At 41.9% G+C, this 209,513-nt stretch carries 236 protein-coding genes, 8 pseudogenes, 1 riboswitch and 1 other annotated feature (1 of these 246 only partly in view); of the genes and pseudogenes, 36 read left to right on the top strand and 208 right to left on the bottom strand.

Annotation, left to right across the window (positions count from 1 at the left end; all coding sequences use genetic code 11):
- Positions 1-424 precede the first annotated feature (424 nt).
- The 8 genes from CSV63_RS03780 to CSV63_RS03745 form a co-directional block, all read right to left on the bottom strand.
- Positions 425-958, bottom strand: a complete 534-nt coding sequence (locus tag CSV63_RS03780) for a CcdC family protein (protein ID WP_099694615.1) — start codon at positions 956-958, stop codon at positions 425-427.
- Positions 951-1,280 carry a thioredoxin family protein gene (locus tag CSV63_RS03775; RefSeq protein WP_099694614.1) on the bottom strand — a complete coding sequence of 110 codons (330 nt, stop codon included), beginning with the start codon at positions 1,278-1,280 and terminating at the stop codon, positions 951-953. The genes CSV63_RS03780 and CSV63_RS03775 overlap by 8 nt, the downstream gene beginning before the upstream one ends.
- 31 nt (positions 1,281-1,311) lie before the next feature.
- Complete coding sequence (locus CSV63_RS03770; RefSeq protein WP_099694613.1) at positions 1,312-2,022, bottom strand: cytochrome c biogenesis CcdA family protein; 711 nt, start codon at positions 2,020-2,022, stop codon at positions 1,312-1,314.
- A 130-nt stretch (positions 2,023-2,152) separates the two neighbouring features.
- Positions 2,153-3,925 carry an ABC transporter ATP-binding protein gene (locus tag CSV63_RS03765; RefSeq protein ID WP_099694612.1) on the bottom strand — a complete coding sequence of 591 codons (1,773 nt, stop codon included), beginning with the start codon at positions 3,923-3,925 and terminating at the stop codon, positions 2,153-2,155.
- Positions 3,918-5,678: an ABC transporter ATP-binding protein gene (locus CSV63_RS03760; RefSeq protein ID WP_099694611.1), complete on the bottom strand. Its 1,761-nt coding sequence runs from the start codon at positions 5,676-5,678 to the stop codon at positions 3,918-3,920. The genes CSV63_RS03765 and CSV63_RS03760 overlap by 8 nt, the downstream gene beginning before the upstream one ends.
- 173 nt (positions 5,679-5,851) lie before the next feature.
- Positions 5,852-7,102 carry a Y-family DNA polymerase gene (locus CSV63_RS03755; RefSeq protein WP_099694610.1) on the bottom strand — a complete coding sequence of 417 codons (1,251 nt, stop codon included), beginning with the start codon at positions 7,100-7,102 and terminating at the stop codon, positions 5,852-5,854.
- Positions 7,103-7,303: 201 nt separating this feature from the next.
- Entirely contained in the window at positions 7,304-7,717 is a 414-nt protein-coding gene (locus CSV63_RS03750) for a pyridoxamine 5'-phosphate oxidase family protein (RefSeq protein WP_099694609.1), read from the bottom strand.
- An 80-nt stretch (positions 7,718-7,797) separates the two neighbouring features.
- Entirely contained in the window at positions 7,798-8,550 is a 753-nt protein-coding gene (locus CSV63_RS03745) for a DUF2087 domain-containing protein (RefSeq protein WP_099694608.1), read from the bottom strand.
- Between the two features lie 216 nt (positions 8,551-8,766).
- Between CSV63_RS03745 and CSV63_RS03740 the strand changes: the two genes are divergently transcribed.
- Complete coding sequence (locus tag CSV63_RS03740) at positions 8,767-9,549, top strand: NRDE family protein (RefSeq protein ID WP_233191935.1); 783 nt, start codon at positions 8,767-8,769, stop codon at positions 9,547-9,549.
- Between the two features lie 53 nt (positions 9,550-9,602).
- Here the strand turns inward: CSV63_RS03740 and CSV63_RS03735 are convergent, their stop codons facing one another.
- The 5 genes from CSV63_RS03735 to CSV63_RS03715 form a co-directional block, all read right to left on the bottom strand.
- A complete protein-coding gene (locus CSV63_RS03735; RefSeq protein WP_099694606.1) occupies positions 9,603-10,058 on the bottom strand; it encodes a helix-turn-helix transcriptional regulator in 456 nt (151 codons plus the stop codon).
- Positions 10,059-10,271: 213 nt separating this feature from the next.
- Complete coding sequence (locus tag CSV63_RS03730; RefSeq protein ID WP_099694605.1) at positions 10,272-11,726, bottom strand: carbon starvation CstA family protein; 1,455 nt, start codon at positions 11,724-11,726, stop codon at positions 10,272-10,274.
- Between the two features lie 138 nt (positions 11,727-11,864).
- Positions 11,865-12,596, bottom strand: a complete 732-nt coding sequence (locus tag CSV63_RS03725; RefSeq protein ID WP_099694604.1) for a LytR/AlgR family response regulator transcription factor — start codon at positions 12,594-12,596, stop codon at positions 11,865-11,867.
- A complete protein-coding gene (locus CSV63_RS03720; RefSeq protein ID WP_099694603.1) occupies positions 12,562-14,325 on the bottom strand; it encodes a sensor histidine kinase in 1,764 nt (587 codons plus the stop codon). Before CSV63_RS03720 ends, CSV63_RS03725 begins: the two co-directional genes overlap by 35 nt.
- Before the next feature lie 31 nt (positions 14,326-14,356).
- Entirely contained in the window at positions 14,357-15,190 is an 834-nt protein-coding gene (locus CSV63_RS03715; protein WP_099694602.1) for a squalene/phytoene synthase family protein, read from the bottom strand.
- Positions 15,191-15,581: 391 nt separating this feature from the next.
- On the opposite strand from CSV63_RS03715, the pseudogene CSV63_RS03710 reads away from it, so the two are divergent.
- Positions 15,582-16,720, top strand: a pseudogene (locus CSV63_RS03710) (IS3 family transposase).
- A gap of 801 nt (positions 16,721-17,521) precedes the next feature.
- Here CSV63_RS03710 and CSV63_RS03705 read toward each other — a convergent pair.
- From CSV63_RS03705 to CSV63_RS16715, 11 genes and pseudogenes are all read right to left on the bottom strand, one after another.
- Positions 17,522-18,172: an HNH endonuclease gene (locus CSV63_RS03705; protein WP_158233907.1), complete on the bottom strand. Its 651-nt coding sequence runs from the start codon at positions 18,170-18,172 to the stop codon at positions 17,522-17,524.
- Entirely contained in the window at positions 18,156-19,493 is a 1,338-nt protein-coding gene (locus CSV63_RS03700; protein WP_099694600.1) for an AAA family ATPase, read from the bottom strand. Before CSV63_RS03700 ends, CSV63_RS03705 begins: the two co-directional genes overlap by 17 nt.
- 88 nt (positions 19,494-19,581) lie before the next feature.
- A complete protein-coding gene (locus CSV63_RS03695) occupies positions 19,582-21,051 on the bottom strand; it encodes an HNH endonuclease (RefSeq protein ID WP_099694599.1) in 1,470 nt (489 codons plus the stop codon).
- An 836-nt stretch (positions 21,052-21,887) separates the two neighbouring features.
- Positions 21,888-22,121 (bottom strand): hypothetical protein, encoded by a 234-nt coding sequence (locus tag CSV63_RS03690; RefSeq protein WP_099694598.1) that lies wholly within the window; start codon positions 22,119-22,121, stop codon positions 21,888-21,890.
- Positions 22,122-22,134: 13 nt separating this feature from the next.
- Positions 22,135-22,743 (bottom strand): hypothetical protein, encoded by a 609-nt coding sequence (locus tag CSV63_RS03685; protein WP_099694597.1) that lies wholly within the window; start codon positions 22,741-22,743, stop codon positions 22,135-22,137.
- Positions 22,744-23,039: 296 nt separating this feature from the next.
- On the bottom strand, positions 23,040-24,029 hold the full coding sequence (locus CSV63_RS03680) for an Rpn family recombination-promoting nuclease/putative transposase (protein ID WP_099694596.1): 990 nt from the start codon (positions 24,027-24,029) through the stop codon (positions 23,040-23,042).
- Positions 24,030-24,328: 299 nt separating this feature from the next.
- Entirely contained in the window at positions 24,329-25,732 is a 1,404-nt protein-coding gene (locus tag CSV63_RS03675; RefSeq protein WP_099694595.1) for a PepSY-associated TM helix domain-containing protein, read from the bottom strand.
- A gap of 339 nt (positions 25,733-26,071) precedes the next feature.
- A complete protein-coding gene (locus tag CSV63_RS03670) occupies positions 26,072-26,416 on the bottom strand; it encodes a hypothetical protein (protein ID WP_099694594.1) in 345 nt (114 codons plus the stop codon).
- A gap of 659 nt (positions 26,417-27,075) precedes the next feature.
- On the bottom strand, positions 27,076-28,692 hold the full coding sequence (locus CSV63_RS03665) for a BCCT family transporter (protein WP_099694593.1): 1,617 nt from the start codon (positions 28,690-28,692) through the stop codon (positions 27,076-27,078).
- 217 nt (positions 28,693-28,909) lie between these two features.
- Positions 28,910-29,101: a ferredoxin gene (locus tag CSV63_RS03660; protein ID WP_233191934.1), complete on the bottom strand. Its 192-nt coding sequence runs from the start codon at positions 29,099-29,101 to the stop codon at positions 28,910-28,912.
- A gap of 204 nt (positions 29,102-29,305) precedes the next feature.
- Positions 29,306-29,598, bottom strand: a pseudogene (locus CSV63_RS16715) (NAD(P)/FAD-dependent oxidoreductase); the annotation flags it as partial.
- Between the two features lie 812 nt (positions 29,599-30,410).
- Between CSV63_RS16715 and CSV63_RS03650 the strand changes: the two are divergent.
- A complete protein-coding gene (locus CSV63_RS03650) occupies positions 30,411-31,550 on the top strand; it encodes a zinc-dependent alcohol dehydrogenase (RefSeq protein WP_099694651.1) in 1,140 nt (379 codons plus the stop codon).
- A 211-nt stretch (positions 31,551-31,761) separates the two neighbouring features.
- On the opposite strand, the gene CSV63_RS03645 is transcribed toward CSV63_RS03650, so the two are convergent.
- The 3 genes and pseudogenes from CSV63_RS03645 to CSV63_RS03635 form a co-directional block, all read right to left on the bottom strand.
- Positions 31,762-32,019 (bottom strand): helix-turn-helix domain-containing protein, encoded by a 258-nt coding sequence (locus CSV63_RS03645; protein ID WP_099694591.1) that lies wholly within the window; start codon positions 32,017-32,019, stop codon positions 31,762-31,764.
- 704 nt (positions 32,020-32,723) lie between these two features.
- Positions 32,724-33,305, bottom strand: coding sequence for a uracil-DNA glycosylase (locus CSV63_RS03640; protein WP_099694590.1), 582 nt, complete (start codon positions 33,303-33,305; stop codon positions 32,724-32,726).
- Positions 33,306-33,519: 214 nt separating this feature from the next.
- Positions 33,520-34,461 (bottom strand): annotated as a pseudogene (locus CSV63_RS03635) (Rpn family recombination-promoting nuclease/putative transposase).
- Positions 34,462-35,055: 594 nt separating this feature from the next.
- On the opposite strand from CSV63_RS03635, the gene adhP reads away from it, so the two are divergent.
- The 3 genes from adhP to CSV63_RS03615 all read left to right on the top strand — a co-directional run bounded on the left by adhP (position 35,056) and on the right by CSV63_RS03615 (position 37,853).
- Positions 35,056-36,069: an alcohol dehydrogenase AdhP gene (gene adhP / locus CSV63_RS03625; protein ID WP_099694650.1), complete on the top strand. Its 1,014-nt coding sequence runs from the start codon at positions 35,056-35,058 to the stop codon at positions 36,067-36,069.
- A 316-nt stretch (positions 36,070-36,385) separates the two neighbouring features.
- Complete coding sequence (locus CSV63_RS03620) at positions 36,386-37,069, top strand: MOSC domain-containing protein (RefSeq protein WP_099694587.1); 684 nt, start codon at positions 36,386-36,388, stop codon at positions 37,067-37,069.
- Positions 37,070-37,130: 61 nt separating this feature from the next.
- Positions 37,131-37,853 carry an AI-2E family transporter gene (locus tag CSV63_RS03615; RefSeq protein ID WP_099694586.1) on the top strand — a complete coding sequence of 241 codons (723 nt, stop codon included), beginning with the start codon at positions 37,131-37,133 and terminating at the stop codon, positions 37,851-37,853.
- On the opposite strand, the gene CSV63_RS03610 is transcribed toward CSV63_RS03615, so the two are convergent.
- From CSV63_RS03610 to CSV63_RS03585, 6 genes are all read right to left on the bottom strand, one after another.
- Entirely contained in the window at positions 37,850-38,056 is a 207-nt protein-coding gene (locus tag CSV63_RS03610) for an ATPase (RefSeq protein WP_099694585.1), read from the bottom strand. The two genes, CSV63_RS03615 and CSV63_RS03610, sit on opposite strands and share 4 nt — an antisense overlap.
- A 364-nt stretch (positions 38,057-38,420) precedes the next feature.
- Positions 38,421-40,070: a catalase gene (locus tag CSV63_RS03605; protein ID WP_369823780.1), complete on the bottom strand. Its 1,650-nt coding sequence runs from the start codon at positions 40,068-40,070 to the stop codon at positions 38,421-38,423.
- 223 nt (positions 40,071-40,293) lie between these two features.
- Positions 40,294-41,019 (bottom strand): amino acid ABC transporter ATP-binding protein, encoded by a 726-nt coding sequence (locus tag CSV63_RS03600; RefSeq protein ID WP_099694648.1) that lies wholly within the window; start codon positions 41,017-41,019, stop codon positions 40,294-40,296.
- Positions 41,020-41,033: 14 nt separating this feature from the next.
- Positions 41,034-41,699: an amino acid ABC transporter permease gene (locus tag CSV63_RS03595; RefSeq protein ID WP_099694647.1), complete on the bottom strand. Its 666-nt coding sequence runs from the start codon at positions 41,697-41,699 to the stop codon at positions 41,034-41,036.
- Between the two features lie 38 nt (positions 41,700-41,737).
- Entirely contained in the window at positions 41,738-42,565 is an 828-nt protein-coding gene (locus CSV63_RS03590; protein ID WP_099694584.1) for a transporter substrate-binding domain-containing protein, read from the bottom strand.
- Between the two features lie 418 nt (positions 42,566-42,983).
- Complete coding sequence (locus tag CSV63_RS03585; RefSeq protein WP_233191933.1) at positions 42,984-43,349, bottom strand: YkvA family protein; 366 nt, start codon at positions 43,347-43,349, stop codon at positions 42,984-42,986.
- A 380-nt stretch (positions 43,350-43,729) separates the two neighbouring features.
- Between CSV63_RS03585 and CSV63_RS03580 the strand changes: the two genes are divergently transcribed.
- The gene (locus tag CSV63_RS03580; protein ID WP_099694583.1) at positions 43,730-44,569 is read left to right on the top strand and encodes a pyridoxamine kinase; all 840 of its coding nucleotides are present in this window, start codon (positions 43,730-43,732) and stop codon (positions 44,567-44,569) included.
- A gap of 84 nt (positions 44,570-44,653) precedes the next feature.
- Here CSV63_RS03580 and CSV63_RS03575 read toward each other — a convergent pair whose 3' ends face one another.
- The 9 genes from CSV63_RS03575 to CSV63_RS16880 all read right to left on the bottom strand — a co-directional run bounded on the left by CSV63_RS03575 (position 44,654) and on the right by CSV63_RS16880 (position 52,060).
- Positions 44,654-45,910 carry a YeeE/YedE family protein gene (locus CSV63_RS03575; RefSeq protein ID WP_099694582.1) on the bottom strand — a complete coding sequence of 419 codons (1,257 nt, stop codon included), beginning with the start codon at positions 45,908-45,910 and terminating at the stop codon, positions 44,654-44,656.
- Between the two features lie 155 nt (positions 45,911-46,065).
- On the bottom strand, positions 46,066-47,529 hold the full coding sequence (locus tag CSV63_RS03570) for an MDR family MFS transporter (RefSeq protein ID WP_099694581.1): 1,464 nt from the start codon (positions 47,527-47,529) through the stop codon (positions 46,066-46,068).
- Between the two features lie 130 nt (positions 47,530-47,659).
- Positions 47,660-48,484 (bottom strand): conserved phage C-terminal domain-containing protein, encoded by an 825-nt coding sequence (locus CSV63_RS03565; RefSeq protein ID WP_158233906.1) that lies wholly within the window; start codon positions 48,482-48,484, stop codon positions 47,660-47,662.
- A 165-nt stretch (positions 48,485-48,649) separates the two neighbouring features.
- Positions 48,650-49,003 (bottom strand): hypothetical protein, encoded by a 354-nt coding sequence (locus tag CSV63_RS03560; protein ID WP_099694579.1) that lies wholly within the window; start codon positions 49,001-49,003, stop codon positions 48,650-48,652.
- Between the two features lie 197 nt (positions 49,004-49,200).
- The gene (locus tag CSV63_RS03555; protein ID WP_099694578.1) at positions 49,201-49,725 is read right to left on the bottom strand and encodes a YceI family protein; all 525 of its coding nucleotides are present in this window, start codon (positions 49,723-49,725) and stop codon (positions 49,201-49,203) included.
- A gap of 150 nt (positions 49,726-49,875) precedes the next feature.
- Positions 49,876-50,472: an NADPH-dependent FMN reductase gene (locus tag CSV63_RS03550; RefSeq protein ID WP_099694577.1), complete on the bottom strand. Its 597-nt coding sequence runs from the start codon at positions 50,470-50,472 to the stop codon at positions 49,876-49,878.
- A gap of 370 nt (positions 50,473-50,842) precedes the next feature.
- Positions 50,843-51,580, bottom strand: coding sequence for a pirin family protein (locus CSV63_RS03545; protein WP_099694576.1), 738 nt, complete (start codon positions 51,578-51,580; stop codon positions 50,843-50,845).
- A gap of 37 nt (positions 51,581-51,617) precedes the next feature.
- Positions 51,618-51,923 (bottom strand): monooxygenase, encoded by a 306-nt coding sequence (locus tag CSV63_RS03540; protein WP_099694575.1) that lies wholly within the window; start codon positions 51,921-51,923, stop codon positions 51,618-51,620.
- 2 nt (positions 51,924-51,925) lie between these two features.
- Complete coding sequence (locus CSV63_RS16880; protein WP_255408902.1) at positions 51,926-52,060, bottom strand: hypothetical protein; 135 nt, start codon at positions 52,058-52,060, stop codon at positions 51,926-51,928.
- Between the two features lie 429 nt (positions 52,061-52,489).
- Positions 52,490-52,741: a binding site (T-box leader), on the top strand.
- Between the two features lie 239 nt (positions 52,742-52,980).
- Here CSV63_RS16880 and brnQ point away from each other — a divergent pair.
- On the top strand, positions 52,981-54,282 hold the full coding sequence (brnQ, locus tag CSV63_RS03535) for a branched-chain amino acid transport system II carrier protein (protein ID WP_099694574.1): 1,302 nt from the start codon (positions 52,981-52,983) through the stop codon (positions 54,280-54,282).
- 56 nt (positions 54,283-54,338) lie between these two features.
- Here the strand turns inward: brnQ and CSV63_RS03530 are convergent, their stop codons facing one another.
- The 4 genes from CSV63_RS03530 to CSV63_RS03515 all read right to left on the bottom strand — a co-directional run bounded on the left by CSV63_RS03530 (position 54,339) and on the right by CSV63_RS03515 (position 58,021).
- Complete coding sequence (locus tag CSV63_RS03530) at positions 54,339-56,147, bottom strand: M3 family oligoendopeptidase (RefSeq protein WP_099694573.1); 1,809 nt, start codon at positions 56,145-56,147, stop codon at positions 54,339-54,341.
- A gap of 132 nt (positions 56,148-56,279) precedes the next feature.
- Entirely contained in the window at positions 56,280-56,753 is a 474-nt protein-coding gene (locus tag CSV63_RS03525) for a peptide-methionine (S)-S-oxide reductase (RefSeq protein WP_099694572.1), read from the bottom strand.
- 213 nt (positions 56,754-56,966) lie between these two features.
- Complete coding sequence (locus CSV63_RS03520) at positions 56,967-57,167, bottom strand: cold-shock protein (protein ID WP_085130578.1); 201 nt, start codon at positions 57,165-57,167, stop codon at positions 56,967-56,969.
- Between the two features lie 311 nt (positions 57,168-57,478).
- A complete protein-coding gene (locus CSV63_RS03515; protein ID WP_099694571.1) occupies positions 57,479-58,021 on the bottom strand; it encodes a GNAT family N-acetyltransferase in 543 nt (180 codons plus the stop codon).
- A gap of 244 nt (positions 58,022-58,265) precedes the next feature.
- On the opposite strand from CSV63_RS03515, the pseudogene CSV63_RS03510 reads away from it, so the two are divergent.
- Positions 58,266-58,963, top strand: a pseudogene (locus CSV63_RS03510) (pseudouridine synthase).
- Positions 58,964-59,101: 138 nt separating this feature from the next.
- Here CSV63_RS03510 and CSV63_RS03505 read toward each other — a convergent pair.
- From CSV63_RS03505 to CSV63_RS03485, 5 genes are all read right to left on the bottom strand, one after another.
- Positions 59,102-60,781 (bottom strand): hypothetical protein, encoded by a 1,680-nt coding sequence (locus tag CSV63_RS03505; protein WP_099694570.1) that lies wholly within the window; start codon positions 60,779-60,781, stop codon positions 59,102-59,104.
- A 268-nt stretch (positions 60,782-61,049) separates the two neighbouring features.
- Entirely contained in the window at positions 61,050-61,778 is a 729-nt protein-coding gene (locus tag CSV63_RS03500) for a Fic family protein (protein WP_099694569.1), read from the bottom strand.
- A 428-nt stretch (positions 61,779-62,206) separates the two neighbouring features.
- The gene (locus CSV63_RS03495; protein ID WP_158233905.1) at positions 62,207-63,472 is read right to left on the bottom strand and encodes a YbfB/YjiJ family MFS transporter; all 1,266 of its coding nucleotides are present in this window, start codon (positions 63,470-63,472) and stop codon (positions 62,207-62,209) included.
- Positions 63,473-64,031: 559 nt separating this feature from the next.
- Positions 64,032-64,787 carry an SDR family NAD(P)-dependent oxidoreductase gene (locus tag CSV63_RS03490; protein WP_099694567.1) on the bottom strand — a complete coding sequence of 252 codons (756 nt, stop codon included), beginning with the start codon at positions 64,785-64,787 and terminating at the stop codon, positions 64,032-64,034.
- The gene (locus CSV63_RS03485; RefSeq protein WP_099694566.1) at positions 64,774-65,715 is read right to left on the bottom strand and encodes an MBL fold metallo-hydrolase; all 942 of its coding nucleotides are present in this window, start codon (positions 65,713-65,715) and stop codon (positions 64,774-64,776) included. The genes CSV63_RS03490 and CSV63_RS03485 overlap by 14 nt, the downstream gene beginning before the upstream one ends.
- 191 nt (positions 65,716-65,906) lie before the next feature.
- Here CSV63_RS03485 and CSV63_RS03480 point away from each other — a divergent pair, with 191 nt between their 5' ends.
- From CSV63_RS03480 to proC, 3 genes are all read left to right on the top strand, one after another.
- Positions 65,907-67,046, top strand: coding sequence for an SPFH domain-containing protein (locus CSV63_RS03480; protein ID WP_099694565.1), 1,140 nt, complete (start codon positions 65,907-65,909; stop codon positions 67,044-67,046).
- Between the two features lie 10 nt (positions 67,047-67,056).
- Complete coding sequence (locus CSV63_RS03475; RefSeq protein ID WP_099694564.1) at positions 67,057-68,163, top strand: TFIIB-type zinc ribbon-containing protein; 1,107 nt, start codon at positions 67,057-67,059, stop codon at positions 68,161-68,163.
- Between the two features lie 307 nt (positions 68,164-68,470).
- On the top strand, positions 68,471-69,280 hold the full coding sequence (gene proC / locus CSV63_RS03470) for a pyrroline-5-carboxylate reductase (protein WP_099694563.1): 810 nt from the start codon (positions 68,471-68,473) through the stop codon (positions 69,278-69,280).
- A gap of 425 nt (positions 69,281-69,705) precedes the next feature.
- On the opposite strand, the gene rnz is transcribed toward proC, so the two are convergent.
- The 6 genes from rnz to mce all read right to left on the bottom strand — a co-directional run bounded on the left by rnz (position 69,706) and on the right by mce (position 75,571).
- Positions 69,706-70,653 carry a ribonuclease Z gene (rnz, locus tag CSV63_RS03460; RefSeq protein WP_099694561.1) on the bottom strand — a complete coding sequence of 316 codons (948 nt, stop codon included), beginning with the start codon at positions 70,651-70,653 and terminating at the stop codon, positions 69,706-69,708.
- 16 nt (positions 70,654-70,669) lie between these two features.
- A complete protein-coding gene (locus CSV63_RS03455) occupies positions 70,670-71,860 on the bottom strand; it encodes a DNA polymerase IV (protein WP_099694560.1) in 1,191 nt (396 codons plus the stop codon).
- A gap of 108 nt (positions 71,861-71,968) precedes the next feature.
- On the bottom strand, positions 71,969-72,433 hold the full coding sequence (locus CSV63_RS03450) for a chemotaxis protein CheW (RefSeq protein ID WP_199203587.1): 465 nt from the start codon (positions 72,431-72,433) through the stop codon (positions 71,969-71,971).
- A gap of 36 nt (positions 72,434-72,469) precedes the next feature.
- The gene (locus CSV63_RS03445; RefSeq protein ID WP_099694559.1) at positions 72,470-73,594 is read right to left on the bottom strand and encodes a M20/M25/M40 family metallo-hydrolase; all 1,125 of its coding nucleotides are present in this window, start codon (positions 73,592-73,594) and stop codon (positions 72,470-72,472) included.
- 18 nt (positions 73,595-73,612) lie between these two features.
- Positions 73,613-75,160, bottom strand: coding sequence for an acyl-CoA carboxylase subunit beta (locus CSV63_RS03440; protein WP_099694558.1), 1,548 nt, complete (start codon positions 75,158-75,160; stop codon positions 73,613-73,615).
- Positions 75,161-75,571: a methylmalonyl-CoA epimerase gene (gene mce / locus CSV63_RS03435; RefSeq protein ID WP_099694557.1), complete on the bottom strand. Its 411-nt coding sequence runs from the start codon at positions 75,569-75,571 to the stop codon at positions 75,161-75,163.
- 123 nt (positions 75,572-75,694) lie between these two features.
- On the opposite strand from mce, the gene prli42 reads away from it, so the two are divergent.
- Positions 75,695-75,790 (top strand): stressosome-associated protein Prli42, encoded by a 96-nt coding sequence (prli42, locus tag CSV63_RS16430; RefSeq protein ID WP_155979530.1) that lies wholly within the window; start codon positions 75,695-75,697, stop codon positions 75,788-75,790.
- Positions 75,791-75,961: 171 nt separating this feature from the next.
- On the opposite strand, the gene CSV63_RS03430 is transcribed toward prli42, so the two are convergent.
- From CSV63_RS03430 to CSV63_RS03390, 9 genes are all read right to left on the bottom strand, one after another.
- Positions 75,962-76,402, bottom strand: coding sequence for a BrxA/BrxB family bacilliredoxin (locus CSV63_RS03430; RefSeq protein ID WP_099694556.1), 441 nt, complete (start codon positions 76,400-76,402; stop codon positions 75,962-75,964).
- Positions 76,403-76,519: 117 nt separating this feature from the next.
- Positions 76,520-77,569 (bottom strand): methylmalonyl Co-A mutase-associated GTPase MeaB, encoded by a 1,050-nt coding sequence (gene meaB, locus CSV63_RS03425; RefSeq protein WP_099694645.1) that lies wholly within the window; start codon positions 77,567-77,569, stop codon positions 76,520-76,522.
- A 32-nt stretch (positions 77,570-77,601) separates the two neighbouring features.
- Complete coding sequence (gene scpA / locus CSV63_RS03420; protein WP_099694555.1) at positions 77,602-79,758, bottom strand: methylmalonyl-CoA mutase; 2,157 nt, start codon at positions 79,756-79,758, stop codon at positions 77,602-77,604.
- Positions 79,751-81,424, bottom strand: coding sequence for a methylmalonyl-CoA mutase family protein (locus CSV63_RS03415; RefSeq protein ID WP_158233904.1), 1,674 nt, complete (start codon positions 81,422-81,424; stop codon positions 79,751-79,753). Before CSV63_RS03415 ends, scpA begins: the two co-directional genes overlap by 8 nt.
- A 487-nt stretch (positions 81,425-81,911) precedes the next feature.
- Complete coding sequence (locus CSV63_RS03410) at positions 81,912-83,228, bottom strand: dihydrolipoamide acetyltransferase family protein (protein ID WP_099694553.1); 1,317 nt, start codon at positions 83,226-83,228, stop codon at positions 81,912-81,914.
- A gap of 18 nt (positions 83,229-83,246) precedes the next feature.
- Positions 83,247-84,230 carry an alpha-ketoacid dehydrogenase subunit beta gene (locus CSV63_RS03405; RefSeq protein ID WP_099672203.1) on the bottom strand — a complete coding sequence of 328 codons (984 nt, stop codon included), beginning with the start codon at positions 84,228-84,230 and terminating at the stop codon, positions 83,247-83,249.
- Positions 84,230-85,234 carry a thiamine pyrophosphate-dependent dehydrogenase E1 component subunit alpha gene (locus CSV63_RS03400; protein ID WP_099694552.1) on the bottom strand — a complete coding sequence of 335 codons (1,005 nt, stop codon included), beginning with the start codon at positions 85,232-85,234 and terminating at the stop codon, positions 84,230-84,232. Before CSV63_RS03400 ends, CSV63_RS03405 begins: the two co-directional genes overlap by 1 nt.
- Before the next feature lie 13 nt (positions 85,235-85,247).
- Positions 85,248-86,675, bottom strand: coding sequence for a dihydrolipoyl dehydrogenase (gene lpdA / locus CSV63_RS03395; RefSeq protein ID WP_099694551.1), 1,428 nt, complete (start codon positions 86,673-86,675; stop codon positions 85,248-85,250).
- Between the two features lie 101 nt (positions 86,676-86,776).
- Complete coding sequence (locus tag CSV63_RS03390; RefSeq protein ID WP_099694550.1) at positions 86,777-87,871, bottom strand: Leu/Phe/Val dehydrogenase; 1,095 nt, start codon at positions 87,869-87,871, stop codon at positions 86,777-86,779.
- A gap of 212 nt (positions 87,872-88,083) precedes the next feature.
- Between CSV63_RS03390 and CSV63_RS03385 the strand changes: the two genes are divergently transcribed.
- Positions 88,084-88,326, top strand: a complete 243-nt coding sequence (locus CSV63_RS03385; RefSeq protein WP_099694549.1) for a DUF2627 domain-containing protein — start codon at positions 88,084-88,086, stop codon at positions 88,324-88,326.
- 15 nt (positions 88,327-88,341) lie between these two features.
- On the opposite strand, the gene CSV63_RS03380 is transcribed toward CSV63_RS03385, so the two are convergent.
- From CSV63_RS03380 to CSV63_RS03260, 26 genes are all read right to left on the bottom strand, one after another.
- Positions 88,342-89,061 carry a glycerophosphodiester phosphodiesterase gene (locus CSV63_RS03380; RefSeq protein ID WP_099694548.1) on the bottom strand — a complete coding sequence of 240 codons (720 nt, stop codon included), beginning with the start codon at positions 89,059-89,061 and terminating at the stop codon, positions 88,342-88,344.
- On the bottom strand, positions 89,054-90,601 hold the full coding sequence (locus CSV63_RS03375) for a flagellar assembly protein A (protein WP_233191941.1): 1,548 nt from the start codon (positions 90,599-90,601) through the stop codon (positions 89,054-89,056). Before CSV63_RS03375 ends, CSV63_RS03380 begins: the two co-directional genes overlap by 8 nt.
- Positions 90,602-91,123: 522 nt before the next feature.
- The gene (gene spo0A, locus CSV63_RS03370) at positions 91,124-91,921 is read right to left on the bottom strand and encodes a sporulation transcription factor Spo0A (protein ID WP_099694546.1); all 798 of its coding nucleotides are present in this window, start codon (positions 91,919-91,921) and stop codon (positions 91,124-91,126) included.
- 227 nt (positions 91,922-92,148) lie between these two features.
- The gene (locus CSV63_RS03365; protein WP_099694545.1) at positions 92,149-93,102 is read right to left on the bottom strand and encodes a SpoIVB peptidase S55 domain-containing protein; all 954 of its coding nucleotides are present in this window, start codon (positions 93,100-93,102) and stop codon (positions 92,149-92,151) included.
- 110 nt (positions 93,103-93,212) lie between these two features.
- Complete coding sequence (recN, locus tag CSV63_RS03360) at positions 93,213-94,913, bottom strand: DNA repair protein RecN (RefSeq protein ID WP_099694544.1); 1,701 nt, start codon at positions 94,911-94,913, stop codon at positions 93,213-93,215.
- Between the two features lie 16 nt (positions 94,914-94,929).
- Positions 94,930-95,379, bottom strand: coding sequence for a transcriptional regulator AhrC/ArgR (gene ahrC / locus CSV63_RS03355; protein WP_099694543.1), 450 nt, complete (start codon positions 95,377-95,379; stop codon positions 94,930-94,932).
- 77 nt (positions 95,380-95,456) lie between these two features.
- Positions 95,457-96,278 carry a TlyA family RNA methyltransferase gene (locus CSV63_RS03350; protein WP_099694542.1) on the bottom strand — a complete coding sequence of 274 codons (822 nt, stop codon included), beginning with the start codon at positions 96,276-96,278 and terminating at the stop codon, positions 95,457-95,459.
- A complete protein-coding gene (gene dxs / locus CSV63_RS03345) occupies positions 96,275-98,173 on the bottom strand; it encodes a 1-deoxy-D-xylulose-5-phosphate synthase (protein WP_099694644.1) in 1,899 nt (632 codons plus the stop codon). The genes CSV63_RS03350 and dxs overlap by 4 nt, the downstream gene beginning before the upstream one ends.
- Positions 98,174-98,315: 142 nt before the next feature.
- Positions 98,316-99,200 carry a polyprenyl synthetase family protein gene (locus CSV63_RS03340; protein WP_099694541.1) on the bottom strand — a complete coding sequence of 295 codons (885 nt, stop codon included), beginning with the start codon at positions 99,198-99,200 and terminating at the stop codon, positions 98,316-98,318.
- On the bottom strand, positions 99,193-99,435 hold the full coding sequence (xseB, locus tag CSV63_RS03335) for an exodeoxyribonuclease VII small subunit (protein WP_099694540.1): 243 nt from the start codon (positions 99,433-99,435) through the stop codon (positions 99,193-99,195). Before xseB ends, CSV63_RS03340 begins: the two co-directional genes overlap by 8 nt.
- 2 nt (positions 99,436-99,437) lie before the next feature.
- Positions 99,438-100,787, bottom strand: a complete 1,350-nt coding sequence (xseA, locus tag CSV63_RS03330) for an exodeoxyribonuclease VII large subunit (protein ID WP_099694539.1) — start codon at positions 100,785-100,787, stop codon at positions 99,438-99,440.
- Positions 100,788-100,850: 63 nt separating this feature from the next.
- A complete protein-coding gene (folD, locus tag CSV63_RS03325; protein WP_099630068.1) occupies positions 100,851-101,720 on the bottom strand; it encodes a bifunctional methylenetetrahydrofolate dehydrogenase/methenyltetrahydrofolate cyclohydrolase FolD in 870 nt (289 codons plus the stop codon).
- A 78-nt stretch (positions 101,721-101,798) separates the two neighbouring features.
- Complete coding sequence (gene nusB, locus CSV63_RS03320) at positions 101,799-102,173, bottom strand: transcription antitermination factor NusB (protein WP_099694538.1); 375 nt, start codon at positions 102,171-102,173, stop codon at positions 101,799-101,801.
- 521 nt (positions 102,174-102,694) lie between these two features.
- Entirely contained in the window at positions 102,695-103,081 is a 387-nt protein-coding gene (locus tag CSV63_RS03315; RefSeq protein ID WP_099637498.1) for an Asp23/Gls24 family envelope stress response protein, read from the bottom strand.
- A 16-nt stretch (positions 103,082-103,097) separates the two neighbouring features.
- On the bottom strand, positions 103,098-104,444 hold the full coding sequence (gene accC / locus CSV63_RS03310) for an acetyl-CoA carboxylase biotin carboxylase subunit (RefSeq protein WP_099694537.1): 1,347 nt from the start codon (positions 104,442-104,444) through the stop codon (positions 103,098-103,100).
- Positions 104,445-104,457: 13 nt separating this feature from the next.
- Positions 104,458-104,967 (bottom strand): acetyl-CoA carboxylase biotin carboxyl carrier protein, encoded by a 510-nt coding sequence (gene accB, locus CSV63_RS03305; RefSeq protein ID WP_099694536.1) that lies wholly within the window; start codon positions 104,965-104,967, stop codon positions 104,458-104,460.
- Positions 104,968-105,246: 279 nt separating this feature from the next.
- The gene (locus tag CSV63_RS03300) at positions 105,247-105,798 is read right to left on the bottom strand and encodes a SpoIIIAH-like family protein (RefSeq protein WP_099674856.1); all 552 of its coding nucleotides are present in this window, start codon (positions 105,796-105,798) and stop codon (positions 105,247-105,249) included.
- Positions 105,785-106,207, bottom strand: coding sequence for a hypothetical protein (locus tag CSV63_RS03295; protein ID WP_099672189.1), 423 nt, complete (start codon positions 106,205-106,207; stop codon positions 105,785-105,787). Before CSV63_RS03295 ends, CSV63_RS03300 begins: the two co-directional genes overlap by 14 nt.
- 63 nt (positions 106,208-106,270) lie before the next feature.
- On the bottom strand, positions 106,271-106,438 hold the full coding sequence (locus tag CSV63_RS16425; RefSeq protein ID WP_158233903.1) for a hypothetical protein: 168 nt from the start codon (positions 106,436-106,438) through the stop codon (positions 106,271-106,273).
- A 9-nt stretch (positions 106,439-106,447) separates the two neighbouring features.
- Positions 106,448-107,347, bottom strand: coding sequence for a stage III sporulation protein AE (locus CSV63_RS03290; RefSeq protein ID WP_158232006.1), 900 nt, complete (start codon positions 107,345-107,347; stop codon positions 106,448-106,450).
- Positions 107,348-107,382: 35 nt separating this feature from the next.
- Positions 107,383-107,724: a stage III sporulation AC/AD family protein gene (locus tag CSV63_RS03285; RefSeq protein WP_158231588.1), complete on the bottom strand. Its 342-nt coding sequence runs from the start codon at positions 107,722-107,724 to the stop codon at positions 107,383-107,385.
- Positions 107,725-107,760: 36 nt separating this feature from the next.
- A complete protein-coding gene (locus tag CSV63_RS03280) occupies positions 107,761-107,970 on the bottom strand; it encodes a hypothetical protein (RefSeq protein WP_029054553.1) in 210 nt (69 codons plus the stop codon).
- A 354-nt stretch (positions 107,971-108,324) separates the two neighbouring features.
- On the bottom strand, positions 108,325-108,882 hold the full coding sequence (gene efp / locus CSV63_RS03275) for an elongation factor P (RefSeq protein WP_099694535.1): 558 nt from the start codon (positions 108,880-108,882) through the stop codon (positions 108,325-108,327).
- A 24-nt stretch (positions 108,883-108,906) separates the two neighbouring features.
- Positions 108,907-109,965 carry a M24 family metallopeptidase gene (locus CSV63_RS03270; protein ID WP_099694534.1) on the bottom strand — a complete coding sequence of 353 codons (1,059 nt, stop codon included), beginning with the start codon at positions 109,963-109,965 and terminating at the stop codon, positions 108,907-108,909.
- Positions 109,962-110,408, bottom strand: coding sequence for a type II 3-dehydroquinate dehydratase (gene aroQ, locus CSV63_RS03265; RefSeq protein ID WP_099694533.1), 447 nt, complete (start codon positions 110,406-110,408; stop codon positions 109,962-109,964). The genes CSV63_RS03270 and aroQ overlap by 4 nt, the downstream gene beginning before the upstream one ends.
- 70 nt (positions 110,409-110,478) lie before the next feature.
- Positions 110,479-110,904: a hypothetical protein gene (locus CSV63_RS03260; RefSeq protein WP_099694532.1), complete on the bottom strand. Its 426-nt coding sequence runs from the start codon at positions 110,902-110,904 to the stop codon at positions 110,479-110,481.
- Positions 110,905-111,026: 122 nt separating this feature from the next.
- On the opposite strand from CSV63_RS03260, the gene CSV63_RS03255 reads away from it, so the two are divergent.
- Entirely contained in the window at positions 111,027-112,016 is a 990-nt protein-coding gene (locus tag CSV63_RS03255) for a DUF1385 domain-containing protein (protein WP_099694531.1), read from the top strand.
- A 119-nt stretch (positions 112,017-112,135) separates the two neighbouring features.
- Here the strand turns inward: CSV63_RS03255 and CSV63_RS03250 are convergent, their stop codons facing one another.
- The 7 genes and pseudogenes from CSV63_RS03250 to CSV63_RS03220 form a co-directional block, all read right to left on the bottom strand.
- Positions 112,136-113,560 carry a carbon starvation CstA family protein gene (locus CSV63_RS03250; RefSeq protein ID WP_099694530.1) on the bottom strand — a complete coding sequence of 475 codons (1,425 nt, stop codon included), beginning with the start codon at positions 113,558-113,560 and terminating at the stop codon, positions 112,136-112,138.
- 235 nt (positions 113,561-113,795) lie between these two features.
- Positions 113,796-114,398 (bottom strand): annotated as a pseudogene (locus tag CSV63_RS03245) (vitamin B12-dependent ribonucleotide reductase); the annotation flags it as partial.
- A gap of 381 nt (positions 114,399-114,779) precedes the next feature.
- Positions 114,780-115,295 (bottom strand): annotated as a pseudogene (locus CSV63_RS03240) (vitamin B12-dependent ribonucleotide reductase); the annotation flags it as partial.
- Positions 115,296-115,353: 58 nt separating this feature from the next.
- Positions 115,354-116,289 carry a restriction endonuclease gene (locus tag CSV63_RS03235; RefSeq protein ID WP_099694529.1) on the bottom strand — a complete coding sequence of 312 codons (936 nt, stop codon included), beginning with the start codon at positions 116,287-116,289 and terminating at the stop codon, positions 115,354-115,356.
- A gap of 191 nt (positions 116,290-116,480) precedes the next feature.
- Positions 116,481-117,119: pseudogene (locus CSV63_RS03230) on the bottom strand (vitamin B12-dependent ribonucleotide reductase); the annotation flags it as partial.
- A gap of 328 nt (positions 117,120-117,447) precedes the next feature.
- Positions 117,448-118,245, bottom strand: a pseudogene (locus CSV63_RS03225) (ribonucleotide reductase N-terminal alpha domain-containing protein); the annotation flags it as partial.
- A gap of 163 nt (positions 118,246-118,408) precedes the next feature.
- Positions 118,409-119,242: a lipoate--protein ligase family protein gene (locus tag CSV63_RS03220; RefSeq protein WP_099694527.1), complete on the bottom strand. Its 834-nt coding sequence runs from the start codon at positions 119,240-119,242 to the stop codon at positions 118,409-118,411.
- A 130-nt stretch (positions 119,243-119,372) separates the two neighbouring features.
- Here CSV63_RS03220 and CSV63_RS03215 point away from each other — a divergent pair, with 130 nt between their 5' ends.
- From CSV63_RS03215 to CSV63_RS03205, 3 genes are all read left to right on the top strand, one after another.
- Positions 119,373-119,768 (top strand): rhodanese-like domain-containing protein, encoded by a 396-nt coding sequence (locus tag CSV63_RS03215; protein ID WP_099694526.1) that lies wholly within the window; start codon positions 119,373-119,375, stop codon positions 119,766-119,768.
- A 58-nt stretch (positions 119,769-119,826) separates the two neighbouring features.
- A complete protein-coding gene (locus CSV63_RS03210) occupies positions 119,827-121,092 on the top strand; it encodes an ATP-binding protein (protein WP_099694525.1) in 1,266 nt (421 codons plus the stop codon).
- A 438-nt stretch (positions 121,093-121,530) separates the two neighbouring features.
- Positions 121,531-121,695 carry an aspartyl-phosphate phosphatase Spo0E family protein gene (locus tag CSV63_RS03205; RefSeq protein ID WP_099694524.1) on the top strand — a complete coding sequence of 55 codons (165 nt, stop codon included), beginning with the start codon at positions 121,531-121,533 and terminating at the stop codon, positions 121,693-121,695.
- 181 nt (positions 121,696-121,876) lie between these two features.
- On the opposite strand, the gene CSV63_RS03200 is transcribed toward CSV63_RS03205, so the two are convergent.
- Positions 121,877-122,308 carry a DUF1801 domain-containing protein gene (locus CSV63_RS03200; protein WP_099694523.1) on the bottom strand — a complete coding sequence of 144 codons (432 nt, stop codon included), beginning with the start codon at positions 122,306-122,308 and terminating at the stop codon, positions 121,877-121,879.
- A 303-nt stretch (positions 122,309-122,611) separates the two neighbouring features.
- On the opposite strand from CSV63_RS03200, the gene queC reads away from it, so the two are divergent.
- The 4 genes from queC to CSV63_RS03180 all read left to right on the top strand — a co-directional run bounded on the left by queC (position 122,612) and on the right by CSV63_RS03180 (position 126,686).
- Positions 122,612-123,277 carry a 7-cyano-7-deazaguanine synthase QueC gene (gene queC, locus CSV63_RS03195; RefSeq protein WP_099694522.1) on the top strand — a complete coding sequence of 222 codons (666 nt, stop codon included), beginning with the start codon at positions 122,612-122,614 and terminating at the stop codon, positions 123,275-123,277.
- Complete coding sequence (locus CSV63_RS03190) at positions 123,277-123,837, top strand: VUT family protein (RefSeq protein WP_099694643.1); 561 nt, start codon at positions 123,277-123,279, stop codon at positions 123,835-123,837. Before queC ends, CSV63_RS03190 begins: the two co-directional genes overlap by 1 nt.
- 14 nt (positions 123,838-123,851) lie before the next feature.
- A complete protein-coding gene (queF, locus tag CSV63_RS03185) occupies positions 123,852-124,340 on the top strand; it encodes a preQ(1) synthase (RefSeq protein ID WP_099694521.1) in 489 nt (162 codons plus the stop codon).
- 279 nt (positions 124,341-124,619) lie between these two features.
- On the top strand, positions 124,620-126,686 hold the full coding sequence (locus CSV63_RS03180) for a catalase (RefSeq protein WP_099694520.1): 2,067 nt from the start codon (positions 124,620-124,622) through the stop codon (positions 126,684-126,686).
- 402 nt (positions 126,687-127,088) lie between these two features.
- Here the strand turns inward: CSV63_RS03180 and CSV63_RS03175 are convergent, their stop codons facing one another.
- From CSV63_RS03175 to CSV63_RS02785, 87 genes are all read right to left on the bottom strand, one after another.
- A complete protein-coding gene (locus tag CSV63_RS03175) occupies positions 127,089-127,925 on the bottom strand; it encodes a malate synthase (RefSeq protein WP_099694519.1) in 837 nt (278 codons plus the stop codon).
- Positions 127,926-128,461: 536 nt separating this feature from the next.
- Complete coding sequence (gcvPB, locus tag CSV63_RS03170; protein WP_099694518.1) at positions 128,462-129,949, bottom strand: aminomethyl-transferring glycine dehydrogenase subunit GcvPB; 1,488 nt, start codon at positions 129,947-129,949, stop codon at positions 128,462-128,464.
- Positions 129,942-131,288, bottom strand: coding sequence for an aminomethyl-transferring glycine dehydrogenase subunit GcvPA (gcvPA, locus tag CSV63_RS03165; RefSeq protein ID WP_099694517.1), 1,347 nt, complete (start codon positions 131,286-131,288; stop codon positions 129,942-129,944). Before gcvPA ends, gcvPB begins: the two co-directional genes overlap by 8 nt.
- A 20-nt stretch (positions 131,289-131,308) precedes the next feature.
- Positions 131,309-132,409, bottom strand: a complete 1,101-nt coding sequence (gene gcvT / locus CSV63_RS03160) for a glycine cleavage system aminomethyltransferase GcvT (RefSeq protein WP_099694516.1) — start codon at positions 132,407-132,409, stop codon at positions 131,309-131,311.
- Between the two features lie 163 nt (positions 132,410-132,572).
- A riboswitch (glycine riboswitch) is annotated at positions 132,573-132,665 on the bottom strand.
- Between the two features lie 134 nt (positions 132,666-132,799).
- Positions 132,800-133,306: a shikimate kinase gene (locus tag CSV63_RS03155; RefSeq protein WP_099694515.1), complete on the bottom strand. Its 507-nt coding sequence runs from the start codon at positions 133,304-133,306 to the stop codon at positions 132,800-132,802.
- 162 nt (positions 133,307-133,468) lie between these two features.
- Positions 133,469-133,903 (bottom strand): competence type IV pilus minor pilin ComGF, encoded by a 435-nt coding sequence (comGF, locus tag CSV63_RS03145; RefSeq protein WP_158233902.1) that lies wholly within the window; start codon positions 133,901-133,903, stop codon positions 133,469-133,471.
- Entirely contained in the window at positions 133,900-134,199 is a 300-nt protein-coding gene (locus CSV63_RS16335) for a hypothetical protein (protein WP_143565380.1), read from the bottom strand. The genes comGF and CSV63_RS16335 overlap by 4 nt, the downstream gene beginning before the upstream one ends.
- Entirely contained in the window at positions 134,192-134,650 is a 459-nt protein-coding gene (locus CSV63_RS03140; protein WP_099694513.1) for a pilus assembly FimT family protein, read from the bottom strand. Before CSV63_RS03140 ends, CSV63_RS16335 begins: the two co-directional genes overlap by 8 nt.
- The gene (comGC, locus tag CSV63_RS03135; RefSeq protein WP_099694512.1) at positions 134,637-134,912 is read right to left on the bottom strand and encodes a competence type IV pilus major pilin ComGC; all 276 of its coding nucleotides are present in this window, start codon (positions 134,910-134,912) and stop codon (positions 134,637-134,639) included. The genes CSV63_RS03140 and comGC overlap by 14 nt, the downstream gene beginning before the upstream one ends.
- Positions 134,913-135,201: 289 nt before the next feature.
- Positions 135,202-135,444 carry a DUF3006 domain-containing protein gene (locus tag CSV63_RS03130; RefSeq protein ID WP_099694511.1) on the bottom strand — a complete coding sequence of 81 codons (243 nt, stop codon included), beginning with the start codon at positions 135,442-135,444 and terminating at the stop codon, positions 135,202-135,204.
- Positions 135,441-136,526, bottom strand: a complete 1,086-nt coding sequence (locus CSV63_RS03125) for an MBL fold metallo-hydrolase (protein ID WP_099694510.1) — start codon at positions 136,524-136,526, stop codon at positions 135,441-135,443. Before CSV63_RS03125 ends, CSV63_RS03130 begins: the two co-directional genes overlap by 4 nt.
- A gap of 172 nt (positions 136,527-136,698) precedes the next feature.
- Positions 136,699-137,001, bottom strand: a complete 303-nt coding sequence (locus CSV63_RS03120) for a hypothetical protein (RefSeq protein WP_099694509.1) — start codon at positions 136,999-137,001, stop codon at positions 136,699-136,701.
- 77 nt (positions 137,002-137,078) lie between these two features.
- Positions 137,079-137,417 (bottom strand): YolD-like family protein, encoded by a 339-nt coding sequence (locus CSV63_RS03115; protein WP_099694508.1) that lies wholly within the window; start codon positions 137,415-137,417, stop codon positions 137,079-137,081.
- Positions 137,414-137,635, bottom strand: a complete 222-nt coding sequence (locus CSV63_RS03110) for a transcriptional regulator (RefSeq protein WP_233191932.1) — start codon at positions 137,633-137,635, stop codon at positions 137,414-137,416. Before CSV63_RS03110 ends, CSV63_RS03115 begins: the two co-directional genes overlap by 4 nt.
- Before the next feature lie 81 nt (positions 137,636-137,716).
- Positions 137,717-138,820, bottom strand: a complete 1,104-nt coding sequence (locus tag CSV63_RS03105; protein ID WP_099694506.1) for a HigA family addiction module antitoxin — start codon at positions 138,818-138,820, stop codon at positions 137,717-137,719.
- Entirely contained in the window at positions 138,813-139,145 is a 333-nt protein-coding gene (locus CSV63_RS03100) for a type II toxin-antitoxin system RelE/ParE family toxin (protein WP_233191940.1), read from the bottom strand. The genes CSV63_RS03105 and CSV63_RS03100 overlap by 8 nt, the downstream gene beginning before the upstream one ends.
- A 254-nt stretch (positions 139,146-139,399) precedes the next feature.
- Positions 139,400-140,200 (bottom strand): N-acetylmuramoyl-L-alanine amidase family protein, encoded by an 801-nt coding sequence (locus CSV63_RS03095; protein ID WP_158233900.1) that lies wholly within the window; start codon positions 140,198-140,200, stop codon positions 139,400-139,402.
- Positions 140,193-140,315 (bottom strand): hypothetical protein, encoded by a 123-nt coding sequence (locus tag CSV63_RS16875; protein ID WP_255408900.1) that lies wholly within the window; start codon positions 140,313-140,315, stop codon positions 140,193-140,195. The genes CSV63_RS03095 and CSV63_RS16875 overlap by 8 nt, the downstream gene beginning before the upstream one ends.
- Position 140,316: 1 nt before the next feature.
- Complete coding sequence (locus CSV63_RS03090; protein ID WP_099694503.1) at positions 140,317-140,586, bottom strand: holin; 270 nt, start codon at positions 140,584-140,586, stop codon at positions 140,317-140,319.
- A gap of 3 nt (positions 140,587-140,589) precedes the next feature.
- Positions 140,590-140,943, bottom strand: coding sequence for a hypothetical protein (locus tag CSV63_RS03085; RefSeq protein WP_099694502.1), 354 nt, complete (start codon positions 140,941-140,943; stop codon positions 140,590-140,592).
- A gap of 76 nt (positions 140,944-141,019) precedes the next feature.
- The gene (locus CSV63_RS03080; protein ID WP_099694501.1) at positions 141,020-141,205 is read right to left on the bottom strand and encodes a hypothetical protein; all 186 of its coding nucleotides are present in this window, start codon (positions 141,203-141,205) and stop codon (positions 141,020-141,022) included.
- Positions 141,206-141,296: 91 nt separating this feature from the next.
- Complete coding sequence (locus CSV63_RS03075; protein ID WP_099694500.1) at positions 141,297-141,857, bottom strand: hypothetical protein; 561 nt, start codon at positions 141,855-141,857, stop codon at positions 141,297-141,299.
- Positions 141,858-141,909: 52 nt separating this feature from the next.
- The gene (locus CSV63_RS03070; protein WP_099694499.1) at positions 141,910-142,107 is read right to left on the bottom strand and encodes a hypothetical protein; all 198 of its coding nucleotides are present in this window, start codon (positions 142,105-142,107) and stop codon (positions 141,910-141,912) included.
- Entirely contained in the window at positions 142,100-142,225 is a 126-nt protein-coding gene (locus CSV63_RS16605; protein ID WP_199203586.1) for a CD1375 family protein, read from the bottom strand. Before CSV63_RS16605 ends, CSV63_RS03070 begins: the two co-directional genes overlap by 8 nt.
- Complete coding sequence (locus tag CSV63_RS03065) at positions 142,222-142,467, bottom strand: hypothetical protein (protein WP_099694498.1); 246 nt, start codon at positions 142,465-142,467, stop codon at positions 142,222-142,224. The genes CSV63_RS16605 and CSV63_RS03065 overlap by 4 nt, the downstream gene beginning before the upstream one ends.
- A complete protein-coding gene (locus CSV63_RS03060) occupies positions 142,464-144,236 on the bottom strand; it encodes a glycine-rich protein (protein ID WP_099694497.1) in 1,773 nt (590 codons plus the stop codon). The genes CSV63_RS03065 and CSV63_RS03060 overlap by 4 nt, the downstream gene beginning before the upstream one ends.
- Positions 144,237-144,842, bottom strand: a complete 606-nt coding sequence (locus CSV63_RS03055; protein WP_099694496.1) for a hypothetical protein — start codon at positions 144,840-144,842, stop codon at positions 144,237-144,239.
- 13 nt (positions 144,843-144,855) lie between these two features.
- Complete coding sequence (locus CSV63_RS03050) at positions 144,856-145,692, bottom strand: hypothetical protein (protein ID WP_099694495.1); 837 nt, start codon at positions 145,690-145,692, stop codon at positions 144,856-144,858.
- Positions 145,692-146,723, bottom strand: coding sequence for a hypothetical protein (locus CSV63_RS16990; RefSeq protein WP_143565379.1), 1,032 nt, complete (start codon positions 146,721-146,723; stop codon positions 145,692-145,694). Before CSV63_RS16990 ends, CSV63_RS03050 begins: the two co-directional genes overlap by 1 nt.
- A gap of 406 nt (positions 146,724-147,129) precedes the next feature.
- Positions 147,130-147,456 carry a hypothetical protein gene (locus tag CSV63_RS03040; protein ID WP_099694493.1) on the bottom strand — a complete coding sequence of 109 codons (327 nt, stop codon included), beginning with the start codon at positions 147,454-147,456 and terminating at the stop codon, positions 147,130-147,132.
- Positions 147,456-148,238 (bottom strand): putative phage tail protein, encoded by a 783-nt coding sequence (locus CSV63_RS03035; RefSeq protein WP_099694492.1) that lies wholly within the window; start codon positions 148,236-148,238, stop codon positions 147,456-147,458. The genes CSV63_RS03040 and CSV63_RS03035 overlap by 1 nt, the downstream gene beginning before the upstream one ends.
- Positions 148,235-149,290 (bottom strand): baseplate J/gp47 family protein, encoded by a 1,056-nt coding sequence (locus CSV63_RS03030; RefSeq protein ID WP_099694491.1) that lies wholly within the window; start codon positions 149,288-149,290, stop codon positions 148,235-148,237. The genes CSV63_RS03035 and CSV63_RS03030 overlap by 4 nt, the downstream gene beginning before the upstream one ends.
- The gene (locus CSV63_RS03025) at positions 149,290-149,715 is read right to left on the bottom strand and encodes a DUF2634 domain-containing protein (RefSeq protein ID WP_099694490.1); all 426 of its coding nucleotides are present in this window, start codon (positions 149,713-149,715) and stop codon (positions 149,290-149,292) included. The genes CSV63_RS03030 and CSV63_RS03025 overlap by 1 nt, the downstream gene beginning before the upstream one ends.
- Positions 149,712-150,131 carry a DUF2577 family protein gene (locus CSV63_RS03020; protein ID WP_099694489.1) on the bottom strand — a complete coding sequence of 140 codons (420 nt, stop codon included), beginning with the start codon at positions 150,129-150,131 and terminating at the stop codon, positions 149,712-149,714. The genes CSV63_RS03025 and CSV63_RS03020 overlap by 4 nt, the downstream gene beginning before the upstream one ends.
- On the bottom strand, positions 150,131-151,990 hold the full coding sequence (locus CSV63_RS16965) for a C40 family peptidase (protein ID WP_099694488.1): 1,860 nt from the start codon (positions 151,988-151,990) through the stop codon (positions 150,131-150,133). Before CSV63_RS16965 ends, CSV63_RS03020 begins: the two co-directional genes overlap by 1 nt.
- On the bottom strand, positions 151,987-152,664 hold the full coding sequence (locus CSV63_RS03010; RefSeq protein ID WP_099694487.1) for a LysM peptidoglycan-binding domain-containing protein: 678 nt from the start codon (positions 152,662-152,664) through the stop codon (positions 151,987-151,989). The genes CSV63_RS16965 and CSV63_RS03010 overlap by 4 nt, the downstream gene beginning before the upstream one ends.
- Positions 152,664-155,480, bottom strand: a complete 2,817-nt coding sequence (locus CSV63_RS03005) for a tape measure protein (RefSeq protein ID WP_099694486.1) — start codon at positions 155,478-155,480, stop codon at positions 152,664-152,666. Before CSV63_RS03005 ends, CSV63_RS03010 begins: the two co-directional genes overlap by 1 nt.
- A gap of 3 nt (positions 155,481-155,483) precedes the next feature.
- On the bottom strand, positions 155,484-155,651 hold the full coding sequence (locus CSV63_RS16420) for a hypothetical protein (protein WP_158233899.1): 168 nt from the start codon (positions 155,649-155,651) through the stop codon (positions 155,484-155,486).
- A gap of 17 nt (positions 155,652-155,668) precedes the next feature.
- Positions 155,669-156,142, bottom strand: coding sequence for a phage tail assembly chaperone (locus tag CSV63_RS03000; RefSeq protein ID WP_158233898.1), 474 nt, complete (start codon positions 156,140-156,142; stop codon positions 155,669-155,671).
- A 52-nt stretch (positions 156,143-156,194) separates the two neighbouring features.
- Positions 156,195-156,623 (bottom strand): phage tail tube protein, encoded by a 429-nt coding sequence (locus CSV63_RS02995; protein ID WP_099694484.1) that lies wholly within the window; start codon positions 156,621-156,623, stop codon positions 156,195-156,197.
- A gap of 13 nt (positions 156,624-156,636) precedes the next feature.
- Complete coding sequence (locus CSV63_RS02990; RefSeq protein WP_099694483.1) at positions 156,637-157,716, bottom strand: phage tail sheath subtilisin-like domain-containing protein; 1,080 nt, start codon at positions 157,714-157,716, stop codon at positions 156,637-156,639.
- Positions 157,717-157,718: 2 nt separating this feature from the next.
- Positions 157,719-158,282, bottom strand: coding sequence for a hypothetical protein (locus CSV63_RS02985; RefSeq protein WP_143565378.1), 564 nt, complete (start codon positions 158,280-158,282; stop codon positions 157,719-157,721).
- Positions 158,270-158,698, bottom strand: a complete 429-nt coding sequence (locus CSV63_RS02980; protein ID WP_099694481.1) for a hypothetical protein — start codon at positions 158,696-158,698, stop codon at positions 158,270-158,272. The genes CSV63_RS02985 and CSV63_RS02980 overlap by 13 nt, the downstream gene beginning before the upstream one ends.
- A 9-nt stretch (positions 158,699-158,707) precedes the next feature.
- Positions 158,708-159,019: a hypothetical protein gene (locus CSV63_RS02975; RefSeq protein WP_099694480.1), complete on the bottom strand. Its 312-nt coding sequence runs from the start codon at positions 159,017-159,019 to the stop codon at positions 158,708-158,710.
- The gene (locus tag CSV63_RS02970) at positions 159,019-159,360 is read right to left on the bottom strand and encodes a hypothetical protein (protein WP_099694479.1); all 342 of its coding nucleotides are present in this window, start codon (positions 159,358-159,360) and stop codon (positions 159,019-159,021) included. Before CSV63_RS02970 ends, CSV63_RS02975 begins: the two co-directional genes overlap by 1 nt.
- Positions 159,361-159,365: 5 nt before the next feature.
- Positions 159,366-159,545 carry a hypothetical protein gene (locus CSV63_RS02965; protein ID WP_099694478.1) on the bottom strand — a complete coding sequence of 60 codons (180 nt, stop codon included), beginning with the start codon at positions 159,543-159,545 and terminating at the stop codon, positions 159,366-159,368.
- An 18-nt stretch (positions 159,546-159,563) separates the two neighbouring features.
- Positions 159,564-160,580: a major capsid protein gene (locus CSV63_RS02960; RefSeq protein ID WP_099694477.1), complete on the bottom strand. Its 1,017-nt coding sequence runs from the start codon at positions 160,578-160,580 to the stop codon at positions 159,564-159,566.
- A 25-nt stretch (positions 160,581-160,605) separates the two neighbouring features.
- Positions 160,606-160,998, bottom strand: coding sequence for a hypothetical protein (locus CSV63_RS02955; RefSeq protein ID WP_099694476.1), 393 nt, complete (start codon positions 160,996-160,998; stop codon positions 160,606-160,608).
- 13 nt (positions 160,999-161,011) lie between these two features.
- On the bottom strand, positions 161,012-161,596 hold the full coding sequence (locus CSV63_RS02950; protein WP_099694475.1) for a phage scaffolding protein: 585 nt from the start codon (positions 161,594-161,596) through the stop codon (positions 161,012-161,014).
- A 129-nt stretch (positions 161,597-161,725) separates the two neighbouring features.
- A complete protein-coding gene (locus tag CSV63_RS02945; protein ID WP_099694474.1) occupies positions 161,726-162,100 on the bottom strand; it encodes a hypothetical protein in 375 nt (124 codons plus the stop codon).
- Complete coding sequence (locus CSV63_RS16870; protein ID WP_255408898.1) at positions 162,097-162,219, bottom strand: hypothetical protein; 123 nt, start codon at positions 162,217-162,219, stop codon at positions 162,097-162,099. The genes CSV63_RS02945 and CSV63_RS16870 overlap by 4 nt, the downstream gene beginning before the upstream one ends.
- Positions 162,216-163,211 (bottom strand): phage minor capsid protein, encoded by a 996-nt coding sequence (locus CSV63_RS02940; protein ID WP_099694473.1) that lies wholly within the window; start codon positions 163,209-163,211, stop codon positions 162,216-162,218. The genes CSV63_RS16870 and CSV63_RS02940 overlap by 4 nt, the downstream gene beginning before the upstream one ends.
- A 3-nt stretch (positions 163,212-163,214) precedes the next feature.
- Complete coding sequence (locus tag CSV63_RS02935; RefSeq protein ID WP_099694472.1) at positions 163,215-163,430, bottom strand: hypothetical protein; 216 nt, start codon at positions 163,428-163,430, stop codon at positions 163,215-163,217.
- Between the two features lie 5 nt (positions 163,431-163,435).
- Entirely contained in the window at positions 163,436-163,645 is a 210-nt protein-coding gene (locus CSV63_RS02930; RefSeq protein WP_099694471.1) for a hypothetical protein, read from the bottom strand.
- Positions 163,626-163,796, bottom strand: a complete 171-nt coding sequence (locus CSV63_RS16415; protein ID WP_158233897.1) for a hypothetical protein — start codon at positions 163,794-163,796, stop codon at positions 163,626-163,628. Before CSV63_RS16415 ends, CSV63_RS02930 begins: the two co-directional genes overlap by 20 nt.
- Positions 163,789-164,103 (bottom strand): hypothetical protein, encoded by a 315-nt coding sequence (locus CSV63_RS02925; protein WP_099694470.1) that lies wholly within the window; start codon positions 164,101-164,103, stop codon positions 163,789-163,791. The genes CSV63_RS16415 and CSV63_RS02925 overlap by 8 nt, the downstream gene beginning before the upstream one ends.
- On the bottom strand, positions 164,100-165,719 hold the full coding sequence (locus CSV63_RS02920) for a hypothetical protein (RefSeq protein WP_099694469.1): 1,620 nt from the start codon (positions 165,717-165,719) through the stop codon (positions 164,100-164,102). Before CSV63_RS02920 ends, CSV63_RS02925 begins: the two co-directional genes overlap by 4 nt.
- Before the next feature lie 52 nt (positions 165,720-165,771).
- Positions 165,772-167,166 carry a phage terminase large subunit gene (gene terL / locus CSV63_RS02915; protein ID WP_099694468.1) on the bottom strand — a complete coding sequence of 465 codons (1,395 nt, stop codon included), beginning with the start codon at positions 167,164-167,166 and terminating at the stop codon, positions 165,772-165,774.
- The gene (locus CSV63_RS02910; RefSeq protein ID WP_099694467.1) at positions 167,163-167,681 is read right to left on the bottom strand and encodes a helix-turn-helix domain-containing protein; all 519 of its coding nucleotides are present in this window, start codon (positions 167,679-167,681) and stop codon (positions 167,163-167,165) included. Before CSV63_RS02910 ends, terL begins: the two co-directional genes overlap by 4 nt.
- Positions 167,682-167,755: 74 nt before the next feature.
- Positions 167,756-168,328, bottom strand: a complete 573-nt coding sequence (locus CSV63_RS02905; RefSeq protein ID WP_099694466.1) for a hypothetical protein — start codon at positions 168,326-168,328, stop codon at positions 167,756-167,758.
- 165 nt (positions 168,329-168,493) lie between these two features.
- The gene (locus CSV63_RS02900) at positions 168,494-168,994 is read right to left on the bottom strand and encodes a sigma factor-like helix-turn-helix DNA-binding protein (RefSeq protein ID WP_099694465.1); all 501 of its coding nucleotides are present in this window, start codon (positions 168,992-168,994) and stop codon (positions 168,494-168,496) included.
- A 306-nt stretch (positions 168,995-169,300) separates the two neighbouring features.
- On the bottom strand, positions 169,301-169,471 hold the full coding sequence (locus CSV63_RS16410; protein WP_158233896.1) for a hypothetical protein: 171 nt from the start codon (positions 169,469-169,471) through the stop codon (positions 169,301-169,303).
- Positions 169,472-169,531: 60 nt separating this feature from the next.
- Entirely contained in the window at positions 169,532-169,720 is a 189-nt protein-coding gene (locus CSV63_RS02895; protein WP_099694464.1) for a hypothetical protein, read from the bottom strand.
- Between the two features lie 16 nt (positions 169,721-169,736).
- Complete coding sequence (locus tag CSV63_RS02890; RefSeq protein WP_099694463.1) at positions 169,737-169,970, bottom strand: hypothetical protein; 234 nt, start codon at positions 169,968-169,970, stop codon at positions 169,737-169,739.
- Positions 169,937-170,314 carry a hypothetical protein gene (locus CSV63_RS02885; protein WP_099694462.1) on the bottom strand — a complete coding sequence of 126 codons (378 nt, stop codon included), beginning with the start codon at positions 170,312-170,314 and terminating at the stop codon, positions 169,937-169,939. Before CSV63_RS02885 ends, CSV63_RS02890 begins: the two co-directional genes overlap by 34 nt.
- Positions 170,304-170,492 carry a DUF6877 family protein gene (locus CSV63_RS02880; RefSeq protein ID WP_099694461.1) on the bottom strand — a complete coding sequence of 63 codons (189 nt, stop codon included), beginning with the start codon at positions 170,490-170,492 and terminating at the stop codon, positions 170,304-170,306. The genes CSV63_RS02885 and CSV63_RS02880 overlap by 11 nt, the downstream gene beginning before the upstream one ends.
- Before the next feature lie 350 nt (positions 170,493-170,842).
- The gene (locus CSV63_RS02870; RefSeq protein ID WP_099694459.1) at positions 170,843-171,124 is read right to left on the bottom strand and encodes a hypothetical protein; all 282 of its coding nucleotides are present in this window, start codon (positions 171,122-171,124) and stop codon (positions 170,843-170,845) included.
- Between the two features lie 109 nt (positions 171,125-171,233).
- Positions 171,234-171,431: a hypothetical protein gene (locus CSV63_RS02865; RefSeq protein ID WP_099694458.1), complete on the bottom strand. Its 198-nt coding sequence runs from the start codon at positions 171,429-171,431 to the stop codon at positions 171,234-171,236.
- Positions 171,428-171,943, bottom strand: coding sequence for a Holliday junction resolvase RecU (locus tag CSV63_RS02860; protein ID WP_099694457.1), 516 nt, complete (start codon positions 171,941-171,943; stop codon positions 171,428-171,430). The genes CSV63_RS02865 and CSV63_RS02860 overlap by 4 nt, the downstream gene beginning before the upstream one ends.
- On the bottom strand, positions 171,940-172,107 hold the full coding sequence (locus CSV63_RS16595; RefSeq protein ID WP_199203585.1) for a DUF6011 domain-containing protein: 168 nt from the start codon (positions 172,105-172,107) through the stop codon (positions 171,940-171,942). The genes CSV63_RS02860 and CSV63_RS16595 overlap by 4 nt, the downstream gene beginning before the upstream one ends.
- A 180-nt stretch (positions 172,108-172,287) precedes the next feature.
- Positions 172,288-172,602 (bottom strand): MazG-like family protein, encoded by a 315-nt coding sequence (locus CSV63_RS02855; protein WP_233191931.1) that lies wholly within the window; start codon positions 172,600-172,602, stop codon positions 172,288-172,290.
- A 238-nt stretch (positions 172,603-172,840) separates the two neighbouring features.
- Positions 172,841-173,308 (bottom strand): single-stranded DNA-binding protein, encoded by a 468-nt coding sequence (locus CSV63_RS02850; protein ID WP_099694455.1) that lies wholly within the window; start codon positions 173,306-173,308, stop codon positions 172,841-172,843.
- Positions 173,305-173,733 carry a YopX family protein gene (locus CSV63_RS02845; protein ID WP_099694454.1) on the bottom strand — a complete coding sequence of 143 codons (429 nt, stop codon included), beginning with the start codon at positions 173,731-173,733 and terminating at the stop codon, positions 173,305-173,307. Before CSV63_RS02845 ends, CSV63_RS02850 begins: the two co-directional genes overlap by 4 nt.
- On the bottom strand, positions 173,730-173,876 hold the full coding sequence (locus tag CSV63_RS02840) for a pilus assembly protein PilO (RefSeq protein WP_099694453.1): 147 nt from the start codon (positions 173,874-173,876) through the stop codon (positions 173,730-173,732). The genes CSV63_RS02845 and CSV63_RS02840 overlap by 4 nt, the downstream gene beginning before the upstream one ends.
- On the bottom strand, positions 173,866-174,036 hold the full coding sequence (locus tag CSV63_RS16405) for a hypothetical protein (RefSeq protein ID WP_158233895.1): 171 nt from the start codon (positions 174,034-174,036) through the stop codon (positions 173,866-173,868). The genes CSV63_RS02840 and CSV63_RS16405 overlap by 11 nt, the downstream gene beginning before the upstream one ends.
- Positions 174,033-174,605: a hypothetical protein gene (locus tag CSV63_RS02835; protein ID WP_099694452.1), complete on the bottom strand. Its 573-nt coding sequence runs from the start codon at positions 174,603-174,605 to the stop codon at positions 174,033-174,035. The genes CSV63_RS16405 and CSV63_RS02835 overlap by 4 nt, the downstream gene beginning before the upstream one ends.
- Positions 174,606-174,616: 11 nt before the next feature.
- Complete coding sequence (locus CSV63_RS02830) at positions 174,617-175,477, bottom strand: DnaA ATPase domain-containing protein (RefSeq protein WP_099694451.1); 861 nt, start codon at positions 175,475-175,477, stop codon at positions 174,617-174,619.
- Positions 175,401-176,255: a phage replisome organizer N-terminal domain-containing protein gene (locus CSV63_RS02825; RefSeq protein WP_099694450.1), complete on the bottom strand. Its 855-nt coding sequence runs from the start codon at positions 176,253-176,255 to the stop codon at positions 175,401-175,403. The genes CSV63_RS02830 and CSV63_RS02825 overlap by 77 nt, the downstream gene beginning before the upstream one ends.
- A 16-nt stretch (positions 176,256-176,271) precedes the next feature.
- Positions 176,272-176,973: an MBL fold metallo-hydrolase gene (locus CSV63_RS02820; protein WP_099694449.1), complete on the bottom strand. Its 702-nt coding sequence runs from the start codon at positions 176,971-176,973 to the stop codon at positions 176,272-176,274.
- Positions 176,973-177,899, bottom strand: coding sequence for a RecT family recombinase (locus CSV63_RS02815; protein WP_099694448.1), 927 nt, complete (start codon positions 177,897-177,899; stop codon positions 176,973-176,975). Before CSV63_RS02815 ends, CSV63_RS02820 begins: the two co-directional genes overlap by 1 nt.
- A gap of 25 nt (positions 177,900-177,924) precedes the next feature.
- Complete coding sequence (locus CSV63_RS02810) at positions 177,925-178,512, bottom strand: hypothetical protein (protein ID WP_143565377.1); 588 nt, start codon at positions 178,510-178,512, stop codon at positions 177,925-177,927.
- A gap of 44 nt (positions 178,513-178,556) precedes the next feature.
- Positions 178,557-180,533: an AAA family ATPase gene (locus tag CSV63_RS02805; RefSeq protein ID WP_099694446.1), complete on the bottom strand. Its 1,977-nt coding sequence runs from the start codon at positions 180,531-180,533 to the stop codon at positions 178,557-178,559.
- A 95-nt stretch (positions 180,534-180,628) separates the two neighbouring features.
- Entirely contained in the window at positions 180,629-180,781 is a 153-nt protein-coding gene (locus CSV63_RS16590) for a hypothetical protein (RefSeq protein ID WP_199203584.1), read from the bottom strand.
- Positions 180,782-180,961: a hypothetical protein gene (locus tag CSV63_RS02800; RefSeq protein ID WP_099694445.1), complete on the bottom strand. Its 180-nt coding sequence runs from the start codon at positions 180,959-180,961 to the stop codon at positions 180,782-180,784. It abuts the gene before it with no gap.
- Positions 180,962-181,267: 306 nt separating this feature from the next.
- Positions 181,268-181,546, bottom strand: a complete 279-nt coding sequence (locus CSV63_RS02795) for a hypothetical protein (RefSeq protein WP_099694444.1) — start codon at positions 181,544-181,546, stop codon at positions 181,268-181,270.
- Positions 181,547-181,555: 9 nt separating this feature from the next.
- Positions 181,556-181,834 (bottom strand): helix-turn-helix domain-containing protein, encoded by a 279-nt coding sequence (locus tag CSV63_RS02790; protein ID WP_158233894.1) that lies wholly within the window; start codon positions 181,832-181,834, stop codon positions 181,556-181,558.
- A 187-nt stretch (positions 181,835-182,021) separates the two neighbouring features.
- Positions 182,022-182,699, bottom strand: coding sequence for an ORF6N domain-containing protein (locus tag CSV63_RS02785; RefSeq protein WP_099694442.1), 678 nt, complete (start codon positions 182,697-182,699; stop codon positions 182,022-182,024).
- Positions 182,700-182,768: 69 nt separating this feature from the next.
- Here CSV63_RS02785 and CSV63_RS16330 point away from each other — a divergent pair, with 69 nt between their 5' ends.
- Positions 182,769-183,242, top strand: a complete 474-nt coding sequence (locus CSV63_RS16330) for a hypothetical protein (protein WP_143565376.1) — start codon at positions 182,769-182,771, stop codon at positions 183,240-183,242.
- Here CSV63_RS16330 and CSV63_RS02780 read toward each other — a convergent pair.
- The 3 genes from CSV63_RS02780 to CSV63_RS02770 all read right to left on the bottom strand — a co-directional run bounded on the left by CSV63_RS02780 (position 183,163) and on the right by CSV63_RS02770 (position 184,301).
- On the bottom strand, positions 183,163-183,462 hold the full coding sequence (locus CSV63_RS02780; RefSeq protein WP_099694441.1) for a hypothetical protein: 300 nt from the start codon (positions 183,460-183,462) through the stop codon (positions 183,163-183,165). The genes CSV63_RS16330 and CSV63_RS02780 overlap by 80 nt on opposite strands.
- A gap of 164 nt (positions 183,463-183,626) precedes the next feature.
- A complete protein-coding gene (locus tag CSV63_RS02775; protein ID WP_099694440.1) occupies positions 183,627-183,917 on the bottom strand; it encodes a helix-turn-helix domain-containing protein in 291 nt (96 codons plus the stop codon).
- Positions 183,918-184,064: 147 nt separating this feature from the next.
- Positions 184,065-184,301, bottom strand: coding sequence for a helix-turn-helix transcriptional regulator (locus CSV63_RS02770; RefSeq protein WP_099694439.1), 237 nt, complete (start codon positions 184,299-184,301; stop codon positions 184,065-184,067).
- Between the two features lie 153 nt (positions 184,302-184,454).
- Between CSV63_RS02770 and CSV63_RS02765 the strand changes: the two genes are divergently transcribed.
- The 4 genes from CSV63_RS02765 (at position 184,455) to CSV63_RS02750 (ending at position 187,640) form a co-directional block, all read left to right on the top strand.
- Positions 184,455-184,805, top strand: a complete 351-nt coding sequence (locus CSV63_RS02765) for a helix-turn-helix domain-containing protein (RefSeq protein WP_099694438.1) — start codon at positions 184,455-184,457, stop codon at positions 184,803-184,805.
- A gap of 103 nt (positions 184,806-184,908) precedes the next feature.
- Entirely contained in the window at positions 184,909-185,883 is a 975-nt protein-coding gene (locus CSV63_RS02760) for a hypothetical protein (protein WP_099694437.1), read from the top strand.
- 71 nt (positions 185,884-185,954) lie between these two features.
- Positions 185,955-186,458: an ImmA/IrrE family metallo-endopeptidase gene (locus CSV63_RS02755; RefSeq protein WP_099694436.1), complete on the top strand. Its 504-nt coding sequence runs from the start codon at positions 185,955-185,957 to the stop codon at positions 186,456-186,458.
- A 27-nt stretch (positions 186,459-186,485) separates the two neighbouring features.
- Entirely contained in the window at positions 186,486-187,640 is a 1,155-nt protein-coding gene (locus CSV63_RS02750; RefSeq protein ID WP_099694435.1) for a tyrosine-type recombinase/integrase, read from the top strand.
- Between the two features lie 49 nt (positions 187,641-187,689).
- Here the strand turns inward: CSV63_RS02750 and CSV63_RS16985 are convergent, their stop codons facing one another.
- The 3 genes from CSV63_RS16985 to comGA are packed head-to-tail and all read right to left on the bottom strand — an operon-like array spanning position 187,690 to position 189,849.
- Positions 187,690-187,794, bottom strand: a complete 105-nt coding sequence (locus CSV63_RS16985; protein WP_099694434.1) for a prepilin-type N-terminal cleavage/methylation domain-containing protein — start codon at positions 187,792-187,794, stop codon at positions 187,690-187,692.
- Positions 187,795-187,805: 11 nt separating this feature from the next.
- Positions 187,806-188,858, bottom strand: a complete 1,053-nt coding sequence (gene comGB, locus CSV63_RS02740; protein ID WP_158233892.1) for a competence type IV pilus assembly protein ComGB — start codon at positions 188,856-188,858, stop codon at positions 187,806-187,808.
- Positions 188,845-189,849, bottom strand: a complete 1,005-nt coding sequence (gene comGA, locus CSV63_RS02735; protein WP_099694432.1) for a competence type IV pilus ATPase ComGA — start codon at positions 189,847-189,849, stop codon at positions 188,845-188,847. The genes comGB and comGA overlap by 14 nt, the downstream gene beginning before the upstream one ends.
- Positions 189,850-190,193: 344 nt before the next feature.
- On the opposite strand from comGA, the gene CSV63_RS02730 reads away from it, so the two are divergent.
- Entirely contained in the window at positions 190,194-190,436 is a 243-nt protein-coding gene (locus tag CSV63_RS02730) for a DUF2626 domain-containing protein (RefSeq protein ID WP_099694431.1), read from the top strand.
- Between the two features lie 61 nt (positions 190,437-190,497).
- Here CSV63_RS02730 and CSV63_RS02725 read toward each other — a convergent pair whose 3' ends face one another.
- Complete coding sequence (locus tag CSV63_RS02725; RefSeq protein WP_099694430.1) at positions 190,498-191,133, bottom strand: MBL fold metallo-hydrolase; 636 nt, start codon at positions 191,131-191,133, stop codon at positions 190,498-190,500.
- A 158-nt stretch (positions 191,134-191,291) separates the two neighbouring features.
- On the opposite strand from CSV63_RS02725, the gene CSV63_RS02720 reads away from it, so the two are divergent.
- Positions 191,292-191,474 (top strand): DUF2759 family protein, encoded by a 183-nt coding sequence (locus tag CSV63_RS02720; RefSeq protein WP_029054522.1) that lies wholly within the window; start codon positions 191,292-191,294, stop codon positions 191,472-191,474.
- Between the two features lie 135 nt (positions 191,475-191,609).
- Here CSV63_RS02720 and CSV63_RS02715 read toward each other — a convergent pair whose 3' ends face one another.
- The 5 genes from CSV63_RS02715 to rpmG form a co-directional block, all read right to left on the bottom strand.
- A complete protein-coding gene (locus CSV63_RS02715; RefSeq protein WP_099694429.1) occupies positions 191,610-192,629 on the bottom strand; it encodes a YqgU-like beta propeller domain-containing protein in 1,020 nt (339 codons plus the stop codon).
- A gap of 68 nt (positions 192,630-192,697) precedes the next feature.
- Positions 192,698-194,599, bottom strand: coding sequence for an LTA synthase family protein (locus CSV63_RS02710; RefSeq protein ID WP_099694428.1), 1,902 nt, complete (start codon positions 194,597-194,599; stop codon positions 192,698-192,700).
- 125 nt (positions 194,600-194,724) lie between these two features.
- On the bottom strand, positions 194,725-194,910 hold the full coding sequence (locus tag CSV63_RS02705; protein ID WP_099694427.1) for a YqgQ family protein: 186 nt from the start codon (positions 194,908-194,910) through the stop codon (positions 194,725-194,727).
- On the bottom strand, positions 194,903-195,487 hold the full coding sequence (locus CSV63_RS02700; RefSeq protein ID WP_099694426.1) for a 5-formyltetrahydrofolate cyclo-ligase: 585 nt from the start codon (positions 195,485-195,487) through the stop codon (positions 194,903-194,905). Before CSV63_RS02700 ends, CSV63_RS02705 begins: the two co-directional genes overlap by 8 nt.
- Before the next feature lie 55 nt (positions 195,488-195,542).
- Entirely contained in the window at positions 195,543-195,692 is a 150-nt protein-coding gene (rpmG, locus tag CSV63_RS02695; RefSeq protein ID WP_029054517.1) for a 50S ribosomal protein L33, read from the bottom strand.
- Between the two features lie 173 nt (positions 195,693-195,865).
- Here rpmG and CSV63_RS02690 point away from each other — a divergent pair, with 173 nt between their 5' ends.
- Both CSV63_RS02690 and CSV63_RS02685 read left to right on the top strand, forming a co-directional pair.
- Complete coding sequence (locus CSV63_RS02690; protein ID WP_099694425.1) at positions 195,866-196,225, top strand: hypothetical protein; 360 nt, start codon at positions 195,866-195,868, stop codon at positions 196,223-196,225.
- The gene (locus CSV63_RS02685; RefSeq protein ID WP_099694424.1) at positions 196,222-196,671 is read left to right on the top strand and encodes a hypothetical protein; all 450 of its coding nucleotides are present in this window, start codon (positions 196,222-196,224) and stop codon (positions 196,669-196,671) included. Before CSV63_RS02690 ends, CSV63_RS02685 begins: the two co-directional genes overlap by 4 nt.
- A gap of 53 nt (positions 196,672-196,724) precedes the next feature.
- Here the strand turns inward: CSV63_RS02685 and CSV63_RS02680 are convergent, their stop codons facing one another.
- The 4 genes from CSV63_RS02680 to CSV63_RS02665 form a co-directional block, all read right to left on the bottom strand.
- A complete protein-coding gene (locus CSV63_RS02680; RefSeq protein WP_233191930.1) occupies positions 196,725-198,875 on the bottom strand; it encodes a peptidoglycan D,D-transpeptidase FtsI family protein in 2,151 nt (716 codons plus the stop codon).
- Between the two features lie 99 nt (positions 198,876-198,974).
- Positions 198,975-199,583 (bottom strand): superoxide dismutase, encoded by a 609-nt coding sequence (locus CSV63_RS02675; protein WP_099637280.1) that lies wholly within the window; start codon positions 199,581-199,583, stop codon positions 198,975-198,977.
- An 87-nt stretch (positions 199,584-199,670) separates the two neighbouring features.
- Positions 199,671-200,153, bottom strand: a complete 483-nt coding sequence (locus CSV63_RS02670) for a DUF456 domain-containing protein (RefSeq protein WP_099694423.1) — start codon at positions 200,151-200,153, stop codon at positions 199,671-199,673.
- Between the two features lie 21 nt (positions 200,154-200,174).
- The gene (locus CSV63_RS02665) at positions 200,175-201,806 is read right to left on the bottom strand and encodes a Na/Pi cotransporter family protein (RefSeq protein ID WP_099694422.1); all 1,632 of its coding nucleotides are present in this window, start codon (positions 201,804-201,806) and stop codon (positions 200,175-200,177) included.
- Positions 201,807-202,049: 243 nt separating this feature from the next.
- Between CSV63_RS02665 and CSV63_RS02660 the strand changes: the two genes are divergently transcribed.
- Genes CSV63_RS02660 through CSV63_RS02645 form a run of 4 tightly spaced genes read left to right on the top strand, consistent with a single transcriptional unit; the run spans position 202,050 to position 204,714 of the window.
- Positions 202,050-202,553 carry a DUF1189 family protein gene (locus CSV63_RS02660; RefSeq protein ID WP_099694421.1) on the top strand — a complete coding sequence of 168 codons (504 nt, stop codon included), beginning with the start codon at positions 202,050-202,052 and terminating at the stop codon, positions 202,551-202,553.
- Between the two features lie 46 nt (positions 202,554-202,599).
- Positions 202,600-202,944 (top strand): hypothetical protein, encoded by a 345-nt coding sequence (locus CSV63_RS02655; protein WP_099694420.1) that lies wholly within the window; start codon positions 202,600-202,602, stop codon positions 202,942-202,944.
- 55 nt (positions 202,945-202,999) lie between these two features.
- Positions 203,000-204,127 (top strand): flavodoxin-dependent (E)-4-hydroxy-3-methylbut-2-enyl-diphosphate synthase, encoded by a 1,128-nt coding sequence (ispG, locus tag CSV63_RS02650; RefSeq protein WP_099694419.1) that lies wholly within the window; start codon positions 203,000-203,002, stop codon positions 204,125-204,127.
- The gene (locus tag CSV63_RS02645) at positions 204,124-204,714 is read left to right on the top strand and encodes a 5' nucleotidase, NT5C type (protein ID WP_099694418.1); all 591 of its coding nucleotides are present in this window, start codon (positions 204,124-204,126) and stop codon (positions 204,712-204,714) included. Before ispG ends, CSV63_RS02645 begins: the two co-directional genes overlap by 4 nt.
- Positions 204,715-204,920: 206 nt before the next feature.
- Here CSV63_RS02645 and CSV63_RS02640 read toward each other — a convergent pair whose 3' ends face one another.
- The 3 genes from CSV63_RS02640 to CSV63_RS02630 are packed head-to-tail and all read right to left on the bottom strand — an operon-like array spanning position 204,921 to position 206,960.
- Positions 204,921-205,337, bottom strand: a complete 417-nt coding sequence (locus CSV63_RS02640; RefSeq protein WP_099637287.1) for a Fur family transcriptional regulator — start codon at positions 205,335-205,337, stop codon at positions 204,921-204,923.
- 25 nt (positions 205,338-205,362) lie between these two features.
- Positions 205,363-206,193 (bottom strand): metal ABC transporter permease, encoded by an 831-nt coding sequence (locus CSV63_RS02635; RefSeq protein WP_099694417.1) that lies wholly within the window; start codon positions 206,191-206,193, stop codon positions 205,363-205,365.
- Positions 206,190-206,960: a metal ABC transporter ATP-binding protein gene (locus CSV63_RS02630; protein ID WP_099694416.1), complete on the bottom strand. Its 771-nt coding sequence runs from the start codon at positions 206,958-206,960 to the stop codon at positions 206,190-206,192. The genes CSV63_RS02635 and CSV63_RS02630 overlap by 4 nt, the downstream gene beginning before the upstream one ends.
- A 99-nt stretch (positions 206,961-207,059) precedes the next feature.
- On the opposite strand from CSV63_RS02630, the gene CSV63_RS02625 reads away from it, so the two are divergent.
- Positions 207,060-207,302 carry a hypothetical protein gene (locus CSV63_RS02625; protein ID WP_099637290.1) on the top strand — a complete coding sequence of 81 codons (243 nt, stop codon included), beginning with the start codon at positions 207,060-207,062 and terminating at the stop codon, positions 207,300-207,302.
- 34 nt (positions 207,303-207,336) lie between these two features.
- On the opposite strand, the gene CSV63_RS02620 is transcribed toward CSV63_RS02625, so the two are convergent.
- Entirely contained in the window at positions 207,337-208,239 is a 903-nt protein-coding gene (locus tag CSV63_RS02620; protein WP_099694415.1) for a deoxyribonuclease IV, read from the bottom strand.
- Positions 208,236-209,513, bottom strand: the 3' portion of a protein-coding gene (locus tag CSV63_RS02615; protein WP_099694414.1) for a DEAD/DEAH box helicase. 18 nt of this gene lie beyond the right edge of the window; the window shows 1,278 of its 1,296 coding nt (coding positions 19-1,296); the start codon falls outside the window, past its right edge — the gene reads right to left on this strand; the stop codon is at positions 208,236-208,238. Before CSV63_RS02615 ends, CSV63_RS02620 begins: the two co-directional genes overlap by 4 nt.

Raw genomic sequence — 209,513 nt, 5'->3', positions numbered from 1 at the left:
AAACATATGCTCCTAACGCTTCGCTTTTACTCGCAAAAGCCGTTCTTCGTTACGGCTAGTGCAAACATATGCTCCTAACGCTTCGCTTTTACTCGCAAAAGCCGTTCTTCGTTACGGCTTTCGCTCACTGAAGTTAGTGTGTGAATTATTGTTGTGTCTTCATTTATATAAATTCAAGTAATGAAGTTCAAAATGGATTTCAACACGTACTTTAATGCGCAATAAAAAGTAACTTCCACTTACATTGCAGGGATTGGAGCGGCAGGCGGCGACTCTTGGAGGATCAGGTCGACAGGTGAGACCACTAAAGGAACGCAGTGACTAGGGGGCTCACCGCGACCCCTCCAGAACGCGTCCGCCTAGAGCGCAAATCCCCTCCCGTAACCCCTTTCCTTTTATTTCCATGCATAAAAAAAAGAAGCCGTCACAAGGACGACTCCTTCCCTACCTTACTCTTCTCAAGCATCTTATACTTCACTAACATCCCGACCCGCCACGGCAAGATCATCGAAAACGCGAGGATGAAAAACATGCCGCCCAGCTCACCGACATCGATCGTGTTACTGAGCGCAATCTTACCGACCATGCGAATCACCAGTAACCCAAGGAGGATCAGTAGAAATGCCTTCGACTTCTTCAAATAAATCCCGTCATCTTTGATCTCAAACTTCGTGGTATAAATCAAAAACGCGGAAAATATCAAGCCGACCAAACTGGCTTCTACCACTTGCGTCCATGGCACTTGAAACTCGTCGAACAAGAACATCAACATCCCAGACGACATAAACAATGGCGGTAAGATAATCTTCTTCGCCTGAATCGGTCTATTCGACGCCTTCGCCCGCATCGTGTAGACAAATGTCGTCATTACGACGAAAACTACCGTCGAAGCGATGATCAAGTAAATGGATGGAATCGTTGTGAAGACGTAATCTATCAGTTCCTGTATCTTATGCATCTATGTTCCCCCACTGCACGAGCTCATCGAGGCGTTTTTTCAGATCATTCATTGGAACGATTCGTGCGAAACGCGTCAACTCTTTCTGTTCATTAAATAATAAGACGACTGGTGCAGTAAAGAGTGACAACTGTCCAGCTATTTCTGGAACTTCCGCTGCGTTCACACGGTAGAAGTCGAATGGATAATCGCTTTCGAGTGCCGCCACCTGCGGATACAATCCTTCGCAGACGGAGCAATGATTCGTTTTCACGAACAACAAGAACTGCGGTGTCTCATTCAATAGATGCTGCCACTCGTCAAAAGAAGTAATTTCTTTCATCCTACACCTCTTTTCTGCTTACCCACTTACATTAAAAGCCTTGAAAGTCGCCAAAGATTGGGCTAAGCCAACTTGTGAAATAGACCATTCCGTTAAAGAACAGTATGATACCGAATGCAATCATCAAGTAGCCGCCGACTTTCGTAATCGTCATACTGTGCTTGCGAATCCAACCAATTCGAGTGATGAAGAAGGACAAGAAGAAGAAGGGAATCGCGAAACCCAGTACATAAAGCATCATATACAACATGCTAGATGCCGGATTCGTCGCAGCCAGATAAATGATGGCACCGATGATCGGTCCCATACATGGCTGCCAACCAGCGGAAAAAGCTAGGCCGATCAGCGCTGTACCGAAGTAACCCGCGGGACGATTTTTAAATTGTAGCTTCTTCTCTTTCATTAAAAATTCTGGTTTAAATAATCCAACCGTCATCAGTCCGAAAATAATGATGAAAATCGCACCTAGCTGACGAATCAAATCTTGATATTGCAAGAAAATCGATCCAATAAAGGACGTACTGAATCCTAGAATAATAAATACGATCGAGAATCCGAGTAAGAAGAACAGCGTATGCAACATGCCAGCACGGTTCATTCCTTTTTTCTTATCTCCGAGTTCATCCAGTGACATGCCGGTAATATACGATATAAAGGCCGGGTATAGTGGTAATACGCATGGAGAAATAAAACTCAGGAAACCTGCTCCAAACGCAAAGAAAATATTAACATCCGTCCCCAACAAAATTCCTCCTTTAACAGTAGGACAAGTAGAATGCCGGCAAGCGCCAACATTCCCACTCTATCGTACCAAACAAGAGGCTAGATTACGCTGCATTTGATTGTGAAATCTTTTTGACAATCACGCAAACTTACTCTTGCGTCCCGTTTTGCAATTCATACATCGTGTAGTACAAGCCCTTTTGCGCAAGCAACTCTGCGTGTGTCCCACGTTCGACGATTTCGCCGTGGTGGAGTACGAGAATTAACTCGGCATCAGCGATCGTACTTAGACGGTGAGCAATCGCAATCGTTGTACGGCCTTCGCGCATCTTCTCTAAGCTCTTCTGGATCGCCACTTCCGTTTCCGTGTCAATATTTGCTGTTGCTTCGTCGAGCACGAGCACTTTCGGATTCATCGCAATGGTCCGTGCGAAAGCGATCAACTGACGCTGTCCACTGGATAACGTCGAACCGCGTTCTGTCACTTTCTGTTCGTAGCCGTTTGGCAACTCTTCTATAAATTGATCGGCTTGAACGAACTCTGCAGCTTCCCGCACATCTTCATCCGTTAACTCTTCATTATGGAGACGGATGTTGCTTGCGATATCACCGTAAAACATGAACGGATCTTGCAAGACGAGTCCTACTTTTTTCCGCAATTCTTCTATTGGATACTCTTTCAGCGATACCCCATCAATGAAAATGTCGCCGCGCTCGTATTCATAAAAACGCATGAATAGATTAATAATCGAACTCTTTCCACTTCCTGTATGACCGACCAATGCGACCGTTTCACCTGCATTCGCGGTAAAGGAAATATTTTTGAGTACATCTTGTTTGCCGTCATAACTGAATGTCACATTACGGAATTCGATCGTACCTTCTGTAATGTGCTGAGTAGAAACTGCTGTTTGCTTTGGTTCCATTTCCGGATGATCGATTAGCTCGAATACTCGCGACGCCGATACGATCGCTTGCTGGAACATCGACAAACGTTGCATCACTTGGTTGATCGGTTGGAATAGACGTCTTAGCAACGTAGTGAACGCATAAATAATCCCGACATCCACGACCGACGTAAACGATGCTGTTCCAAAATAGCTAAGTACTGCCACGATGGATCCGGCATACAGCAAGTCGATAAATGGTCCAAGCATCAAGCTATCAAAACGGATATTTCGCAGTCCGACGCGGTAATGTCCTTCATTGACTTCGATGAACTCGTCAGACAAGCGTTTCTCTTGGCGGAACGCTTGAATCATATCCATACCAGATAATGACTCGGAGATTTTCGCGTTCAGCTGACTGAGCCGTTCTCGGATATCTTGATAGAAGTCTGCACTGTAATAGCGATAGACCGATACGAGAATCAGGAATAGCGGCAATAGGATCAATGTATAAAGCGCAAGTTTCCCGTCAAGCGTGAAGAGCGCAATATAGACGCCGACAATCCCGAAGATCGCCTGCATGAACGTAACCGCCACACTGACGAACATTTCTTTGATGGATTCCGTATCATTCGTTACACGTGAAACGATTCCGCCAGCAGGTGTCTGATCGAAATACCGTAGACCAAGCTTCTGGACTTTCGAGAATGCATCAATCCGAATTTGCTGGATGATCGCAAGTGCAAATTCCTGGAACTTCAATGTTTGGAAATACGACCCGACGATGTTGACGAGTTGTAATCCGATGTAAATCAATGCAATCGTCCATACTTCTTTCGCTGGGAAGTTGAGGGGTACGACATAGTCATCGAGGAATCGCTGGATCACTAATGGCCCAAGAATCGTCGATGTCACCGTCAACAGCAATAATACAATCGCAATCAGTGCACTTTTTTTCATTGGCAAGACGTATTTCGCTAGCCGCATGAACGTTTTGAACTGATCTCTGGCGGACATCTTCTGTTTGTTAGTCATCTGCGCCGCCTCCTTGCTCTACGATCGACTCTAGCTGTTGCAAATCGTACATTTCTTTATACATTCCGTTTTGCGCAATTAAGCTATCGTGATCGCCAATTTCAACGACTTCGCCTTCATCGAGAACGATAATTTGATGTGCGTGCTGAATGGCACTTAAGCGGTGCGACGTAATAATAGTCGTCTTACCCATTCTTTCTTCTTTCAATGAACGAAGAATCGCTTCTTCTGTCCGGGCGTCTACTGCGGACAATGAATCATCCAGCAACAATAGCTCCGGATCCATAAGCAACGCACGTGCAATGGACACACGCTGACGCTGTCCACCGGATAACGATACGCCACGTTCTCCAACCAGCGTTTCATACCCTTTTTCAAACGTCAGAATATCTTCGTGAATATGCGCGGATTTCGCAGCCGCCACAATTTTCGCGGGATCAATTTTCGGGTTCGTAAAGGCAATATTTTCACCGAGTGTCGTCGAGAACAAGAAATGGTCTTGCGGCACATAACCGATTGCCTGGCGCAAACATTCCTTCTTATAGCGCGTAATCGGAATACCGCCATACGTAATCGTTCCCGTATACCCTTCGAATTCCCGCATTAATAATTTAAGAATTGCTGTTTTCCCTGCGCCCGTCTTGCCGATCACGCCAAGTGTTTCACCTTGCTTGATCGTAAAGTGTAAATTACGCAGTGATGCTCGTTTATCGTCTGGGAACTTGAACGTATCGATAGCAAAGACGATATCTCCGTGCGGTAATTGACTCACCGCATTCGGACGATCTTGAATTCCAGGCTCAACCGAAAGTACATCCTGGATTCGGCTGTAGGACGCATTTCCCCGTTCGACAATGTTGAATAGGAAGCCAATTGCTAGCATCGGCCATGTTAACAGTCCTAAATAGGAAGTGAATGCCACTAAATCTCCAATTGACAATTCCCCTGATAAAATAAAGCGTGTACCGAAATAAAAGGATAGAATATAGGAGATCGCAAAAACTCCCGCAATCGTCGGATCAAACAACGCATCTACTTTCGCCACACGCATATTCTCCTGGACGACTTGTTCCGAACGTTTCGTGAATGACTCGACATCTTCTTTTTGCTGACCAAACGTCTTCAGCACTTTAATTCCTGAAATACTCTCTTGTGCTTTGTCGTTTAAATCGGAGAAGGCTTCCTGCGCCACACGGAATCGATTACGTAATAATCGTCCGTAATAACTCGTCAGGAGAATCATCACCGGAATCGGCACAAGGGCGATCAACGTTAATTTCCAACTAATCGAAAACGCCATCATCAAGATGACGAAACCACCTGTCGAAATCGAATCGAAGAGTGTCAGAATTCCTGATCCCGCTGTTTGTTGCACTGCATTGATGTCATTCGTTGCATGTGCCATTAAATCTCCGACACGTCGTCGCTGATAAAATGAAGGCGACATGCGCGTGAAGTGCGTAAACAGACGCTCTCTCATGACGCGTGCGAGGTATACCGATGAGCCGAAAATCATTACGCGCCAAATATAGCGCAAGACATACATCAAGACGCCCGTCACCGCCAGAATAATCATCCAGCGCGTCAGCATCTCCGCGGTCAATTCATCTTTCGCCACCGCATCGACAATATAGCCGATAATTTTCGGCGGTGCCAGTTGCAGTAACGCGACAATCATCAAGGCCGCGATCCCTATGCTGTACTGTTTTTTTCTCTCAGAAAAAAACCAGCGTAAATCCAGTAATACTTTCACTGGCTTTCCTCCTTTGTTCTGCACCACTTTTCTTGCAGTATTTTTTATAGTGCTGGCTATTTGATTTTAGCAAAACTTCTAGGTTATCGAAAGTTACGGAACTGGGATGTTTCAGTATTTGAAATACATCCTCTCTATACTAGCGGGATCGTCCGACTGGATTCGACTTGTTTTCATTTATAATGTCCACCGATTAATTGATTCCTTCTATACGCCGTACCACCTGGCGTAACGGAAACTGCGCGAAGAATAGCAGCCGATCCATACTTCATGCGAATTTCATCCATCACGTGACCGATTTTTTGTTGCTTCCAATTCATGGGTTCAAATAAACTGAGCTGGAAGCTACTATCTTCTTCGAGATTCGACAAGTTGACAGAAATATGGCGTAACGGACGTCCGTCATGAAACGTTTCAAACAACTCTAAACAGACACGATAAATCGCCATCGTTTCATTCGTCGCTTCGGGCAACGTTTTTTGACGATTGAACCCGCCACCGAGTACGTGCTTTGAATAACCGAACGACAATGTGATCGTGCGCCCTTTCTTTTTTGCAAGTCGTGCGCGCATTGCGGTATCTTCACACATTTCAAGCATGACGGCCAATACTTCGTCAGTCTTCGTATAATCGCGCAACAACGTCTGGCCTTTGCCATAACTCACTTGCCCTTCAATCAACACGGAGCCAAGGTCGGAATAATCGATGCCATGCGCATGATAATAGAGTTGATTGCCCATCACACCGAACTTTTTCTCCAAACTCTCAAGCGGTGTGTGCGCGAGATCACCAACTGAATAAATGCCCATGTCTTCAAGCGTCCGCTCCACTCGCTTACCAATTCCCCACATTTTACGAAGCGGGGCAACAGGCCATAATTTCTCTGGCACATCTTCATACGTCCAGTGCGCAATCCCTGTTTTTTTCGCTTCGAGATCTAGCGCGAGCTTCGACAACAACATATTCGGCCCGACTCCGCATGCTGAACGCAACTCGAATTGCCGGTACAACTCATCCTGAATGCGGAAAATCAACGTCTCAAGAGGACCCCATAGTTTTTCGGTGCCCGTAAAGTCGACAAAACTTTCATCGATACTGTAGACATGGATCGCTTCTTTTGGTACATAGCGGTTCAATAATTTCGTCAATTCCATCGACACATCGATATAAAATTGCATTTTCGGTTCAATTAAACGAATGCTTGGATCATCCGGCACCTCATACAGACGCATGCCTGTCGTAACTCCAAAGCGTTTTTTCAGTGGCGGCGAGGCAGCCAGTACGACACCGCCTTTTCTCTCAATATTGCCGACAATCGCAATCGGCACTTCCATTACGTTGAGTCCTTCCATGGCTGCAGCACAGCTCGCGTAGAAGCTGCGCATATCAAGACACGCAATTTTTCTATTCGGTAATGGTTTCATATGGCATTCACCTCTCAAAAGAACAAGTGTTCCTATGAGTAGTATACCCGCATTTATCGTGCTCAAGCAATGGAAATTCGCGGGTACCATGGATAGTTGTGGTGAATGTATTGACTAGACGAAAATATCCCGAAAATCAGAGTGTGACCTCTCACTTTCGGGATATACTTTCCAACTATACCTTTATAATATAGTAATTATTTACAGGGAAATATCTTCAGGTGGTTGACCTGATTTATTCATCAAACGTATCGCTTCAGGTTCAATTTTCAAAATAACCAAATTCGGATCTTCAGGACCATCAAACCACGACTTCATATGATCATTCCAAATTTTCTCTTTCAAGCTTTCATCATCAGAAATCGTTACACGGCCGGAATACTCAACGTATGCGTCACCGAATCCTTCCCCGTCATACCCAAGAAGAATATGCGTGTACGGATTGTCTTCAAGTTCATCTACCTTTTCCGTTTTTTTATTAGTAGGTGTATACAAAGTCAACCCATCACTCATGAATGTCATATACCGGCTATACGGTTTGTTGTTGTCCACCGTTGCCATTGTTCCTATCATACTTTCATCCAAAATTTTCTGTACTGTGTCTTTTGCAGTCATGTACTTCCGCTCCTTTCGCGATTACTCCTAGTCTTCCCACCGCCACTATTTCTAAACCTAAAACGATTCGAGCAAGCCACTCACTTCAGCCAATATTGACTGCCGTTGCGGGTCTGACCGAAATAACCGTATTCAATTAAATAATTTCGAAGTGTAATGAAATCTTCATGAACTTCCGAAAGCAGATCATTCATCTCATGCTTACTGTACGATATATCTCCGTCAAAGCGCTTACTAATTTCCTGGACAATAATTCGCCGCTGTTTTTCCGTCGCCGGCATCTCTTTTAACTGGCCGTCGGTTCCGTCAGGGAAAAATGTTTGCAGTATTGCTTGCTGTTCTTCTTCCGCCACTGAATACTCATCGTGGAATAATTGAGATGCTTTATGCGGCGGGATAAACGCCTGCGCGTACGACTCACGTTCTTTCAATAACTCCATCATCGCAAGAAACACTTTCGCCTGACGTTCTTTTTCTTTTAATGCAAAGCGATGATGCCGGACGGTCGTTGCACTGCCAATCTCCAGTTCTTCCTGTACATCCTTATCACTTTTCCCTTGATAGAATAAACGCAATAGATCACCTTGATGATCCGTAATCCCTGACCATTTCTTATCGAGTTCAAGCAAATACGCAAACACCGACTGATGCGAATGTTCAATATGCACATGCATAAATCGCTCCGCTTCATACAGCGCATTTTCGTACGGATAAATCACACCTTTTTCAATTTGTTTACCGCATAGTAAACAATTATACGATGTAGAATTTTCTATATACCCTTGCTTTAATTCCGTTAATGAAGCATCCCAGAATGTTTTTGTAAACTCCATATATCCCACACTCCTGTTACCTATTTAAGTACGACAAACAAAATGACCTTTTGTTTGTCGGCTATCTTCTATGATACCTTACGCATTCTCTGACTTCAATAGCGTGGCAAACAATGTCCTACTTTGTTTGTCCGTTCATTTCCGATACGTTTCATACAGTCGCCAAACAAAATCACACATGATACACTCATTTCATACTTATACAAACGGGGTGACATGATGTGTTTACTGGCATTTCAATTGCAAAGCCATCCGAAGTATCAACTTGTCATGATGGCGAACCGAGATGAAGCATACGAACGTCCGACAGCACCGGCAAACTTTTGGAGCGATCATCCAACTATTTTAGCAGGGCGCGATCTCGAACAAATGGGCACGTGGCTCGGCATCAATAGACAAGGGAAAGTCGCTGCACTAACCAATTATCGTGACTTCACGCTACCGCAAACTGGCAAGCTCTCACGCGGTCATATTGTATCTTCCTATCTACAATCCAATCTGTCTGCACAAGATTTCATAGAGCAACTGCATACAAATCGAGAAGATTATGCAGGCTGTAATGTACTGGCTGGATCCGCGAAGGAAATGTTGTATTACTCGAACGTCGAGCAATCCATCCAACAGCTACCGAACGGCACACATGGACTTAGTAATGCCTTGCTGAATACGCCGTGGCCGAAAGTGGATAAAACAAAAGCGTTGCTGGCAGATTACTTGCAACAAACAGAGACGATAGATCCGGATAGATTATTTGGCATGATGCAACGAGCGGAACCATTTCCGGTTGAACGACTGCCTGATACCGGCGTAGGTGAAGATCTCGAGCGCTTACTGTCTTCGATATTTATCGCATCAAAAGATTACGGCACACGTTGTACAACCGTACTGACCATAGACAGAGAAGATCGTGTAGAATTCGAAGAGCGCACATACAAAAATGGTGTCTTTACCGCTACTCAAAAATTCTCTTTCCGCATCGAAAAACCGGCTCACTCCTAAAAAGAGTACAGCCGGTTTCATTCTGTTTTTCATGCATTATTTTCATATAACTATTACAACATGTCCATATATTTTTTGAATTCAGCCAAAGCTTTTTCGCGGTCTCCTGTACTGAATAAACGTCTTTGATCAGCACCGATAATACGATAATGTCCACCTGCGGTATGCTGCTGCAATTGATATTGCTGCCATTGCCCGATTTCCGTCCACCAATTAATTGACGCACTCGCTGCCGTTTCTCGCGAATGAATCTCTTCATGTACTGCTATTTCAGCTAACTCAATCGGGTCTTCTCCCATGACTGAGCGCAACAAAGCACTCTCGCGAAATAGCGCACAAACTACTACCGCTGTTGCCCAACCAATTTCTTGGCGGCCTTTCTCTAGCTGGACTAAAGTCTTCTTTGAAATGCCTATAATCTCCGCCATTTGATCTTGCGTATACTCCATTTCTGTTCGGATTAACTTCAAGCGGGGTGACACTAAGTCAATGACTGTCTGCTTATTCAACGTTTTATTCCACCTTTACAAGTAAAGTGTATATTTACACTTTAATTTACTTAAGTTATTAAATATGTACATTGATATATTTCGTGCATTTTATCTTCATTCGTGTAAAACAGCTTTTATCTCTATAAGTAGTGTATCACAACTAGTCTCACTAGATAAATCTTCATAGAAAAAACCTGCAGAACCGAAGTTCAACAGGTTGTGTATAGCATATTAAATCGTTCTGGTAGAATCCCAGTTTGTAATATCTTCTTCTAGTGGAATTTGTGCAGCTCGAGCTTTTACCGCAGCGTTGAAGAACAAAGCTACTAGGAAGATTGAGATGACCGTGGCTCCGATTATGGACACATTCATCGGTAAGCCGAATCCAATGGCTGCATTTAGTATATACGTCGTCGTAGCCATCAGCATGAATGTTCCGGGTATGAGTGCGACCCAGTAGTTCTTACCGGCAATGAAGAGATACATGGCGCCTACAAATAACGCAATGACCGCCGTGGACTGATTCGCCCAGGAGAAGTAACGCCATAGGATGTTGAAATCTACTTGAGTCAGTGCAATCGAAATAGCGAACATCGGAATCGCGATCCATAGACGGCTCATGATTTTTGCCTGCGGATACTTGATATAGTCCGCAACAATCATGCGCGCACTACGGAATGCGGTGTCGCCTGATGTGATCGGTAAGATGATGACACCGATCACCGCAAGTGTTCCACCAATAGCACCTAGCATCGTGACAGATACTTCACTAACAATAACTGCCGGTCCACCAGCCGCAAGCAATTCACTCAACGTCACACCGTTAAACAACGCCATACCAGCCGCTGCCCAAATCATCGCGATAATTGCTTCTGCGATCATCATGCCGTAGAAAATTTTGCGACCTTGGCTTTCATTCTTCGTTGTCCGAGAAATAATTGGTGACTGTGTCGCATGGAAACCAGATAACGCTCCACATGAAATCGTTAAGAATAATAACGGGAAGATCGGAATATTATCAGGATGTAAGTTCGCAAATGTCAATTCAGGAATCGGAACACCTTTGATCACCATCATGCCGCCGATCCCAACTGCACTGATGACAAGTAGCGCACCGAAGATAGGATAGAAACGACCGATAATCTTATCAATCGGTAATAGTGTTGCTAAAATATAATAAAGGAAAATAAGAGCAACGATGATTCCCATTGCCATCCAACCATTCATGAGGTTGTACAGCAGTCCTGCTGGTGCGGAGACGAATACCGTACCGACCAAGACGAGTAATAATAAAGCAAACGCATTGACGATATGTTTCATCGCTTTGCCGAGGAATTTTCCTGCCAATTCAGGCAAGTGTGCACCGCGGTTTCGGATCGAAATCATACCTGTCAGATAATCATGTACAGCGCCTGCGAAAATTGCACCGACGACAATCCAAACAAATGCGACTGGGCCATATAACGCACCCATAATCGGTCCGAAAATCGGGCCAACGCCTGCGATATTTAATAATTGAATCAATGAGTTCTTGTTTGTGCTCATCGGCACGTAATCGACTCCGTCTGCGCTCGTATACGCTGGCGTAGGACGTTCTTCTTTAACGCCAAACATTTTGACGATATACTTACCATACGTAAAGTAACCAACTATTAATAATACGATGGAAAATAAAAATGTAATCATTGCTTTTTTCCCTCCCTCATAGTGATAACGCTTACATCAACTATAATAGAAAGATGTCCGAACTATGACAAAATCTCGTAACATGTCAAAATCGCAAGGTAAGATGCACTCCGAGAGATTAACATGTTACGAGATTTTTTATCCTTCGAGGCGCTGCCGTAATTCTTTGACATAATTTCGGCTAACTGACAATTTCTCTGAACGTTGATCCACTTCTAACTGATACGCTCCATTGAACCAAGGCGTCAAACTACTGACGTGTACGAGGTTCACGAGAATACTTTTATGAATACGGAAGAACGACGAATACGTCAATTTGTTCTCGAGTTCTTTCAATGTCATGCGCGTTTCATACTCACGCGTAGTCGTCACGATCTTCGTCCAGTTTTCTTCTCGGTGGACATAGAGAATTTCGCCAATCGGGATATAGTGGATTTCGCCTTCTGTTTCGACGGGCAATCGATCGATTCGTTTCGGTGATGTGTCGAGTTGCGTCCGATGCAACAACTCTTTTACACGCGCAATCGTCTGCTGCAGCTGCTCTTCATCATACGGCTTCAGCAAATAATCCATCGCATGGACACGAAACGCTTCCGCTGCGAATTGCGGATAAGCCGTCGCGAAGACGATCAGCGGTACTTTTTTCAATGCGCTTAGCGTCTTCGCGACTTCCATTCCATCCACTTTCGGCATTTCGATATCAAGGAATACGACATCAGGCTGTAGCTGCATCGCCTTGATAATCGCGGACTCCCCTGAATCCGCTTCTCCGACAACCTTCACTCGTTCAAATCGTCCAAGCAAATACATCATTTCTTCGCGCGCGTACCTTTCATCATCTACGACTAATACGCGAATCGTTTCCGTCATATCCGTTCACCTCCGATTTCGGAATCTGGAATGAAATCTTCGTTCCTTCATTCGGTGTACTTTCTATTGTGAGTCCTGAATTTTTATCGAACGTCATCTGTAGGCGCCGGTTAACGTTATAGAGACCGAGCCCGGTACCTTTTTCAGATTGGATTTGTTCTTGCCCAAGTATAGCAAGCCGCTCTGGAACAATTCCCTCACCGTTATCTTGCACCATAATATGAATGGCATCGCTTGCTTCATGTATCGAAATGTGGATCATCGCATTTGCGTCCAAATCCTTAATCCCGTGTGTCATCGCATTTTCAACGATCGGTTGCAACGTCAATGGCGGAATCTTTACCTGCATGACGTTCGGATCCACATCGATACAAATCTTCAATTTATCAATGAAACGTGCTTCTTCTATCATTAAATACGCTTTGACGTGCGCAAGTTCTTGCTGTAGCGTCACCATCTTCACCGTCGTACCTTCAAGATTTTGACGCAAGAAGAATGACAGCGATGACAGCAGTTTACGCGCTTCATCCGGATTCGTTCGGATCAAGGAAAGGATAATATTCATCGAATTGAACAAGAAGTGCGGACTAATTTGCGCCTGCAGCGCCTGGATTTCTGCTTCTTTCGCTAGTTGGTAGGCATGATCCGCTTCGGCAATTTCAAGTTGATTGCTGAGTAATTCAGCGAGTCCAGCAATTAATTCAATCGTAACATCGGTAATCGCAGTACGGGAAGGATAAAACAACTTCAATGTTCCAATCGTTTCCCCGCGCGTTTTAAGTGGCGCAATGACGATGGCTCCTGATGCAGAAACACTCGGATGATCATGGGTGACAGAATCCGTGACAGTGAGCCGACCTTCCTGGATCACTTGACGCGTTATATCAGTCTGGATCGGGCCTTGCATCATCGTACCCTCGGATCCGACATACGCGAGAATATCTGTTTTATCCGTCATCGCGACAGCACCTGGCTTCAACTCATCTAAGAGAATACCGCACACTGCCTGAGCTGTTTCCTTTCGCATACCTGTCCGTAAATAGCCGAGCGTCTGATCCGCGATACGCAATGTTTTCTGCGCTTGCAACGCGGTCACTTTTTCCTGATCACTGATGACGTTATACGCAATGAGCATGAATAACGCGGCACCCATACCGTTTGCCAAAATCATCGGCACGCCAATCGTTTGAACCAATGCGAACGCTTTCTCAAACGGCTCTGCCAATACAACGATAAGCACCATTTGCAACGCTTCCGCAGCTGCACCAATCGTGAATGCCACAAGTGGACGAATAGGCTTGCCCTTTTTATAGAAGTAACCTGCCAGAACACCTGAAATTATAGTGGATATGCCGCACGAAAAAGCCGTGAATCCACCTAAAAACATCCGGTGTATCCCAGCGATAAGTCCGGCGCCAATCCCAAGTCGATATCCACCAAGCAATCCTGCGACGACTACCCCGATCACACGGGAATTCGCAATCGCCTCATCGGTAGTGAGTTGCCATGACATATTTTCAAAATGAAACGTCTGCATATCCAGCGCCACACCGAAATACGTTCCGAAAATCCCAAACAATCCAAAAAAGAGTATCGCCGTCAGCTCTTGCCGACGGTCCAATACATCTTGATGGATCATATGTTGAAAAAACCGAAAACGAGTCAGAAGGAAAGCGACCGCCACAATCATTCCGACCCGTTCGAACATAATGATCAGTAAATCGAGCATCGCCATCCTCCATCCATTCGATTAACAAAAATTACTTTTGAATCGCCTTGTTCACGACCGCTACGACTTCCATACGTGACATCTTCTCGCGTCCTTCTTTAAGTGCATCGAGCGTACTATGCGCGAGTGCCAACGGAATATTACAGAAGTTCAAAATGGTCTTCGTATGGATGTCTTCAATATACGCATCAGCGAGTGCCAAATTCTCTTCAGCATACGCAAACATTTCCGGCAACTTCCAGTCATTCGGGAAGAAGTTCACATCACGCACCGCGTCTTCCTTGTAGTTACGAAGAATATTAACAGACTGCAAGCCACGGCCAAAGCCAATGGCTAAGTCACGATCCGTCTCCGTGCCATCATACCAGCGCCAAATATCCGCAAGCATAACGCCAACGAGTCCCGCAACATAGTACGTATAATCATCAAGATCTTCACGCGTCTCAATCACCCAGTCCTTGCCTGCCCACTTCGCCATGCCACGGCCCATGATCGCAGTCGATTCGAGTACTTTAGAACGTGCCGTTTCTGGACAGAACTCTACCCAGTCAGCTAAACGCAACGTCACTTCAGGCAACTGATCGCGGTACGGTGCGAATAACTCGTCCAGTGCAGACGCCATCGATTCGCCAGTCGCAATCGTGCGGTCTAGTATATCGCTTACTTTGTTCAGTAAATCCATGACGATTTGTACGTCCAGTTGTTCATGGTCTTCAATTTCATCGATTGCGCGCATACACAAGTACGCAGACGCGACGGCTTCTCGAACGTTTGGTTCGAGTAGTTTGATTGGTATGTAGAATGTACGACTTGTCTCTTTTAGGACTTTCATTGCTTCTTTTTGTAGTTTTGCTTCAGTTTTCATGTAAGGTTCCCTCCATCAATCTTCGCACAGGTAGTTACTATATAGAATGTATTTATTATAGCATTGATTGGGTTTGGGGTGCGAGTGGGGAGAGTAAGAAGGTAAAAAAGCTGGATTAGATGTGGTCAGTGCAGCTATTAATACAAATGTAAGCATGTAAAGTTAGTGATTTTTACTATGATTCGATTATCACGAAAACTGCTATATCAAAACAGCCTTACTGTTTTACAAAGTATTTATAACGAAACTAAAAACATCCCTTTCTTTACCAACATAACAACTAAAAATAAAACAATAAAACAAATTGATATGGCTATCTGGAGCTAGTATAGATGTATGGACACTAGTTAGTTAAGTCTCTATCCTAATAAATAGAGAGGACGTGTCCGGAATGAAACAAAAACGTTATAACCAGGAATTCAAACAAACAATCGTCGAACTCTACAGGTCTGGCACATCTGTGAGTGATCTCAGCCGTGAATATGGTGTATCTGAAGTAACAATCTATAAATGGATCAAAGCACTTTCCCCGATTGAAAATGGAGGTGGTTTGACACCCGCTGAAATTGCAGAAATTCAGAAAGAAAACCTTCGCCTTCAACAGGAGGTAGAAATCCTAAAAAAGGCTATGACCATATTCGCGAAAAAATGACCGACCAAGAGATTATCGACCATATCAAACAGGAAAAGGAGAACCATCCAGTTCAAGTTTTGTGTGAAGTACTTGAAGTGCCCAGAAATACGTATTATCAATCCTTCCATAAAGTGAAATCAACGCACGCAATGGAGAACGAGGCGATTTTAGAACGCATAAAAATCATTCATGCGGAGAGTAAAGGCCGCTATGGTGCGCCTAAAATCCATGAATTTCTCAAAAAGGAAGGCTTCAAGGTCAGCTTGAAACGTGTCTAACGCATCATGAAAACAGAAGGAATCCGATCTATCATCACGAAGAAATACCGTCCCGCTTCATCAGCTAGCCAAATAGAAGAACGGGATAATTTACTGGAACAGGATTTTGAGACTTCGACAATCAACGAAAAATGGGTTGCGGATATTACGTATATCCACACGCTTAAAAACGGTTGGTGCTATTTAGCTTCCGTCCTTGATTTACATACCAAGAAAATTGTAGGTTATTCCTTTTCCAAGTCCATGACAACCGAGCTTGTCTTACAAGTATTGACGAACGCAATTGATGTCCAGCAACCTGGAGAGGGGCTGATCCTTCATACCGATTTAGGCAGCCAATATACAAGCGAAGACTTTGAAAAAGCAATAAAAGCAGCGGGAATCGAACACTCTTTCAGTCGAAAAGGCTGTCCTTATGACAACGCCTGCATTGAGTCCTTTCATGCGACTATAAAGAAGGAAGAAGTCTATCAAACAACCTATATAGATTTTGAAGCAGCACGATTCGCCCTCTTTCAATACATTGAATCATGGTACAACCGGAAACGGATCCATGGGGCAATTAACTATTTAACGCCGCAACAATTAGAAGATCTGTGCAGACAGGAAGCTGCTTAATCGAAGGAAGACATTGGGACTTCGATTCACCCTACCTACACATTTTTCGGGAACGACAACCATGGACTGTACTTCCTGTATCCAGCGAAAGCTGTCAAGTGCGGGCTTCCACTTGACTGGTTTCGCTGGATACAGGACCATCCATGAATGGATGCCGTTTCTGATAACGACTTAACAATTTTGTGTCCAGGATATTGACATAGATCCAATCCACGTCGTTTTAGTTGTATTAGAGTTGTCTTTTCGAAGCTCCTCAAAGTACTTTTCAAACAATAAAATTGTATCAATATAATCTTAATTTTTACTTGAAAAGCTATCTAGTTCTAATATTACAGGTGTGACTCCCATAATATCATGTATTATAAGTGGATTTCTATTAAGGCTTTTCTTAATGGATATTAAGGTATTCAAATACTCATAATTGAAAAACATACCATAATCTTTTATATATCTTGCAATCCGTTTATTGACTAACTCAACATATTCCTCAAAAACTTTTTCACGTCTAACACATTCTTAAAATGATTACTTGGACACTATTTCGCGACGAGCTGTATATTTTATAATTTTAGACAGCGCAGCATGAAAAACGCATTGTATACATTGATAATCAGAAAAGGACGTATTAAAGTACAAATTTATCTAGTTTGCTTAATGATTATATCTAGAATTCGTTTTATTCTTTTAACCAGACCATTACAATTCTTTGATCTTCTAGTTTCTATAAAAACAATTTAATAGCAAACTTTATAATATTACCATAATCCTTAATAATTCGTTATAACCCGTCGAATTACTTTTTTAATTAACTTTTGTTAACTTCTGCTGAATAGTTTCTACATATACTTTCATCATCGCACTATATTCTCTATCTTCATCACAGTAGCTTAATAAATCTTTAAACAGAATTTCTTTTAATTCCTCGTCAGATTGATTAATCATTATAGTGATAGACTCTAGTTTCTGTAAATATCTTTGTCTACTTTCAAGTAATTCTAGCCTATTTAATTTCATTTCCTCTAAAGTTATTTTCCCTTTAGCCGACAGCGCAATTAAAAGTGCACCAGCAAAATGTAAATGATCAGTTGGGTCCTCTGTATAAGGATTCACTAAAGGATAATTTTGACTATAATAGTCTGACTTCTCCCTGTTACATATCCTACAAGCCAAAGTTAAGTTTTTCCACTCAAAACAAAGATTATAATGTTTTGATTTAGGTAGTATATGTTCAATATCTCCATCACTAACACTTAAAATTTTGGATTCGCAATACACACATTTTCCCGAAGTTTCTTTAATTAAAGCTTCTTTTATATCGCGATGTCTATACTTCCCCTCAGTTGTTTTCGTATAACCCGGCCTCCCATTCTTATACTCTAAATAATCTTTAGTCCATTGATCGCAATTCAATTCCAAAATCTCAGGTTCTTTTATTTTATTTATTTTTATCATAATTATCCTCATGAAAGTATGACAACATCTCAGGGAAATATTCATTTAAATTTTTTTGATTCAATTCATCTTTCATATTCTCTAAGTTGTCTTTACTTAGCCCTTCATTTAAATATTTACTTGTGATCATTTCTAGTTCCTCTTCTATCCAGACTGGGAAAGTTACTGGCACTCCCAATACATCTCTAAGAACCTTAAATGCATCTTTTGCTTGTGCTTCGAAGTCTAGTTTTGAAACTATCACCTTATTATCATCCTGAAACTTCAGTGCGTATATATTGCAATCTTCAACGGAGTTCACAACAAAAGGAGAGTGTGTTGTTACTATAAACTGCAAATCAGGAAATGCACCAATTAGTTTTGGCAATATTTCTCGTTGTAGTGATGGATGCAAGTGATTTTCTATTTCATCAATTAAAACAACAAAGCAATCTTCTGAATTTAATGTATGCACATAAATTTGCCAACTCAAGTCTATGATAGCCGACAACCCACCAGATAAAGCATCTAGAAGAAAGTTTCCTGTTTTAGTTATTAAAAACACTTCTCCCTCTTTTACAATAATTCTTTCAAATCCAATATGTTCTGGGATAATAGATTTAAGTAAATCCTGAAAGTCTGAAAGCCACTTTAAATATTTCGGATTTGCTGAAACTGAACTATTTCCTTCACCAAAAACAGCGAGAGAAATCAAGGATTTCTTTATAACATAGGTAGGAGAATTTTCCTGATAATAATAAGTATTATTTATTCTTCTACCTTTAATCGTCTCAGTATAGCTAGATAATAATCCATCAATTTCTGATGGGTTTAATGAGATATCATTAACTTTAGTATATCCATAAGGATCTCTATGAGAGGCAATATTTATTCCATGAATTAGAGGATAATCAAAGGTCTCATCATCTTCCTTATATACGTAGTCCGTAAAAATATTGTACGAAGCTTCTACCTCTTTTGGTACATACAACTTCAATATCGCCTTTGATGACTCTATATAGCCGAATTCGATGTTATCATCATTAATATTGTAATCTTCAGGTTCACTTTTATTTAATCGTAATTTATTTACTTTTAATTTATTTAACTGCCATTTATTTAATATTTTTTCAGAAACCCCTGCCACAAACTTAGAGTTGTTAATATATTCTGGCAATGTGGCGACTTCAGAATAGTGCCAGCCTAGTTCATTTGCTATCAATCTTAAAATTGAACTTTTTCCTGCACCGTTAGCACCGGTAATAATTGTTACATTGGTGTGAAAATCAATTTTTATTTCTTTAAATTGGTTCCACTCACTTATATATAGTTTTTTTATCATTTACTTTTCTCCTCTCATTATTTATTACTGATAGTACGATACCTGTATACTGAACTCCTACGTCTGTTTAATCAATTAAACAAAAATGTTAATCTATACTTTCAGTATTCGGAAGCAATTTTCGCTTTTCTTCAAATAGATTCCACGTATACTCTAAGTAAATACTACTTAAAGTATGCTCTTCTTTCATTACCAAATCCTCCAGATGATATTGATCATCTCCACCAAATATACAATGTATTTTTCTAGTTTCTGGATGAATAGCATAATATAAATCATCGAACTGAGTATGACAATTAGGACATAATACAATTAAGTTTTGACTATTATCATCACCCCTGTGAAGTTTATTATAAGGTTGAATATGATGTGCTTCTGAATAATATTCACCTGTTGATTTCCTTAATTTATACCCACACAATTGACATTCGTTATTGTAGTTTCTCCTCAAACTTCTACTTATCTTACTGTCTCGCACCATACGTTGAATTGTTATCTTATCACTTTCTAGATTTCTATTGTTATTCATGTCATAATCTCCTATGTCAGATTGATTAATATCCTTATCTTCTGAATATAAACCAATATCTAATACAGTTTTTTTCTTAGGCAATATTTCATTGATATTATACCTTTCATAAAGCTCATTCTCAATTTCAGTGCGTTTAATAGACATATATTCTACGAAAGCTTGATCCAATGCAGTATTCCATTCTTGTTCTAGCAAAATTTTATATAGGCCTTCTCCTTTAGTTGAAATGAGTATGTAAAGCATCATGCTGCGAGTTAACATACTTTGAGATACCTTTTTGTTACCGAACAATAAACTGTTATCTATTCTATAAAAACATCTAAATAACTTATTAATCTTATTATTCGCCAAGCGTTCATTTTCCATCATTAGCAGCCAATCATCCTCTAAATCAAGAGTTTGACGATAAGTCAGGTATGCTTCAATATATTTAACGGTTATATCATTCAATAAAAGCCATTCAACTAGTTCTGGGTTCTCTTTATCTCTACGAATATTTCTTATTCTTTTTCCAACTAAATCTACATCCGCCATCTTTAGATTTATTACATCCTCTTGCTTAAACATATAGAAACAAGAAAGAGCGCATATCAAAGGAACAATCTTTTCTTCATTATCATTTTTAAACACTAATTGATCAGTAAATAAAGATCGTATCTCATTAGGAGTTAAAAACTTTACTACATCATCTTTCTCAATTTCTTCAGTTACAAAAACCGCTTTTATATTTTTTTGCAGATGAAAATGTTCTATTTCTTCAATGAATTTTGCATCGTGTAAAAAAGACAAGAAACTGAGCAAGCTAGGACGAACCATATTTGACTTTCTCTTTATTAAAGATAGTCTTTTTTCACTAAAAATTTCACTATAGTCATTCTTCTCCAATTTATTAATAATATTATTATGAAAGTAGTCGTCAAGTATTACTTTATAATTCACTATAGTACTTGGCCTATACTGAGATTTTTCAGTAACTACTTCTATAAAGCCAGACATCAATATTTCATATTCTTCTAAATCAAACAATATTATCACCTCGATTAAATCTATTTAAATTAGGAGTACTAAATCGCGGAGTCATTCTTAGTATATTAAAGAGCTCATATACTTTTAATTTTTTAATATTCACAAAACATTAAGTTGACCATACATTCTCGGAAATACACTTCACTAATTCCTGACTATCTTCCAAATCCTCCTCTTAAACTCTAATGTGGTTTAAACTGTAACCATTGAATTTTCCCGATTTCAGAAAATAATAATTCTTACTGTAGTAGTTAGAATGAAATGTCTGGGCATATGTATTTTCCTTTAAGTAATGATGTATATTATCCTCATACTTATTACTACTGATAGATTGATTGGCCCTCACAGTAAAAGAATCAGTACACCAATATGATTTCTCCATTTTTGAAATTTGTTCTCCTAGTCAAACTCATCTACGCGCTCTCGATATTCATTCACCGAAATATGTTCGATTTCAAACGGTCTGCCTGGTGGATTTTGGGAGGATTCATACGTAGCGCTTTACCAACTTCCTATTCTACATAACTAAAGATATGAGACAACAGTAGAAGCTTTAAAGTATTCTGTTGGGTCCGTATAATATGAAGCCGAGCACTCCATCCCAATCCTTTGCAATCGATTACTTCCATTAGATGATCTATTTAACTTCTTCTAAAAGTAGCTTTAGCTTACATATCGTTCCACTACCATTAGTTCCATTATACCAATATCCAGACTTTTATGTACAAAAACCGGCAATATCTGTAATTAATAAAAGACAGCAAGCCCCAGTACAATTAAAAATCATCCTTGAACCTACTACCTTAAAAGTAATCTCTAAATCAACATCAGGGGACCTAATTAGCCCCAATTCTCACATTAACAATAGAACCAATCTGCTCCACATACACAAACAACCCATGCTTAATATTGTCATAGCTAGCATATTCCTCACCAAATCCTTCATCCATTTTCGGATGTTCATAATCGATCTGCACTTTACCCTCTGTCTTACCTGTCGCACAGAATAAGTTCGTGCCTGGATCTCTTGAAACATTCGCAATCTGTTCATAGTTTTTCGTTGCGATCATATGCTTGCCAATATTAAAAGCTGTACCTTGTGTATTCCGCAGTCTTGACTTCTTTAATGACGCGTACGCTATCTTTAAGCGTCTCTAGATCCGTCACCGCTTCAATAACGTGGCGCTCTTGTTTGCCATTCTTGAAACGAACTACCGCGATGTACTGGCCTGGTTCTTCAATGCTTACCATGACATCTGTAAGTGAAGTGATTGCTTTAGGTAGCTTCTTTGCGTCCAGTGTAGAGAGGGAAATACTTTCCACTTTTTGTTTATCTTTATTGGTCATATAGGCGCCTAGTTTCTCTGCTTGGGATATAAAATCCTTTGTTTCTGTCAATGAAACTTGCAACTTTCCATCTACTTTCTTTACATCCACAATAAACTTTTTCGTTTCCATTTCTGTACCTTTAGAATAAACGCTTAATTTTAGTGAAGTAGTTCCTTCTTTACCTGGTACCAATTGAAGTTCGTCATTTCTATAGCCTTCTTTTCCTTCGACGACAAACGCTTCGAGAATATCGGACTTTGTTTGATCTGCAACAGCGTCATATGAACTAAACTTATCCCATCCAAAATCGATCGGTTCCATGGTCGTGATCACCGGCTTTGCATTTTCTGTCGCTTTTAGCATTTAGGCAGCCTGGCCTCTTGTGTAATTGCCGCATTTGGGCTGAATAGATGAACAGACGTTCCAGTTGTAATGCCAAGCTTGTAGATGATAAGGATATTCAGTTTATGCGATGAGACGTATGTGAGGTCCGTGAACGAATTGTTGACGTTCGAATCACGCGGCAGGTCAAATGCTTCACTAGGATCGAAGCCATCGTTTCAAATTACTTTTAATATTTTATACACGCTGAAAAGACGTCTACTTCCGACCTTTTACGGATCGTTAGTAGACGTCTTTTTTTGCACACATGCCGTATATTACTGTTTTAATTCAGCTTTGATCTCTCGGACACGCTCTATCGGCAACTCTGTTGTTTCAACTACAAGTTCAATATCCAGATCCTTCAGTAGAAGTTTACGTGCTATATGTTCCTTTCCCTCTGTTTTTCCTTGTTCTATTCCTTGCTCTATTCCTTGTTCTATTCCTCGTTCCGTTGCTCTTTTTTCAGCAACTTCTAATCTCCACTTCGCTTCATTGACCGCAGCTTCCTGATCTAGAACCTGTTTCAAGCGCACTTCATAAGCAAGTCGCTCTTCCGAATTGAGGCTCATTTCATTCCAGCTCGTAAATGCTTCCTCTAAATGTTTGTCAGTCATCGCAATCGCCTCCAGTTCTTTGTATATGTCTTCGTAAATACGTTGTTCCCGCTGATCCACTATACTCAACAGAAGCAACCAACGAGCCAATACATCACTCCACGGATCCAACTTTTCATCATACCAATGCGCAAGTAGCTTAGGTATTTCAATGAAATGTAACTCCAATCCGTCCGCTATACGAAATTTCTTTTTATCCTCATGTAAATGATACGTCGTATGATACGCATCGGTTTGCGTAATCAAGTCAAAGTTTAAGATGTTCATCATGATCGTAGGTTGTAGCGTCTTGTATGCCATTCCTTTTTTGTTTTGCTCACTGTATAATCTGGCCCAATAATAGAGACTTCTATTGACCATGTCGTATTGATTGGTAAATTGCATTTCAATATTAATAGGATGTCCGTCTTGCGTGGTGACAAGAATATCCAGACGCGATAGCTTGTCGTCTTCGTATACCGCACCGATTTCTGGATTTCTGAAGGTTACTTCTTTAATGGAATCCCGGCCGGTTCGTTTGAGAATGGCATTCAGAAAAACAATCGTAATTGCTTTGTTCTTCTCACTGCCAAACAATTCTTTAAATGCAAAATCAATTTTCAAATCGACTAGATTCTTTAAATAAATCCGTTTCATTGCCCGCTTGTTCATGTGTTTTCCTCACACTTCTTAGAATAGAGTATATCATTTTTCTGATGACTTTTCTAACTGTTCTGTTAGTAACTGTATTGAAATCAGCATATGACAGGAACAGAAAATCGTCAAAACGTGGAAATTGAATTGTGTAAGGGAGAGAAAGCGGTAGATATAAAGAATTTGATTTCGAGAATTCATTTTTGACGTATTTTTTGAAGGTAAAATTGAATTGTTCATGTTTTTATAAAAGAATGTAGTAGTTATGTAACTGCGACAAAACAGATCCTATAAAAAAGCTACCTAGAGCCAACGTACTAACTTTCTAGGTAGCTTCTTCTATTTTCACTAATACTCAGTCCGCGCATCACCTTTCCCACGATGAACCAAATACAAAATCCCTTCGATCGCAAGTACAACCAACAATGAATTCCAAAGAGCGGCATGATGACACCTAAGATCACCATCAGCACAACAAACCCTATCGAAATTTTACTCGTCGTCTTAGGTGGTGCCGAAATATTTCCTTTTCTCTTGCGTGACAACCACATGTTGAAGCCGTAGAATATCAGGAATAAAAATGCCAGACAGACAATTACATTGATAATTTTATTTGGCAAGCCGAACAGATGACCCTCGTGCAGCGGAATTCCCCACGTAAACCACTTCGCCAAAATTCCATACTCCCCGTAGCCTACTTTGGAAATCAGATTGCCGCTGTATTGATCGAAATAAGAAGTCATCTCTTCAGAAGGATGTACATCTAACCCCGTTACGCCGGTGTTACTACCTTTGGATACCGTGAACACACCATCTTCAGAAAACGGATAGACGATTGAATACGGTTTCGAAATCCTTTCATCCTGTACTTTCCCCATCAATTCTTCAACAGAAATCCCGTTATGGCCCATATCTATTCCAGATATGTCCCCATTTCCACCGTGATGCGCGTGAGGATCCGGTTTTTCGGATGTAGGGGCTTCTTCTTTACGAGTTGCCCAAGGAATCTCACTCATATCAGAAGTAGGTGGCTGTTGTTTTAGCAACGGCATTCCGATAGAAGGATGTTCTTGAGAGGCAGTATAGATGAAATTCCCCATGAATGCGGACCAGGGAAGACCTGTGAATATGAGAATAATCATGGGAATGTTGATGATTGTACCGATTAACGCATGAATCCGTTTAAATTGGAGTCGACGTGTTGATTTCTTCGGTTTCTTTAGCGCACGGCTTTTGAATGTCATATACAGTCCGGAAAATAATAAAAAGATAGCCCAGCATGCAGCTAATTCAACTAAGTAATTGACGACAGTTCCGCCCACAAAAAGTGAACTATGAACATTTCTCATAATATTAGCGTACGTATACTTTGGATTTTGAGAGCCGACTATTTCGTTATGATCATCTAAAAATACGTATTTCTCTTCGCCTGACTCGGACTTCAACTTCAGCCTCGTATTATACGGCTCGTCCATGGTCATAATCTTCGAAACTTCAAATCCTTCGTTCTCCTGTTTCACAACAGAAATTCCTTCGTCGATCGTCAGTTGGGACGTTTCTTCGCTAGTACCAAAGAAAAGATCCTTGTACGCAACGTTTTCAACATCATTGTAAAACAAGGACCCAATTCCGCTCAGCGTAAGTGTAATCAGAAGTGGAGCCATGAACAAAGCACCAAAGAAGTGCCATCTCCAAAAACGATTGTACGTACCTTTTTTCATTGTGTCCCTCCTCATCTAGTTAGTTATCATTTTATAGCTAACGGAATTGACCTCATTTTAGATCACTACATCTTTAACATTACGAGCCTTTTTAAAGAATGAAGTGAACGAAAGCATTATCAATTGCATATAAGCTTTTGTAATTAAACCATGAAAATATGAACTATGAATGAATTAGAGAAATTTTTTAATTTGAATACTTTTTAAACAAGAGGGTAGAAAGTAAAGAGGTTATATAAGAGGAGTGAAATAGGATGAAAAATGTATTTGTATTGGGTGGAACTGGATTGCTTGGATTTGAAGCTATAAAAGAATTATTGAAGTGAGGGTATGAAGTTTCTACGATTGCGCGCAAATTAGTCCACGGTACAATGATAGCCAAACAACTGCTTTCTGTTCCGGCAAATACAGACTAATATAACTAACAAATTCTTTTAAGCGATCCTCAAACTCAAGATTAATCTGTTTCGTGTATCTAATGATAGCGCGAGTCAGTAGCGCTCTAGTCTCAGCGAAGTTGTACTCGTCCTCCCGTTGATTAAAGATGGACTTGACCGATGTAATCGTGAAGAAAAGATCCATTGTGTCGGTGCTGTTTAACTCCGTGTAATGATTGACATCAACTGACAACACGCTGTATACACGTGTTAAAAAGTCTTGATCCCCGTTGGTTTCATGCGCCACCGGCTTAACCTGTGCGTGAAACTTTCATGTTCGTTTAAACATTATAGATTGGTTCTCACACAGGTACCTTATTTAACTCCTCTAACTTATTTAGGATAGTTTTTAAGTTGTTTTTCTGAATTCTAGATTGTCTACTATATGAGAAAGTATACTATTCATAAACTTTCAACCCATTAAATTATCCGATGTCAGTCCCTGTTATAATTCCAACAATTTTCTGATTTCCAAATGTCATTCTATTAGCAATTCATCACAAAAGCATGACTAGACAGCTCGTATATGACAAAAGGTTTACAGTAAGATCCATTGTCACCTTGCGTGTAAAGAAATTTGAGCAGAACGTACGCAATCAATACCGCGAATAGCTGGTTAAGCACGGCGTTTTCAGTCGTGTTAAATTAGACTAATACACTCAGATTCTGCTTCACACATTAGAAGAAGGATTCGATCACCCACATCTCCTCGACCGTCACGCTCATCACACTCGTAATGACGCTGATGTCTAGCTGAATACTTCAGGAACAATAAATGGTTGCCAGACCAAGACGATCTACTGAATGACCCTTCCCGTCAAAAAAAGGGACACCAATCCATATGCGAATTGGGTCCCCGGATAGTGTGTATTTACTGTTTTCTCTTGCCTGTTCTATCTATTGAAATTAAATCAAGTTTTCCTTTTCCACAACTCTGCTGGACTCTTTCCTGCTACGGTCAATCGTAATTTCAACCGTCTGCTCTTTCGGCTCGTCAAATGGTGCACCATCATAAATATGGACACCATCTACTTCACCCTGACGTACCCATTTCATAAATGACATAATCATTAATAACATAATGAAAACAAGAGGCAATGCCGTGATAATGGAAAGTGTCTGTAAAGCCTCCAAGCCGTCACCGTACATGAGAACGATGGAGATGCTTGTGAGGACGATTCCCCAGAATACACGATACCAACGTGCTGGTTCCTCGCCTTCTTTCAAATTAATAGATGCTACGTCTGATAACGTATAAGCAGCCGAGTTAACAGTTGTCGCTAAGAAAATGGCGGCAATCAGTAAATACAGCACCATGACGACTCCGCCTAGCGGAAGTTCATTCAAGATAGCTAATATAGCGGCAGGTGCACCTTCATTTTGTAAGATATCGAGTACAGGCACAATATTATTTAGTTGGAAGTACATCCCCGTGTTTCCGAAGATCGCGAAGGCCAACCAACAGCCCAATGTTCCGCCCACTAACTGCCCTAGTATTAAACCTTTAATCGTACGACCTTTCGAAATTCGAGCAGCGAACATACCTGTGAATGGAGCATACGAGAACCACCATCCCCAATAGAAAATGGTCCAAGCGTTACTAAATCCTGATTTCCCTACCGGATCTGTGTACAGGCTCATTCTAAAGAAGTTTTGGAATAGAACACCGACACTGTCCGTAAAGCTTGCAATAATAAACATGGTTGGACCAAAGATGAAGATGAAAATCGCAATCGCGATATATAAGTAAAGATTCCAGTCGCTTAAAAGCTTCAATCCTTTTTTCAGTCCAAAATAAAGACAGATACAGAAAAAGATCATTAATGTAACGACAATCATCAAATTAAGTGTAAGCGTTTTCTCAACACCAAAGAGTGAATGGATTCCTTCAGCGAGCAAAGGAGTACCAAGTGCTAAAGATGTGCCAATTCCACCGATCAGACCGAACATGAAGCATACGTCAATGATTTTCCCGAGTAAACCATCCGCTTTATCCCCGATGATTCCACGGCACGCTGTACTCAATCGATAGGATTTTTGACCTTTGACATATACTGCATAGGCGATTGGAATGGAAGGAACGCAATAGATCGCCCATGCAGAGAATCCCCAGTGAAACATTCCATATGTAGAGGCGAAACTTGCAGCTTCCACTGTTTCTGCGGCCATACCGTATGGTGGGCTGGAATAGTAGTACGCCCATTCAATAATTCCCCAATACATGATACCTGAACCGATTCCAGCAGTGAAAATTAATGCTAGCCAGCTAAATGTTGAAAACTCTGGCTTCGTGTTTCCTAATCGAATTTTGCCCAACTTGCCAAAAGCTAGCCAAAGCAAGAAGCCGAATATTCCTAAACAAACCCATAAGTACATGGGACCGAAATTTGTTGTGATGGAATGGAGGATGGTATTTAAAAACGTCGTCCCTTTGACGGGGTTTATTAAAATAGGAACAGTCAACGCCGCAATCAAAGACAAAGCAATCGCCAATATCTTTTTATCAATTGTCTCAAATCTCATGAATACACTCCCTTAAATCTTCTATAGTTCATTCCTATCTTACTTCATATTGAGTCATTATTAAAGAAAACTATCGGTGTCGAAAATCCAACGATAGGTTACCTTAAATATGTGATGTACTAGATTTCTCAAGTCAGGCAGTCAAGCGATCACTCCTGATGTGGAGGAGCTTCCTTGCATAGTGGGTGTAAGAACTTTATTCTGTACTATAAGCTGTTCAATAGCCTCTACAACTAAAAGCATCCTCCAAGTCTTCAGTCAAATCTTCAGGTACTTCAATCACTCCTTCATTGTCATCCAGAAAAGCAAATACGAAGCCGTCAGCAGTATGATCTAATACGTTCGGTACGACTAGGTTACATATCCGGCACGCGATACAAGTATTTTGTTCCACCATAGTAAATGGCATCATTCTCCTGCTTCTGTTTCAAAAATCAAAATAATCAGTTATTTTAGGACGTCGCTTTTTTGGAGTTTCTTCCTTATCTCTCATAACGCTAGTACTATGCAGGGGTTGCATTTTCGTTGGTGGATCGATATACACGTTGGCATTGCTTACGGAAACGGGTGCTTCTCCAAAACCTGATGCACTCAAATTTACTTTTGTAGTTCGTTTGAAAACGCCTTCATTTTCTTTGTCGACTTGTATCACCGTTTCATCCAAGCAGATGGTAGGTTCAAATTGATTTATCTGTTCAACCAAATAATCCACCAGCTCCTGAGTCCTCACCTTAGGGAATCCAGCACTAGTATACATATACTTTTCAGGATACAGTGCTGCAAGCTACGGCAGGCTCTCAATGAACAGTACGGACATTTGCCGAAATCTCGCATAAAACGCAGTCAATAACCGACCGGACCGCCTCCAATAATCGTAATGTCGCTAACCTCCGCTGTTTTACCCAGTTCATTCCTCCTACTAACTACTTTATATAGAGCGATTTGGCTCGAAGCAATTTAGGGAATTACCTCTTTTTGCTTCATCACAAAATCTTCCCAAATATTAATGCAAGTATCGTGCCAACTAGTAAAATATCAATAGGAATAAGGTCTCTGTCGTTTTATCTTCATAACGTTATTACAATTCATTCAAATTCGAGTCATAACAGACTCAAAAAAGACGTAGTATTTTCAAAATTGACTCAGGTAAAACAGCAGAACGGTGTTGAAAATGCCTGAAAACAAAGAGCAAGAAAAATAGACTTATCCGTGGAATCCCTGCCTACTAGACGGCATTACTCGTCTAACGAAACCTATAGGTTGAACGTTGAAACGGAATTGTCTACGTCAACCGGAACTACGAAAAGCATTATGGAATAAAGGAAGATGATGGGATTGGCAGATACCATGATGATTTTTTAACGGGGTTACTGGAAGCCTTCAGATATTCGGCTCGCCAGCATGAGAAACATTCCCATTTCAGTGCGCCAGCAGATAAAAATCGGCGCTGACTTGTTGACTAGGGCTTTCCCTATACTGAATTAAAAAACGAGATGGAATACATCGGTTCACAACAACCGGGATTAAGGACTTTACCTGTTTCATCAAAACGGAGGAACGGACTCACCAAGTGAATGGACGTTTGGTGTGCAACTGCGCTGGGAAGTATAGACGGCATTCTACAATACCAATGAATGAGCCAGAATTATAATAGCAATCAAAGATGATTAACTATTTTAAAAATGGGTACAGTTTAAAAAAGGAGAGGATGGTATATGATGAGAGCAGTTACGTATCAAGGCGCAAAAGACATTAAAGTGAAAAAAGTAGAGGCCCCACGTATTGAAAAGCCGGATGATATTATCGTCAAAATTACTTCTACAGCCATTTGCGGATCGGATTTGCATATTTATGTAGGGGCTTTGCCGGCTCATAAAGACTATGTAATCGGCCATGAGCCCATGGGTATCGTTGTGGAAGCCGGACCTGAAGTGACGAAAGTGAAGAAAGGCGACCGTGTCATCATCCCCTTCAACGTCTCATGCGGTGAATGTTTCTTCTGTCAGCATGACTTGGAGAGCCAGTGCGACAATTCGAACCCGAACGAAGAAGTGGACACGGGCGGTTATTTCGGCTTTACGGAGCGCTACGGTAATTATCCAGGCGGACAGGCCGAGTATTTACGCGTACCCTACGGAAACTTCCTGCCGTTTGTTATTCCGGAAAGCTGCGAACTGCCGGATGAATCCTTGTTGTTTCTATCCGATATTCTTCCGACAGCTTACTGGAGCGTAGAGCATGCGGGTGTAAAAAAGGGAGACACAGTTATTGTCCTTGGCTCGGGGCCTGTCGGATTATTGACGCAGAAATTTGCCTGGATGAAAGGGGCGAAACGGGTCATCGCAATCGATCACGTACCCTACCGACTGCAGCACGCGAAGAAGACAAATAACGTGGAAATATTTAATTTCGATGAAGTAGATGATATTGGACAACAAATGAAAGAGTTGACAAAAGGCGGTGCAGACGTTGTCATTGACTGCGTCGGCATGGATGGGAAGAAAAATCTTCTTGAGAAAGTCGGACAGAAAATGAAAGTTCAAGGCGGTACTCTGAGCGCCATTGAAATTGCCTATCAGTCTGTCCGGAAATTCGGCACCATTCAGCTGACGGGTGTATATGGATCGCTTTACAATATGTTCCCGCTTGGCTTCCTATTTGAACGCAATGTCAATATGCGAATGGGTCAAGCACCGGTCGTGCATTATATGCCGATGCTGTTCGACAAAATCACGAATGGAGAAATCGATCCGACCGATATCATCACCCATATTTTGCCGCTTGAAGACGCTTCGAAGGCGTATGATACATTTTATCAACACGAGGATGAATGCATCAAAGTCATCTTGAAACCATAAGACCAGTAAAACTCGTTCACCGAATACTATCGGGGAACGGTTTTTTTAAAAAAGCGATACCCTGCCCCTGCTTATTTGAATAGAGTGACGATCACTTTAAAACAAAGGCATTTTCCACATATGTTTGACAGGATGAGATCGACGATAGATCAACGTACACAAGCGACATGCGCATGTTCAGTTGATCACTTTCAAGCAAAATCATTCTATCTTATTTTCTATCACTCGAAAAAGCATATAGGTTTTTCACCGTTTCATTCGGCATATAACCTGCTAAGTCCAGCAGTTCATCTACATCTGTTTCTAATTCTTCTGCCAATGTACACACTACTTCACGCGTAGGCGTATACATTCCTTTTTCCAAAGAATCAATGAAGGAGTAGCTGAGATTCACGCGCTCTGCTAAATAACGTAAAGACATCTGTGCTTGTTTGCGTAACATATGCAAGTGATTTCCAAAATCGTTCAAATAAATCGCCGCCTTATCGAATTATAGTTGATGTAAAAACTATCTGTACTTCTTAAATTTCCTTCATAATAATAAGTAAAATAATTTTCTGTCTAATGGCATAGTGCAAAAGACTTTCATTACTAAAAGTTAAGAATAATACACTTAATATAATGTGAATAAATGCATGAAATTAAGTACAAAGTAATAAGTAAAAGTGGACGAACCTAAATATAATTGACTACAGACACAATATACATGATTTTTACTCAGAATACTATTAGCGATATCCCTAATTGTCATTTCCCATTTTTATCCTATCCACCTTAATTATTGGATGAATAAAAATAGTTCATATTGCGAAAGTTACAGGATTTACGTCATAAAACTTTTACCTATACATGGAAAAGGCGCCTATTTCCTACCCTGCGATGGGTCAAGAGTAGACGTCTTTCAATGTATAGGTTGGAAAGTGTCTATCGCTACACAGCTGCCAAGTGATCTTTTTCTGATTGATTTTCTCCCCATCGATTATCATCATACTTTCATTCGTCAATTCCAAAAAGTTACACAACGCAAAGTAGTGAAACAATCAGTAGGTCAAAGAGAAATTAGCTGGCACGAGTCAGACAAAATGCTGATTCCATACCAGCCTTCTAGTTGCTTTGTACATACCCTCTATCTATTTCTGCATGGACGGCGTAGTTGCCGATTAGAAATAAACATTATACCCTGTTCAACTCACGAAATGCCCTCGCGACAAACGATAAATCTTCCTCAAACATTGTCGCTAGATTGGGACGGCGTCTTACTGCAAGGGGATGATACGCAACTGCTGTTTTAAATCCCCTCACTTCATGCCATTCTCCACGCAAGCCTTTGACATCCACTTCAGGATGTTGAAAAAATGATTGAACCGCTACATTGCCTAAACAGACGACAAGGGAAGGTTGTTGTTGGTCTAATTGAGCTTCTAGATGACGAATGCAAATGGATCGCACTCTCTCTTTGTCATAATTACGAAGGGGCCGTCGTTTCAGAATATATGTCACGTACAGCACCTCTTCCTCTAAACCCACAGTCGATAGGGTCTGTCGTAAAGTTTGGCGCGTTCCGCAAACCATTCGATTCCCTTCACGATCTTCTAGTGCGCCCGGATTATCAAGAATGATCATGATCGACGCTTTCGGATTTCCTTCTCCCCAAACCATACGAGAACCTTGGTTATATAGCCCACACTCTTGGCAAGCTTGCTGACTTTTTGGCGTCGGATCTTCCCGCCAACTTGCTGAACAACTAGAATTCATCTTATTCACGCTCCTAGGTTTTCAGCATTCCCTTTCTACATGCATACATACCTTGATTCATTGCCATGTCCAGCTATTTGGCACGCACGTTGGATAGAACGCTGTCGTCCGGTGCGTTTGGTGAAAATCTTCCTATCAAAAAAGACGTCCACACCCAACCTGTTAAAGGTCAAAAGTAGACGTCTTTTCCATTTACCTCACATCAAGACGCGTGTTATTGCAGTTCTAATTCCGCTTTCAACTCTTGTACACGCTCTAATGATAACTCCGTTGTTTCAGCCACGATTTCTATATCTAGTTTTTTCAGTAGAAGATTACGTGCTATTTGTTCTTTTTCAACTGTTTTCCCCTTCTCTATTCCTTCCTTCCTAGCCTTCTCTTCTCGCCACTTCGCTTCATTTACCGCTGCTTCCTGATCTAGAACTTGTTTTAAGCGAACTTCATAGGCAACTCGTCCGTCTGAATCCAAACTCATTTCGTTCCAACTTGTAAATGCCTCTTGCAAATGTTTGTCAGTCACCGCAATCGCCTCCAGTTCTTTGTAAATATCTTCATAAATATGTTGTTTTCTTTGGTCTACGATACTTAATAGAAGCAACCAGCGAACCAATACATCATTCCAAGGATCCAACTTTTCATCATACCAATGTGCAAGCAGCTTAGGGATTTCAATGAAATGTAGTTCCAACCCATCGGCTATACGAAATTTCTTTTCATCTTCATGTAAGTGATACGTCGTATGATATCCATCCGTTTCCGAAATCAAGTCAAAGTTCAGTATGTTCATCATAATGGTAGGCTGGAGTGTATGATATGCCATTCCTTTTTTGTTTTGTCCACTGTATAATCTAGCCCAATAATACACACTGCGATTGACCATATCATATTGATTCGTGAATTACATTTCAATATTGATCTGATGCTGATCTTGTGTAGTGACTAGAATATCCAGACGTGATAGTTTGTCGTTTTCATATTCCGCGCCGATTTCAGGATTTATAAATGTGACTTCTTTAATTGAATTCCTGCCAGTTCGTTTGAGAATGGCATTCAGAAAAATAATGGTAATCGCTTTGTTTTTCCTACTTCCGAATAGTTCTTTAAACGCAAAATCGATTTTCAAATCTACTAAATTCTTTACATAGATCCGTTTCATCGCTCGTTTGTTCATGTGCTTTCCTCACACTTCTTAGAATAAAGCATATCATTTTTCCGATGATTTTTCTAACTGTTCTGTTAGTGACTGTTTTGAAATTAGCATATGACAGAAGCAGAAAATCGTCAAAATGAGAAAATTGAATTGTGTGAAAATGAACAAGCTGTAGGTATAAGGAATTTTATTTTAAGAATTCGATTTTGATATGCGTTTTGAAGCACTGCATGAAGCTACAACTATATGAATCAGATAGTATTTTGTCGCTTTGTGTATAATTTGGAAAATAGTTTACATTTAAGAGGCATTTTGCTATACTCAGTGAGACTTATGTTAATAAGTTGTTAACACTTCTTCAGCCAAGCAGATAAACGTCCTTAATGAGAGGGTGTCTCGCGTCAAACGATCGCGAATATTCACAGTATCTTGTTTGACGTACATCATGATGATTTTTCATAATAGTCCCCTATAGTAACGCGCTTTCATTATTGACACGCTGTTGCACTATGTCACATTGTACACAAGAAAAGGGAGGAATCATTCATGAAATCAGCTATCGAAAACAAAGACACACAAGGAACTGTACTACAAACGACAATGAAAGCAGCCATCGTCAAGGAATTCCAAACAGAGTTACAAATTGAGGATACGTCAAAACCAACACCAGGTGTCGGTCAAGCGTTAGTTAAAATGGAAGCTTGTGGCGTTTGTCACACTGACTTACATGCGATTAATGGGGACTGGCCCGTCAAACCGAAACTTCCTTTGATTCCCGGCCATGAAGGTGTTGGTATTGTAGAGGCGATCGGACCAAATGTAACATCCGTAAAAGTCGGAGATCGCGTCGGGATTCCTTGGCTTTACTCCGCATGCGGTGAGTGTGATTATTGCCTTGACGGTAAAGAGACACTTTGTCACGATCAAGAAAATGGTGGGTATTCAGTCGATGGCGGCTACGCAGAATATTGCCTAGCAGCAGCAGATTATGTAGCGAAAATTCCTGATAATTTAAGTTCCGTTGAAGCAGCACCGATTCTATGTGCAGGTGTGACAACGTATAAAGCGCTGAAAATATCGGGAGCGAAGCCTGGAGATTGGGTGGCTATTTACGGTATCGGCGGGTTGGGTCATGTTGCATTACAATATGCTAAAGCAATGGGCTTCAATGTGGTCGCGGTGGACATTGCGGATGAAAAGTTGGAGCTTGCGAAGAAACTAGGAGCCGACATCACAGTGAATGGCAAGAATGAAGATCCTGCCGAAGCTATTCAACAACAAGTTGGTGGTGTACAAGCAGCTATCAGTGTCGCGGTCGCAAAAGTTCCGTTTGAACAGGCATACCGTTCTGTTAAGCGCGGTGGCACACTAGTTGCGGTTGGACTTCCACATGACGAACTCCCGATACCTATTTTTGACACAGTATTGAATGCGATCACGGTGAAAGGCTCCATTGTCGGCACACGCCTCGATATGAAAGAAGCTTTAGACTTTGCCGCCCGTGGAAAAGTAAAAGCTCAAATCGAAACAGCTCCTCTTTCCGAAGTCAACACGGTGCTGGATAAAATGGTCAAAGGGCAAATTAACGGACGAATTGTTTTGACATTTGATTGATTTCTTGTGTAGTTGCTGTGAGTAACAGTAGATTCCTTTCTAATATATAGTTTCATATAAAAGAGCGTGTCTTCTAGGTTAGTTACCTAGGGGACACGCTCTTTCATTTTTCATTTTATATATTCAAATTATGCTTTAATTATGATAAGTAGCTTGGATCGTTTCGCTGGGATATATTTAATGGAACCTTCATTATATATGATTGTTTGACTTCAATCACCTGGAAGTCCTAAACCCTAAAGATATATACGAAGTTCTAATGATAGTGATACACTTATACCTACGTGATATATTCATACTACTGGAGGTAGATTTCATGAAAAAAGTGGAGATTCTTTCATTAAATGTTGGAAAACCGAAAGATATGGAATTCGGAAAGAAATCAATTACAACCGGCTTTTTTAAACAGCACATACAGCAAGCAGTATTTTTATCCCGTACCAATTTTACCGGCGACGGTCAAGGTGATCTCGTTCATCACGGAGGTGTTCACAAGGCTGTTTGTGTGTATCCGTATGAACATTATAGTCATTGGGAAAACACGTTGGAAAGAATGCTGTCGCACGGTGCATTTGGTGAAAATCTTACGATCGCTGGAATGACAGAGGAAGATGTCTGTATTGGAGACTCCTTTTTGCTCGGTGAAGCGATTGTTCAAGTGAGTCAACCCCGTCAGCCTTGTTTTAAGTTAGCGCTTGTCTACGAACGAAAAGAGCTGCCGCTTCTTGTACAAGATACAGGTTTTACAGGCTTTTATTTCCGCGTGTTGCGTGAAGGCATGGTTTCCCCGACGGATATGTTAGTTCCTTTAACACGCCAAGCCCATGCTATTTCAGTAGCGGAAGCGAATCGGCTGATGCATCATGACAAGCAAGATTTGGAAGCGGTTCGTCGTTTGCTGGAAGTAGTGGAGTTGTCGCCTAGCTGGCGGAAGACTTTTGAAAAGCGAGTGGCGGGTCAAGACGTAAATACTAGCGAACGGCTTTCTGGTGAAACGTAAAGCAGATTCTCGATCCACCTGCAGTAAACTATAGTTTATTTCACAAGAAGAGGTGCAGGATATGGAAAATGATAAAATCCAAACGATGACTACTTGGTTCAGAAACTGGTTTTTGGATAATAAAGTAGTTGCCATCTTATTAATTTCGCTATTAATTTTATTGAACTTCCTAGTTTTTTCAAAAGTGATGTATATGTTTCATTTCGTCAAAGAGTTTCTCGGCGTAGTGGCCTTACCTATCATAATGGCAGGGATTCTCTTTTACTTATTAAATCCATTGATCGATATGATGGAAAGAAAGAAGATCAAGCGTGTTTGGGGGATTGCACTCGTCTTCGCGGTCATTAGTGGTTTAGTCGCATGGGGTATTATCATACTGATTCCGATTATACGCGAACAAGCTACAAGCCTTATTCAAAACTGGCCTGGATATTGGACTAGATTAGTAGAACAATTTGACAGCTTGTTGAGTAGTACTATATTTTCTCAACTGCAAGGTAAGTTGGACGATATGGATCCAAGGATCATCAAGTCGATAACAGAGCAAACAAATGGCTTCATAGACTCTGCTTTCTTGGGGATTGGCAGCGTACTCGGCACGGTTACCAATGTGGTCATCGCATTGCTGACTATGCCAGTTCTTTTATTCTTTTTATTGAAAGACGGCCGTGATTTACCGTATCATACAATGAAACTTCTACCGATAAAGACTAGTGACTTCATCTTCTTTACAGATATTCATGCAGTACGCTCCCCTTTGTATAGAAGATCTTCCCCTTGTTAGCTGGCACGTGCTCTCCACTTGATCATACGTTCACTTATAAACCCCATTATCATACCTACAAAAATAGGTAGCAATGAAATTTCAGTATATGACAGTGAAAGTTTAAATAGTAGAAGGTCTATATTCGCTAAAAAGCCTAGAAAATATAGGAATATCATCGTTCCAAATGAAACCAGTAACGGAATCCAAAAGGAATTATTCATATCGTCACCTCCCAATCTTTTTAATGGGTTGTACGTGATTCTTCTATTTAATTAGCGTATTTCAATCCGTTATGTTGAGAATTACATTCGCTTTGTTTTCTCATACTTCATAGTATGAAGTATACCATTTTCTCGTAAATTTTTCTAACTATTCTGTTAGTAAGATATGAGACTCAGTGTATAACTGAAGCCGAAATATGCAAAATTGAATGGTTCCTAGTGATCGAACAAGTGGACAGAAGGCGGGCCATAAAAAAACACACCTATATACAGCAGAAACGCATGTACATCCACCATAGCGTTTGCTGCCTATATAGGTGCTTATTTGTTCTATATTTAGTGAACTAAAGGTTTAGCCTGATCATCAATAAGGATCTGCTTTATGGCCTTTTTCCGTTGCGTCTTTCACAGCTTGTTTAGAATCAGGCGTGCCTTGTCCAAATTTCGATTGACCGGCTCCACGACCTGGGACGTTAGATTCCGCCTCCACTCCTTCTAGTTCTTTCATTTTCTGTTCAATCCCCTCTTCTACAAGACGCCCGTATTCAAAATCCGCTTGCGTGAAGTGGTCGATCATCGCCTTTTGTATGCGTACGTCACACACGGCTAGCGCTTCTGAAAGGTTGTTGATTAATTCCTCTCGTTCCCACTTCTTAAACTGTCGGAACGTCTCGCCTGCCTGACCATAATTATTGGGTCGATCAATCGGTGCGCTCATCGCCGCTGCATTATACGTAGGTCGATGCGGAGGCCGACTTTCCCCTTTTTCTTCTTGAAATCCACCAAGCATAGATGGTTCATAATTGATGTGCGGATTTTCACCTGACTCGTTGGTGTCACGATTATCCATTTGACCGCGTTGCTGGTTTGTCCGAACTTCTTTTTTGGGTGCATTGACAGGTAACTGGAGATAATTCGTACCAATACGATAACGTTGTGTATCGGAATATGAGAATGTACGGCCTTGAAGCATTTTGTCGTCTGAAAAATCCATTCCATCTACAAGCACGCCAGTTCCAAAAGCCGCTTGCTCTATGTCCATATGGAAATCATCGGGGTTGCGATCCAATACCATTTTGCCTACAGGCAGCCAAGGAAACTGTTCTTCCGGCCAAAGCTTTGTATCATCAAGTGGATCAAAATCCAGTTCTGGGTGGTAGCCATCTTCCATAATTTGCACGAAGAGCTCCCATTCAGGAAACTCTTTACGTTCGATGGCTTCAGATAAATCTTGCGTCGCGTGGGCAACATTTTTTGCCTGAATAGCATCAGCATCTTCCTGCGTTAAATTACGGATGCCTTGCTTTGGCTCCCAATGATACTTTACTAGAACCGCTTCTCCTTTGTCATTGACCCACTTGTATGTATTCACACCAGAGCCTTGCATGTGACGATACGTCGCGGGAATTCCCCATGGCGAGAACAAAAACGTGATCATATGAATGGATTCAGGTGACCTAGAGACAAAGTCAAACATGCGTTGCGGATGCGATATATTTGAAGCAGGGTCCGCTTTGAATGCGTGAATCATATCAGGAAACTTCATCGCATCTCGAATGAAAAATATTTTCAAATTATTCCCTACTAAATCCCAGTTGCCATCTTCTGTATACATCTTCACCGCAAAGCCTCGTGGATCTCGTGCAGTTTCAGGCGAATCTTTAGCTCCAGCTACAGTGGAAAAACGCGCGACAAGAGGCGTTCTTTTTCCAGCACCCGAAAATACTTTGGCACGCGTGTACGTTTCAACGGGTTCATTGCCCACTTTCCCATATGTTTCAAAATAGCCAAACGCACCTGATCCTCTTGCATGGACAACTCGTTCAGGTATTTCTTCGCGATCAAAATGAGAGATTTTTTCAATGAAGTGATAATTTTCAAGCGTAGCAGGGCCACGGTCGCCAATTGTCCTGATATTTTGATTATCATGTACAGGATGCCCTTGGCGCGTCGTAAGAATTTCCCGCTCTTCCATTTGAGATTCGTTCTGTTTATGTTGTTTCTTTTCCACGATATTCCTCCTCGACAAAGTGCTTTCCATTTCTACTGGCAGTATGACCACAACAACGAATAGATAAACACGTATAGTGCGATGGGAAATTCCATATGTACGGACTGAATGGGAGCAGAAAAGCTAATAAATCCAAAAACAAGAGGTACCAGGGCGCAGAACACGTTACACATGTTCGGTGACCAAGTAACTCTTGTTTACTTTGACTGGTGATTTTTTATTGCGCTTATACGTCTACCATTTCGAGAAATTGTAGTGTACGTGTATTTGTCGAACGATTGAAAAACGTATCGGGATCAGAATCCTCGATGATAACGCCTTCGTCTAACATAATCACACGGTCTGCAACATTTTTGGCAAACTTCATTTCGTGTGTCACAACAATCATCGTCATCCCTTCCTCTGCCAGGTTTTGCATGACTTGCAACACTTCCCCGACAAGTTCAGGGTCTAAAGCAGAAGTTGGTTCGTCGAATAACAATACTTTTGGTTGCATGGCAAGCGCTCGAGCGATTGCCACACGTTGTTTTTGACCACCAGACAATTTATTGGGATAGACTTCGGCTTTTTCGGATAATCCAACCTTTTGTAATATCTCGAGTGCCATCTTCTTCACTTGAGCTTTATCCATTTTTTTAACCATCAAAGGTGCTTCCATTACATTCTCTAAAACCGTTTTGTGCGGGAATAAATTAAAGTGTTGAAATACCATTCCAACTTCCGCACGGATCTTGGCTAAATTGTCTTTCTTTTGATTTACTTGCTTTCCATCAATCGTTATAACGCCTTCATTTGTCAATTCCAAAAAGTTTAAACACCGTAAAAAAGTACTTTTTCCGGATCCACTGACCCCTATAAGAACGACTACTTCTCCACGGCGCACTTCCAAGTCAATACCATTCAATACATTCAAATCTCCAAATGATTTATGAATATTTTCCGCTTTAATCATCGTATCCGCCCCCATTATTTATCCACATCCAATTTGTTCTCATACCATTTTAATAGAGCACTGAAAATCAGAACGAGAATGAGATAATAAAGACCTACTACGAGAAACGTTTCAAATTGTTTGAAATTAGATGCGGCCACACGATTGGCCAAACCAAATAATTCAGATACACCAATCACATAGACTAAAGAGGAATCTTTCAATGTAATGATGAATTGGTTGCCGAGTGGTGGAATCGCACGTCGTAAAGCTTGTGGGAATACGATTCTTCTCATCGTCAAGGAACTATTCATCCCCAGTGCAAGACTGGCCTCTCGTTGACCTTTGTCAATTCCTTGTATAGATCCACGGAATATTTCCGCAATATATGCACCGTTATGGATTCCTAAAGCAATGGCACCTGCCCAGAAGTTATCCAACACGATGATCGATGTGATACCGAAGTATAAAAACATAATCTGAACGATTAACGGTGTCCCTCGAATTAGCGTGATGTATATATTCGAAATCGTCTGCAGTATTTTCGAATGGGAAATTTTCATAAGGGCGAAAATGATGCCTAACACTGTTCCGATGACGATAGCAATTGCCGTGATTTCAATGGTTAGTAGACCAGCTTGTAAAAATCCTTTGTACGTACTTTTGAATACATCATAAAATGTTAGGAAAAACTCAGGCACCGGCACACCAACTTTCTAAAAAATAAGTAAAGTTTATCTTATTCCAACAACTCGACACCTTCCAAGTCCATATCAAGTAAATTTCGACCGAACCATTTATCTGAGATTTCCTCATACGTTCCATCGTCAATCATTTCTTGTAATGCTTGATCAAGCGCTTTTGTTAATTCAGGATTTTCTTTATTTACGGCGATGGAAGGTTGTTCCACCCACATCGGCTTGTCGACCTCTTTGATTTCAAACCCATTGTCTATCGCTTCATACCCAACGATGTCCGCTGTAATGACTGCATCTAAGCGATCTTTAACTGTTAAATCTTTTAATGCCACTACATCACTGCTGTAATACTGAATATTATCCGATAATTCTTTTGCAGGCTCTTCATATGTAGACTGAGCTACTACGCCAATTTTCTTTCCGTCTAAATCTTCCGGAGATGTAATTTCGTCGTTATTCTTTGCTACGAAAATCATTCCACCTGAATAATAATAAGGCTTGGTGAAGTCCGCTTGCTTTGCCCGTTCTTTTGTATAAGCCATAGAACCAATAATTGCGTCAAACTTATTTCCCACTAGACCTTGTAAAATCGTTTCAAAGGGATTTGTCACGGGATTCGCTTCAAGTCCCATTTTCTCTGCAAGCGCATTTCCAATTTCTATATCAAAGCCTGTAAGTTTACCGTCTTCTTCAAAACTAAACGGTTTATACACGCCACTTGCAGCAAACGTGAATTTTCCTTCATTAACTAATGTATAGCCTTCTTGATCTCCGGTGTTCTCTGATGTCTTGTCGTCTTTGTTTCCACAAGCAGCTAGTACGAACACCGATGCAGTTAGTAGTACGATCATCATGATAAATTTTCTCATTTTCCAACACTCCCTTTTTAGATAGCTATATCGCTAATTTTCACACTTCATTACCTTGATGCTTGAAACCGCTTACAACAGATATTGGTTGAAATGAGTGATTCATTCTTTCTTTTAGTATAACTTTCCTCCTTTCCATCGCGACTTATTACTTTCTAAAAATAAATAGAAATTACCTTATAACCGAAGTGAATTTCCAATCCTTACTACGCTTTCACCACTTTCTAACTAGTAAGTTATTTACTATTAAACCATGATACCACAGAAAAGAGTATAATTATTTTACTATTCTTATAATTTTTTCATTCATCACAGTGAAAGGATTCTTTCTATTTTTACTAATTTGAGATGATGTAATGGAATTCAATGTAGGAGCGGTACAGTAAAAAAGCTATGAGTATAAACCTTGAAAAAGCACTTAGTCGTTCGTGTTTAACGTCCTTTTCTTAATCGCCTTCTTCTCCTTCCTATCTTGTAACTTCTTTTCCATTTCATCATCCAATGACTCAGTATCTTTTACAGCATTTTCACCAAACCAGTCTATTACCTTATTTTTTGCTAGCTGTTTGGTTTCTGCGTCAATATATGTAGCCACCACTAGTAAAGCACCCACGACGATCGCCAAATCATCAGAATATCCCACGATAGGTGTGAAATCTGGTAGAACGTCTAACGGTAGGATGAAGTAGCCTAAAGCCCCTAATATAGTAGATTTTACTTTCTTCGGAACTGTTGGTTTTTTAAACGTATAAAACAGTAATAGCGTCCCATACGTTAACTTCACACCTGCTTGTTTGCCGAAATTAAGAATTTTATCCCAAAACTTTTTTCGGAGAATTGCTTGGAATAGTCTTCATTATGATGAGCCAAGATATGACCTACTTTCTTTTGTATTCTAGTTTTATATAGCATATACTTTTCTTTCTCTCGCAATCTCTGGAACTCAAGACGTTGGGTTGGTCTTCGTCATATGTATACCCTCCAGACTAGAAATTGTAACCCATGATGTTGATAAAAATTCTACTTAAAACATTTGCTGAAATCTCTCTTTTTCTTACATCATGATCGGTCACTAAATAATCCATACTCGTTCTCACATAACAATCTACTGCATTTTTTATGCTATGATACGTATAATACATAGCGATTTACGGAGGAATCCCCATGAAAAAAGTTGCGATTATTCAAGATATGTCTTCATTCGGTAAATGCTCACTGACTGCCGCGATTCCTGTGCTTTCCGTGATGGGCGTGCAAGCATGCCCATTGCCTACTGCGGTTTTGTCTGCACAAACGGGATATCCAAGCTATTACTGTCATGATCTAACGAACGCCATGCCGCTCTACACGGAGGAGTGGAAGAAGCTTCATGTCTCCTTTGACGGTATTCATACCGGATATATTACGGGCAAAGAACAAATTCGCCAAATCCTCACATTTCTTGAGAGTTTTTATACCGATCGAACGCTATTACTCGTTGATCCGGTGCTAGGTGATAATGGAATAGCGTATGATAATTTTGACGAAGAACTTCTTGAACAAATGAAGGTTCTGGTCGCGCGTGCGGATATTATTACGCCGAACCTTACCGAATGCTGTTTGTTGACCGGTTATAGTTATGACACATTGCACCGCTGCATAGATGAACAAGATTACCTGAAGATCGTAGAGGATTTAGGTAAGCTACTTCAACAAGCAACTGGCGCTGAAATTATCATTACAGGCATACAGCCACCCAGCCAGGAATTTACTATTGGCAATATGTATATTAACGACACGGACACACTTTTCACTACAGTGCCATTCAATAATAAAAGCTACTCAGGCACTGGTGATTTATTTGCATCAGTACTGATGGGTAGCCGACTTCGAGGCATGGGCATGGAACAGGCTATCACACTTGCCAAAGAATTCTTGCTTGCTGCCATAGAAGATACGGCATTAGATGATACGCCGTTAGAGGCGGGAGTGAATTTTGAAAAGTATTTGCGGATGTTGTTGTGAGGAGTACATACTAAAAAGCACGAGATCTACGAAATTACTTCGTGGATCTCGTGCTTTTTTGCAAATTTCGTTAGTTTACTTTCTTTAGCACACAGAATCATTGGATTTCGGTACCGTTAATCCAAACAAAGGACGGAGATACAATGCTAGGAATGTCCCGGCTAATGCGAGAATCCCCCAAATATAGCCATGCAAGCTAAATGATGCAATGCCACCGAAATAAGCACCGATATTACATCCGAATGCAAGACGTGCGCCATAGCCCATCATCAGACCACCTATGACGGAGGCTGCAAAATTACCTACCGTCACGCGTGTGAATTTGAATAACCCGCCAGCTGCTGAAGCGATGAATGCACCGATAATCACGCCAAGATTCAATACAGTAGTAGAATCAGCGAAAATCGATGCTTCTAGTGCAGCTGCGTTGGCCCCTTGCCAATACCCCCAGCTCGCTACGTCAAAGCCGATTACAGAAGCAATTTTTGATCCCCATAACGCAAAAGCAGAAGTAATGCCCCAAGGCGTTCCACGCGTCAGTAACGTTAACGCGTTTAGCACCGCTAATACAATCGCAGCTGCAAACAAAGGCCAAGATCCGCGGAAAATCCGTTTCCATCCTCGTTCAGTGGGGAGAGCTGCCATTTTCGGCGCTTTTTTCTTTTTCTCAATAATCAACGTGGTCCACGCAATGAATCCAAATAACGCAATCGACACAAGCCAAGCGCCACCATAGCCTAAGCCAGTGGAAGTAGCCAATGAAATCGGAGCGAATGCAGGCATTTCTTCCGTCCAGAATGGTAAATGGTATGCGCCAATTGTAGTGCCGATAATGAAGAATGCTAGCGTTACGAACATCACAGTACGTCCGCCACCTATAGCATACAGTGTCCCAGAAGCACACCCACCGCCAAGCTGCATGCCAATTCCAAAGACAAAGGCACCTACGATGAGGCTAACGCCTACAGGCGAAACATAGCCGGCGACCGGACCGCCAAAGAATGTCGTACCATACGCTAAAATCGGTGCAAATAATGTTACCGCTAGTGCCAGCATCAGCATATGCGATCGCATCGCTTGACCGTTTCCAACTGACGCCATGCGTCGAAATGCAGACGTAAAGCCAAAGCGTGCATGAAAGAGAGTGAAACCAAGCAATAAGCCAATGCCGAGAAGCATCGATTGAGAAATATGCTGGGTGGCTAGCAAATAAGCGAATAATAGTACCGCCACAAGTACTGCACTCGCAATCAGTAGTTTTTGCGGTGGATTTAATAGAAGCTCATCTCGTTCCACAGGACTTTTTACGTCGTGGATGGGCTGTACTTTTATAGTAGTCATTCCATAACACCCTTTTCCTATTAATTTAGTTGGCATACGAACTCATAGTAATATTCTCGGATTTGAAAGTCAACCAGTTGAGCTTATTTCAATACTTTCATAGGTTTGCAGACGTAAAAATCCTCAACCCTATGACAAGGGTTGAGGATCTTCAATTAACTACTTTCCTGTATATCTTCTCGCGGTGTAGCACGGTACACGATAAACGACAGCACAACGGCCACAAGCGACATAGCGAATGCGATAAAGTACACAAGTTCCACACCGGCTACGAGAGCCAAATCAGCAGTTAACGCATCTTCAGGCGTCGTAGATTTCTTTAGGAAGTGCAATTGTCTCGCATTCATAATACTAATAAATACAGATACTCCAATAGCTCCAGCAACAGGTTGTAGCGTCGACATAACTGCCGTGCCGTGTGGATATAACCGTTTCGGCAACTGATTCAATCCATTTGTCTCAGCCGGCATCATAATCGCAGATACACTGAGCATCAGCAAGATATAACTCGTGACCACCACCCAAATAGGTGTATCGAGCGTCAATCGGCTCATCATGAACATCGTCCCACTGAGCACAATCGTAGCGGGTATCATCAGCACACGCGGACCGAATTTATCAAATAATGACCCCATGAACGGTGACATTATACCGTTTAAGATACTTCCTGGCAGCAAGATCAAACCTGCTGTCGCTGCGCTCAGTGCGAGCGGTCCTTGCATATAGATAGGTAAAATAATTTCGGATGCGAACATCGCCATAATAATAATTAGGAACAGAAAGACCGAGTGCGTGAACATCGGGTACCGAAACACACGCATATCCATGACGGGCTCTTTCAACTTAAGTTGTCTCATTGCAAAAAGCGCGATTCCGATCACACCGACACCGATCAACGACAATACGCGAGGACTTGCAAATCCATTAGCGCTTTCACCGACCGAACTAAATCCATAGACGAGTGAACCGAAACCAATCGATGAATACACCAATGAAATATAATCGATTTTTGGTTTTGTGACTTCTGTAATATTGATCAAATATTTATAACCGAATCCGATAGAAAATAAGGCAAATGGAATGACAAGGATGAATAAATAGCGCCATCCGAGATATTCCACAATCACTCCTGATAACGTAGGTCCAATCGCTGGTGCGAACATAATGACAAGCCCGATGATTCCCATAATCTTACCGCGTCTATGTGGTGGATAAATGAGTAGGAAAACGTTGAAGATGATTGGCATCAATAATCCTGTTCCCACAGCCTGAATCAGTCGACCTGTTAATAGAATTGGAAATGTCGTAGCACTCGCAGCCACGATCGTTCCTATCGTGAAGACGGTCATCGTACCGAGAAATAATTGCCTCGTCGTGAACCATTGTATTAGTAAGGCCGAGATCGGGATGACGACTGCCATAACGAGCATGAAGCCTGTAGCCATCCATTGAACGGTCGGTAATGTGATGGAAAACTGATCCATCAGTGTAATGAGTGCGATGTTCAATAATGTTTCATTCAAAATGGCGAAAAATGCACCGATGATGAGAGCCAACATAATCGGCAGTACTTTACTATTTGGGTTATCCGCCAAGTATTCGTATTTCTGTTCTTCCATCTCAAAACCTCTTTCGTTGATCACGTGAATTCGGCAGTATAGTTACCGTTCATTTACTCTTATCATGCTTTTTTATGAACGGTGTGTCAATCATTCAGAATCCAAAAGTGATGATCTTTTTTAAAAAGATTTATTTTTCCATTACGCTCGCTAGATTCCCTAAATCTTCTCCTTGACTAAAATCCAGTTCAGTAGAATGTAGCACGTAGTTTTGCGTAGTTTGTATAGGCTTCGCTGGTTGTTCATTCAAATAGTTTTCAAAGTTCGTCGGGTTGAATAACGTCGACGGACGCAAGTATGCACGGTATTCAGGATGATTATTCCACTGGGATACTTTGAGATCAATGACGTGTATAAAATCCTGTTGTGTATAGCCCTCTTTCACTCTGCCAGCGATGAACTTCTTAGTAGCTGCTGAGGTAGCTTTGAATTGCTTTCCGGTTTTCTCATTCAGATAATTAATGACAAGACGTGCGACGTCGAGATTCATCTCGACTTGGTCTTTATTCTTTATTTTTAAAGATTCTTTAAGTTCTTTAGTTATTGGCTTGCCCAATTCCGCCACGTGCACTTGCTCAACTTCGACAGGTGCACGTGGCGGTTCTGAGCAAGTGACTTGCTCATGTACGAACGCACTTACAGGCAATCGAGTATAGTCGATTCGGTACCATTTCGTCTTATCGATTTTCATCTTGTTGTATTCAGAAGTCGAAATAAGGTATCCTTGTTTCTCCAAATTATAAATTGTGCGTTTGATCGTCATTTGTGACATGAACGAAAATTCTTCCAACCATTGATCATACGTTTTACACACCCATAGATGGCCATCATGCATATTTTTAGAAATGAGTAAATGGAAATGCAATTGCTGCAAAAATAACGCCTCATGTAACCCGACTAGATGCACAAGAGACGGTAGTAATTGTAATGGCTGTTCATTGATTACTAACTTCATACTGAATTCCTCCTCCATTGCGTGTAAGTGATAGCCATACACCACTTCACTTACTATATAGAGAGCTTTTTGGATAAGGATACTCGTTTTGAAAATAATTTTGCGCTAAAAAACTGCACGAAAAAAGAGCGGAAGCATAGAGCCTCCACTCGCCTGTAATAGACATTAGTTCACGTTCAAAAGTTCTTCTCTCACTGGTTGTAGTAGAAATATTGCATTTGACTCACAGATTTCGTAATCCACGAGATACATCTTTTCTCCGAAGTTCTGTCGCATAGAACGAATATAACCGGACTTCTCCAACTTTCGAATTGCTCGAATAATCGTAGCCATTGACCAGAAACTCATCACGTTATGCCATTCTTTATACGACCTCCTCACCCACTGCGTTCCTTCTACCGTATCATGAGGACCGAAAGACAGCTCATGGATTTGTTGCAAGAACATCGATTCATTGAGTCCGATTTGTGCCGCCGTGTGTGGATGAAATTGCAGAAATGGTTCATGGATCATTTGCATGATAGTATCCCCCTACTAACTAGTTGTAAGTGGCAGCTATTTGCCTCTTCACTAGCTATATAGAGATCTTTTTGAATAAGGATACACCTTTTTAAAAATAATTTACTTGATGAGACGCCTGAAACTCATTTCGGTGAGAAACGTCGGTCATTTACAAGGTGCCGATCTTCGCCTACGCAATAAGAATTCGCCATGCGTTATTCCGGATTCACTTGAAGTTCTACTGTGATTTTAATGTCATCGCCTACCAATACGCCACCTGTTTCTAGTGCTTGGTTCCAAGTTAAACCATATTCTTTTCTAGAAATTTTTATCCCTGCCTCAAAACCGACTACATCTACACCCCATGGGTTTTTTCCAGCACCTGTACGCGTCACATTAAACGTAGTTTTCTTCGCAACATCTTTCACTTTCAAGTTCCCTGTTACATCATATTCATCTTCACCTGTTTTCACAATTTCAGTCGAATCGAATGTGATATGCGGATATTGTTCTGCATCAAAAAAGTCAGCTGAACGAAGGTGGTTGTCACGATCTTCATTATGTGTATTGATAGTATTCACATCAATCTCGAAGTGGATTGTCGCATCGGTTAAATTGTCTAGATCCCCAGTAACTGAACCTTCAATCCCAGTAAAACTACCTCTCACATTGGATACCATCATATGTCGAACTGAAAAACCTACGTTTGAGTGCGCTGCATCTACATTCCATTTTGTCATGTTAAAACTCTCCTTTTTTTGTGTTCAGGCCATCATATAGTGCAATTATCTCGAATTACATACATCCAATTGGATGGTATCCGAAATTATTAGCATTTTAGCCAAACGTTTTATTAATATGGTCATTACAAAGGTCTATATACTCGTTCATTATTTGCGTATGGTTTTTAACGCAGTGCTCCAAGGGATTACTTGGTCTAACATTTGCTCTACTGAAGCGGCTTGCACTGCAGCTGGTTTGAAATCCTTCCCATTTTCGAAGTCTGTAAATAAGGATAATGCCGGATGAACACGAACATGCGCTATGGATAATTCACTTAATATACCACGCAAATGTTCTGCGGCACGTGCTCCGCCTACTGAACCATATGAAACGATACCTGCTGCTTTGTTGTTCCACTCTACGCGAAGGTAGTCTAATGCATTTTTTAGTGCAGCGGAAATGGAATGATTGTATTCTTGAACGATGAATACAAATCCATCTTGTTTCGCGATAATTTCTGACCAAGCCGGTACGCCTGATACATCTCCACCTGATTCACCTAAAAGGGGTAATGTATAATCTGCGATATCGATCACTGTGTAATTCGCATCTCCGCGTTGATCTGCTAAGTCTTTGACCCATGCTCCGACTTGTGGACTTACGCGTCCTTCGCGTGTGGATCCTAAAATAATACCAATATTTAATGTTGTCATAGTCATTTCCTCCTCTTGTTTTGTTCCAAAAAACGTACTAAAAAAACCCATTTCACTTCCGACTCCTCACAACTACTGTTTATTGATTGTAGGTATGCTTCCTACTGTATCGAATGGTTTCACTGATGATTTCATTATTGACGGATGTAATCTAAGAGAGAGTGAAATCAAAAATCTCTGTTTTCCCGCATAGTTTGTTACAGCTGTAACGTAATCATGTATGATACGGTTCAAAATACCTCCTATAATTAAACTGAATTAATTTAATACCAATTCGAGATATTATCGTAAAAAAATGAAGTTGTATGAATCTGAACTTCAACCAAAATTATAATTAATTAACTTATCTCGAATTCGTTGTAAATATATCACGAGTCTACTTCAATTGTCAACACTTTAATTTTTTACTGTTCGACGGTCGTTAGCTCATTACTCCACTAATCGTTCCGTCCATAGACATCGGTGCATTCATCTCAACAAAAAACAACACGAGGTTCGAGTCTACATTTGCGGTGATAGCTGGGAGAGGATCGACCAAATCCGTTACGGCTTCTTGTTTGCTAATTGTAAGATGTTGCATCGTAATCTCACCATTCATTACGTATAGAAAAGGCGTTAGCCCAGTATATGTTGGAACGTCTAGCACTTCACCCGCTTTCGGATGCGCGTCTAGTATATAGACTTGTTGTCTGACGTACAGTGGCGCTTTGCTTCCTTCAGGTCCAACTAAGACATACCAATCCTGTTGATCAATCGGTTTTTCATGAAATTGAATGGCTGGTAAAAGGTCCGTTTCATTCGGTCGAACGAAGATTTGAAGCATTTCTACTTCATCTTCTTTCACTTTTTCTTCATGCCAAAAGCCTGCTCCTGCATTCATCATCATGAGCGTCCCTCGTGCAATAGCTGCTTCAAAACCCGCTGAATCTCTATGATGCATGACGCCTGAGCGAATGTAACTTAAAATTTCATCATTTACGTGTTGATGCATTCGAATCGTCAGACCTTTTTTCATGACGGCATGATCAATGATAGCTAATGGTCCAAACGCCGTGTCTTTCGTTTCATCCTGAAGAATGTTGCCTGGTTGAACCCGTGTAATGCTAAATGGTCCAGTAAACGGCTTTAAGTGACTACTTGCTGCAAGTTTTTGTAACAAAAAAACGCCTCCTTTCTATACCTATACTTCCAGTGATTTATTTTACGGGACCTTTGTTAATCGCGGTAAGTGTAGAATTGACTGCAAATATTTTGGCGTTCACGTCTGTAATCCCAAAGCTAGCCAATCTTTTCGTGTGCATTTCCACATACTTTTCGGCAGATTCCTTTGTTTCGAAACTGTAAATTCCACCGGCTTCATTTGTTTCAGGATTTTCCGTCCAAATTTTCCAAATGAATCCTTCTTCCTCATTGATACTCGTTGCTAAATCGGCAAATGCTTCCGCCATTTCATCCCCGAATGGTCCATTCATTGTAAAATAGACTTGTACGACGTATGTCATGTTCATTCTCCTTTTGGTTCAGTAGTTGTAAAATAGATTTCGCCTAGAATTTCTTTTGCTTGATAATGTTTTGATGAAAATACTTTTTCAAGTACGCTAGAAAGTGCTGGCTGTTGCTTTGGTTGTAATCCTTCCACATCAAACTCTTTTTTAATCCGTCAACATACGTTTCAAGTGGACGTCCACCTACAATTTTCACGCCTGTATTGTTTGCATTACAGAGCATGCATATTACAGTGAGTTACCGCTACTTCACGTGTTCTTCATTTGCTTACAACCAAATTCTATACCATAATGAAAATATTCAACACCAATAGAACTTGGGTTTTGTCGCTTATACAACATATGGAGTCTCCAGACAACTAAATATACTGTGGATGGTCTGAATAGGTATAGATGTCTCAGAACGAATAACACTCACTAGGCTACAGCCAATAAAACACTGTCTTTCCTCATCTTGGATGAAGGAATTCTCTTAAAAAAATAACATATTATACTAATATTCCGAATATAGTAAAAGGTATTGACCTTTCTAATAGTTGTCTGTTAAATTATATTGTAGTATATAATATTCAGTGACGAGAAAGAGTACGGTATGAAGTTCGTTCCCCAGAGAGTCGACATGTGGTGAGAGTCGATGGACTGAGCATATCCGAAAATCATCTCTAAGATGCAAAGTTGAAAATAGTAAATTTTGCCGGATTTCCAACGTTACATGGAAAACATATAAGCGTAAGATGAAGTAGAATGAAACGTTTTTATCGTTTACAAAGCTTTTGGAACATAGGTGGTACCGCGAGTAAAAACTCGTCCCTATTTGGGGGGCGAGTTTTTTATGCGCAAAAATAAAGGAGAGATATTGGTATATGAACAAAACACCCGATTGATCAAAACGATCTTACGCAATGAAATGTGTAAGATACATTCAACCACGTTGGGGAAATAGTCGACATAATTCACATTATATTTTGCGAAGTCTTACTATTCAAAATGCAATTACACATATATTATGTACTTTCATTTTACTCTACACACAAAAACATCAGGAGGTATTATAGTGAGTAAAAAAAACATACTATTCACGGGATTCATGCTCTTCTCTTTATTCTTTGGAGCTGGAAATCTGATTTTCCCACCATTTCTAGGCTTGGAATCAGGGACTAATTTTGTACCCGCCATTGTAGGCTTCCTCATCACGGGCGTTCTACTACCATTCATGGCTATTCTGGCGATCGCCTTGTCTGATAACGGGCTATTGTCTATGGGTAGCCGCGTACATAAAGTGTTCGGAATGATTTTTGCGGTCATCATCTATATGTCGATTGGAGCATTTTATGGTATTCCAAGAGCCTCCAATGTTGCGTATGAGTTAGGCTTCAAACAGGTCGTGGAAGTGAACGGCAACTTACCGTTGCTACTATTTTCTCTAGTATTTTTCGGTATAACCTACTACATCAGCTTAAATCCTAAAAAAATCGTCGATCGCATCGGCCAGTTTTTAACACCTATTCTCCTGTTGGTTTTAGGCGTGCTCGTTGTCCAAGCGTTTATCAAATTTGATAACATATCTTCAGCTCCAGCAGAAGATTATGCATCCACTCCATTTGTCAATGGATTCTTAGAAGGCTACTTCACGATGGATGCTGTCGCAGCGCTAGCGTTTGGAATTGTCGTGATCAATGCGCTCAAAGATAAAGGTTCGAGGTCGAAGTCAGAACTTGTTAAAGGCACGTTGGGCGCCGGCTTCATCGCTAGTATTGGCTTGGCGGTTGTGTATTTCTCACTCGGATGGATTGGTAAAGCCATTCCAAAAGAACAATCGTTTGGAAACGGTGCGGAAGTATTAACTGCAGCCGCAAGCATGTTATTCCCAAGTGGCGGAGGACTTCTCTTTGGTATCATCGTCATACTAGCCTGTTTAACAACATGTGTCGGTCTAATTAATGCTTGTTCTAGGTTCTTCAATGAAATATATCCGAAGTTCAGTTACCAAACCTATGTCGCGATTTTCGTATTATTCGCCTTGGTTGTATCTAACTTAGGATTGAATGCTATATTAGCTTTGGCCATACCTTTATTAGTGTTTATTTATCCGATCTCGATCGTACTCGTCATTCTTTCCTTATCCCAACATGTTGTGGGTGGCGGAAAGATGATGTATCGGCTATCTATATTTATCACATTCGTTTTTGCGTTATACGAAGTATTTGCTAGCACGGGGTACAGTTCAGATCGCGTTACCGAATGGTTAAACGTTATTCCATTTTTCGAACATGGACTCGGCTGGGCAGTACCAGCGTTCGTCGCAGCCGTGGCTGGTTATATACTAGATACGTTCGGCAAACAACGAAATACGTAAAACAACTAGAAAATCCCGCTTCTTTTTAAAAGGAGCGGGATTTTTTGTCTTCAGGATTACTTCCGTAATGAATTCGTCAATTCTACAAACTCTTCCACGTCTTTAGCCACTAGCGCAATGCCAGCTGCCCAGAAATCTTCTTTCGTCACATCTACACCCAAATGTTTTTTCGCTAGATCTTCTACTGTCATAGATCCAGTATCACGTAATAAAGCAATATACTTCTCTTCAAACCCTTCAGGTTGTTTCAAGTACTCTGCGTAGATCCCCAAGCTGAACAAGTAGCCAAATGTGTACGGGAAGTTATAGAACGGCACGCTATCGATAAAGAAGTGCAACTTAGCTGCCCAGAAATGCGGATGATAAGAAGATAAACTCGCACCAAATGCTTCTTTTTGTGCGTCTACCATCAATTCATTCAAGCGTTTTTCTGATACTATGCCTTTGGCGCGTTCCGTGTAAAACTGATCCTCAAATAGAAAGCGCGCACGAATATTTAAAAACATCGCGGTGGCACCTTCTAATTTATTCGCTAACAGAGAGACTTTCTCTTCAACGGATGTAGCATTTTTCACCGTAGCATCGGCAATAATCGTTTCCGCAAATGTACTCGCTGTTTCTGCGACGTTCATCGCATAATTACGGTTCAATGTCGGTAAATCTTTCATTACGTGACTATGAAAAGCATGCCCTAATTCATGCGCCAATGTACTCGTATCATTTGGAGAACCCGTGAATGTCATGAAAATACGTGACTCTTCAAATTCAGGCAAGCTCGTGCAATAACCACCCGGTCGTTTGTTTGGGCGATCTTCCGCTTCCACCCAACGGTTTTCCAATGCATGTTTCGTAAAGTTAGTCAATTTCGGTCCAAATGAAGCGAAATGTTTAATAATAAAATCACAGGCATCATCATATGTGAAGCGCATCGGCTTGGTTTCACCTACCGCAACGGGAGCCGCCACATCTTGCCAACCGAGCTGATCCATGCCCAATAAATCCGCTTTTTGTCCTAAGTAATCAATGAATGTTTGTTTCTGCGCATCCACAGCTGACCACATCGCAGTAAGCGTAGCTTCAGACATCCGGTTGTATTCAAGCGGCTCTTCTAAATGGCCTTCTCTTCCGTGAACATCTTGCAACGTTAAGCGATAGCCTGCTAAATGATTCAAGATGTCGGCAAAAATCGGTCCATTCGCAGACCAAGTCTTTTCCCAGTCCTCAAAAAGTTCCGCGCGCACTTCTGCATCAGGATTTGCGTACATTTTGTTCATAGCTTGGCCGATAGATAAATCTGTAGTTTTCCCGTCTTTATCTGTAAACGGAACGGACATCGTGGAGCCCACTGTATTGTATAAATCACTCCACGCGGCAAGACCGTCTTTATTTAATTTCGCAATCAGTTTTTCTTCCGCTTCAGATAATAACCGTTTACCTTCATCACGGATTTCATTTAATGAGAACCGGATGACCTGCAAAGAATCGTCTTCAAGAAGTTTATGCCAGTTTTCATCCGAAATCGCGACCAATTTTTTCGTGAAGATCGTGGAGAGCTGCTGGATTTCACTGCTTAGTTCCATCACCTGGCCTATGACAACGCTTGCATATGGATCATCCATGAAGGCGTCACGCCACATATTGATAAATGTTCCTACTTGGCCGAGACCTTTACCGATGACTTCTTGTTTGTTTAATAATTCTTGCAAAGTAGAGGCATCGTTAACTGGATCACTGTTCCAAGCGTTTAACTGATCTGCATAACGGGCAATATCTTCTTTGACAGTAGAAAGTTTCGTTTGTACTTCCTCAGAATGCGTTCCCCCTGCAAAAATACTCTCTAGATCCCACGTGTTGTTATATTTCAATGTATGTCACTCTCCTCATATATCACTACTGTACACTTGTTTCTAAAATAAAACCGTTTTATAAGCTGAGTCCATTATATACCAATTCGTCATAGGGTGTTGTCATTTTTCTTGATTCCAACTGCGCATTCTTCAAGAACCATATTTAGTTAATAACCCCGCAGGTATATGACAATAATCTGTTGGGTATTTGGCTAATCTGTCTTGATGTTCGTCTGTACTTTTCACATAGTTTGTAAGAGGTACTACCTCCACAACTATACGGTCCACATCATTTCTCTTCGTAATAAACGCTCTCGCTTCTTCCAAGTGTTCAAGGTTTTCACTATAGACGCCCGTTCTGTATTTCTCGCCAACGTCTGCTCCTTGTTTATTCACACTATACGGATCTATGATTTCAAATAAATACTCCATTAATTCCGAAATGGTTACGACAGCAGGATCAAATTCTGTTTTTACACATTCAGCGTACCCATCATACTCACCTTCTAGGGAATGAAGTGTTCCATTTGCCCTCCCTGCTTCCGTAAACGTCACGCCAGGTAAGGTTTTGATAAAAGCTTGTACTCCCCATAAACAACCGCCAGCAATGTATACTGCTTCCATATAGACACTCCTCTCATGAGTAGATCACGATCTGTTATAGGCATGTTCAAAAACAAGTTATTAAGTAAAGTAACCGTGTTCATCGCCTACGTGAAGCGACTCTGAATTCGTATGTTAATTCCCATAGCTTACCGAGCAGCTCTTTCATATACTATAAATAAATTTTAGCAAATAAAAAAAGACCCTACAAGTAGGGTCTTTTTCAAGCTGTTATTAAGCTTTTTGAACGTTTGTAGCTTGTAGGCCACGTTGTCCTTGTTCGATTTCAAATGTTACACTTTGACCTTCGTCTAAAGATTTGAAACCGTCGCCTTGGATTGCTGAGAAGTGTACGAATACGTCTTCTCCTGCTTCGCGCTCGATGAAACCGAAACCTTTTTCTGCGTTAAACCATTTCACTGTACCTTGTTCCATAATTAATTGCCTCCTAGTGTGGATGTCCACACAATGATGTTACTATACTTGCTCAAAACTTTAGACGAAAAACAAAATATATTTCCATGAAATATATTCTCGATCTGAAAAAGAACAAAGATAATACTCTTTAAATATAACAGACATTAAATAAAAAAGCAACCCTAATGTTTCTTTCTTAAAATAAACCTTTGTAGTTCTTCTTTTTTACATCTGAAAACGCGCTTGGTTTCACTGTTTAAGTAGACTTTTAAAATCACTTTAGCCCATTTGGTTGCTCATGTACTATCTTTTGCAGATGTTGTGACGTCTTAGTTGCCAGGAAAATTAATTCCAATACGTTTTTCCATTCGAATATCAGCTCGCATTTCTCCATCATAATACGTGAAGTTTTCTATGCGTCCCATTTCTTGATACCCTAACTTCTTATAAAGCTTCAAAGCGGGTGTATTAAATTCAAACACGCCTAGCTCGATTCGTTGAAGACCACGCTTTCTAATTTGCTCTTCCAAGTACGTTAAAGCGATAAAACCAATTCCTAACCCACGGCATTCAGGCTCACCAATGGAAATACTGATCCATGCCGTTTCCAACTCCTTATCAAACAGATGATCGGGGTCCACGGTATAGCTCATTTCACCGATGAGCCGGTTTTCCAAATAAATCAGGAATATATGTTGGTATTCTAACCGACGGCGTACATCTTCTAGAGTCAAAACATTTACTCTTTCCAATTCTTCTTTACTGTGATTAGGTTGAGACAATGACTTTAACTTCACGTCATTCCCCCATCGATTGAGCGTATTCACAAGCATGGATGTTGGTTCGGTTAATGTGATGAATTCAATATTCATTACCTTCACCTCCTGATTTCAACGTTTTTCAATCTAATGAATATGTATCACCTTTACGCTTTGCACACTACCAGTATAATATCACAACATGCTTCTTACATACTTTTAAAAAACACCGATAGTCCCATCCATTGAATCTACGCGTTGATTTCTTTCTATATTAGAAAGCCACATGAAGGCATTATGGGAAATGGCATACATGTTATAATGGAAGAAATACATAGATAGACGAGGAGCGGACACATTGAGGTTGAATCAATATATTAGTTCTTCAGGATTCTGTTCCAGAAGACAAGCAGAGCGCTATATTACGGCTGAAAAGTTCTAGTGAATGGCGAGATTGCATCGCATGTGTATTTTGTTAAAGATCATGATCATGTTGAAGTCGACGGGCACGCCATCACGCACACCGCACAAGACATATATATAATACTTAATAAACCAAGCGGGATTACTTGTACCGCTTCGCCTACTATTGCCGGTAATATTATTGACTTTATATCGTATCCTGAACGTATATTTCCTGTTGGACGTTTGGATAAAGAAACAGAAGGTCTAATTTTATTAACGAATGATGGAAGTATTGTAAATGAGTTAATGAAAGACGAAAACCATCAGGAAAAAGAGTATGTGGTGATGGTCGATAAAAAAATAACGAATTCTTTTATAGAGGACTTATCAAACGGTGTAAATATTTATAATCCAAGAACGAAAAGCTATACGACGACTAATTCTTGTCCCGTAACTGCGCTCGACGACTTCACGTTTCGTATTACGTTAACTCAAGGATTGAATCGACAAATCCGCAGAATGTGCAGACGGTTTCAATATACCGTTACACACTTGCAAAGGGTTCGAATCAAGCATATTGAGCTCGGTTCATTGGCACGGGGCCAGTGGCGTTACTTGACTGAAGAAGAGATAGCGGGGTTGAAACGATAACTTTTATAGAGTTATCGTTTCATTAATGTAAAACTTTTTTATTTATTAATGACTTACAGTAATCAAAAGCTTGAAATGGAACTCTTTATAAAAATAGCCTGACAACGCGAATGCGCTATCAGGCCTTTTCCCCATTATTTATTTCATACTGTTATTCACCAATTCCTTCACAGGTAAGAATAACTCACCCGTTTCTAAATACGTCACCGTTAGCTGATCGCCTTCTTCCACATAAATTGAAAGAGGTTCAACTTCCGATGAAACAAGGAAATTCCGACCGTCTTTTGCGAGAATTGAAACGAGTGTAAAATCACCGACGCGTTCTTTAAACACGCGCATGGCTGTAATCGTTGCTTTCGCTTCTTCTGCATTGGAACTTCCATCTACTGTACTGCCGCCCCGTTGAAGTGCCGTTTTATACAATTTCAACGCTTCATTTGGTGAATTCGCAAATACTGAGATTTCAGGATTCGCAGCGGAAACAATGAAGTAATTTTGCAGGAATCCATTTGAATCAAGTACCGGCGTCAACCAGCTGGCTTCACCGTAGAAGTTATACAAGACAGGCATTTCCCCGTTCCACTTCTTCTCGATAAACTTCTTTTCAATGATCTGAAGCGCACCTTGTGAATCCATATAGGACTCTTCCAAATCTCCCGTATAATACGTCGCTTTCCCTGTTCGACCATCTGTCAATGCATACCCAAGCATCGAGTCTACACCTTCTTTTGGACTCGTGAAATCCGTAAAGTAATACATATGTCCATCCGCATCAAAAATCGGGCTAACATTGGCTTCTGTCCCTTCATCTGAAGGAATCTTTACATCTTTTTTGCCAACTAGTGAATTCCAAAAACCATGGATATACTTCCCGAAATAACTATTTTGAAGACTAACCGCTTCAGGTGAAATGGCTCCGTTAATAAATTCAGGCACGTCTTGTAATGCATATTTCTTCGTAGCGCCCGTTTCAGGATTCAACATGACAATTCCTTTGGCGTTAAACCCGTTACGTGCCGAAATGAATTCTCCATACGTGCGAATATAATGCGGCTTCCCTTCATCATCAATTTCCAATTGAACATCTCCGTAAAAGATTAAATCTGGCATTTCCATACGCATTTTACGATACACTTTTTTATGGAAGTATGAAGACGTCGTATACGCCATTTCCGTTTTAATAAATTTCGGATTATCTGATGAATCCGTTGCACTCATCGTGAAATACCCAGGTGTCGTTTTACCGTTAAACCATTTGAAAAATCCTGAAAACTCAACAGGCGCAATATAGACAAATTGGTCATTCACTTTTTGAATTTGTAAATGCCCCAGTTCATAATAGCTCGTATCCGGTACTTGACCAAACGCTTTTTTCATTTTATTGCGTGCAAACTTCGGTGGTACACTGGCTGGCGTTTTCGTTTCATCAAACGCTGTAATTTCAACTTTCTGCGTCATCGCAACGGTTTCATACTTTTTATTTGCGTTGAAAAGAGGTGCACTTAACACATACACGCCAATAAGTAATGCTGCCAATGACACAACCATTTTAATTTTCCGCTCGATACCTTGCGAAACAACTGCCCCTAAAATAGCGACGACGAGGAACAATGCCCATAGCGATGTCCAATTACGATCTAAATTTGTCACGTAATAAAATAGGAATACGCCCATCATACTGATGACAGTAAGTGTCCCGAAAGCGACCCACCGGTTAAACGATAACGGTTCTTTTTTGTTATTTACAGAGAGGAATGGAACAATAATAGCACTCGCGACAACCCCTACAAGTAATGAAAATAGTAATAAACTTAACATAATTAACACTCTTTTCCGGTTACAAGATTTTGTTTCATACTACGTATACGGATAAGGTAGGAAATTGTTTCATATTTAATTCAACTAAAGAACGGGATATTTAGCGTGTAATGATCAGGGGGCCTTTCCAAAAGAATTTTTTCAGCCTCAAGGGTTAATACAGAGTTACACAACAAAGAGTCCCCATTCTAAAAAAATAGAGACTCATTGTTGTGTAATTGCGTTTTTTACCAGTGAACTGAACAGGGTACTTCAATATGGAGAGATTTTAACTTATTGTACTTAGATATAAGTCGAGAGAGTCTTCTACTTCATGTTCTACTAATGCTATGAAATCTTTATAATCTTCTGTTGTATGCGCTTTGTCAAGTGCATCATAATATGCCAATCGATTTTCCACTTTAATAACGACTGGAGGGAATCCCTCTTTCATTAGTTCTAAATTAAGCAACAGTCTTGAGGTACGCCCATTTCCATCTATAAAGGGATGGATGCCAACAAAAATAGCATGCAACATAGCTCCACGCTCTACAGGATGAAGATCGACACCTTCGTTACGATACCAATTCATCATTTGATCCATTTTTTCTTGAATCAGATAATGTGCGGGTGGTCTATGTCTAGCACCAGCAATAAAAACTTGTTCTTGACGGTATACACCTGCATACTCATCATGTATTCCTTTCAGCACTAAACGATGCAGATTTTTTATTTGCCATTCTGAAAGTGTTTCATTCATTTGAACAATTTCTTCGACATACGTAATAGCATCACGATGATTAACTACTTCCAAATGTTCTCTAAATGTTTTACCGCCAATCGTAATCCCTTCAAGGACCACTTTCGTTTCGTTCATAGTTAATGTGTTTCCTTCAATGGCATTCGAATTATAGGTCCACTCTAGAAATAACTTTTCTCGTAAACTTTTCAAAGTATATTTAGGCAAGGGACGAGCAGCATCTAATTTTGACTTTTTTTCATTTGCGACTTTAAACATATCAGTAACCTCCCACTTACATATAGAGCTTTTCTATTATTGTACTGTATATCGAAAATATTCTACACTTAAATCAACCCTTCTTGAAAAGTATGGTTAACTAAGACTGTTTCAACGTATACGTGACATCTCAAATTCTACTATTCGTTTATTTAGCAGTTACGAGAAATCCGTACAACTGTCGCACCAGTAGGACAACAACGGTCTGCCAATCCAAGATGATCTAGCTGGTTCCGGGTCTCGTCTTTACTCACAAAAAAGTTTCGAATCACTCTAACACCTGCTATTTTTCAAAAGGCGCTGACATTCCTTTACCGGAATGTCAGCGCCTATATTTCTTCTAGTATACGTTTACGTATCACATGTGCAGTAAGAAGCATATGGACAAAGTCTAATTTCAGTTGACCATACGGCAACTTCCACAAGATTCACAATTCCTCCGCAGAAGCCTCCTCCAGACATAGACTTTTTAAAACAGGCTTCGCTTCTAATGCCGTCACATCTACATCTACCGCATGCGCGTTCATTCGAATCGTCAGCAAGAACGCCAAAGCGAGTAGTACACTGCACATAATGAGTGCAAGCGGGATCTGCTGGAAGCGGTCGATGATCCAGCCACCCATGCCCGGTCCAAGTAACTGCCCTGCCGCGAAGAAGAACGTTACATAGCCTAGTGCAACAGGTGCGTACGTCGGATGAACTTGTTCTGTAGATAATGCTTGGCAGAGCGACAGCATCCCGACAATCGTTGTACCCCAGAGGAATTGACTAACGACAAGCCCAATATACACGGGGAAAATAACTGGAACGATAAGTGAAACTGCACCGATTCCAAGTGTCGCAAGCAATGCAGATTTTCGTCCGATACGATCAGAAACTCCGCCCCACAAAGGTCCACTGAAAATTGACATAATCCCGCTGATCGCCATAATTTGGCCTGCCTGGAACTTCGTCAGGCCTACTTCAAGAATATAGCTGAATAAAAAGCTTTGCGGTACCAAATAGGCGAATCCAACGAGTCCATAGATGAATGCGACACGAAGTACGCGTTTATTGAAGTATACTTTCGTCCAAAATGAACGTTTCTGCATTTCCTTAGGTAGTAACGGAATCGGTGGATCTCGCAAAATAATCGTCGCGATGATGATCGATATGATCGACAAAGCACCGTAGACGAACCATAGGTAGCGCCAGCCCATATCGCCGAACCATGTAGTGAAGAACGGAATTAAGGCGCTTGAAATCAGCGTTCCTAATCCCATGCCACCCACAAGAAAGCCAATAAGCATACCGCGCTTCCTCGGAAACCAGCCGACAAGTATCGTAATGAGCGGTGTATAGGTGAAGGCGGTCCCAATTCCGAGCAATAGCATGGCGAAAAGTGTCCAGCCATAGCTAGCGACAAGTGATAACATAAATAGTCCGAATGCAACGAGCCCCGTTCCAAAAATCACAAGCTTTTTCGCTCCGTATTTAGTCACTAGCAATCCGACAAAGATCACCATCATTAAATAGCCAATCGATACTGTTGTTGCGAGCAGTCCCGCTTGTTTATAGGTCATTGCGAGGTTCTCTTTCATGAAAGGCATAATAATTCCATACGACATCCGTCCAAAGCCGAGAGAACTGACCGTAACGGCGACGCTCGCAAATGCGTATTTCCAAATGTTTTGTTCGTGTTCTGTAGCCAACATACGAATCTCACCCTTTCCTCCGTTCATAAAGAAATTCACTGTGAAAGAATTCACTCAGAATGGCGTCAGGGTGTTTTATCTTAGTAGTCTTGGCAACATGTCTGAGATATGTAATTTATGTCTACTATGTGAACTCTAGTATGTACACTATAGCATTCATGATAGAATATTCCAACTTCTTTATTTGAAGCGTATTCTTGTTTACATAATAATGTTATTTTAAACTCGATGTGAAAAGGGAGCGGGATGGCACCGTTGATCGACGCTCCAGGCGGACGCTTTCCGCGGGCACGGCTTCAATCTCCTCGTCACTTTGTTCCTGCGGGGCTTTCAGCTCGCGCTGTTCCCGCTGGAGTCGCCGCCTGAAACGAAGATCAACTAGTTTATTCTTCTAGATAATTTTACATGTAAAGAATACCTACTAACCAAACGCAGGAGTCATCCGCCAACTTTATAGTGGGTCCGGTAGTATCATCTATTTTATTCCCCCATTACAAAAAGCGCTGTCGCCAAAAGTCGTATTGTCACGACTTCTAGCAATAGCGTTATACATATCCGCTTACTTCTTATAGAAAAATGGCTTCCCAATGGTTTCTACTATACTAGGTGCCAACGCATACAGCCTGCTTGTCAGACCTGTGATTTTTGGCAAGTTCACTTCGCGTCTAGGTCGTTCGATGGTTTCCATAACAGCGCGCACCACCGTATCCACCGTCAACAACTGGCTACCCATTGCTTGTTTGTAGCCACCAGTGACGTCTGCGAGCTCGATAAACGGTGTATCGATCGGCCCTGGATGGATGACGGATACATCGACGTCATAGGGTGCGACTTCCATACGTACGGCATTCGTATAGCCAATTAACGCGTGTTTCGTTGCGGCATAGACTGATGTTTTTGGTGTTGCTACTTTCCCTGCCTGTGAACCGATATAGACGAGATGTCCATGCTTTCGTTCGATCATTTCAGGTACTACACGCGCGGTTAGTTGCATCGGCACGAGTACATTGGTCTCGAGCATCGCAACCATGTCTTCATCGGTTGTCTCATGGGCTAAATGGAACTTCCCTACTCCAGCAGAAAATACGATGAGGTCAGGTGTTCCAATGCAAGATACTAGCCAATCAAGCTGCTTCGTGTCTCGCAAATCGGCACAGTATCCTTCCACCCCAAGATCGCGCAACTCTTCTAACGCTTTCGCATTGCGACCTGTCGCGATCACACGATAATCATTCAACATCGCCAAACGTTTTGCTAGTTCAAACCCAATTCCACTCGTCGCTCCTGTGATCAGCACAGATTTAGAGACGGACATACTGATGGACTCCTGCTGAATCGACCGTTTCAGAAATTAATTCTGCCGCCACTAAATAATCTAGCTGCCCGATCGTTTCAGACAGCGTCAGTCCCAACTCTTTTTCATAAACTGCCGGGAATAGTAGTTTCGTTACGTCAAAGACCGTCTTCGATTCATCTAACATAGCGAGAACTTTCATGGCGCGATCATGCTGTTTCGCCAAGCGTTCAGTTATCAGTTCATGAGCATTGGTAATCTCTCCGCCATGACCTCCGTACACGAGTGACACCGGTAAATCCAACAAACGTTGTAGTGATGCATTGTATTGAAGCAATGATTTCGGACGTCCGTGCTCTTTCTTAAACGGTGGCTCAATTAATGGATTGGATGACACTTTTTCTAGCAACAAATCGCCACCGATTAGAATGCCTTCTCTTTCATTGAATAACGATAAATGACTTTGTGCGTGACCTAAAGACTCTTGGATTTTCCAGCCTGGATGTCCTGGCAGATCGTCCCCTTCATTCATCATGCGATCAACGGGACGCCCTCCCATCAAATCGACTGATCGACGGAAACGTTTTACCCACTTAAAATATTGCTCGGGCACACCTTCTTCTATTAATGATTGTTCATAGAAGCGGTCATGACGATCCATAAACTCTGCATCGCGTGATAGCCAGAAGTTTAAATACGGATGACCGAGGATTTCCGCGCGGTCAAACATCTCGATCAATCCGCAATGATCGGGATGGTGATGCGTGACGAAAACTTGCTCTATATCATGAAACGTATAGCCCAGTTCTTTTAATTTCATCTGCAACACTTCACGCGCTTCTGGCGTTTTTGTTGCCGCGTCTACCAATGTTAGCGTGTCGCCTTTTAGTAAAAAGCAGTTCACGTCACCTACCGCAAATGGCGTAGGCGTACTCATTTTTGTGATCATTTTCTGTTCCCCCTATTAAATGAATGACTGTTCAGTCTATTGTACTCTTTATTTCCATGTGCGTCACGCGTTGATTGGTCATTTACCGAAAGATATTTCATCTAAAATGAAACCATTTTGTCTATTCTTCGTATGGTATACTACAGGAAATCGCATGATAGACATCATGATGTCGAGTTGGAGGGATGAAAATGGGATTTTTTAATATGTTCAAAAACCAATTTATCGAAGTAATCGAGTGGCAAGCACAGGATACCAATACGTTAGTTTATCAATTTCCCGTGCATAATAATGAAATTAAAATGGGGGCAGAGCTGACGGTTAGGGAGTCGCAAGTCGCGATCTTCGTCAACGAAGGGGAAATTGCGGACGTATTTGGACCGGGACGTCATATTTTGTATACGCAGAATATGCCCATCCTGACAAAATTGAAATCGTGGAAATACGGCTTTGATTCACCATTTAAAGCGGAAGTATATTTTATTAATACAAAGCAATTCATCAATCAAAAATGGGGCACATCGAACCCCATTATGATGCGTGACCCAGATTTCGGCATGATCCGTCTTCGTGGTTACGGAATTTATTCGTATCGCGTAGCAGATCCTACCGTATTTTTGCGGGAACTATTTGGAACGAACAGTTCATATGACACGAATTCCGTCGAAGGTCATCTAAAGAAAATGATCATTTCTGGATTATCCGATTTATTCGCAGAATCACAAATACCTGCGCTTGATCTATCGATGCATTACGACGAATTAAGCGAAAAAGGTAAAGAGAAGATGTTGTCTCGTTTCGCTGCATTCGGTTTCGAGATCACCTCACTCTATATTGAAAATTTGTCGCTACCAAAAGAAGTAGAAGAAGCGATGGACAAACGTACCTCTATGGGCGTGCTCGGTAATATGCAGCACTATCAGCAATATCAGGCGGCTGAAGCGATGCGCGATGCAGCACAGAACGAAGGTGGCATGGCGGGCGCAGGTGTCGGGATGGGGGCTGGTATGGGCATGGGTCAAGTCATGGCAAATGCGATGAATCAGAACCAACCGCAGCAACCTCAAGCACAAGTTGCAACGAAATCCTGTCCACATTGTCAGGCCACGATCAACGCCGATGCCAAGTTCTGCGGTCAATGTGGAAAATCAGTTGAAGCGGATAAAATACCATGCGTTACATGTGAAACTTTGATTCCAAAAGACGCGAAGTTCTGCAGTCACTGCGGTACATCTCAAGCCACCGAGAAAAAATGTCCCGCTTGCTCCCATGCCAATCTGCCGGGTGCAAAATTCTGCGCAGAATGTGGTGAGACGTTAGACGAAAAGTGAGGGATGGACATTGACTTCATTTGATGAACAACACACAGTTGTAGAAGATACTGAAAATATCAAATGCCCTTCTTGTGGCGGCAACACAGAATATCATCCGGAAACACGCGGCTTAAAATGTCCATTCTGTAGTCACGAAATGCCAATCGAAGCAACGTTCGACCACCATGTGGAACTGGATTTTAAGGAAGCGGGAAATAATCTTCAACATCTATGGAATGAAGAGAAACGTGTTTTTTCCTGTAGCAGTTGTGGAGCAGAATCCGTATTGGACGCACATATTGTCGCAGATTTCTGTTCATTTTGCGGATCTTCACACATATCGATTACGAATCATGACGCCGGTATACAACCGGGGTTATTGATTCCGTTTCAAGTTTCGGAGGCACAAGCACAGGCGAAGTTCAAGGACTGGATTAAAGGGCACTTCTTCGCACCGAACGAATTGAAGAAGAATTATCGAATGAATAAACTATCCGGCGCTTATTTACCTTACTGGACGTATGATAGTCAGACACAGTCACACTATGTCGTACGTGTCGGGAATTACTATTATGTCACCGAAACACGGACGGTCTATGAGGATGGTAAGGCGAGACAAGTGACCGAGCAAGTGCAAAAAATCCGTTGGCATCAGGAAAGCGGTACTTATCGTGAGTTCTTTGATGACGTTCTAATCAAAGCATCCAGCACAGTCGATCCAAAATTATTGCAGAAAGTACAGCCTTTCCAATTAACGAGTCTGACCGATTATAAAGTGGAATACATGTCTGGCTTCCTTGCTGAGCGCTATTCCGTTTCGTTACAACAAGGATTTGCACAAGCAAAAGACGTGATGACCAGAGGGATCGTCAACGGAATCGAGGGTAGCGTAGCTGGAGATATCGTACAAGTGGTCAATGTCTCAACAGATTATACCGATATTACATATAAACATATTTTATTGCCGATTTGGATTTCTTCCTTTCATTTCAAGGAAAAAGTCTATCAATTCATCGTCAATGGGCAAACGGGGAAAGTATCCGGAAATTATCCCCTGAGCGCGATGAAGATCGTTTCGTTGGTCATCTCAATTTTGATCGTTTTATTCATCATCTACTTATTCATCGGCAGCTAACGGTCGTTTGACATTTCATTTAGTACATGACATAATCATGGAAATAGTATGAAAAAGGCATTGAGGAAGATCAGTAGACGGGTGACGGATAGAAGAGAGCATGGCCGAGGCTGCAAGTCATGTATCCCACTCCCCTTCGAACCTCCTTCCGAGCTGTCGTGGAAACACGACCGTACCTTCTGCGATAAAGAAGACTCGAAGTTGTGCTGTCGTAAACAGCAAATTTAGGTGGCACCGCGGAAACCGAGCGTTTTCGTCCTGAAACATAGGACGGGAGCGTTTTTTTATTTTTGGGAGGATGTTAGACATGGAAAAGATTTTATTTGTAGGTGCCGGTCAAATGGCAGAAGCAATTATTGCAGGAATTATTAAGAAACGCGTCATATATGAAGAAAATGTCTATGTCATGAATCGTTCAGATGCAGAACGTTTAGATGAACTAGAGTCGCGTTACGGTATTACGAAAGTATGTGAAGACCGTGATTTCATTAAAAAAGTCGACTTAGTCGTGCTCGCAACCAAGCCGAAAGATGTAGAGAAAGTGATGGACGATATTGCACCCTACCTTGGGGAAGATACGACGGTTCTCTCTGTTATCGCGGGAATTTCGATTGATACATTTGAGAGTGGACTCGGCAAACGTCCGATTGCACGCTCGATGCCGAATACTTCTGCGACCATTGGAAAATCAGCGAGTGGGATTGCGTTTAATGATAAGGTTTCAGAAAGAATGCAACAATCCATTTTGAGCTTGCTGAGTGCAATCGGTATTGTCAAAGTCGTCGAAGAAGATGATTTGCATGCGGTCACAGCCCTTTCAGGTAGCGGTCCTGCGTATATCTACTATTTAGTAGAAGCGATGGAAGAAGCAGCGGTTGCGCAAGGCCTAAATTCAGCGGATGCACGTGAATTGATCGTTCAAACGATCTACGGTGCTGCGTCCATGTTGAAGATAACTGGCGAAGAGCCTAGTATATTACGCGAAAATGTAACGAGCCCTGGCGGTACGACAGCAGCCGGGTTGCGATCGCTAGAAGACCACAACTTCAAGACCATTATTTCGGATTGCTTGATTAGTGCGGAACACCGTTCACGTCAATTGGGCGCTGTGAAATAATATTGGTATACGACGCTTCGGGAAATAATTTCTCCGAGCGTCTTTTTTTACTGAGCGGAATAAGGAGCGTTATGAGCGGTTGCGGGGCTAGATAGAGCGCCTGGGATGCCCGATAGAGCGTTTATGAGATCGGATAGAGCACCTGGGATGTCCGATAGAGCGTTTATGAAGCTGTATAGAGCGCCTGGGATGCCCGATAGAGCGTTTATGAGATCGGATAGAGCGCCTGGGATGTCCGATAGAGCGTTTATGAAGCTGTATAGAGCGCCTGGGATACACGATAGAGCGTTCATGAAGCGCGATAGAGCGCTCAAGTCCCTTTATAGAGCGGATACGCAGTAACATAGAGCTTTAATACATTTACATCAATCAAAAAAAGGCCGATCACAAAAAGTCACTGGGATGGCGACTTCTTGGATAGCCCTTTAATTTTTCGCTAGCTTTAGTAATTCTCCGTGTTTCCACTGATAACGCGTAAAATCATCTGCAATTGAAATCGCCTCGAATACTTCGGTACCTTCAGCTAAGAAAGCCGGCATTTCACTTGGCATGAAACGTGAGCTTATATGGTTGGCAATAAGGTTTTTCGCATTTGCTTCTTTCGCGATAGTCGCTGCTTCGACAATTGTTGAATGACCGAATTCTTTTGCGCCTGCTGCATACTCATCCGTAAACGTCGCTTCGTGAATCAAAATATCAGCGTCTTGTGCCAGTTCAACCGAAGCTTGGCAGTACGATGTATCCCCAATGACCGTAATGACGAAGCCTTTTTTCTTATCTGTCGTAACATCTTGACTGTAGACTGTCTGCCCATTTTCGAGCTCTACGTCAAAACCGTCTTTCAACCGTTGCAACAGCGGACCTTTCGGAACGCCTTGTTCCATCGCTTTGTCGATCAATAATGTACCTGGTAACTCTTTTTGTTCAATACGGAAGCCAAAACTTTGAATGACGTGTTGGACTTCTTTGGCATAGACTTTGAATTCATCTGTCTCGAGAATCAAGCCATCGTGGATTTCATGCACATTCAACTTGTAAGGCAAATACGTTCCCGTCAATTTATAGGTGTGCTGTAGCCACTCTTTTAAGCCTGCGGGACCGTAAATATCCACTGGATCATCTCCACCTAAAAATGCCCGTGAGCTGAGAAATCCCGGTAAGCCGAAAATATGGTCGCCATGCAAATGGGTAATGAAGATTTTCGTAATCTTCTTCGGCTTGATCGCGCTGTGTAGCAATTGATGCTGTGTCGCTTCTCCACAATCGAATAGCCAGTTTTCTTTATTTTCATCTGTCAAATCCAAGACGAGTGCGGATGTATTGCGCTGTTTTGACGGCATCCCTGCACCTGTCCCAAGAAATTCTATATCCACATGCTTTGCCTCCTTGCTATTTCTTCGTATATCCTTTTTTAATAATACCATCTCCGAAACGCTGCGTCAGACTCGACATCAATTGATCCATTTCATATTCCTTTTGTTGCTGCTCATAATTATCGAATGTCAGTTGCTTGACCATTTCAGATCGTTCCATGACATTCGTCGCCGTAATGCCTAGCAAGCGAATGGGCTCGTAGTCCCAGTGTTGCTGGAATAATTGAATGGCTACTTCTGTAATATCTTCCTCAAGATAGATGGCTTGTTGGAGCGTTCTACTTCTTGTGGCATTTTGCCAGTCGGCATAGCGCATTTGAATACTGATGGTCATTCCGGCCAACCGTTTCGTTTCCAGTCGTGCCGCTACTCGTTTCGCAAGCCGTTCAAAAATCGGAATACAATCTTCTAGTTCCGTTAGATCAACAGGCAACGTCGTCGAGCTGCCAATACTTTTACGTTCTTCCGCACTTTCGGGATCGACAGGTCGTGTATCGATTCCGTTTGCCCGTTGTTTAAGGCGCAAGCCATTTTTACCAAGCAACGCTTCCAACGTGATTTTTTCGGCAGTAGCCAAGTCACCTATCGTCTTAATCCCTTTACTATGCAATTTCTCTTCCGTCCGTTTGCCGATGCCATGCATTTCAATGACGGGTAACGGCCACAACTTATTCGGCACTTCTCGTTTACGTAAAATAGTAATACCCATTGGTTTTTTAAAATCAGATGCTGTTTTCGCAAGGAATTTATTCGGTGCAATGCCAATCGAACAAGGTAGATCCAGTTCTGCTAAAATACGCATTTGAATTTCCAGCGCCAAGTCGTACGCACGTGTCAAACCGCCAATATCGGTCGTATCGATATACGCTTCATCAATGGAAACAGGTTCGACCCATTCCGTATAGCTTCGCAAAATATCAAAAACCGATTGGGACATTTGTCTGTATAGGTCATGTCTTGGCGGAACGATCGTTAAATTCGGGCAGAGTCGTTTCGCTTCCCCTACCGTCATCGTCGTGTAAACGCCAAATGCCCTTGCCTCATATGAACAGGTTACGAGAATTCCTCTGCGTTCTTTCGGGTTGCCCGCGACCGCCAGAGGAATTCCTTTTAATGCAGGATTCGCAGCTTGTTCAACTGAGGCAAAGAAGCTGTTCATATCAAGATGCATAATGACTCGTGGATTAGAGATGATCGGACCCGTCATGTCAACACCTATCTTTCCCAGGAAATAATTATGTAATAGCAAAAAGCGGCAAACCGACTTCAGTCTGCCACTCTTTCCATTTTATCAAATATACGTTCTGTTTGCCTACTAATTTGATTGCTGTTGTTCTTTCATATAACTAGAGATTTCATCCATGCCGTGGAGTGAATCCGCCATGATATTCGGATCGATGACAGTCACTACACGGTCCTCTAGATTCGCTACGGTTACGAAGTAAGGCGTTTTGGAATACGCTTTTAATGCAGTAGATGTTAACCGATCTTCCGGCAATTCAAGGATCTCTTTTGCATCTAACACGAGTAACCCAACTTCTAACTGATCCGTTTTCACGACCACTACATGGGATTCAATATCACGCGGTGTCGCCTGATGATAAAGAATCTGACGTAAATCTAGAATAGGCACTAGCTCGCCACGGGATTTCATCAACCCAAGTAAATACGTTGGAAGGTGAGGAATCGGTGTGACGTACTCCAACTTCTCGATCGATATCACCGATTCAACTGGAAGAGCATACTCTTCATTGCCTGTCCGCACAATCACAGTTTGCATTGTTATACCTTCTTTCAAGGCTCTTTGTTGGGACTGTTACACTGTGTGGATTGCCTGACCGACAATCTCAAGTACTAATTCCGTCAGTTTTTCCAGCTCTTTTATCGGCATACGTTCGTTTTTCGTATGAATCTCTTCATACCCAACAGATAATGTCACAGTAGGAACGCCCATACCGTTGAAAACGTTGCCGTCACTTCCCCCACCGCTCGTCATAATCTTCGGCTCACGTCCTACGTTGCGGATTGACTTCATCGCGACTTGCACGACTTCTTCGTCATCTCCAATTGAGAAACCAGGATACATGAGTTCTGTTGTCGTCTCAGCTTTGCCACCTAATGATTTAGAAGTCGTGGCAAATTTCTCGACCATCAAGTCGATTTGTTTCTGCATTTTATCGGGATTAATCGAACGAACTTCCGATAAAATGAAAGCCTCTTCGCAAACGATATTCGTTGCTTTACCCCCTTCAAACCGACCGATATTCGCAGTCGTCTCTTCATCTATTCGGCCAAGTTTCATGCCCGCAATAGATTTAGCAGCAAGTGTGATCGCAGAAATTCCTTTTTCAGGGGCAACGCCGGCGTGAGCCGTTTTCCCATAGATCGTCGTCCATAGTTTTGATTGGTAAGGGGCCGCCGTAACAATACCGCCTACTTCTCCGTCGCTATCGATCGCGAAGCCATACTTTGCTTGTAAGTAGTCAGGATTCATCGCTTTCGCGCCAACTAATCCACTTTCTTCCCCAGCTGTAATAATGAACTGGATCGGACCATGCGGCTTGTCTGACTCTTGGATCACTTTCGCCATCTCGAGTAAAGCGGCAATTCCTGCTTTATCGTCTGCACCTAAAATCGTCGTACCGTCACTATAGATATAGCCGTCTTCTTTGACGATTGGCTGAATGGATCGTCCTGGTACTACCGTATCCATATGACATGTGAAGAATATCGGATCTGCGTCAGCCACTGTACCTGGCAAGTTGGCAATTAAATTGCCCGCTCCATGTCCTGTCTTTTCCGCTGTATCATCTTCCGTAACGTCAAAACCCAGTTCTTGCAATTTTTTCGTAAGAATATCTGCAATAGTTCGTTCATTTTTAGTTTCTGAATCAATTTTTACTAACTCCAAAAATTCTTGAAGTAATCGTTGTGTATTCAAGATGAAAGACTCCTTTGATTATAGAGGTATGTTGCCGTGCTTTTTCTTCGGACGATCTTCGTGCTTATTGCGCATCATTTCAAGTCCTTGAAGCAATTTAATACGCGTTTCGCGTGGGTCAATGACATCGTCGATCATGCCGTGTGAAGCCGCAACGTATGGATTCGCAAACTTTTCACGGTATTCTTCGATTTTTGCTGTACGCGTTGCTTCCGGATCTTCACTGCTTGCGATATCGCGCGCGAAGATGATATTCGCTGCACCTTCAGCACCCATTACGGCCACTTCTGCGTTTGGCCAAGCGAAGACGAGGTCTGCACCGATTGATTTAGAGTTCAGGGCTACGTATGCGCCACCGAAAGCTTTACGTAAGATTAGAGTGATTTTTGGTACAGTTGCTTCCGAGTAAGCATACAAAATCTTCGCTCCGTGGCGAATGATTCCGCCGTGCTCTTGCTTGATTCCCGGGAAGAATCCTGTAACATCTTCAAATGTGATCAATGGAATATTGAATGAATCACATGTCCGAATGAAACGTGCAATTTTATCAGAAGAGTTAATGTCTAGTCCACCCGCCATTACTTTCGGCTGGTTACAGACAAATCCAACTGTCTCACCTTTCATACGTGCATAGCCAACTACTGCGTTCTTTGCGAATTCAGGCTGGATTTCGAAGAATGATCCTTCATCTACTACTTGCTCCAATACTTTGCGTACGTCATATGGACGAATGGTTTCGTAAGGTACCGTATCCGCCAAATCTGGACGATAATCATCTTGTTCTTCAAATGGCTGAATTGGTGTCTTTTCTGTGTTGTTCTGTGGCAGATATGTCAATAATTCGCGTGTTTTTTCCAATACTTCTTCTTCACTTGCGCCACGAAGATGCGCGTTACCACTGATCGTGTTATGAACTTTCGCGCCACCCAGATCTTCAGAGGTAATTTTCTCTCCTGTAACTGTTTCAATTACTTTTGGTCCCGTGATGAACATCTGGCTCGTTTTATCCGTCATAATGACGAAATCTGTGATCGCTGGCGAATACACCGCGCCACCCGCACAAGGCCCGAGGATAACAGAAATTTGTGGAATAACTCCGGAATAGATCGCGTTGCGGTAGAAAATTTCACCGTAACCGTCAAGAGATAATACACCTTCCTGGATACGTGCGCCACCTGAATCGTTAAGACCGATGAATGGTGCACCGTTTTTCGCAGCCAAATCCATCACATTGGCAATTTTCATTGCGTGCATTTCACCTAGCGCTCCACCAAATACGGTGAAGTCTTGGGAGAATAAATAGACCGGACGTCCGTGGATTTTACCGTAACCTGTTACAACACCGTCTCCAGGTCCTTCTAGCTTGTCCATGCCGAAATCACGTGTACGATGAACAACGAATGGATTTAACTCTACGAAAGTACCTTCATCAAGTAGTATGTCAATACGTTCACGTGCGGTAAGCTTACCTTTTTCGTGTTGCTTCATGATTCGCTCATCGCCGCCACCCAACTCGATTTCGCGTTTCTTATCGTAAAGTTCATTAATTTTATCGTAAATGTTCATCTAGTTTTCCCCCTTTGTCTTTTCACATAATTCATAGAGCACACCGTATGATGATTTGGGATGCAGAAATGCCACTTCTGCCCCACCAGCACCTGGCTTGGGTGCATCTGAAAGTAGTTGAACGCCCTTTTCTTCCAATTCCTTCATTCTTGAACGAATATCCGTCACGCCAAAAGCGATGTGGTGAACCCCTTCACCACGTTTTTCAATAAACTTCGCAATGGGACTTGTCTCCGTCATCGGTTCAAGTAACTCGATCTTGACGTTATGAGCATCGATGAAAGCCACTTTAACCCCTTGGCTAGCCACTTCTTCAATAGCCATGACTGTCAATCCGAGTGTATCTATGTAATAGTTAATTGATTCATCTATACTTTTTACAGCAATCCCTATATGATCTACCTTATTCATAGCACATTCCCCTTTTACTACGATTCTACTATATGAACATATACTAGCCATTCCAGTTGTGAAAATCCTTATTTCTGTTAAAATAGAGTCAAACCCATTCCAACGCGTAAGGAGCTTTGCTGCATGAGTAATAAAAAAATTCAAAAAACAGTGGTCTACTTGATGATCGTCGCCATGATCGCATCTACTATGGTCATGGGTCTCAGCATGTTCTTATAATGTAAATGACAGTTCGCATATGAAAATATGCGAACTGTTTTTTATTATCTTCTAGCTACATGCGCCAGTCTCTCGGATCGCTTCGGTCCTGATTCAAAAGGCAAGTTCGGCCTTTTGCTTCAGGGCCTCCAGCGTCTGTCGAGACTAGACGGCGCATTCCGCTTTTGTTTATTACAGTTCTTCGCAGTGCTCTTCGAATTGTTCTTGAAGATTTACAACGACTGACATCGGGTCATGTCCTTCGATTTCGAAACGTCCTACTTCACCGATCAGTTTGCCGTCTTTTAGCAAAGCGAATGATGGAGAAGATGGAATGTGATCTTCACCGAAGTGCATACGTGCTTGTGCAGTTGCTTCTTTATCTTGTCCGGCAAATACCGTTACCAAGTGGTCGGGACGCTTGTCATAATGTACTGCGTGTGCAGCCGCTGGACGAGCGATTCCACCAGCACATCCACAAACGGAGTTGACCATGACTAATGTCGTACCAGGTTGCTTGAATGCTTCCTCTACGTCCTCAGGTGTTTTCAATTGCTTGTAGCCGCTCGCTTCCATTTCGGCTCTCGCTTGGTTCGTCATATCGTTCATGTAAAAATCAAAGTTCATAGTCATTTTACAATATCTCCTCTCTCGTACTCTATAATTGTGATAGCCTCTTCAGTTTCGCTTGAACACGTACCTGACAGTAGTTAGACTATCCTCTTCAATCATAGCATATCCTTACAGAAATTAAGAAGAAAACAATCGATCAATTGCTCCAGTTACGGTTAAATGACCCTCGAGCAATTCTTCCTCCAGTGCCTTCACCTGCGTTTTTCGTCCTTGCTCTGAGAAAAATGAATCAATTAAGTGATCACGGATCATCGCATGGAACCAATCGCGTGTCTGATGTTGACGTCTTGTGTCCCAATGATTCTTATCTTTCATTTCTTTCTCAAATTCCAAAACCGTTTCCCATACCGCTTCCAAGCCGGTCTTTTCTATAGAAGAAACCGGTTGAACTCTGGACGTCCATTCAGGTGAAGCAGGTTGCAGCATATGCATAATTCGTGTATATTCACGCACCGTTTTCTTGACTAGCGGTTTATTAGCACCGTCATTCTTATGCACGACAATACCATCCGTCAGTTCCATGATGCCTTTTTTCATTCCTTGTAGTTCGTCACCAGCACCAGTCAGCACTAGCAATAAGAAATAATCGACCATTCCACGTACAATTGTTTCGCCTTGGCCAACCCCTACGGTTTCAATCAAAATGACGTCGTATCCCGCCGCTTCACAAAGCAACATCGTTTCGCGAGATTTCTTATGCACACCACCAAGTGTACCTGCTGACGGAGAAGGGCGGATAAAAGCATTCTTATGCCGCGCCAACTCCTCCATACGCGTCTTGTCTCCTAAAATACTTCCACCTGTTAGCGTTGAACTCGGGTCAATCGCGAGTACCGCGACTTTATGACCCATATCCGCTAGCATTAGACCGAACGCCTCGATGAACGTACTTTTTCCAGCCCCCGGAACACCTGTAATCCCAATTCGGATACAGTTGCCCGTTTTTGGCAGAAGGCTAGTCAACACTTCCTGACCGACCTTCTTATCGCTAGGCTTCGTACTTTCAAGCAACGTAATACCACGCGCTAAATACAAGCGAGAACCATTTTCTATTTCCTGTTGCAATACATCCAAGTTTTTATGAGATGGATCTTTTTTAACAAAGCGTTTACGTGAAGAGGCAACAAATCCATCATGTGTGGATTCTATTCCGCGCATCACATGCATGGCTGATTCATCTCGTCCGTTTTGTTTTTCTGTCAATCCGTCACTTCCTCATAGCCGAGCTGTCGGTAAATTTCCTCAATGACTTTTTGAGCCGCCACTGGAATGACTGTACCCGGGCCAAAAATTGCAGCTGCACCATTCTTGCGCAAGAAATCATAATCTTGCGCGGGAATCACACCGCCTACTACGACTAAAATATCTTCACGATTTATTTTCTTTAGTTCTTCACGCAATGTGGGCACCAATGTTTTATGACCTGCCGCCAGTGAACTTACCCCGATGACATGCACATCATTTTCCGCCGCCTGCAAAGCGGTCTCTTCAGGTGTCTGGAATAAAGGACCGATATCTACGTCAAAGCCCAAGTCAGCGAATGAAGATGCGATAACTTTCGCTCCACGGTCATGTCCGTCCTGACCCATCTTCGCGACCAAAATACGTGGACGACGCCCTTCATTTTCCAGGAACTCATCTGTCATATCTTTCACTTCTTGGATCTCTTCTTCATTTGAGAAGTTTGAGCTATATACACCACTCACTGAACGGATCACCGCCTTATGTCTACCGGATACTGATTCAATCGCATCTGAAATTTCACCGATTGTTGCGCGCGCTCTTGCGGCATCAACTGCTAATGCAAGCAAGTTCCCTTCACCACTCTTAGCCGCTTCCGTGATTGCCGTCAGCGTCGCCTGAACTTTATTTTCATCGCGCTTATCCTTCATATCGTTGATGCGGTCAATTTGCTTTTGACGTACCAACGTGTTGTCAATATCCAGAATATCTATCGCATCTTCGGTATCCAAACGATACTTATTAACACCGACAATCGTTTCCGCTTTCGAATCGATTTTCGCCTGGCGCTTCGCCGCAGCCTCTTCAATTTTCATTTTTGGTAAGCCTGTTTCAATCGCTTCTGCCATACCACCAAGTGACTCGATTTCACCAATTAATTCCCATGCTTTCTCCATTAACTCTTCTGTTAATTTTTCCACATAGTATGAACCGCCCCAAGGATCAATTACTTTCGTCATCATCGTCTCTTCTTGTAAGAACAATTGTGTATTCCGTGCAATACGAGCCGAGAAATCGGTCGGTAACGCGATCGCTTCATCCAATGCGTTGGTGTGCAGTGACTGCGTGTGACCCATGGATGATGCATTTGCTTCAACTAATGTGCGGGTTACGTTGTTAAATGGATCTTGCTCCGTCAAACTCCAGCCCGACGTTTGGGAGTGCGTCCGTAATGCGAGTGTCTTTGGGTTCTTCGGTTCAAACGACTGCATCATCTGCGCCCAGATTTTCCGTGCCGCTCTCATTTTCGCTACTTCCATATAATAATTCATACCGATCGCCCAGAAGAAGGACAACCGAGGTGCGAATGAATCGATATCGATACCCGCCTTCAAACCTGTACGAACATATTCCAAACCGTCAGCAAGAGTATACGCAAGCTCGATATCCGCAGTCGCCCCCGCTTCCTGCATATGGTAGCCCGAGATGGAAATCGAGTTGAATTTCGGCATATTTTCAGATGTGTACGAGAAAATATCCGCAATGATTCGCATCGACATTGCCGGTGGGAAGATATACGTGTTCCGCACCATATACTCTTTCAAAATATCATTCTGTATCGTCCCAGAAAGTTTCTCAGGTCGTACACCAGACTCTTCAGCCGCTACGATATAAAATGCCATGATCGGCAATACTGCACCATTCATTGTCATCGATACCGACATTTGATCGAGTGGAATACCCGCAAATAAAATCTTCATATCTTCAATAGAGTCGATGGCAACTCCCGCTTTCCCTACGTCACCTGTTACACGCGGATGATCCGAGTCGTAACCGCGGTGAGTCGCGAGGTCGAACGCTACCGAAAGCCCTTTTTGTCCCATCGCCAAGTTCCGTCGGTAAAATGCGTTACTTTCTTCTGCTGTAGAAAATCCAGCATACTGGCGAACTGTCCAAGGACGCGCTACGTACATCGTCGGATACGGTCCACGCGTGTTCGGTGCGATGCCTGGGAAGTCTTTCAAATGCTCCGTGTTTTCAATATCTTTTGCTGTATAGATGGGCGCTACATCGATTCCTTCATTCGTTAAAAAATTCTCTTTTGACGATGTTTGCTGTGAGAGTTCATTGAGTGATTGCTCTATATTCACTTTACGGAAATCAGGTTTACTCAACGGAACGGCCTCCTTTAGTTTGCATAATAATAGTATTCAGCTTTTCAATCTTATCCTGTCCAGCGAAAATGAAACCATTCAGTCCATTGGTAAGCCACTGATCTGCAGTTTCTGATGGATATTTACCCGCTGTATCGATTGGACATTTTCCTTTATAGGCAGCTAAGAAGTTTGTTACGACTTCCTCAGTATCCGCAACCGACGCACAAATCACTGCATAATCTGGCTGCTGTTCTTCGATCCAACTGAGCGCTTGATCGTTTGACTCGAAAGAAGGGCTCCATATCGCTTCAATACCGCCAACTGCCAAGAATCCACTGACGAAATCCGCACGAGGTTTATAGTCTTTCAATGCTCCAAAGTTAAGCAACACCGTTTTCGGCAACTCGTCTTGTTGTTTGCAACGAATATTTTCAAAAGGCTCCGACAAGCGTTTGGATACAGTCACGGTCGATTCATTCGCATAATTCACTTCTGTCAATTCCGCGTAGACATTCGTGCCGATCAACGTCTTTTTACCCGTTGCCATTTCTTTCTGACGTTGCGCATACAGTTTGCTTAATTCACCAGACTGCAAGAATGCTTGATAACCGCCATTCTCATCAATCTCCAAGAACTTCGCCCATGATTTACGAATTAATTCTGCCGTCAATGATTCGATGAAGTATGAACCGCCTGCGGGATCTAAAACTTGATCGATATGCGTTTCTTCCTTCAAAATCAATTGAATATTTCGTGCGTAACGATTCGAGCTTGGAGACGTTCCAGTCAACACATCATGCGGTAATACAGTCAGCCAATCCGCTCCGCCTAAAATAGCGGAGAATGCCGCATTGCCGCCACGTAGTAAGTTTACATACGGATCAAGTTTTGAGTAGGAACGCAGTGAAGTAATCCCTAGCAAAGGCACTTGCTTCACGTTTTCCACGCCATATGCTTCATTAAATAATTTCCATAATACGCGGAACGCACGGAACTTCGCGATTTCCATGAAAAAGTGTGTATCAGCAGCAAATCGTGCATAGAAGTCGTTTGTAAATTCTTCAAATGAAGTGGCTTCTTCCGCTAGTTCAGCTGCGATCGAAAGTGATAGCGCGAGTTCAGTTACCGCGTCCGCCCCTTCATGATGCGCTGTCCATAAATCGGCACCCTTTGTACGAACTCCTGGAAATCCTTCAAGTGCTAACGGAACCGCACTGATACAAATTCCTGTAACGTCTTTGCGTTTTGTTTCTTCTATATACGTAAAGGCTTGTAAAATCGGATCATCGCTTTGCACTTCTGTGAATAAAATTGGATAACGCGTAATCAGTTCAGCGACTTGCTTTATGTCCTCTTCCGCCCACACTAAAGGCTTCAGTCCGTTGTAAGCAATCGCTTCATTCCCCCGTGCCAAAGATTCTTTCATCTGCTCTACGAACTGTTCCCCATTTGTTGCACTAACAGGTTGTGCGACAGTCCAGCCGAATGCAGGCTTTGTGACACGTGAAATTTCCAATTGATCCAAATCCTCTTTGGTGTAAAGAGGTTTGAGTTCAATACCCTCAATTGTTTTTGTGTACAACGAGTCAAAAGACTTTCCTTTTAGAGATAAAACAGCCGCTTCTTTCCATTCAGTAAAGTTTGGGGCTGTAAATGTAAATGTTTTCATGTTATGTATAGGCATAATGGTGCTCCTTCCCCTTTTACTAACCATTAATAGTTCTAGTGTACCGTAGAGTACGTTATGAAGGAAGAGGAAAATCAGAAGTTTCCGTCTAGTTTTATTATAAGAATACGAATTTTTGACTTTTACACGTGAGTGTAGATTTTAGCTTAGTGAGCTGGTAAGGAAGGAAGGGGAATAAATAAACGATAGCTCAATCGTTTGCGCTCATTAATTCGTGTACGTGATCATACTTTCTCTGTAACCGCTCTTAACTTCCCACACGCGCTCATACCTCACACCTATCCGCTCTATACTCCACTGTTTGCGATCATAAAGTTTATCTAACCGCTCATTAAGCGAAATTCCCTCGCAAGGCAGTACAATTGGACTAACAGCAAGCATGCTAGCCAGAACTTCAATCCCAAACTATAAACCACTGCACGTACATATTGCCCATCAACATCAAAAAACAACCTCCAAACCCAAGTTTGGAGGTTGCCGAATCTTAATATAGCGAAGTCTTATCTTTAGCCATGCCTTCTAACAACTCTTTCACACGTGCGAGGAAACGTCCACAAACGAGTCCGTCGAGCACGCGGTGATCAAGAGACAAACAGAGGTTGACCATATCGCGTGCGGCCATCATGCCATTGTCCATAATTACTGGACGCTTGACGATTGACTCCACTTGCAAAATCGCAGCTTGCGGATAATTAATAATTCCCATCGACTGGACCGAACCAAATGAGCCAGTATTGTTCACCGTGAACGTACCGCCTTGCATCTCTGTCGATTTCAACTTACCATTGCGCACTTTTCCGGCCAACTCATGAATTTCTCGGCCAATGCCTTTAATCGTCTTTTCATCTGTTTTTTTGATGACAGGGACATATAACGCATCGTCTGTTGCTACCGCAATCGAGATGTTGATGTCTTTTTTCATAACAATCGTATCGCCTGCCCACATCGAGTTCATTTCTGGATATTCCTTCAAAGCTTGTGAAATGGCTTTAATAAAGAAGGCAAAATACGTCAAATTGAATCCTTCTTTTTCTTTGAATTCTTTTTTGACGCTATCACGCAATAGGACAAGTTCCGTTACGTCTACTTCTATCATCATCCAAGCGTGTGGCGCTTCGGTTACAGAACGCACCATGTTGTTCGCGATCGCTCGACGTACACTCGTTACCGGAATTTCGATATCACCGTTTTCGCGTTTCACATGTGGCGAGGCAACTTGTTCAGGTGCCGCCTGTTCCGAAGTTGCTACTTGTTGTTGCGTTTGTTCTTCAACCACCACGTCCTGTGATCCTTTTTGCAACTGCGCTCCGCCACTTTCAATGAATGCTTGAATGTCTTTTCGCGTAATACGTCCTTCGCGCCCCGTACCACTTACTTGAGACAAGTCAATGCCATGTTCTTGGGACATCTTCAACACAGCAGGAGAAAATCGGCCCGCTGCCTTCCCGCCCGTTGCAGGTCGCGTCTTTGCTTTTGGTGCATCGACTTGCTTGTCGACAGGCTTTTCAGCTGGTGTTTCTACCGTAGGTGCTGAAACGTGTACGGGTTCTTCCGCATCGCCTTCCATTTCAATCAAACAAACCGTTTCGCCCACTTCAATCGTATCGCCTTCTTTTGCGATGATTTCTTTGATAGTTCCAGAGAATGAAGACGGAATTTCCGCTGTGACTTTATCGGTTGTCACTTCCGCAAGTGAATCATATTTTGCTACCGTATCCCCGGGAGCGACGAGCCATTTTTCGATAGTTCCTTCGGTTACACTCTCACCCAGTTTCGGCATAGTAATTTTTTCAATGCCCATTTCCTTACGCCTCCTTAGTTAAAATTCCGCTAAATCCCTTGCTGCCTTTTCGATCTTTTCAGGATTCATCATAAAGAATTTTTCCATAGAAGGGGCATAAGGCATGGCAGGTACGTCGGGTCCTGCTAATCGTTTGATTGGCGCATCCAATTCAAATAAACAATTTTCTGCAATGATAGCAGAAACTTCACTCATGATGCTGCCTTCTAGGTTATCTTCTGTCACCAATAAAACTTTTCCTGTTTTCGAAGCAGCTTCAATGATCGCTTCTTTATCTAACGGATAGACCGTACGTAGATCCAAAACATGGACAGAAATATCATCTTCAGCTAATCGTTCCGCAGCTTGCAGTGCAAAATGTACACACAAACCATACGTGATAATCGTGATATCCTCCCCATCCCGCTTCACATCCGCTTTACCGATTGGCAACACGTAGTCATCGTCAGGAACTTCCCCTTTGATCAACCGATATGCGCGCTTGTGCTCAAAGAATAACACTGGATCTTCGTCACGCACTGCCGCTTTTAGCAAACCTTTTGCGTCGTAAGGAGTGGATGGGATGACAATTTTCAAGCCAGGAGTCGAAGCAAACATCGATTCAACGGACTGTGAATGATATAAAGCTCCGTGAACGCCACCACCAAAAGGAGCGCGAATGACGACAGGACAAGAAAAATCATTATTTGAACGGTAACGGATTTTCGCTGCTTCCGAGACGATTTGATTGACCGCTGGCATAATAAAATCGGCAAACTGCATTTCAGCAATCGGACGCATACCATACATCGCTGCACCAATCGCTACACCCGCAATTGCGGACTCGGCGAGAGGTGTGTCAAGCGAACGGTATTCACCGAACTGATCGTATAGACCCGTTGTTGCTTTAAACACGCCGCCTTTACGGCCGACATCTTCTCCAAGTACGAATACTTGGTCGTCGCGTTCCATTTCTTCTTTCATTGCCAGGTTGATAGCATCTATAAATGAACGAACGGCCATTATGCTTCGCCCTCCTTTTCTTCATAGACGTAGCGCAATGCATGTTCTGGCTTCGCGTATTCCGCCAGTTCCGCATACTCTGTCGCTTCATCGACCTGCAGTTTTACACGTTCTTCTATTTCATCGTACTTTTCATCCGTCAAGACTTTTACTTCTTTTAAATACTGAATAAATGACAATAACGGATCTTGTTTCCTTTCGTCTTCAAGCTCTTCTGCATCACGGTATTGGCGTTGATCATCATCTGAAGAGTGTGCAGTCAGTCGATAACATACCGCTTCAACTAATGTCGGACCTTCTCCGTTTCTAGCTCGGTCTGCCGCTTTTTTGACCACTTCATACACTGTCAGCGGATCTCTGCCGTCTACAGTGTAGCCTGGCATACCGTAACCGATTGCACGATCGGAGACATTCTCACATGCCAATTGTTTATCAAGAGGTACGGAGATTGCATATTTATTATTTTCCACCATAATCACTGTCGGTAATTTATGCACACCCGCAAAATTCATACCTTCATGGAAGTCTCCTTGATTGGATGAACCTTCGCCAAGAGTCACGAACGTGATAAAATCCTCTTTATTCATCTTTGCGGCTAATGCAACACCGACAGCATGTGGTAATTGTGTCGTAACAGGTGAAGAGCCTGTCAAAATACGATTCTTGCGTTGGCCAAAGTGACCTGGCATCTGCCGACCACCGGAGTTCGGGTCATCCGCTTTGGCGAAAGCCGATAACATCAACTCTTTCGGCGTCATACCAAAATGTAAGACCACGCCCATATCACGGTAGTACGGTGCGATCCAGTCCTTTTCGTTATTCAGAGCGAATGAAGCCCCTACCTGTGCCGCCTCCTGTCCTTGACAAGAGATGACGAACGGAATCTTCCCCGCCCGGTTTAGCAACCACATTCTTTCATCTAAACGACGTGCCATCAGCATCGTCTCGTACATTTTCAACACATCTTCATCTGTCAAACCCAATTCAATATGCCGATTACTCATTCCACTTCCTCCTTTACATGTGAATGGCTAGCCCTTCAACTGCTAATGCCGCTTCACTGAACGCTTCAGATAATGTCGGGTGAGGATGAATTGCCGAGGATATTTCCCAAGGAATTGCATTCATTACCATCGCCAAGCCCGCCTCAGAAATCAGATCCGTTACGTGCGAACCCATCATATGGACACCGATAATATCATCCGTTTGCTGATCCACAATGACTTTCACGAAGCCATCTGCATGACCGTTAACTAAAGCTTTACCGTTTGCCTTGAATGGGAATTTGCCGATCTTCACGTTAAACCCTCGATCTTTTGCTTGTTGCTCCGTCACACCAACTGCCGCAGTTTCCGGGTAAGAGTAAACACAACGTGGTACTAGATCGTAATCAATCGGATCTAGCTGTTTTCCTGCTATATGTTCGATTGCATGCAATCCTTCATGTTCCGCCACATGCGCCAATTGAAGTCCGCCAATCACATCACCGATTGCATAAATATGCTGGTCTTTTGTTTGATACTGTTGATTCGTTTGAATGGCGCCTTTTTCGACTTGAATATCCGTGTTTTGTAAACCGATATCATCGATAACTGGTGCGCGTCCAACAGACACCAACATCTTCTCGCTCGTGATGGATTGTTCATCATCACCTAGTCTATAAGAAATCGTGACCTCACTGTCATTCTTTTGTAACGACTCTGTCAACACTTCCGCACCTAATATAAACTTCACACCGCGCTTTTCGAGCGCTTTGTGCATAGCCAAAGCCACTTCATGATCTTCAGTTGCCAATATTTGCTCCACACGATCCAAAACTGTCACCTCTACGCCGAAATCTACTAGCATTGAAGCCCACTCAATGCCGATCACACCGCCGCCAATGATCGTAATCGAAGATGGAAGCGCATTCATTAATAAAGCTCCGTCGGAAGTCAGTACAGACTGTTCATCTACTTCGATCCCAGGTAATGATCTAGGCTTTGACCCAGTAGCAATCACAAGATTTTTTAGAATCAATATTTCATTCTCGTTCCCATTATCCATTTCCACGGAAATAGTTCCAGGCATTGGAGAGAAAATGGAAGCTCCTAGTATTCTACCCGTCCCACGATAGACGTCAATTTTACCTTTTTTCATCAAACTTTCAATGCCTGCATGCAATTGATCCACGATTTTACCTTTACGTTTTTGTACTTGTGAGAAATCCAATGAGACGTCACCTGTATTCACACCGAATTCATTCGCTTCTTGACGTGTTACGCGGTAAACTTCTGCACTTTTTAGCATCGCTTTGCTCGGGATACACCCACTATGCAAACACGTACCGCCAAGTTTGGATTTCTCTACAATTGCTGTCGTTAAACCTAATTGAGCCGCGCGAATGGCTGCTACATATCCACCAGTTCCGCCACCCAATATTACTACATCATATTCTTTACTCAACGTAAAGGACTCCCTTCGCTTACAGTATTGAAATAAATTTAGACAGACGAGTGTAGCGGTGGACAGCTTCCCCTGCCTACCGCTATGACTCATCTACTAGATTATTTATTTGATATAATACTTTTTTCGTTGCGCAAGAATGTACTTCTCAATGCGCCAACTCTTGCAATGCGCTCTTCTGCCAAACGGTCTGCAGCCTGGTAGGATGGAATGCCATCACGTTTAGAGATAGCGAAAATCTTTAGGATTGTATCGTAAATACCTTCGACTCGCTTTAGTGCACGTTCTTTATTGTAACCGATCAATTCGTCCGCCACATTGATGACGCCACCCGAGTTGATCACGTAATCTGGAGCATAGACGATACCCAGTTCATGCAAGCGATCGCCATGTTCCGGATCTTTCAATTGGTTATTAGCAGAACCCGCAACAACTTTTACTTTCAATTGTGGAATTGTTTCATCGTTAATCACCGCACCAAGAGCACATGGAGCAAAGATGTCCGCTTCTTGTGAATAAATTGCATCCGTCGCAACAGCCGTTGCCCCGAACGCTTCCACTGCACGCTGGACTGCCGCTTCATTGATATCTGTAACAATCAATTTTGCGCCTTCTTCATGCAAGAATTCGCAAAGTGTGTAAGCAACATTTCCAACACCTTGAACCGCAATGGTTTTACCTGCCAATGAATCATCGCCGAATGCTTCTTTCGCAGCGGCTTTCATTCCTTTATAGATACCGAGCGCAGTAACGGGGGAAGGGTTTCCTGACGTACCTTCTCCTGAAGAGATACCCGTAACAAAGTTTGTTTCTAAATGGATTAAGTCCATATCGTATTCAGTAGTTCCCACGTCTTCCGCTGTAATATAGCGTCCGTTTAGCCCCTCTATGTAACGACCCAATGCACGGAATAGCTCATCGTTCTTATCCGTTTTCGGATCTCCTATTATAACTGTCTTTCCGCCACCCAGATTCAGTCCTGCCGCAGCGTTTTTGTACGTCATTCCTTTAGCCAATCTCAAAGCATCTTCAATTGCATGTTCTTCGCTAGCATACGTCCACATGCGGGCGCCACCAAGTGCCGGTCCAAGTGTCGTATCATGAATTGCGATAACCGCTTTTAATCCCGATGTCTTGTCATAACAAAGCACCAGTTGCTCATAGTCGTGATCTTCCATGTACGTAAACAATTCCATAAGTATCCCTCCAGGCTAGTAAAAAATTATAAAGTTTCGTGCGTCTAGTTCTGATTCTAAATTTCCCACGGCAAAAATGCAAATTCGACACATGTTGGATAGTATTTCCGCTGCAGGTTTTGTAAACAATCTACCTATATCGTACATGATGGCAGAGTCCTTGACAATCCATGACCACACGGTAAAATTAAATGGGTAAGGGGTTGAAGGATATGGCACGTCTTGCTGCGTTTATTGTACTGTTGATTCCAGGGATTGCAGCGGCTCTAGGAATAAAATTAATGCGTGATTCATTGTTCGGGCATCTTTTTTCGCCATTCCCATTTATTTGGATGCAATTTATAGGCGGTTTCATACTATTTGCCGCAGGTCTTGGTTTCTTTGCAGGCTTCTTGTTACGCCGAGACCGCAGATCTGGACGAGTAGCTGACAGATTTAAAAAAGACTTGAAATAAAAGGATCAAGGTACACTACCTTGATCCTTTTATTTTTTTGCGCACACGCTTCGGATAATCCGTAATCCAACCCGTCACTTCGGGGGTATCAGATAAAAAGGATTCTGCACCCGTTACGCCGTACATTCGTAATATCTTTCCACTTTCAAGCAGCTGACTCTTAAACGGATCTTTCCACAATCGCTTGTGGAAATGAAAGGCATCGACTTCATATAAATCTAGATGTTGCCAATCAACCGATTTTTTTGTAAGCAATAAAGCGGTTTCCATGTCAGAGTCTAGCTCCTTCACTATACGCATCGTCTCATAATCAAATGAAGAGAGATGTACGTTAGGTAACGATTCCACATAATGCAAAATTTGCTCGAGTGCAACCACTTGCCCGTATACCGTTTCCTTTATTTCGACATTCAACGTCAAATTATGTTCAGAACAGAAAGAAACTACATCAAATAAGATCGGTATGGGGTGACCGAACAATCGTCTGTAACTGCCCTTACCTATTTTAATGTGCTGCAGTTCCTGTGATGTCAATTGATCAATGCGCTGATCAATTCCAGCGAGACGTACTAATTCATTGTCGTGAATCACTACTAATTGACCGTCGCTCGTTTGCTGCACATCCAATTCGATTCCATCTGCACCTTTTTGTACAGCCCCTAAAAAAGCGCGCATCGTATTTTCAAAATAATGTCCAGATGCGCCGCGGTGAGCAAATATTTTACTATCAGACATTTAATGCTCCTTCGCTCGTTAGTTCGAAAACACCTTTCGTCACGCGACTCAACATACTCGTTTTATCGCCTATTACAATATGGACGCCAGGATGTGCTTCACGCGTAATTTCAATCTTAGGCTTGCTAGCCACTTGCACAAGTTGCAATTTATTTTTGATTGTCTGATCAAGTGATACAATGTCTTGCCGTTTAACCTGCAATGTTTTTTCTAGCATATTTAACTGTCCATCCGGGAAATTCGCTTTGACGCTCGTCATCTTATCCAGCGTCTGCTCAATTTTCTTCAGCTCCGCATGCTCCGCTTTGAGTTTTTCCGCCAATCGCTGAATTTCTTCCAGCTCCATTTCTTTATTGACACCTTTGACGATCAGTTTTGTTAAACGTTCTTGGCTATTGCCAGCCGTTGCACATTCAATAGAAAACATCGCTTCTGCAACGCCACCGATCACCCGACCTTTATGTGTATCAATACAAATATGATCCCCGTATAATTCAGATCCAAGTGAATAGAGGCCAATATTGACTCGTTCCCCGTAAATTTTGCAGTTGTTCGCATGTTTTACAAAAACATTTTTCTTCGCCTTAATAACGGTTTCTCCTCCACCAAACACGCCGCCTTTAATATAGACATCGCCTTCTTCAGAGTAAATTTCCTTAGCGTTTGTTATACCTTCTTTTCCTTCGATAGAAATATCCCCAGTAGCATTGACCGAGAAGCCCGCCAAAACCGTTCCCATTACACGCACTGAACCATCAAACGTAATCGATCCCGTTTTCGTCCCCACGTCGTCCTGAATAATCAATTGCTTACCGACACTAATTGCGCCGTTCAGTTCTTCGAGTGCTCCGCCATGCAAAGCGCGTAAGACGATTTTGCCATCTTCTTCAAACTCCCCGACGGATTTTCGATCATAGACCAGTTTTATGTCCTCGCCTTTTTTAGCTGCTATCGGTTCACCAAAGACGTTATAGCCTTCAAATCCTTCTTTAGCAGGCGTCTTTTCACCCAACCATTCATCTTTCACAATGGGCGTCACGAAATTCAACTCATAATGATCGACAGAGCCATCATCGCGAAGAATAGGTTTTCGATCTGGCATCGCAATATACTCGACCTGTGCATTTTCACCTTTAATAGGCTCTTTACCTACCGCAATAATTAGTGGATTACTCGGAAGATACGCCAGGCTCAATAGACTTTCTTTATCATAGCGTACATCTCTTTGATCGAGTAGTTCTTCCGCTTGCTTCAGGAACTGCTCTTTATTTGCAAGAAATTCTTCATTCGTTGCATGAATATACAATTCTACTTTCATTTTACTAGGCGATATATACACTTCGCAAGGAGCGGAATACGCCCCAATTTCATGCTGGCCTTCCGTTTGAAGTGCTTTCATCAGCTCTTTGAATGAATTCAGTTTCAATCTAGGAATTTTAGAAGCCAGTGCGTCAAATGACTTAAGCGGATATCCAGCTTTCTTCGTATTCATGATTACTTTATTATTTTCTTCCAGAAGTTCAAAATATTCATTTTCCACTAACAACGAAATCCCTCCCTCTTTATTTATTAGTATAGAAGAAGCAACACACTACAGGTAGCCTTTTTGCGAGTACCCCACGTAAATAAGCATTTTCTCACAGCATCATTCGATTTTTTTACCCTCGAAATAAAATATGGACTTTATACCCACGACACGATGGTTGCAGAGTTCATGCATACACCACTTCTTGAATTATAATAGTTTGGAATTAAAACCTATTTTAGTACAGGTGCAGAATAGTGAGGCATTGAGCGGTTAAACAAACTATATGGGCGCTTTGAGCCGAGTATAGAGCGGATGCGAACGAAGTGTGAGCGCTTACAGGAGGTGAAGAGCGGTTGCAGAGACAGTATGAGCACTTGCCCGGATTAATGAGCCTAAACGATTTCGCGCTAAATTATGTACCTTCCCATCTAAAACTACATAACCACAATGTATCCTACCCATGTACAAACGAAAACCAACTAATATATCCGATTAGTTGGTTTGCATACACTCTCTATCCTTCTATTACTTCAATCAGCTTACCATATGCTCCAAACGGATCTTATCCGCAATCATCGCAATAAATTCGCTATTCGTTGGTTTACTTTTCAAATGATGTACTGTATAGCCGAACGTCTTCGAAATCAAATCGTAATTTCCACGGTTCCATGCCACTTCAATTGCATGGCGAATTGCTCGTTCCACACGGGATGGAGTCGTATTATACTTTTTCGCAATGTCTGGGTAGAGAATCTTCGTGACCGATCCGAGCAACTCCACATCACTATAAACCATCTGAATTCCCTCGCGTAAAAACGCATAACCTTTAATATGAGCAGGTACACCGATTTCTTTGATCATCGACGTAATCGCCGTATCGAGTACCTTCTGAGTTACAACACCTGTCGGTTGTACGGAGGATTCCTGCACGACAAATGAAGGCGTCGTATTTTTTGACTTCCCAGCAGCTTTAAAGATTTGCCCGATTAAGCGGTCAAATTCAAATGGCTTCAACATGAAGTACGAAGCACCAAGGTTTGCGGCTTGCGACATAACGTTTTCCTGTCCGAAAGCCGTCAACATCATGATTTGCATATCTCCCATTTTATTCGTTTCATTCAGTGTCTCTAATACACCAATCCCATCGAGATGCGGCATAATAATATCCAACAATAAAATATCGGGACGCTCTTCTTCCAACAATGTCAAGCATACTTGCCCATTATTCGCTGTCCAAATCACTTCTATTTCCTCGTGCTTCTCAAAATATGACATCATCGTTTTCACAAGTTCTTTATTATCGTCAGCAATTGCTACTTTTATATTTTCCATTACCCATTCCCCCTGATTTAAGATCGGACATCATTTCTTTCTCCCGCTGTTTCTCTCCTATTATCGTAAGTCATCTATTTGACGATTTCTACATTTACTTAATTTTTCACTCAAAATGATACTTCTGAACGATGCTTTCTACCTATTTCGACTTTATTCCCTTTTCTTTGTATCGAACACCTATACGAAAAAGCAGCCTGTGCATTTTTTAGGCACAGGCTGCTTTTTCACTTCTCATTCTTTCTCATCGTCTTTAGGAAAAGCGCGGCCCCTTTTTCCGGCTCGTCCACGAACATATGCGTAATTGCACCGACAAACTTACCGTTCTGGATTACAGGACTACCACTCATACCTTGCAGGATTCCGCCCGTCTTACTCAGCAGTTTCTGGTCAGTCAATAGGATATGGAATTGTTCTTCTTCTATCTTCGTAATTTGGATGGAGAATTTTTCTACAGTAGAACCTTCCACTGTGGTGTAAATTTCTGCGGGACCGATCATCAATTCAAACGGTTGCATAATTTCGAGCGGTTCAGACAACACTTTATTTTGAGCATTTTTCCAATGACCAAAAATTCCATACACACTATTGATTTGAATATTTCCGAGTAACTTATTCTGATCAATAATCGAGGAGATTTTATACCCTGGAATCCCTGGAGAACTTTTCTTGATTTGACTGATTTCAGATAAATAAATCGCGCCTTTTTCAAAAGACGGAGCAGACTGCAACGTACTATCAATAATCTGGTGCCCCAGCGCACCATACGTGCCGCTTTCCGGGTCGACGTATGTCAACGTCCCTGTACCTTCCGTTCGATCCTTCAGAAAAGGCGTGACACGCTTAATGAGCGACTTATCTGCTTCAATGGTTTCATTCTTCCCATTACGCACAATGTCGAGTACCATCGTAGCGCTATCTTTTTGTAACGCCCGTTCGAAATGAACGAGTTGCTTCGTATCCGTACCGTTCAACTGGCGAATGATATCCCCTTTTTTTAACCATTCCTGCTGACTCACCTTGACGTCACTCGTTACGTAAATACCACTTAAATCCATTTGAATACCAATGGAATCACCCATCGGAATGAGCGTCTCTTCATTTGCTAATGAAATTCCAGGCACTAGGCAGAGCATCAGGACGAGTGCTAAAAGCGTTTTGAAAGATTTATTCCATCCCATGTTTCACCTCCTCAACGAAAGATACCTTTGGTATGTCCTTTCGAAGAGAAAGTATGAAAGGGTAAAATAAACAGTGCCATTCTCCATGGAAAACGTTGTGAATACATACTTTATTTGCGGAATTCCTTTTTACGTTGATCCGCTAAAACTAAAAGTTCTTCAGCATGCTGAAGCGTCAATGTCGTAATTTCCGCGCCCGACAGCATGCGGGATAATTCTTCCGTACGTTCTGTTTTCATGACGTCATGAATCGCTGTAGTGGTACGACCATCATGCACTTCTTTTTTGATGAGATAATGATGATCTGCCATCGCAGCCACTTGCGGTAAATGCGAAATACATAACACTTGTGAATGGCTGGATATCATGGAAATTTTTTCCGCGATGGATTGTGCTACGCGTCCACTGACTCCGGTATCCACTTCATCGAAAATAATCGATGTAACACCTTGATGTTGAGAAAAGATCGTTTTCAACGCCAACATCATTCGGGATAATTCGCCACCAGACGCCACTCGTACCAAAGGTTTGAGCGGTTCTCCTAAGTTTGTGGAAATCATAAATACGACTTCATCAAATCCATTGGCATCGAATTGATAAGGTTGTTTTTGGTGAATCTGCACTTTAAATGTAGCCTTTTCCATATACAACTGCTTCAACTGCTCTTCAATTCCTTTTTCAAGAGACAGTGCCGCTTTTTTTCGAATGATTGATAATTCCTTCGCTTCTATTTCAAGATCTTTTACGTATTGTGCTAATAATTCTTGGTTTTGATGCAATCTTTCGTCACGATTGACCAATTGATCGAGTGCATCCGCAATTTTATCGCGATAAATCAAAATATCTTCAAGTGATTTCCCATACTTTCGTTTCAATGTCAAAAATAACGCTAATCGATCTTCGACAACTTCTAATCGATCTGGCTGGAATTCCATACCATCGATCATTCGTTTTAAATCATGCGAAACATCTTGTAGTGCGTAAAATGAAGAATTTACTGTTTCGGACAGTGTTTTAAGATCTTCATCAATGGAAGCTGCCTCTTCTAAATCACTCATCGAATTGCCAACCCAATCGAGTCCATGCGACTCTAGAGACAATGCTTCATATGAAGTATTTAAGCGGTCAAATAGCCGGTTAAAATGTTGGAGCTTTACAAGTTCAGACTCCAATGCTTCTTCTTCACCGATCAGTAAATTCGCTGCATCAATTTCTTCTAATTGGAATTTGTATAAATCGATTTTCTGCGCGATTTGTTGTTCATCTTGTGTTTTCGCCGCAATGAGTTGCTGAAGTTTTTTATATTTCTCATATAATTCGGTATATGTAGACAGGGAACGTTCAATCGGAGCCCCAATAAAGAAATCTAGCAAATGAATATGACGCTTTTCATTCATTAATTCTTGGTTTTCATGTTGTCCATGGATGTCGATCAGCAATGCCCCAATCTCACGCAATATAGCAATTGTCACGAGTTTACCATTAACGCGACAAACAGATTTCCCGCTGGCACTTATATCCCGGCGTAAAATCACGATACCTTCTTCCGTATCAATACCAAATTCAGTCAATTTCTCTGTTACATTTTCAATATTTTTATCGATGGTGAAAAGTCCTTGAAGCTCAGCTTTTTTTGCACCGTGGCGAATGAATTCCTGTGAACCCCGGCCGCCTGCGAGCAGCTGAACAGCATCAATGATAATGGACTTCCCAGCACCCGTTTCGCCAGTCAGCACCGTTAGTCCATCGTCAAATGCGATTTCAAGTTGTTCAATAATAGCAAAGTTTTTAATCGAAAGTTCGCTTAACAAAGAAACCTCACCTCACTTATAGCATTGCTAATAATTTATCTTTGACGTATTCTGTTTGAGATTCTTCACGACAAATGATCAAACACGTATCGTCACCGCAAATGGTTCCAAGCATTTCATCCCAGTCCAAGTTGTCGACAAGCGATCCAACCGCTTGCGCATTACCGGGAAGCGTTTTCAACATGATAAAATGACTGGCACTGTCGATGCCAACGAACGCATCCTCAAGCATACGCTTTAATTTTTCTTCCGTATTATAGCGATGGATAGGAGGGAGACTGTATTTATAGTTACCTGAAGGTGAAGGTACTTTAATCAAATGCAATTCTTTAATATCACGCGAAACCGTCGCTTGCGTGACATCGGCCCCAGCGGCTTTTAAGCTCTCGACTAGCTGATCTTGTGTTTCTATTTCATTGTTCGTAATAATCTCTCTAATACGTAGATGTCGTTGTCCTTTATTCAAATGAATTCACTCCGATTCTGTTGAGTCCATAAACAAAATTATACTAATCATCTAAAAAACGCGCAACTCATTGCGCGTTATGTTAAATCATTATGTGCCTGTTTGACCAATTGATTGAAATCTTCTGTAGTAAAATCAGGCTTTGCTCCGTCTTCAGCTACTAAATAATACAAGAACTCAATATTGCCTTCTCCACCCGTAACAGGCGAATACGTAGCACCTTTAACGGAAAACCCTTCCGCCGCTGCCATCAATGCGATTTTCTCCAATACTTCTAGATGTATTGCTGGATCACGGACAATCCCTTTTTTACCGACTTTCTTTTTGCCAGCTTCAAATTGAGGCTTCACTAACGCCACCACTTGTCCGCCCGGCACAATGATATTTTTAAGTGCTGGTAAAATCAAGGATAACGAAATGAATGAAACATCGATTGTCGCGACTTCCGGTAATCCTTCCGTAAATAAATCAACCGTCGCATGACGGAAATTCTGCCGCTCCATCACTGTCACTTGTTCATGCTGCCGAATTTTCCAGGCAAGTTGATTATACCCAACATCCAGTGCATAACAATGTTTGGCACCGTTTTGCAGTGCACAATCCGTGAAGCCACCTGTGGAAGCTCCAATATCTATGACAATCTTTTCTTTCACAGAAATAGGAAAAGACATTAACGCCTTTTCCAGTTTCAAGCCACCACGACTTACATATTTAATCGCGGGTCCTTTTACAGTCAATGGAGCATCCACTGCAATTTTTTCTCCCACTTTTTCAATTCTTGTAGTATCAGAGTAAACAAGCCCGGCCATGATAGATCGTTTTGCTTGTTCGCGGGATTCAGTCAATCCACGCTCTACTAGCAATAAATCCACTCTCTCTTTTTTCACGGATGTACTCATACTTTCGCTCTTTCCGCTGCTTGTTGAATAGCCGCTGCTGTCACTTCCGCTATGTGATCAGGTGTCATATGGACTTCGGCAAGTAATTTATCGACACTACCGTGTTCAATGAATTCATCCGGAATACCGATTCTCTCAAAGATGGTGCCTGTATGACCCACTTGCTCTGCATACTCCAACACCCCACTGCCGAATCCTCCAGCAAGAACAGCTTCTTCGATTGTAATGATGGGTTTACCTTTAGCAAATAGTTCATCCAGTAAATTCGTATCCATCGGTTTAATGAAACGCGCATTCACAATCGCGACATTTTTGCCTTGTAATTTCAATTGTTCAGCAGCCGAGAATGCCATGGGGATTGTTGTACCGAACGTCAAAATCGTTGCATCTTCACCTTCTTGCAACACTTCCCAAGTGCCGATTGGAATCGTATGCAGTTCTTCATCCATCGGAACACCATATCCATTGCCACGTGGGAAACGAAGTGCAATCGGACCTTCATCGTAATCGATAGCTGTCTTCACCATGTGTTGGCCTTCATTTTCATCTTTCGGCATCATAATGACTAAGTTTGGCAAATGACGTAAGAATGCGATATCAAATACACCATGATGTGTTTCTCCATCAGCCCCAACCAGTCCTGAACGATCAATACCGACGAAGACATTGAGCTTCTGGCGCGTAATATCATGCAACATTTGATCGTATGCACGTTGCAGGAATGTTGAATAAATCGCGAGGAACGGTTTCATTCCAGTCGCTGCAAGTCCCGCAGCCATAGTCGTCGCATGTTGTTCCGCAATCCCTACATCGAAGAAACGATCCGGGAACTCTGCTGCGAAAGATTCAAGTTTCGATCCTACAGGCATAGCCGGAGTGATCGCGACAATACGTCGATCAGCTCTCGCAAGCTTGCGAACCGTTTCAGAAACCAACCCACTCCAAGCAGGGCCATTAACGGGGGATTTTACAAAATCTCCAGTTTCAATCTTATAGGGTCCCGTACCGTGCCATGTACCGATTTTATCTAACTCGGCTGGACTATAGCCTTTACCTTTTTTCGTAATCACATGAAGTAATACCGGTCCTTCCATTTTCTTTGCATATTGAAGTGAACGCTCCAATTCTGCAAAATCATGGCCGTCAATCGGTCCCAAATACGTGAATCCGAGCTCCTCAAAGAAAATTCCGCTCACTACTAAATACTTCAAACTATCTTTCACACGTTCCGCAGCCGTTGCGACTCTACCGCCTACTGCTGGGATTTTACGCAAAAGGAATTCCAGTTCGTCTTTTACGTTATTATACTTGCCAGCTGTGCGTAATTTTCCAAGAATCGAGTGCAATGCGCCAACATTTGGTGCAATAGACATTTCATTATCATTTAGAATGACCGTGATATTCGTCTTCTCGTGTCCAATATGGTTCAATGCTTCAAGTGCCATACCGCCCGTTAAAGCGCCATCACCAATGATCGGGATGACAAAACTTTTTTCTTTCTTAATATCTCGTGCCACAGCCATTCCCATAGCTGCTGACAAAGATGTTGAACTATGGCCGGTTTCCCATACATCATGTATGCTCTCCGCCATCTTCGGGAATCCGCTCAATCCTTTATATTTTCTAAGCGTGTCAAACTCGCCAGCACGACCTGTAAGAATTTTATGGACATATGACTGATGTCCTACATCCCATATAAACTTATCGGTTGGGCTGTCGAAAATTTTATGCAATGCAATCGTTAATTCGACAACCCCCAAATTCGGTCCGATATGCCCGCCAGTAACCGATAAATTTTCAATTAGAAAATGACGAATATCTGCCGCCAATGATTCTAACTGGTTTTTATCGAGCTCTTTTATAAAAGATGGATTGGTAATCTTTGTTAGATCCATCATGATCACACACCTTCATCAAGTAAGTAGGTCTTTCTATTTGCTCATTCGCACTATTTCCTGTTCATTCGACCAAGTAGTTGCTGTTTGTTTTCTACATTATAACAGTAACAACGTGCGACACAAATATAACGGTTCCAAATTACATTTTTCGCTCAATAATGTAATCTGCCAACAATTGCAACATAGACTCCCCTAAGCCAATGGACTGCAACGCATGTAACGCTTCTTCATGACGTGCTTTTAATTGTTCGCGAGCCCCATCTAACCCTAGCAATGAAGGATATGTGGACTTTTCGCTTGACGTATCACTGTTAGCTGGTTTGCCGAGCTGCTCGGTAGTTGCTGTCACGTCTAAAATATCATCTTGAATTTGGAAAGCCAATCCAATGTTGTGAGCGAATCGGCGAAGTTGCTCGCGCTGTTCATCAGTAGCCTGTGCTAGCACAGCACCCGCTTCAATACAGTATGAGAGTAATGCGCCTGTTTTATGAATATGTACTTCTTCCAATTCTGCTAAAGGCAATGATTGCTGTTCGCCTTTCATATCGAGGACTTGTCCTTTCACCATTCCTTGTGCGCCCGAAGCATTCGCCAGTAATCCGACGAGCTCAATTGCTGCTGCGGGTGGTGTTTCCTGAAGATCTGCAAGCGCTTGGAATGCCATTGCTTGCATCGCATCACCCGAGAGCGTCGCTATATCCTCACCGTACACTTTATGATTCGTAGGTTTTCCTCTTCTAAAATCATCATCATCCATGCATGGTAAATCATCGTGGATCAATGAATATGTATGTATCAATTCGACAGAAGACGCCACTTTTACTGCATCCACTGAATCTTTTTTCATATCAAATAAAACAGCCATAACCAATAACGGCCGAATCCGTTTGCCACCTGCGTCTACTGAATACATCATCGATTCGTGCAACACGTTAGGAATATCGGACTTCGCCAGTTGGTTCGTCAATTCACGTTCAATTTTAGGAATCATTTCATCGACAAATGCTTGTAATTTCTTATTCATTCGGCTCACCTGCTGTTGGGTCAAATGAGGATTCATTACCCTCTTGATCTATCATGCGAATCAATTGTTGTTCTGCATTTTGCAATTTCTTCTGGCAATAAGCTGAGAGCTCCATCCCTTGTTTATACAACGTAATCGTGTCATCCAAAGGTGCTTCACCATCCTCCAACTTCTGTACAATTTCTTCTAACTGGTGCATTGCTTGCTCGAATTGCATATTTTTCTCTTCTGCCATCCTTACTCGACCTCCTTTGGAATGATTTCTTCCACTATAGTGGAAATAGATCCGTCCGCTAATTGAAGCGTCACTCGATCTCCGTTTGCTACATCGTGAATCGATTTTATCACTTCCTGATTTTTATAACCGATTGAAAAACCTCTCTCCATTACTTGTAACGGGTTCAAGGCTTGCATCATGCGCATCAATGCTACGAAGTGTTGCTGGCGCTGTTTAATGGTGTGTTCTGCAGCTCGGTTCAAACGCATTTCCAGCTGTTTCGTCTGTTGTTGTTCTAGTTGGATGCGTCGAATCGGTGTGTAGTACTGAAAACCTGCATATAAACGATCAAAGTTCATCTGTTTTCCCTGAACGATTGCTTCACTGCCGCGTTGCAAGCGTTCTTCCAAGTTGTCGAGCTTCTCAATGAATGGTCGATATAATCGTTCCGGATATTGGAGCGGATAAGACGCTTGTGCCGTTTCTAATCGCTTATTCAACTGGTTTAGTAAGGTCTGGACTGCCAGATAAATCGAACGTTGCTGATTTTTCAAGTATTGGAATAATTGAAGCTGATCCGGCACGGCCATTTCAGCTGCCGCAGTCGGCGTCGGTGCACGTAAATCCGACACAAAATCTGCAATCGTCGTATCGGTTTCATGTCCGACCGCACTAATGATCGGAATCCGACTGGAGAAAATAGCACGTGCTACGTCTTCTTCATTGAATGCCCACAGATCTTCGATGGAGCCCCCACCACGGCCAACAATCAATACATCGACATTCGCCATGCGATTCGCTTGTTCAATCGCTTTCACTATGGATGGAACGGCTGTGCGGCCTTGCACGAGAGCTGGGAACAGATACATCTCCGCCATTGGAAATCGTCGGTTGATCGTCGAGTACATGTCACGCAGCGCAGCACCTGATTCAGCTGTAATGAGGCCAATTCGTTGTGGTACTTGTGGAATAGGTTGCTTAAATCTTTCTTCAAACAAGCCTTCTTGCTGAAGCTTCTTTTTCAACTGTTCAAAAGCTAGATACAGCGCTCCAATACCGTCTGGCTCCATTGTGTGTACATAGAGCTGGTACGATCCCGCTGTTTCAAATACGGTCACATCACCTGTGATCAGAACGTTCATTCCGTTTTCAGGCTTAAATTGAAGTGTGTTCGAACGGGAACGGAACATAGCTGCTTGAATTCTTGTTTTATCGTCTTTTAATGTGAAATAAATATGTCCGGACGGATGAAGCTTAACGTTCGACAATTCACCTTTTACATAGACGTTACGTAAATGTGGATCAGCATCGAATTTACGTTTGACATATTTCGTTAGCGCTTGAACGGTTAAAAAAGTTTGATTGGACATGTTTCCATCACCTGCCCTTTTATGTATAGAGAGGCGCCCCAAAAGAGCGTCTCTCGTTCAAAATTACTTATTTTCTGTACGTACCTTTAATCTTTTTTCCGCACTTTCGACGGTATTTTTCAATAACATCGTAATCGTCATGGGACCTACTCCGCCTGGTACAGGTGTGATAGCACTTGCCTGTTTTTCAGCTGATTCATAATCCACATCTCCACATAGCTTACCGTTTTCATCACGGTTCATACCGACATCAATTACCACTGCGCCTTCTTTGATGTAATCCCCTGTAATGAATTTAGCTATACCAATTGCGACGATTAAAATATCCGCTTGTTGCGTGAATTTCTTCAAATCTTCCGTACGGGAGTGACAATACGTCACTGTTGCATCTTTTTGCAAGAGAAGTTGCCCCATCGGCTTTCCTACAATATTACTTCTACCGATAATTACGGCGTGCTTGCCTGCTATATCTACGTTGGAACGCTCAAGCAATTGCATAATACCATAAGGTGTACATGGCAAAAATGTTTCTTGACCGATCAACATTTTCCCGACATTCATCGGATGGAAGCCATCGACATCTTTTTCGGGGCTAATCGCGCGGATCACTTTGTTTTCATCAATATGTTTCGGTAACGGCAATTGCACCAAAATACCATCAATCGTCTCATCCTGGTTGAGTTTCTCTACTTCATGTAGAAGATCTTCTTCCGACACAGTTTCAGGCAATTTAGTCAGCACGGATTTCATACCGGCTTCCTTGCTCGATTTCTCTTTGTTTTTTACGTACGTCTCAGATGCTGAATTTTCTCCCACTAAAATAACAGCGAGTCCAGGTTGCACTCCTTGTGTGATTAAAGAAGCGACTTCTTCTTTTAATTCATTCCGAATTTCCTGCCCTATCGCTTTACCATCAATCTTTTTACTAGACATGATTTTCCCACCAAACTTTTTTTATTTGTAATGAAAGTTTATCGAGCTCAAACTTGCTACTAGTAGAGACGTTTGCGGTTATTGGAATTTAGAAAGTACCCCATTAACAAAACGACCTGACTTTTCGTCACCAAATGTCTTACATAGCTCAATCGCTTCGTTCATAATGACCCGATTCGGAACTTCTTCGTTATGAAGGAGTTCATAGACAGCCAATCGTAAAACGGTTCTTTCAATCTTTGGCAATCTGTCGATGGTCCAATTTTCCAATTTATTTGTGATTTCACTATCGATTTCTGTCAAGTGTTGCGCTGTGCCTCGAACTAGTTGTTCATAAAATGAATCCAGTGGTGCTTCCACAATATAACCGATCGCTTCGTCCACGTTCATCTCACTATTGTCTAGCTGAAACAGTGTTTGAACTGCTTTTTCACGTGCTTCTCTTCGTTTCATAATTGTTATCTCCTCTACCGCTCATCTTCAAAACCTAATGATAGCACAAAATGCAGGAAAAGAACTAGTGGAATCAAGCGATTTTATGTCACCCGTTAACATTTCCGGTCAATAAGTTCATAAATATTTGAGCCCGCAATAATTGGTAAAGAGGAAAGCACCGTGATCAACGAGTCGGACGGACACTTTCTTATAGAACTTTACATCGCTAGTCAACTTTTTATTGTCAGTTGAAGTGTTATTTGTAAATAACAAGTAAGGATAATGTGAGTTTCGCTCATTAATTCGTCTACGCGCTCATAGTCCTTGCATATCCGCTCTACGCTCTGCGACACCCGCTCTATCCAAGACCGCATCCGCTCATACCTAGACGTCAAGCGCTCTATCGCCATTTGTATCCGCTCATTGCCCATCATATCAAAATTCGTCTCATCCTATATCTCGAAACAAAAAACCGAAGACAACCCCTACTGTCTTGAGTAGGGGTGTCTTCGGTGAACCGCTCATTCAATTAGACGCACTCAGTCTTCGAAATGAATGCCTGTTATGTGGACATTCACTTCATGTGTTTGAAGAGAAGTCATATTCAAAATCGCTTGGCGAATTTCGTTTTGAATCTTCGTCGCAATCGTAGGAATGGAATGGCCATACTCAATAATGCAATACACATCGATTTTTAATCCTTCGTCTACCCATTCGGTTTTCACACCTTTTCCGTACATCACTTTCCCCAACTTCTCCGCAACACCTGACGCGAAATTCCCTTGGGTAGCAATCACTCCGCTTACTTCTGACGTGGCGATACCAATGATGACTTCGAGTACTTCTGGTGCGAGTTGGACTCGTCCAAGTGCGGCATCTCCAGATGGTGTCATTCCGACAAACGATGCATTTGTTTTATCAGCCATTACACTTCTCCTCCAATTATTTCATGACGTCATACTTTTCTAAGAACTTTGTATCAAAATCACCAGACTGGAATATTTCGTCATCCATTAAGTTCGTGTGGAATGGAATCGTTGTATGAACGCCTTCGACCACGAACTCGTCTAGTGCACGTTTCATCCGAGCGACCGCTTGCTCACGCGTATCCGCATGAACAATCAGCTTTGCGACCATTGAGTCGTAAAACGGTGGAATCGTATAGCCTGGGTACACTGCTGAGTCAACACGTACACCTAAGCCACCAGGAGGTAAGTACATGGTAACTTTACCAGGTGAAGGCATGAAGTTCTTTTCAGGATTTTCTGCGTTGATCCGACATTCAATAGACCAACCATTGAATTGAATATCTTCTTGTTTAAATGCTAATTCTTCGCCTGAAGCTACTTTTAGCTGTTGCTGAATCAAGTCGATTCCTGTGATCATTTCTGTTACAGGGTGTTCCACTTGAATTCGTGTATTCATCTCCATGAAATAGAACTTTTGATTGATATGATCAAAAATAAATTCTACAGTACCTGCACCGCGATAGTTACACGCTTGAGCTGCTTTAACAGCCGCTTCACCCATCTCCGCGCGTAGTTCAGGAGTCAATGCAGGAGACGGAGCTTCCTCGACTAGTTTTTGCATACGGCGTTGAATAGAACAATCACGCTCACCTAAGTGAACCGTGTTACCGTATTTGTCCGCTAGCACTTGAACTTCTACGTGACGGAATACTTCGATATATTTCTCAATATACACACCTGGGTTACCGAATGCCGCAGCCGCTTCTTTTTGTGTAATTTTCACGCCATTTACTAGCTCATCTTCATCACGTGCTACACGAATTCCTTTACCGCCCCCACCAGCAGTTGCTTTGATGATCACGGGGAATCCAAGTTCTTTTGCAATTTCGAGTGCATGATCTGCGTCATCCACAATGCCATCAGAACCAGGAACGATTGGAACTCCTGCAGATGCCATTGTATTACGCGCCACATCTTTTGTACCCATTTTAGAAATTGCTGCCGCTGTGGGTCCGATGAATTCGATATTTACTTCTTCACAAAGTTCTGCGAAGCTCGCGTTCTCCGCAAGGAAACCATAACCAGGATGGATCCCGTCACAGTCAGTTGCTTTTGCAGCACTGATAACGTTTGAGAAGTTCAAATAACTGTCTGTAGATAGACGTGGTCCGATGCAAACTGCTTCGTCTGCTAGTTGCACATGTAGCGCCTCTGCATCTGCTTCAGAATAGACCGCTACTGTTTTAATACCCATTTCCTTACATGCACGAATGATCCGTACAGCAATTTCTCCACGGTTTGCAATTAATACTTTTTTCATTAGTTACTCCCCCTTAGTTTTCTCTAACAAGGAATAAAGGCTGTCCGTATTCCACAAGTTGACCGTCTTGCACTAAGATTTCAACGATTTCACCCTGTACTTCTGATTCAATTTCGTTGAATAATTTCATTGCTTCTACGATACAAACGATGGATTCAGCTGTTACTTTATCACCAATTTTAACGTATGCTTCTGCGTCTGGTGATGAAGCTTGGTAGTATGTTCCAACCATAGGGGAAGTGATTTTGTGTAGTGTTTCGTCAGTTGCCACTTCAGCCGCTGGAGCTGCCGGTGCTTCTGGTGCTGGTGCTGGAGCTACCGCTACCTCTACAGTTTCCACTGGTGCTTGAACTGGAGCTGGTGCAACTTGTGGTGTTTGTGGCGTTTCTGTAACCGTTGTCACGGCTTGTCCACCATTCTTCTCTAATTTAATCTTCCCTCCATCTGATTCTAATGAAAACTTCTGGATAGATGATTGATCGATAAGCTTAATAATTTCTCGGATTTCTTGAATTTTCAACATATCTCATTCTCCTAACTAAATTTTCTTGCTATCGTATACTATGATAGTCGTTTTACAGGAAATATGGAATAGCAAAGGCACAAATTATCCTATTATTCTTGAAAAATACCGGTTAGTTGCAAATCTTGTGACAATTTATTCGATAAATCGATGATGTGTTATCTAGTAATTTTATTGAGTTTACCTATAAGCGTATCATTCCAATTATCTGTTTCCCCTATTTCAAAAGCTTAATTTTCACTATGTAAAAAAGGAAGCCCCATGGACTTCCTCCTGTCGTTATTCTTTTGTTTGCGCAAAATCCACTTTGACGGTTTGCGCGCCATCCCAACTCGACATGACATACTGTGTAATCTCATCCGCCATTTTCGGTGAGTGGCTTTCATTCGATAACACTGTCACATTCACCCGATCACCATCTCCACGGACAAACACTTCTGGGTACCCAAGTGCTGCGATTTGCATTTCCATCAACGCTTCTGTCGAACTTACTTTTCGTAACGCCGCAATCTCATTAAAAATTTCATTTTTCTGTTCGGCCGTAAAGTCAGAAGACGTCATCTTCTCTGTCAACTGTTGCACTGTCTCGCTGCGTTCGTTACGGACTTCCATACGCATATCCTGGAAAATATACGATTCAGCAAAGACCGGTTTCACTTCCTCCGACTTGCCTTCCTTTTCGAGTAAATTCGTTGCGTCCTTTGTTTCTTTCGTGAAGATCGCGATCCCATCAAACGGCATCGGCGCTTCCTTCTTCACGTAGTAGATTGAAATCACTGCGACTAGACTGAGTAAAGTTAAAAACCAAACTGTTCGTTTATTGGCTTTCATGTTGATTCCCCCTTTTCTTCATTTCCACGATGACGATACGATGTTCAGGCAATTGTAGGACGTTGGCTAAGAGTTGTGAAAGTCCGTTTCGTACAGCCGGATCGTCTGCCCCTTCCGCTACAACGAGCAACCCTTGCAAAGGTGATTGAGTTTTCCCATTGGATGAAGCGGAAAAATAATTGGCTAACGGGCTCTCTTCTTCTTTTTCATCGTAATGAAAATAAACTTTCACTTTCCCTAGCCCTTCCATTTGTTCAAGTGTTTCTTCAAGTGTTGACAGCATGCGCTTCTCTTCTTTTTTCTGTTTCTCCCCTCCTACATTCGCCGTACTGGTGATGTATAAAACGCTACACACCATAACCATCAAACCGATCATGATCAATCGGGGTTTCCCTGTGGGCTTTTCCAAGTTCCATCACCAACTCAACGTGAATTAACTAAAATGCATTCTACATTTGCATAATATGTAGCGTCACAGTAACTTATGACTTGCGAATTGTAGAATATATTGCAAAATCCAAATACCGATGGCCACTTTACACAATGGAATAAACAGTCTTTCCATTTCACGGCTCGCCAGTAACTGAATAAGAAGCGCAATGACTACCAAGTTGGCGAGTCCTATTAAAAATACTTCCATACATCCGCCTCATTTCCCGAACGTCATCAGTTTAATGAACGTCACAATGAAAATCGTTGTGTAGATGAAAGCGAATGTCAGCAAAAATGAAATGGCGCATAAAACAAACAACGTACGACCGATATCATCTAGTAAACCGCACACTTCCTTTTGCGAAAATGGTTCGATGATTGCCGCTGTCCATCTAAACATAAAGGCAATACATAGAATTCTAACTGCTGGCAATAGCGCAATCGTCCAGATCGATACGAGCAGCCAAATACTCATATAAGCCGTGGCACCGGAAGAATAACGTCCGATGGATCCGAGCGTATCCGTCAACAATGAACCGATGACAGGAATGTTATTCTTGATCAGCTCTTTCAACGGCTCATTCATAGCGCCATTCATCGTCCAAGACAGCGCACCACCCGCTGTAATAAAAATGGAATACGCTGCCACCATGGCGGAAACAAATGCAAGCAATGACGTACGCAATAAATCCGCCATTCGCGTGAAGGCAATTTCCGGTACCAATCGCGTGAAAATATCGAACAACAGCGCCGTTAATAACACCGGCAACAGGAACTTGTCTGCAAAAACGACAGCCCCTTGCGCAAATAACAACATAGCGGGTTGGAAATTCAAAACGCCAAACGTTGCACCAGAAGCCAAAATCATCGCAGCAATTAATGGATACATCCCAAGGAATAATGAAGCAATCGTATGCGTAATAACTTGGATCTGTTCAAAACTTTCCTTGGCTGGCTCAATCAGCAATACTAAAATGAGGATGAGCAACAGAAACCTCGTCCACTTTTGAAACGCCGGGAGAAAGAAATCGACAAGAGAAGCAATGAGCAACATGATGAGCAACAAGAAAAATGGTCCGATGATACCCGCGATACTTTCCTGCAGAATATTCAACATAGTGGTCTCGTCCATTCATTATTGTTAGGATTCGTTCACCAGGGAATGAACGCGTGAATTGTCTCGATCAATTGCGTGATATATGGCAGCCACAATGTCATAATGACTACTTTCATGCTGGTCTGAAACAACTGCCCGAATGCCCCGTACCCCTCATCTTTCATCTGAAGCGACAGAACTTCCGCCACATAATACAGACCTGCACTCACCACTAGTAGCGTCGCATAAGGCGACGGTAACTTTTCCGTCAACGCTAACAATGTCGATCCAAAAGGTACCAGGACCGTGAATAATACATACACGGTAACCAGTAAGAATAGCGTGGTATAAAGAATGGGATGCAAGGCAGGCGCGGCAAACGAAAGCAGAAGCAGCAAGAGATACACGACAAATAATTGAAAGAGAATCGCCATTTACATCGCCATGGATAGCCAGCTAAAGAATTCTGTGATCTCCGTAAAGAATATTCTAAGGAACATCAGCAACTCGATCGAGATATACAGATACGCTAAGAAAAATAGGAAAAATGAGAACTCTTTCTTGCCCGTTTGCTCGAAGAACACGTGAAGTACCCCAATCACCAACCCAACGCCGGCGATGCGCAATAAGTCATTCAGTTCCATCCCGCTACGCCTCCTCCATAGTCCACTCTATGAGGTAGGCTTCTTAGATATGCAAAAGTATAAATGTATAAGGGACATTTGCGGATTGAAAAGATCAGGTGGAGTTTTTGTCGGGGTAGTGATTTGCAGTTCAAAGATATGCTCGTAAAAGCCGTTCTTCGTGACGGCTCTCGCTCTAGACGGACGCTTTCCCAGGGACCCGCGGTGAGCCATCGGGAGCCGCCTGCCCCTCCAATCTCTAATTTTTAAGTGGGAGTCACTTATTGTTTCTCATTGAAGGTGAGGTGGTATTCGAACGCATTTCCACGACAAAAAAGATGCCCCATCACTGGGACATCTTGAATAAGTATTTACTTATGCGCGGGAAACGTATTCCGCTTCTTCTGTGTTGATGACCAACATATCACCTTGGTTAACGAAGAATGGTACTTGTACGACAAGGCCTGTTTCCATCTTAGCTGGCTTCGAACCGCCACTCGCTGTGTCGCCTTTGATTCCAGGCTCTGTTTCAGCTACTTCAAGCGTAACGGTTATTGGTAATTCAACGCCAAGCACTTCTTCTTTATACGTGATGACGTGAACTTCCATATTCTCTTTCAAGAACTTCAGTTCATATTCAAGTTGTTTTTCAGATAGTTCGATCTGCTCGTAAGATTCGTTATCCATGAATACGTGCATATCACCGTCAGCATATAAATACTGCATTTTACGGTTATCGATCTGTGCTTTTTCTACTTTTTCTCCCGCACGGAATGTCTTTTCGTTTACATTCCCCGAGCGAAGATTACGTAGCTTCGAACGAACAAACGCTGCACCTTTACCTGGCTTTACGTGTTGGAAGTCCATTACGCGCCAAATGTCACCATCAACTTCAATTGTTAATCCTGTACGAAATTCGTTTACTGAAATCATTCGTATTCCTCCATTTTTAACCGATTATAAAATAAGCAGTTCTTTAGTAGACTTTGTCAAACGTTCATTACCTGTTTCTGTAATTAGTATATCATCTTCAATCCGCACGCCACCTACACCAGGAAGATAGATTCCTGGTTCAACGGTAACCGCCATATTCGGTACAAGCACCGTATTAGAACGGAATGATAAGGCTGGAGCTTCGTGAACTTCCATGCCGATCCCATGACCGGTTGAATGACCAAATGCCTCTCCATACCCTTTGGACTTGATATAGTCGCGTGTAATTGCGTCGGCTTCGATACCTGTCATGCCGGGCTTAATTTGTTCCACACCCAGTTCTTGGGCACGTAACGTGACTTCATAGATTTCACGAAGTTTAGCAGAAGGCTCACCGATCGCAACGGTTCTCGTAATATCCGAGATATACCCATTATAGAGGGCACCGTAATCCATTGTAACTAAATCACCTGTCTCAATCACTTTATCAGATGCTACCCCATGTGGTAAAGCCCCTCTTTCACCAGAAGCAACAATTATGTCAAACGAGGAGGAAGTCGCACCTTGTTTGCGCATGAAAAACTCCAATTCATTGGCGATTTCTAGCTCCGTTTTACCGGCTTGGATGACCGAACAAATATAAACGAATGCCGCGTCCGCGATGGCTGCCGCTTGCTTCAACACTTCGATTTCTTCCGGTGTCTTAATTAAACGTAATTGCTCTATTAAACCTGCGACAGGCACTAGTTTTGCCTTTATATTTTCGTCATACACCTCAAACTGACTGTAGCTGAGATCCTCTTTTTCGAAGCCTAGTGTATCAATCTTCATTTCTTTTACTTGATTCGCAACTTCTTGGATCATCGCGCCCGTATGCTGGACAATGCGATAGCCTGTTAGTTGGTCATTGGCTTGCTCGATATAACGGAAGTCTGTAATGAATACTGCATCATCTTGTGAAACAATTGCAGTCCCGGCAGATCCCGTGAAGTTTGTCATATAGCGACGGTTATACGGATTTGTGATGACTAATGCATCAAGTTGCTGTTCTTTTAGTAAGTTCCTTAATTGCTCTATTTTCAAGACGGTCTCTCCTCTCGTTTTAACAAAAACGCTTGGAAGGCAAGATCGTAGCCCGCTGTTCCAAAACCGCACAATTGCCCTGCTGCAACAGGCGCAATAACAGACGTGTGTCGGAACTCTTCACGAGTATGTATATTTGAGATATGGACTTCAATTACCGGCACGGAAATAGAGGCGATTGCGTCACGAAGCGCAATGCTATAGTGTGTAAATGCGCCCGGATTGAAGATGATGCCATCAATTTCTCGATCCCCGGCATCGTGAATCTTATTGATGAGCTCACCTTCTATATTGGACTGAAAACACGCGAGCTTGACGTCTGATTCATCCGCTAGACGCTGAATGCGGCTTTCAATATCTGCAAGTGTCTCCGCCCCGTAGATATCCGGTTCTCTTTTGCCCAATCGGTTCAAGTTTGGACCATTTAAGAGTAACAGTTCCATTAAATCCCCTCCCACTCATTTTTCTTTCCTATTTTAGCACAATGAGGGAGCAGGACATACTAATACTGTTCTAGCCTATGGTTTTTTTCATGTAGACAGATGTTCCGATGACGAAACGGAAGATCATCGCAAACAAACAAGCAAATGGTATCGATATTTTTTTAATGAATTGCGTCATGGTCAAATCCGCTTTGACGTGGATCATCCATTCAATGAAGAAAATCATAATAATTGTGACGATCAATGAAGATACAGTGGGTGGAATTTTAATCGTCAGACGTGCAATAAAGTACAGGATAAAAAATAGCAAGAAGCAGATGACCCCCAATATCACCCACTTCAACCATCCAGGAAAAGTCGTAAGCATATGAAGTTTTTTTGTCCAGCCTATTGGTGACCATTTTATAAATTTGAAAACTTTTAGGAATTTCAGTGAAATGATAGATAGTACCGCAGCCACAATAGCTGTCCATACATGTGTTGATGTAATTTTCATGACAATACCTCCCATTGCAGTGTCGGGCAATTTACAACTTTTTAAACCTCACAATGGTGCAATTTCACTTTTTTTAGTACAATGGGAATATCGTTTCTTACGACAGAAAGTGTGGGTATGTTATGAGCCAACAGAAAACTCCTCCAGCATACGGAGGTCAAGCACTTATAGAAGGTGTAATGTTCGGTGGAAAGAAGGATACGGTGACAGCCATTCGCCGTAAAGATGATACGATCGAGTACTACCATGTACCGAGAGAATCACATCCTATACGCACCAAATTAAAAAAAATTCCTTTAATTCGCGGTATTGTCGCGCTGATCGAATCGGCTGGTAATGGTTCTAAGCATTTGACTTTTGCGAGTGACCGCTACGATGTGATGCCTGGCGAAGAAGAGGAACAGGCAAAAGAAGAAGAGACGTCGAAACTAGTTATGATGCTTGGAGTGGCGGCAGTCGGCGTGTTGTCGTTTATTTTTGGTAAGTTCGTCTTTACACTTGTACCCGTTTTCTTAGCGGAGTTATTTCAATCCGTGGCACCTAGCAAAACGGCACAAATTATGATCGAAAGCTTCTTTAAACTATTCTTGTTACTGACGTATATTGGGTTGATTTCTATGACACCGCTAATCAAGCGGGTTTTCCAATATCACGGGGCAGAGCATAAAGTCATCAATAACTACGAAAATAATATGGAAATGACAGTAGAAAACGTACAATCGCAATCCCGATTGCATTATCGATGCGGTAGCAGTTTCATTTTGTTCACGGTTATCGTTGGAATGTTTATCTACTTCTTAGTTCCAACCGATCCACTTTGGTTGCGCGTCCTCAATCGGATTTTATTAATTCCAGTAGTGCTCGGCATATCATTTGAAGTATTACAGTTGACGAATGCGGTGCGCAACGTACCAGTACTTCGTTATCTAGGATACCCTGGACTTTGGTTGCAATTATTAACCACAAAAGAGCCAGACGACAAGCAAGTAGAAGTTGCCATTGCTTCTTTCGAAAAATTATTGGAAGTGGAAGAACATGGAGTAGGTGTGTTGAATCCCCAAATTGCAGCAGAAACCGAAGAAGAGAATGAGCCAAAACCTCTTCTTTCATGAGATCAAACAAAGAGCCTCAACTGTATTTTCTACACGTTTGAGGCTCTTATTTTTCCACAAAAATTTGCACGCACGTAAAAAGGGCCCTTAGCACATTCGCTAAAGGCCCTTTCTTTCTATTATTCACTCACGATAACTGGGACTTGTTTCGATTGAATGACTTTCAGTATGTAAAACATACCGATCGCACCTGAAACTGCAATTCCTGTACCTACAGATACAGCGTAGTCTAGATGTAGACCTTCAGGAGCATACATCCAGTACGTCACGACGACAGCAGTCATGAACAGTGCTGGAATTCCTGCAATCCAATGCGCTCGCTTTTCTCTGATTAAATAAGAGGTTGCGGTCCAAAGCATGATGGCTGCTACCAGTTGATTCGTGCCGCCAACATACCGCCACAAGAATGAATAGTCGATTGTGGATAGATAGAACATCGGTACACCCAATAGTAATGTACTAGCCAAGACCACCCACTTTTTATTGGGATTCAACCACTTGGATGTCGCTTCCGTGAAAATCATACGCGCTGAACGAAGAGCTGTATCACCCGTTGTAATCGGCAAGATAATCACACCTAAAATAGCCAACATTCCACCGAACGAACCTAGTAATGTGCTCGAAATTTCGTTTACTGCACCTGCCGGACCACCTGCAGCCAAGGCCCCTTGCAATCCTGCCGTACCTCCAAAGAATGTCATACCTGCCGCAGCCCACACCATTGCGATGATACCTTCCGCAATCATTGCACCATAAAACACTTTCCGGCCTTCCGACTCCTTTTTCATCGTTCTAGAAACAATTGGACTTTGCGTACAGTGAAAACCAGAGATCGCTCCACAAGAAATCGTTACCATCAGCAATGGCCAAATTGGCAACTCTCCAGGATGTAAGTTCTGCAAAGTTAAATTCGGGATTTTTTCGGGACCAAATAATAACGCGCCACCGATTCCAACTGCCATCACGATCAACACTACTCCAAACACCGGGTATAAACGACCTATAATTTTATTGATCGGCAAAATAGCCGCCAACACGAAGTAACCAAATATAATTAGTAGTGACACGATAAATGACAGCGGTGTAATGGATGAAATCAGTTGCGCTGGCCCCGCAGTGAAGGCAGCCGCCACAAGAACCATTAACACAATTGAAATCACATTGATGAAACGTCTGGCGAAATCACCCAAATACTCTCCTACAATTTTAGGGAATTGTGCACCGCCATGTTTTAGAGATAACATGCCGGAAAAGTAATCATGGACAGCTCCTGCAAAAATACTACCAAATACAATCCAAAGGAATGCGACGGGTCCATATAACGCGCCTGCAATTGCCCCGAATATTGGGCCTAAGCCTGCGATGTTCAGTAATTGGATCAACCAGCCCTTCCACCAACTCATTGGCACGTAATCCATCCCATCAGCCTGTGTATAGGCAGGCGTTTTCCTAGCATCATCAATCACAAATACCTTTTCGACTACTTTCGAATACGTTAGGTAACCAATGATTAATAAGACGATGGATGATAAAAATGTCAGCATGAAACCCCTTCTCTCTCGTCTTTTTATGTATTTGTCTGATAGATATTTAGAATATCAAACAATTTTCAACTTATTATATAATAGTTTGAAAATTATATCAACATAGATTTTTGAAATAACTTAACCTTTATTTTGAATATGATATTTACTTCCAAGAGAAGGCTGTTAACCCTTGCCTATGAACGCACAAAACCCCGAATGCATAAGAGCATTCGGGGTTTTGTCTACTATTGAATTATAAACCACACTTCAACTGTGCTTGGCAATTGGTACACGTGTTACATCCACCAATTTCTTCTACTGTACCTTGTCGGCAAACCGGGCATGTGTCGCCCACTTCTGAACCGATTGTGACGTTTGTAGAACGTAATGCCTGAATCGTATTAACGAGCACGACTTTCGGCTGATCGGTCACTTCGACTACTTCTTCTGTATCCGGAATATTATCTTCCGCTTTTAGAGTTAGTACTTGTGCGTCACGGCTACCGTCGACGTATACTGTGCCGCCCTTCGCCCCGCCTTTATACAATCTCTCGTACACACTCTCGACTTGTTCCACTGTATAGCCGCGTGGTGCGTTAACAGTTTTAGAGATCGAGCTGTCGATCCAGCGCTGAATAATACATTGCACATCCGCATGCGCTTCTGGTGCTAATTCCATTGAAGAAATAAACCAGTCTGGCAAGTTATTCGGATCTGCCTCAGGATTAGCCTGTAAATACTCTTCTACAATCGCTGCTTTTACTTCGATAAATTTCCCTAAGCGTCCGCTGCGGTAATATGTGAATGAGAAATAAGGTTCTAACCCAGTTGAAACTCCTACCATTGTTCCAGTACTCACTTTTGTTACTCCCCTTATTCAGGAGGGCGGGGTTATCAGTACCCGCTCCATATGTCGCCATATGGGTCAGACTATATCATCAACCGATTATAATTTTTGTTTAAACTTGCTAGGATGATTTTCACCAGAATGACTGAGCAATTTAAACATTTTTTCTCCAAAGCAATTCACTTCTTTCAAAGAGATTGTGATGGATAATTCGGTTGTCCGGCGTGTAGTCGTTGAGGGGTCAGCCATGACTTCCCTGCGGATTGTCTGCACCTTTTGATTTTTACCTTAAGCGTAATGGCAAGTTACAGGTACAAAAGGATTCTCAGAGTTTCCCGCATATAGCCAGATGTTCACGATGCAATTACTTGCATCGGGGGCAATTCATTTACCCGTTGGAGCAACAGTTAGGAGATGTGAATTACGAATTCCATGTTCCACAATCGCTTCGCGGATATCTTCCGGCATGCGCTTCATAAAGCCAGAATTAATGAAAGCATGACGTAATGCTTTCGTTTCTTCATCCGTTTGACCAATTAGGAACGGGAAACTTCCTTTTTCTTTCGCCAATTCAATCGATTCGCGGTAAGCAGTTGTCGCAATTGCTTCAAATACTTCATCCACTAATTGATTTCCTTCAGGCGAGCCGTATTCTTTTTCACAGTAGATGTGAAGATCAGCAAGCCCCATCACACCAAGACCTACACGGCGTTCACCAAGAGCTTGTACTTTATTTTCTTCAAGGAAGTACGGTGTAGCATCGATGACGTTATCTTGCATACGCACACCAGTCCGTACCGTCTCTTTCAACTTTTCAAAGTTAACCGTCTTCGTATTTTTGTCTGCCATCTCAGCAAGATTGACAGCAGCTAAATTACAGACAGAATATGGTGCAAGTGGTTGTTCCAGTTGTTATCCTAAAGGCTTTTTATCCTCTAGTTCTTACAGTTGTCTTCCTGTAAGTTCAGCATACATTTTCACTGCATATTTTCTTCATAAACCTTAGTAATTCTTTTCTTCCTTTATCTTCACCAAAAACAGCCTTTGAGATGACCCTCATATCTTTAACTCCAAATCGAGAATAAATCTCGTCGGTTAAGGGTTTAATAGTCGAATTTATTTTATTGAAAGGCGTTAATAGAACAATTTCACTATTCTCTTTGGTCCATTGAATTATATAGTGCTTAATATTACGATGCACAGTAGTTCTTCTTTCAACATATGCATCAGTTGCTATGCGAATAGCTGATTGACCTGAGCATTGTTGACAACAATAAATTTGCTTAGAAGTAACCATAACAATAAATTCACCGAAACATAGGGCACAATATCTTTTTTCGCGTTCAGTTTTAATTTTCCCTTTTTGAGATAAACCAGATTTACGTAATCCTTCAATCATCTTTTTCTTAGCAGGAGTATCTCCATTCCAAAGCATCTTGGTATGTTTTCCTATCCTCTTTTTTGTTTCCTCAGTATGTTTTAATCCATAATGAGCATTCAAAATACCCGAAGCGGCTTTATGGATGGAAGTGTTATCTGAGTTAATCCATTGTTCGATGACTGAATTTAAAGATATCGGCATATCCTCATAAATCTTCAGTAACTCTTTATAAGAAAATAATTCTGTTTTTACTTGATATTGAACCTCAATATAATTCAATTTTTCCTTTGCCAATTCAATCTCTTTTTTATTTCGAGATTTAATTTCGACTATTTTCTCTAGTTTTCCATTTTTATCATAAAAGAAAAAATCTGGTTTATAAATCTTTCCATTCACTTCAAAAACCTGAGTTTCGAAGCTCCAAGAGATATTAAATTGATCAAGATAGACAGCATAGGCATACTCATAAGAGCTTCTTAAATAAAAACCTTTATAAAAACCTGCATATCCTCTGTTCAACTTTAATATCACCCTTTTTGAAAAATAATTACACAGTGTTGCGGTCTCGTGCCTGGATTATAGTCTGATCAATATCAATCAGGATCACCAGGTATGCGTTGCCCCTGACTAAAATTTTACTTCTAGCCTTCGGTTCGGATTGGCATCTCAGCTTTCCCGCTTCATCCCGCAATTTTTAACGTGAGGCGAACTTCACCACACGGATTCGTCGCTACAACTTGCTGTCCGTACGCTTTCGCATTCGTGTCGTCATTTGCATTATCAATGAAGAAAATGCCTGGTTCCGCTGAATACGTGGCACAGATATTAATTAAATCCCATAGTGCGCGGGCTTTGATCGTACGGTACACACGAACTTCGTGACCTAGACGTTCCCATTCGCGTACATCGCCAACTTCATGCCATTGTTCATTATAATACTTCATCTGTTCAGGAGAATAATTTTCGACTGCCGGGAAACGTAAGTCGTAATCTGCGTCTTCTTCTACCGCTTTCATGAAGTCATCCGTTAATGTTACAGAAATATTCGCTCCCGTCAGGAATTCTGGATTATGAACAGTGTACGTTCCGCCATCCTGAAGCTTCAGCTCAGCGTCACGGATAATCGCTGCGTTAAAACCGCCTTGACCCGGGATTTGTTTATAGTTCGTGATGCCTTGATACATCGCTTCTTCTTGTGCTGTCAAAGGTTTGAAATTCAGTTTCTCATCTGCCAGCTTCTTGATCATTTCGTCTTCTGTGTTTTCGATCAAATAACGCAAAATTCGCGGATTTTGCATTTTGGAGATGATAAATTCATAAATGTCCGGGTGCCAGTTTGATAACATGATCATTTGAGCCATTATGTTACGTTGATGCGCTATATCAACTCTCTATGTCACCATAGAGTTCAGACCATATCTTACACCTTATAGTGGTGTCCTCGCACTTCGAGTTCGCTTGAACCCTACTCTACTCGCTTCTGCTGTTCGCATGCTTTCGATGGTCGTTGAACCTTCCTCATAACATTCGTCTTAGAGGCTTGGCTGCTGATTGTCTTTCACCACTTGTTGTTTTCAAGCATTCACGCCCACTGTTTCCAGTCACGTTGTAGCCAACAAGTCATAAGAGTTTCCAGCAATTCACGAGGTTTTTTTTATAGACGAGGCACTTCTCTTTACCACGTCTTGATCCGCCTTGCTCAACCAAATGAGTCAACTTCGCAATATCATCCAGCCATGAAACCGATCCAGATGACTTACCGTTGACACCGCGCGCCAATGTGTTGCGTGGACGCAATGTTGAACCGTTCGTTCCTACACCGCCACCACGACTCATAATCTCCATCACTTGTTTGCGGTGATCGGAAATTCCTTCACGGGAATCGGGTACAAATGGCATCACATAACAGTTAAAGAACGTGACATCCGTATCTGATCCTGCACCATACAGCACGCGACCAGCTGGAATGAAGTTCAATGCCTTCAACTGATCATAGAACATGTTATACGACTGCGTTCTTCTCTCTTCCGTCTTTTCGACAGATGCAAGCCCAGTCGCATTACGTTTTGCAATCTGCTCGTAGAACACTTCCAGCGGCTTCTCAATCACGTCAAGAGGACGTGTAATGATTCCTTTTTGTTGCTCATCCAGATCATCGATCGATGAACGATATTCTGGCTCGATCCAGATCTCCGCTTTTCCGTTCGCTTTATCAAGTTTTGTAATATAACCTAACCCACGAGCGGGGAACTTTGGATCTTCTCTCACCGTAAGAACGACAAAATCGCCTTCTTTTAATGACTTCTTTTCCATATCTTTAAATGAATACCGATCGATCATTACTAGACGTGATACTCCGCTGTGAGTCAGCTTCATATCCTCGGTAACTGGGTGAACTTGAGGAAAATTCGCAATATCCTCATTCAGCTGTTGCTTATCGAGCACTGGTTCGCCTTGTTTTGACATCGTAACCATATAACATCCTCCTCATAACGCTCCAAACACTATATATAGTGTTTAGCTTATTAAATAATCTACTACATATTGAATAGTATATCAATCGCCATGTATTTTTCAAAAACATAAAATCGTTGATATTACGACATTTCGACAAAAAAATAAAACCAAAGTACCAATTTCATTTTTTGAAATTCCAGTCATCATTGGCATATTTCTCTTTTTCAATTTGATGGACCAAAGCAAGCTGTTCCGGTGTTAATTCAAGTGGTTCCAAGGAAATGTCGAGCGACGCTTCAAATCCCTTAGAAAAGGCCTGTTTACATTCCTCTATTGAAATCTCCCGGTCCGTCAATCGGTCAATCGCAATAGCGCGATCTGGCAACGTTCTACGTACGCGTTCCTTCAAAGCGGGCGATGAATAGGTAAAAATAGATGTCAATTTATCGACGTCTAAGCTCATCAAAATTGCCCCATGTTGCAAAATCACGCCTTTTTGACGTGTTTGGGCACTGCCGGCAACCTTTTTACCTTCGACGACGAGTTCATACCAGCTTGGTGCATCAAAACAAACACCGCTCTTTGGACTACGTAATTGCGCTGTAATCTCTTGATCTGGAATCGAGAATTCTGCCTGAAGCCCTAGATTACGAAATCCTTGCAACAATCCGCCAGAAATCACACGGTATGCTTCTGTCACCGTTTCCGGCATATTCGGGTATTTTTCACTAACAATCACACTGTATGTAAGCTCATGTTCATGCAGGACACCACGTCCTCCTGTTGGTCTTCGGACAAATCCAAGCCCAAGTTCTTTCACTTTTTCCATATCAATATCTTTTTCAATGCGCTGGAAGTACCCAATCGATAATGTAGCGGGTTCCCACTCATAAAAACGCAGAACCGGTCCGATTTCACCTCGGCTATGTAAGTCAAGCAGTGCTTCGTCTAGCGCCATATTGAAGGAAGGACTACATTTCCCAGAGTCTACATAATGCCACACGGCTTTTGTCATAATCTATTCTCCTTCGTGTTTTATACTCCACCTATAGTATAGGAAATCGTCAATGAAAAAAACAATAACGCATTTCATTTTATCATTAGGATTGAACTGATGCCAGATAATCTTTATAATAGAGATATTGATGAAGGGGGAAGTTTTTTTGAGTTATTATATTTTGGGAGCAGCCGTGCTCGCGGTCATTTTGTATTTCGTTATAACATACATACGGGTCGGAAAGGCATTGACCAGTCTGACACAAGAAGAGTTTATTAAAGGGTATCGCAAAGCACAATTGATCGATGTGCGTGAACCAAAAGATTTCGAGGCTGGACATATTTTAGGTGCGCGTAACATTCCATTTACACAGTTCTCACAGCGCTATAAGGAAATCCGCCCTGATAAACCCGTTTATCTTTATGACCAAAACACTAGCCGTACAGGCCGTGCAGCGCTATTCTTGAAGAAAAAAGGTTGTACAGAAATCTATCAGCTACGCGGTGGATTTAAACAGTGGTCAGGTAAAATTAAAACAAAATAACAGTATAGATCCTCCTTAAAAGGGGGATCTACTTATTTATAGGGAGTGTGTTCTAGTAATGAAACCATCTTTTTTAATTCCACTTCACTCGGCACAATACGAAAAATTGACACATTATCACTATTACGGTGTCGTTATTGAAGCGATTCTTGACACACTTCAACAACGTTCACCTGCCGATTGGCAAATCATCCAAGTCGATGAATTCTCTTCTTACACAGAAACGATGCTTCCTGAATTGATTCATCGCAAACAACTGCCTTACGAATCACTTAGTCATATCTACGCCACATTGCCGACACAAAAAATTCAGCAAGACGTATCAACTGATGCATTTTCACTACAAGGCGCTGAAACTATTGACAACCAGTTGCTATTCTTCCCAGAACATCAAATCGCCATCGCCAATATTAGCTATTATGTCGCAACAGGCTCCACTTGGTCAGAGCATACAGTATTTGCGCCATCTGCCAGTCACGTCAAAGATTTCATCGAAGTGCTGAATCAACTCCAACGAGAAGCGATGAAAACGAATATTACGTATTTAGTGGATACGGAAGAAGGTATGGAAAAAAAGACGTATGGCGCTGGCACACAAATCGAGCGCAGTGACGTCCTGCTCGATGAACATTTGAAGAATGATCTATTTCGTTCTATTGATGAATTCTTCCGAGACGGTGGGGCTTTCTTTAAAGAATACGGACTGCCATATAAAAGAGGGATCTTGCTGTACGGATCTCCAGGTAACGGCAAAACGACGCTTGTGCGTTCCATCACCGGAACAACTGACGCACCTGTCGTCTACTGGCAAATCACGGAATTCACAGGAAGTCATTCCGTACAAGAAGTGTTCACTACAGTCGAACGTCTAGCACCCGCCATCCTCGTCATTGAAGATATGGACTCCATGCCCGAACATATGAGAAGTACATTCCTGAACATTCTAGATGGCGTACATGTCCGTGACGGCCTATTCATCATCGGTACGACCAATTACCCTGAACGCATTGACCCTGCCCTCATCAACCGTGCTGGCCGATTTGATAGCACATATGAAATCAAATCTCCGACACGAGAAGTCCGAAAGCTATACATGGAAAAACTGGATCGCAAAAAGATACTTTCAGAAGAACAAATTGAAGAAATAGCGAAGCAGACAAAAGGCCTTTCAGTATCACAGTTGAATGAATTATATATGTCGATCGCGCTTACTTACCATTATGAGAAGAACATTCAATATGAAGAACGAATCCGCCAGTTACAGAAACAGCATCGACAAGCTACTCGACATGACTGGGAAACCGATTCAACAATAGGTTATTAAGACGAACAAGAGGTTGCCTTGACTTGATCAAGACAACCTCTTGTTCTTGGTTATGAATATTTTTACGCAGTGTCACTCAGTCTAGTTCCAGATTCTGATCTCCATACGAAAATACGCAGTACTTTCCTAGACCGCAATGGTTTGTGAATGTTGTAGTCCCATATGATCACAAGTATATACTAGTAAGCTTCAATTATTCACAGTGATGTATACACTAAACAACAGTCGTGTCGATTTAAGGGTGTTTTATCCCGCCTATAATGCTTGAATTATCAATCAACATACACATTTCCGTCATAATTTGAAATCAATATAGAAGTCAGTCAAAATGCGACATACTTTTCATTTCGCTTTATATATGCTAAGTAAGTTGCTTCTACGACGAACTAGATAATCGCCACATGACTTGAAGCGTAATATATAGTACGGAGGAAGAAAATGAATAAATCTATTGAAAAAAAACTACTCATGTTTAGAATTGAACTAAAAAGAATGATCATGTACAAGAAAGCCGAATTCTTGGGAATCACCCATCCAAGCGTTGTAAGAAGTAGCCAGCGACTGGATAGCCTATTGAACAGAGTACAAGGAATTTATTCATAACTATTGAAGTTCCATACATAGTATCAATAATCGTTCCAAGCAAAAAAGACAGTTCCCGTTTTGGAACTGTCTTTTTGTATTGCCTACACTTTATCATTCAAGACTTCAATTACATTCGATATTCATTACTTTTCTTTAGTCCATATGTAGTGCACTGGCTATCTATTACAAACATTCCACTCTACAGCGTTTCTTGATTTGGATAGATTTCGTGAATATATGAAATAGATTGTTTTAGTAATTTCTTTAATATCTCTATTTCAATATCCGCGACTTTGTTGATGTATATACAGGATTTACCTGTTGTATATTTCCCGAAATCTTTTAATAATTTTTCTCGCTGTTCACTTCCAAGCGTTACATATAAACTGATTTTGGCTTTTCGTGGTGAAAAACCTACGATTGGCGCATCCCCTTCGTGCCCCGAACTATATGAGTAATGATATTTTCCAAACCCTATAATACTAGGTCCCCACATTTTCGCTGGATACCCCGTCGTTTCGGTGAAGATATCTACTAATTTAAAAGCATCTTCACGCTTTTTAGGTTGACCAATTTCCTCAATAAATTCCATAACACTTCTGTCGGTTTCTTTTGTTTTTAATTCGTACATTACCTACACCCCATTCAACTATTTTGTTTGCATTATTGACGTAACGGAAAAGTCAGTCTTCCCTTCATATTCATTCCCCAAATAGTTTTATTTATAAAACACGACGTAATATGAATACAATTTTATGTTTCATTACGATTTATTCACGATACCACGTACAGTTAGCATTCTCAATCTACTTGTGAAAAGTAGAAGTAACGTGTATATTAAACTATTGATAATCATAGGTGTCTTAGCTATAGGTAGGTAAGGTGCTTCGATTATTAAAGAGGGTTCGTAACCATCCCCTCTAAAAACAAAACTATGGAGGAATGTAAAGTGAATAAAGCAGTTGTAGTATTTAGTGGCGGACAAGATTCTACCACTTGCCTATTATGGGCAATGGAAGAATTTGATGAAGTAGAAACCGTCACGTTTTTGTATGGGCAAAGACATAAGTCGGAAGTTGATTGCGCTACAAAGATCGCGAATGACTTAGGGGTTAAACAGAAAATCATTCAAATGGATGTTCTCAATCAGTTAACCTCGAACGCCTTGACCCGAAGCGACATGCAAATTGAAGCAGAAGAAGGAAGTGTCCCCAATACATTTGTTGAAGGACGGAATCATATATTTCTTTCATTTGCAGCAATCTATGCTAAATCAATTGGCGCGAAGGCGATTATAACCGGTGTAAGCGAGACGGACTTCAGCGGCTATCCGGATTGTCGTGATGCGTTCATTCGTTCGTTAAATACGACGTTGAATTTAGCAATGGACTATACATTTGATTTGATCACTCCTTTAATGTGGAAAGACAAAGCAGAAGTTTGGAAATTAGCGGATCAAATGGGTCGGTTGGAGTACGTAAGAGACAACACATTAACTTGCTATAACGGTGTGATTGCCGATGGCTGCCTAGAATGCCCCGCTTGTAAGCTGAGAAATGACGGACTAGCGAAATACTTACAAGGACAACATGCCTCATGATCCGCATTACGATTTATTTATTATCCATTATTCTTGCTAATGTCATTACAGCACGATTTGCACGATTTGCACCACTTGAACTAGGTCCACTCATTATTCCTTACGGTACTTTGTTCATTGGATTAACACTTGTCATGAGAGATATGGTTCAAAATAGATTCGGTAGACAACAAACATACCTATTGATTGGAGTCGCACTTTTATTATCTGCTCTTACAAGTCATTTATTAGGGGATCAATTATGGATCGTCTTTGCAAGTACACTTAGTTTTATTGTTTCAGAAACAGCAGATACGGAAATTTACACTCGTTTTAAATTCCCTTTTGTAAAGAGAGTACTATTTTCGGGTGTTGTCGCTGGATTTTTAGACTCTAGTTTATTTGTAATTATTGGTATCGGTCCACTAGGGCTTCACTTCGTACCGTGGGAATTAGTTCCATTTGCCATACTCGGACAATGGATAGCGAAAGTGTTGATGCAGTTAATTGTTGCGGGTGGAATTAGACAAGTTGTGATGAAGCTAAATATATATGAACCAAATGTTTCAGAAGTACATTAAAAGGGGTTTGAAAAATGCTAGAAAACAATAAAAACAACCTTACATTACTCGGCAATCAAGAGACAAAATACAACTATGAATATGATCCTCATATTTTAGAAACATTTGAAAATCGACATCAAGACAATGATTACTTTGTTAAATTTAATATTCCTGAATTCACTAGCCTGTGTCCAATTACTGGCCAACCTGACTTTGCTACCATCTATATATCCTATATTCCTGATGTAAAAATGGTAGAAAGTAAATCGTTAAAGCTTTATATGTTCAGTTTCCGTAATCATCCAGGGTTTCATGAAGATTGTGCAAATCTAATTATGAAAGATTTAATTCATTTAATGGATCCACGATACATTGAAGTATGGGCCAAGTTCACCCCACGCGGTGGAATTTCAATTGATCCGTATTGTAATTACGGAAAGCCTGGAACGTATTTTGAACAAATGGCGAAAGAAAGACTTTTCCAACATGATATATATCCCGAAAAGATAGATAATAGATAATTTTCCACGCCAGGCACAGACAATTCAACATTGTCTCCGTGCCTGGCATTTTACTATTTGTCTTAAAATAGAGCGGAACACATATAAAAACTGCCATACAATGCAAAACACATGATATACATAACAATATTTTACATCCATTCCTAGCTCTTTCATTAAAATGTATATAGTTTTACTCTCGTCACATACACTATCGTAATTTTCATCATCGCTTACACATACGGTGTAAATGGGACGTGAAGTATTCATCATTTTATACCAGTACATGGAGGAGATTTCGTGAAGGATGGATCGGCAAACGAAAATATAAATAGAAAACAGAATCGAAAAATTCAGCAGTTGGATCAATTCAAAGTGGACAATAAAGGGAAAAAGCTTACGACCAATCAAGGAGTGAAAGTGTCCAATGATGAGGAGTCTTTAAAAGCAGGAGTACGTGGACCGACATTAATGGAAGGAATCCATTTAAAAGAAAAACTCATGCATTTTGACCGTGAACGGATTCCTGAACGAGTTGTTCATGCAAGAGGATATGCAGCACATGGTGAGTTCGAGTTATATGAATCAATGAAAGACTATACAACAGCTGACTTTCTCCAGAAAGCAGGACAGAAGACACCCGTTTTCACTCGTTTTTCTAACGTAGCCGGAAATTTAGGATCGGTTGACACAGCAAGAGATGTACGAGGTTTTGCGGTAAAGTTTTATACAGAAGAAGGAAACTACGATTTAGTAGGAAACAATATACCTGTATTTTTCATTCAGGATAGTATGAAGTTTCCTGATCTCGTGCATGCAGTCAAACCTGAACCGGACACTGATATGCCTCAAGCAGCTTCCGCCCATGATACCTTCTGGGATTTCATAGCAAACAATCAAGAATCCGCCCATATGGTCATGTGGCAAATGTCAGACCGCACGATTCCTAGAAGTTGGCGAATGATGGAAGGCTTTGGTGTCCATACATTTCGGTTGGTTAATAGCGAAGGTAAAGCCACTTTCGTAAAATTTCATTGGAAACCGATACTGGGCGTTCATTCATTAGTATGGGATGAGGCACAAAAAATCGCGGGAAAAAATCCGGACTTCCAACGCAGAGATCTATGGGACTGTATTGATAAAGGTTATTTTGCTGAATATGAATTTGGCGTCCAATTGATTGCAGAAGAAGACGAATTCATGTTCGACTTTGATATTCTCGATGCAACAAAGCTGTGGCCAGAAGAGATAGTGCCTGTTAAAATCATTGGCAAAATGACGTTAAATCAAAACGTCACGAACGTCTTTGCTGAAACTGAACAAGCGGCATTTCATCCTGGTAACGTAGTGCCAGGTATAGATTTCACTAATGATCCACTTTTACAAGGAAGACTCTTATCTTATCTCGATACTCAAGTGTACCGCCTCGGTGGACCAAACTTTACAGAAATTCCGATTAATCGTGCAGTATGTCCATTCCATAACAATCAGAGAAATGGATTCAATCGTCAGCGGATTGATGTCGGCAAAGTAAGTTATCATAAAAATTCCTTGGCTGATAATACACCTTCCACTTCCACAGCAATAGAAGGCGGATTTGTTCACTATGCTGAAAAAGTGGAAGGGCGAATTATTCAAGCACGAAGCGAATCATTCAAAGATCACTTTTCTCAAGCTCGACTTTTCTGGAATAGTATGTCACCACCGGAAAAACAACATATTATTAACGCGTTCAGCTTTGAAGTCGGAAAAGTGAATAGTATAAGTGTTAGACAACAAGTAGTGGATATGTTCGCAAACGTCGATCAGGAAATGGCTACACTCATCGCAAACAATGTTGGAGTGAATAAGCCTACTGGTCAACAAGTCAATGTTACAGAGTCATCCCCTGCGCTGAGCCAAGAAAATACCCCCCGCTATCCATACAGTTTGAAGGTCGGTATTCTCATTGGTGACGGTTTCTCTGACGAAGAAGTGAAGTCAACAATTGAACATCTAGCAAAGTATGGAGTGTGGGCATATACGATCGGTGAGAAGCTGGGTACGGTAACTGGTAAGAACGGATTAGAGATTCATATCAATGAAACGTTTATGACTACAGCACCCGTTTTATTCGACGCTCTCTATGTAGTAGGCGGAAACGCAGCCAATCAAGCGAAGTTCAATGCGGATAGTGTCTATTTCATCAATGAGGCATTCAGACATTATAAACCGATTGGCGTTGCCAAAACCGGAAATACTATTTTCACAGCATCTGACGCAAAAAAGGGACCGGGTATTGTACTTGGAGAAAATAACGCTACGTTTAGTGATGATTTTATACTCGCCATTACACAGCAACGTTTTTGGGAACGAGATATTTACTAATATGTAAAGCAAAAAGCGTCACTCTTCATTTAGAGTGACGCTTTTTGTATTTAAATTTATTCATCCGCCTTTTAAAAACAACATCATGAAAAAGTCACTTAATCATTTCTGTAGCGTACGAACTCTCGCTTCTTTTGCGCTAATATATGCAACGCTGTTCATTACCTGGGAAATTAAAAGACAAGACGATCCACAATGAAACTCTTCAATAATCACTATTTATTCTGTACGCTGTATATTGCTAATCACTTGATCTAGTTTTCTCAGTCTGTTGGATGCTATATCAATAGAACAATTTTAAAAAGTGAAAAGCTACCAGGTACCGGCTCGTCATCGCGCACTCGTGTCTGGTAGCTTTATGTGTAATTGAATAAAGTATTCCATTCAAAGTCATTTTACTTATTAACGTAAAACACCTTCAGCTTCCGGAATATTGTTTATGTCAATGGCATTTAATTTGCAGAAATAGTTCAAAAATTCTTGCGCTTCTTTGATTTGCTCTTCATCCGTCTTTAACGCAATAATATCTTTTACAATTTGAGCAGTCCAAATATTATCAAAGTAACGGAATGTACCTGAATTCCATGATGTACGTTCAGGATAGTTCTTATTTTTATAGTAATTCCAGAAAAGCATTTTCTCGGCTTCCTCTTCTGTGAGTTGAATTCTATATTCAGGGTGTGTAGGCACCAAACCATCTTCGCCGATACTTCCCGTAAACGTATCACCAACCATGAAAAGACCCGTAATCGTTCTTTCCGTTTCCACTTGATCTGAAGTTCTCACTGTCAGAACACCCGCACTGTTCGGACGCAAACGAGTTACTGGGTTGGGTAAGCCTTTATTCTTCCCACTTTGTATGCTTCCAGTAGAAATTTCCCAATCGCTAAATACTTCAAACTGTCTTTCTTTATCTAACCAGAAAACAATTTGTGAACTTTCATGAATTTTATTGTTTTTTAATATTTCCCTACGTTGCTGTTCAAGCGCCTGAATAGCCTTCTCTTCTTTACGCTTCTTTTCCAATATTTTCTCTTCTGCTCTTCGTTCTACGAAGACCTTCTCTAAAGACTCTGCCATACTTCGATTGTTTAGCGTAATAAAATTCTCGAATGCATCCGGATAGACAAATCTTTTACGATCTTTATTGAAGTCAACGGTGATAAATGACTCCTCGTGTTCCACAATATTCCCTTCACCAAACACGTTATGAGTAATTTCTTCATTAATTAAATTCACTAGACAATCTCCTCCTATACATTCTTTGGTAACTACTTTACAGGTAATCTAATTAACGTAATCCGTGTTTTCACCTATTATTTCATTAAAATACAACCACCCATTTTTCAAATTCAAAAAAATACGCCCTTCATTCCTAACTGGAATAAGTGCGCAGGCGTCTTCCATACCGTCCTGTTTACTTGTACATATACAGTATAACACATAATTCGAATTTTCTCAAATTTATGGTTGACATTGATCATTTGTTTATCGTATAATATACGATTTTAATTTTACGAGACTATGTTGAGAGCTAGTTTTATTCTTATTGGTATCCATATGTAGTCCACACGTGCCGCGAGATATCTTCATAAACCATAGGGTTTACAGCGTATAAAAATTAAATCATTATTTCTCTTCCGATGATCTATTGGTTCTTAATATAGTATTCTTCAAACACACTATGTATAACGAAAGAGTGATTAGAGTGCTACAGTATTTTCAATTCAAAAAGCACCGCTAACTTTCAGCGGCGCTCCATTTCATGCATTTTATTATTGTACGGTTTCTTCTACTGGTGACTGTTCTTTTATATAACGCAACACAGGCTTACGCGCTGCCTTCGTTTCATCTAGACGGCCAATAACGGTTGTGTGTGGTGCTTCTTGAACGATTTCCGGATTCTCTTCTACTTCTTTAGCGATTTGAATCATCGCATCGATGAAGTTATCCAATGTTTCTTTGGATTCCGTTTCTGTCGGCTCGATCATTATAGCCTCTTCTACGTTCAACGGGAAATAGATGGTTGGCGGATGATAACCAAAGTCTAGCAAACGCTTCGCCATATCGAGTGTACGTGCACCCAGTTTCTTCTGACGACGACCTGACAAAACAAATTCGTGTTTACAGTGCTGTGTATACGGAAGATCGAAGTATGGCTCTAGACGACGCATCATATAGTTCGCATTGAGTACTGCGTATTCCGTTACAGCTTTTAAGCCGTCGGGACCCATTGAACGAATATACGTATACGCACGTAGGTAAATACCGAAGTTTCCGTAGTACGGCTTCACACGACCAATAGATTGTGGCACGTCGTAATTCAACACGAAGCGATCATCTACTTTTTGAACAACGGGTTTTGGCATGAATGCAGCCAATTCATCTGTTACACCTACCGGACCTGAACCTGGTCCCCCACCGCCGTGAGGACCTGTGAACGTCTTGTGCAAGTTCAAGTGAACCGCATCAAAGCCCATGTCGCCCGGGCGTGCTTTGGACATAACCGCATTCAAGTTCGCGCCGTCGTAATAGAGTTTTCCACCGACTCCGTGAACGACTGCCGCCATTTCTAAGATATCTTCTTCGAAAAGACCTAGCGTATTCGGATTCGTTAACATCAATGCCGCTGTATCAGGACCTACTTTTGACTTCAAATCTTCAAGATCTACTAAGCCTTTTTCATTCGACTTCACTGTTACTGTATCAAAGCCAGCAACCGTTGCAGAAGCTGGGTTTGTTCCGTGAGCGGAGTCTGGAACAAGTACCTTCGTGCGCTGCGTATCACCGTTCGCCTCATGGAAAGCACGGATCATCATCAATGCTGTCCACTCGCCATGTGCGCCAGCTGCAGGTTGCAATGTAACTTGTGGCATACCCGTGATTTCCGCTAAATGTTGTTGCAGATCATATACAACTTCGAGTGCACCTTGTACCGTAGATTCGTCTTGTAGCGGGTGAACGCGTGCGAATCCTGGGAAACGGGCAACTGCTTCGTTGATTTTCGGATTGTATTTCATCGTACAAGAACCTAATGGATAGAATCCTGTATCGACACCATGATTACGGTTTGACAACGCAGTGTAGTGACGCATGATGTCCAACTCAGATACTTCAGGCAGTTCTGCGTCTTCCTTACGAATTACGCCTTGAGACAAAATGGACGTAACATCTACTTCAGGCACATCTAATTCAGGTAAGCTATAACCGATTCGTCCGGGTTTGGATAGTTCAAAAATGAGTGATTGATTGTCCTTATGCATGGATAGCCTCCAGTTCTTGCACGTATGCATCGATTTCTTCTTTCGTACGTTGTTCTGTTACAGCGATCAGTGCGTGATTCGCTAGACTTTCATCTACGAGACTTAGATCATACCCACCGATAATTCCTTGGTCAAGCAAGCGTTTATTGACATCTTGAATAGGCGCTTTACAATCGACCACGAGTTCATTGAAATGTGCAGGACCGAATTTCACTTCAAATCCAGCTTTCTCAAATGCTTGTTTCGCATAAGCTGTTTTCGCGATATTCTGATAAGCGATTTCTTTAATTCCTTCTTTACCAAGAGCCGTCATCGCAACGGATGCCGCAAGAGCGTTCAGCGCTTGGTTCGAACAAATATTGGATGTCGCTTTGTCACGACGAATATGTTGCTCACGCGCCTGCAATGTCAGTACGTATCCTCTACGCCCTTGATCGTCATTCGTCTCACCAACTAGACGACCAGGAACTTTGCGCATCAATTTTTTCGAAACTGCGAAATACCCACAGTGTGGCCCACCGAATGATTCCGCGATTCCGAATGGTTGTGCATCTCCAACCGTAATATCCGCTCCAAGCGCGCCTGGTGGTGTCAAGAGTCCAAGTGCAAGTGGATTCGCTGAGACGATCGATAGTGCCCCATGTTCATGTGCAATATCGCTGATTACTTGTAAATCTTCTACTTGGCCGTAAAAGTTCGGATATTGAACGAGCACTGCCGCAGTCTCATCATCAATCATTTCTTTGAGTTTATCGATATCTGTTACACCGTTTGTATGTGGAATCGTTACCACGTCAATGTACTGCCCGTCTGCGTATGACTTCACAACAGCGCGTGATTCGTTGTGAACCGTAGCAGATACAAGTAACTTCTTACGGCGTGTATGACCTGCAGCAAGTGTCCCTGCTTCAGCAAGTGACGTGCCTCCGTCGTACATGGAAGAGTTCGCTAGCTCCATGCCTGTCAATTCGCAAATCATCGTCTGAAACTCGAAAATCGCCTGTAACTCGCCTTGTGAAATTTCGGGTTGGTATGGTGTATAAGCCGTATAAAATTCAGAACGTGAAATGACATGATCTACAATAATTGGACGATAGTGATCATAGACTCCCGCTCCTAGGAACGAAGCATATTCTTGAGCATTTATATTTTTCGCAGCCAAACGTCCAAGTTCTTTTAAAAGAGATGTTTCGGATTTAGCCGGTTTAATTTGGTACTCCCCTTTAAATCGTACTTTCTCTGGAATATCCGAAAAAAGTTCATCAATAGAGGAAACTCCAATTGTTTCTAGCATATCTTTCTGATCTTGCTCCGTCATAGGTAGATAACGATGCTTCATAATTTTTTACCCCTTTTCACTTATGATCTTTTATAGAAAGGTGTTGCAATGACTTTTGCTTTCAGACGTTTCGCGCGGATTTCCACTTCCACTTCCGTGCCAAGCTCAGTGAACTCTGTAGATAGAAGCGCAAAACCGATGTTCTTTTTTAATGTAGGAGATTGCGTACCCGTTGTGACTTCGCCGATCTCTTGGTCACCTACAAATACTTTATAACCAGTACGTGGAATTCCTTTATCGATCATTTCCAGTCCAACTAGCTTACGTTCTACACCTTGTTCTTTTTGCTTCACAAGAATATCTTTACCAATGAAATCCTCTTCTTTATTCACTTTTACGACGAAACCAAGCCCTGCTTCTAATGGAGAAATATCCTCTCTCAATTCTTGACCGTAAAGAGGTAAACCTGCTTCAAAGCGCAATGTGTCCCGTGCACCAAGACCTGCAGGTACGACACCGTCTTCTTTGCCTTCTTGCAAAATTTTTGTCCACAAGTTTTGGATTGCTTCAGGTGTACCATAGATCTCAAATCCATTTTCTCCCGTATAACCAGTACGTGAAACGAGTACATTTTCTCCGCCCACTTGAACATGTTCTTTGAAACGGAAAAACTTGATTTCTTCAAGTGGCTCATCCGTCAGTTTTTGTAATACCGACTCAGCGATCGGTCCTTGTAATGCTAGTAACGCGTAATTGGAAGACTGGTTGTCAATGACAACATTGTCGGTCTGTTGTTTTTTCATCCAAGCTACATCTTTTTCAATATTCGTTGCATTGACTACCAATAAATAACGCGTTTCCTCTAATTTATAAATTAAAAAGTCATCGATCGTTCCACCTTGCTCATTACACATCACTGTATACTGTGCTTGGCCTATTTTCAGTTTGGAAACATCATTCGTCACAAGCTTCTGCAAATAATCGAGTGCTCCGCTACCACTGACAAACACTTCACCCATATGCGAGACATCAAACAAACCAGCTTTTGTCCGAACAGCTTCGTGTTCCGCTTTAATACTAGAGAACTGCACCGGTAACTCCCAGCCGCCAAAGTCGATGGTCTTACCCCCGTACTCTTTATAACTTTCAAATAACGGTGTACGCAATAATTGATTTGTCAAACTGTTTCCTCCTTTTTGTTCTGATCAAGGAACGATCAGTATGTACTTCATCAAAAAAAGGACAGGGGTCTCCTATAAAAGAGAACCCCTGTCCTTTTGCCTGAAAGCTTTACAGTTTCCATACTTTCTTCGGCCGCTGATTACTCAGCACTCTCCAGAGATGCGTCATGTATGCGTTTTGTTACCTGAGAGATTCATAACATTCGTTACTTGCTCCTTCGGCGGCGCCTAATGCGCGCTCTCCCCATACAATCATTCGCATTATTGAGTTAATTTTTTCTTCACTGATATCTTAACATTTTAGAGAAGTAAGCGCAATCTATTTATTAATAACGCATAAAAGCGAATGATAGCTCAACCACAAACTAAATCATTCGCTTTTTAAATAAGTTATTGGTATCTTTCAATTTGAAAGATAATATATTCTGCAATGTCCGTTAAAGATTTTCCCGTTGTTTCCACAGTGAAATGGGCAGACTGTAAATACTTCGATTTGCGTTTTTTATAAAGGGCTTCTAATTCTGCCCGCGAAGATTGTTGTACTATCGGACGATTGACATCAGTTGAGATTCTTCGCCAAATATCACGGAATGATGCGTTGAGGAAAAACACGATACCCGTTTCACGCATCAGTTGAATATTCTGTTCTTTTATTGCAACACCCCCACCGGTCGCCACAATACAATACTCTTCAGGGAATTTTTCGAGAAATTCTGTTTCCAACTGTCGGAAGTACAGTTCACCGTACTGATCAAATATTTCAGGAATCGTCATTTGCATTTGTTCTGTAATTTCATGGTCCATATCAAAGAACGGAATACCTGTTAACGTATGCAGCCGTTTACCGATTGCGCTTTTTCCACATCCCATAAATCCTACTAAGTATATCCTTTTCATTTTCATCCATCCCGTTTCATTAATTCAACTGCTTTACGCTCATAATAGGTTTCGAGCCAGTCGTATATTCTGTAGATACTATCATGCCATGAAACGAGGGAGAAAAGAAAGAGACTTACACAAATTAATAGGACAATCGCGAAAATAAATGATCCTCCCTTCTCATTCTTGATATAATCCAATGACAAACGTCCTTTCTTTACGCATACCGTCCTTCATTTCGACAGCAATTTTCAATTCGCTATCTTTCACAGTAAATTTACTGGATTTCACATTCACCAACAAGGGAACATGCCCCGTTCCATCTACAACTTTGCGAAGCATTGTATCGTATTGGTGTATAGTAATCTTTCCTCTTTGGGTATGGAACGTAATGAGCGTAGGTTTTACTTCTTCTACTCTAGTTACTTCTTCCAACAATTCTTGTAATTCCAATGAAAACAACTCCCACTCACCAAGTAGATCTCCTTGATAAACATTCTCGACAGGAGCTTTCCAGTAGAAAAACAGAACTGTAAATTGGATTAGCATTATGAATATAAGTAAGTGAATGATACTTTCAACTAATGAATATCCTTTTTCATCCAATCGCTTCATAAACTCACACATTTTTGATTTTCGATTTGTTGTATTTCATAGGAAACACAAATCTGTCCATTACTAACCGTCCAATTATAGTGCAGTTCTTCATGTGATCTGTATCCTGTTGTTTGTCCCAATGATTTATATAAAATCGCTGCTTGATAGATCGTTTGGGCTGCGATCATTGTTTGTTTTTTCGCTGTGACAGACGAAGTGATACTGGTGGCCAATGGTAATAGAGATGAGAAGATCACCATAATAATGACTAGTGACAACATCGCTTCAGGCCAGGACTGACCTTTCTCATTCATTGACTATCATCCTCCCTCTTTCAAACTGGAACGAGAGGAATAATAGTCCTCTGCTTTGTGTAGAAAAATACATTTTCCCTGTCTTAACCATATATCCTGTTTCAGCAAAGTCCAATCTTTTAAACGGAGATTGTTTCGTCATACGCATGCCATCAGGAAACATCCCACTCCTTACCGTTACCGTCCCATCCATTGTTTCTACCTTATACGTTGTTCCACTATCGCTGAACGTCACAACAACACTCGCTTTATGTGTCATTGCATATAACTGCGCCTCATGTACAGCAGCAATGAATTGCTTCAGCGCATCCTCTTCGGATTCTTTTGTCAGATGTTTTTCGCTAAAAGGAAGAATGACGGCTGTCAAAATCATCATGATCGATAGGACCAGAATGAGTTCCAATAAGGTGAAACCATACTGGCTATTGAAAATACGTTTAGTTTCCGGCATTCGCAGCTTTTACTTTTCCTTCCGAATCGATCGAGATTGTACTGCCATTTGGACACGCAGGTTCAGTCGGTAAGTAGCCCTCTGAAGTTAGCGATGAAATCGTTGGAATCGTTTTTTTATCCATCTTATAGGCTTGTACTTGACCTTCAACCATTTTCACATATGCTTCACAGCCCTTTTCATCTATCGATTTGGAATGCTTCGTGACATTCGGGATAGCAATTAAGATTAATACAGTAATGATTAGCAACACGATCATCATTTAAAACAGCTTTTCCTGTAGTTTTCAGTCTGTCTAAAAGCTTGATTTAAAGCAGTGTAAATCACTTTCTTTATCTATTTTATTTGCTGTGTCTATCTGTCCGTGTATATTTCTGTGGTTTTTATGTGAGTGGACCACCGGAAAAGACCACATTCCGCAGTATTAAAATGTGGTCCCCTAAAAAAAGACCACATTTTATCAAGAACCTTCTATATAATGTACCGTTTTTCTGTTGTATCCAAAAATTAAAACAGCCACCTTCTCAATAGAGTCGGCGGCTGTTTTATCATCATTTTTTATTCTTTAGTCTTTCTAATAGATTATTCACTTTTTCACGAGTGATCTGCGTTTCATCAATCAGCAGCTCAATCTTGTATTGCTGTCCTTCTGAGCTGATAGAGACTATATCACCCTCATGAAAAACTTCATCTACTTGATCAACTGGTATTAGTAGTTGATTCTCTTCTTCAGGATATTCTAAAAACACGTATATTCCTTCTTCAATTCTGTCCAGCGTGTATTTTATACTCATCGCTCGCACGCCCAGTTGTCTTTATCTCGATCCATCTTGGATTGATATGCTGGGTGTCCTTTTGCAACTCCGTTAGGATAAACTTTACGTAACTCTGTGCAGTTTTTAAAGTTAGTCTGTGTGACAGGTTTTGTAACCGGTTTAGATGGTACCGGCTTAGGCTTGACTGGTGTCGGCTTTGCTACAGGTTTAGTTGGTTTTGGCTTCGCCACCGGCTTAGATGGCTTTGCAATAGGAGTAGATCCCTTGCCACAACTATTTGTTACCGAATGCTTTGCGCCATTAGTCGTCACCGTTATATTACAATGAATAGGTGTTTTGTAAGTCTTCGCTCCAACATTTTTCAAACGCGCTTCAATAGCAGCATGTGGGTGTCCGTAGCTATTGTTTTTGCCATAAGACAAGATGCCTACGCTTGGTTTCACATTGCTGATAAACGCCGCTGAACTGCTCGTGTTAGATCCGTGATGACCGTTTTTAAGGACCGTTGCTTTTACATCATATTTCTTGCGAATGTAGTCTTCAATCGTTGTGTCCGCGTCACCCATTAATAAAAAGGACACTTTGTTGTACGTCACTTTTAACACGATAGTCGCTGCATTACTATCTTTCGCTTCTTCGTCCGCATACAATACCCGCGTAATCAACTGTGGATCAAGTGCCAACTTGTCCAATTCTTTTGCAACTGTAAACTTAATGTTCTTTTTGTCGATTAGCGTCAACAGATTATAGTACGTTTGTGACGTATGTACATAACCAGAATCGATAAAGTTTGTTACCGGAAATGCATTTAATACAGCTTCCAATCCACCAATATGGTCTGCATCTGGATGCGTCGCTACCACGTAATCCAAACGTTTAACGCCTTTTTCTTTTAAAAATGAAACTACTTTACTTCCAGCAGCCTTCGGACCACCGTCTACTAACATGTTTTTACCGTTTGGAGACTGGACTAATACTGCGTCCCCTTGTCCTACGTCGATGAAATGTACCTTCATCTCTTTTGTTGCTGCGTCTGAAGTGACAGGCAGCAGACTGATGGCTAGAACCATAGTCATGATAATCATTGTTAATTTCTTCATTTCAACACTCCTTTTGTCATACTATTGTAATCATAGTATGACAAAAGTATATTGTCTAGATGATTTTTCTGATATATTTTAATTGATATTCGATCCAAAAGACAAAAAAGCACTACCCTTATAAAGAGTAAATGCTCATCTAATCTGGCCAATGCGTCAAACTACTTTTTGATTATTTAATAGCCGCAGGAATCTTTGCTTTTAACAGCAACAATTCTATGGCGTTCATCGTGGGCAACCTCTTTAAAAAACTATCAGCTGCATCTGCTGATCCGAACTGAAAAGCTTCCAGCTCACATTGAACTATAAATTCACCTTTTTTAGACATACATAAGTACAGTCTGATGATTGCCGGTTTCTCTCCCTTGGTTTTAATATTTTCTCCCAGTGCAAGAATCAACATCGGACTCCTCGAGTCAAATATCACGTCTAGGAAATCCAAGTGTTTTAGATGGTTTGGTATATCTATCTTCATAATATCTCCCCCTTATGAATGATTAAATTCGACAGGTTTCGGTGATATCCTTTTATTTCTCCAAATATTCCGCATTTTTAATTCAAACAACGAGTACTAACGATTTTAATTACGGGAATTCGATCTTTTCCGAATGGATCTTCCATTATTACAGCTTTGCTCTGTATGTTGATTTCTTTTATTTTGCCCTGATGGTAAACAATCTTGCCATCCTGCCAGATTTTGATTTCTGTTTCACACTGTCGCTTGAGGGCGGTTTCTAATGTTTCTTGGATGTTGTCCCAGTCTAACTGGTCCAGCTGTGGTTGATCAATATAATCGTCCTCTGCCTGCCATTTACGTAGTCGCTCTAAGTGTTCGGGCAGCATGAGCGAAGTCCATTTTATTTTGCCGCGGTCACGGTTACCTTCTATCATATGACCACCCTTTCTTTATGCATGACGGGGACGGCTACTAATACATTGTCGGTAAGGTAGGTTCGTTTGGACCTTCTAAGAAAACAGTAGGCGCGGAAAGATGTCTCTCGAACTTGCAGCACCTTGACTCTTCTTTTGCTGATTGAGCCATCCTTGGCCATGCACATGATTTCTAGGGTTTCACCATATTCCATCGCATCTTCCAACGTTTTCAGCACAAGCGTTCTCCTCATTAATCCAATTATAAGGAATGTACGTTCGTTTGTAAAGTAAATAAAAAACTCCCTGAAGGGAGTTTTTTATACTTCGTCTTCATTCCACTCGTATCTAACTTTCAAATCTTGATATTGACTCCAGGCGATAATTTTAAGGGTTTGAAGACGTCCTACCACAATCCCTGGATGTATACCAATTTCGTTTGCAAAATTTTTAATCTTATTGCGACTTATCCCCTTCTCAATAAACGCAGTCAATTCTTTTTTAGGTATTAACAATTCTGATGAAAATTCATCAGCCTCTCTCTCTCGAGGGTCCTCTTTATATTTTCCAAATTCAACGAATGGTTTTTTTTCATGTAAAATAACATGGCCTAACTCATGAAAGAAAGTAAACCATAAGCTGTCATGAACCTTATATCTTAAACTAAGTTGTATAATTGCTTTTGGTTTTGGAGTAAGCCACCTTGTAAGCCCACTAACTCTGCTCCCTTTTATTTCTGGTATAAACACTAACGCAACTCCGAATTCCGAACATATCTGTTGCATCTTAGGAAGAAATATATCGGGATCTATTTCTAATGTTAAGCTTCTTAACTCATCCAAGCTTTCAAGAGCTTTTTTCTTGGAGAATGGAGCAGTAGCTATTTTGCTTGCTTCAATTTCACCTTTACGTATCCAACACATCAATGCTTCTTCGTCTATGTTATGACTTGGAGAGATCCTAAATGCACCTTCTATTATCTTGTTATCATTTAGCAACTTTCCAAGTGTATCGAAAGATGATACTCCAAAAAACTTTAATAGCTTATCTACTTTTTCTTCGGCAGTTCCCTTGTCCAAAGTTATCCATTTATTTTTTACTAATTCTTTAATTGGGAATTTTTTTAATTCCCCTATTTGACTTTCAAGTTGCTCTTTTTTATCTCTTTCTGCGAGTTGCTCCCTATAATTTTTCTCTAAGTTATTCCAGAAGGAGGCCTCCATTCCAAATACATTTTCTAATTTACCTGCAGTTTCATAGGTAATTGGGGCTTTTCCTTTAATTATTTCATTAACTGTCTTTTGAGCGAGATCTATACGTTGAGATAGCTCTTTTTGGGTCATATTATAATGCTCCAACAATTCATTGATTGTTTCTCCCGGTGGGACAATATAATCTGGTTCAAAAATATTCAGATTAGACATGGTAATTCACCACCTCAATAATTTTTATTTTTTGGATTGTATCCTTTGGGACGTCTAGATCCTTGATGATTTGATCCTCCTCGTCCAACGCATGAAAAACAATCCTATATTTTTCTTTCGCCCAAATTGCAAACTGGTTTTTTCTATTCCCTGTTAGTTTATGAAGTCCCATCGGAGGATGATGAGTGATTTGGCTCAAATTTTCTGCAGCTCTCAGTTGAGTTAAACGTAATCTAACCGCATCGGCAACTTTAGAGGGAAATTCTTTATTCATCGCTTTTGGAGAATCAAGTATTTTTTTCAGTTTTTTTGTACTGACGTACACTTCCAAGGAATCACCAACCCATAGGCTCGTTTAACGTAATAGGTTAACGGCTTTTTTACTACTATACCATATATGATGCTTATTAAACATTTTTTTATTCTAGAATGCATGCATTTTACTTTTTTAAAACACCTCATCCAATCGATCAGGGTTCTGCTATACAGAAAATCTTATAGTTGTTTTACGAATAAATGAAAAAAGCGACCTGTCCAATTAAGGATAGGTCGCTTTAACTTTGCATGGCCAGTTGCTTCTTATTTAAATTCTTTAACCCCAGCACCAATCATCAGTGCAACTAAATCACCGTTTGCCGCGGCCCCATCTGTTTGCTTATTAACCCATGATGATGAATATCCGCGTTCCGATGCCGCATTAACTGCAATCTCCTGCTGTAATTTACTCCCCAGGAACGTTTCGACTACCTTACGTAATGTACCAGACGTAAATTCTAACTCGATTGTAAGCTTCTCTGTTTTTGCTACAGGTTTAGGGGTTGGCTTATTCGGCACTGCCGCTACATCCTTTTTACCTCCTGCATAGTTAACGATTCCTTGCGCTGTCAGTAATGCCAACTTCTCAACTTCGTCAATCAAGATAGTTTCATCGCTGTAATTAGAGATGAACGCATACTCTACGAGAACAGCCGGCATATGTGTTAAGCGCAAAACCGCGAAGTTTGCTCTCTTTTTACCGCGATCACGAATTCCGATTTGATTAGCGATTGAACTGTGTACAGCGTTCTGTATTTTTGTTGTAGCGGCGCTAACACTACCGTTATAGACGAACGTCTCGAAACCTGTTGCTGTTGCTGTAGCCGAGTTGTCATGTAAGCTGAAGTAGTAATCGGCTCCCCAAGCGTTTGCTAGTCTCGCACGCTCTCCCAACGGAATAAATACATCAGTTGAACGTGATAGTCTCACTTCATGTCCATAACCTTCGAGAATCGTCTTCAGTCGTAAAGCAACTTTTAGTACATTGTCTTTCTCTCGTGAACGGTTTCCAACAGCGCCGGGATCATGGCCACCGTGACCTGGATCGATAAAAATTTTACTCATCGCCAAACACCTCATTTTCTGGATTCTGATAACATTCCTCGCACATCATTTCACCATTAAATCGTTCCAGTACTTCTATTTCTATTCCACACACTACACATTCTGTTTTATTCATATTATTTACCCTCCTCTCTTGTAGTACCATCCTGATTGTCCATCAACTCAAACAATCCAGTTGCCGACAATCCCGCTAGTCCACCTGCCCACAAGCGCAGCACGATATCGAGATCCGTAAAAGGCGCAGCTGCCGCCCCAACAAAAAGACCCACCGCAAACGCGATGAGCGAGACTAGATTGTTTTTAAAGTCAACTGTTTTCTTGGCCAACTGCACCACTGCTAAAATTATCGGCGCAAGCACCGTTGCGAATATTAATACTTCTGTCATGATTTATCCTCCTATCCATTTTTGAAGTGCTTCGATTAATAAAAAGAAGACACCACCACCGCCGAATAAGGCAATGAGGATGTCTTTTCTCTGTTTATTTGTTTCTTTTTTAATTCCTAACGTGTGCCCCAATAGTGTATCAAGCAGTTGCCGTTGCTCGTTCTGGTGGCGATTGATTAATTCTTTTTGCTCGGTATTTTGGCTATATATCATATTTTCAATTTTAGATTGAGAAGTCTGAACAACTGTAATTTCTTTTTTGACTTCCCTGTAGCTGTTTTCGAGTTCAAGAATTCGCTTTTCATGGTCTTGCACAATACTTTCCATGCTTTTTTCCTCCACTTCTTGCTGCGTCATATCTCACCCCACACCCTTTTCTTTTCTGATAAAATAAAAAGAACGCCCGGGTGGACGTTCCTCATTTTACAACTTATCATCTATGAGCAATTTGCAACACTACAATTTCGCGCATGATTATTCCTGCTTCTTTTGCAATCACTTGCTGTAAAGCTGTGCCTAATTCATCTTCGTCTTCGTAATCTTCCGCAAGACTTACATTCGCCCAAAATTCGTGACCAGGTTGCTGTAAATTTGCATATTTCACCTTGAAATGAAACACTTTATCCCCTCCTCTATCTTCCAATATTCGACAGATGAGGAGGTAATCCTTTATTTATTGTTGCGGCACATAATGTTCCTAATATGACATATCACCTTGGATTCACTTGAGAAAAATGCGAAACTATTTCCTCGCACCACTTCTTCAATTCATCAATTTTTATGATTTCATCCCAATATAGAAATTCATTCGCATCTAACATTCGTCTTTCGAAGTTAAACGGTTTACCGTTTAAATCTTTTGAAGCAAATCCTTCTAAGTTGCCAGCTGAATCTGTTACATAGGCATAACTTCCATCGTTCACTTTCAGCTGCTCGAAAATCCAATCATCCATTCTTTCGTCAAAGTGATGAATGGTATTTCTAATACTCTTGGCACTATCAGGTGGTTGAGGAATACCAGGGTAACTATTTTCCAAGGCGCGTAATCTTTCCACGGCTTGAGTTTTATTTTTACCGCTTCTGGCTGTTGTAAAACAAGCTAATTGTCCCACCAGATCTGCTGTATTCACAGCAAGTGAGTAATACTTTACTTTTTCGTAATCTACAATACTAAATTTGTCTCCTTGCTCAATCAAGGAAAGTGCCCAATGAGCGTTGGTTAATATTTCTTTTATATAAGGTTGTAAATGTATTTCCGATAGATTTGTCATTGAAATCTCCCCCTTTCATCCATAGTTCGACAAAAAGGGGAAGAAATCCTTTTTACTCAGCTAACTCTCCATACCCAAGAAGTTCTAACTGACGCTTAACTTCCGGCTGTACATGTTTCGGTACTTGTGCGTATGTCTTATCACCACTGATTATCAACGCTACATAAATCACTGCGATTGGCATATTGTCACCGCCCTTCGACACTACTAAAAGTAGACATAATAAAAACGCTTGAATGAGATTACGCATTAGCCTCACCAGCGTCTAGTAATTTCTGCACGTCCTTGCGTAGTTGTGTAGGAACTTGTTTAATTGTCTTGTCGCCACTCTTAACGAGTTCAGCGTAGATCGGGATGATTGGATTCATTCAGTAACACCTTCTTCCGAGTACACTTTTTCGTACAGATCCGTAATGACCATCATGACGTTTCGATTCATCTCTTGTAGGTCCATGTTTTCCTCATACATGTCTGTGACGGTGAGCATGAGGGCTTTGTTCATGTCTTCGAGCGCCTTTACTTTTTCTTCTGGCGTCATGCCCTTAAAGACATTCTGAAAGTCTCCGAATGTGCCGTCATCCCGTCTTTCTCGACGTTCCAAGAAAATCATGCAAACACCCCCGTGATCTTCGTAATACCCTTCTCACTTGCTGTGCTGGTCCGTTTTTCGGTGATTTCCAAGATGATATTCGACTTGTCCGCCCCTGCATCGAGCAAATACTCATCTTCTTCGATTCCTTCACTGACAAAGGCTGTTTTGTTTTTCGTCATTGGCACGAAGTGTTCGGGTTCACCCGCTGCTGTCATGCTGATTCTGGCATCGACAACCAGATCGCCTACTTCGCGTTCAATCCATAAGAGGACACCTTTTGCTGTGCCGTTTGGTGGCAACATCTTGTACCGCGTGACCGCTTGTTTTAGAGGGATTACATTGCCCGCCTTGGTAATCGTGATAGTTTTGGTGTCAACTGCGCCAAAGTGATCGGTTGCCCGAACTGTTAGCGAGTTTGCACCAATCATCAATTGCGATAGGGATACACGGAATGTGAATTCACCGCCCGCTCCATCAGAAGTGTACACTTCGTTAAACGCGCTATTACTAATTTTGTAATGCACTTTTACACCGTTTGCATCCGGATTGTTGACTGTACCCTTTATTTCGAACGAGTCAGAGTCAATCATATCGGTTTTCGGTGTAATTGGGTCAACAGTCAATTTAGGCGGACGGTTTGGCACAACGTAGAATGTGCGAGTGACTTCCGGCGACTTGCCACCTTTGTCATCCTCTGCCCACACGGTTAAGACGTGTTGCGTGCCTTCTGCTAATGCCCCTGTGACTGCGGTTGCTCCATCGAATAGCTTACTTTCTTTAAACGTGAGCGAGCGATTGAATGGGAATTCTGCGCCGGTTGAAACAGGCGAAGCAATAGTGCGAGCTGTTCCGCTATTGACTTTGTATTTCACCATGACAACGTCTCCAACATCTGTTTCTGTTGATGTTCCACTAATCGTATAAGTGTCGGATTCGTAGAGTGTGCGGTTATCCGATGTTGCAAGAGTTATTGTAGGTTCTGTATTGGAGCTTATTACAGTTATGACTACTTTCCCGTGACCTTCGTTCACTCCTGAATTGGTTTCACCATCTGTGAGCAAAGCGATATAAGACGAACCCCCGCCACCTGATCCACCTCTTCCCTTCTCAGACCCACCTTGCCCGGCTGCTCCGCCATACCAACCGCCTCCGCCGCCTCCACCTGGCTTACCATTTTCACCGTTCGGCTGAACGCCTGCATAACCGCCGTTTGCACCTTTTCCAAATTGGCCGTCATACGGCGGAGTATCACGTAAACGCGAAACCTTACCACCTAGACCTTGCTTTCCTCCGGTATCGTTAAAGTTGTCATCAAGGCTACTATTAGTCACACCTTTTCCACCCTCTAAACCTCCGCCGTTACCTCCTTTACCATCTGGAACGTATCCACCCGCACCGCCCGCTACAATAATACGGGAATCCAACCCGCCACCTGTCCTTACGTCTGTGCCGTCACCGCCTGACCAGACATTTTTACCGACTCCTGTTCCTGCTGCGCCTCCGCCGTTCCAGCCAGCGGCTCCTGATTTTTCTCCTTTCCCTCCTACATGAACATATAGCGTTTGATTTCGCTTTGCTGTATAAATACCCTTTGCATACCCGCCGTAAGAGCGTCTATCTATCACTTGGTTTAGCGGCCATCCTGAATTATACAACTCACCTGAACCTGCCCCCCACGCTTCAACTAACAAAACACCTGACGGCCCAGCATAAATTTCTGGCGCACCAGTATAACCAAATGTATATGTTTTTCTCCCTTGTGAATCAGTTCCAATGATAGGAGCCAATTAAACCACCTCCGCTACATTAATTGAATAACTGCCCCAGTTACCAATAGACAGTTTTGTGTTGCTTAAAATAGAATTACTCCGTGCAACTCCTGCACCTTTTTTATATGAATTGACAAGAGCGGCAACTGTAATGCCAGTTTCTGAAACACTGACTATCGTCACATCTTCTTGTCTTTCATCGTCATAAATCGTCAGAACCTCCCCGACTTTGAACGGTACTTTATCAAGTTTTATAGTTGTTTCTCCTGCGTTTAAAGCAAATTGAGAAACTGCCGATGCTGTCAATCTCGTCAACGCCTTAGCTGATTCCCCATCGAGTGCGTCGAAGAATGTGCCGTTGTTATCCTTCACTCTGCCAAGCATTTCAATCTCGATTTTCAGGCGGTCATTTTCTGATTTCAGACGGTCGATGCCGCTGTGCGCTCCTAAAATACCATCCTCGATATTATTCATCCGCTGCGCTGCAAACCGCGTGCCTTCTTGGATTACTTTTGGTTTCGGCTTGCCTGTATATTCGTCTATAATAACGTTGCCGTCTTTGTCCTTTTCGGATTGTGTAGGATCAACGATATGGTCTCGCCACTTTGTTGGTACATATGCCATGCTCTCACTCCTTTTAATTTGCTGTAATCGTATATGTCGTGCGGGTTAGATAACCGATTTTCCCACTCGTAATAACCGATGTTGACCGTGCGATAATCGCATTCAATTGGTATTCGACCGATAGCGGAGTGACGATAATATCGCTCGCGCTAACGCCTGTAATCCGAACGTTCTCACTATTCATACCGTCTGCTATCGTCACTTCTTGCCCAACATGAAAACCCGTCGAATTGCTGACGGGTAGGACAGTGTCACTGTAGTTTGTCAATTTAATGTGATCGATTTCTATATTCACACCCGGAGCTGTCGCCCAATCAAAACGGAATCCACGTATATTTCCGTTTGACTTCCATGTCGGATGAGACCATCCGTCAATGTAAGCGGTATGCCACTGGCCATCCGCAATGAGCGTCGAACCGCCTATATGGTGTTCACCGTGTGCAAAAGGATATAAATCGTTCGTAAAGAATACTTCCCATCCAGTTGAAACACCATTTAATATTCGATACCGATACTCGATAAATCGGTAAATATTCGGATCGAATCGTCCTATATCTTCCATATATAGCATTGGATCTCCGTTAATAGATGTGAGATTGATTACGTCATTAGCAATAGAGTTAATCGTAGACCCGTAAGTGCCGTAGCGCATAGTGTCAAAATCATCAAAGAATCCAACATTCTTTTTAAAAAATGCGGAAGTTCCAAAACGGCTCATGCCCACCTGCGTTGCCGTGTCATCTTGAAAATCTATCGGTCTGTAAAAGTCTTTTAAGCCGTTTGCCGTCATCACCTTACCGATGACTTTCCGATACCGTAATCCATCCCATACCTCAATATCTTTCAGCATTAAATCACCCTCAGGACTATATCATTCGGCTGCAAAGGTGGAATGTCGCTGTCGGAATAAGAGACATGTATTCTGCCCGCGTTAGACTTTACATATCCGCTGTCGTTCGTCAGTTGGCTCGTCTTTGCTGGAACTGTCGGTTTGTTCGTTAAATCTTCGTAGTTGTGCGTATGATTTTCAAGCTCTTCAATCTTTACCAAATCAATGGTCGGCTTTGCCCCGCTATACGTTATCTTGTCGAGCGTTGCTTTATTCGCGTGCGTGTGAAGCTGTCCAGACGACGATTCAAGCGACTCTATACGTGTTGTATTATTCGTCACCTGCGCGAACTGCGGATGTGTGTGTGTCGTGTCGGACTTACCCCCGAGTTTCGCATCAACCTCGGCTTTTGTGTATTTGTCTAGGTTCGTTATATCCGCTTCTGTATGCGCATGGACAGCGTTCGCCTTCGCGTTTACCTTCGCATCAACTTGATCGCGCGTGTACTTGTCCAATCCCACAATGTCCGCTTCTGTGTGCGTGTGGGCAGATGGGTTGAATGTCGCAGGCTTTCCGGTGATTTCACCCCAACCATGCGTGTGCGTGCCATTCGCTTTACTATTCCAGTCAGTACGCTCGGCTGGTTTTATGTGGCGTGTTTCGTCCGCGTCATGTGCATTAAATTCGGTTTTGCTCGCTTGTTTAACGTTATCGACGTTTCCGAGTCCAACCTGCGCTGGGGCGTGCGTGTGACTTTCCGGCGGGAACTTAGCGGGCTTTCCGACGATATCCGCCCAAGCGAGAACGACGTCAATGCTCTCATTCTCCGCAATCTTGACCCACTCACCCTCTTGCAACAAGTACTGCGCCCATCCGCTTGTAACGGTAGGGTCTGCGGATGCATCGACAACATGAATAATCACATTCTCTTTGATTGCCAGCGCATCGCGTTCTGCGATTGTCTGTACCGCTTTGATCTTTAGGCTCGTTATCCGCTCCACGACGTCTACAAGTCGCTGTTCGTGGTCAGTTAAAGTAATGTCATGCGCCATAATCGCATCCAAGTCCGACTGTTTCAGCTTGTCGAGCACAGCTTTATTAGGATGCGTGTGCGAATTATCTATAACGGGCTGTGTCAGGTTGTCCAGCGCCGTCTTGTTCGTGTGGCTGTGAACGTTTTCCGGTGCTATCGTGTCCAGTGTCGCCTTGTTCGGATGTGTGTGCTTGCTGTCTATAAGTGACTGGTCAACCTGGTCGATTTCCGTTTTATTCGCATGAGTATGAACATTTTCGACTTTAACGGAATCAAGGACTGCCTTGTTCGGATGCGTGTGCTTCTTAGTGCTGACATCTTCTAGTTCATTTTCGATCTTATTCATATTTTCCGCGTTGTACGGCGTGCCTTTTTGCAAGACCTCGCCGTCTGCGTCATATGTCGTATTGACCCACTTTGTCGGATTATAAGGCATCAGAAACACCTCGCTCTCGTACTTGGATATCGAATTCAAACGCGATGATCAGACCGTCATCTTTCTTTTCAATGGAAAACGGCTTGACTGCCCAAACTTCACCTGAAGACGTTAACAGTTGCGCTTCTTCCACAAAACCTTCTTCGGTTTCGAGATAGATGTAGATGCGTAACGTATTATCGTCACGTAGTTTCTTGTAGATCTCATAGTTAACGTATTGCCCGTTAAGTTTGACTTTACTTCGATGCGCCTTATCTTCCAACAATGCGCTGATCCAGTCAATGACGACCGGCTTGACCACTTGATTATCATTCATTAAATCTCACCTTCTCCCGCGTAAATAGTGCCCGCTCGTTTATATAAAATGTCATTTGCTCTGTATTCGGCTGCCAATGTGACGTTGATGTGCTCGTTTTGCGAGATGACAGACGAAGTTACGAATGTACCGCAAATAGGGTAATTGGCATCAAATGCGTAAGACTGCGTTCTAACCTTTGCGATAATGTCAGATAACACCCCTGGTATATCCGCTGTATGGAATGTATTGCATATTGGATAAGGAACAGGGAAATCGTATGCATGGCCAGTTACCGTGACGGTATTCATAATTGAACCTACAATTCCGAAATTCAGATGTGCCGGTTTTACTTCCTCGATTGCCCCGTAAATGTCACCTGTGTCAATTTCATTTTTGCCATCAATCGGGATCACTGCGTTAAATGTATACTCTTTTGCATGTTCTTCGATATACGCGTCGCCATTTTGCACGAACGAGTTCACGAGATTCGTCAAATACTCAATCGTCGCTGGTGCGGCACCTCGCAACTTCGCAATGATTCGTTCTCTGCGTTTTCTCGTCAACATACGTGGAGCAGGCGGCAGATCAAAAACACGATCCCACCAATCCAACCCCCAAGTAGCAGTCGACACAAACATCTGATCAAGTAAATCCTGTGCTTCTGCTCGTTTTCGTTCGATTTCCGAGGCATTCCCACGCATAATCGCATTTGCTTCAGGAGACTCCTGATAATAGGGTGGAAGACTGTCGAGCATTTCCTGTTTGCGACGCTCGATATCACTCTCTTTCGCTGTAATCATGTCAAGGTCACCTGCCCTACGATCGCTACATCATCTGCTGATATTAGTACATTGTCATTGCCCATAATGCCATCTGCACCAATCTGCACATCGTCGTAATCCTTGACGCCTTCTGTACGTAGGATAGCGCGGGAAATTTGCGAGTAACGGATTTCCGTACCTGCTTCAGACAGGTATTCTGCAATACTTTGTTCTATGGCCTCCTGTATGTCTTCCGGCAATAACCCGCCCTCTAATTCGATCGTAGCTGTCACATCAATCGGAACTTCTTTAATAGCGACAACCGATACAGTAGCACCGATAGGTCGCTCTTTTTCGATATGCTCCGCCACCGCCAAAACTTGCTCTTCTGTAGGTGCTCGGCCCTCTGAGTTGATGACGGTAACTTTGACTGTGCCAGGTCCATCCCATAAAGGCGTGACGCGCGCTTGACTGATGCCAGCTATTTGTCGTGCCCATAACTCGTAATGGTAGATGTTGCCTGATGTGATAGGTTTGCGTACTTTGAGCAACACTCTCGATTTCAGTTCTTCGTCAGATTCGCGGTCTACACCACCCAAAAACTCAATTGGATTAGTGATGATCGCCTCTGGTAAGTCAACGCATGTCATATCGCTGTAAGCAGGAATATTGCCGTTATCACCCGGTTCAACCGCCACCGCTTGTACAGTGACTTCACCGCTTTCAGGCACCACGTTATACTCGACAATTTGCAAGGCTATCGGCTCACCGTCATGTTCTGTCATCACCACCGTGTCGATATTTATTTCACGGCCCGCTTTATCTGCGATGAGTAACCAACCTTTTGCTTGTTCTGCAGTTTTGCGATATTCACCGTATTCCATCGCTCGTAAGTCGACGTATTCCATCTGGGCGGTGTCGATAAAACCGTTTTCCGAAACCGCTTCTAGGACGTGTTGTAGCAGCTCAATTTCTTCGGATGGAGGAGCAAGCATGTCATACACAACAGATCCCTCTCGCTTATCCACGTCCCCTTGTACGCTTTCCAACATGTCAGACAATATCTGGTCCTTGTCTCTATCCGTGTACATCAAATCACCACCTCTTGCGTGACGTTTCCGTAAATAGTCGTAACGTCAGCGTAAATAAAAACAGCGTCACCATCACGGCGCGCTGTTACGTTATCGACCGATGTGATTCGGTCGTCATATTCGATTGCTTCACGGACCATCCGCGGTATTTCGGAATGCATAAATCCTTCTGTTACATCTTGCCCGAGCAGACTGGGGAGTTCACACCCGTAATCATCCGTATAGATGCGCCACTTACTGCGTTCTGTGATGATAGCTTTTCGGATAAATTGCTTTACTGCTTCCATTTCATCAATAAAGCCGCGGATCCGACCTGTTTCAAAATCAATTTTATACGTCTTGGTTGGTTGTTCCGCATTGTCGCCGGACACCCTTTCAAGATAATCGTCTAATAACTCGGATTCATTGTTGGGTAGTAGGCTCATTTATAACTCACCACCCTGTCGATAATTATGAATTTCATGTTGTCTTCATCCCATTCGACTAGGACCCGATCGCCTTCTTTGAGTTCGTCCAAATAGAATATTTCTGCCTCTTTCAAACTGATGCTTTCCAATTTGTGTGTATGCGGACCTAAACCGTTTGCGGTCATCGGAGAAGCGATCACCAATCCTGTAATATCTGCACGTCTTTTGTGGGCCGTCAAACGCTCCGCAATGTAAATATCGCCTTTGTCGTACACCTCGTCATCGTGATCAACCTTCATTTCGATTTCAGGGGGCGCGCTGACAATCCGACCGAATGTCATGGTGGACGTTTCGTTGCGTCCTTGTTTGCGGATAAACTTCGCCATTTTTGAATAGGCGTCACCTTCGTTTTGCACTTCTTTTCCGAGTTGCATCACAGCACCCTCCTTATCGACATGTAGTGTTTTCCCCAATAACCAGTGGTGTACGTATGCTCTGTACAACCGCTGTTGTGCATGCTAATGCAGTAGCCTTTACGCGTAACGACTCCGACGTGTGACACGCCTTTACGATAGGTGTTTTGGAAGAATACCAAGTCACCTGGTATCGCCTCCGCTTTATTGACTGACTTTCCAAGTCTGATCTGCGCAGACGTTCCATGTGGCAATTTAATACCATGCCTGTTAAATACATAGCTGATAAATCCGGAACAATCCGACTTACCATTTGGCAAGTCTTTACTGCCAAATACATAACGTAATTTCCCCTTGTACGAATGAGCTGTCTTGAGTATTTCAGCTGCTTTGCCTTTAGCTGCCTTGTCGACACCTTTTTGTTCTTTCTTCGTATTCCACTTTCTCTTGATAGAATCCCACGTCTTGGCTTTCGCTCGTGCGTCAGGAGCACCTTTACCCTTTTCGAGTATGGCGACCTCTACATCGCGACGGCCAAATGCGGCAGTTGCTGATTTACCTTGTATCAAGATGTCAATCCGTTTGCCTTTGATCGCTCCGCCTGTGTCTTCTGCTAGATACATGCCGTTGTATTTAGGCATGGACGGCACTTTAATGGCAACTACACTACCGTATGGGATAACCTTCGGATCAACAGCGATCGTGCGATTATACGCCCATCGAGTACTTGTGGCAGTTGTGCGCGGATCGCCGCTTGTATTGATACCGCCAAGCATTGGATCGTAGGCAGTTGCTACCCAGCCGGTCGAATACGGGAAGTCATACTCTGCTGATTTGCCGCTGTCCGGATCGTCGCTCGATTCATCCGGCGGCTCGTATTCCAATACAGGCAAATCAAGCGTTTTGGAAAGCGTTAAATCCATCACGTGGACACCGCCTGCTATGTATTCGTGAGCATCAGCCAAAACAAAGTATGTGCCACGAATACCTGTCAAGTTGTCTTGTACCACCACCGCCATGCCCGCCACCATATTACGGATGCCAAGCACCTTGATATTCATTTCCGTTTGCGGTTTGGATAACTCCGCGAGTAACGCATTTGCAAGCCCTGGCAATGCCGATTGGTTAGCGTCGGAATTATGCTCCACGTGCTGCATGATGCCGTATTTGTCGGTATTCTTTTTGACCACGACTTTATATGGTGATTTCTCATCACCGCCCGTGTACAGTATTTGTGTTCGTGTATCTTCAATAGATTCCGAATAAGACGCGGAAATCAGGTTCTTTCCTTGCTCGTAGCGTAGCCATTCCTGTGCTGGCTGAACTACTTCGAGTGTTAGCTTTCCTTTGACGTTGTGAAGCATGTAGCGCTTGCCAGTGACCTTCTGCGTCATGGTCAACGCTGTAATAAATACGTCATAGATCGTTTTACCTCGCATGATATAGCGGGGTATTTTGTGTTTCGTATCAGCTAATTTGCCAACTGCGATACCGTAATTACCGCAAAGCGTTTTGATGATCTGCGTTGCCGTCTTTTCAATAAATTTGACGTTGACTGTATTTTTGACTAAGTACTCATTGCCGTCTTTTGCAATCAAGCTGTCTCGGCCGTCTGAATGGCGCTCAAAACTCCGTACTGTGCCGCGGAATACTTCCATTTCTCCAGACATGATACGAACTTCTTGTCCATTGACGATATCGAAAATACGTTGAATGCCTTTGGTTGTGTTCGCAAAGTTAATGGAGCACTCTCTAGCCGCTTGTGCTACATCCCCCTTGATAGAGACAGATTCAGCAACTTCGGTCATTCGATGCAATATGCCTTTGTTAAAGTACATTACTTGCAGTTCCGGCCTGTCTGATTTGTAATCCAGTTTCATTTCGGCAACACCAACTTCATGCCGATCTTGAGTTCATCGGGATTATTACCAATCACCTTTTTATTGGCGTTGTGTATGTCTTTCCAATGGTTCGCATTCTTATAAACATTAAACGCGATTTTAGTAAGGCTATCGCCCGATTTAACAATATACGTACCGCTCGGACTCGCTGTATTGCCTTTGTTGACTACTGGTGGCCTATCCGTCGGCTTCGTTGGTGTATTTGGCTTTTTCACATCTACTTTTTTACCAAGAGTAAGAAATTCATACTCTTTTAATACGATACTGAAATAGATGTCACCTGGTTCGCCTGCTTTTTCCAAGTCATAGTTAAAATCACGAACAGTGACTGCATGATTGATATTCGTACCCGTCACGATAAAGCGTAGAGGGCGCTTGCTGTTACGCCAACGCTCAATCCAGTTGATAAATACATACGGGTCCGGTATTTTGACATAATCACAATATGTGGAGTTATAATGACGCGGCAAAAAGGACTGAAAAGAAAACTCCTTTAGTCCTCTGTCTCCAATGATCGTAAACTCCTTACCATTGACTATATCTATATCTGTATTACCAAATGGAGAAGATACATTGACAACAGGAGGGGGCACTGGAAAGCGCAATTTCTCCGCTCCGTTGTTGTAGCTTAACCAATATTCCGGTATGGCCATTACGCGCCCCCCTCTCCTGCTGCAATAAACTTACGGACCATCTTCTCGGCTAGGCGATCGACGTCGGCTTCTTCGCGAATGACTGTACCGTTCATGTTGATGACGAATGCACGACCATTTCCGCCGCCTTTGTTGTACTCCTTGTTTTCCTTTGCTGTAAGCACTCGTTCGCCGCGGTGCGCTCGGATGTTATAGCCATCTCTCGGAACGTATTTGATACCGTTATAACGTCCTTCTCCGCCACCATCGTCACCACCGCCTTCAAACTTGACCGTTCCGCCTCCGCCTAATTTGGAAAGCCATTTCGGCACTTTGAAGCGGGATATCGCAGTCTTGAACGAATCGAACCAACCAGCTACTTTTTCGATGGCTCGACCAATTAAATCAAAGCCATCCTTTACGCTGTTCAGAATAGGCGTCAGGTTCTCAAATGCTACTTTAAATCGTCCCATGAGGAAGTTTGCTACAGGCTTCATAACATTGTCCCATGCTAATTTCAGTACCTCGAATGCCGCTCCAATGGCTGAACCGAGTAATTTAAGAATCGGACCTATAATCGCCCACGCGGTTTGGAATATCGTCATTGCGAACTTGACGGCTGGCGCAATGATTTGCGTCCATGCCATAACCGCAATATCGGCGACAATCATAAGTGCATTTTTAAGTGCACCGAAAATCGGCTTCAAAACTTCCCACAACGTTGTAAATACACTAACAAGAACCTCTTTACCGATTGCGAATGCTTCTGCTAGGATGTCCAATGTAGGCGCAAGTTCTTGTCCTTTTGCAACGAAGAAGTCGCCTAATTGACGGAATCCGTCTTTCATTTTTTCGAAAGTTTCTCTCACGTTATCCGCGAAGTCTCGAGCAACTTGAATCTGTTCCTCGCTGAATCCCATCTTCTTCATGAGATCGCCACCGCCAGAACCCGTTTTCAGCACGTTGAATACTTCTTTGAATGTGCCTAAAAGATCCTGTACGGCATTTCGAAACGGCTCGATCTTTTGATACGCAACAACAAAGCCTGTAACCAATCCAGCTACCGCTAGAATCGCAAGTCCTACACCTGAACCAATCAACGCGAACAATGCGACAGTACCTGCTATCATTCCGGCTACAGTTGACATACCGCCAAGCACACCAATGAATATCAATGCCGCTTTCCCGATATCCATAAGAATAGAGTGGAATGGCTTTGTGTCGTCGTATAGCTTTTTCATGAGTTTTGCCGTTTTACCAATAAACGTATTGAATGGCGTAAATACCGACTTAACTAAACCTTTCATGCGTAGCAACGCGCCTTCAATTTCGCCCGTACCACCTAGTGCCTTGTCGATCTCTGTGATGGATCCGGCCACTCCATTAGTGATAGCGGTCTTGATGTTCTTCCAAGCTGTAGCAATACCACCTGAACCGTCTAGCGCTGTTTCAGCGAAACCGCCAGTCGCTTTGCTTAACTCAACCAATTTTTCGTTGAATTGGTCAAAGGTGACATCTCCATCTTTCAAGGCTTTGTATAAGTCGTTTTGAGCGGATTTACCTGTATAACCAAACGCTTCTGCTAAATCGTTCAGCGCAAGCCCCATAGTCTCTTGCAATGTTGTCCACGAGTCCAAACCAACCTTACCCGTTGCAATCATCTTGATATACTGTTCTGTACCTCGTGCCGCTTTATCGGCATCTGCGCCAGACGCAAGGAATGCATTGTTCAACGCGAGTGTGGTTTCTGTAGCTTTATCTAAATCCTTGGTCATAACTGCGATACGTTGAGCGGTGTCCGTCACTTCCCCAAGTGTGGTAGGCAAGCCGTCAATACCTTCTGCTAATCGTTTGATGGATTTTGTAGATTCATCTGTACTAAATCCGATTTTCTCCATAACTTTCGGAAATGCATTCAGCGTATCGTAACGGGCAACCGCACCTTCAATAGCGCCCTTTAGCAACTGAAAACCTTTAGATGCCAGGGCTACTGCTCCGACCGCGGTTGCTATACCCATGACTGCGTTCTTAGCTGTGGATGCTGGACCGCTTATCCCATTTTTGAAACCAGATCGCATCTTACTGACAAAACCGCCCATTTTGCTTGGAATCCGGAACAAACTGCGGTCCATCATATCGAATGCCCGCTTTCCACCATCGCCCGCGCGTTTTAGCGCGTCTTGCACGCTTTTAGCTTTAGTCGATACCTTCTGAAAAGCATTACTAGACTTGATGCCTGACGCAGAAAAGACCTTCGACATCTTCTGTGCGCCTGTTGTCATCAGTTTGACGGATGCAGTTGAGTCTGTCGACATGAGTTTGAATGTCTTCGAGCTTGTGCCGCCTAACACCTTCAAGGCTCCTTGCGACAACTTCGCCGCTTTAGCCACCAATCCAACTGGACCCGGTACTTTTGCAGCTGTACTGACAACACTATTCAACGACTTTGCACCAACCGACCCTACTCCAGTCAATTTCTTTGCCGCTTCATCCGCACGACCGCCAAGCATTTTAAGAGATGCCTGTGATAGTTTAGCGGCACTGTCCGTAGATGTTCCGATAGTTGTCGCACCTTTAGATACTGCTTCAAGTGAGCGATTGGCCACGTTGCTGAACGACTCAAATTTCTTCGGAAGATCGACCGTTTTACTTTGTACTTTATCAAGCGCGGTACTCATCTTCGTACTGGCTGCAGAAAACTTCGCTCCCATATCACTCGTGCCAGTAGCCGCTTGTTTGACTTGACCTTTCAATTTGTCCAGTTGCGCGAACACGCTTTTCAGTTTGTCGGAAAACTCGTCCTGCAACTTCAGCTTGGCGACTAAATCAAATGCCATGATTTACCCTCCTCTCTGCTTGCGCTGTTCTTCTTTCTTACGTTCTTTTTCTTCCTCTTCCATTTCAATTTCTTCGGAAGCATAGATAAGTATTTTGTCATCCCATGGGAGGGCATGTATTTCATGCGGGGGTATGCTGTGACGTTGCCAAATACGATGCCACATGGTCACCTCGCCACCCTCCCTGATTAGTTTTTTACAGTTGCTACCTCGTCCTCATCAAAGCCTGACAGCTCCATGATTTCAGATGATAGTTTGACGATTTCGCCTGCAAGCAATGCTTTTTGCGTACAATCAGCAGGTGATTCTGCTTTGTAGTGATCCATCAATTCAGGATTGGAAAAGTCAGGTTCGATACACGCTTCTGCTACAACCAAGCGTCCGACTTCTTGATCGTTTACGTGACTCTCCATCTTTCCGCCTTTGCCTGGACGGGAGTGCGTACATTGGTCACGGATTTCATCGAGCTTGTCACCTGTAATTGCTTTGATAATAAAGTCCGATTTAAGGCGCTTCATGTAAACGGGCTTCTGAATGTCAGCAGTTGTCCCAAGCAACGCTTCAAGAGCGGATTTTTTCTTCTTCGGTTCTTGGTGCATTTCTTGCTCCTCAATTGTTTCTACTTTTTCATATTCTTCAAATTTGGCGACGTTTTCTGTCATGGTCATTCTCCTTTTTAAGTGAAATTAAAAACGCCCCGTGAAGGGCGCTTGATTACATTGGTTTGCTGTCTGTAAATAAGAACGGAATTTCATCCGTGACGTTTTCTCCTACGGTATATCCAAGCCCTGGAGTACGTTGGAACTGCACGCCAATAATACGTGTCATCTCCGACATTTCAGGATTGTCCGGATCGGTAATTTCAGTTTGGATTTCAACAACCAAAGATGGGCTGTCATCGTTCATTGATTTACGAATGAGCTTTTCTAGCTTGCGTGATACACGGTATTGTGTGAGCGTACCGCTTCGTGTGACTTTGTTCCTTTTCTGTCCTGGTGTTAATCTGCTAGGCAGGGGAACTTCTTCATATTCGATTTCCTCGTTGAGTTCAAGCGAGGTTACATTAAATAGCCATTCTCCATCAAAGTACGCTTTACCGTACGTTCCATTTAGAATCTTCGTGCCGTCTGCTAATGGATTCATTTAATTCCCTCCCTTATACTCCGAATGTTAAGAAGATGCGCTCCATGCTATCGACTTCTTTTGCATCAATAACGAGGAATACACAATCTCCTTCTGATTTTCGTTCTGGATCTAGTCCTGCAAAGATTTCTTCGTGCAATACATTGTTGAGCACCAGTGTTTCTAGGTATTGCATAATCGCGGCAAGCAACAACTTTTGCCCAGTTGGATTGTTATCAATCTTGCCGATATAGTGATCTTTCGCGACTTCTGGCAAATCTGTCGCAATGGCTTGACGTGCGCGCATCGCTCGAATCTTACCTGCTTTTGAGGCAGTCGATTTCGTCGTAATGCCTTGTTCGATTTTCACGTTGCGTCCATCATTCGTAAGCACCAAAGAACCTGATTCCAATGCTGTAATCGTTTCTGCATTCGTGAGGCGCTTATTGACGTCAGACAGAGGCAAATTCGTATAGGTGATAGATTTATTGATTGCCGTACCTGCAATGAGTCCTGCAATAGCCACTGCATACTCTTCAGACGGGATTTCGTTGCCCGAACTGTCAATGCCACCGTTGATCAAGTTGACTACATAATCGTCAGCCAACAGAACAGAACGAGCATTTCCTGTCGTAGGGTCTTGATCGTCTTCCGCGCTTCCACCTGTTACGTACGTAAAGTGCTTTCCATCTTTACGGTTACGAGCTGTCCAGTCCTTCGTCGCTTCTTGTTCCGCTGACGTTGTAGCCCCTGGAAACACGAACACGTTGAATGGACGTGATTCAAATGCATGGCGAATGCCCGCATAATCGTAATCAGATTCAGGAATTTGCATAGGGACTGCATAGACCAACACCTGCGCTGCACCTCTCGCTAACGCCATGAGTACAGGTCCCGCGTTCGCTTTTCCTATAGCAGTAATGGCTTCTTTCTCGCCCTCTACTGTCACAAACTTTCCCGACTCGATTTCACCGTCTGTATAATTAAAAATCGGCATGCCCACAATACCGCGTGGACCGCCGACGACTTGCGCCAAAGCTCTCTCAACAAAGTTAAGGTAAAAGCCTGGGCGTTTTGGTAGGGATAATGGATCCCATTGACCTCCATTTGCCATGTTTACATCTCTCCTTTTCTGCAATCTTTTCCGATAATGATGTCATCTCCAAAACCCGGATTAATGATAATGCCGCCGTCTGGTCCAAGCCCAGGTCCTCCAGGTCGGATGATAACTCCACCAATCGGTGGGAACACTTCCTGTACTGCCATCTGCCGCACTTGTGCATGCAACTTACCGATGGACGCGTAGACCGTCTTGTCCTCAGTCAAAAAAGGACGGGACGGCAAAAAGGACCCGATTCGCATATAGCGACTGGACCCTTTGATTTGCAATGAATGTATGTTTGTAAAATGTTTCTGCAATGTATCGATTTGTTGCAGTGATTCAAACTGATTTTTTGCGAATGAGAGGATGTTGAATACTCGGTCGTACCGATCAACTACTCCTGTCTCGCGCTCCACATCATCACCTTCCCACTGCACAACGCATAGGTCAGGCTTGTAAACCTTGGGTATGTCCTGCCCCTTTACTTCTGCAAATAGAGGGGCGACATACTCCGCAATGGTCTGCACTTCGAGTGGGATATTCGCTGTGATATTTGGCAGATTCATCATTCTGACCACTCTCCCACCGCCTTTTTCAATTCGTCTTCCATGATGCCTTGCCATTTATCCATGTTGTCCTCGGCAGGTTCGTCTAGGAACTTCTTGACAGCGTTCGGGTTCTTGTCGAGTTTCAACGACTTGCCGCCTGCGTTTTCCTCGTGAATGTAATACGCATAGTCGAAATGGTCTCCACCCTTCATGGAGTGGGCGTCACCATGGATCTCGATAAAACCGTTCGTGCCTTGTCCTCGCACTTCGCCAGTAATCAAGTCGTGTAGGTTTCCTGTGTCTTCAGGAGCGACGTGTTTCGCTTCTTCAACCCAGTCATCTTTGACGCGACTCAAGCCATTTTGAGCACCTTCGCCCATCTGTTTCGATAGTTGCTTCAATGCCGTTTCAAACGCGGATATATCCAGTTCAAACTCTTTCGCCATTTGACCACCTCACAAGTACACCGATGTATATAGTGCTTTGCCGTTCAATTTTCGAGCGGGCGCTATCAATTCGGGTTCGCGCTTTAGGCTACTGCCGCGTTCGTTGACGAATTCAATCTTGTCCTCATAGTCGATGTTAGGCAGTCCGCGAAACATGATTTCTGCCCCGACCACCACTTCATCCCCCATGCGATTCTTCACGACTTGCGTCTTTTCATCGACACGGCACTTGATAACAAGAATGACCTCGTCACCCGCATTGCCCCAGAAATCCTCTTCGCCTGGTTTATAGACAGTCACCATATGCGGTGTAGGAAACATTAGATCAGCCTCCCAATCGCCGCACGTGGTGTACCGACAAGGATCCCGATGACATCTGGTGAAATGCCGGAACCGTTAAACGTGACAGATATACCTTTCACCGAGTAGGACTTGACACCTTGACGTTTGAGCATGGCGAATTCTTCCCCTTCGCCCTCGAGCATGTACAGGACTTGCAAGGCTACAACGCGGTCTGTCAGCTTCTCGACAGGAAAGTTGTCTTTGAGCAATTCAAACGCGCTAAAGATCGCCTTGTCTTGCTCCAATGAATCCAACGCAAAAAAGCCGTCCGTGTTGGACAGCTTCATCATGTACAGCTTTACAGTTAGATCAGTGACCATGTAGATCACCCTTTCTTATTCTTGGGTTTTTCTTCTTTAGGTTCTTTGGCTTTCACTTCACCCAGAATCTTTACATAACCGATTCTTTCAAGATGTGCAGCGGAACGCGAATCAATGGTGATAGTTTCACCACGTCGCGCTCCATCCACAATTGCATTAAGGACTTCTACTTTTGTTTTAGCCACAATATTTCCCTCCTACTATTAAGGCGTGTATGCATCGATGTGATACACAAACGAGATTTTTTCAGGTGCAGGGAATCCAGCTCCAACTGCACGTAACACAGACTGGATAGGTTCTTTTTTGTCGTATGCTTCCAAGAACAAACCTGGTTGGAAGTTGTTTTCAAGTGTTGGGCCAAGTAAATACTCCCCAACTCCTTCGGATAGCATGACAATACGATTGACAGGCATTACTTCTTTACGAACAATATCGCCTGTGTAGATGTCCTTGTACTGCACGAAACGATCTGTGATGACTTGTACAGGCGGTAGACCATACGCTTCAAATACGGCATTTGCTTCCGCTTGTGACGCTCGAGTAGCGCCTGCAGCACGTCCCGCTTCTGCAATGACAACTGCATTACGCAATAGCTTCTGGTTCAGTTCACGCGATACCCACATGACGTCAGGCGCTTTTCCGTTCGCTTCCGCGTACTTCTGCACATGCTCGTCCAGCATCCCGATTACATCAAAGTCAGGAGTATCCAAGTCTTGACCGACTGACAGTGCCACCTTATTAGTTTCAGGAACACCAAAGTCAAAGTTTACCTTTACATTGTTCGCATCGTAAGAATGCGTGCCACGTGTTAATGCTTCCATCTTCGCAACGAAAATCAACTTGCGCAGACCGTTTAGCAGGTCGATATTTTTCACCGTGATCTTCTCAATGATTGCCCGCTGTTCTGCATCATTACGAGCTTCATTAATGGATTGCAATTCTTCGTAAGTGACGATGTCCTTTAGTCCAAAGTATGCAATCTCACCCATTTTAGATGCCACCGCATTGCGGTCAACGACAGGCGGTTCTGCACCGTACCCGATATACGCTGCAATGTATTGATTGTTTTTAATGATGTCATAGGCGAAGCGACGGTCATATGTGTTTACAGTCGGTAAAAACCGATCTGCGATTGTTTCGTTTACGTCCTGTTCTGTTAAATCCACTAACGCTTTAAGCGCTGGCTTTTGAAATAATTCTAAATGCGTAATACCTGCCATAGTAAAATTCCTCCTTCAATTCTTCTTATTGTTTGATGTGTTTAACATAGCGAATTTGCGGGCTTGTAGCCGCTTTGAATGCCGCTGTTACTGTATCGGGTAGTTTCGCGTCATAGACAGAACCACGAATGAGAACTTCTCCGACCACGATATTCGTTTTTCCATCGCAATTCATATCGATGTTCAAGATGGAGAATTCGTCAAAACCTTCCGGCACTGCATCCACATCGTCTTTGTATGGCTCAAAAAAGCCTGTTGTCGTATTGCGTGCGATTGGTGTTCCAACAGGGATATACACCGCTCCAAATTTTGCCGCGTCTAATGTAGCGCCACCCTCAATGAATTGAAAATGTTCAGAAGCGAGAATGTTGAGTCCGCCACGGAACTCCGTAGTAACTGTTTTGCCTGTGTATGGCATAGTAATTCCTCCTTTAGATTCGTTTATTTTGTTTTAACTGCTCGTACATCGCTACACCCACGTTATAGCCGTCTGGCTTTGGTGGGTTGTTATGCTTTTGCCCTGCCCCTGGTGTATGTCCGGCAGGTGGTGGAGTTGCACTTCCCTCATCGAATAGATAACCATCAGACTCTTTCAAGGCTGTTAGTTGGTCAGTCAATCCAGTCAGCTGTCCATCTTCACCCAACTGAATGACCTCGCTGTCCAGTAATGCACGAACAGCACGTGGATTACGCGCTTTATTCAATAGCAACGCTTGATCTAGTTCGTAGTTCAACTTGGTATTCGACAGCTCCACATGATATGCGTTTTTCGCATCCTCATTCGCTTGTTTTAAAGCGTCAATAGTCGATTGCAAATCTGCATGACCTTCTGCTTTGCCGCGCAAATCCTCAAGCTGTGTATCACGGTCGGTTAGTTGTGTCTTGTACGAATCGCGTTCCGACTGTGCACTTGTCAGTTCGTCTTTCGTAGCGTTCACTACTGTTCCGTGTGACTTCATTACAGCTTCTATTTGTTCATCAGTAAGTCCAAGTGCTTTGAGTTCTTCTCTTGTCATTTTGCATATCTCCCTTTACGTTGTTTTACGAGTTTACGAACTCGATAAGGTTGCACGGTAACGCTGTGCGAGCGAATTTAATGCATAATAAAAAGCCCTGTTTATAACGTCTATTGGCTAAAGACAAATTTATTTGTATTCGAAATCGGCTGACTCTACATTTGCAAAGTTGATGTTTCGACCGCTGACTTTTCTCCATCCGTGCTCGCCAACTTTTTCGACAATCTCTTTTACCCTACTAGCTTCATGACCGCGTATTTCCGTTGTCGCACCACTCGCAAATCGCAAAGTCGCTACAAGTTCTTTCGGTTTTTCTTCTTTTAGTTTTTCGATCATCTTCAAATAACGCGATCCCTCAATGAAGAAATCTCCATAACTTCTTGTTTCTACTTTGCAATAGGGGTTATCAGAATTAGAAAACGATTGGTTTATACCGGCTACTTCCCAATAATTAATCCCCAATTCATCAGCTACAACTTGAAAAATATCTTCTACTTTACTCATTCGTCATCCTCCTCTTGCCATTCAATAACTTCGTAATCATCGTGAATAATGATGTTGTTTTCAGAAATAGAAGCAATCAGATCGTTCGTTTCCTTCTCGACTATATTAATAACTCTCATGATTCTTCATCTCCTTTTCTCATCATACGTTGCAACTCTTTATACTTCTTTGACTTCGATCGCTTCATACGTTTAAAAGCCCCTAACGTAGCAGGAGCATCATCACCCAACTTCGCCACCATACGAGCATAGGCTTTCTTTTCGTAGTTATTCTTACGGTTACTCGCCTGTTTCTTATCATAAGCTTTCTTGATATTGTCCGGTCGTCTATCCTCTTCAGGATTAAACGCTTCAGCTCGTTCAATATCCGCTTGAACATAACGCTCATCCAGCGAATCCTCGTCATACTCTTCCACATAACACATGCAGTTAGGATGATAAGGAGGAGTACGTTCTTCATTCAGTGGTTGGAATCGCTTGTCTTTGCCAGAAATAGAAAAAACCACGCCCCGATGAGCGTAGCAGTGTCTGCATGTAGGCGTTACGCCATTAATAATGACTAGATCCTTGCCGTTATCTTCAAACCAGTCCACTCTGCCGCGATTCTCCGCGTTTTGCATGTTGGTTCTGGTGACGACTTCGCTGTAAAAATCCAACGGTAATTTCTTACCGTCAACAGTCGTAAAGGACGTCATGCCGTACTTATCAAACGTCTCCACTACCTTCGCGGTAACCTTACGCTTTTTGGATGCACTCGCTACACCTGCCCGCAATTCGTCCTGCACTTCGCCTAGCGCTTCGATGATGGACTTATTGGTATTTGCCTTTGCTGTACGGATAGCCGCCTTTAAATCGAGCATGACGTTGTCTGTCAGTTCGGTTACTGCATAGAGACTTGCACCTAATGCCGCGCCACCTGTACCTGCTAGATACGATTGCATAACGATGGGTGGAATGACGTCTTCAATTACGATGCCGAGCTTGTCAAACAACGCGTTGATCTTGTCCATTGCCGCCTGTGCGTGCGTTTCGTCTGTCATGTTGTAACTGGTGAGAATGAACAGGATCTCGTCTTTCAGTTGACGGATGACTTTAAGGAGTTCTTCGTTCATGGGTTATCGCCTACTAATGCTTTCGCTAATACCAGTCCAGCCGCTTAATCGCTGTGTTTCTTTTTGTAATTGTTCCGAGATAGTTCCGGTAATAGATCGAACTGATTCTTCTGGTTCTGGAACCACGATAGTCGGACGCGTGTTCTTTTCAATCTTCTGCAATGATGACGCAATACTTTTCAACGACCGGTCAATGCTCTTTGCTGTTTGGTTGTCCATCTCTATCACTCCTCCGGTTCACATATCGTCATTGTTGATTCGATTGGTTCGATGTCGCCCATTTCAAACTCCATATCTACACCAAGACGCTCAAACACGCCGTTGATGTGAGCGATATCTTTCTCGTCTGCTTTTTCATTCACTAAATATGCAAGCGATTCGGTAATAGCCTTGAATGTTTTTGTATTTTCAATATCAATTGCCATTTTCGCCACGTTCTCCACTCCTCACATTGATGCTGTATTCTTTCTTAACTTCCTTAACCGCGAAAACGAAAACAGTAACCACCCAAAAGAAAAGAAACATGAAGCCAACCATGAAAAGAATCGCAATGAATAGAAATAGGTTGATGGCTAGATTAAGCATTGTCATCATCTCCACCAAACGGATAACGACTTGAAACGTTCAGGCTGTCCACGACTTCTTTCGTTGCATCTAACAGCATTCCGTCGGACCAATCTGAAGCCCTGTGGTCGTCGCCACCTACAGCGAATAGGACAGCGCTTGTGTAACCAAAATAATCAGAATGCACGACATACAGCTTATCGTTTCGTTCGATGATGAAATAATCATCAGAATTCCATTCTCCGTACACAATGCCGTTTTCTCTTGTGTGATGATCTGCAATGAATTTCAGACGTTCGCCCTTGGTCATTTCTCTGATATCCTTCATTCCTCTTCATCTCCAATCGGATTCATATTCTCATCACGATTACCGTAGAAGTTCTGTAACGTCTGACGTCCACGCTCTAATGAAAAGTTGTCATCTGTTGAATGCTCCGCCTCTACTCTGGCAAGCTCCTCAAGCACCCAATCGTCCGATGCTGTCGGGTTATTCCTACGAATCGTTGTCTCAAGTGACTGCGTACCATCTGTATACGCCTTGTTGTTCTCGTCCACCAATTCCTTGCGACTAATCGGAATCATCGACTTGATCATGACTTCAGGCTCTTCAATTTGAATGGCTGAATCTTGCTCGTGCTGAATCCATAATGCCGCTTCAAATAACTGTTGCAAGAAATAGATATACTCCTGTTGGATCTGCTCCGCTTTGAGCAACGAAACGAACAAGTCATAAAACTTTGCGACACCAGATTGTGCAGCGCCTTGTGATCCGGCAATATCCGAATAGAAGTCAATCATCTTTTCAGACGTCTGCGTTTCCATGAGCATGAGCTTGACCAAGTCTTTAACCCATCCAATGTCTCCAATTTTAGTAACATCAATCTGGATGACTTGGAGCGCGTTGCCCTTCTCGTCCATCGTTGTAACTTCTAAATCTCGGCTGTCAATACGACTGTCATCGCCATATCGCTGCATAGCTTTATCCTGTAACGCCTGCATGATTTCAGTTGTCACCGCAATGCGCGGCTTACCGTTACGCTCAAACGTGATAGAATTCCGCGTTAATGTCCAGTTAACTTCATCCTGTTTACCCTCTTGGTTGCGCAAGCACGATGCACCCAGTGGGTTGATAAATGTCTTTTGATTCGGCCAGTAGATAATAAACGGACGACCACGCCCTTTGTACACCTTTTCCAACTCATTCATGCCGAGAATCAACTTAGTTTCATCGTCAGGCAGTTGCTTTGTTTCATTACTTGCGTTCAATTCAAACAACATATGACTGGAGTGTAAATCCATATCACCGCTTGCATTGCGCTCCACACGCTCCCTATACACTTGCAGATAGTCCTTGTCGTCCTTTTCAATGCGATACACCAAGTCCACGCCCATGCCATCTTCATGTGGGTAGTAGACGTCGCGCGCTTTAAATTCAATGCGTAATCCTGCATCATCGAGCCACGGCACACCCACTAGACCGCCATCGACTTGTTGCTGTACGATGTTGCCCCAATGTTCAAATGCAAGTTTCGAGTTATTTTCAATCTGTCGTATGACTTCCTGTTGTGCATGAATAATGCGACTAGACTCTGAACCGTCGCCAGGACCTTCAATAAAGTCGTCTGTTTCTTCGTTGACTTCTTCATTCGCAAAATCATCAGGTGAAAACGACGTTTGAATACTACCAAGTGAACGACTCACAAGCATGGCCGGAACTTCGGGAATCAGCTTACAAATGTTCGCGACAATATACGGCGTCTTGACGTTTGCTGTCTTCGGCACACCATTAATGATGTTGTCGACGATCTCGCCATTCTCTATCAGTTCTTTCGCACGCTCGAATATCTCCGAGTGCCTGCCTTCGTATAATTTACGGTAGTAGTACACATTGCCGTGCAATTCCGTCACGGTCTTCTCGTCAAACTTTTTCCATTCTAGCGGCATGTTGCCCCTCCTTTATAAACGCGAAAAAGGCAAGGTCTCATAGACCTCACCCTTACCAAGCAGATGCGCTGCTAATAGTCGCTTTACTTCTGTCTGTCAGTATTTCCGCTAATCCAGTTGTGGCATCCGGCGCGTCATCGTGTTTGTTCTTTCCTTCGCGCTGATAGGCGTGCATAGCCTTGTAATATTCAGGCCATTTATCCTTCCAGTTTTCAGGATAATAGATGTGATCCATTACGAATGATGCGTTAGATAAAATCCGCGCTTGCTTGTTCTTCGATTGGTGGAACCATTTGACTGCTGTTTTACGCGTCTTATGCTTTTCCCACATAATCCGTTCGACGCTACGAGCATAACCGCGTCCACCGTTATTGGATTCAATCAATGCATAGTTCACTTCATTCTTTACGAGCATTTCAGCATTAGACTTCTCGGTTACTTCCATCGCTTCTTTCGTGTACAGAACGTCCACCATGTATAGTTCACCATCGAACGTTTCTGCAGCCGCTAATGAGCAAAGGTAATCCGCGCCTGTATCTGCTGTATCTGTATAGCTTACGATGCGTTTGATTCTCGGCATCTCGGTATACGTCTTGAACGACGAATACAACCGTCCTTTAATATCAATCGGGTTTTGGTTGTAGTTGGCTTCTGCTATATCAATGCCCATGGCTTTTGTTTTACGCTCATATTCCTTCTCGCTCAAGATATCATCACACAACATCTTGCCGTCTACTTTCGCTTTCATGTTGACATGTTTTAGTGAGTAGCCAAGTTGAGGGAGTTCAGCGAGTGCTTTGCCAGCTAGATCGTTGCTGTTCCAACGCGTCATGATAATAATGATTTTACCGCCTGTTTCTAATCGGGATAACATCGTGTTCGTGAACCAATCCCAATGACCTTCAAGTACACGATCGTTGTAGGCTTCACCCGCATTCTTAATCAAGTCATCAATGATGATGTAGTCAGCACCGAACCCTGTAGCCGTACCTGTAGGAGAAGTAGCTAGGTAGTTGTTGTAGCCACCCTCTAATGCCCATAGGTTCATCGCGCCATCCCCATGCTTAATGCGCGTATTTGGGAAGATGTCAGCGTATACCACTGCATCCTCTTGTGCTTTTACTTCTGAAATTGTATTCCGAACGTTCTTAGAAAAAGTTGTTGATAAGGTTTCATTGTAAGAACCTGTCATGACTTTCAATTTAGGATTGCTACCCAATAGCCATTCAACGAACTTTCCTGCTGTTCGGCTTTTCCCATGGCGTGGTGGCACGTTTATCACTAGAACGTCTTGGTCATCTGATTCAGCGAATGATTGCATGACGTCAGCTAATTCAATTAGAAAGTCTCGATCTCGCTTGTAGAAGTCCCCAGCGGTTAGATTGCAGTAGTCAAAGAAGTTGCGTCTTGAAAGTTCCATCTTTGCACCAAGTACAATGTTCTTCATTTGCCATCAGCTAACTTTCGTAGTTGTTCTTCTGTTAATCCTTCAAATGGATTGTGTGTGGCGATACCGCCTGAATGCTCAATGTCTTTCCTATCTCGCCATTCATTCGGTTTACGATTCTTCAACCAGAAGATTTGAGCAGTGGTATCTGGAGCCACTTCTTTAGTAACCGTCTTAGTTACCATCAACACTTCTTCAAACTCACCTGTTTCAGGATTGAGTTTATCTCCAAGCTCTCTTGTCACTTCATCGTATTGATAGCCAAGCGCTCGTTTCAGCAATGCATTCTCAACTTGACGGTCCACAACTTCTTTCCCTCTTTTTAAGGAGTCCGATATGTCCGAGTACTTCTTTTTCCATTCGTTCAGCGTGGAGCGACTAATACCGATGTTTCCGGCTATCTGTTCATCAGTCAGCCCATCCCTAGCCCATCCCTCAATCTTGATAAGCCCTTCATCTGTAATCCATTCGGCATACTTACCACGAGCGCCTGTTTTCTTCTTTTTAGCAGTCACATCGTATCACCTCATTATGTTAGTCACTTCGTTTATTTTTAGGCATAGAAAAAGCACCCGAATGAATCAGGCGCTCACTTTCCATATTCGTCATATTCTTTTTCGTATTTATCAATTAACTCCATTGAACTTAATGCCAATTCTTCCGCTTTCTCATGCCATTCGTCTATACGATTATTTTTCTTATAGCTATGGTAATCTGATAAGTGAGTGAAATACTTGTCAACTAATCGATACCACTGAAGACTCGTTTTTGCAGACAACTCACTGGCCCAAAGTTCATTCGCATCGTAAAATTTTTCTACTTTTTTAACGTCGTCAATTTCAGGGTAGCTTTTTACATAGCTTTTAAGGTTAGCGCCAAATTGTACGATTTTATAAATCTTCCAGCTGTTCACTACTATTTCGGGGATTTTTTCTGCATAGTTCATCTTTCTTTGGTTAAACAATGTATATTGAACACCTAAAAAAGTAATTGTTCCGCCCAGTACTGCTCCCCAGAAAGCTATTATACCTGCTAGCACAGTGTCTTTATCTTGATAAAATTCACTTAGAACTCCTGTTATAATTAAAATATCTAACAGTACAACAGAAATTAAAAGAAAAAATGGTATTAAGACACTTATATATGACGATAATTTTTCCATAAATTCACCCCAATTTATATTACAACAAAAAAGGTGAAAATTCTTTAAATATCACTCGTTATGTACGGGGCTGCTGGGATGCAATTCATCGTACGAACGCACCCCTCCTTTAATGGTTCCCCTCATATATGGCATGTTCGTATATCATAGCGTATATCATGAATCTTATTGAACGCGGTCTGCAATCTTCTTTTTAGCACGACGTATAGACTGCTGCACCATACTTTTACTGACTCCTAAACCTTCCGCAATATCACTCATGCTTTTCTTTTGCCCCTTATGCAATAGATAGCACTGACGCTCCCGTAGAGAGAAAGAGGAAAGGATGTCGGCAAGGATTATCTTCTCTTCCCTGGTCATGAATAAATGCTTTTTGTTTATATCGTTTTCTTCACGTAGCTGCGCTTCCAAATCAGGTAGCCAATCCATATTTTCATAGGATCTCTTTTGATACACATTACTCTCTTCTGCTCCACGATAAGTCCCTGGTTGACGTCCTGTCTGCATCCACTCCAAAGAGTACGACATGGATTCAATCATAGAATTGAATTGCTTCAAGTCTTGCATATCTAGTGGATTCTCTCTGTCTAGTTGATCCGCTTTTCTTCGTAATTGCTGCCGTCCATCTGTGTACTCTTGTATCAACTGATCCGCCCAATCCAGCATGTGAGTTCCCCCTCTTATCGTTGTCTGTATGCTCCGCCTTTTTTCCGTCCGTACGTAGGTCTGTTAGTCCCCATCAATTCCGCTAGTTCCCGCTCACTCAACCGCTCATTCCGCTTCTTGCTTGTCCTAATATCCTTTTGCTCTATCTCTCGTTTAACGGGCTGTACGAGCCCTTTTTCAAAGAGCTGTTCTTGTATGCTTTTATTCCCTTCACCCCTTTCGGCAAAATAAAAAGGACACCAAGAAACAGCGAATAAACGCTATCTCCTGATGTCCAGTCGGTTCTTCCGTAGTGGACTTATCTATTCAATTATTATTTCCTTGCACTCGTATCCTTTCGCTTTTCACGATGTCCAACAGTCGCCAATTCTTCCAAACTAAGCAATCCTCTCCAAACTCTTTTGCACTCATCGGAAAACGCTCACCATTTATTTCTAAAACCACTTCATCTTCTTTTCGTTCTGCTGTTCTTCCCACAGGACCCCTCCTTGTGTTAACATAATGTCAGCCATGACGGGGAGAGATTCCTGTCTTTTTTTAATTCAATTTAATAATGTTTAGTACCGTCACAGATCCGTCTGGAAGCTTGCCGTTGTCACCAATGTTTTTCCTGACTCTATCCATGAAGCCCTCATCACTCATTTGTCCTTCCGTCTTAAATTCCAAATACCCGTAGCCGTGCTTAACCATGTCGCTGTATGCATAAGAAACATAAAAATGATTCACCGCGCATTCCCTCCTCTCAATTCCCATACAACCCAAATTTCCGCTGCTCAATCTCGCCCTTCATCTCCTGATCCATAACGAGCAATGCCACACTCCGTCTATTCGTTTTTAACTCCCTAGCCAAGTCATTAATCGGCACACCGTCATCCCACATTTCGCGAAAATGAAGTAACTCACTTTCTTTCCATGTCCATTTGATTTCAATGTCGTCCAAAATCAAGATTGTCGGTTCGTTTCTCGCGCTGACCATTCGGATTCTCCTTTCAATGCTTGCCGCGCTCTGTCTCCGTTATCGGACAAGATATTCAAATAGCCCGTGCCGACCAATTCGCCGCTTGAAGTGTGCTGCTTATCTGTATAGGTTTTACCGTCTGCATAAAACTCCAACGCTTCCCGCAGGCGTGTGTTTTCTTTTCTTGTAATAACGTCCGCTGCCTTTAATTCTACAAGTCTACTTCTGAAAAAATCTTTCTCGTATTCCAATCCCTGCGCTCGTTCAGCTTGTTCGAAAAGCCAATCGAAATCCTCGTCTTCCAAACCTGTGCCACTATTTTCTATTCTGTCAAGCCGCTCTGCATTCGTTTCAGTTGTCATTTCTATTCATCCTCCTTGCCACATTTCGCGCATACCTTAACTGCTGAAACATGTACGGATCATCATAGTTACCGCCAGATGATAGCCAGTCCGCTATGCGTTGGTGTAAGTCTTGTACTACCGATAATGGTAGTTGTTCTTGCAATTTATTAATTTCATAGATTGGATTTAGTTCCATGGTGTAACTCCTGTTGTCTATTTATTTTTGCTCGCTCTTTTCAACTAGGCAAATTCATAGTATTCTGCTGAAAAGGAGTGATGTATATGTTTTGCACAAAAGAAATTAATCGCTTGTATTATGATGATTTAATGTCCTCTGGAGAAATCTCCGAATTGTTGGGGTGTAGCAAAAGCCTTGTCCGAGATCGCTTATATCGTGAAATGCGAACGCGAGAAGAAGCAGGAAGGATCCGCACTATCAAATGCTATTACGGTTACATGCCCAAAGTGTTTAAGGACATGTACAAGGAAAATCGGAATAATTGAGCCGCTTATTGCGGCTCCTGCGCTTTATAATCGGAATGTGCATCAATCTACTTCTGCAACTTCTACTTCAACAAAGTCGAAATTCTTGCTAATGTTTGTCCAGCCGAAGTTACAAATTGGATCTTCGCCATATTTATCACGCATAAATTCTTCGTGCCTCTTAAACAAATCAATTTGCGTTTGCTTATCTTTATATCTCGTCGCTCTTTGTAAATCATCAGTTAGATGATCTACTGGTTCACGATGACTTAAATACATAACTTTGCCTTCGTATTCCTTTATCGCTATTTCTGGCTTTAGTTGCAGCACCCACGCTTCTTTCATAATTCATCGCTCCTTTCTTGTTACACATTTTCTGTCTACTGCCTACCCCTCATAAATCCAAATACATACGCGGTAATAAAGATCAAGCCGCTTGCCAGATACACTTCTGTCATTCCTTTTTCCTCACTTGCTCTTCGATTTTTCTTTTAACGTTCTGCATCACTTCGTTATTTGCAAGTTTTGTATCTTCATGCCCTCGCTTCCAACCGTCAAAATGACCATTTATATATCCTTTACGATTCGCAAATATCACACTGGCTGTCCAAAATGCTCCAATGATGATGCCTGCTAGAGTCATATCGCTCAATTAATCACCCCTAAGTAATCCAATACATATCCTCGGCCGCTTTTCACTAATTCGCACTGCATAAAGAAAAACGGATGCGGAATAGATTTTCTTTCACCTTTCTGAGCGCCCTCCCAATACGTTTCTAGCAACGGGAATGGCAGAAGGTATATTTCATCTAGTTTTGTAAAAGAGACCAATAGAAACGACCGTGCACCTTTCTGGTGCCATGATTTCAGTAATTCGTACTGATGCACGGAAATGTTGTTGAGTGGGAAGCTCGTTCGGTTGGATGTCTCTTTTGCATCAAAAATAATGGCCCTACTGTCATAAACCCCAGAATAATCCACCCACTCGCCTTTTTGCGTGTAACCTGTGATAGTTTTTCCGTGCTGCTTCATGATTTTCACTGGAGTAGGAACTTTTCGGATGTCCGCTACTCCCTTATTTTGATATTGCTTATTTGTCATATCAATCAGACTCTCCAGTACCGCTCCACGATTTGCGTGTGATCGACTATATGGTTTCCTCATACACTCACCTTTTCCTGATACTCGATTTCTTCATCCAACGTAATCTGCCGTTTCAAGAACTCTGCTTCCGCCTCGTCGTGTTTCCGTTTGCAGACCGGACCGAACCCGACTTGGATGCTCTCCGACGTCTTGAGCGGTTTGTTGCACCGCTTGCACTTTGACATGATGTATCTCCTTCCCGTGGTATACCGTTTTTGTTTACTGCTTCGCTAGGTATGGAGGGCTTGGCTTTGACATCAACGCGCCACCCCTCTCTTTTCAGCTCTCTAATTTCACGGGCATTTAAGTCACCGTGGATGTACAGCTTTTTCTTGTGATCGACCTTGAACATAGTTAGCACCGGATCACCCCTTTACTAAATCATCCTCTTTCACAAAAACACCGTTCACCATCTCACCTTTCCGGTCTTTGATTTCGTTGTAAGCCATCTGCACACATTCCTCGATAGCGACACCTTCTTGCATAGCGAGTATCGTCATCACCACGAACATGTCTCCCAACGCGTCCTTCACTTCGTCTGGTCGTGATTTCGCCAACCCTTGGCACAACTCACCGAATTCTTCCCCCAGTTTTAGTGCTTGTTTGGTGCTGTCGGCTGTATCTAACCCTCGGTAGATCGCCCACGTTCTGATTGCGTCTGTTAGTTGCTGTATGTTCAATTTACTTTTCCCTCCTCTTTTAGCCATCCGTCAAATTCTCGATTCGCGCACTTTATGCATAAACGACTGGTACTGCAATAACTGTGTTTTTGTACCGTTTCCTTGCAACCGCAGATCCGGCATTCAATTTCTTTTGATACATGACGCGCTGCTTCCGCTTTGATTGCTCGTATAGCCTTACTGGTTCCACTTCTGGTTTTCAATGTCATAACTACCACCCTTTCAAAGTTTCATAGTCTCAAAACGGCAAATCATCATCTGTGACGTTAGGCGGCACATCATACCCCTGTGCTTGTCCACCGTAACCACCTTGCCCTGTCTGATAGTTCGATTGAGTATTTGTCTGTCCGTGTGTTTCCGTCGGTTGTGGAGCTTGCTGTGAACTATTCGGCTGTACCGAACTGTTGCCCCTTGGTTCAAGGAACTTAATGCTGCTCGCAATGACATCCGTTGTGTAAACTTTCGAACCGTCCGACTTTTCATAACTACCAGTTTGGATATGGCCTATGACCGCCACTTGCGATCCTTTGGTTGTGTACTGGTTTGCTAGTTCGCCAGTTTTACCGAACATGACTACGCGGATAAAGCTCGCATCGTCTTTCTTGTATGGATGATCGACCGCCAGCGTGTTCTTTACGACTGTGGTATTACCGTTTATTACTTCATGTTCTCGGACCCAGCGGCCGATTAGATTTACTGAATTCATTTGTTGACCTCCAGTAGTTCAGGATTTTCGCAAATGTTGCCGATGACTTCGCAGTGATTTCCATACTTGTGATCAGTCAAGAGATTGATAACCATATCTTCTCTAACCTTTCCATCCGGCATATTAAATCTTTCAGGAACTCTTTTGTAATAAACAAAGCAACCATCCACGAACTTTACTGATGATCTTTCTTTATGAGGGAAAAATTGAATAACATCACCTTCATATATTTCCACACCATTTTTGTCTTTTAAGCCGGTGTATTGCATGAGAACATAATCATATTCAGCTGTCATTCCTCCGCGATACGGTTTATCCGGAATCCAAAGGCAGGTGCTTCTTTTGGTTTTTTCGATTAACAGCCGCTTCCACGAAATCATTTCTTTGCGTTTTTCTAACCACGCTCTGAATTTAATCTCCCTCATGCCGTCATCCCCTTCCTCATAGCCATAGCCGCCTCTGCCTGTTGCAACTTGATTTCCAATGCGTCCATTTCGCGTTTAATCTTCTGCCAGTCGACTTTATCTGGCATAGGAACCGTGTAGATCCCGCTGTTGTTAGTCCACATCGGATGCACCTTCTTTCAAGCGCTCGATCTGAATGTCATCAAAACTGACATCACTCTCTGAGTAATTACTACTCACCCAAACACTCGGCTTAACCTCAGTTAAATCACGGTCAAGTGTTTCGCCTGTTCGACTGTCATAGATTCGATGTGTAGGTTTCATTCGTCTGCACCTCCAAACTCGATGAAGGATTCCGTTGGGTAGAAACCTGTAAGCACTCCGTCTTTATAAAAAACTCCTAGAGCGTCAACGTGATCTACGTATTCATTTTTGAATATACCTATATCTCCTTCTCTGAATCCGCCCACTTCCCGACCAATAGACTTCCACGCTCTATATTCTTTTTCGGCTTTGATCTCTTCTGATGTGGCGTGGCGAATATGGTGAACGTAATTCCAATCCAGTTGGCCATTTTCCCACTGAGCAAATACTTTTTTACCTTCGATTCTTTCTATTTGTGCAATCCATGCACCATCTTCATATTCGCAAGCGACCCAATCGCCAACCTCGAAAGTCTCTTCGACTTCATAACCGATCAACAACGCTCTTGCCATATCTGCCTGATCTAAGCCGTTAAATGCTCGGTACGGGTTGCCATTTCTCCAGCCGCCTTGCTTTTTCATTGCTGTGGCGTGTACATCCAACAGTGCGGCTTTATCACCGTTTCTCTCACAAAGCCATTTTTGTATTGCGTCTGCTTGTTCTGGTGTCAATTTGATTTTTCCTATCACTCTGCATCCTCCTAAAACTCAATGTTCTTTATCCGTTTATCCGTAGTATCTTCAAACTTGATCACATACGTATTTCGCAATAGCCTGGAAACCGTCTTAGCGTCGTACATGCGCCCTAACGCTTCGCGGTTTAAGTTAGACGTGAAGATGGTGGGCTTGTCCTGCCTAGAGTCCGCTATACCTTTCAGAATCCGCATCGTGTAATCAGACGCGGTTTTTTCTGTGTTCGTCGAGCCAGTTTCTGCTCCCAAGTCGTCCAACACCAAGAAATCCGCTTTTGATAACAGTTGAATGAAATACTGTTCTGTGTAGATACTTTCACGATTGTTGAAGCTGTCTCTCACTCTGGACAGCATTTCATCAATGTCGATGAACAAGCACGACCTGTCTTGGTTGTCCGTTTCGTTCATGGTCCGAATGATGCTCATTGCCAGATGGCTCTTACCGACGCCTGGATCGCCTTGCAAGAATGTGTTGAATACTTCACCTGCACGATATTGTTCAACTGCTTTAATGGCTTTTTTCTTATTGGCGATTTCTTCTATGTCTTTCGTTTCGTAATTTTTGAATCCAGAGTTGATCAGCGTCTTGTCTTTAAACAGTGACTTACTTTCGAGAATCGAATACTCCGCTCTCTTTTCTGCATCTTTGATCCGATACGCTTCTCTTTTCTCGAACTCTTCCGTGTCACGCTCAATCTCGCATACCGGGCATACTTCTTTGCCGTCAAACATAATCATTTGATGTCGTTTAGTTACTTCTTTACCAAATACCAATGTTGTGTGAGTGCAGTAATTAGAAGTTGACTCCATCCGCGTATGTTTTTGTAGATTTTGCATTACGTTTGTCATTACGTCCGACATTTTTCGCATCAGCTGCACTCCTTTCGTTCAAGTAACTTTCAAACTTGGTGCCGAATAGTGTGATTGGTCGTAAGAATTTATTCATCGAGCTATCGTTGATCCAGTCAGTACGTTTAGTGTCAATCACTTGTTCGAAGTCTTTAACACGGAAGCCTTCCTTCCACCTGGCACGAATCAATTCTTTTGTTTTAGCGGTTGAACTTCGATACTTCGTTGAACATTGTTCATTTAAATAATCAATGATTTGAGAGTAGGGAATGAGATCCGCGGTCTGATTCGGAGAATCGGACAATATGTCTTTATCTCTTTCTAGTTCTAGTTCTTCTTCTAGTTCTAGTTCTAGTTCTATTGCGTTACCCTGCGTTACAGGTAACGTTACATCCTTTTGATTGCTTCCTAATCGTTGATTTTCACGGTGTTTAGCGACTCTTTTTCTAGTTTGTTCACGAATCTTTTCTAATCCAGCAACGTTCTGATGTTTCTCCCAATTTGCTATACTAATAAAGTGTTCGTCGTCTATTTCAATCATTCCGAAAGCCTTGAAAGTTTCTAACGCAAGTCTAATTGTATTGAGCGGTCTACCAAATATTGTTGCTAACATTTCATCCGTATAAGGGATGTTTTCGCTCAAGTAAATGTAGCCGTTGCCGTTTGTTTTGCCTGCTTGAGAAAGCAATTTAACCCAGATAATGAGGATGGTATCAGCGTCCGGCATCTGTTCTATCAACTTTATTTTTTCATCCTCAAACATCTGCGTACTCAGCTTTATCCATTTCACATTACTCATGGTCAATCACCTTTCTTTAGGGCACAAAAACAAGTTTTCCGGTTGCTGCTTGTACCTCTTTTTTAAATTCTTCTTCGTTTGAATTACTATCCGATAAGTGAAGTAGATGAATCTCTTGAACTCTTGATAGGTCGTTAGCTTTTAAAAAGACCAATAGGTTTTCCAGACTGAAATGCGACTGCATAACTCGTTCCATTAGGAATTCAGGAATACGTCCGCTCTCTACGTTTTCTCCCAGTATCTTTTGCGAGTAATTACACTCGATCATTAAATGTGTAAGTTCTGAAAATTTATACTTGATATAGTAGGTATCTGTTGCAAATAACAGCTTGTCACCATCCTGATTAGCGATTAGAAAGCCGAAAGGCTCTGCTGCATCGTGCTGGACATCAAACGGTAATACAGTCCACGTACCGACTCTGAACGTCTCTTTACATGGAACAGGCCGTATACGATGATGCTGAATGCCGATAGCGTCCGCTGTGCCTTGTGACATGTAAATGTCTAGCCCTCGGTTTGCAACGTCCTGTACTGCCTTGCAATGGTCTTTGTGTTCGTGTGATACCAATACGCCTGCTATATTGCTAGTTTTAAAGTTCAGCGCCTTTTGAATCGATTTGAATTTGATGCCGCACTCCAAGAGGAGCGAGGAATGGCCGTCTGTGATGTGATAGCAATTCCCCGTACTGCCTGTTGCGAGTGTTTGAATCGTAATCATTAGAATCCAGGCTCGTTTGATGTGACTGCTACTGGCTCAGGTTCTCTCGGTGTTGGCTTCTGCGTCGGTACCTCTTTTACAGGTTCGATGATCTCGCCAGTTGTCGGTTCAACAAAATCCAATACTTCTTTGTTCGCATTTTGGTCAATTTCATGCTGCGGATTGATTTCTCGTAAAGGTTTATCATCTTCAAATTCGTTTTCTGTCGTGCGATTAATTGCTCCAATGAATAGATCGCTGTCATCTGAAGTATTGATAAACGCTTTAGACGCTCGATTGATTACAGTTCGTTTCGCCATCTCTTGCGGATACTTGTTTTGTACAGTCTGCATAGATGATTGAGACCATGATGTTTGGATTTCTGCCATTGTCATGACTGTTAAGAATTGCACGCCATCGTCACGTTCGATGATGCAATACGCTCCGAGAATGTCTTCTTTCTTTCCGGTTGCCGCCATCCAGTCAACATTGTGAGATTTGAAAGCTAGTTGCCCTCTCTCGTTGTACTCCACGTTGAATTCTTCACCTTTCCAGATGACGTTAGCCCATACATCCTTTACACCGTTCAAGCGCTTTAGCACCGCTTGCGTGCCGTGGTATGAACGAGTGAACTGCATTTTGTCACCGTATACGATGAAGTAACCTTGATTCTTCGCTACACTCAATGCCTGGATCGCCATATCTTGAAGGGAGAATGCGACACTTTCAGGTGTTGCGCTGTCCATTAAGGATGTTTTCTTTTTGAAATCTACTTCTGTCAGTTTGAAGTATGCTGCTTGTACCGCATTCACAATGGAGTAGTTTTCAGGGATGTTAATCTGATTGTTTTCAACCATTGCTTTCACTTTGTTGGCGACTTTTGTCACCAGTTCGTTTTTCTTTTCAGCTGGTTGCATTTGTTGAGATTCTTGTAATTGGTTTGTCATTTATAATTCCTCCTGTTTTTATATTTCATTTAACCTCTTGCGTAAATGACCTTTCGACACTCCATCCACGGTGAAGCCTCATTTTTAAGGTGTTGTATTCGATACCTAATTGCTCTGCCCATTCAGGCATTGTCTGCGTTTTCCCTTCAAATATAATGAGTGGATTACTTCTTGTATTTCTCGCTTGTTCTTTTCGTGTCGCCCACCTACAATTTTCCGGATTGTAATTTCCATCGTTATCGATTCGCTCAATTGTTAAGTGATCCTCATACCCGTTTTTCATGGACCAATTATGAAAGGCTTCGTAATCCGACCATTCTTCGCATATCGAAATTCCACGCTTCCCGTAGTATTCGTAACTCTCGTTCTTTTCGTTTAAACAGCGACCTCTCATGTGCAGCCAAACTCTGTACAGCCTGGTCGCATTTCCCGCTCCTCCGGATAAGCCATGCTTCGTGTTCCTGGCAATGGTCAGCTCTCTTTTTAAACATCCGCAACTCTTTGCTATACCGCTATGCAAATTAGGATATCTTACAACTGTTGTGTTTCCGCAATCACAAACGCATTCCCAGCTCACGTTGTAATACTTGTCAACACCCACAAATTTTTTCACGGTTAGTCTCCCGAATCGCATTCCGGTTCTATCTATTCTTTTACTCACGACGCAACACTCTCTTTTTGCTGCTCAATCCGCAAAACTTTATCTTTTCCGCTCACCACTAGCGAAATAACTTGTGAATCTGTTTCAGCTAACTCAACTACCGCCTCGGCGTTGTCCACAAAGATCGGGACTCTGAAACCGTAATGATTTGATAGAGTTTGGATAATATCCAAGCCGACATTGATCTTCGCCGCATTGTTAAGTCCGGAACCATAAGGAACACCTTTATACGTCGTTTCACACACGTCAACCAGCGTTCCATCAACTTGTTTGTGAGTTAATTTAAAGCGTGCAATCTTGAATTTACTGTTGATTTTTTCATCCAATATTTCTACTTTGATTCGAGTAAATTCTTCAATCAGGAATAGTTCCTTTTCGACTTTCTCGAATTCCTTTGCGAGTTGTTCTTGCTGTTGTTCGAGTTCTGAAATACGTTTCTTGGACGCTTCCGCCTGTTCGTACTTTGCGATTTGTCCGTTTAATTCGGAGCGTTTTGCCTTTAGTGCAACTACTTCTTTCTCGATTTCTACAACAGCTTCAGTTGCGTTTGCCTCGAGGGATTTGATTTCGTCCTGGACCGTAGCCATTTCTGCAACCTTGTTCGTGTACTTAGGATTCATCCGGGCGTTCTTCACTTCATCGCGTAGCGCGTTGAGCTGGATCGTCAGCTTATTGATCGCCTCTTCTTTCTTGACGAGTTCGGATGACAGTTCCTCGATTTCTTTATCAAGTTTTACATTCTTATCGATAACCTCAGCTTTGCTTGCTGTCAGCGACTTTCCTCTTTCGTTGATACGTTCAAGTTCTTCTGATTTCTTTGTATTGAAAGTGCTGACAGCCTTATCTCTAGCGGCTTGTAAATCTGTTTCTGGAATAGCTTGTCCGCAGGTCGGGCACTCGCATTCTTCTTTGTGTTCATACGTTTTCGCATTTTCTTCATTCCACTTATTGCGAAGATCCGCAATTTCTAAGTCGAAACGTGCGATATCCTTTTTGTTATGCTCAACCACATAGTTGGCATCATCTAATTTCCTTTGCATAATCGCTTGGTTTGATTTCTCTTCTTGGATTTTCGCCTGAACTTGATATCCTTTTTCAGTCGCATCCGATTCCAGTTCACGCTTGATAGATTCGAGATCCATTTCAATCTGTCGCAAATCGTTCTTTTTATTCGTAACGGCCGAACCGTTTTTGATGTTGTTGATTTGAGTAGATGCCGCGTCAATCTCTTTTTCTACTTTTGCGATTTCTACTTCTATAGAAGAGACATCAATACTCCCTTCCGAAAGCATGTTATTAATCTCGCTGATTCTTGTCGGAATGCTTTTAATTTCATCATTGATTTTCTTCTTTTTAGCAGCAATCACTTTTTTATGGTCCTCGATTTTTCGACCATTCAGAATGCCGGTCAATTCTTGCAACTTTTTGTTAGCAGAAATAACTTCTTCATCAGTTAAATCTCCGGTAATGTCCAAAAGCACTTCTCGTCGCTTCTCCCACTTGAATTGTTCATTGAAGTAAGTGGGTGAAGTCAAAAGCTTAAATACCTCTTCGTCAATCAATTCTTTAATCGCCTCGTTGTACTTCTTTTCTGGTGTCGGAACCTCATCGATGAAGTATTTGTTTTTGTTTCCTTTAAACGTTGCTTCAAGTGCGTTTCTTTTTTGAGTCCAATCCTCGTAATGCACTTTTTTCAATACCAACGGGTGACCGTCTACCAGGAACGACGCTTCAACTTCGTGTTCCAAGTTGTTCATTTCTTGACCGTCAGACGTCAGTGTTTTAAGTGAGAACTTCGTTTGGTTTTGGCTGTTTTTATTGAACAAAAGCCACAAAAATGCATCGTACAAAGACGTTTTACCTGTTTCGTTATCCCCAAAGATTGTTGCATCGTTACCGTTTACGTTGAGTTCAAATTCCTTGATCCCCTTGAAGTTCTTCAATGTGAGATTCATCAATTTAATATTTTTCAAAATGTTCTCCTCCTTGTGATTTTCGGGATTCCGCGCTATAATAGCGCCAAGTAGTTTTATATGGAATCCCGAACTCGCTGCTCGAACAGCGGGTTTTATTTTTGTTCATTTTCCTCTTCAACTTCCCACTTCATCATCTCTGCGTGACAATCATTACAAGTCATCGGATAACCAACATCTTCACCCATGAACTCGCCGCACATTTGACAGACGACACCGCTTAAAGCCATTTCAGCATACTCACCCAATCAGATCGCCTCCTCAAAACGAATGATTTCCGCGTCTTTACGAATCGCATATACCTTCATGTGATCACCGTAATTGTTGTAATACGTTTGAGCAGCATCCAGTACACTGTCCTCAAGCGTCGTCACGTAGACCGAATCGATTTCTTGCATAAAGACTATTTCCCATTGATACGTCGTCATCTTCTTCACGCTCCTTTCTAAGTTGGTGACCGGCATCTTCCCACAATCGCCCAATCATAAATGCGATAATCGGAAGCATGATGGCGCAGATCAGTGCGTATTCGTATTCCGTCATGTCATCAACTCCTTTCTGTGATGGATGTGAATCCCATCAAGAAGACCAGGTCTACGAGTTTCCAATTCGCAGTGGAAATGATCCAATGGCTAACCAACCAACCTGAGCTTCTTGATAGGAGCCAAAGCTCCTAATCTGTGGTATACTGAAAGTACATAAATTCTAGTTTTGCCGATTTGACGCTGGACACGTCAGTCGGCTTTTTTGTGCGTAAATAACATGGCTTGTGCATTGATTCCTTGTGCGACCAACTTTTCTGCAAGTACATGCGTGCTACTGTCTGCGCGCTTCATATGTTGCATAACCCTCACTTGTTTAAACATTTCTAGCAACGTCTCCGCACGGAATACAGCTTCCTCCATGTCATCCGTCCAGTTACATAACTCCAATGCTTCAATTTGATGCATGGCCATCTTCTTTAAATCAGCCGCTCTTTCAATGTCTGCTCTACGATAATTTGATAGTTTCATAGTGTCCTCCTAAAAAATAAGTGTTATGAATCCTGCTACCATCGTGCTGACGGTATTAATGATATCTGGCAATGTATGCAATACTTCCGTTCCGTATAGAAAGGCAATGCCCAAGTCGACTGTCTGCGTCTGTACTGTCCAATCTCGGAAGATATCTAGTGCTGGGTACTTCTCGCCCCGCTCGATTTTCGATACATCTGACTGATTGATGTTGAGCGCAAACGCCAACTCCTCTTGCTTCAAGCCTTGACTCTTTCGGCATTGCCTTAAAAATTTCCCGATTTCCATTGGCTCACCCCCTCTCAATATTCCAGATTGGACTATATGCCGTTGAAGCATATAAGCCGGAGTGGAATTTAATACTCTTGTAGGGTGTTGTATTCTAGTAATAGACCTACTCATAACCCTCGTGTTACGCTTCGTAAGTAACCTCTGAATCTAGTGGAGCAAACCCCTCCGCTCCGCTAGATCACTTCTAAGCTATCCGTTTAGGGATCCACGCTTCTACGTAATAGATTGCTGATTGTAAATCTTTGCGTAGAACATCTTTATATGAAGCAACACCGAAACGGTCTTTAATTTCTCGATATAGTTCACGAAACAATTTTCTTCTTACTTGATCATCGCTTTCAATTTCATAAACCCGAGCGCCTACTGCTCTTTGCAACCTCCGCTGCATGCCATAATCTAGCGTCATCTGGTTCTCTACCTTGTCTTTCAATTGAGCGACATCCACTTTTATAGCTTCCACTTCTTCCGATGTTTCTAGTGATAGTCTCATAGAAGCTTTTAGTTGCTCAGTTGGACTCAGTGCCCTTACTTGGTTTTGAGTCGTGTAATATTCATCAATCAACTTTTCGTATGCATCCCATGCTTGATCTGTATTTAAAGATTTCGCTTGAAGCCATGCGCCCTTTTCAGTCCAGAGATACAAAACAGATGTGAATTTTAGGCTTCCGTCAATTTGACCTGACCCTTTAAACTCTCTTAGTTCTTCACCGGATAATGCGAAGTAATGCTTGCCTGGTGTATATCTTTCTGCATTTCGCTGAAAGTTTCGGTTGATAATGCCATTATCAGTTCCGAATGATTCTGCTAGTTGCGCTGTTGTTAAAACCCTGTTTCCTTCTCTCTCAATAATTGATAGATTCACATTGTTTCCTCCTTTTAGTAGGTATATTTTTCCTCCTTGTCGAATAGTGACAGTGGAGGAGGTGATAACATGATTATGAAATGGAAACCACAGACGCTTGTTCATTCTGTTTTACTGCCTAGAGTGAAAGTGGATGATCCGCCGAAAACTTATGAGATGACCAGAGACGCTAAAGGGAATTTGCGAATCGGTGATTTCATTAAAGGCGAGAAAGCGTTTATACAAACCTTTCAAAAAATATTAAGAACCGAGAAAAAACCGAATCACCCATACGGCTTAATGGATTTACTGCCGTATTCTACGAGACAAATAGCATTTAATCAGCAATGTGAAAGACTCGCGACCGCTATTGTTAATCACCGATGCTCTGATTCATCAGAAGGGAATCCGAGCGGTTTAGGTTATACAGTCGATGAAGTGAAACTAATCGAGTGGGATAGCGAAAAGAACGAGTTATTTATCACTATTGTTGCTGATGGTCTTGATTCTCCGGTTCGTGTAAATGTTCCAGAACACTTAGGACAGCAGCACCCGCCGAGTTAGCGATATCGTGTAAAATCGAGACTTCACTTTTATCCCAGTCATCAGACCAATGATCCATGAATACTTTGTTGAATTCCTTTTTATCGAAAGTTGCCGTTCCAGCGGCAACTTTCACTAAATTGGTATAACTGTTTACCAGTTCCGCTAATCCCTTTGTGTCTCCCTGATGCTCCGCTTCATAGATGATTCTTTGTTTTAACGCTTCGAGTACTTCATTCATATTTCATCCTCCTATCTGAATTTTCTTTTTAGAAAAGCACCAACACTTACCTAGCAAATTAATTTGAAGCCAAGCTTCTGCATATCTGACTCCGGACTCTTCATATTTAGTGATGTAATGTTTCAACACTCTCCCCGCCTCCTCTATAGAAGATTTCCAAAAACCTAACTACCGAAGTTGTAAACCAAATCGTAATTACTCCGGTTCTTAATCCATTGCAGCAGTTGATCCGTTACAATCTTGGCGTGACCAAAATCATGAGTGACTGGAAAGCCTTGAATTTTTGCTGCACGGTGCACTGTTGTGTAACTCACACCCAGCAAGTCTGCAGCCTCTTGCAATGATAGTAAGATTGGTAGTTGGCGTTCGCGTAAAGCTTCACCAACCGCCCGATTTACTGCTGCATTGATAAGCTCGTTTAATTCTGTTGCATTTGTCACAATTACTTCAGACATCTTTCTCCCTCCTATCCGACTTCTTTTCTCACACCCATCAAACTGAAATTGAATCACTGCTCATTAAATCTGATTGTCGCTCTCCTAATTGATTCATGGCGCAGGTGGCTATTCGAATGCAGTTTGTTGGGTGTGAGCAACGTATTACTAAATTACTTTTTCTTTGTTCAAGGTATGAGAATCTTGTACTAAACTACCGAATAAAAAGAACATATCTTGTTCTAGTATTCTCGCTATTTTAAGTGCAGTTTCTAAAGGTGGAGAGATATGACCATTTTCCCAGTTAGCAACTGATTGCTTACCTTTATAGCCAAGCATTCTAGCAAGAGTTTCTTGGGATAGTCCTTTTTCTTTTCGAGAGTTTATTAAATTTAAGTTTTTCATGACCTCACCTCCTGTATGAATAACTTGTACCCTTAGTATACATACAAGATTCTTGTACGTCAACAATTAAATACAATTATCTTGTACTTTTAATTAATCTTTATTCATATCATGTACAATATACTTGTACCTATTAGATTTAGAGGTGATCGAATGCTATCTCAAAGATTAAAAGAATCACGAAAAAACAGAAAGCTAACACAAGATGAGTTAGCTTTAAAAGTAAACACAACAAAAAGTACAATTAGTAACTACGAGAACGGACATAGCACGCCATCAAATGATATGTTGATACTGTTATCCAATGCACTACAAATAACCACGGATTATCTTTTAGGTACGTCTGATAATCCTACATTGACAGAGGATGATGAATTCCAAGCCTTCGCCAACGATCCGGATATGGAGCGCTGGTATAGACAGCTCCCAGACAACGACGAAGAAGACCTTCGCAAGCTACGACAAATGTGGGATATAATCAAAAGTGATAGTAAAAATAAATAAACTTTGCAATACACGGTGTAATTAGCCGTGTATATTTTTACAGTGAGTATAGTTATATCTCACTAAGTAGTGTATGTGAGACAAATTATTTAGGAGGGATACCGTGGTTGATTTTTTAGTATTTGTAGTCGGGCTTGTTTTCATGGTTGGGACAGTAATGTTGATTTGGGCTTTCATTAAAAAGAAACCTAAAAAGAAAGCAGCGATTATTACCGGAATTGGATTTGTTTTGGTAGCTATCGTCGGATCTCTACTTCCTGAAACCGAAGATGATATTGTTGCAGAGAAAGAAAAAGTAGTTGTTGATTCCCAAACTAAGAATGATTCAAACAGCCAAACCGAGAATATTGATGTGAAGAAAGAAAAGAAAACTGAAGTTAATGTGCTGGATGTTAGCGGAAAAATTAAAGCATCAGCTAGCCAAGGGGTAATCGATGTCAACGTGAAGACTAATATACCCGACGGCGGTCTAATCAAGTTGTCTATATTGGACAACGAATTAAAAACCATAGAAGACTATGCAACTGTGGAAAATGGTGAAATCAGCAAGACTATGAAAATACCAGAAGACCGTATGCCTGGCGAATATATGGTGAGTGCATTCTTTAATTTTGATGATAAACAGCACCCGCAACCAGAAGAAATCAAGAATACTTATGGAAATAAGGGCGAAAAAATTACTGGGGATTTAGAGTTTTTTAATAGCATAGACGGAAAAAACGCTGATTTTGAACCCGTAAACATTCCTTACCCTTCCCCATCTGTGGTAGAAGAAAAAAAGACTACCGATTTTGAAAACTCTATATTAGAACTTATTGAATTAAGCGGGGGCATAATCACTAAAATTTATCCCGCAGAAGAAGATTGGAGTATAGTGAAAGTTGTTGTAAGCGACACTTGGTACATTTCAGCTGACCATGAAAAAGAGAGATTTGTAGAACAGGTAGGAGGCACGATTGAGAAATATGTAATAGGTGCCGGAAAAACTGACGGTGTTGTGCATACCTACTTTGTCGATAGTTACGGAAAGGAATTGGCAACTCCTAAAATTTTAGGAGGCTATAAAATAAAAAGATAATATATAACAGCCCTATCTAGGGCTTTTCTTTCACCAACAAAAAGAACATATGTTTGATAGGTGGTTATTTTATGTATCAAAACACTCATTTAGAAGACTATATCCAGCAACTCTATAAAGAGCTATCCATAGAGCAACCGGAGCAATTAAATAAGTATGTCATCGCAGATCAATTAAATGTAGGCGTTTATCTAACTAGTAATACGAGTGAAGCTTTTTATTGGCAAGACCGTTATTATATTTTTATTGATAGAAATCTAGATAGTCGACAACGCTGGCAAGACTTCGGTCATGAACTGTGCCATGTATTGCGTCACTCTGGACATCAAGGGCATATGCCTGTCCCCTTTCGTGAGTTACAGGAATGGCAGGCCGACAATTTTATGTATCATTTTTGCGTGCCGACATTTATGTTGCGAAAAATTCATTTACCGTATGATCAATTTGAAGCTATCAGATTAATTTCGGAAACATTTAACGTTGAATATAGCCTTGCTGTTAAAAGATTAGAAATGTACCACAGAAAGGATGTGCATAAAATGATCTACGCTTCATCAACCGAAATATATAAATAGCAACTTTAATCGAGAGGAGAGATACTTATGTACTGTCGTAAATTAAACAACGGAAAATGGTCATGCACCACTGACGCTACACCTAATCCCCTAACTGGTCAGAGGCGACAAGTAACACGCCGTGGCGACACAAAGAAGGAAGCATTACAAAGAGCCCAGGTAGCTGCAGAAGAATTATCTAAACAGAGACAACCACAAAAAAGACTCGTCCAGGAAGTTTATGACGACTGGTTAAATGTATACAGAGAAACGGTTAAAGCTTCATCAGTAAAAGCTAGAATGGTGGCAATGCGTCCCTTTATTGATAAGCATGGCAACCACTTGATCAGCAAGTTACAAATAAACGACATACAGAAATTCTTAGTTGAAAGACGCGATACAGATATTTCGAAACATCATATTGCCTCTACTCGCACCGCATTGAACTTATTGTTTGAATTTGCTTTTAAAAATGATTATGTCGAAAAGAACATAGTGAAAGATACTGTAATTCCGAAAGCTAACAAGAAATCACAACAACTTGTTAACTCCAAGAAAAAGTATCTTGAAAAAGATGAGATCCAAAGCTTTTTATCCGGTGTAAAATCTTCTGGTAGAAGAAACGCTTATCCCTTAGCACTCACCATGCTTTCTACCGGCTTGCGTGTCGGAGAGGTATTAGCGCTTACCTGGGATGATATCGACTTGGAAAAGCATAGGCTGGTGGTCAGCAAAACGTTGTTTGAAAAGGCTTCTGATGAAGGTGGGTTTGAATTGGTACCTCCGAAAACAGAAGACTCCAATCGAACAGTTTCGTTTAACCAGGATCTGGCTGAAGAATTAAAAAGAATGAAAGTCCAATATAATAAAGAAAAGCTGATCGGTTTACGGGATCCGAAATCCGAGTGGTGCAATCTAGTCTTTACAGGTAGGAGTCAGCAGCCTGTCCGTGCTGTCACAATCGCTGCGGTTTTCAACAAAATATATAAGGCGTATGGAATTGAAGACGTTAGCGGCACCCATATCTTGCGGCACACACATATCACCATGCTTGTCGAAGCCGGCGTGGACTTGCCTGTCATCATGGAACGTGTCGGACACTCGAACATAAATATCACTCTCGACATTTACACGCATGTCACGAAAAAAATGCAGAAGCAAAGTGACGACAAAATTAATGAGTATTTCCGCCAATTTATCTAAAATCAAAATAAATGTGGTTTTTCTGTGGTTTTTCGACTTGCCAAGTCTCCTATAAACCCTTGCGAGCGCTGTAGTTGCGCTCTTCCCACTCCCCAACGTTTAAGATGATCATCATTTCAATTAACGTAAAACCTTTCTCATTCTTCCGCAACATTATTCCTCCTTTTAGATAGTGTCGATCATCTTATAAACAGGTAATAAAATAGATAAATAGGATAATAAAATACAAACCGCCAGAATTCCAAATAAGGCGGGCTGTAAAATCGTTATCCACTGTGTAATCTTCTCCTCCAACTGTTCACTCGTATGTTCGCTATACAGCATAAGTTCTTTCGGTAAGTATCCAGTATCGGCTCCGTGTTTCGCAAAATCCGCTAGACGTGGTGAGAGTCCTTCTGTTAAACGTATAGCTTCATGTAAAGATTCCCCATAAATGACGTGTTCACTTAGTTCTTTCGTGATAACGGATAATATAAGGTCCTCTGTCTGCTCCACTAGAACAGCTAATGCGCTTTGCATAGAAAGTCCAGATTGTAATAAGCTCCCAAGCTCACTGGCGAAATCCCTAGTTTTCATTTCACAATAAAATGTTCTGATTTGAGGAATTCTTACTATATAGTGCAAAACTTCATATGGAGACAATCTTCTTAACCACAAGCGAACTACAAGAAAACCGACAGCAAATAGAATAGCCATAACTAGCAAAAGGTCTGGTATCGATGAAACGAGTTTCGGTAGTAATTGAACGAATCCTCCACTGTCATTCGCCCGCATGACAGTCAATGCTTCAAAATTCGGTAAGAAAAATTGCCGAAACGCGACTAATAAAATTAATAAGAAAGAAAACAGAACACTTGGATACGCCAACAGTTTACGAACTTGTTTCTGCTTCTCCGTTTTTCTATTGACACGATCCGCCACTTCTTTCAACGCGCGGATCAAGTTGCCGTCCACTTCTGCAATAACGATCGGCAACATGATACTTTTACCAAAACCTAAACTCTTCAGAATATGCGAAACACCATATCCCATCTTCAACTCTTCTTCTACTTGCAGAAGTTTTTCCTCATACTCTTTCGTGTGATAAGGCAATATCAGGATGAGTCCTTCATGAAAGGTATATCCTTCTTGTAATAACACTGACAGTCGTACTAGAAACTCCGCCGGCTTTGTTAATTTTTTATTGGAAGATGGACTAAATAATCTAATCCGTTTCATACAGCACCTTTTCATACAACGCTTGTTGTACTTCAATTTTCTTATTAATAGGAGTCGTAAACCGTAGACCTTTCACCATTGATTCCGTAGCCAATTGCAGATCTGACTCTTGCAATATTTCAAAAACTGCTGCCGCTTCTCCAGACTGTTGTATAATCAGTCGCTGAGCGGATATTGCAATGATGGTCTGTCTGAGTTCTTCCACATGAATTCCAAGGTCTACTAAGCGATATAAGCAACCTACCGGATCTTTCGCATGGATGGTGCTAAGAACTAAGTGTCCCGTCAACGCCGCTTCAACTGCGATTTTAGCTGTCTCTGCATCACGTATTTCGCCAATCATGATGACATCGGGTGAATGACGCAAAATCGCTTTTAACCCAGCAGAATAGGAAATACCAGAACGTTCATTCACTTGAATTTGTAGCAGATGACTGTGATTATTCTCTACAGGATCTTCGAGTGAAATGACATGACGCTTAAGTTCGGAAACGCAATGGGAAGTTAAGGAGTATAATGTAGTCGTTTTACCAGAACCAGTTGGTCCGGTGACAAGAAACAGTCCTTGTTTATAAGCGGCAGCTTCAGCCAACTGTTGTGTCCATTCTGGATTGAGACATAGCTGGTTGAGCGGAACGATTTTATCGTGTTTCTGAATACGGATCGCGACACTTTCCCTCAATTGAATAGATGGAATGGTCGAGACGCGAAAAGAGAAGTTGCAGTCTAAGATAGACCGGTGAAAGGAACCACTTTGCGGACGACGTTGTTCACTGATATCTAAAGAAGATAAAAATTTATAGAATGAAATTAACCGTCCGCCTAATGTATGAGGATACTGCCCGATTTTTGAAAAATACGAGTGCTTGCGAATTGTCACGTCATATCCTTCTATCGTCGGCACGAAATGAATATCTGTCGCTTCTGAATGAATTGCTTTCTCAAGCAACTCCAAACACGTTTTTTCTATAATGTTCTTTTCAGTTTCCATAGTTCTCTCCTTTCTCCATTCGACAAAAGACCACTTTTTATCTTAGAAAGAAGTATATATGGAAATTAAATTGTTTGAAAACGCATGACATTTATGTTAATTCATTTTTCGTAGTCTATATGGGGTCATAATTCATTTCTTTACGTCAATTCGCTATCAAAAATCAATTTTCACATTATTTTCATCATAGGTTCTGTTATACTATAATCAGCTACTATCTTAATCTGTTCGGACAAGTACACTCTTTTGACACAATGTGAAATTGATTGGAGTTTACTTTTGGGCTGACGTTCTATTATAATGGATAAGAGCTTATTGTAATGTTGTGAAGGAGGGATTCTTAGATGGATAATATGTTTAAACTTTTAGGATTCTGGTCAGGTATTTTTGCGGTAATGTTCTTTGTAGGAAATATGGTTCCGGCTGCTTTACTTATGGTAGCAGGCACAATCTTCTTTGTTCTACTAGGATACTTGAAGCTTTCAGAGCGTATGTATATTTACCTATTCGGAGCATACCTGATGATCTTCATGGTTGGTTTTAGTTACTATTCTATTTTCATTCACGTACCTGGCGGAGGACACTAATCCGTACATACAAAAAACAGCTTCCCCAGTGGAAAGCTGTTTTTTGTTTGCTTTATTTTGATCAAAATCCGTGTAAGTATGGGTTTTGGTCTTTTTCAATTCCGATGGTTGTCGCAGGTCCATGTCCTGGATAGACCAACATCTCATCGTCCAGTGACAATAAATTTTCGTGAATCGCTTTGAGCAATGTCTCCGTATCGCCACCAGGCAAGTCGGTACGGCCTACGCTTCCTTGGAACAATGTATCGCCTACGATTGCGAACCCTTCATCTTCAAAGATATAACAAACGCTTCCAGGCGAGTGTCCAGGCACATGACGTAGCTCCATCTTAAACGGGCCCACTTCCAAATGCTTTTCATCATGAAGTAGTACGTCAGCAGGATGACAAACCACGTCAGGTAATACGGGGTATTTAGCCGAACCGTTTAACTCAGGACTCCCTAGCCATTTCTTTTCCGCCACATGCAAATACACGGGAATATCAAAAGCAGTTCGAATTTTTTCCACCGCTCCGATATGGTCAAAGTGTGCATGCGTCAGCAAAATGGCAACTGGCTTCAAAGATAACTTTCGTAATTCCGATAGTAATGCCTCTCCATCTTCACCTGGATCGAATAGTAAACAATTTTTCTCTTCGTCTTCCAATATGTAACAATTCGTCTGAATTGGACCTAATGGACGTATATGTATCCTCATTTACCTCACCTCTTAGTCTAATATTAATGAATATGGACACAAACTTCAAATAATCGTCATTATTTAATCTCGACAAAACGATTCATTAACAGTACAATAGAGGAGGAATATCGCTTTATGGCATTCATTTTTTCAATGTTGAAAGGAGTGTCTACTCAATGAATTTATTAGTCATCATTTTTGGATTGATTGCAATTTTAGCAGTCTTTGGAACGGTCCAAGCTTTTAAAGAGCGGAATCTGTTAAGTATAGTATTCAATGTGGTAACGGTTGTAGTTATCGGAGGATTTACGATCGCTACTGTTATATATTCTGGATACCCGCCACAACTCCACAAATAAGTTCCAAAAAATAAGGACACCCTTTCATTGGGGATGTCCTTATTTTTTTGATTCGTTAATAGGAAGTATTGATGCTTCGGCGAAACGCATTCTAGCTTATATTTCATTCCCCACGTAAAATAGTAACTCTCACATTTATTCTTGCGGCTTGATATCTAGCCACTTTACCGTCTCACCGGTCTCTATATCCATCCACGTATCCAAACTATATCCAATGAGACACTTGTTGTCTTTGCAAACTAAGGAGCCGCCTGCCTCTAGCTCTTGGCGCTTTACTTCTTTACCGTCCTGTATCTTCACTAGAAAACTAGTTGGCCTCATCTCGGTTTGATTGGTAACAGTCATCATCAATGTAGTATCATCTGAAAATGCAGCGTGATCCATCACGAATGAATCATCTTCGGAAAACCATAAATGTTTCTCTTTCCCGTTAGCATCTATTACAGTGTATCGTATGTGCTTATCTTCAAATGATTCAATCAATACTTGGTCTGAAGAGGTATGGAATTGGTTGGCGTTATTCGCGAGTATAGTCTCTTCCCCCGTAGACAGCGCTTGTTTTATTACAACTACGTCTTCCATGTACACCAACTCTTCTGCACCTAGCCAACGAGGAAACGGATCAGGTAGTTCTACCGCTACCAATGTATCGTCATTCGCGTCATAGCGCATGATTTCGTAACTCCAATCATCAGAGAAAGCGGTAATCAGTAATTGTGAAGCATCGGATTCGTTCCATTGAATTTCAAGTTCTGAAGATTCTACCGACACTTCATTTAATTTAGTACCCGCATGATCGAGTATATGTATGACAGCTTCTGTTGAGTCGTCCGCTGTTTTGACTAGCAGTTGCGAAGCGGTAGGATGTACTTGCACTTCTGAGATCGTTGCAGTCGTCGTAAATAAAGTATGTATATCTCCCGTCTTCCAATCAAACGACAGTAGACGATCTTCAGCGTCTTTTTGATTGACGAACAAAATCGCCATTTCGTTCAACCAGCCTGCCACAAAACGAATATCCTCTTGTGAAGCTGTAAGTTTTTCTACTGGCTCGGCTTCATTTTCTACTAGTTGTTCTTCTTTTTCAACATCTTCAGATCGCGTACATGACATTAAAAACAATGCACACACTATTGAGATAAGAATTCTTTTCACTTGTTCACTTCCTTTTCAGTTGGTTAAAAAAAAGCTGCACGGCATAGGCAGCCGCGCAGCTCATCAATTTATTTACTTTCTTTCATTTCAGGACTGCCGTCTGGTCTTTCTTTAAAGCGAAGCAAGTCACCGTTGATGAGAGCATCCGAATAATTCAATTCAGTATTCGCACGCTCAATATACGGCTCACATTGTGCTTCATCTATTGCGGGTTCTCCTGTTTCGATGTCATAGCAAACTTCCTGAGCGTAAATATTTTTGTCTGTGACAAGTCGGCCGTCACGGAAAATGACAAACGGTTCATGATCTGGTGAAAATAAATCGGAACCGAATTGCATATCTGCTTTCGTATCAATTCCCAGTAGGTGAAGAATAGTAGGTCGGATATCTACCTGTCCGCCAAGCTCATGCATTTTCTTACCTTCACCAGAACCTGGTATATGAATGAATAATGGAACCTTTTGAAGTTCTGCATTATCGAATGGTGTAATTTCTTTATCCATATACATACCCATTGCTTTATTGTGATTTTCAGAAATACCATAGTGATCTCCGTACATGACGATGATCGAGTTTTCATACAAACCGCTTTCCTTCAAGTCATCAAAGAACTCCTTAACCGCTTCGTCCATATATCGAACTGTTTGGAAATACTTATTCAACGTGTTGGAATTTGATGTGTATTCAGGAATTAATTTATCCTGCTCATCCAAATCAAATGGATGATGGTTTGTTAGTGTAATCATTCGAGTAGCAAATGGTTGCTTGATATCTTTCATCAAGTTAACTGACTGGTGGAAAAACGGAATATCTTTCATTCCCCAGTTGACTGCTTCATCCTCACCAATTGTGTAACTATCCACATCGTAAAACTTCTGTACGTTAAGTGCTTTATACATAATATCACGGTTCCAGAAACTCTTACTGTTTGCGTGCATGACACTTGTAGCATAACCATTCTCGCCTAGACGTTCAGAAAGCGAGTTGTATGTGTTACCACTATGCGTAAAGAATACTGCACTACCGTTACGTCCATATAATGAGTTCTCTACGATAAACTCAGAATCGGATGTTTTCCCTAACCCAGTTTGTTGATAAAAGTTATCAAAGTAGAATGTATCTTTATCGTTTGTTAATCCATTTAAAAATGGAGTAATTTCATGTCCATCCATATCATTGTTAATAACAAAGTTTTGTAAGGATTCAAGTGAAACGATAATTACGTTCTTGCCTTTTGCAGTACCAAACATTTTCGGATCTGGTTGCGCATGGTTGGCTTTGACGTAGTTCTCAATTTCTGTCAACTCTGTACCATCAGCAAATGTACGCTGTGCATGAGATTTAGATTGAACGAATAAATCATATAAATGGTAGTTATACGTACCAAGGTTTTTAACGAGTAATTCGCGGTCAAAACTTCTTGTCAACAACTGTGGTCGCTGTGTTTCGGCAAGCGCCAAATTGAACATCATCAACGTAGCAGCGGCGGCAAAGTACACTTTCCGTCCCATTTTACTGCTTGATTCTTGAACTCGTTCTGGACCTTGTTTGAAGAAGCGAATAGCTACTAAAATAATCAAAACATCCGAGAAAAAGAATAGATCAAGGAAACGCAAGTTCTCGGTAATTGAAGAACTTAAATCTGCAAAGTTACTTGTTTGGAACAATAAAGGCAGTGTAATAAAGTCTGTAAAGAAACGATAGAACACAGCATTGGCAAACATGATAAAAGAAGTAATGAAACTGACCGCTACTATATATCGATTACGTGTTTTTGTTTTTTTAATAAATAAAGCCACCCCATAAATAAACAATAGAAATGCTAGGGGATTAATTAGTAAGATAAATTGTTGCATAGCATTATCGATCTTCATATTGAAACTGGTGTAATACCCGATGTAGGTAGTCAACCAAGTTGCGATTACAGCGATAATGAGTACGGAATGCTTAGGCCATGAAAATTTTCTCATTCCATCTCTTCCTTTCGTTTCGTTTAGATATTGTTTTTATTGTCAGCGTATATATATACGTTTGACTGCGTGAAAAGTTTCACATAAGACGAGGAATGAGTAGTTTGTATGATATCAGCTAGTTGTTAGCTGGTTTGTTCTCTTCGCAAAACAAGCAATGCTTGCATATATGTTTGTTGATCAATAAATTGATGATCATACAGTTCTTTGACTTCGGACTCCATGACGATGCTGTCCTGTCTTTTATTTCCTGTATAGATGATTACACCATACCGTTTAAGCAATTTCATCACATCATAAAATTCATTCATTCGCGTCACGTGCTTTCTGACAATCTATAATATGTGTGTCTGTGTAAATATAGGACACCGGAACGTCATGCGGTTCCTTAATTATATTATGGCGGATTTGACAGTCAAATGCCAGTGATATCGTTTCAAATGGAAAAATTATCAAATAGCGATCGTAGTAACCGCCACCGAATCCAATCCGGTAACCAGTCTCTGAATACACGACACCGGGTACGATTTGTAAGTCTATTTCTTCAGGTTTTATAGACTCTGTCATATCTATTTTCGGTTCTTTCAAATCCATATAGACTACTTCTGTTTGATCAAATGAATCAATTAAACGAAAATCCATTTCCCTCGTTGAGGAGATACATCGGGGAATCGCAACTCGCTTCCCGGCTTGCCAAGCGATTTCTATCAAACGACGCGTGTCCACTTCCGGAAATCTAGATAATGTGATTCCGATTGTCTCTGCATACTTAAATTCATCCGAAGCAAGAACTTTTTCTACTATACTAGCTGATTTTTGTTCGTGATCAGATGGAGTTAATTGATGTAATTGCTGTATAACCTGTTTTCGAAGATGCTGCTTTTCCACTGTTCTACCTCCCGTAAGAAAAAACCAAAACCGAAGCAGGTTTTGGTTTTAATGATTATTTCGTTTCACGGTGCAAAGTTTGCTTTTTTTCACGTGAGCAATATTTCATCATTTCAATACGTTCTGGATTATTACGCTTGTTTTTCTTAGTAATATAATTACGCTCTGCACATTCTGTACAAGCGAGTGTTACGTTTACGCGCATTACTGTCCCTCCCACTCAATAGCTATAGATATAAGTAAAACATGAGCATGATTTATACGACTAATATATTATACCATAGATTCAATCAATGTACAGCAAAAAAAATCAAATATCATTCATCATGTGCTTATGGTATTATGAAGAAAATTCTAGTTATGCGGGAGGGAAACAATATGGATATCCCCTTAATATTACTCAGTATTGGTGTATTGGCTGTTATCCTATCGTTTTTTATCGGAAATAAGACTCGTGCGATGGATGAGGAATTGGAAATGGTTTCGATTAGCCTTCATCAGGAGATGAGTAATCTAAAAAAGAGAGTGCGGTTGCTTGAAGAGGAATTGATGGTTGCATCCCCGACTTCCGATCCCATTGCACCAGCACCCCAAAAAACGATACACGCTATTATAGTCAATCAAATTATCTCTCTTCACAAACAAGGCTACACGGTCCCCGAGATCGCAAAACGCGCTTCACTAAGTGAAAAGGAAGTAACGGACGTGCTACATTCCAAAGGAGTGCGGTTGTCATGATCAAGGAAATCTTGCGTGCTGTAGGTATTGGTTGTTTACTAGCTGGTGGCATTCTGTATTTCGTACAACAACAAACATCCGAAGGTTCGTTGCAGAAGCAATTAGCGGATACAAAAGAAGAGATAGCCATCCTAAAAAAAGAACTGGCGATTGCACAGACAGTGTCCCGGAAAGATGCTATCCGTCAACCAGAATCTGAACAGGATACGATTCCAGAGGAAAGTGAAGCGGAAGAAATTGTCACGAAGAGTTTCACGGTTAAAGCAGGCATTACACCTGCCGAGTTATCACGTGAATTACAAAACGAAAAATTAATAAAAAACGCCGAAGAATTTGAACTATATATCATTGAAAATGATTACACACGAAAAATTAAAACCGGTACATATGAATTACGCTCTGATATGCGCTTTCCTGAGATTGCCAAAATCTTTTTACACTTATAATAAAACGACGAAAACCATTTGGTTTTCGTCGTTTTTGTATGGATCAATCCTTGTTACTTCTGTATCTTCACATTCGGAGACGCGTTGTCAGCCTGTAAACTTCTCTGTCTTTTTTGTTCAAAGTATACATCGAGTGCTTCTTTGGCTATTTCACTTGCCGTGGCAGATGGATAGCGTTTCGTATTCGTTGAAATATAGGGAATGATTACTGAATACGCAACTTCAGGTCGATCAGCAGGGGCATATCCTACATGAGACAAGTTAATTGTTGGAATTACAGGATTGGATTTATTACCCGTGTAATAGAATGATTCAGCGGTACCCGTCTTTCCGGCTCCTGTATAGGGTGCGCCCGCTAGTAAACCAGATGCAGTACCATTCGCGCCATAGTATACATAGTGCATACCTTTCTTCACTTGATCGATTTCCGCTTGTGAGTTTTTCAGATGATTCAACACTTTTATGGGTGTTTCTTCAACTAATTCTCCAAGTACTTCCCCATCTGGAGAAGGTTCACGAATTTCTTTCAAAATCTTTGGCGCTATTCGATTTCCATCAGCTGCAATGGTTGCCACATACTGCGCCATTTGCAGAGGAGTATACGTATCAAACTGGCCAATTGAAAAGTCTAGGAGTTTCCCGGGAATCGTTTCCGTACCCGTAACACCTGTATATTCGCCAGGTAAATCAATGCCTGTTTTTACACCTAAACCAAATGCCGCAAAGTTTTCACGGAATGTATCAAACGCTTTTTTGTCGATTGGTAATCCTTGACCCGGTCGGTATGTTGCGTTTCCTAACCCCATCGCAATACGGAACATATACACGTTGGAAGAACGACCGATAGCAGAAATATCGTTTAAAGCCACTCGACCATTCGGATTAAATAAGGACCGTTTGTATCTGCCACCAATATTGATCGGTTGGTCAATTTTCACTTCACCGATTCTTGCGGCTCCTTCATTATAGCCTGTAAGCATGGTCGCCAATTTCACTGTGGATCCCACTTCATACGCTGAAGTAAACGTACCAAATGTGTAATCTTGTATTGCCCATCGTCCCGTCGAGTCATCCTTTGCTACTTTCTTACCAACAAGCGAGAGAATTTCTCCGTTATTCGGATCCAGCATAACAAGAAATGCTGATTCCAACGCACTTGTATTCGGACCTTGTTTTAAACGCAATAATTTATTGGACACGACATCTTCAAGCGCCTTCTGCAAATTAGTATCTGTAGTCAAGATCAGATCTTTACCAGGCTTTCCTTCTTTCACCGTTTTCGTTTCAACGACTTTTCCTGTGCGGTCTTTGATATTTTTCACAATCGTCTTTTGACCTTTCAGTAAGTCTTCGTAATACAATTCCAAATAACTTCGTCCGACGCGATCATTTCGCGAATAATCTCGCGCTAGGAAATAATTTACATGAGAACGAGGAATTCCTTCTATCGGACTCGTCGTAGATCCTAGAATTGCACTATCAGATTTCTTAACTCGATCCCAGTCCGTAGTCGTATTGACGCCCGGCAGTTGATCCAATCTTTCAGAAACCACAGCAAGTTCTTTATCGGTAACGCCATCGCTTTTGATGATCTGTGGGGAGTAGGAGTAACCTGCCATCATTTCTCGATAAATTGCGAGCACTTCTAAATCTTCCGCTGTTAATGTAGCTAGCTCTTCGTCCGTGATCCGGTCGCGCGTCAGCTGGTTAATCTCTCGTTGAATATCTTTCTGAGATTTATTGTCGTCTTTACTGAGCTCGGTTTGTTCTTTCTTAGGTACTTTATCAGCTGCTTTTACAGGATTCAATAAAATCCAGAAATCTCGTTTATCGCCTATTGTCACGCGCTTTGTATCTTGATCAATCAACTTCGCAATTTTTCTAGCAAGCGCAAGCATTTCTTTTGTTGTCGTGGAGGATGTTTTCGTATACGTGATGGCATTTTTCGCCTCATTGTCGACGAGTACTTTCCCGGTACGGTCGAAAATTCTTCCACGCGGGGTGCTCGTGTTGACCGCAATTTCCTCCGTTCGTTCAAGACTGCGTGCATAATCCTCCCCTTTGACGATTTGCATATAACCTAAACGGAATATGAGTAAGGAGAAAAGGACAAAAATCGCTACAAATAAAAAATTCATTCGAAATGCAATATGTTGACGTTGACTCGTTTTGGGCGGCTCCGTCTTTTTTTGGTTTCTCTTCAACAGGAATCTCCTTTCTCAGGAAGTTTATGTATAAGAATTATAGCATGAAAACAATAAAGAACACACATCTAGACGAACTAGATGTGTGTCAGGTTTCAATTACTTATTGTCTTGGTAACGCTTTTCAACTTCATCCCAGTTTACTACGTTCCAGAATGCTGAAATGTAGTCAGGACGACGGTTTTGGTAGTTTAAGTAGTACGCATGCTCCCAAACGTCCAAACCTAGCAATGGTGTTTTACCATCCATATAAGGTGAGTCTTGGTTAGGAGTTGATGTGACTTCAATTTCACCGTTGTTTACAACAAGCCAAGCCCAACCTGAACCGAAGCGAGTTGTTGCAGCTTTAGCGAACTCTTCTTTGAAAGCATCAAAGCTACCGAACTTTTTGTCGATTGCTTCTGCAACTTCCCCAGTTGGGTTGCCGCCACCGTTTGGTGAAAGGATTGTCCAGAACAATGAGTGGTTAGAGTGCCCGCCACCGTTATTACGGACTGCTGTACGCTTGTCCTCTGGAACTTTGTCCAAGTTTGCAACTAATTCGTCAATAGGCATGTTAAGAAGTTCATCGTGACCTTCTAGTGCGTTATTCACGTTCGTTACATACGTGTTGTGGTGTTTCGTGTGATGGATGTTCATCGTTTCTTTGTCGATGTGTGGCTCCAACGCATCATATGCGTATGGTAGTTCTGGTAATGTATAAGCCATTTTCCATTCCTCCTCTAAAATATCTCTGTTTTGCCCTACCACTTCACATTATCAAAATATGAGTCAGCATTCAAAGAAAATGGACTGTTAACGGAGAAATAATAGGAATATGACAATCATCACTACCATAATAGTACCTTTTACAGCAACTGATGTCAGAAAACCAACAACAGAGCCGATTCCTGTGCGAAAAGCTTGTTTGATCCCAGAACGAGTAAAAAGTAGTTCTGCAAGGATTGCGCCAAGAAATGGTCCAGCTAAAATACCCACGACCGGAATGACGAATGGACCAATAAGCAGTCCAATCGTACTTCCCCACATTCCTGCCTTGCTACCGCCAAAACGTTTGACACCGACGAGATTTGCGATCGTATCTGCGCCAAACAATAGCAATACGAATAAGACTTGGATTACCCAAAACAACCACGTTAACTCTTCAAATGAAACGATTGCGCCATAAAGCAGGAAGCCTACCAATAAAAACACAACAGATGGAATGACAGGATAGATCAATCCGACAAACGCGATCGCAAACATGATAATTGCCAATGTCCAACCGATCCATAACATAGTCGTCACTCCTTTAATTCATTATGCGTGCTTGCCTAAAATGGCTTCCGCAATATTTACTGCATGGTCACCAATTCGCTCGAGATTCGACACGATATCGACGAATACCATACCCGCTTGTGCACTACAATGTCCTTCATTCAAACGCACAATATGGTTTTTACGGAATCGACGTTCCATATTATCAATTAACTCTTCTTTCTCTGAAACGACACGCGCAAGATCTGTATCGTTCTGATCCAATGATTCAATGGCTTTTTGTACAGTTTCGATTGTCAATGTGAACATTTCTGTTAAATCTTCCAACGCATCGTCTGTCAGCTTCAGTTTATTGGTTTCACGTAAATCTATCAGCTCAATAATGTTTTCGAAATGGTCACCAATACGCTCGATATCCCGAACAGAATCCATCAATAATACATGTCGGCCGGATTCGGCTGGCGAAACGATTACTACAGACACTTCTACTAAATAGTCTGTAATTTTGCGGTCGAGATTGTTGATGGCATCTTCAATTTGATACGCTGTTTCCGCGTGTTTTTTCTGGCCTGTCTTCAAATACTCGAATGATTCCTGAAGACCACGGACACTGAAGTCACCCATGCGAACAATTTCTTCTTTAGCTTGTCCAATTGCCACAGCTGGTGATTGTGCGATGAAACGACGATCAAGGTGTTTCGGTTTGTATTCGATCGTCACATCCTCGCCCGGTATCATCTTAGTGACTAGAAATGCCCAAGCAGCAATGAATGGAAATTGAATGATCGTATTGGCGACGTTGAACGAACCGTGCGCAAATGCGATTTGCATTTTGCTTTCAAGGTTCAAAACACCAGCTATCCATTCGACGTACGCCGTAAACGGTATGAGCAGGATCATAAAGATGATGGTTCCGACGATATTAAATAGTACGTGTACAGCTGCCGCTCGTCTTGCTGCAACGGATGCTCCAAGTGCCGCAAGTACCGCAGTGATTGTCGTCCCGATGTTATCACCGAAGAGAATCGGCAATGCTGCTTTCATTGTTACTAAATCTTCAGCATAGAGACCTTGCAAGATTCCAACAGTGGCACTGGAACTTTGTACGATTAATGTAAAGATTGTTCCCGCTACGACACCTAGCAATGAATGTTCACTCATTGCGAGAGTGAAATCAGCAAATGCTTCTAATGAACGTAAAGGTTTCATACCGTCACTCATTAATTCAAGCCCTAGGAACAATCCTCCGAAGCCGAAGATGACTTCACCCAAGTTCTTGATTTTAGCTTTACGGACGAAGAAAATCAGGAAGGCCCCAAATGCCATGATCGGTAACGCATACGCACCGACATCTAAACCGATAATAAATGCAGTCACAGTCGTACCGATATTGGCGCCCATGATGACGCCGATTGCCTGACGGAGTGTCATGAACCCAGCACTTACTAGACCGACTGTAATAACAGTTGTTCCGGAACTAGATTGGATTAACACGGTGACGACTATACCTACTAGAACACCCATAAGTGGGTTGGTAGTAAAACGGTCTAAGATTTCACGAAGTCTATCCCCTGCAGCCTTTTGCAACCCATCCCCCATGTACTTAATTGCAAATAGGAAAATTCCTAATCCTCCAAGAAATTGGAACACCAATTCCTGCCAGTTCACTTCCATTGAATTGCCAACCTCCATTACACTTTTTATGTATGATTTCTAACTGCCCTTCACTTCTTGCAAATCGTCGTGAAGTTTCAACTTATTATGCAAGTTGTATACATCAATTGTAAAGTATCCGACAGCAATCTTTACATCACCTTAACAATGCCGCAATAAAATGTCATAAGAATGTCGAAATTTCTGCAAAGCAGTATGTTTTAAATAAATGGTAGACTGAATGTAGAAAGGGAGGCCGGCTCAGTGAAATTTCATCAACTCTTTAAAGCTTCATTGCACGAACCGAAAAAACTTGCAGCATTTCGCATGTTATCCATCGGTAAAGTCATTCAATACATATTTGTGTTTATTTTTCTTTACACCGGTGTATCGTTTCTACAATTTGTATTAGGTGATCATACACTGTTCCAGTCATCTCCTGAATTAGCGGAAATCGGCGAAACGATCGGCTTTTTGATCTATCCAATCGCATTTGTGTTGCAATTGGTCATTATTACGTCGTATTTATTTATTCGCATCAGTATTTTTGCTATCATAGGGGTATTGCTATTGAAACTATTGCGTCGCCGTGGTGAATTCCGTTTTATGTGGCGAACAGCAGCGATTGCTGCAACATTACCTATCTTGCTGACGATGGCATTTGAATTTGTTCCAGACATGCAATCGTATAGCTTGTGGCTTGCATCTTTAGTCCATCTACTCTTTGTGTGGAGAGCAGCAGTCTATTATCCAAAACTCCCACGATGAATAGACTTCCTCTTATCTGCATAGTGTAGTGCAGGAGGGATGCATGATGAGAATTTTACTAATCGCACTTGCTGTATTCTGCATAGTTCATTTTGTTCGAATGGATTTAACGGAAGGGACAATCCCTCTTGCAGCCTTTTTTGATGATGAATCGTCCTGTATAGAGGAAACTTCCAATCATTCAATTGTCATTCGAGTGGTTGAAGGTGATACAATAGAATCGTTATTCGCATTATATCCAGATTCAACACAAAACTTTCTTGAGAGGTTGGAACAATTTTATTCCATGAACCCTCATCTCGAACGCCAACAATTTCTAGCTGGCGAACAAATTAAGTTGCCTATCGGGGAACAAGTAGAATCGGCTTGCGAAGAAGGCGAAAAAGGATAAATTTATATTCCATCGAATTTCGATGGTATTTACTCATTTGAAGGAGAGAGACATAATGACTGAAATGATTCATCGTTCCAATACCCGTCCCGTAAAAGTCGGTAATTTGACTATAGGGGGAAGCAATGAGCTGTTTATGCAAAGCATGACGACGACAAAAACACATGATGTCGAAGCAACAGTTGCAGAAATTAAACGTTTGGAGGATGCAGGTTGCCAAATCGTACGTGTAGCATGTCCCGATGAGCGTGCAGCGTATTCGATTGGTGAAATCAAAAAGCAGATCAATATTCCGTTAGTAGTGGATATTCACTTTGACTATAAATTAGCATTGATTGCAATTGAACAAGGTGCAGATAAAATTCGTATCAATCCAGGTAATATCGGCCGTAAAGAAAAAGTAGAAGCTGTTGTCAACGCGGCAAAGGCGAAAGGTATACCGATTCGTATCGGCGTCAACGCAGGTTCACTCGAGAAAAAAATTCTTGAAAAGTATGGCTACCCTACAGCGCAAGGTATGGTCGAAAGTGCATTGCATCATATTAAAATCCTTGAAGATTTGGATTTCCACGATATTATCGTGTCACTTAAAGCTTCTGACGTGAACTTGGCGATCGAAGCGTACAAGCTGGCGGCAGCGGCATTCGATTATCCGTTGCACTTAGGTATTACAGAATCGGGTACATTATTCGCTGGTTCGATTAAGAGTGCAGCAGGACTTGGTTCTCTTTTATCTGCAGGTATCGGTAACACGATGCGCGTATCGTTAAGTGCGGATCCAGTTCAAGAAATCAAAGTAGCGAAAGAGTTGCTGAAAGTATTCGGTTTATCGTCTAACTCTGCAACATTAATTTCTTGCCCTACATGTGGCCGTATCGAAATTGATTTAATTTCCATTGCTGACGAAGTAGAAGAATATATCTCGAACATCAAAGCACCGTTGAAAGTAGCAGTTCTTGGCTGCGCGGTAAACGGCCCAGGCGAAGCACGGGAAGCAGATATTGGTATCGCTGGAGCTCGTGGTGAGGGATTACTCTTCATGCATGGTAAAACTGTACGTAAAGTTCCTGAAGAAACAATGGTCGAGGAATTAAAAAAAGAAATCGACATTTTGGCTGAGGAGTATTTTGAGAAGAAGAGACAAGAAGAAGCACTTGCGGCACAAGGTAGCGTTTCTGAATGAGGGATATTCGTTTCGGGATCGATATTGACGGAACGGTAACTACCCCGACAGCCCTTCTCCCCCATATCAACAAACATTTCGGTTCCAATCTGACACTCGATGATATTAAAGAGTATGACTTGACGAAGGCGTTTGATGTGGATCCTATACAGTTTGGGCAATGGTACAAGGAAACGGAAGAATTGATCTATCAGACTTCCCCTGCTCAAGAATTTGCAAAAGAAGTCTTAACGAATTGGCAGAAGCAGTTCGAGTTATTTTATATTTCGGCACGTGGTCGAAATGTACTCGAGTCAACAACGAACTGGTTTCATGAGCAACAAATACCTTATGACCACGTAGAGTTGATTGGCACACATCATAAAATTGAGACGGCTAGGCAATTCAACGTAGATGTATTCTTCGAGGACAAGCATGACAATGCAGTCGGGATTCATGAAGAATTGGATATTCCAGTGTTCTTGTTTGATACACCTTATAACCAGGATCCAATTCCGGAAGGTGTTATACGTGTGGCGAATTGGAAACAAGCGGATCAGTACGTCAGACAGATGTTCCACGCGACAGAAATGATGAAGAGTAAGTAATCGGAAGAGCATCGCATATTGCGGTGCTCTTTTTTCGTAGTCTACTTCTATTTCTGCAACTTACCTTGATTCTCACAACTATAATCATGTGTAGTATACATAATAGATGATTCTAAATGCATTACCATTTACTACCACTCGAATACTAGTACATAATAAAAGGCAGTACATCATGAACGTAAAATGATGTACTGCCCTTTTTTAACCTACCCCGCTATACAACTCGGACATCTACCATAAATCTCAAACTTATGCCCTTCTATTTCATAATCAGACAAATTGACTGTCACACTATCCATCGGGCAAATCGGAATCGATTTCGTGCCACCACACGTTGTACAAATGAAATGATGGTGATGATGATCTGTAGCGCATTGCATACGAAAAAGTCGCTCGCCGTTCAATTCAGTCTCATCTAAAATTCCAAGCTTTGAGAACATGGCAAGATTTCGGTAAATCGTATCAAAACTAATGCCTGGATTATCTTGCTCCACAGCTACTCGCACTTCCATAGCCGTCACATACCGATCCGCTTGATCAAAAAACTGCAATAATATCTCTCGATTTCTCGTTCGTTTATAATCATATTTCAATAGAATATCCCATGCTTCATCTATCGACATATCCTAACGCCACCTTTCCTGCTTCTCATGACCGTACTTTTTTCCAGAAAAGTACTAACAGTAAAATGAACACCGATGTCACTACAATAGTCCCACCAGGCGCGATATCTAAGTAATACGCAGAAATCAGTCCGATGACTACCGCAATTTCCCCGAATAGTATGGAGTATGCCAGTGCACCTTTATAACTTTTGGCTACTTGAATAGCTGCCGCCACAGGCAATGTCATCAGCGAAGAGACAAGCAAAATTCCAACGATTCGCATGGATGCACCGATAACTAGCGCTGTGATAATCATAAATGCTGCCTGAATAACACGTTCATTTATTCCGGATACACGTGCATACTCGGGATCAAATGCCAATGAAAATAACTCTTTATATAAGAAATAGATAAATCCGATCACCATAACAGCTATGAACATCACAATATATAAATCTTGCCGACTCACGGCGGACACTGATCCAAATAAATAACCGACTAAATCTGTACCGAATCCTTTGGCAAGAGAGATGAATATGGCCCCAAAACCAATTCCGGCAGATAAAATAATCGGAATCGCCAGTTCTTCAAAGCTTTTATATACTCTACGTAATCGCTCGATCAATAAAGATCCGACTACCGCAGCACCCATTCCTAAATACACTGGATTAAGTGCTGCAAAGAACAATACTTGCTGACTTAAATAGAGACTGCCTGCAATCCCTGCGAGTGCTACGTGACTAAGCGCATCTGAAATCATCGACATGCGACGCACTACGATAAATAAGCCGAGCATGGGAGCGATGAGACCGATGATCAGCCCAGATAAAATAGCATTTTGTAAAAACTCATAGGTAAAAATAGCTTCAATCATTTAACCGGCTCCGTTTCTTTTTGATGGAGCCGACGAATAGGATGACCGTACCAACCAGACAATTCCGCCTCACTCATTTTTTCATAGTCTGCATGAACGCCATGGAAATGAATAGAACGATTCAAGCATGCAATATGCGTTGCGAGCTTCGTTACGACATCGATTTCATGTGTCACGAGTAAAATCGCTATTCCGTACTCACGATTCAGTTCGCTAAGCATAGAATAGAAAGATTCAACGTTCTGTCTGTCGATTCCGACTGTTGGCTCATCCATGATCAGCAAATCGGGGTGACTCACGAGGGCTCTAGCAATAAAGACTCGCTGTTGCTGACCACCTGACAGATCACCTATACTTTCATCTTTACGGTCTGCCATTTTCACTATATGTAATGCATCAATGGCCTGCTGTTCATCCTCTTTATTGAATCGCTTAAACAGTCCCTTTTTGGCAGTCAAACCACTTTTTACGACTTCCAATACAGTAGCAGGGAACTTCGTCGTAAATGCGTTGGACTTTTGAGAGACGTAGCCGATTCTTTGTTGTTGGTTAAACGAATCAATCGGCCCGCCAAACAATTCAATGGTTCCTTGTGACGGTTTTAGCAACCCTAGTATGATTTTTAACAACGTGGATTTACCTGAACCATTTGGTCCAATTAATGCCCAAAACTCCCCTTGTTTCACTTCTAGACTGACATCAGAAAGCGCAACGGAATGGTTAAATTTATGCGTTATATGCTCTAAGTTAATAATGGAATTTGTCATATACATATCCCTTCCTTTAATTCGGAATCATTCCGATTACTTTATGAATTATATAGTAAGATGCGAAGGGATACAACCAATTGAAAGGAATTGATGAAGATGGATTTACTTCAGTTAATTCAAGAAATTAAACAGTTGCCCGATCAGGAAGCTGTAGATTATGCGGCAAGTTATGGTGTAGAGTTGTCTACTAAAGAAGTGCGGCAGTTACGCCCTTTGCTGGACGAAGTTTCATTCACTTGGCTATTTACAGGCATTCCATCCGCATTTATCGAAAAAGTTACTTCGATCATTGGATATGAGAAGACGATGCTGTATTTGGAATACTATAAACTTCAATAGAAAAAGCGTTGCGGTTACGCAACGCTTAAAGCTTTTAGTTATGCAATTCTTCCAATCGAGCAGGAGTGAATTGATGGTTTTTTAACATGTCAATCTCCACAGCATACGGTGCCTTTTTACTCGCTTTATCCAGTCCAACAAATGGTGTTTCCAAAATCTTCGGAACGTCTTTAAACGCTGGATGGTGAACGATATAAGCTAATGGTTCAAAGCCAATAAGTCCCATTCCGATATTTTCGTGACGGTCTTTTCCAGCGCCACAAATGTTCTTACTGTCGTTCACATGAATGACGGATATTCGGTCCAAACCGATAATGTCGTTAAATTGATTCAAGACGCCTGAGAAGTCATTGACAATATCATAGCCCGCATCATGGACGTGGCATGTATCAAAACAAACGGATAGCCGTTCATTATACTTCACGCCGTCGATGATCTTGGCAATTTCGTCAAAACTTCTCCCACATTCTGTTCCTTTACCAGCCATCGTTTCAAGTGCGATGCGAACATTTGCGTCTTCAGATAATACTTCATTCAAGCCTTCAATAATTTTTTCGATACCTATTTCTGTCCCAGCACCTACATGAGCTCCTGGATGAAGAACGATTTGATTGGCACCTAGTGCTTCAGTGCGCTGAATTTCCTGTTGTAAAAAGTCTACACCTAGGCGGAACGTTTCAGGCTTCGTGGTATTCGCAAGATTAATAATATATGGTGCATGGATGACGAGATTTGATTGACCATTTGCCTCCATGCTCTGTGTACCATTTTCGATATTTAATTCTTCAATTGGTTTACGTCTCGTGTTCTGAGGTGCTCCCGTATAGATCATGAATGTATTAGCTCCATAACTAAGAGCCTCTTCACTTGAACCAAGCAGCATCTTTTTACCACTCATGGATACGTGAGAACCTAGAAGGATATCATTTTGTGTCATGATTTCTTCTTTATTCTCCTTTGTCTTCTTTTAAAGTTTTCTTTTTGTTCCGCCATCTTCTTTTTGTAGCCGGGCTTCACTTTATCTGGTTTGCGAATATAGGAATCCGCTTTTTTATCGATTTCATCCACTTCACGCACGCGCTTCTTACGCGCTTGACGCTCTTTTACTTCAATCCATTCGCCATTTTTCACATCTTCATGAAGGAAAGGAATTCCAAGCTTTTCAATTTGATTAATTGCATCTTCATCAGACGGTTCGTATAACGTAATCGCATGACCTTGCATGCCCGCACGTGCAGTACGTCCTACGCGGTGAACGAAGAATTCCAGATCATCTGGCAATTCAAAGTTAATGACGTGACTGACACCGGGAATATCGATTCCTCTAGCTGCTAAATCAGTTGCCACGATGTACTGATACTCTAGATCGCGTACTTTCTTCATAACACGTGTACGTTCACGAGGTGTTAAATCACCATGGATTTTCCCGGGCTTGTAGCCATGCTCTGCTAAATAAGTAACTAGTTGATCAGCATTTTGCTTAGTGTTCATAAAGATAATCGCAAGATATGGCTGAAGGGCATCCATCACGTGAAGTAATTTCTTGTTTTTATCCATACTCCTAACAGGAACTAAGGAATAATGCATATTCTCCGTCAACGGTTTTTTATCATCCATCCGCACATGAACAGGTGAGTTCATATACTTCGATAAGAAGGGCTTCAATTTTTCAGGAATCGTTGCAGAGAATACATACATGCTGATCTTCTCAGGCATTCTGGAAGCAAACTTATCAATGTCTTCAATGAAGCCCATGTCGAATGCTAGGTCCGCTTCATCAATTACGAGCTGAGTGGCAGTGTGGATCGGTAATGCGCCGGTTTCCGACATATCTTGGATACGTCCTGGTGTACCGACGATGATGTGCGGTGTACTCTTCAATCGTTCAGCAGAGCGTTTTTTATCTGTACCGCCAATCAAGATCGCACTTTTAATATCCGTTCCTTCGATTAGCTTTTTTAATTCATCATGAAGCTGAACAGCTAATTCGCGTGTCGGTGCTGTAATGACCGTCTGCAGTTCATCTTGCTCCGGCTTAAGCTTTTCAACAAGCGGAATGAGAAAACTATGGGATTTACCTGTTCCTGTATGAGCTTGCCCAATTGCACTTGTATTTTTCAAGATCAATGGAATCATTTCTTTTTGAATGGGTGTTGGTTCTACAAACCCTAATTTTTGAATAGCTTCTCTCAAAAATGGTTTGAATTGATA

The organism is Sporosarcina sp. P34, assembly GCF_002743375.1.
GTDB lineage: Bacteria > Bacillota > Bacilli > Bacillales_A > Planococcaceae > Sporosarcina.
Note: the sequence above shows the minus strand (reverse complement) of the source record. Positions and strands in the feature narration are given on the sequence as shown.

Coding starts and splice junctions, on each gene's coding strand:
- CSV63_RS03780 (WP_099694615.1), bottom strand. CDS start 958: ATGCATAAGATACAGGAACTGATAGATTACGTCTTCACAACGATTCCA.
- CSV63_RS03775 (WP_099694614.1), bottom strand. CDS start 1,280: ATGAAAGAAATTACTTCTTTTGACGAGTGGCAGCATCTATTGAATGAG.
- CSV63_RS03765 (WP_099694612.1), bottom strand. CDS start 3,925: ATGACTAACAAACAGAAGATGTCCGCCAGAGATCAGTTCAAAACGTTC.
- CSV63_RS03755 (WP_099694610.1), bottom strand. CDS start 7,102: ATGAAACCATTACCGAATAGAAAAATTGCGTGTCTTGATATGCGCAGC.
- CSV63_RS03750 (WP_099694609.1), bottom strand. CDS start 7,717: ATGACTGCAAAAGACACAGTACAGAAAATTTTGGATGAAAGTATGATA.
- CSV63_RS03745 (WP_099694608.1), bottom strand. CDS start 8,550: ATGGAGTTTACAAAAACATTCTGGGATGCTTCATTAACGGAATTAAAG.
- CSV63_RS03740 (WP_233191935.1), top strand. CDS start 8,767: ATGATGTGTTTACTGGCATTTCAATTGCAAAGCCATCCGAAGTATCAA.
- CSV63_RS03730 (WP_099694605.1), bottom strand. CDS start 11,726: ATGATTACATTTTTATTTTCCATCGTATTATTAATAGTTGGTTACTTT.
- CSV63_RS03725 (WP_099694604.1), bottom strand. CDS start 12,596: ATGACGGAAACGATTCGCGTATTAGTCGTAGATGATGAAAGGTACGCG.
- CSV63_RS03720 (WP_099694603.1), bottom strand. CDS start 14,325: ATGCTCGATTTACTGATCATTATGTTCGAACGGGTCGGAATGATTGTG.
- CSV63_RS03715 (WP_099694602.1), bottom strand. CDS start 15,190: ATGAAAACTGAAGCAAAACTACAAAAAGAAGCAATGAAAGTCCTAAAA.
- CSV63_RS03705 (WP_158233907.1), bottom strand. CDS start 18,172: ATGATAAAAATAAATAAAATAAAAGAACCTGAGATTTTGGAATTGAAT.
- CSV63_RS03700 (WP_099694600.1), bottom strand. CDS start 19,493: ATGATAAAAAAACTATATATAAGTGAGTGGAACCAATTTAAAGAAATA.
- CSV63_RS03690 (WP_099694598.1), bottom strand. CDS start 22,121: ATGATCGCAACGAAAAACTATGAACAGATTGCGAATGTTTCAAGAGAT.
- CSV63_RS03685 (WP_099694597.1), bottom strand. CDS start 22,743: ATGCTAAAAGCGACAGAAAATGCAAAGCCGGTGATCACGACCATGGAA.
- CSV63_RS03680 (WP_099694596.1), bottom strand. CDS start 24,029: ATGAACAAGCGGGCAATGAAACGGATTTATTTAAAGAATCTAGTCGAT.
- CSV63_RS03675 (WP_099694595.1), bottom strand. CDS start 25,732: ATGAAAAAAGGTACGTACAATCGTTTTTGGAGATGGCACTTCTTTGGT.
- CSV63_RS03665 (WP_099694593.1), bottom strand. CDS start 28,692: ATGAGATTTGAGACAATTGATAAAAAGATATTGGCGATTGCTTTGTCT.
- CSV63_RS03660 (WP_233191934.1), bottom strand. CDS start 29,101: ATGCCATTTACTATGGTGGAACAAAATACTTGTATCGCGTGCCGGATA.
- CSV63_RS03650 (WP_099694651.1), top strand. CDS start 30,411: ATGAGAGCAGTTACGTATCAAGGCGCAAAAGACATTAAAGTGAAAAAA.
- CSV63_RS03640 (WP_099694590.1), bottom strand. CDS start 33,305: ATGAATTCTAGTTGTTCAGCAAGTTGGCGGGAAGATCCGACGCCAAAA.
- adhP (WP_099694650.1), top strand. CDS start 35,056: ATGAAAGCAGCCATCGTCAAGGAATTCCAAACAGAGTTACAAATTGAG.
- CSV63_RS03620 (WP_099694587.1), top strand. CDS start 36,386: ATGAAAAAAGTGGAGATTCTTTCATTAAATGTTGGAAAACCGAAAGAT.
- CSV63_RS03615 (WP_099694586.1), top strand. CDS start 37,131: ATGGAAAATGATAAAATCCAAACGATGACTACTTGGTTCAGAAACTGG.
- CSV63_RS03610 (WP_099694585.1), bottom strand. CDS start 38,056: ATGAATAATTCCTTTTGGATTCCGTTACTGGTTTCATTTGGAACGATG.
- CSV63_RS03600 (WP_099694648.1), bottom strand. CDS start 41,019: ATGATTAAAGCGGAAAATATTCATAAATCATTTGGAGATTTGAATGTA.
- CSV63_RS03590 (WP_099694584.1), bottom strand. CDS start 42,565: ATGAGAAAATTTATCATGATGATCGTACTACTAACTGCATCGGTGTTC.
- CSV63_RS03580 (WP_099694583.1), top strand. CDS start 43,730: ATGAAAAAAGTTGCGATTATTCAAGATATGTCTTCATTCGGTAAATGC.
- CSV63_RS03575 (WP_099694582.1), bottom strand. CDS start 45,910: ATGACTACTATAAAAGTACAGCCCATCCACGACGTAAAAAGTCCTGTG.
- CSV63_RS03570 (WP_099694581.1), bottom strand. CDS start 47,529: ATGGAAGAACAGAAATACGAATACTTGGCGGATAACCCAAATAGTAAA.
- CSV63_RS03565 (WP_158233906.1), bottom strand. CDS start 48,484: ATGAAGTTAGTAATCAATGAACAGCCATTACAATTACTACCGTCTCTT.
- CSV63_RS03560 (WP_099694579.1), bottom strand. CDS start 49,003: ATGCAAATGATCCATGAACCATTTCTGCAATTTCATCCACACACGGCG.
- CSV63_RS03555 (WP_099694578.1), bottom strand. CDS start 49,725: ATGACAAAATGGAATGTAGATGCAGCGCACTCAAACGTAGGTTTTTCA.
- CSV63_RS03550 (WP_099694577.1), bottom strand. CDS start 50,472: ATGGGTTTTTTTAGTACGTTTTTTGGAACAAAACAAGAGGAGGAAATG.
- CSV63_RS03540 (WP_099694575.1), bottom strand. CDS start 51,923: ATGACATACGTCGTACAAGTCTATTTTACAATGAATGGACCATTCGGG.
- CSV63_RS03525 (WP_099694572.1), bottom strand. CDS start 56,753: ATGGAAGCAGTATACATTGCTGGCGGTTGTTTATGGGGAGTACAAGCT.
- CSV63_RS03520 (WP_085130578.1), bottom strand. CDS start 57,167: ATGGAACAAGGTACAGTGAAATGGTTTAACGCAGAAAAAGGTTTCGGT.
- CSV63_RS03515 (WP_099694571.1), bottom strand. CDS start 58,021: ATGAATATTGAATTCATCACATTAACCGAACCAACATCCATGCTTGTG.
- CSV63_RS03505 (WP_099694570.1), bottom strand. CDS start 60,781: ATGTTAAGTTTATTACTATTTTCATTACTTGTAGGGGTTGTCGCGAGT.
- CSV63_RS03500 (WP_099694569.1), bottom strand. CDS start 61,778: ATGTTTAAAGTCGCAAATGAAAAAAAGTCAAAATTAGATGCTGCTCGT.
- CSV63_RS03495 (WP_158233905.1), bottom strand. CDS start 63,472: ATGTTGGCTACAGAACACGAACAAAACATTTGGAAATACGCATTTGCG.
- CSV63_RS03490 (WP_099694567.1), bottom strand. CDS start 64,787: ATGTCCGTCTCTAAATCTGTGCTGATCACAGGAGCGACGAGTGGAATT.
- CSV63_RS03485 (WP_099694566.1), bottom strand. CDS start 65,715: ATGATCACAAAAATGAGTACGCCTACGCCATTTGCGGTAGGTGACGTG.
- CSV63_RS03480 (WP_099694565.1), top strand. CDS start 65,907: ATGGGATTTTTTAATATGTTCAAAAACCAATTTATCGAAGTAATCGAG.
- proC (WP_099694563.1), top strand. CDS start 68,471: ATGGAAAAGATTTTATTTGTAGGTGCCGGTCAAATGGCAGAAGCAATT.
- CSV63_RS03455 (WP_099694560.1), bottom strand. CDS start 71,860: ATGACGGGTCCGATCATCTCTAATCCACGAGTCATTATGCATCTTGAT.
- CSV63_RS03450 (WP_199203587.1), bottom strand. CDS start 72,433: ATGCAAACTGTGATTGTGCGGACAGGCAATGAAGAGTATGCTCTTCCA.
- CSV63_RS03440 (WP_099694558.1), bottom strand. CDS start 75,160: ATGAACATTTACGATAAAATTAATGAACTTTACGATAAGAAACGCGAA.
- mce (WP_099694557.1), bottom strand. CDS start 75,571: ATGAATAAGGTAGATCATATAGGGATTGCTGTAAAAAGTATAGATGAA.
- prli42 (WP_155979530.1), top strand. CDS start 75,695: ATGAGTAATAAAAAAATTCAAAAAACAGTGGTCTACTTGATGATCGTC.
- CSV63_RS03430 (WP_099694556.1), bottom strand. CDS start 76,402: ATGACTATGAACTTTGATTTTTACATGAACGATATGACGAACCAAGCG.
- meaB (WP_099694645.1), bottom strand. CDS start 77,569: ATGCATGTGATGCGCGGAATAGAATCCACACATGATGGATTTGTTGCC.
- CSV63_RS03415 (WP_158233904.1), bottom strand. CDS start 81,424: ATGCCTATACATAACATGAAAACATTTACATTTACAGCCCCAAACTTT.
- CSV63_RS03410 (WP_099694553.1), bottom strand. CDS start 83,228: ATGGGCATTGAAAAAATTACTATGCCGAAACTGGGTGAGAGTGTAACC.
- CSV63_RS03405 (WP_099672203.1), bottom strand. CDS start 84,230: ATGGCCGTTCGTTCATTTATAGATGCTATCAACCTGGCAATGAAAGAA.
- CSV63_RS03400 (WP_099694552.1), bottom strand. CDS start 85,234: ATGAGTAATCGGCATATTGAATTGGGTTTGACAGATGAAGATGTGTTG.
- CSV63_RS03390 (WP_099694550.1), bottom strand. CDS start 87,871: ATGGAATTGTTTACGTACATGGAAGATCACGACTATGAGCAACTGGTG.
- CSV63_RS03385 (WP_099694549.1), top strand. CDS start 88,084: ATGGCACGTCTTGCTGCGTTTATTGTACTGTTGATTCCAGGGATTGCA.
- CSV63_RS03380 (WP_099694548.1), bottom strand. CDS start 89,061: ATGTCTGATAGTAAAATATTTGCTCACCGCGGCGCATCTGGACATTAT.
- spo0A (WP_099694546.1), bottom strand. CDS start 91,921: ATGGAAAATATAAAAGTAGCAATTGCTGACGATAATAAAGAACTTGTG.
- CSV63_RS03365 (WP_099694545.1), bottom strand. CDS start 93,102: ATGGGATGGAATAAATCTTTCAAAACGCTTTTAGCACTCGTCCTGATG.
- CSV63_RS03350 (WP_099694542.1), bottom strand. CDS start 96,278: ATGAGTACATCCGTGAAAAAAGAGAGAGTGGATTTATTGCTAGTAGAG.
- dxs (WP_099694644.1), bottom strand. CDS start 98,173: ATGGATCTAACAAAGATTACCAATCCATCTTTTATAAAAGAGCTCGAT.
- CSV63_RS03340 (WP_099694541.1), bottom strand. CDS start 99,200: ATGAATAAGAAATTACAAGCATTTGTCGATGAAATGATTCCTAAAATT.
- xseB (WP_099694540.1), bottom strand. CDS start 99,435: ATGGCAGAAGAGAAAAATATGCAATTCGAGCAAGCAATGCACCAGTTA.
- xseA (WP_099694539.1), bottom strand. CDS start 100,787: ATGTCCAATCAAACTTTTTTAACCGTTCAAGCGCTAACGAAATATGTC.
- folD (WP_099630068.1), bottom strand. CDS start 101,720: ATGTCTAGTAAAAAGATTGATGGTAAAGCGATAGGGCAGGAAATTCGG.
- nusB (WP_099694538.1), bottom strand. CDS start 102,173: ATGAAACGAAGAGAAGCACGTGAAAAAGCAGTTCAAACACTGTTTCAG.
- CSV63_RS03315 (WP_099637498.1), bottom strand. CDS start 103,081: ATGGCTGATAAAACAAATGCATCGTTTGTCGGAATGACACCATCTGGA.
- accC (WP_099694537.1), bottom strand. CDS start 104,444: ATGAAAAAAGTATTAATTGCAAACCGTGGAGAAATTGCTGTACGGATC.
- accB (WP_099694536.1), bottom strand. CDS start 104,967: ATGTTGAAAATTCAAGAAATCCGAGAAATTATTAAGCTTATCGATCAA.
- CSV63_RS03300 (WP_099674856.1), bottom strand. CDS start 105,798: ATGAAAGCCAATAAACGAACAGTTTGGTTTTTAACTTTACTCAGTCTA.
- CSV63_RS16425 (WP_158233903.1), bottom strand. CDS start 106,438: ATGGAAGTATTTTTAATAGGACTCGCCAACTTGGTAGTCATTGCGCTT.
- CSV63_RS03290 (WP_158232006.1), bottom strand. CDS start 107,347: ATGTTGAATATTCTGCAGGAAAGTATCGCGGGTATCATCGGACCATTT.
- CSV63_RS03280 (WP_029054553.1), bottom strand. CDS start 107,970: ATGGAACTGAATGACTTATTGCGCATCGCCGGCGTTGGGTTGGTGATT.
- efp (WP_099694535.1), bottom strand. CDS start 108,882: ATGATTTCAGTAAACGAATTTCGTACAGGATTAACAATTGAAGTTGAT.
- aroQ (WP_099694533.1), bottom strand. CDS start 110,408: ATGGAACTGTTACTCTTAAATGGTCCAAACTTGAACCGATTGGGCAAA.
- CSV63_RS03260 (WP_099694532.1), bottom strand. CDS start 110,904: ATGAAAATTACATCAACACATGTATGGACAGCTATTGTGGCTGCGGTA.
- CSV63_RS03255 (WP_099694531.1), top strand. CDS start 111,027: ATGAGCCAACAGAAAACTCCTCCAGCATACGGAGGTCAAGCACTTATA.
- CSV63_RS03250 (WP_099694530.1), bottom strand. CDS start 113,560: ATGCTGACATTTTTATCATCCATCGTCTTATTAATCATTGGTTACCTA.
- CSV63_RS03220 (WP_099694527.1), bottom strand. CDS start 119,242: ATGACAAAAGCCGTGTGGCATTATGTAGACTCTGGGAAATGTAGTCCT.
- CSV63_RS03215 (WP_099694526.1), top strand. CDS start 119,373: ATGAAGGGGGAAGTTTTTTTGAGTTATTATATTTTGGGAGCAGCCGTG.
- CSV63_RS03210 (WP_099694525.1), top strand. CDS start 119,827: ATGAAACCATCTTTTTTAATTCCACTTCACTCGGCACAATACGAAAAA.
- CSV63_RS03205 (WP_099694524.1), top strand. CDS start 121,531: ATGAATAAATCTATTGAAAAAAAACTACTCATGTTTAGAATTGAACTA.
- CSV63_RS03200 (WP_099694523.1), bottom strand. CDS start 122,308: ATGTACGAATTAAAAACAAAAGAAACCGACAGAAGTGTTATGGAATTT.
- queC (WP_099694522.1), top strand. CDS start 122,612: ATGGAGGAATGTAAAGTGAATAAAGCAGTTGTAGTATTTAGTGGCGGA.
- queF (WP_099694521.1), top strand. CDS start 123,852: ATGCTAGAAAACAATAAAAACAACCTTACATTACTCGGCAATCAAGAG.
- gcvPB (WP_099694518.1), bottom strand. CDS start 129,949: ATGCATAAGGACAATCAATCACTCATTTTTGAACTATCCAAACCCGGA.
- gcvPA (WP_099694517.1), bottom strand. CDS start 131,288: ATGAAGCATCGTTATCTACCTATGACGGAGCAAGATCAGAAAGATATG.
- CSV63_RS03155 (WP_099694515.1), bottom strand. CDS start 133,306: ATGAAAAGGATATACTTAGTAGGATTTATGGGATGTGGAAAAAGCGCA.
- comGF (WP_158233902.1), bottom strand. CDS start 133,903: ATGAAGCGATTGGATGAAAAAGGATATTCATTAGTTGAAAGTATCATT.
- CSV63_RS16335 (WP_143565380.1), bottom strand. CDS start 134,199: ATGAATGAGAAAGGTCAGTCCTGGCCTGAAGCGATGTTGTCACTAGTC.
- CSV63_RS03140 (WP_099694513.1), bottom strand. CDS start 134,650: ATGCCGGAAACTAAACGTATTTTCAATAGCCAGTATGGTTTCACCTTA.
- comGC (WP_099694512.1), bottom strand. CDS start 134,912: ATGATGATCGTGTTGCTAATCATTACTGTATTAATCTTAATTGCTATC.
- CSV63_RS03130 (WP_099694511.1), bottom strand. CDS start 135,444: ATGAGTATAAAATACACGCTGGACAGAATTGAAGAAGGAATATACGTG.
- CSV63_RS03125 (WP_099694510.1), bottom strand. CDS start 136,526: ATGAAGAAATTAACAATGATTATCATGACTATGGTTCTAGCCATCAGT.
- CSV63_RS03120 (WP_099694509.1), bottom strand. CDS start 137,001: ATGAAGATAGATATACCAAACCATCTAAAACACTTGGATTTCCTAGAC.
- CSV63_RS03115 (WP_099694508.1), bottom strand. CDS start 137,417: ATGATAGAAGGTAACCGTGACCGCGGCAAAATAAAATGGACTTCGCTC.
- CSV63_RS03105 (WP_099694506.1), bottom strand. CDS start 138,820: ATGTCTAATCTGAATATTTTTGAACCAGATTATATTGTCCCACCGGGA.
- CSV63_RS03095 (WP_158233900.1), bottom strand. CDS start 140,200: ATGAGTAAAATTTTTATCGATCCAGGTCACGGTGGCCATGATCCCGGC.
- CSV63_RS16875 (WP_255408900.1), bottom strand. CDS start 140,315: ATGAATAAAACAGAATGTGTAGTGTGTGGAATAGAAATAGAAGTACTG.
- CSV63_RS03090 (WP_099694503.1), bottom strand. CDS start 140,586: ATGACAGAAGTATTAATATTCGCAACGGTGCTTGCGCCGATAATTTTA.
- CSV63_RS03085 (WP_099694502.1), bottom strand. CDS start 140,943: ATGACGCAGCAAGAAGTGGAGGAAAAAAGCATGGAAAGTATTGTGCAA.
- CSV63_RS03075 (WP_099694500.1), bottom strand. CDS start 141,857: ATGACAAATCTATCGGAAATACATTTACAACCTTATATAAAAGAAATA.
- CSV63_RS03070 (WP_099694499.1), bottom strand. CDS start 142,107: ATGCGTAATCTCATTCAAGCGTTTTTATTATGTCTACTTTTAGTAGTG.
- CSV63_RS16605 (WP_199203586.1), bottom strand. CDS start 142,225: ATGAATCCAATCATCCCGATCTACGCTGAACTCGTTAAGAGTGGCGAC.
- CSV63_RS03065 (WP_099694498.1), bottom strand. CDS start 142,467: ATGATTTTCTTGGAACGTCGAGAAAGACGGGATGACGGCACATTCGGA.
- CSV63_RS03055 (WP_099694496.1), bottom strand. CDS start 144,842: ATGGCATATGTACCAACAAAGTGGCGAGACCATATCGTTGATCCTACA.
- CSV63_RS03050 (WP_099694495.1), bottom strand. CDS start 145,692: ATGCTGAAAGATATTGAGGTATGGGATGGATTACGGTATCGGAAAGTC.
- CSV63_RS16990 (WP_143565379.1), bottom strand. CDS start 146,723: ATGGCGCATGACATTACTTTAACTGACCACGAACAGCGACTTGTAGAC.
- CSV63_RS03040 (WP_099694493.1), bottom strand. CDS start 147,456: ATGAATGATAATCAAGTGGTCAAGCCGGTCGTCATTGACTGGATCAGC.
- CSV63_RS03035 (WP_099694492.1), bottom strand. CDS start 148,238: ATGATTACAGCGAAAGAGAGTGATATCGAGCGTCGCAAACAGGAAATG.
- CSV63_RS03030 (WP_099694491.1), bottom strand. CDS start 149,290: ATGTACACGGATAGAGACAAGGACCAGATATTGTCTGACATGTTGGAA.
- CSV63_RS03025 (WP_099694490.1), bottom strand. CDS start 149,715: ATGAGCCTACTACCCAACAATGAATCCGAGTTATTAGACGATTATCTT.
- CSV63_RS03020 (WP_099694489.1), bottom strand. CDS start 150,131: ATGCAACTCGGAAAAGAAGTGCAAAACGAAGGTGACGCCTATTCAAAA.
- CSV63_RS16965 (WP_099694488.1), bottom strand. CDS start 151,990: ATGAAACTGGATTACAAATCAGACAGGCCGGAACTGCAAGTAATGTAC.
- CSV63_RS03010 (WP_099694487.1), bottom strand. CDS start 152,664: ATGGCCATACCGGAATATTGGTTAAGCTACAACAACGGAGCGGAGAAA.
- CSV63_RS03005 (WP_099694486.1), bottom strand. CDS start 155,480: ATGGCATTTGATTTAGTCGCCAAGCTGAAGTTGCAGGACGAGTTTTCC.
- CSV63_RS03000 (WP_158233898.1), bottom strand. CDS start 156,142: ATGACAGAAAACGTCGCCAAATTTGAAGAATATGAAAAAGTAGAAACA.
- CSV63_RS02995 (WP_099694484.1), bottom strand. CDS start 156,623: ATGAATCCATTAGCAGACGGCACGAAGATTCTAAATGGAACGTACGGT.
- CSV63_RS02990 (WP_099694483.1), bottom strand. CDS start 157,716: ATGGCAAATGGAGGTCAATGGGATCCATTATCCCTACCAAAACGCCCA.
- CSV63_RS02980 (WP_099694481.1), bottom strand. CDS start 158,698: ATGGCGAAAGAGTTTGAACTGGATATATCCGCGTTTGAAACGGCATTG.
- CSV63_RS02975 (WP_099694480.1), bottom strand. CDS start 159,019: ATGTTTCCTACACCGCATATGGTGACTGTCTATAAACCAGGCGAAGAG.
- CSV63_RS02970 (WP_099694479.1), bottom strand. CDS start 159,360: ATGGTCACTGATCTAACTGTAAAGCTGTACATGATGAAGCTGTCCAAC.
- CSV63_RS02960 (WP_099694477.1), bottom strand. CDS start 160,580: ATGGCAGGTATTACGCATTTAGAATTATTTCAAAAGCCAGCGCTTAAA.
- CSV63_RS02955 (WP_099694476.1), bottom strand. CDS start 160,998: ATGCCATACACAGGCAAAACAGTTACTACGGAGTTCCGTGGCGGACTC.
- CSV63_RS02950 (WP_099694475.1), bottom strand. CDS start 161,596: ATGACAAGAGAAGAACTCAAAGCACTTGGACTTACTGATGAACAAATA.
- CSV63_RS02945 (WP_099694474.1), bottom strand. CDS start 162,100: ATGAGTAAAGTAGAAGATATTTTTCAAGTTGTAGCTGATGAATTGGGG.
- CSV63_RS16870 (WP_255408898.1), bottom strand. CDS start 162,219: ATGAGAGTTATTAATATAGTCGAGAAGGAAACGAACGATCTGATTGCT.
- CSV63_RS02940 (WP_099694473.1), bottom strand. CDS start 163,211: ATGAACGAAGAACTCCTTAAAGTCATCCGTCAACTGAAAGACGAGATC.
- CSV63_RS02935 (WP_099694472.1), bottom strand. CDS start 163,430: ATGGACAACCAAACAGCAAAGAGCATTGACCGGTCGTTGAAAAGTATT.
- CSV63_RS16415 (WP_158233897.1), bottom strand. CDS start 163,796: ATGCTTAATCTAGCCATCAACCTATTTCTATTCATTGCGATTCTTTTC.
- CSV63_RS02925 (WP_099694470.1), bottom strand. CDS start 164,103: ATGAAGGATATCAGAGAAATGACCAAGGGCGAACGTCTGAAATTCATT.
- CSV63_RS02920 (WP_099694469.1), bottom strand. CDS start 165,719: ATGCCGCTAGAATGGAAAAAGTTTGACGAGAAGACCGTGACGGAATTG.
- terL (WP_099694468.1), bottom strand. CDS start 167,166: ATGAAGAACATTGTACTTGGTGCAAAGATGGAACTTTCAAGACGCAAC.
- CSV63_RS02905 (WP_099694466.1), bottom strand. CDS start 168,328: ATGGAAAAATTATCGTCATATATAAGTGTCTTAATACCATTTTTTCTT.
- CSV63_RS02900 (WP_099694465.1), bottom strand. CDS start 168,994: ATGCTGGATTGGGCGGATCAGTTGATACAAGAGTACACAGATGGACGG.
- CSV63_RS02890 (WP_099694463.1), bottom strand. CDS start 169,970: ATGGTCAGCGCGAGAAACGAACCGACAATCTTGATTTTGGACGACATT.
- CSV63_RS02885 (WP_099694462.1), bottom strand. CDS start 170,314: ATGACAACTGAAACGAATGCAGAGCGGCTTGACAGAATAGAAAATAGT.
- CSV63_RS02880 (WP_099694461.1), bottom strand. CDS start 170,492: ATGGAACTAAATCCAATCTATGAAATTAATAAATTGCAAGAACAACTA.
- CSV63_RS02870 (WP_099694459.1), bottom strand. CDS start 171,124: ATGAAAGAAGCGTGGGTGCTGCAACTAAAGCCAGAAATAGCGATAAAG.
- CSV63_RS02860 (WP_099694457.1), bottom strand. CDS start 171,943: ATGAGGAAACCATATAGTCGATCACACGCAAATCGTGGAGCGGTACTG.
- CSV63_RS16595 (WP_199203585.1), bottom strand. CDS start 172,107: ATGTCAAAGTGCAAGCGGTGCAACAAACCGCTCAAGACGTCGGAGAGC.
- CSV63_RS02850 (WP_099694455.1), bottom strand. CDS start 173,308: ATGAATTCAGTAAATCTAATCGGCCGCTGGGTCCGAGAACATGAAGTA.
- CSV63_RS02845 (WP_099694454.1), bottom strand. CDS start 173,733: ATGAGGGAGATTAAATTCAGAGCGTGGTTAGAAAAACGCAAAGAAATG.
- CSV63_RS02840 (WP_099694453.1), bottom strand. CDS start 173,876: ATGTGGACTAACAACAGCGGGATCTACACGGTTCCTATGCCAGATAAA.
- CSV63_RS16405 (WP_158233895.1), bottom strand. CDS start 174,036: ATGAAACCTACACATCGAATCTATGACAGTCGAACAGGCGAAACACTT.
- CSV63_RS02830 (WP_099694451.1), bottom strand. CDS start 175,477: ATGCGAAAAATGTCGGACGTAATGACAAACGTAATGCAAAATCTACAA.
- CSV63_RS02825 (WP_099694450.1), bottom strand. CDS start 176,255: ATGAGTAATGTGAAATGGATAAAGCTGAGTACGCAGATGTTTGAGGAT.
- CSV63_RS02820 (WP_099694449.1), bottom strand. CDS start 176,973: ATGATTACGATTCAAACACTCGCAACAGGCAGTACGGGGAATTGCTAT.
- CSV63_RS02815 (WP_099694448.1), bottom strand. CDS start 177,899: ATGACAAACCAATTACAAGAATCTCAACAAATGCAACCAGCTGAAAAG.
- CSV63_RS02800 (WP_099694445.1), bottom strand. CDS start 180,961: ATGACGACGTATCAATGGGAAATAGTCTTTATGCAAGAAATCGATTCG.
- CSV63_RS02795 (WP_099694444.1), bottom strand. CDS start 181,546: ATGAAACTATCAAATTATCGTAGAGCAGACATTGAAAGAGCGGCTGAT.
- CSV63_RS02790 (WP_158233894.1), bottom strand. CDS start 181,834: ATGGAAATCGGGAAATTTTTAAGGCAATGCCGAAAGAGTCAAGGCTTG.
- CSV63_RS16330 (WP_143565376.1), top strand. CDS start 182,769: ATGATTATGAAATGGAAACCACAGACGCTTGTTCATTCTGTTTTACTG.
- CSV63_RS02780 (WP_099694441.1), bottom strand. CDS start 183,462: ATGAATGAAGTACTCGAAGCGTTAAAACAAAGAATCATCTATGAAGCG.
- CSV63_RS02775 (WP_099694440.1), bottom strand. CDS start 183,917: ATGTCTGAAGTAATTGTGACAAATGCAACAGAATTAAACGAGCTTATC.
- CSV63_RS02770 (WP_099694439.1), bottom strand. CDS start 184,301: ATGAAAAACTTAAATTTAATAAACTCTCGAAAAGAAAAAGGACTATCC.
- CSV63_RS02765 (WP_099694438.1), top strand. CDS start 184,455: ATGCTATCTCAAAGATTAAAAGAATCACGAAAAAACAGAAAGCTAACA.
- CSV63_RS02755 (WP_099694436.1), top strand. CDS start 185,955: ATGTATCAAAACACTCATTTAGAAGACTATATCCAGCAACTCTATAAA.
- CSV63_RS02750 (WP_099694435.1), top strand. CDS start 186,486: ATGTACTGTCGTAAATTAAACAACGGAAAATGGTCATGCACCACTGAC.
- CSV63_RS16985 (WP_099694434.1), bottom strand. CDS start 187,794: ATGTTGCGGAAGAATGAGAAAGGTTTTACGTTAATTGAAATGATGATC.
- comGB (WP_158233892.1), bottom strand. CDS start 188,858: ATGAAACGGATTAGATTATTTAGTCCATCTTCCAATAAAAAATTAACA.
- comGA (WP_099694432.1), bottom strand. CDS start 189,849: ATGGAAACTGAAAAGAACATTATAGAAAAAACGTGTTTGGAGTTGCTT.
- CSV63_RS02730 (WP_099694431.1), top strand. CDS start 190,194: ATGGATAATATGTTTAAACTTTTAGGATTCTGGTCAGGTATTTTTGCG.
- CSV63_RS02725 (WP_099694430.1), bottom strand. CDS start 191,133: ATGAGGATACATATACGTCCATTAGGTCCAATTCAGACGAATTGTTAC.
- CSV63_RS02720 (WP_029054522.1), top strand. CDS start 191,292: ATGAATTTATTAGTCATCATTTTTGGATTGATTGCAATTTTAGCAGTC.
- CSV63_RS02710 (WP_099694428.1), bottom strand. CDS start 194,599: ATGAGAAAATTTTCATGGCCTAAGCATTCCGTACTCATTATCGCTGTA.
- CSV63_RS02705 (WP_099694427.1), bottom strand. CDS start 194,910: ATGAATGAATTTTATGATGTGATGAAATTGCTTAAACGGTATGGTGTA.
- rpmG (WP_029054517.1), bottom strand. CDS start 195,692: ATGCGCGTAAACGTAACACTCGCTTGTACAGAATGTGCAGAGCGTAAT.
- CSV63_RS02690 (WP_099694425.1), top strand. CDS start 195,866: ATGGATATCCCCTTAATATTACTCAGTATTGGTGTATTGGCTGTTATC.
- CSV63_RS02685 (WP_099694424.1), top strand. CDS start 196,222: ATGATCAAGGAAATCTTGCGTGCTGTAGGTATTGGTTGTTTACTAGCT.
- CSV63_RS02675 (WP_099637280.1), bottom strand. CDS start 199,583: ATGGCTTATACATTACCAGAACTACCATACGCATATGATGCGTTGGAG.
- CSV63_RS02670 (WP_099694423.1), bottom strand. CDS start 200,153: ATGTTATGGATCGGTTGGACATTGGCAATTATCATGTTTGCGATCGCG.
- CSV63_RS02665 (WP_099694422.1), bottom strand. CDS start 201,806: ATGGAAGTGAACTGGCAGGAATTGGTGTTCCAATTTCTTGGAGGATTA.
- CSV63_RS02655 (WP_099694420.1), top strand. CDS start 202,600: ATGAGAATTTTACTAATCGCACTTGCTGTATTCTGCATAGTTCATTTT.
- ispG (WP_099694419.1), top strand. CDS start 203,000: ATGACTGAAATGATTCATCGTTCCAATACCCGTCCCGTAAAAGTCGGT.
- CSV63_RS02645 (WP_099694418.1), top strand. CDS start 204,124: ATGAGGGATATTCGTTTCGGGATCGATATTGACGGAACGGTAACTACC.
- CSV63_RS02640 (WP_099637287.1), bottom strand. CDS start 205,337: ATGTCGATAGATGAAGCATGGGATATTCTATTGAAATATGATTATAAA.
- CSV63_RS02635 (WP_099694417.1), bottom strand. CDS start 206,193: ATGATTGAAGCTATTTTTACCTATGAGTTTTTACAAAATGCTATTTTA.
- CSV63_RS02630 (WP_099694416.1), bottom strand. CDS start 206,960: ATGACAAATTCCATTATTAACTTAGAGCATATAACGCATAAATTTAAC.
- CSV63_RS02625 (WP_099637290.1), top strand. CDS start 207,060: ATGGATTTACTTCAGTTAATTCAAGAAATTAAACAGTTGCCCGATCAG.
- CSV63_RS02620 (WP_099694415.1), bottom strand. CDS start 208,239: ATGACACAAAATGATATCCTTCTAGGTTCTCACGTATCCATGAGTGGT.